This is a genomic window from Streptomyces sp. R35 (assembly GCF_041053035.1).
Classification (GTDB): domain Bacteria; phylum Actinomycetota; class Actinomycetes; order Streptomycetales; family Streptomycetaceae; genus Streptomyces; species Streptomyces lutosisoli.
Genome location: NZ_CP163440.1, coordinates 8333810 through 8564495, shown reverse-complemented (window position 1 = coordinate 8564495; position 230686 = coordinate 8333810). Strand labels below are relative to the sequence as shown.

Below are 230686 nucleotides of genomic sequence, written 5' to 3'. Positions count from 1 at the left end.
CGGACATCCACCGCGCTCGCCGATGTGATGCCGATCCTCAGCGGCGGGCTGGGATCGGTCGCCGACGCGTCCCTGCAGATCATGGTGGTCACGGACCCGGAGGGCCGGGTGCTGTGGCGCGAGGGCAACGCGGGGGTGCTACGCCGGGCCGACACCATCTGTCTGGAGGAGGGCGCCGCGTGGAGCGAGGACACGACGGGCACCAACGCGATCGGTACCGCGCTGTCGGCGGGCGCGGCCGTGCAAGTGCACTCGGCCGAGCACTTCGTGCGCACGCTGCACGACTGGACCTGTGCGGCCGCGCCGGTGCACGACCCCCGGGACGGGCGGCTGCTCGGCATCATCGACGTGAGCGGGCCGGACAGCACGTTTCATCCGGCCACGCTCGCCCTGGTCGACTCGGTGTCCCGGCTGGCCGAAAGTGAACTGCGCAGCAGACATCTGACGGCCATCGAGCGGCTGCGCGCGGTGGCCGCGCCCCTCCTGTGCCGGCTCGGCGGCAAGGCGCTGGTGGTCGACACGAACGGCTGGCTCGCGGCCGTCACGGGGATGCCGCCCGTGGACCGGGTCCCCCTCCCCAACTCCTTCGGCGCGGGCCGGGTCTGGCTGCCCTCGCTCGGGATGTGCGTCGCGGAGCCGATGCCCGGCGGATGGCTGCTGCGGGTCACGGAGACCGACACCACCGGGTCCGCGAGCCGTGTCGTGCTGGACCTCGGCGAGCCCCGGCGGCCGTGCGCCACCGTCCAGGGAGCGGCGGGCAGTTGGTCGCAGGACCTGACCCCCCGCCACGCCGAGCTGCTGTACGTGCTCGCCGTGCACCGCCAGGGGCGCACCGCGGCCCAGCTCGCCGTCGACCTGTTCGGCGACCCCACCCGCACGGTGACGGTCCGCGCCGAACTGTCCCGGGTACGGCGACGCCTGACGGGCCTGCTCGACCACCGGCCGTACCGCTTCCGCGAGGAGGTGGAGGTCGAGGTCCTGCTGCCGGACGATCCGCTGGACCTGCTGCCGCACTCGACGGCGCCTGCGGTACTGGGGGCGCGGGCGGGCGGGGCACCGTGGCAGGGGCCGGGGTTGTCGTGAGGGTGTTCCGTGGGTGACCCCTGGCCGTCGAGTGCCGCCGTGTGCGGATGACCAGGGCCGTCGCGGCGGATGCTCAGTGCCGTCGCGTGCGTATTTCGTGAGTGTCTTCCGGGGTCTTCGACCAGGCTCGTGGGCATCTGCCGTAGCATCCCCTCACAGGCCACCCCACCCGTCTCTCCGTCAACCCCCGGAGTGTGAGAGGCAGTTGGCCTTGTCAGGAGGACGCATGAAGCAGCGCGGCAGGCACCGTCGTCGTAGAAGGGGCCAGGCGCTGCGCGCCACCCTGGCCGGAACCGCCCTCGCGCTGACCGCGGCCGCCACCCTGATCAGCACATCCCAGGCCACGGGAAGCGGCACTCCGGGCGGGCTGACGCCGCTCACGTCGGCGGCCGCGACCGGTGAGCTGCGTCTGCACGAGAACCTGGTCGCCCGGGACACCCTCGACACGCTCACCGAGGACATGGGCGGGAACGTCGGTGTCGACGGCGTCCTCCAGAGCGCCGACCGCTCGATGCGCGACAAGGCCGGCTGCGCCGCCGGTGAGCAGGGAGCGCTGCCCGTCGAACCGGCAGCCACGCGCGCGTACTGCTGGGACAGCGGCGACGCCGGCAACCTCCAGTGGCAGCCACGGTCCGTGACCACCTCCGGGGACGCCGACGACGACGGCCAGTGGGGCGGGCACCGGGTGATCCTGGCCGGCTGGACGCACAACGACCAGCAGGCCGCCGCGCCGACCCGGGACGAGGGCCTGGCCCGGGTCGCCTTCGTCGACGCGACCGACCCGGACGCCCTCACGTACCGCTGGGTCCTGCTCGTCGCCCCGCGCGCCGGTGGCAAGGACTTCACGGCGGTCCGCTCGGGCCTCGGCGGCATGGTCTGGTACCAGGACAAGCTGATCGTCACCGCCGCGCACGGCGCGGGCCTGCTCGTCTTCGACATGCACCGCATCCTGAAGGCCGACGTGAACAGCGGCGCCGTCGGCAGGGTGAGCGACGGCTACTCGGCGGACGGCTACCAGTACGTGCTCCCGGCCGTCGGCTCCTACGACGTGACCGGCGGCGCCTGTACGGCGGGCAGCGACAAGGCCGTCCCGTGCTTCGGCTCCCTCTCCCTCGACCGTACGACGGCGCCGGACAGCCTGGTCGCGACCGAGCGGTCCACCTCCGGCGGCGCGGCACGGTCCCGTGTCTGGCGGTACTCCTACAGCACCGCCGCCTACCGCACGGGCCTGCTCGCCGACTCCCAGGGGTATGTCGACGCGGTCGAGGCCTACGAGACCAAGGCGGCAGGAGTGTCCGGCGTCCTGTCGCACACGCCGAGCGGCACGCGCGAGGCGCGGTGGTACGTCGGCCACGCACCGGACAGCCGCACCCAGCACAGCACCCTCTGGCGGCAGACCGGGAGCGGCGCGAAGGCCGCCACCTGCACGGCGGACCGGTCGCACGCGTGCTGGGGCCTGGGCACCGCGTCCCTCTCCTACTGGCAGGAGACGGGTGAGCTGTGGACGCTGACCGGGGCCGCGGACGGCACCTCGACCCGGGAGCGGGTGCTGTACGCCGTTCCGCTGTCCACGGTCGACGGGTCGATGGAGTAGTCGATGGAGTAGACGGGTCGCTGGAGCAGACCGCTCACTGGAGCGGACGGCTCGCTGAAGTGGGCGTCCGCTCGGGACCGGGGTCGCGCCCGGGTTCCCGAGAGCGGTTCCGGGGGCACTTTTGGAGGCCGGCGTGCCCTCATGGTTCCCTGGCTCGCATGAGCAACGTCACTGTGACCACCTGGTCCCTGGAGCAGACGGCCCCGACCGACCTGGTCCCCGCGATCGCGCCCGACGGGGACGTCCGGATCGTACGGTCCGAGGTGCCCTCGCCCGAGTTCAGCCGCTTCCTGTACGCGTCGGTCGGCGGGGACATCCGCTGGATCGACCGGCTCGGCTGGACGTACGCGCAGTGGCAGGAGGCCCTGGAGCGGCCGGGCTCGGAGACCTGGGTCGCGTACGACAAGGGAACGCCCGCGGGCTATGTCGAGCTGGACCCGCAGGACGACGGTGTCGTGGAGGTCGTGTACTTCGGGCTGATCCCCGCCTTCCGGGGGCGCCGGATCGGCGGGCATCTCCTCTCCTACGGGGTCGCGCGGGCCTGGGACCTGGCCGGGCGCTGGCCGGGGCGGGCCGAGACCAAGCGGGTCTGGCTGCATACGTGCAGCCTGGACGGGGAGCACGCGATGGACAACTATCTGCGGCGGGGCTTCAAGCTCTTCGACACCAAGGTCGAGGAGGAGCCGGAGGTGGCCGCACCGGGTCCCTGGCCGGGAGCCCGCGCGGTCTGACCTGCTGGTGACCTGTCCGTGACCGGCTTCCGGCGCGTTTCGGCGGCGCCGGGGGCCCGGACATGTGACCGACGCCACCCCCGTCTCACGATGCGGGACCAGGGTGTCCACATGATGGATGAAGGTGGACTGGCCCGAGATCCCCGTGACACGCTTCCGTCATGTCTGGAACTGGAATTGCCTTGGTGAGTCGGCGGCACGTCGACCTCGGCCGCATGTCCAGCGCCATCTGTCCGGCGAGCTGACCAGTCCAGCAACGCCCGACTCTCCCCTCTTTGCGACCCTTGCGCAGTGACGCGCCCATACTTCCGTATGCGCCCGTATGCGCAGGTCAGAGCCGCTGACAGATCTGTCCCGCAGTCTCGAAGGACGTAGCAACCATGGCCGCCACCCCGCAGAATCCCGCCGCCGCGCCCCGCCGCAAGGTGAGTCGTCACCGCGGCGAGGGTCAGTGGGCCGTGGGTCACTTCACCCCGCTCAACGGCAACGAACAGTTCAAGAAGGACGACGACGGTCTCAACGTGCGGACACGCATTGAGACGATCTACTCCAAGCGGGGCTTCGACTCGATCGACCCCAACGACCTGCGCGGCCGGATGCGCTGGTGGGGCCTGTACACCCAGCGCAAGCCCGGGATCGACGGCGGCAAGACCGCGATCCTGGAGCCGGAGGAGCTGGACGACAAGTACTTCATGCTGCGCGTCCGCATCGACGGCGGCCGGCTGACCACCGAGCAGCTGCGCGTCATCGGCGAGATCTCGCAGGAGTTCGCGCGCGGCACCGCCGACCTCACCGACCGGCAGAACGTGCAGTACCACTGGATCCGTATCGAGGACGTCCCCGAGATCTGGAACCGGCTCGAAGCCGTCGGGCTGTCCACGACCGAGGCCTGCGGTGACACGCCCCGCGTCATCCTCGGCTCGCCCGTCGCCGGGATCGCCGAGGACGAGATCATCGACGGCACGCCCGCGATCGACGAGATCCACCGCCGGATCGTCGGCAACAAGGACTTCTCGAACCTGCCCCGCAAGTTCAAGTCGGCGGTCTCCGGCTCGCCGCTGCTGGATGTGGCGCACGAGATCAACGACATCGCCTTCGTCGGCGTGAACCACCCGGAGCACGGCCCCGGCTTCGACGTCTGGGTCGGCGGCGGCCTCTCCACCAACCCGAAGATCGGCCAGCGCCTCGGCGCCTGGGTCCCGCTCGACGAGGTCCCGGACGTCTACGAGGGCGTCATCTCGATCTTCCGCGACTACGGCTACCGGCGGCTGCGCACCCGCGCCCGCCTGAAGTTCCTGCTCGCCGACTGGGGCGTCGAGAAGTTCCGCCAGGTCCTGGAGGACGAGTACCTCAAGCGCAAGCTCGTCGACGGCCCGGCCCCCGACCAGCCGGTCGCCCGCTGGCGCGACCACGTCGGTGTGCACCGGCAGAAGGACGGCCGTTTCTACGTCGGTTTCGCGCCGCGCGTCGGCCGCGTGGACGGCACGACCCTCACGAAGATCGCCGAGCTGGCCGCGGGACACGGCTCCGGCCGCCTGCGCACCACCGCCGAGCAGAAGATGATCGTGCTCGATGTCGAGCAGGACCAGGTCGACTCGCTGGTGGAGGGCCTCGAAGCCCTCGACCTGACCGTGAAGCCCTCCCCGTTCCGGCGCGGCACGATGGCCTGCACCGGCATCGAGTACTGCAAGCTCGCGATCGTCGAGACCAAGGCGCGCGGTGCTTCCCTGATCGACGAACTCGAGCGCCGCATCCCCGAGTTCGACGAGCCGATCACCATCAACATCAACGGCTGCCCGAACGCCTGCGCCCGTATCCAGGTCGCGGACATCGGTCTCAAGGGCCAGCTGGTCCTGGACGACAACGGCAACCAGGTCGAGGGCTTCCAGGTGCACCTGGGCGGCGCGCTCGGTCTGGAGGCCGGTTTCGGCCGCAAGGTCCGTGGCCTGAAGGTCACTTCGGAGGAGCTGCCCGACTACGTCGAGCGGGTCCTCAAGCGCTTCGAGGCGGAGCGCGAGGAAGGCGAGCGCTTCGCCAAGTGGGCCACCCGAGCCTCCGAGGAGTCCCTCTCATGAGCGAGCGAGCGGCCCCCTTCTACTGCCCCTACTGCGGTGACGAAGACCTTCGTCCGAGCGAGCAGGGCCACGGCGCGTGGGAATGCGCGGCGTGCAATCGAGCCTTCCAGCTGAAGTTCCTCGGGCTGCTGACCCGGGGGCTTCGGCAGGACGATCGTGGAGGGGCAGAGATATGACGACGATTCAGGAAGAGCGTACGGGCGAGGACTTGAAGAGCCTCGCCGAGCAGGCGGGGCGCGACCTGGAGGACGCCTCCGCCCTGGAGATCCTCCAGTGGGCCGTCGACACCTTCGGCAAGAAGTTCTGCGTGACCTCCTCCATGGAGGACGCGGTCGTCGCCCACCTCGCCTCCCGTGCCCGCCCCGGCGTGGACGTCGTCTTCCTCGACACCGGCTACCACTTCCCGGAGACCATCGGCACCCGGGACGCGGTCGAGGCCGTGATGGACGTCAACGTCATCACGCTCACCCCGCGCCAGACGGTGGCCGAGCAGGACGCCGAGTACGGCCCCAAGCTGCACGACCGCAACCCGGACCTGTGCTGCGCGCTGCGCAAGGTCAAGCCCCTGGAAGAAGGCCTGACCAGGTACGACGCGTGGGCGACCGGGCTGCGCCGCGACGAGTCCCCGACCCGGGCGAACACCCCGGTCGTCGGCTGGGACGAGAAGCGGCAGAAGGTCAAGATCTCGCCGATCGCCCGCTGGACGCAGGACGACGTGGACGCCTACGTCGCCGAGCACGGGGTCCTCACCAACCCGCTGCTGATGGACGGCTACGCGTCCGTCGGCTGCGCGCCCTGCACCCGCCGTGTGCTGGAGGGCGAGGACGCGCGCGCCGGCCGCTGGGCGGGACGCGCCAAGACCGAGTGCGGGCTGCACGGATGACGACCACGAACACGACCTCGCACACGACCGCGGACCCCACGATTTCTCAGGAGCAGCAAGTGACGACCGGAGCCACCGTCTGGCTCACGGGTCTGCCGAGTGCCGGCAAGACCACCATCGCGTACGAGCTGGCCGGCCGGCTGCGCGAGGAGGGCCACCGTGTCGAGGTGCTCGACGGGGACGAGATCCGCGAGTTCCTCTCGTCGGGTCTCGGCTTCTCCCGCGAGGACCGCGACACCAACGTGCAGCGCATCGGCTTCCTCGCCGAGCTGCTCGCCCGCAACGGCGTCAAGGCGCTCGTCCCGGTGATCGCGCCGTACGCGGACAGCCGTGAGACGGTGCGGGGGCGCCACCAGGCCGGCGGCACCGCGTACCTGGAGGTGCATGTCGCGACCCCGGTCGAGGTCTGCTCCGTACGCGATGTGAAGGGGCTGTACGCCAAGCAGGCCGCGGGCGAGATCTCGGGGCTCACCGGCGTCGACGACCCCTACGAGGCGCCCGCGTCGCCCGATCTGCGCATCGAGTCGCACACCCAGACCGTGCAGGAGTCCGCGGCCGCGCTGCATGCGCTGCTCACCGAAAGGGGTCTCGCATGACGACCGCAGCCACTGTCTCCGAGTCGGCCGGAAGTTCCGAAGGCAACTCCGAGGGCATCAGCCCCTACGCGCTGTCGCATCTGGACGCGCTGGAGTCCGAGGCCGTCCACATCTTCCGCGAGGTCGCGGGCGAGTTCGAGCGGCCGGTGATCCTCTTCTCCGGCGGCAAGGACTCCATCGTCATGCTGCACCTGGCACTGAAGGCCTTCGCCCCCGCGGCGGTCCCCTTCACGCTGCTGCACGTGGACACCGGACACAACTTCCCCGAGGTCCTGGAGTACCGCGACCGCACGGTGAAGAAGCACGGCCTGCGGCTGCACGTCGCCTCCGTGCAGGACTACATCGACGCGGGCAAGCTCCGTGAGCGCCCGGACGGCACCCGTAACCCGCTGCAGACCGTGCCGCTGACCGAGAAGATCCAGTCCGAGCGCTTCGACGCCGTGTTCGGCGGCGGACGCCGTGACGAGGAGAAGGCCCGGGCCAAGGAGCGGGTCTTCTCGCTGCGCGACGAGTTCTCCCAGTGGGACCCGCGCCGCCAGCGCCCCGAACTGTGGAACCTGTACAACGGCCGTCACGCGCCCGGCGAGCACGTCCGCGTGTTCCCGCTGTCCAACTGGACCGAGCTGGACGTCTGGCAGTACATCGCCCGCGAGGGCATCGAGCTGCCCGAGATCTACTTCGCGCACGAGCGTGAGGTCTTCGCGCGGGCCGGCATGTGGCTGACCGCGGGCGAGTGGGGCGGGCCCAAGGAGAGCGAGACCGTCGAGAAGCGGCTCGTCCGCTACCGCACCGTGGGCGACATGTCCTGCACCGGCGCGGTCGACTCCGACGCGACCACGCTGGACGCCGTCATCGCCGAGATCGCCGCCTCCCGCCTCACCGAGCGGGGCGCCACCCGCGCCGACGACAAGATGTCCGAGGCCGCGATGGAAGACCGCAAGCGCGAGGGGTACTTCTAGACATGACCAGCACCACCGAACCCACCGAGCCCTTGTCGGTCGAGCAGTTGTCGGCCACGACCCTGCTGCGCTTCGCGACCGCCGGTTCCGTCGACGACGGCAAGTCCACGCTCGTCGGACGTCTGCTGCACGACTCCAAGTCGGTTCTCACGGACCAGCTGGAGGCCGTCGAGCGCGTCTCGGCCAGCCGCGGCCAGGACACCCCCGACCTCGCACTGCTCACCGACGGCCTGCGCGCCGAGCGCGAGCAGGGCATCACCATCGACGTGGCCTACCGCTACTTCGCGACCGCGCGCCGCCGGTTCATCCTGGCCGACACGCCGGGTCACGTGCAGTACACGCGGAACATGGTCACCGGCGCCTCGACGGCCGACCTGGCCGTCGTCCTCGTCGACGCCCGCAACGGCGTCATCGAGCAGACCCGCCGCCATGCCGCCGTCGCCGCGCTGCTGCGCGTCCCGCACGTGGTCCTCGCCGTCAACAAGATGGACCTCGTCGAGTACAAGGAGTCCGTCTTCGCGGCGATCGCCGAGGAGTTCACGGCGTACGCCTCCGAGCTGGGCGTTCCCGAGATCACCGCGATCCCGATCTCGGCGCTCGCCGGTGACAACGTGGTGGACGCGTCCGCGAACATGGACTGGTACGGCGGCCCGACCGTCCTGGAGCACCTGGAGACGGTGCCGGTCAGCCACGACCTGGCGCACTGCCACGCCCGGCTGCCCGTGCAGTACGTGATCCGCCCGCAGACCGCCGAGCACCCGGACTACCGGGGTTACGCCGGTCAGATCGCGGCCGGTACGTTCCGCGTCGGCGACAGCGTGACCGTGCTGCCCTCCGGCCGTACCTCGAAGGTCTCCGGGATCGATCTGCTGGGCAAGGCGGTCGACGTCGCGTGGACCCCGCAGTCGGTGACCCTCCTGCTGGAGGACGACATCGACATCTCGCGCGGCGACCTGATCGTGCCGAGCAAGGACGCGCCCGCGACCACGCAGGACGTCGAGGCGACCGTCTGCCACGTCGCCGACCAGCCGCTCACCGTCGGCCACCGCGTGCTGCTCAAGCACGGCACCCGCACGGTCAAGGCGATCGTCAAGGACATCCCGTCCCGGCTGACGCTGGACGACCTGTCGCTGCACCCGCACCCCGGGCAGCTGGTCGCCAACGACATCGGCCGCGTCGTGATCCGTACCGCCGAGCCGCTGCCGCTCGACTCGTACGCCGACTCCCGCCGCACCGGCGCGTTCATCCTGATCGACCCGGCGGACGGCACCACCCTGACCGCGGGCATGGTCGGCGAGTCGTTCGCCGCGCCTCAGCCGGTCAAGGACGAGTCCGACGACGACGGTTGGGACTTCTGACATGAACCCAGTCGACATCTACTCCACGTTCGCGAAGGAGGGCGGCCGCGTCGGCAGCGGCGCCCTCGGCAGCGGGCAGGGCGGAGTGGCGCGATGTGCGCGATGACGTACGCGCACCGCTTGCGCGCCCCGTCCCCCCACCCGCCGTCGCGGACAAGACGAAGACCTGCCGACCTTCCCGGCCACGCCTGAAACGTGACCGCCGGGCCAACGAGAGGAACCCCTCCCGTGCCTGCCATCCGCTCCACGCGCTCCGCGCTTCTCCGCCGCGGCCTCGCCGTCGCCACCGCTCTCCCCCTCCTCGCCCTCGCCGCCTGCAGCTACGGCTCCGACGCGAAGGACGACACCAAGGCGAAGGTCGCCGCCGGGTCGAAGAAGATCGACGGTCTCGACTCCGTGAAGATCGGCTACTTCGGCAACCTGACGCACGCGACCGCGCTGGTGGCCAACCAGAAGGGCTACTTCCAGAAGGAGCTCGGTGCCACCGAGGCGAAGTACCAGATCTTCAACGCCGGCCCCTCCGAGATCGAGGCGCTGAACTCGGGCTCCATCGACATCGGCTGGATCGGCCCCTCCCCGGCGATCAACGGCTTCACCAAGTCCAAGGGCACGAACCTGCGCATCATCGGCGGTTCGGCGTCGGGCGGTGTGAAGCTCGTGGTCAACCCGAAGAAGATCAAGTCCCTGAAGGACGTCAAGGGCAAGAAGATCGCGACCCCGCAGCTGGGCAACACGCAGGACGTCGCGTTCCTCAACTGGATCGCGGACCAGGGCTGGAAGGTCGACGCGGAGAGCGGCAAGGGCGATGTCTCGGTCGTCCGCACGGACAACAAGATCACCCCGGACGCCTACAAGTCCGGCTCCATCGACGGCGCCTGGGTGCCGGAGCCGACCGCGTCCAAGCTGGTCGCCGAGGGCGGCAAGGTGCTGCTCGACGAGTCCGACCTGTGGCCCGACAAGAAGTTCGTGATCACGAACATCATCGTGTCGCAGAAGTTCCTCAAGGCGCACCCGAAGGCCGTCGAGGCCGTACTGAAGGCCTCGGTCGAGACCAACAAGTGGATCAACGCCAACCCGGACGAGGCCAAGGCCTCGGCGAACAAGCAGCTGGAGGCGGACTCCGGCAAGGCGCTCCCGGCGAACGTCCTCGACCCGGCCTGGAAGTCCATCCAGATCACCAATGACCCGCTGGCCTCCACCCTCAACACCGAGGCGGAGCACGCGGTCAAGGCCGGTCTGCTGGAGAACCCCAGCCTGACGGGCATCTACGACCTCACGCTCCTGAACAAGGTCCTCAAGGCCGCGGGCGAGAGCACGGTCGACGACGCCGGTCTCGGCGTCAAGTAAGCCCGGATCCCGATGAGTTCCCAGGAGGTGACGACCATGGCCACGACCACGACCCTCGCCAAGGACGCCGACAGCGCCGATGCGGTCGAGTACGCCGCCCGGATCGAGCACGTCTCGAAGTCCTTCGCCGGGCCGGGCGGGCAGCAGCTCGTCCTCGACGACATCACCCTCGATGTCGCGCCGGGTGAGTTCGTCACCCTCCTGGGGGCCTCGGGCTGCGGCAAGTCGACGCTGCTGAATCTGGTGGCGGGGCTCGACGAGCCCTCCGCCGGCAGCATCACGACCAACGGGCGCCCGGCTCTGATGTTCCAGGAGCACGCCCTGTTCCCGTGGCTGACCGCGGGCAAGAACATCGAACTCGCCCTGAGGCTCAGGGGAGTTCCGAAGAACGAGCGGCGCGAAAGGACCGAGGAGCTGCTCGAACTCGTACGGCTGAAAGGCGCGTACGGCAAGCGGGTGCACGAGCTGTCCGGCGGTATGCGCCAGCGTGTGGCGATGGCCCGCGCGCTCGCGCAGGACAGCCAGATCCTGCTGATGGACGAGCCGTTCGCGGCGCTGGACGCGATCACGCGGGACATGCTGCACGACGAGCTGACCCGGATCTGGAGCGAGACGGGTCTGTCCGTCCTCTTCGTCACGCACAACGTGCGCGAGGCGGTGCGGCTCGCGGAGCGCGTGATCCTGCTGTCCTCCCGTCCCGGGCGGATCGCCCGCGAATGGACGGTGGACATTCCGCAGCCGCGGCGCATCGAGGACGCGCCCGTGGCGGAACTGTCCATCGAGATCACCGAAGAACTTCGTGGGGAGATCCGCCGCCATGGCCAGCACTGAGACGAAGCGGACGGACACTGCCGTCAACGACAGCCCCGGCAAGGACAACTACCAGCTGGGCGGTCTGGAGGCCGGGCTCGACGCCCTCGACGTCGGCGTCACCAGTCTCTCCAGCGGCCGGTCCTTCGGGCTGACCTTCAGGCAGAAGGTGTTGCCGCCGCTCATCGCGTTCGCGGTGGTGCTCGTGATCTGGCAGTCGCTGATCTCGTTCGACATCGTCACGGACCCGACCAAGCTGCCCACTCCCTCGGACGTGTGGGGCGAGGTCAAGAACGCCTGGCTGCAGGGCACGCTGCTCGACTACATCTGGACCAGCGTCTCGCGTGGTCTGCTCGGCTTCCTGTTCGCCCTGGCGATCGGCACCCCGCTGGGTCTGGTGGTGGCGCGCGTGAGGTTCATCCGCGCCGCGATCGGCCCGGTCCTGTCGGGCCTGCAGTCGCTGCCCTCGGTGGCGTGGGTGCCGCCGGCCGTGATCTGGCTGGGTCTGAACAACTCGATGATGTACGCGGTGATCCTGCTCGGCGCCGTCCCGTCGATCGCCAACGGCCTGGTGTCGGGCGTCGACCAGGTGCCGCCGCTGTTCCTGCGCGCCGGCCGCACGATGGGCGCGACGGGCCTGAGGGGCACCTGGCACATCCTCATGCCGGCCGCGCTGCCCGGTTATCTGGCGGGCCTGAAGCAGGGCTGGGCGTTCTCCTGGCGTTCGCTGATGGCGGCGGAGATCATCGCCTCCTCCCCCGATCTGGGTGTGGGCCTGGGCCAGCTGCTGGAGAACGGCCGCAACGCCAGCTCCATGTCGATGGTCTTCCTCGCCATCTTCCTCATCCTGTTCGTCGGTATCGCCATCGACCTGCTGATCTTCAGCCCGGTGGAGCGGTGGGTGCTGCGCAGCCGCGGTCTCCTGGTGAAGAGCTGAGCCGCCCGTCATGAACCAGCCGGTCCTCCTGGTCATCGCCCACGGCAGCCGCGATCCGCGGCACGCCGCCACGGTGCATGCCCTCATCCGGCGGATCAGGGCCCAGCGCCCCGGCCTGCGGGTGGAGACCGGTTTCCTGGACTTCAACATCCCCTCGGTGCAGGGGGTGTTGGAGTCCCTGGCGGCAGAGGGCGTACGCGACGTGGTGGCGCTGCCCCTGCTCCTCACGCGCGCCTTCCACGCGAAGGCGGACATCCCGGCGGTGCTGCGGGAGGCGCCGTCGCGGCTGCGCATCCGTCAGGCGGAGGTGCTCGGCCCCTCCCCGCTCCTGACGGCCGCGCTCGAACGTCGTCTGTACGAGGCGGGGCTGACCCCCGCCGACAAGTCCTCGACCGGGGTAGTGCTGGCCTCGGCGGGGTCCACGGACCCGGAGGCGATCGCAGTGATCGCTGAAATCGCGCGGGAGTGGCGGCACACCGGTTGGTGCGCCGTGCGGCCTGCGTTCGCCTCCGCATCCCTTCCGCGCACCGAGGACGCGGTGCGCGAACTGCGGGCGCTCGGCTGCGAGCGGGTCGCGGTCGCCCCGTACGTCCTGGCCCCCGGCCGCCTGCCCGACCGCATCGCACGGGGCGCCGCGGAGGCGGACGTACTGGCCGATGTGCTGGGCCCGGCGCCGGAGGTGGCCCGGGTACTGCTGGAACGCTATGACGAGGCACGGATGCCGGCGCTGGCGGCGGTCGGCGCCTGAGCGCTCCGCTGGAGATCCGGTGCGTCGTCTGCGGGCCCGTCGTGGCTGGTCGCGCCCCGCGGCGGAGCCGCACATGTCACAGCCCCGCGCCCCTTCAGGGCGCTGCCGTACCGCACCGGACTTCGCCGGACCCGCCCAGCAGCCCTGTCGCCTGTCCTCGGCACGGCCTAACGGCACAGCTGGTCGCCCAGCGCTGTGCGCGCGTACCGCACGATGCGGCCGCTGCGGGTGCGGCTGAGGAGCCCCGCGTCGTAGAGCACGGCGAGATGCTGGCTGACCGCGCCCGGCGTCACGTCGAGGCGATGGGCGAGCTCGGTGGTGGACGCGGGCTCGGCGAGCAGGAGCAGCAGGCGGGCGCGGGGGCGGCCGAGAAGCCGTATGAGGGCACGGTCGGTGACCGGAGGCGGCGCCTCGGAGACGGTGGCGCGGCCGCGGGCGGGGTACGACAGCACGGGCGGCAGTCCGTGATCGACCCAGGTGGCCGCGCCCCGCGCGAACATCGTCGGGGTCAGCACCATGCCGCGGCCCGCGATCCGGATGCCGCTCTCGGGCCAGTTGCGGTCGGTGGGGTGGATCAGCCGGACGCCGTCACCGGTCCAGGTGAGACGACGGTCGAGACTCGGGAAGAGCACGGCCGCGCCCTGTTCCGCGAGGACCTTCGCATGGTGGGTGAGGTCGGCCTCCAGGATCGACTGGGCCCGGGGCCACCAGTCGGGGGCCAGGCACTCGTGCCAGTAGCCGTCCAGGCAGTCGGCGATCCGCTCCAGCAGTGCGGGCGGATCGGCGAGGCCCCGCACGATGACCTCCGGGACGGCGGGTTCGTACGCGAAGGCCTCCGCGAAGTCGACCGCGAGCCGCCCGGCGGGCGTCGCGCGCAGGGCACGCAGCTCCTCGGCGAAGGCGGGCCGGGCCCGGGTGGGACGCGGCGTCAGGAAGTCGGGGATCCAGCTGCTCGCGGTGAGCAGCGCGCCGAGGATCTCGGTGTCCTGCCGTTCGTAGGCCGGGCGCAGCCGTCGCAACCAGGGCGCCTGGTACGCGAAGCGCTGCGGGTCGGCCCACGAGCGCAGCGAGAACACCGCCTCCTGGAGCGGGGAGTAGGCGAACGAGGTGGTCGCGAGGTCGCCGACACCGAAGTGGAACTCAATCATTGAGCGTCACGCTAAATGATTGTCGCCGGCGAGTGGATGCCGGGTTGGGTGTGAACATGACCGCTACCGACCAGCTCACACGGGCGGGCGGGCTCCTGCCCGTCGAGCCCGTCCTGCGCCGACTGTCCGTGATCACGCTCTTCAACGCCTTCGGCAACGGGCTGTTCTTCCCCCTGGGCGTCCTGTACTTCACACGGATCGTCGGGCTCGACGCGACCTCGGTGGGCCTCGGGATGACGGTGGCGGGGCTGGCCGGCGTGGCGGCGGGCATTCCGGCGGGTCGGGCGGCGGACCGCTGGGGCGCCCGCCGGGTGTGCGGACTGCTGTGGGCGGGCTGCGGTCTGGCCACGGCCGCGTACACCCTGGTCACCTCGTACGCGGGCTTCCTGATTGCCGTGATCTGCGTGACCGCGCTGTTCATGGCGAGCCGGGCTGTCATGGGCGCGGTGTACGCGGACGTGCTGCCAGCCGCGGGCCGGGTCGAGGCCCGCGGCTATCTCCGGATGATCGTCAACGTGGCGATGGCCGTGGGCGGCGCGTGCGGCGCGGTGGCGCTGCAGCTCGACACCCGCGCGGCGTACGTCGTCGTCATCCTGCTGAACGCGCTGACCTTCGCGGCACCCGCGCTGATGCTGCGGACGCTGCCGTCGGCCGCAGAGGCCGAGGAACGTCCCGCCGTCTCCCGGGCCGTCGCCGAGGACCGCTGGCGTGCCGTGCGCGATCTGCCCTATCTGGCGGTGACCGTACTCAACGCCCTCCTGGTGGTGCAGTACACGCTGGCCGAGGTCGGTCTGCCGCTGTGGATCGTGGAGCGGACCGAGGCTCCGCGCTGGACGGCGGCCCTGCTGATGATCGTGAACTGCGTCCTGGTCGCGCTGCTTCAGGTGCGGGTGGCCCGTCGCGCCTCCCAAGTACCCAGTGCCGTACGGGCGATGGGCTGGGCGGGGCTGCTGCTCGCGGCGGCCTGCGCGGTGTACGCGCTGTCGGCGGGCCTCTCTCCCGTGTGGGCGGTGGTCGCGCTGACGGTCGGCGCGGTGATCCAGGTCTTCGCCGAGGTACTGTCGGCCGCCGGCGGCTGGACCCTCGGCTACGAGCTCGCCGACGCCCGCGCCCACGGCGTGTACCAGGGCGTGTTCGGCTCGGGCATGTCCGCGGGCATGATGGTGGGCCCGGCGCTGATCACGGTCACCGCGATCCGGCACGGTACGGCGGGCTGGGCCCTGCTCGCCGTCTTGTTCGCGGTCGCCGGGCTCGCGGTGCGTCCCGCCGTGCGCTGGGCACGGCGGGACACCTGGCGGGGCGAGCCCAACTGAACCGTTACGGTCGGGTGGTTGCCGTGACGGTGGCCGCGGGCCCGGTGCCCGCCGCCGTCACGGCCGCGATCGTGACGGTGTACGAGGTGCCCGGCTCGAGTCCGCCGATCACCCGGAACATTCCCTTGGTGGAGGGCTGGGTGACCAGCGCGTCCCGTCCGGTGACGGAGATCGGTTCGCGGCCGTCGGAGACGGTGACGCGGTAGCCGGTGACCTTGGCGTCGCCGGTCGCGGTGGGCGGGGTCCACGCCACGGTGGCGGCGGTGGATGCCGTACGCAGCTTGGGACTTGTGGGTGCGCCGGGCAGCACGGTCGCGTTCGTCGGGCTCAGCGGGAGCGAGGCCAGGGACGGAGCGCTCGCACCGTGGGCGTTGCTCGCGGTGACGGTGACCGTGAACGGGCCGCCGGACGAGGGGAGTCCACCGATCCGGACGAGCGCGGTGCGCTGGAACTCGGCTGCCTCGACGGCCTGTTCGCCGGCCTGCCGGCCGGACGCGTCGTAGGCCCGTGCCGTGTACCCCGTCACCGGTGAACCGCCGTCCGCGAAGCTCGGGTTGAAGGTGACGTACAGCGCGTCCGCCCCGGCCGTGCTCGTGCCGACGCGGGAGGGCGGCTCGGGGGTCGAGGGAGCGCCGACAGGACGGTCGAGCACGCCTTGGTAGGCGGGTTCAAGTCCCGCGTTGTCGAGGATCGCTGACGGGACGTCGGACGGCGAGGCCATGATGGTGTTGCCGCTCGTCACCAGGCCCTTGTTGTCGCCGTCGGACGTGCCCTCCTCCCACCAGTTGTCCTTGACGAGGGTGGGGTCGTTGTTGCCGAGGGCGTCGCGGTAGTCGGTGTGCCGGGAGGCGACGTTGGCGTACGAGGCGTTGTAGAGGATGTTGCCCTCGACCGTCTCGTAGGTGCAGCCGTTGTCGGTGTAGACGTTCTTGCCGAGGCCCCACTGGTCGTGGATGACGTTGCCGGTGACCTTCTCGCCGTCGGCCATCGAGGTGCCGGTCAGGCCCTGGGTGTAGATGCCGCCGCCGTCGTCGAGCATCTGCATGTAGTCGAAGATCAGGTTGTCGCGGACCGTGTTGTCATGACTGGGGTTCGGGGTCGCCGGGTCGCCGATCTTGTCGGGCCAGCCGCCCCAGCCCATCGAAATCGCGCTGTAGCCGACGTGGTCGATCTGGTTGTGGGCGATCGTGTTGTGCTGGGTGTGGCCGTTGAGGATCGCGACGCCGCCGTGGAACTCACGGGGCAGGCCGTAGAGGTGATTGTCCGTCACCCGCACACCTGAGGCGGGGGTTTGGCCGTCCACTCCCCCGATCTCCAGGCCGTTCCCGGAGATGTCGGTGAAGATGACGCCGCTGACGGTCGAGTCCTTGGATCCGGTGCCCAAGTCCAGTCCGGACGCGCCGAGATGGGCGAAGACGTCGTCGCTGAGCTCGATCCGCTGCCCGTACGTGAAGGAGACGTTGCCCGGCATCTTGGTCCAGGACGCGAACGGGCAGGTGCCGCCCTCGACGTACTGGCACAGCCCCTGTGTCGCCCAGCCCTGCTCGCCGGTGATGGTGTATCCCGCCTGGATCTCGGAGAAGCCCTCGGGCCGGGACGGGGTGAGCCAGGTGGCATAGCTGAACTGCATCCCTCGGAAGGCGATGTCGTGGACGGGGGCTTCGGCCGTCCCCTGTCCGTCGATCAGCTTCTCGGCCTGCGCGGCCTCGACATCGGCCCGGGCGAGGTTCTCGCCCTTGCGGGGCAGGTAGTACACGGTCCGCGAGGCCCGGTCGAGGTACCACTCGCCGGGCTGGTCGAGGAGTTCGTAGGCGTTCTCGATGTACGTCGCCCTGCCGCTGTTGGTGAGATGGCCGGGGCCGACCATGCTGACGGTCCGGCCGGGGATGTCGGGGAACTCCACCCGCTTGTTGGAGTTGTCCCAGCACGGCTGGACCATCGTGATGGCGGTGCCCTCGGCGGCGGCGATACGGCAGCGCGGCTCGGTCCACTGGCCCAGCCCGTTGCGCTCGATGTTCCACAGGGCCTCGCCGCTGGTGTACACGAACTCGGCGTCGGAGGGGTGCTTCCAGTGCGCGAGCGTGTCGGCGGACGCCGTGTAGCCGGTGGCGGTCTGGGTGAGGCCGACCGGGACGGCGCCGCGGGCCCGCTGGGCGCGCACCCCGTCGACGTACAACTGCCGTGTGTCAGTGAGGCCTTGGGGGGCGGGTGCGGACCAGAGGCCGGGTCTGTCCGGGACCTTCCGCCATCCGGAGACCTGGCGGCCGCCGCTGATGACCGACTCTCCCGTTCCCTGCCAGATCACCTTGTGGCCGCCGGTTCCCGAGTCGCGGGCGTCCAGGACGAGCGGCTTCGTGCGGCGGTACGTGCCCGATGCGAGGTGGACCGTCAGGTCGCCGGGCAGGTCGGCGACACGGGCGCGGGCCAGGTCGCGGGCGCGTTCCAGGGTGCGTACGGGGTGGCGGGCGGTGCCGTTCGCGTGGTCGTCCCCGGCCGGGGAGACGTAGAGGTCGGAGGTGGCGGCTTCCGCGGAGGAGACGGCGCCCGGAATTCCGAGGGACAGGAGCGTGGAGATCAGAGTGACCAGGGCGGCTCTTCGGCGCATGGGCATGTTCCCCTCCCGTGGGATCAGCCGTACCCAACGCCGAGAAAGGTAGGATCTATGACGTGCCACCGTCAATGAAGGCGGCAAAGAATCACGCAACTCCCTTCCATGAGGCCGAGATTCATCCGAGCTGCGTTCAGCGCTCTGACCGCTGTTCAGTCGAAGCGCAGCCCTCCCGTCCGGGTCCGCTTGAGCTCGAACAAGTCCGGGTGCGCGGCGAGAACACGGAAACTGTCGAAGAGCTCCGCCGCCTTCTCCCCGCGGGGAATGGCGCGCAGCACCGGTCCGAACCACACCGTTCCGTCGACATGGATGGTCGGCGTCCCCACATAGGCATCGGAGTCGGGCTCCTTGCCCGCGTCATGGCTGCGGCGCACCGCCTCGTCGTACGAGGGGTCGTGGGCCGCTTCGGCCAGCTCGGCCGGCAGTCCGAGCTCGGCGAGGGAGTCGGCGACCACGGCGTCGAAGTCCTCGGCCTCGCGCTCGTGGATGCGGGTGCCGAAGGCCGTGTAGAGGTCGCGCAGCACCTTCTCGCCGTGCTGCTCGGCCGCCGCCACCGCGACCCGGACGGGACCTATGGACTTGTCGACCAACTCCCGGTACCACGCCGGGAGTTCGTTGCCGATGTTGTGCAGGTACAGGCTCATCGCGTGGAAGCGCAGGTCGAGCGGCCGCTCGCGCTCGACCTCCAGCATCCAGCGGGAGGTGATCCAGGCGAAGGGGCAGGCGGGGTCGAAGTAGAAATCGACCCGGGTGGGCGCTGTGGTCGTCATGCCGTCGAGGCTAGTCACCCAATGGCATAGAAACACGGTCCAATTCCACCCGGAATCACTGGTCCATTTCGATCCGGGCCAGGCGCGGGTCCCGGCCGCTGTGGGCGAGGGCGCGCTCGAAGACGGGGGCGTCGTCGGGCACGTCCACCGGGTCGGCGAAGCCGTCGTACTGCCGGTAGAGCTCGCCATGTGTGTCCACCACGTCCAGGACGAGCCGGGCCGCGCCGTCCGAGATCCGGAACTCCTGGCCGGTGGCGGTGGCGACGTCCCAGCCGTGCACCGCCATCTCCTTGACGATCATCGGGGCGAGTTCGGCGGCGGGCATCTTCGCCATCCCCAGGTCGACCTCGCCCTCCCACACGTCCGGGTCGTCCCAGGCGGCAACGGCGCGGTCGAGCTGGTCGGCATAGGCCCGCGCCCAGCCGGGGTCGGCCGTGAAGTCCCGCCCGGTCAGCTCCTCGGAGAGCTGCTTGCGCAGCGCCCGGTGCTCCAGGCCGTGCGAGGTGTAGAGGACCCAGTGGTTCACCAGGGTGCGGACGTCCCAGTCCGGACAGTGCGTGGGACCGGGCTCCGCCAGCCGCGCCGCCGTGACGCCGCGGGCGACGCGGGCGGCCTCGGCTGCGCATTCCACCATGTACGGGTGCACGTTCTTGTACGCGTTGTTCATGCGTTCCACGCTAGGGACGCCGGGCTCGGCCCTCTTTAAGAAACGCGACAGCCTACGAACCGCTCTCTTCGGCGGCGGCCGCCACCGCCTCGTCGGCCAGCCGCACCAGCTCCGCCACCGTCATGGACCCCGCCTCCCTGCGCTCGCGCGCGAACGCGTTGGCGAGCCGCTGGAGCAGGTCGTTCAGCGGAGTCGGTACGCCGTGCAGGCGGCCCAGGAGCGCGATCTCGCCATTGAGGTAGTCGGCCTCGATCGTGCCGGTACCGCGGTTGAGGGACTGCCAGGAGGAGCCGGCGGTGCGCTCGGAACCGTCGAAGGGCTCGAACCGGATCTTGCCGCCACGAGCCTTCTTCTGCTCCTCCTCACTGGCGAACGCGATGCCGGCCGCGTCCAGCACCGCCTCGCCCTCCGCGCGGACGCGCCCGAAGAGCGCGAGGCCCTCCTCGCTGGTGAGCACCCCGGTGACCGCCTCGATCGAGTTCGCGAGATTGCCGAGGAGTTTGGCGTACTGCCACCGGGCCACATCGGGCACGACCGGCGCCTCGAAGCGGGACTTCTCCAGGTCGGCGGCTATACGGCGGGCCGTCTCGTCCGTGCCGTGCGGATGGCGGCCGATGTGCAGGATCCCGGTGAGCGGGGTGCCGGCGGCCGACACGACGCCGGGTTCGACGAAGGTCGCGGGCAGCCAGACGCAGACGCCGTACACCCTGCGGAAGCGGCGCAGCGCGAGGCGCTGGCTCTCCACACCGTTCTGCGCGCAGACCAGCGGCAGCCGCTCGGCCGCCGTACCGCCGCCCGCGACCGGGCTCGGCCCCCATGCCTCCAGGGCCGCCTCACTGTCCTGCGTCTTCACGGCGAGCACCAGCACGTCGTCCGCGCGCAACTCCCCCAGCGCCCGCGGCCCGTCGACCGTGGGCAGCCGGTGCGTGTGCGTCCCCTCGGGGGTCAGGAACCGCAGCCCCTCAGCGCGCAGCGCCTCATAGTGCGCGCCCCGCGCGACCAGGACCACCTCGTGCCCCGCCTCGGCCAGCCGGCCACCGATGGCCCCGCCGACCGCTCCCGCTCCGATGATGATGTAGCGCATACCCCCGAGCCTCGCACAGATGGCTGTAGCGGCCACTCACAATCCCGCAATCACTGCGCTCCCGTACGTCCCTGGCCGTCCACAACGGCACGTGCGACGCTGTCCGCCATGCGCAGACTGACCTGGCTGTTCGGGGCGTTGTTCCTGGTGCTCACCGGGTTCGGTGCGTGCTCGGCGACGCTTCAGTGGCATCGGGCGGAGCTGATCGACGACGACCCGGTGCGGGTCACCGGGGTGGTCTCCCGGGTCATCGAGCCGACCACCAAGTACCGCAGGGAGGAGATCGCGTACACGGTGGACGGACACCGCCACACCACGGTGCGGAAGCTCGACACCGACCTCAGCCGTGCCGAGCCGGGGCACAAGGTGTGCCTGGAGGCGGCCCGTACGCACCCCGAGGTCGTCCGGCTGTGCGAGGAGCACTACCCGCAGGGCGACGACATCTTCCCCGTCTACATACTCGTGACGGTCTTCGGCACGGCGGGTGTGCTGTTCGTCTTCGGATACCTCGTCACCAGCGCGCGACGGGCACGACGGGCACAGGAGTCCCCACTGGAAACGCCGGCTTGACCTTGCCCCTGGGGCAGACGCGAGGGTCCTCGGCATGGACTTCTACCTGACCCAGAGCGTGTTCAGCGATCCCGGTGACCTCGATGTCGGCGATCTTCCCCGGGAACCCGGTCAACTCGCCCGTCTCGTACGGAATCTGATCATCCATCGGGGAGAGGGTGAACTCTTCGGGCACGCCATCCCCGAGCAGTGGCTGGCGGAGGACGCCGAGTCGCGGTACGTGACGGAAGTGCTGCGGATCCTGCGGGAGCGCTCCGGCCGGCCGCTGACCGAACGGCGGGAGCCGGCCGAGCGGTTCGTCGGAACCTGCCGCGACTTCTCCCTGCTGCTGTGCTCGCTGCTGCGCGCGACGGGCACACCCGCCCGGCTGCGCTGCGGCTTCGCCACCTACTTCATCAACGGGTTCCACGAGGACCACTGGGTCACCGAATACCGGCTGCCGGACAGCAGTTGGCGGCTCGCGGACGCGCAGATCGCGTACGGCCCGTACGACGTGTCCTTCGATCCGCTGGACGTCCCGAGGGATCAGTTCGTCGTGGCCGGGAAGGCGTGGCGGGAGTGCCGGGCCGGGCGGGCCGACCCCGCGGCCTTCGGGGTCAGCTGGCTGGAGGACATCAGGGGCCTGTGGTACGTCCGTGCCAACGTCGGCCACGATCTGGCCGCCCTCAACGGCGTCGAGGTGCTCCCCTGGGACGGCTGGGGCCCCGAGATCCTCGATGACGCCGGCCTCACCGACGACGACATCGCCCTGACCGACACGGTCGCCGGAGCCCGTACGGAAGACGAGCTCCGACGCCTCTACCAGGACCCGCGCCTCACCGTGCCGGACGAGATCCGCTCGTACACGGCCGACGGCGGCGTACGCAACGTCACGCTGCGCCGGAGCCGTACAGCGTCCCCTGGTGGAAGTACAACTGCCACCCCTGCCCGGTGAGCCGCCACAGTGAACTCCGGTGCGCCCGGCGGCCGTTGTGGTCGGTGTCGAAGGTGAGGTGAACCAGGTCGGGGGCGAGCTGTACGCCCTTCATGTGCGCGGTGGCGATGGGCCGGCCGTCGGAGTCGTCGTCCGCGGCCAGGGAGGCGATGATCGAGGCGCGGTCCCAGATCCGCCCCGACGCGCCGAACTCATGGAAGTCGGGGTGCAGCAGCGCGCCAACCCGTTCGGGCGAGCGACGGATCTCCGGGTCCAGCAGGCGCAGTTCGCCCGCGATGGCGCCCTCGACAGCGGCATCGACGGCGGTGTCGCGCTCAGGCACGGGTCAGCTCCTCCAGTTTGACGACGGTGTTCCAGTTGCGGGTGGTGGCGACGATGCCCTTGAGAAGCTTGGGCTTCGACAGGTTCTCGGCCAGTTTGGACCGGCCGAGGCCGTCGGGGGCGTACAGGTACAGGACGCGGTCGCCGAGGCGGAACTCCTCCGGGAGGAAGGCCGCCTGGTCGATCGAGGCGAAGCGCCCGGCGTCGACGGGGCCGGAGAAGTACGTGGCGTGCAGCTGTTTGGCCTCCAGTTCGGCGGCCGGGAACGGGCACGCCTCGCGTACGGCCTTCAGATAGGCGTGGTCCCGCACCAGTACGGCGACGGTGAAACCGAAGTGCTTCTCGATGGCCTGTGCGAGCTCCGCGGCGAGCGAGTCCTCGTCGCCGTGGTCGCTGGTGAAGACGGCGTTGCCGCTTTGGAGATATGTGCCTACGCCGCCGTACCCGAGCCCCTCCATCAGGGTGCGCAGCTCGGCCATCGGCACCTTCTTGCTGCCGCCCACGTTGATCCCGCGCAACAGCGCCGCGTACGTCGTCGTTGTCATCCGCACACCATAAAGCGGCCTTCGTGCCCCGTGGGGGTGGGCACGAAGGCCGCGGCCCGCGCCGGAAGTTACCGGCGGGTTGGCACGAAACCCTGGCCGATCGGTCCGCTCAGATCAACACCTACATGAAGCTGTGACTTAATCAACAACCTTTCGAAATAACAAAGCGGGCTCCGCCCGACAGAACGGACACCCCTGATCCACATCCCCGAGAAGTCCCGTTACGTGTAAGGGGCTTCCATCCTCCCCAGTGCGGAGACCCCGGGGTCCCAGCGGACGACTCACGGCCTCGGGGGTTCACCAGGCAGCACGACGAGAGCTTCTTATCCAGCCCATACCTTCATAACGAAAGGTGACGGCAGGGGGCTGTCACCGCACACAAGGGGGCTAGCCCGTCATGGCGAACGGAGAAATACGGGTGCGGGGCATCGCCGCCCGGGCCGGCGGCTGGAGCGCCCGGCACCGATGGGCGGCCGTCGGAATCTGGGTGCTGTTCGTCGTCCTGGCCATGGGGATCGGCTCGGCGGCGGGCCGCGTCGACCTCAAGGAGGACGACCAGCTCAAGGGCGAGACGCACACCGCCGCCCAGATCATCAAGGACGCCGACATCACGGAGCCGGCCAGTGAGACCGTCCTGATCCAGGCGAAGGACGCGAACACCACGGCCACGGACGCCGAGTTCCGGGGCGCCGTCGCCGCCGTGGTCAAGGCGGTCGAGGGCACCGGCAAGGTCACGGACGTGACATCGCCGTACGACACGAAGACGATCTCGAAGGACGGCCGCAGCGCGCTCGTGCAGTTCGACCTGCGCGGCGACGCGGAGACCGCGGGCGACCGCGTCGAGCCGGTGCTGAACGCCGTCAAGGGCGTCCAGAAGGACCATGCCGAGCTGCGGATCGAGGAGATCGGCGGCGCCAGCATGCAGAAGACGTTCTCCGACGCGTTCGGCGACGACTTCAAGAAGGCCGAGTACTCCGCGGTTCCGGTGGCCCTCGGCATTCTGCTGATCGCCTTCGGCGCGCTGGTGGCGGCGCTGCTCCCGGTGGCCCTCGCGATCACCGCGATCATGGCGACGATGGGCCTGATGGGCATCGTCAGCCATCTGCAGCCGATGAGCGACACCGCCAACTCCGTGATGCTGCTGGTCGGTCTGGCCGTCGGTGTCGACTACTGCCTGTTCTATCTGCGCCGTGAGCGCGAGGAGCGCGAGGCCGGGCGGGACGCCGATGCCGCGCTGCGGATCGCCGCCGCGACCAGTGGCCGCGCGATCATCGTCTCCGGTGTCACCGTGTGCGTGGCGATGGCGGGCATGCTCTTCACCGGGCTCGCCGGGTTCGAGGCGATGGGCCTGGCCTCGCTGATGGTCGTGGCGGTCGCCATGGTCGGGTCGGTCACGGTGCTGCCTGCGCTGCTGTCCCTGCTGGGCGAGCGGGTCGAGAAGGGGCGCATTCCGTTCCTGCGGCGGCGTCGGCGCAAGGGCAACGGGGAGAGCCGGCTCTGGACGGCCGTACTGCGGGGCGTGCTGGCCAAGCCCGCACTGTCCGTCGTCCTCGCGGCGGGCGCGCTGCTCGCCGTCGCGGCGCCCGCGGTCGGCATGAAGACGCAGAACCTCACGCTGGACCAGGAGTTCGGCAACTCGCTGCCGATCGTGGGCACGTACAACCGGGTCAACGACGCCTTCCCCGGCGGTTCCGATCCGGCCGAGGTGGTCGTCACGGCGAAGGACATCAACGCGCCGGAGGTCCGGGACGCGCTGGCCGACTTCAAGGCCCAGGCCGTCAGTTCGGGTGCCTCGCGCGGCCCGGTGGAGATCAAGCTGCACGACGCGCAGAACGTCGCCTTCGTGTACGTGCCGCTGGTCGGCGGCTCCGACCAGGACAAGGCCGGAGCGAGCCTGGAGAAGCTGCGCGACGAGGTGCGGCCCGCCACGCTCGGCAAGGTCGACGGGATCCAGGCGCCGATCACCGGACAGGTCGCGGGTTCGCACGACTTCAACGACCAGCTGATCGGGTCCGTCGTGCCGGTCTTCGCGTTCGTCGTGGTCTTCGCCTTCCTGCTGATGCTCCTGTCGTTCCGCTCACTGACCGTCGCGATCACCTCGATCGCCCTCAACCTGCTGTCGGTGGGCGCCGCTTACGGCATCCTCGTCGCCGTCTTCCAGCACGGCTGGGGTGCCTCGCTGGTGGGCGCGGAGGGCGTGGGTGCCATCGTCACCTGGCTGCCGCTGTTCCTCTTCGTGATCCTCTTCGGGCTCTCGATGGACTACCACGTGTTCGTGGTCTCCCGGATCCGTGAGGCGCGGCTGCGCGGCCGCTCCACCAAGGAGGCGATCCGGCACGGGGTGGTCACCACGGCCGGTGTCGTCACCAGCGCCGCGATCATCATGGTCGCCGTCTTCGCGATCTTCGGCACGCTGTCCATGCAGTCCATGAAGCAGATGGGTGTGGGCCTGTCCGCCGCGGTGCTCATCGACGCGACGATCATCCGGGGTGTGCTGCTGCCCGCCGTGATGGCGCTGCTCGGCGAGCGCAACTGGTATCTGCCGAAGTGGCTGAACCGGCTGCCGGACCTCACGCACGACGAGGCGCCGGAGGCCGCGCTGCCGCCGGCCCGGGAGGGTGAGCGGGCCGGGGTGTAACTCCTGTCGCGACAGGGCCTGTTGGTTTCCTTGAGGGACCGACAGGCCCTTTTCGCACCGGTTCGCATGGCAGCCGAGTGTGCCGGCGGGGGCCGCATTCCGGACTGGAATGACGTATAAACGTTCGAGCCGAAGTGGGCGAACGGGTGTTACCGGGGGCGGGGGCAAGGACCATGAGCGGGGACGTGGATCAGGACGCGGTGCTCCAGGCGCGCAATGTGCTGCTGAGCTCCGCCCGGCTCACCCGTCGGCAGGAGGTCGAGGCGTACCGGGTGCTGGCGAAGGTGAGCCCGGCGTCGTATGCGCCGAAGCTGGCGAACGCACTGATTCACCTCAGCTTCGACGACTCACTGCGGGAACTGCCGGAAGCCCGGCTGGACCTCTACCGGGAGGCGGTCGATGCCGCACGGCGGCTCGATGAGTCGGACCCGCGCCATGCGGAGGTCCTGCTGGACGCGCTGAAGTGGTACCAGAGCGGGCTGTTCGAGCTGGGGCGACGCCCCGAGGCTCTGACCGTGGGCGAGGAAAGGGCGGGCATCAGCCGACGGGCGGTCGACGCCGACCCGGATGCCCCCTTGTGGTCGGGTCTGACCCTGTGGGCGCACTCCCTGGCCGAGGAGGGTCGGCACGCCGAGGCCGCAGAGCTTCTGGAGGAGTTCGTACGGCACTCACGGCCGGGCGGCGCGCAGAGCGGCGGCTTCGCCTGGTCTCTCATCGAGTGGTGCGCCGAGGCCGAGGCGGCCGGACTGCGGGAGACGGCACTGGTCGCGGCCCAGGAACTCGTCGAGCTGGAACGCGGCGAACTCGCCCTCGGCCAGACCTCGTTGACCTCGCTCCTGCTGGCCCTCCTGCGCCAGGCGGAACTGTACGACGGGTACGGGCAGCGCGACGCGGCCTCCGCCGCACTCGACGAGGCCGCGACCCTGCTCGCCGAACTGGCAGCGAACGGTGAGCCGAAGGTCTGGAGCGGTTACCAATTCACTTACTGGGTTGTCCTGTTCGGGCTGTCCGGCCGGGCGGCCGAGTTGCCCGCTCCCGGCCGTCCGGGACCGGCCCTCGGCGCCTACGTCCGTAACTGGGCGCCCGACCTCCGGGAGCGCCACTTCGCGGAGCTGCCCGCGCTGCGGGAGGCCGTGGAGCGTGCGGAGGACCCCGCCGACCGGGTCGCGGCGCACCGCAAGCTGACGATCCGCTCCGCGCTCCACTCCGAACTCCACCGCGGGAACCGCTTCCTGGAACCCGTGCTGCCGCTCTTCGACGAGGGCGTGTCACTGACCCGCCGGCTGGGCGACGAGGCACTGTCGGCGCGTGCTCTCTTCGACCGGGCGAGCGCCCTCGCGGCGGGCTACAGGTACGCCGACGCGTACGCGGACTTCCAGGAGGCGCAAAGGCTCCGGAACAGCTGCGACATGCGAGAGGTACGGGCCCTGCCGGCGTCCCGGGACCCTCAGCGCTGATAGCGGGCCAGCACCAAGTTTCCGTCCTTCACCAGGCGTTGGCGGAGTTCCCCGAGATCGATCGCCCCGCTGTAGTACTCCTGGAACGCGGGGGTCGCGACCTTGTCCTTCCACTCCGGGTAGCCGCGGACGGACTGGGCGGGCGCCGAGCGGAGGTGGGCGGCGAGGGCGGTGCCGGTCGCCCAGTCGTCCTTGGCGGTGTGCAGGGCGGGGTCCTTGAGTGCCTCGGTGCCGGTGGGCAGCATCCAGTCGCCGAGGGCGAGCCGGACCATGTTCTTCGGCTGGAGCAGGAAGTCGATGAACTCGGCGGCCTCCTTCTTGTGCGGGCTGTCCTCGGCGATGGACAGAGTCTGGGGGCTGACGCCCTGGGTGAGCCCGTCCGCGCCGGCCGGGGCGGGCAGCACCTGCCAGTCGAAGCCCTTCGGGGCCTGCTGCGCGATCTGCTGGCGGTAGGAGAAGCCGAGCGGGACCATCGCGTACTTGCCGCCGAAGAAGCCGGGCAGTGTGTCGGAGCCGCCCATGCCGAGGGTCGCGCCCGACGCGCTCCGGTCCGTGTTCACCTCGTCGCGCACGGTCCGCGGCACCACTTCGTCGGCCGCGTCGAAGCGGACCGTCACCTTGCCGTCCTCGCCCCGGTGGAACATCTGCCCGCCCGTGGAGAGGGAAAGATTGAGCGTCGCGGAGACCGGTTCCCTGAGCGGCCACGCGACGCCGTACTTACCGTTGCCGGTCAGCTGCTTCGCGATCGTGCGGAACTCGTCCCAGGTCCACGGCTTTTGCGGAGTGGGAATGCGGACGCCCGACTGACGGAGCCACGTGGCGTTGGCGATCAGGACGCGCGGCTCCTGGAGGAACGGCACGCCATAGACCCCTCCCCCGAAGGTCGCCGTCTCCCAACTGTGCTGCGGGATGTCGGACGTGAGCCGCTCCGGCAGCAGCTCGCGCAGATCGGCGAGATAGCCGCCGTACGCGAAGTCCGCGAGGTCGTCCGAGGCGTCATGGATGATGTCGGGCGCCTCACCGCCCTCGAAGGAGGTGAGCAGCTGGTCGTGGACGCTGTCCCAACTCCCCTGTACGTACTCGACCTTGATGTCCGGATGCGCCGCGTTCCACTCCTTCACGAGCTCCTTGTTGGCGGCGACGGACTCCTGCTGCCAGGCGAGGGACTGGAAGTGGAGGGTGATCCCTCCGCCCGATCCACCACCGCCGCCGCCCGTGCACGCGGCGAGCAGGAGGCCGAAGACGGCCAGGACGGCCCGCAGTCTCGTCCGCATCAGCTCTTCACCGCCCCGGCGAGCATGCCGCCCGTGATCCGCTTCTGGATGATCGCGAAGATGACGAGCGACGGCAGGGTCGCCAGGAACGCCGCCGCGGCCAGCGGGCCGAGGTCCGCGACGCCCTCCGCCCCGAGGAAGTGCGTGAGGACGACCGGCAGCGTCTGTTTCTCCGGCGTCTTGAGCAGCACCAGCGCGAAGAAGAACTCGTTCCACGCGCTGATGAACGCGAACAGCGCCGTCGCCACGATGCCCGGCGCGAGCAGCGGCGCCGTGATCGAGACCAGCGTCCGCACCCGGCCCGCGCCGTCCACCGCGGCGGCCTCCTCCAGCTCGGTGGGCACGGCCCGTACGTACCCCACCAGCATCCACAGTGCGAACGGCAGCGCCCACACCACGTACACCATGACCAGGCCGGGCAGTGAGTTGATCAGCCGGAGGTTCTTGAGCACCAGGAACAGCGGAATGATCACGAGGACGAAGGGGAACGCCTGGCTCACCACGACCCACCCCGTGCCGGCCTTCGCCAGCAGGGTCCGGTGCCGCGCCATGACGTACGCCATCGGGGTCGCGATGACGACGGCGACGACCGCCGCGCCGAGCGCCGCGATCAGCGAGTTGAGCGCGGCGCGCAGCAACGGCTGTTCGTCGAAGGCCTGGCGGAAGTTGGCGAGGGTGGGGTCCTTGGGGATCCAGGTGGGGTGCAGGCTCGCCAGCTCGCGGGCCGGTTTGAAGGCGGTGGAGATCAGCCAGAGGAAGGGGAAGGCCAGGAAGACGAGATAGCCGAGCAGTGCGAGGTACTGGCCCGCGCGGGCCCCTTTGCTCGTCTTCACGCGTCCTCATCTCCCCTCAGCCGGCCCACGAGATACACCGCGAGGATCACCGAGATCACCGCGACCATCACACAGCCCATCGCCGCCGCATAGCCGAACTGCCCGTAGCGGAACGCCTCTTCGTACGCGAAGAGCATCGGGAGCCGGGTACGCCCTCCCGGTCCTCCGTTGGTCAGCACGTAGACCAGCGCGAACGAGTTGAAGTTCCAGATGAAGTTGAGCGCCGTGATGGCGAGCGCGACCGGTCTCAGGGCGGGCCAGGTGACCGTCAGGAACCGGCGCCAGGCGCTCGCGCCGTCCATCGCGGCCGCCTCGTGGAGTTCGCGCGGGGTGTTCTGCAGCCCGGCGAGCAGCGCCACCGTGGTCTGCGGCATGCCCGCCCAGACGCCGACCACGATCACCGCGGGCAGGGCGGTGCCGAGGCCGCTCAGCCAGTCGCGGCCGTCGCCGAGGCCGAGGTCGCGCAGGGTCTCGTTGAGGATGCCCGCGTCCGGGTTGTAGACGAGCCGCCACATGATGCCGACGACGACCTCGGGCATCGCCCAGGGGACGATCGCGAGGGCACGCGCCAGCCAGCGGAATCGGAGCTCCTGGTTGAGCAGCAGAGCGAGCCCGAGCGCGAGGAGGAACTGCGGCGCCGTCACCCCGACCGCCCACAGCAGACCGATCCGGAACGAGTCCCAGAACAGCGTGTCGTGCAGCAGGTCCTGGAAGTTGAGGACCCCGGTCCACCGCGTGGACGCGGTCCGCCCGGACTGCGCGTCGGTGAACGCCAGCGCGATCCCGTACAGCAGCGGTCCGACACTGAGCACCAGGATCGGGATCAGCGCGGGCAGCACCAGGAACCACGCCCCGTGATCGACGGGACGGCGGTCCCCGCCCCTGCCGGTCGCCTGCTTCACCGACCGCCTCGTCGCGGTCGCCAATGTCATGGAATCGGCTCCTTCGGGCGGCTCGTCACGGTCAGGGCCTGGTCGTCACGGTGGCGTCGTCCGCCCGGAGGGCATGCCGGACGCCACCCGGTCGGCTGCGGGTGGGTGGGGGTTGCTCGCCCGCAGGCGCCACCATGACGACCAGGCCCAACGCCCACGCGGCCCCCGTCATGGTCGTGAAGGAGGGGTGGGTCGTCAAGGCACCGTGCACGCCGTCCGACCTGTGGGAATGCGACACTGGCCAGCGAATGGCGTGAACACGACGCCGTGCGCGCGCGGAGCGCGAGGACGGCGAACACCGCGGTCACGGCGAGACGGCGAAAGCACCGCAAGGACACGGAGGCGAAGGATGGACGAGGCACGGGCGCGGGACGTACTGGCCACGGCGGGTGTGCTGCCGGGGTCGGTAGGGGACGCAACGCTCCTCGCCCTGGGCGAGAACGCGGTGTTCGCCGCCGGTGACCTGGTGGTCAAGGTGGGGCGCGACGCCGAACTCCTCGACCGTGCGCGGCGGGAACTGGACATCGCGGCCTGGCTCGCCGACACGGGCGTCCCCGCGGTGCGGGCCGCCGAGGCCAAGGCGCTGCTGGTGGACGGTCACCCGGTGACGGTGTGGCACCGGCTGCCCGACTCCGTACGCCCCGCGGAGCCGCGGGATTTGGCCGAACTGCTACGGGTGGTGCACGCACTGCCCTCCCCCTCGTTCGCCTTGCCGCCCCGCGAGCTGCTGGGCGGTGTGGAGCGCTGGCTGCGCCTGGCGGGCGACGCGATCGACCCCGCGGACGCGGCGTATCTTCGGGCCAGGCGCGACGGCTTCGCGGATGCCGCCGCCGCGCTCACCCCACATCTGCCGCCGGGCCCCATCCACGGCGACGCGCTGCCCCGCAATGTCCATGTCAGCCCCGACGGCCCGGTCCTGGTCGACCTGGAGACCTTCTCCGCCGACCTGCGCGAGCACGACCTGGTGGTCATGGCCCTCTCCCGCGACCGCTATGGGCTCCCGGCCCAGGCGTACGACTCGTTCACCGAGGCATACGGCTGGGATGTCCGCGAGTGGGAGGGCTGCTCCGTGCTGAGGGGAGCCCGCGAGACCGCCAGCTGCGCCTGGGTCGCCCAGCACGCACCGGCCAATCCCAAAGCCCTCGCCGAGTTCGAACGCCGGGTGGCGTCACTGCGGGACGAGGACGAGACGGTGCGCTGGCATTCCTTCTGACCGTGCGCCGGCCCCTGCCGACCCTGCCCCGCCCCTACCGCCCCTGCACCGACCCCAGTCGACCCTGCGCCGGGCCCCGGCCTTCTGAACCGGAAGGCCGGTCAGACCTTCTCGTCCGCCAGGTCCCGCAGCGGCCACGTCCCGTCCACCACCGCCTCCGCGTCCCCCTTGCGGCGCAGGAAGCTCTGGAAGTCGGCTGCCCACTCGGCGTACCACTCGATCTGGCGGCGGTGCAGCTCCGCCGGGCCGAGAGCCGCGACCTTCGGGTGGCGGCCGGCTATCGCACAGGCGAGCCGGGCCGCGGCGAGCGCGTCGGCCGAGGCGTCGTGGGCGGACTCCAGCGCCACCCCGTACTCCGTGCAGACCGCTTCGAGGTTGCGCTTGCCGCGGCGGTAGCGGTCCACGGAGCGGTCGATCGTGTAGGGGTCGATGACCGGGGCGGGGTCGATGCCGCCGAGCCGCTCGCGCAGCGACGGCAGTGCGTACCTCCGCAGTTCGGCGGAGAGCAGGGTCAGGTCGAAGGCCGCGTTGTAGGCGACGACCGGAACGCCCGTCTTCCAGTACCCGACGAGGACCTCCGCGATCGCGTCGGCGACCTGGTCGGCGGGCCTGCCCTCGGCGGCCGCCCGCTCATTGGTGATCCCATGCACGGCCACCGCGTCCACCGGAATCTCCACGCCCGGATCGGCCAGCCACTCGCGGTGCCCTATCGGCTCTCCGTCCCTGACTTCGATCACGGCACCCGTGACGATGCGTGCCTCGCGCGGATCGGTCCCGGTCGTCTCCAGGTCGAAGCCGATCAGCAGCTCCCGGTGCCAGCCCATGGGCGGCCCCCCTTCTTCGTGGTGCTTTCCCCCAGTGGTCTCCACGATCCCATGAGCCACTGACAATCCGAGGACCGCGTTCCGCTTCTGCCGAGGGACGGCCGTTCTGGTGCTACTGAGGGACGGCCGTTCAGGCCCCACCAAAGAGCAGACATTCAGGACACAGGACGTGAATCCGCCCAAGCCACCTCGAACTCCTCGCGATAGGTCGGGAAAAGCCCCTCTTCATCCATGTCGCCCGGTTTGACCACCCGGCCGCCGCCGCGCAGGACGAGCACCGGCGCCTCCATGCCGCGCGTGCGGCGCAGATACGACTGCACGACCGCGACACCGTCCGAGCCGTCGCCGTCCACGAGGTAGGCGGTGAAGCGGGGCGTCTCGTCGAAGACCTGGATCTCGAAGGCGCCCGGGTCACGCAGTTTGGACCGCACCCGGCGCATGTGCAGGATGTTCATCTCGACGGCGCGGCTCAACTCCCCGCGCTTGATGCCGAGTTCGCGCTCACGCCGCTTGACCGCACTGGAGGCGGGGTTCAGGAACAGCAGCCGTACCCGGCAGCCGGACTCCGCGAGGCGTACGAGCCGCCGCCCGGAGAAGTTCTGCACCAGCAGATTCAGACCGATACCGATGGCGTCGAGGCGGCGGGCGCCGCCGAAGAGGTCCTCGGCGGGGAACTGGCGCAGCAGCCGCACCCGGTCCGAGTGCACGCCGACCACGTCCGCGTACCGGTCGCCGACCAGGTCCTCCACGGCGTCCACGGGCAGCCGTCGTGCGGAGGGCACATCGCTGCCGGCGCCGAGTATCTCCAGGAGTTTCGCCGCGGCCCGCTCCGCCTGGCCCAGCACCGCCTCGGACAGGGCCCGGTTGCGGGAGACCACGTTCCGGGTGACTTCCAGCTCGTCCAGGGCGAGTTCGACGTCGCGGCGCTCGTCGAAGTAGGGCTCGAAGCACGGCCAGTGCTGCACCATCAGCTCGCGCAGCTGCGGCAGCGTGAGGAAGCTGAGCACGTTGTCGTCGGCGGGGTCGAGCAAGTACCCCTTGCGGCGGCTGACTTCGCGTACGGCGACCGCACGCTGCACCCACTCCTGCCCGGCGGGCCCGACGGCGGCGACCACCCACTCGTCGCCGTGGACGGGTTCGTAGATGGGACGGAGAACAGCGGCCACGACCGCGCGCAGCCGCTGTTCGACCAGGTTCAGCCAGATGTAGGCGCGCCCGGCTCGCTGAGCGCGCGTACGCACCTCGCGCCAGGCGTCGGCACCCCAGTCCAACTCCGGTCCAATGGATCCCATTTCCATCGGCCGCGCCAGGGACACCGCGCCGGGTGGGACATCTGTGGAGTTCCCCTCGTGACCCTCGTCACCAGGAGGCAACTCCAGCCCTCCCGAGCCCACCCGCGCACCGCCTTCCGCTCCCCCGAGCTCTCCCCTACTCAACGATCAAGGAAGGGTACTCCGGGAGCGGCGGGCGGTGCAGCCCGATGGACAGGTCGTTTCTCAACTACCGTTTTCCACATGCCCGTTCTGGTCCGCCAGCTCCGGCGGAGTGAGCGGATTCATAGCGGTGACGTCACGCGGGGCGATGGAGAAGCCCTGCCAGTGGACCGGCATGGGCTGCTGGTCCTCGTCGCGCGCGATGTGGTGGAAGCCCACATTCACCCAGACAACGGGGTGCGTGAGCGTCTGCCCGTCGACCCACTTGTCGACCGACTTGCCGTGTCCGGCACCGCAGTTGCGCAGGTTGTCGCTGGCGAACTGCTCGCACTTGTTGTACTCGGTGAAGTAGATGTCGTGCTTGGTGAAGGCGCGGCCGAGGTACTTGGTGGTCGCGCCCGGCACGATCTCGTACGAACGCGCGTGCTCGTCCTTGTTCTTGCCGGTGTTGCTGACGAGGCGCCACCAGCGCGAGTTCTTCGCGTCGCCCGCGAGTTCCTTGGTGATCTTCGTGAGGGTGGTCTTCTTGCTCGGGGCCTCGGCGCCGGCCGCGGGAGGGCTGACCGCGGAGTCGTATTGCTCGACCTTGGCCTTGGAGGAGCCGTCAAGGCCGAAGTTGAGCCGCCAGAAGACGTTGTGGCTGTGGCTGGTGGCGTAGGCCTTGGCGCCCTTGCCTATGGGCCAGCCTCGGCCGTCGCCCGCGTCGTAGTCACCGGGCGAGAGGCTGCCGGTGGCGCCGACATTCATGTTGAGGGTGCCGTCGTCCTGGAAGCGCCACTCGGTGATGTACTCGTACCAGCCGACCTTGTTGACCGTGTAGATCATCAGGTCCTTGCCCTGCTTCTGGAAGACCTTGTTCCCCGTGTCGGCCTGCATGCGGTAGGCGTGGCCGCGCGAACGGGTCGTGGTGCACAGGCCGTTGACGTTGGCGTGCTGCGGGTCCCAGGCATCGGGGACCTTGACGGTCTTGATGGTGCCGCCGGGGCACTCGCCGGGCGCCATGTCCATCAGGCCCTGGCCGAAGCCGGCGCCCGTGAGGTCGCTGTACTCGACCGAGCCGTCGTCGTAGGGGACGTCGATCTGGGCGAGCTTCGCGCTGGCGAGGACCTTGATCGGCTGGGCCTCGCCGGGGGGCTGGTAGGAGATGTTCTCCAGGACGAGCCCGGCCTCGCTCTCGTAGTGCCAGCACATCCGCCAGGTGGTGCCGGTGGAGAGCTTCTGCTCGATCTTGTACGCCGCGCTGCAGTCGGCGGCCGCCGCGGAGGCGGTCTTGGGCTGGGCGACGGCCGGTCCCGCGGCCGTCGTCGCCCCGGCGGCGAGGGCGAGCACAGAGAGGCCCACCGCCGTCCGGCTGCGGGCACGGCTGTTTCTGTTGACGCGCATGAAGAAGTGACTCCTTGCGGAAAGCAGGAAAGGGTGGGAGGTCAGATGAAGGTCGGAGAAGCGGCGCTCAGCCGAGCTTGCCGACCTTGCGGGCGCTCAGGTCGATGACCAGGTCACGGCTGTCGATCCAGGGCCCGTTCTTGACCTTCGGGAAGAGCCGTACGCAGCGGTGCTTGCCGCATGCGTCGAGAACGGCGGGCTGGGCGCCCGACGTCGCCCGGTAGACCATGCTGTTGAGCATCAGCTGGTCGGGCGAGGTCAGTTCCTTGCCGGTGGCGTCCTTGAAGTCCGCCTTCAGGCCCGCGCCGAGCGGGTCGGCGATCAGCAGCTTGGCGGCCTCGGTCATCTCGTCGCGGCTGATGGGCGGCTGGACGTCCCGCTGGGTGCCCGTCTGCTCGACCTTCCCGGTGTCGAGGTTGACGGTCTTGGTGACGAGGGTGTCGTTCTTGTAGTCGTAGAAGGACACGTCGGCACGCCTGGGCGCGTTCGGGTCGTCCAGTTCGTCCGTGTCGGGTTCGGCGAGGTTGAGGCTGACGCGCTGCGGGCCGCGCTTGCCCTCGACGTTCTCACTGGCGCTGAACGACTGCTGGTTCCGCGCGATCTGTTCGACCCGCTTCATCTCGTCGTCGGTCAGCGGGTCGCGGCCCTTGCCCTTCTGACCCTCGGCCGGCGCCTGCTCGACGACGCCCGGCTGCGCCGCGGCCTGCCCCTGCTGTCCGGCTTGCTGCGAGGTCCCGGTGCCGCCCTTGGTCCCGCCCGAGTCGTCGGCCCCCGCCGTGCCCGGCAGGGTGATTCCGACCATGACGGCCGTCCCGGCCACCGCGATGGCCGCACCTGCCACCACCTTGCCCAGATGGCGGTGCACTATCTTGCGCACATTTCCCCCTACTCCCCCTATGTCATCAGGAGTCGCTTGAGCCCCACTGGTTCGGCATACGGTGTATGCCTGGTCATCGGGTAAGAGGGACGTAAGTCATAGGAGGTTCCATCACTTTCGGGGAGACTCGGCTCGGAGTCGCCCCCAGGGGCACGGCACTACTGGAAGAGTCGTATCCATGCAGGTCTGGCCTGGAGAGGCATATCCACTCGGTGCCACGTACGACGGTGCCGGTACCAATTTCGCGGTCTTCTCGGAGGCCGCCGACCGTATCGAGCTGTGTCTGCTGCACGACGACGGCTCGGAGACGGCGGTGGAGCTGCGCGAGACCGACGCGTTCGTCCGGCACGCGTATCTGCCGGGGATCATGCCCGGACAGCGGTACGGCTTCCGGGTGCACGGGCGGTACGCGCCCGAGCGCGGGCAGCGCACCAACTCCGCGAAGCTGCTCCTCGATCCGTACGCGCGCGCCATCAGCGGCTCGGTCAAGTGGGGCGAGGAGGTGTACGGCTATCCCTTCGGAGCCCCCGACAAGCGCAATGACCTGGACTCGGCGCCGCACACCATGTCGGCGGTCGTGGTCAACCCGTACTTCGACTGGGGCGACGACCGGCGCCCGCGCACCGAGTACCACCACACGGTGATCTACGAGGCCCATGTGAAGGGCCTCACGATGCAGCATCCGGCGCTGCCCGACGAGCTGCGCGGCACCTACGCGGCGCTGGCACACCCGGCGATCATCGAACACCTGACGGAACTGGGCGTCACGGCGCTGGAGCTGATGCCCGTACACCAGTTCGTGCACGACCACCGTCTGGTGGAGATGGACCTCAGCAACTACTGGGGCTACAACACGATCGGCTTCTTCGCCCCGCACAACGCGTACGCCTCCTGGGGCGACCGCGGCCAGCAGGTCCTGGAGTTCAAGTCGGCGGTCCGGGCACTGCACGAGGCCGGCATCGAGGTCATCCTGGACGTCGTCTACAACCACACGGCCGAGGGCAACCACCTGGGCCCGACGCTGTCCTTCAGGGGCCTCGACAACGCCTCGTACTACCGACTCGCGGACGACCCCCGCTACTACATGGACACCACGGGGACCGGCAACTCCCTCCTGATGCGCTCCCCGCACGTGCTCCAGCTGATCATGGACTCGCTGCGCTACTGGGTCACCGAGATGCACGTCGACGGCTTCCGCTTCGATCTGGCCGCCACCCTCGCCCGCCAGTTCCACGAGGTGGACCGGCTGTCGTCGTTCTTCGACCTGGTGCAGCAGGACCCGGTGGTCTCCCAGGTGAAGCTGATCGCCGAGCCCTGGGACGTCGGCGAGGGCGGCTACCAGGTGGGCAATTTCCCGCCGCTGTGGACCGAGTGGAACGGCAAGTACCGCGACACCGTACGGGACATGTGGCGGGGCGAGCCGCGCACGCTGGCGGAGTTCGCGTCCCGGCTGACCGGCTCGTCGGACCTCTACCAGGACGACGGCCGCCGCCCTCTGGCGTCCATCAACTTCGTGACCTGCCACGACGGCTTCACCCTGCACGACCTCGTCGCGTACAACAACAAACACAACCAGGCCAACGGCGAGGACAACCGCGACGGCGAGAGCCACAACCGGTCCTGGAACTGCGGCGCCGAGGGCGACACCGACGACGAGACCGTACTGGCGCTTCGGGCGCGCCAGATGCGCAACTTCATCGCGACGCTGATGCTCTCCCAGGGCGTGCCCATGCTCAGCCACGGCGACGAGTTCGCACGCACCCAGGGGGGCAACAACAACGCGTACTGCCAGGACAGCGAGCTGGCCTGGGTGCCGTGGCCGGAGGGCGACTGCGAGCTGCTGGACTTCACGCGCGCGATGGTGTGGCTGCGGCGCGACCATCCGGTCTTCCGGCGGCGGCGCTTCTTCCACGGACGGCCGGTGCAGGGCACGCACGACGAGCTGTCCGACATCGCCTGGTTCACCCCGGAGGGCAAGGAGATGACCCAGCGCGACTGGGGCTCCGCGCAGGCGCGGGCGCTGTCCGTCTTCCTCAACGGCAACGCGATCTCCGAGCCGGGCCCGCGCGGGGAGCGCATCGCCGACGACTCCTTCCTCCTGATGTTCAACGCCTCACCGAAGCCGCTGGAGTTCCTGGTACCGGTCGACCACGGCCGGCAGTGGCAGGTCGTCGTCGACACGGCCCGCCCGGAGGGAGTGGCTCCGGGAACGGGCGCCAAGGTCGAGGCCGGCGACCGGCTGACGCTGATCGACCGGAGCATGACGGTGCTGCAGCGGCCTGCCTAGGAGGGCGTGTTCTCTTGGGGCACGCACGCGTGGGAATCGTCCTCCGTCTCCGTCTCCGTCTTTGTGTGCACGCGCGCGTGGAGGGTCTTTTCGGTTTCGGCGTACGTCGTCGGGCGTGCCGTCAGCGAGATGGCGCAGGCCAGCGCGGCGACCGCGCTCCCCACCGCGAACGCCGCGCCGGGGCCGTAGGACTCCGCCAGGCGTCCGGTGACGGCCACGGCGAGGGCCTGGCCTCCGACGATCGCACTCGTCGCGAAGGCCATCGCCTCGGCCAGCCGCGCCGGCGGCACGGCCCGCTCTGTGAGCCCGAACACGGTGATCAGATGCGGGGCGTACGCGACACCGAGGACGGTGACAACGGCGTACAGGCCCCACAGGCTGTCCGTCCAGAGCAGCGGCAGTGACAGGACGAGGGCCGCCGCGGTGGCCGCATGCCAGCGCGCTCGGAGCCCGACGCGTGCGGGCAGGGCGGCCATCGAGAGCCCCGCGACGGCGCTCATGACCCCCATCGCGGCGTACACGAGCCCGGCCTGGTCCGCCGCTCCCAGCCGCTCGGTGAGCGCGGTGATTCCGGCCTGGCAGGCGCCGAACATGGCGCCTTGGAGCGCGAGGGCGGCGCGCAGGGCGTGGACGGAGCGGGGGATGCGGGGAGCCGCAGAGAGGGCGGGGAGGGCGATGCGGGGGCGTGCGGCATTCACGTGCGCCCGCTTGCGAGCCGTGCGCGCGGAGCTCACGGCAGTGGCCGTGGGGTGCAGCGCGAAGCCTGTTCCGCACACGGCCACCAGGAGCGCCGCGGCGCCCAGCGCGTACGCCGGGTGCGCGAGCACCGCCGCGAGCCCCACGAGCGCCGGGCCCAGTACGAAGGAGATCTCGTCCAGGGTGCTTTCGAAGGAGAGGGCGGTGCTCACCGTGCGGTCGCCGGTGCCGGTGCCGCGGGCCAGGGCGACCACGCGGGCTCGGGCCAGCGGGCCGATGAGCGGCACGCTCGCTCCGGCGAGGGCGCCCAGCAGGGCGAGGGGCGCCGGGGCCAGATGGGTGAGCGCGCCCGTCACCAGGGCGGCGATCGCGAGGGCGTTGGCGAAGGAGAAGACGAGGACGACGGTGCGCTGGCCGTGCCGGTCCGCGAGGCGGCCCACGAGCGGCCCGCAGACGACCTGTCCGACGGCGAGCGCGCCACCGACCAGGCCCGCCGTGCCCAGCGAGCCACTCGTCCGCGCGACGAGCAGCACGCTGCCGAACTGGATCGTGGCGGTGGGCAGCCGTGCCAGGAAGGAGACGACGGGGAGCGCGGCGCCGGTGAGAGCGACGACGCGGCGGTAGGTGCCGAGGGTGCTGTGCGCACCGGGAGGCGGCGGGTCCGGGGGCGCGTTCGCGCCGCGACGCGCTCCGGGTGTTCCGTTCACGCCGTCGGTCGCGGCCGGCGTGTCGTCGATGCCGAGGGGCGTGTCGCCGGCACCGAGGGGCGCGTCGAGTACGGCGTGCGCCTCCTGTGCGCTGTTCGCGCCGTGCGCGCCCCGATCGACACCCCGCCTGCCGCCCCGCCCCGCGCTCCCCATCGTTCGACGTTAGCCACGCGCGCTTGCCCGTATGCATGCGTCGATGACACGAAAGACGGTGGGGCGGGTACGTAGGTTCGCATGACACCTGAGCGTCCCGACCCGGTGATTCCGGACTCGGTGGTCCCCGGCCCGGTGGTTCCCGCCGTGCCGACCGCCACGTACCGGCTGCAGTTGCAGCCGGAGTTCCCCTTCGGGGCCGCCGAGGCGGCCGTGCCGTATCTGGCCTCGCTCGGCGTCTCGCATCTGCACCTGTCGCCCGTCCTGGAGGCCGTCCCGGGCTCGATGCACGGCTACGACGTGGTGGACCACGCGCGCGTGCGGGCCGAACTGGGCGGCGAGGAGGGGCTGCGCTCCCTGGCGCGCACCGCGCGGGAGCACGGCCTGGGCCTCGTCGTGGACATCGTGCCGAACCACATGGCCATGGCCCCGCGCCACAACCGTCCCCTGTGGGAGGTGCTGCGCGAGGGCCCCGAGTCGCCCTACGCGCGATGGTTCGACATCGACTGGGACGCCCAGGACGGCCGGCTGCTGCTGCCGGTGCTCGGGGATCGGCTCGGCGCGGAAATCGACCACCTGAAGGTCGACGGCGACATACTGCGCTACTACGACCACGTGTTCCCGCTGCGTGAGGGCACCGCGAAGCTGCCGCTGCCGCAGCTCCTCGACGCGCAGTGGTACCGCCCGGCGTGGTGGCGGCTGGCCCGCACCGAGCTCAACTACCGCCGGTTCTTCAGCATCTCGGAGCTCATCGGAGTGCGCGTCGAGGACCCGGAGGTGTTCGCGGCGACCCACGCGAAGATCCTGGAGCTGCTCGACGACGGCGTGGTCGAGGGGCTGCGCATCGACCACCCGGACGGTCTCGCGGACCCGGACGCCTATCTGCGCCGCCTGCACGAAGCGACCGGAGGCCGCTGGACGGTGGTCGAGAAGATCCTCGCGGACGGCGAACCGCTGCCGGCCGCGTGGCCCGTCGCGGGCACCACCGGCTACGACGCGCTGCGGCACATCGACGGCCTGTTCACGGACCCGGCGGGCGCGGGCGAACTCCTCGGCCAGTACCGGCGGTTCGCGGCCCCCCAGGCCGACCGGGGCGGCCACTGGGAGTCGACGGTGCGCAGGGCGGCGTACAAGGTGGTCACGCACGAGCTGGCCACGGAGATCGACCGCCTCACCCGCGAGGCGAGCGAGGTGTGCGCCACGTCCGCGGACCCGGCGTCGCGCGATCACGCCCCCTGGGCCCTGGGCACCGCGCTGCGGGAACTCCTCGTACGCCTTGAGGTGTACCGGCCCTACCCCTCCACCGACGCCTCCCTGGTGGTGACCGAGGAGGCCGCCGACGAGGCCCGGGCGGTCTTCGCGGTGCCCGAGGAGGCACACGCCGTGGATGTCGTACGGGACCTGGTGACCGGGCGGGCCGGTGACAGGCCCGGACACGCGGAGTTCCGGGCCCGGTTCGCGCAGACCTCGTCCGCGCTGCGGGCCAAGTCCGTGGAGGACACCGCGTTCTACCGCTATGTGCCCCTCCTGTCGGCGAACGAGGTGGGCGGCGCCCCGGGCGGTCCGGCCGTGTCCCCGGAGGACTTCCACGCCTACTGCGCGCGCGTGCAGCGCGACTGGCCCGCCACCGGGACCGTCCTGTCGACGCACGACACGAAACGCAGCGCCGACGTACGCGCGGCCCTCTCGGTGCTCACCCAGTGCCCCGAGCGATGGGCCGACGTCCTGGCGGAGGTGACGCGCGACGGCACGGGTGTGCCCGACCCGCAGCTGGCGTGGGCCGCGTGGCAGACGGTGTTCGGACTCGGCCCGGCCTCCGAGGAGCGTGTCCAGGGAGCCCTGTTGAAGCATGTCAGGGAGGCCGGACTGCACACCGCCTGGACCGAGCGGAATCCCGCGTACGAGGACACGGTCGCGGCGTTCGTCGCCGAAGGTCCGTGCGGGGCGCCCGGACGGCGCGTGGCCGGCTTCCGGGCCTCCCTGACACCGCATGTGCGGGCGAACGTCCTGGGGGCCGCTCTGGTCCATCTGACGATGCCCGGGGTGCCGGACGTCTACCAGGGCACGGAGGGCGAGTACCTCGCACTGGTGGACCCGGACAACCGGCAGCCGTTCGAGCCGCAGGAGCCGGAGGAGTCTCACGAGACCCAGCAGCCCCAGGAGCCGCGAGGGCACCCCTCGGAGAAGGCCGCGCTGACCACGGCCGCGTTGCGACTGCGTGGGCGGCGCCCGGCCGTCTTCGGCGACTCGGCGACGTACGCGCCGCTGTCGGCAACGGGCCCGGGCGCCGCGCACTGTGTGGCGTTCGTGCGCTCCGGAGAGGTGGTCACGGCCGTCACGCGGATGTCGCTGCGGCTGGCCGACGCCGGCGGCTGGCGCGACACCCGGCTCGTGCTCCCCGAGGGGCGCTGGATCGATGTGCTCTCCCCAGAGCGGGAGTTCACCGGGCACGCGTGCGTGGAGGAGCTTTTCGAGCGGTTGCCCGTGGTGCTGCTGGAGCGGGTCAGCGCAGGCGCACCAGCAGGGTCCGGGGCGAGCGGCTGACCAGGCCCTCCGGAACGGGCCGGAAGCCAGGGGCCCAGCGGAGGTCGGGGAGGACGGTCAGCAGGGCGTCCAGACCGTGTTCCGCCGTGAGCCGGGCGAGCAGGGCGCCCGGGCAGAAGTGCCGTCCGGAGCCGTACGCGAGCTCTCCCGGGTCGGCGCGGAAGGCGTCATAGCGGTCCGGGTCGGCGAACCGTGCCGGGTCACGGCCCGCGGCACCCAGCAGACACGCCACGGTGGCGCCCTGGGGAATCGGACCCACGGGTTCGGCGGCCTGGCGCGCCACGACGTGGAGTGGCGGATCGCGGCGCAGCGACTCGGCCCAGGCACCGGCCGTCAGCGCGGGACGGGCACGGATCACCCCCAACTGGCCCGGGTGGTCGAGCAGATTGGCGAGGAACGACGCCAGCGCCCGTGCGGTCGCCTCGCCGCCGGCGCCCAGCAGTGTCCCGGCCAGCCCCGCCACGGCTTCGTCGGACAGCGGGCGCCCGTCCGCCCGGGCCGTGCACAGCGCGGACAGCAGGTCGGCGCCGGGGTGGGCGCGGCGGCGGGCGATGTACGGGCGGAGGAAGGATTCGAGTTCGGGGTGGTGGCCGCCCAGGTGGTCGAGGCCCGTACGGCACCACGCGTGCACGCGCGCGGTGTCCTCGTAGGGCAGCCCGAGTGCGGCTACGACCGCCGCGGTGGGCAGCCAGTGGCAGAACTCGGCAACGAGATCGGCTTCCCGGCGGGCGGTGAGGCGGCGGGCGAGGACGTACGCCGTGCGTGCGACACCGGCGGTCAGGGCGGCCAGCGCGCGCCCGCGGAACGCCGGGGAGACGAGGGCGCGGTGCGCGCTGTGCGTGCCGCCCTCCAGGTGGGTCAGGGTGCGTCCGGGTGGCGGAGCGACGAGCCGCGGGTCCGCGAGCGCGGCGCGCACATCGGCGTACCTGCTGACCAGCCAGGCACCGAACGGCTCGTCGTACACGAGCGGGTGGCGCTCACGGAGGGTCCGGTACAGCGGGTACGGGTCACGCTCGGTTCCGGGCGCGAGCAGGCTCGGCGGCACCGACGGGATCACGGGGTGCGGGCTCGGGGGCTCGAACCGGCTGAGCGGCGTGAAGGGGGTCTCCGGGGTGAGCGGGCTCGGCGGCGCGGACGGGTTCCGTGCTCCGGTGCCTGGGGGTGCCGACAGGAGCCGTACGGGCGGCGGGCCCGTCGGCGTGGCAGCGGGCGCGCCTTCGCCGGGAAGGCCGTGAGGACACAGCACCGCCGGCCTCCCACCTCGGATGTGCGCGCAGGACCCGCGCGCGGTTGTTCCCAGCCGACCACCGCGGCCTCCGGTCCGCAGTCCCCGTACACCCGTACGGGTGAATCGGACGCCACTCCGTGGGGCGCCTGTCCGTAGGGGCCCTCTTCGTAGAACCCCTCTCCGTAGGGCCATGAAACGTGCGGACGCGGCCTGTGGCGCATCCCCCCGCGCGGCCGACGGTGGATCCTCCCTCTGACGGTGCACACCCCCCTGCCAGCGGTAAATGCCACTAGGCGCCCCCTGGAGCCGCCCCGCCATCTCCTTGACAGTTCACCCAGTCCGTGGAGTACTGCCAAAAGCGACGCAGGGCGGACAAGTCGGGGGTGAGTCTCCTGCCGGAGTTGCGCTACCCCAGTGTGACCGAAATCGTCTCGTCCGCCCGGGCGTTGGCGGCTCACCGACCCGGCCTGTGCGTCCTCAGACAAGTGGGCGTCTCGCGCGCGGGCAGGCCCCTTCACCTGCTGTCCGTCGGCCACGCGCGGCGCGCGGTCCTCGTCGTGGCGGGCGCCCACGCGAACGAACCGACGGGCGGTTCGACCCTGCTGGCCCTGGCCGAACGTGCACTGCACGAGCGGGAGTTGCGGGCCGAGACCTCCTGGCATTTCCTGCTCTGCGCGGACCCGGACGGGGCGAGCCTCCATGTGACGCCGGCGCCGCGCACCCTGCTCGACTACCACCTGGGTTTCTTCCGTCCGGCCGGGCCCGAGCAGCCCGAGTGGTCGCCGTCCGTCCTGCCCCCCGACCGGCTGCCGCCGGAGACCCGCGCCCTGACCCGGGTCATCGACGAACTGCGGCCCTACCTCCAGGTGACGCTGCACGGAACCGATCTGGGCGGCAGCTGGGTGCAGCTGACCAAGGACATCCCGGGGCTCGCCGAGCCGTTCGCCAAGTCCGCGGCGGAGTTGCACATCCCGGTGGAGACGGCCGCGTCGGACGCCGCGGGCTGGCCCGCCTCCGGGCCCGGAGTGCATGTCATGCCGGCGCCCGGCTCGGACACGGCGTACCCGAGCATGCCCGACGACGCGCGGCACAGCACCTGGTACCACGCCCACCGTTACGGCGGTCTGACCGCCGTCGTCGAGGTGCCGATGTGGGCCAGCGACCTGGTGGACGATCCGGCGCCGCACCCCGCCCCGACGGCGGCGATGCGGCGCCTGGCACGCCGGCTGCTGCGTGACGCGCTCCAGGTGGAGGCGGTGCTCGCGGAGGCGCTGCCGAGGCTGCCGGGCCCCGACGGGCCGCTCCTGCGGGCCGCCAAGTGGGCGCTGGCACTGGTGCCCGGCCTCGCCGACGACTGGGTCCAGACACCGCCTCCGGACACGACGATGGCGTACGTCGGCAGTGTCGACGCGTTCGGCCGCCGGCTCCCGCTGCGGGCCGCCGCGATGCTGCTGCGTGTCCTTCAGGAGGCCGACGACCGCGAGGCGGCGCGTCTCGAACGCCTCGTGGCCGTCTGGAGCGACGCCTTCGCGGAACGGTTCCGCGCCCGCTGGGTGCCGCTGGAGCACCAGGTCGAGCACCAGGCCCGCACGGTGGTGGCGGCGGCCCGTCACGCGCGCGACAACGCGGCGTGAGGGCTGTCCCGAGCCTCAGCCCTACAGCGCGAACACCGCTCCCGTCTCGGCTCCCATCACGCAGGAGTTCGAGAACGTATGCCTGTACTCGACCCGGCGGCCGTCCCATACGCCCTGCGCCGAGGCGGTCACCGGGGCGTAGATCAGGGGGCACAGGACGTCCGCCCTGGGTGGGATCCGGTCGATGTCGCCCCCGGCGGCGCGGAGTTCCTCGCAGGCCTCCTCAGCCTGCGCGTGTCCCTGGGGCGGGTCGCAGAGCAGCAGGGTGCCGCGGGTGTCGCTGGACCGGGCGTCGCCGTGGGTGACGGTGAGGTAGAGCCCGTTGCCGGGGATCGACTCCTGGGCCGCCGCGTGGGCCGGGGCCGCACCCGTCGTGAGGAGCGCGACCGAGGCCAGCAGACCGGCACGTACCGCTCGAAGGGTCTTCGTCCTTCCGGGTGCGTTCGTCGATCCGGGTGCGTTCGTCGTTCCAGGTACGTTCGTCGATCCAGGTGCGTTCGTCATTCCTGATGCATCGGCACCGCGGCCTCCGAACCCCACCCGGACTCACCCGAACGGGAGCGCACCGGCGCGTGCCGCCCGGCGAGTTCGAACGCGGCGAGCACGACGCGCGCCTGGTACTCGACCTGGCGGGCGACCGGGATCCAGCGCGCCCCGCAGCCGTCGCGGTAGTCGGCGCACCACTCGTCGATGAGCCGGTCGAGCTCAGGCAGCACACCGTGCGGGTCGTGCCCGGAGCCGGTCACGAGCTGGTGCAGCAGCCCGGCCGTGCGCAGCGCGACCCGGCGTCCCGCGAGGCGCAGCGCCGTCAGGCGGGCCGTGTCGAGCGGGGGCAGGGGGCGCGCGTCGGGGTCGTATGTGTCGGGGTCCCACGAGTCGGCGAGCCCGGGGCCGACCAGTAAATAGTCGTCGACGGGCGCGAGGAGGCAGGCCACGTCCGGGGAGGTGCCGAGGCCGGTCCGCACGCGCGCGAGGATGCCCTCCAGGAGCCGTGTGTCGTGGCGCAGCGTACGGCTGACGGTGCGCAGCATCGCGTCGGCGTCGGCGGGCCGCGCGGGGTCCTCCACGGCCGCGACACCCCACATGGGGGCCTCGACGACGGCCGTCACCGTGCCGTAGGGGTGCGGGTGGAACCAGGTGGACTCGACCGCGGCCTCCGTGATGGCGGCGGCCAGGTCTCCCCTGTGGGGCGGCGGGATGCGGTAGACGGCGGGCCCGAGCATCGGCCAGTACAGGGTGTCGTACGGGCCGAGTTCTCGCGGGATGCCGAGGCGCGCGGCGGTGTGCGCGACGCGCTGGGCGAGCCCTGGCAGCTCGCGGGTCAGCTCGACGAAGGCGCCGCCGACGTCGACACCGTGCAGGGAGCACTGCAGGAAGGGCCGCAGTTCGTCCTGGAGGCCGAGGAGGGCGCGGGTCTCGGGCAGTACGGCGCCGTCCGCGCCCTCGGGCAGCCATTCGGGCTGTTCCAGGAAGCCGGGCCGGAAGAAGTGCCGGAAGTAGTGGCCGAGGGTGTACGGGCCCGACAGCCAGGCCTCGTTGCGGCGGGCGGCGTCGGGGTCGAGGCAGAGCAGCAGGTTCCAGGTGGCGTCCGCCCCCTCGGTCAACCGGGGGTCGGCGAGCGCCCGTTCGGCGAGGCGCAGGGCCGTGGCGCCGCCGACGGGTTCGTTGGCGTGCGGTCCGGCGACGACGAGGGCCTGGCGGCTGCCGTGTCCGACGGACAGGAGCAACAGGGGCGTGCCCGCCCGTGAGGTGCCGACGCGGCGCAGCCGGGCGTCCCGCGGACGGCGGGCGACGAGCGCGGCCGCACGGGCTCCCAGCTCGTCCACAGTCGGGTAGCGGAGGAGTGGCGGCAGGGCACACCTCCACCTATGTGGTGCCGTCGGTTCACCTGATGTGCATGGTGTAGGCACAGTCAGTCACGGCTCTTGGGGTACGTCAACACCATGGAACGTAAGGGATGTTGACGACGTCGGTGTGTGAAACCCAGGCCAAAGCTCGGTGGGGCCGTGGCTCAGTCGGACGCGAGGCGGAACATCATCCGCCCGAAGCCGATCTGGTCGCCGTCCTTGACGACGGCGGCGCCGATGACACGCCGTCCGTTGACCGTGGTGCCATTGGTCGAGCCGAGGTCGCGCAGCACCCACCGGCCGCCCTGCCGGCTCAGCTCGGCGTGCACCCGGGACACCGTCTCGTGGTTGAGCCGCAGTCCGCTGGCGGGGTCGCGGCCGATGCGCAGGGGGTACGGGCTGCCCGGGTGGGGCAGCTGAAGCTTCGGGAGACGCTCGGCCTGCCAGGCCCTGCGCAGCCGTACGGTGAAGCCGGAGACAGCCTCCACGGTGCCGAACACCAGCTTCGACCAGCGGCCCTCGGTGGGCAGGTCGGCGGTGAGCACGGCGAGTTCGTCCGGCCTGCGGGCGGCGAGCGCCAGCTCCATGCGGCGAATGAACGTGTCGTGCGAGAGGCGGCCGAGGGCGACGCCGTCACGGAGCGACTTGAGCGCCCGGTCGCGCTCCGCGTCGGACAGCCGCGCGGGGTACGTGTGGAACTCGAAAGACGACGTCACGCTCGTGATTGTCGGGCAGCGGGAGCGGGGTGTCCAGAAAACACGGAAACGGCCGCTGCCGCCGATCGGGCTGCCCCTACCGGCAAACGCGCGGCAAACACGCGGCAAAAGGGTGGATTCGAAAGCGAATTGATCTCCCGTGAAGCACCATGGACGGGCTACGTCACGGTGAGCTGACAAGGGGGAACCGTCTGTGCGGTTCGATGTGTGGGCACCGCAGGCCGACCGGGTGACGCTCCATTGCGCCGGCACCACGCGCGCGTTGGAGCGCGATCCGGAGCGAGCCGGGTGGTGGACGGGCGACGCGGCCGCGCAGGACGGGACGCGGTACGGGTTCGCGCTGGACGACGGGCCCGTGCTGCCCGATCCCCGTTCACGGCGACAGCCGGACGGCCCCGACGGGCTGAGCGCGGTGGTCGACCAGGCGCGCCATGCCTGGCGCACCGAGTGGGCGGGGCGCCCGCTGCCGGGCGCGGTCCTGTACGAGCTGCACGTGGGGACGTACACATCCGAGGGCACGCTGGACGCGGCCGCCGAGCGGCTCGGTCATCTCGCGGAACTGGGCGTCACACACGTCGAGTTGATGCCGCTGTGCCCGTTCCCGGGGCGGCACGGCTGGGGGTACGAGGGTGTGTCGCTGTGGGCGGTGCACGAGCCGTACGGCGGCCCCGAAGCGCTGAAGCGCTTTGTCGACCGGGCGCACGGGCTCGGTCTGGGCGTCGTACTCGATGTCGTGCACAACCACCTCGGGCCGTCCGGCAACCATCTGCCCGCGTTCGGGCCGTACTTCACGGACACCCATCAGACGCCCTGGGGCTCCGCCGTGAACCTGGACGCGCCCGGTTCGGACGAGGTGCGCACATTTCTCGTCGACAGCGCACTGGCGTGGCTGCGCGACTACCGGCTCGACGGGCTGCGCCTGGACGCGGTGCACGCGCTGCGCGACACGCGCGCGGTGCACTTCCTGGAGGAGTTGTCGACGGCCGTGGACACGCTCGCCGACGACCTCGGCCGGCCCCTGTTCCTGATCGCCGAATCGGATCTGAACGACCCTCGGCTCGTCACGCCCCGCGAGGAGGGTGGTCTCGGGCTGCACGCCCAGTGGAACGACGACTTCCACCACGCCCTGCACACCGCGCTGACCGGTGAGGCGCAGGGCTACTACGCGGACTTCGCACGGGCCCCGTTCGCGGCGCTCGCGAAAACGCTGACGTCCGGCTTCTTCCACGACGGCACGTACTCCAGCTTCCGTGGGCGACGCCATGGTCGGCCGCTCGACCGCACGCGTGTGTCGGCGCACCGCCTGCTCGGCTACGCCCAGACCCACGACCAGATCGGCAACCGCGCCCAGGGCGACCGGCTCTCGGCCTCCCTCTCCCCCGGGCTGCTGGCCTGCGCCGCCGCGCTGACACTCACCGCGCCCTTCACGCCGATGCTGTTCATGGGCGAGGAGTGGGCCGCGGGCACGCCCTGGCAGTTCTTCACCGACCATACCGATCCCGAGCTCGCGGAGGCCGTACGGCGGGGCAGGCGCCGGGAGTTCGCGGCGCACGGCTGGGCCGAGGAGGACGTCCCCGACCCGCAGGACCCGGCGACCCGGGACCGCTCCTGTCTCGACTGGTCGGAACCCGAAAAGGGACTCCACGCGCGCGTGCTGGCCTGGTACCGCGACCTGATCGCCCTGCGCCGCCGCCAGGCCGACCTCGCGGACCCCGATCTCGCGGCGGTCAGGGTCGCCCACGACGCGCAGGCCCGCTGGCTGGCTCTGCGGCGCGGTGACGTCCGGGTGGCCGTCAACCTCTCCAAGGCGACCGCGGCGATCCCCCTCGGCCTCCGCCACGCACGCGTGCTGGCCGCCTGGGAGCCGGTCGAAGCGCCGGGCGCGGACGGGGTGTTGAACGTGCCGGGCGAGTCGTGTGTGGTGCTGACCCAGGCGTAGGCGTTCGCGTAAACGCTTACGCAACCGTTTACGGCGCCTCGTCCGGCCCGCCCTCCCGCAGGTCGGTGACCCGTTCCAGCAGGATCGCCTCCCAGGCGCGGCGCAGCTGTGTCTCCAGCAGTGGGACGGGGCTGTCGTCGCGGCCCTGGAGGCGGTCGGCGAGGCGGATCACCGTGTCGCAGCGGGACAGCCACAGGCCGCGCAGACAGGGACGGGCGCCGTACCCGGCGAGCGTGGCGGCGCGTACGGCCGCGGGGGCGCCGACGGCGATCGCGAGCCCCGCGATGTCCTCGGCGGGGTCGCCGATCACCGTGCCGGTCCAGTCGAGGACGCCGCGCACCCGCCCGTCGGCGCTGACCACGAGGTGCTCGCCCTTGAGGTTGTGGTGCACGAGCACCGCGGCGCCGGGCTGCGCGGCGAGCTGGACGGCGGCGGGCGCGGTGAGCTGGGTGAGGAGCGCGGGGTCGAACTCGTCGGCGGCGGCGAGCTCCTCGGCGGCGTGTGCGGCGGCCGTCCGCAGCTCTTCCAGGGAGCGCGGCGCGGCGCGCGGGACGCCGAGCGACTCGGCCTGGCGTACGGGCACTTCGCGCAGTCCGGTGAGCAGTCCCGCGAGGTCGGCCTCGCCGACGGCCGAGACGTCCTGCTCCTCGCCGGAGGCGCCGGGCAGTCTTTTGTCGAGGGTGCAGCTCAGTCCGCTCGCCCATTCGCCCTGCGCGACGCTCACCGGGACCGCGATCCCGATGTGCGGGCGGATCAGGTCGCGCAGGCGCAGTTCGCGGCGCTGGCGTACGGAGGCCTCCCGGTCCTGGGCGAGCCGCAGCACATGGCGCGTGCCGACCCACCACGTGAAGTGCTCGCCGCCCTCGTGGACGGGCCGCACGTCGGGTCCCCCGCCCGCCGCGGCGGCGTCGGCGAGCAGCGAACGGACCAGCCGGCGGACGGTGTCCGCGGTCGGTGTCGGTGCCTGGGTCATGGTCGCGCCCTTGTCGTTCGGGGGCGTGGGCGGAGCTGCTGCCGCACGGTCGGGTCGTGCACGTCAGTCGACGATCACCAGCTCGCGGGAGGTGGTGTTGAGGCGGCGTCCGCCGTCCTCGGTCACCGTCACGATGTCCTCGATGCGCACCCCGAAGCGGCCGGGCAGATAGATGCCGGGCTCCACGGAGAAGCACATTCCGGGGACGAGGGGCTGTTGTTCGCCCTCGATCATGTACGGCGGTTCGTGGGTGGTGACGCCGATGCCGTGCCCGGTGCGGTGGATGAAGTAGTCGCCGTACCCGGCCTCGGTGATGACCGCGCGGGCCGCGCGGTCGACGTCCTGGCAGGCGGCACCGGGCCGCACCGCACGGAAACCGGCCTCCTGGGCGGCGCGCACGATGTCGTGCACCTTGCGCTCCTCGTCGTCCGGTTCGCCGACGTGAACCGTGCGGGAGGTGTCGGAGCCGTAGCCCTCCTTGAGGCCGCCGAAGTCCAGGACGACCATGTCGCCGCGCTCGATGACACGGTCGTCGGCCTCGTGGTGCGGGTTGGCGCCGTTGGGGCCCGAGGCGACGATGGTGAAGTCGACCTGGGAGTGCCCGAACCGCCGCAGCAGACCGGCGACGTCGGCGGCCACGTCGGTCTCCCTGCGGCCGGCGAAGGGAACCTTCCGGATCTCCTCGAACGTTGCGTCCGCGGCCGCCCCGGCGGCCGCCAACCGCTCCAGTTCCGCCGTGTCCTTCACGGCCCGCAGCATGGGCAGGGCCTCGGTGAGGGCGGTGTAGCGGGTGTCCGGCAGCCGCTTCTGGAGGCCGAGCAGGTGCAGGGCCCAGGCGTTGTCGCTGACTCCGAAGCGGCCGGCACGGTCGAGGAGGGACGCGGCCGCCTCGTACGGGTCCTTGCCGTCGGTCCAGTCGCGCAGCGTCAGCGCGGGCGCGCCGACCGCCTTGGCCGCGTCGGGGGCCTCCAGGGTGGGCACGACGAGGACAGGGTCCTGTCCGGCCCTCAGCACCAGCAGGGTGAGCCGCTCGGTCTCCACCGGCCGATAGCCCGTCAGCCACACCAGGTCGGGCCCGGGCGCGACCAGGACGCCGTCGAGCCCGGCGTCCGCGGCGGCCTCGGCCGCGCGCCGCATACGGGCCTCGTAGTCACCGGCCGTGAAGGGCGCGGGCGTGCCGGTCATGCATGCCTCCGTCTGTCCGGAGTTCCCCAGGGGGCTACGGGCAGCATCCTGCCCTTCCGATGAGGCACGCGCGAGCCGGTTACCCTCGCCGCGTCAGCTCTCCAGGGCTAGGCGGGCGCCCAGGAGGAGCAGTACACCTCCGGAGACCTGCTCCAGTCGTCGGCGGACACCGGTCCGGGACAGTACGGCCTTCATGCGGCCGACGAACCACACGTACAGGCCGTAGTAGCCGACCTCGTAGACAGCCCAGAGCGCGGCGAGGCCGACCATGGCGGGCAGCTGCGGGGCGCCCTCCGGCACGAACTGCGGCAGGAAGGACATCGCGAAGATGGCCGCCTTCGGGTTCGCGAGGTTGAGCAGCAGCCCGCCCCGATAGGAGGCCCAGCCGCTCTTCTCCGCGCCCTCCCAGCCACCGCCGTCCACGGCCCCCTTGGAGCGGCGGGCCTGCCACAGCGTCTGGACACCGAAGCCGACGAGTACGACGGCGCCGACGATCCGCATGACGTCGTACGCCATCTCGGAGGCGGCGAGCAGTGCGGTGAGGCCGAACGCGGCGACGACGCCCCAGATGAAGACCCCGGTCTCGTTGCCGAGCACGGTCAGAAAGCCGGACCGCCGACTGCGCAGCGACTGCTTGATGATCAGCACGGTGCTCGGGCCGGGTGAGGCCGCGATCAGGGTGCAGGCCCCGAGGAAGGCGAGAAGGGTGCTCAGCATGCGGCCATCGTGGCGTGCCGCCTTTCGGGCGCCAACCCCTTTTCGGCTGCGGCGGCCGGCCCGTTCCGGTTTCGCGCGGCGTGACCCTTTCCGGCCCAGCCGACCTAACGGTTGAGCGTTGCCTTGCCGTTAGTTCTAATGCTTAGATTGGCATGTTCCATTAAGCAACGAGGGGATGAGCATGCTCGTACTGGCGCACATCAGCGACCTTCATCTGGACGGGACCGAACGGGCCACTGAGCGGGCCGAGTGCGTGCGCGACCGGCTGTGGGAGCTGCCCGGGAAGGTGGACGCACTGCTGGTGACCGGGGACATCGCGGATCACGGCGCGGAGGCGGAGTACGAGGAGGCGGCCCGCATGCTCGGGCTGCGCGACGGCGGGGCCCCCTTCCCCGTACTCACCTGCCCGGGCAACCACGACAGCCGTGCGCCCTACCGCAAGGCACTGCTCGGACAACCCGCGGCCGAGGGGCCGGTCAACAGCGTCCACGTCTTCGACGAGGCGGCCGTGCTGATGTGCGACTCCAGCATTCCGGGCCGGGACGAGGGGGAGTTCGACAAGGAGACGTACGCCTGGATCGAGGCGACGCTCGACGAACTGGACGGCAGCCTTCCGGCGCTGCTCGCCTTCCACCACCCGCCGGTCGCACTGCACCACCCGTTGCCGGACGCGTACCAGCTGAGCCAACCGTCTTCCCTGGCCGCGCTGTTGGAACGCAGGCCCGAGGTCGCCGGGCTCATCACCGGTCACGCACACACGCCCGCGGCGACCACCTTCGCCGGACGGCCGCTCGTCGTCGGCCCCGGTGTGACGTGGACGCTTCGGCTGCCGTGGGAGGGCGAGGGTGCCGCGGACCGGGATGCTCCTCCTGGGTACGCGTTCCATGTGCTGGACGACGAGCAACGGCTCACGAGCCACTTCAGGGTCGCCTGAAGGGGCGGGGGAACGGCCTCTTGAAGAGGTCCCCGAACGCGAGGAACTCCCGAGAGCAAGGAAGCCGTCCTCTCTCAGGTCACGACTCCGGGGACCGCGGACAGTTGCTGACGACCGCCGTTCGCGTGCCGCACGGTGAGGGTGACGGTGCGTCCGGGACGCGCGGCGGCGACGGCCCCCGCCAGGTCGGCGGCCGATGCGATCCGGCTCCCGCCGAAGGCGATCAGGACATCACCGCGGACCAGTCCCGCGGTGTAGCCCGGGCCGGGCACGTGGACACCGACGACGAGTGCGCCCGCGTCCTTGACGGCATCGACGGCCTCGACCCCGAGGGTTGCCCGCACGGGCTCCTCCGGGGAAGTCGGACCGCCCGCGCCGGGCGCCGACTTGGAGTCACCGGCCTGGGGCGCGCCGGAGGTCCGCGCCGGTTTACCCGCCGCTCCTTGCTCCGCGGCCTGTCTCTGAAGGTCCGCCAGCTTGCTCATGCCGATCACGGTGGCGCCCACGGTGCCGAGTCCGACGCCCGACAGGACCAGCACCGTCCCGACGAAGAGGCTGAACAGCAGAGTCATCAACCGTTTGCCGCGGCGCCGCGCGGCATGCGGGCGCCGGGGGCTGCCGGACGGACGGCCGCCGCCCGGCTCCTGACCGGGCATCGGCTTGGGACGCAACGCGGTCTGTTCCATGGGTCGCCTCCGGCAGATGCTCTACGGACCGCCTCCGGCTCTTGCTCTACCCGGCGCCCCGGCGCGCGACGATTCACGAACGAGTGAGACTGTCAAACGCGTTCGAGAAGCCTGTCCGCCATCGTCGCCGCCGCTCCCCGCAGCGATGCGCCGTGCACCAGCTCGACGCGGTGTACGACACGTGGCGCCACGAGCGGGACGGCCACCGCTCCGGGCACGCCGGCGGCCGCCGTACGCGGCAGCAGGGTCAAGCCGTGTCCCGCGGCGGCCAGCGCGGTGAGGGTGCGGAGGTCGGTGCCCTCATAGCGCAGGGCCGGGCGGAAGCCGCCGCTGCCGTTCGCGGCACGGAGGTGGGCCAGCGGCAGGCCCGCGCCGGGGGCGTCCAGCCAGCGGGCGTCGACCAGGTCGCCGAGACGCAGTCCCGTGCGCCGGGCGAGCGGATGGGCCTGCGGCAGCAGTACGCAGACCGGCTCCTCGCCCGCGCCGTGCGTGGTCAGCGGCGCCACGTCGGGCAGCCGGAGGGGGTCGCTCGGCGCGGCGAGACCGTCGACGAGGCCCAGGTCCGCGGTTCCGGTGGCGACCTCCGCGGGGATCTCGTCGCGGGCCAGCACCCGCAGGGTCACGCCGGCGGCGGGGAGCGCCGCGAGAGTACGCGGTCCGAGCGCGGTCGGCGCGACGGCGAGCGTCAGCCCGTGCTCGGGTGCTGCCGCCATCCGGGCGACGTCGGCGCGGGCCGCGTCCAGGCGCAGCAGCAGCGGTCCCGCGTGTTCGAGGAGCCGCTCGCCCGCCGCGGTCGGCGTGACGGGGCGCCGGGTGAGCAGCGGCGTGCCGAGGTCCTGCTCCAGCGCGGCGATGTGCTGGGACACGGCGGACTGGGTGTAGCCGAGCTCGCGCGCGGCCTCCGAGAAGGACGCGAGCCGCGCCACGGTGACGTACGTACGCAGGAGATGCGGGTCCATGCGCTCCAGGATGCCGCACGTCATCAGTGTTGCTTATCGAGGATGCAGAAATCATCGTTGGACGTGAACAACGGGGCGCGCCCAGGATGAACGGCATGACCACGAACACCGCGAACGCTTCCATGAACGACGTCACCGCAGGCTCAGCGCGGACCGCCCGTATCGCCCTGGTCGGCGACCGCTCCCCGAACGTCGTCTCGCACACCCGCATCCCGCTCCTGCTCGACGCGCTCGCCGCCCGCGACCGGATCGTCCTGGACGCCTACTGGATCCCGTCCGAGGACGCCGAGGACGAGGAGGCGGTACGCGGCTTCGACGCCGTATGGGTACTGCCCGGCAGCCCGTACCGCAGCGAGGCGGGAGTACTCACGGCGGCCCGCACCGCGCGCGAGGACGGCATCCCGTTCCTCGGCACGTGCGGCGGCTTCCAGCACGCGCTCCTCGAATACGCCCGCAACGTGTGCGGTCTCACGAAGGTCGCGCACGCCGAGAACGACCCCGACGCCGACGACCTCCTCATCGAGCCGCTCGCCTGCTCCCTCGTGGGCCACGAGGCCACGGTCATTGTCGAACCGGGCTCGCTCGCCCAGTCGGTGATCGGCTCCGAGCGGACGGTCGAGCGCTACTTCTGCGCGTACGGGCCCTCCCGCCACCTCGACACCCTGCGCGCGCACGGGCTGCGCTTCAGCGGGCACGACGAGGACGGGCACGTCCGGATCGCCGAACTTCCCGGCCACCCCTTCTACTTGGCCACCCTCTTCCAGCCGGAGCTGTCCGGGGACGGCTCGCGTCCGCATCCGATCGTGCGGGCGCTGGCCCGAGCCGCCGTGGCCCACGCGGCCGGTGCGCGACAGAGCCTGCCGGTGTGACCCTCACGACCGCCGCGTCCGGGTGCGAACTCCGCCGTTGTCAGTGGCGGCTGTTACTTTCTGTGAGATGACCGATCACGCCCTGCGGCTGCTCCAGAAGAACCCTCACCTGGCCGAACTGGCCGCGTTCCCCTTCAACTTCGACCTGGACCGCGCGGACCACGTCGAAGACGTCAGGCTGGCCTCGGACGGCCCGCTGAAGCCGATAGCGGGGGACGACACGGGCGGTACGTATTTCGTGTGCGCGGACGGTTCCGTGCTGTACGCCGATTCCGAGGGCTCGGCCGGGATCATCGGGGACAGTGTCGACGAGGCGCTGGAGATCCTGGTCGGACTGCCCGGCTGGCACGACTGCCTGGGGCTCGCGCCGAGCGACGGCGAGGAGAAGATCCTCGCGGAGATCGCCGAGACGGAGGAGGAGATCCGGGAGCACTACGGGATCGACGCCGAGCGGGACGAACTCCGGGCGGCGCTGGGGCTGCCCGTGCGATCGCCGGTGGAGCTGATCGGCAGGCTGCACGCCGCCCTGCTGCGCACCGAGCCCGAGTTCCTGCTGCTCAACGCGGAGGAGGGCGGGGCCTACGCCCTCCTCGACCGGCACCCCCGCCCGCCACTGTGGGAGACGGTTCTCGCACCGGGCCGTGCCGATCTGGCGCTGCTGCGGGAAGGCTCGTCGTGGGACGAGGTGGCCCGGGACGGGGGGCGCCGCGCGCTCGCCCTGCGCGCCGCCCAGTACGACCGCCGGGACACCGACCTGGCACTGCTGCGCCACCTGCTGAAGCACGAGGCGGAGGCGTCGATGACCGACGAACTGCGGATCGCCGCCGTCCTGGTGGGGCTGCACGGCCTCGCCGAGGACCTGCCGCTGCTGTACGAGGTCCGCGAGACGACGTACGACACCTGGTGCGGTCTCGGCGGCATGCCGGAGCCGGGGGCGAGCGGTGAGGAACTGCGGGAGTGGGCTCTGGGGCTCGACGACTCGCTCTTCGGCACCGACCCTTCGGACGAGCCGCTGTCCACCTGGACCGGCATGGCGCTCGAACAGGGGATGGTCGAGTTGGCCCGCACCGCCCTGATCCGCCTGCTGGACGACATCGACCTCGGGGGGTGTCGCTACGACCGATTGCCGCCGGAGAGACGAGCCGCGCACCCGCTCCGCACACTGCCCTACGCGTTCGAGGAGTTGGGCGACTCCTTCCAGGCCCTGCGCGCCCAGCGCCTCTACTCGCGCCTCCAGGACACCGCGCAGGACCGCGTCTCGGCACTCCTGACCCTCGCCCGGATGGAGCGGGAGGGGCATCAACTCCGGGAAGCCGTACGCACCTTGGCGCGGTTGCGCGACACACTGGCCAAGCCCGCCGATGACACCCTGCGGCACTGGCGCGGCACCAACCTGGGTGCGTACATCGTCGAGGAGCACCACGAGGTGGTCCGCGCCGCCTCGGCCGACGCGAGCCTCGCCGAGGACGTCCGCGAGGTCACCCGGGCCGCCGCGGAGATCCTCGCGGAACTTTCCGAAGCGGCCCGGGCGAGCGTCAGACAGCGGCCGATACCGGAGTCCCCGGCCGGCTGAACGGCAGCGCGGGCACCCTGTCCGGTACGAAGCCGTGGGCGCGCCGCGCCAGGTCCGCCGCGCCGTAGCGGTGGCAGTCCTGGTGCCACTTCAAGATCCCGGACAGCCAGTGCTGCAGCTCCACGACATAGCCCTCCATGATCCCGCGCACTTCCGCCGAGAGCTTGAAGTCCTCGTACAGGATGGGCAGTTCATGGGCGGCGACGTGCTGGAACTGCTGCATGCGCTGGGTCATGAGGTCGTGGATGATGCCGAGCGCGGTCGGGTAGTCGCAGCCGAAGAAGTTCTGCACGACGAGGATGCCGTTGTGGACCTCGCCCTCGTACTCGATCTCCTTCTGGTACGAGAAGACGTCGTTCATGAGCATCGCGTAGTCCATGGCCGCGTTCTCCAGCGAGCGGACGGGACCGCTGCGGTAGATCTCGGGCGGAACCTTCCGGCCGTGGCTCAGGCGGCACAGGCTCATGGTGAGCTCGGAGCCGAAGGTGGCGCGGCGCATCTCCAGGTAGTCGACGGGGTCGGGGATGCGGTGCTGGATCTGGTTGGACAGCTCCCACAGCCAGCTCTCCGTCATCACATCGACCGCGGCCCGGAACTGGCGTCGCTCGTCCGGGGTCATCCCCGCGGCCGTGCGCTGCCAGAGGTCGATGAGGCCGCGCTCCATGCCGTTGACCGGGACGGGGACCTCCTCGTCGTCGATGGGCATGCAGGCCGAGAGGCGCGCGGTGACCAGCTTGGCGGTGGCCAGGTCGCGACGGTTGCCGAAGACGAGCGGGTAGTAGTCGTCGCCGTAGGTGCCCCAGGCCAGCCACTGGGAGCTGACGTCGAGGTCCTCCGGTGTCGCGTCCGGGTGAATGCCGGCCGCGCACAACGGCAGGTCGTAGGCGGCGAGTTTGTCCTCGTCCCAGACGCCCTCCTGGAGCATGCCCATGGCGTGCATCCAGCCGGTGAGACGGTCGCGGGCGCCCGGCAGATGCGGGCTGAGCGTCACCTCGAACGGCATGTAGAAGTCGGGGAGTTGAGAGGGACCGACCTTCTGGAAGGGAACATGGGTGTACGAGCGCAGCCGCTCCGCACCGGCCGCCGACAGCAGGGCACCGATGTCGACGGCGGACGTGCCGAACGCGGCGACGCCGAAGGGCCGCTCCGCCTCCAGAGCCCCCTCGTTCATATAGCGGCTGGAACGCATGTGCCACTCGTGGCCGCCCGACTGCCAGTCCTGCAGGCCCCGCGTGTACGCGGCGACCGCGGCGACCTCGTCCGGGGCGAGGCCCTTCTCCACGGCCAGCGCGGGTACTTCGGTCAGGGCCGTGTGCTCGAACTGGTGGAGCCGCGAGGTGAGGATGTCGTTGACGGTCTCGGCGGCCTCCTGGGTGGTGCAGCCGAAGAAGGTCTCCAGGACGAGGATGCCGTTGCTGAGCTCGCCCTCGTCCTCGACCTCCCGCTGGTAGGAGAAGAGGTCGTTGCGCAGGTGCACACCGTCGGAGAAGGTCTCCATGAGCACCCGCAAGGGCCTGGCATCGGCGACGGAGGCGGGTACTTCGGAGGTCGCGTACTCGACGAGCCCCGCCGACCAGGGGGCGCCGCCCACCTTGCGGCGCATCTCGATGTACTCGACGGGGTTGGCGATCCGCCCTTCGTTGATGTTGGAGAGCTCCCACAGCGACTCGTTCAGCAGATGCTCGGTGGAGACGGCGAACCGCTCGCGCCACGCCATCGACATCGAGGGCACCGTACGAGCCCACAGATCGGCGAGGCCCGCCTCGACCGGATTCTCCGGCTCCGGTACGGGAGTCGAGAGGTCCAGCGGCATGAAGAGGGGCAGCCGGTCCAGGTAGGCCTTGCCGCCGTCGCGGTCCTGGCTGCGCTTGAAGGTCTCCAGGAAGTGGTCGTCGAAGAAGAAGACCCACACGTACCAGTCGGTGATGAGGGAGAGCGCGGGCCCGTCGCAGTCGGGGTGCGTGTACGCGCACAGCAGCCCGTAGTCGTGCGCGTCGAGGTCGGACTGTTCCCAGATGCCGGAGCCCTCCAGCATGCCCATTCCGCGGGCCCACTCGACGGAATGGGCCCGCGCCTCGTCGAGATGCGGGTTCAGCCGCGCGGGATACGGCATGTAGAAGTGCGGGAGTTCGAACGGCTGCGTCATGGCCGGGGCCCTACCCAGGGCCCTCCGGCGACATCCACGAGCCGGGACATGATCACACCATCGCGTGAATCGATGCCAAAGGCACACGCGAAGGCCGGCTGTAGGGGCAACGGCCGCTGGTCCTTTGGCTGCGGGTGGGTGGGGGCTGGTCGTGCAGTTCCCCGCGCCCCTGAAAGATTGCGCAGCTCCCAGGGATGGGACGGGTAGGGGCGGCGGAGGCGAAAAAGCGGGCCGCTCAGTCGGCGGGAGCCGTCAGTAGCAGTTCTTGTGCCGTCCACTCCAGGGCGTCCGGGAGTGCCTCCGTGGCTACCGGGAACCAGAGCGAGCAGGAGGAGAGGCCGGCCGCCTCCAGCTGGGCGAGTTCGTGGCGGATGCTGTCGGCGGTGGCCCGTTCGCCGCCGAGGGGGCGCCACGGGAGGTCCACCGCGGGGCGGAAACCCGGGGGCAGCAGCAGCGTGCCCGCGGTCAGTGTCAGGGTGTCCGGGTCCCGGCCGGCCTCCTTGCCGAGCGCCGCGAGCCGTTCCCGTACGGCGGTCAGGGTGTCCGTGTCGACCGCCGAACCGTGCCATCCGTCGCCGTACCGCAGCGCCCTGCGCAGGGCGGCGTCGCTCTGGCCGCCGATCCACACGTCGGGGCCGCCGGCGGTGCGCGGCCGTACGCCCAGCCGCATTCCCTCGGCCCGGTCCTCCCACAACTCCCTGATGGTGGCCAGCTGTTCGTCCAGCCGCTTGCCGCGCCCGCCGAACGGCGCCCCCGCGGCGGCGAACTCCGCCGTGTCCCAGCCGGTGCCGACGCCGAGGGTGAAGCGGCCGCGCGAGAGGCGGTCGAGGGTGGCGGCCTGGTGGGCGACGACGACGGGGTTGTAGAGCGGCAGGATCAGGACGCTGGTCACCACCCGGATCCGTTCCGTCGCGCCCGCGATCGCCGACAGCAGCACCAGCGGGTCCGGAGTCACCCCCAGGTCACCAGCGAGAAGGTGGCTCCCGGCGATGAGGTGGTCGAAACCCAGACGCTCGGCGGTCCGGGCGGTCTCCAGGACCCCGTCGAGCTCGCTCTCCCGCCCGGGCCACAGCCGGTGCGGGCCCACTCCGATACGCATCCCTCAGTTCCTCTCATTCGCGGCCAGTGCGTTCCGTGTCCGCGTCACCTGCTCCGCCAGCCGCTCGCGCAGCTGCCGCAGTGCGCCGATACGCCGGTCCAGCTCGTCGAGCCGGTCGGTGGCCGTCTGCAACGCGCCTTCGCACAACGGGAGTTGACCGAGCGGTTCGTTCAGGCATCCGGTGTCCAGCGGCTCACGGATGTCGTCGACGGTCAGGCCCGCCCGCAGCAGGCCCTGGATGTTGGCGGCGCGGATCACGGCGGACTCGGCGTAGTCCCGGTAGCCGTTGGCCGCCCGTTCGGCGCGCAGCAGACCCTGCTGCTCGTAGTACCTGAGCGACCGAGTGCTGACGCCCGTCCTGCGGGACAGCTCCCCGATGCGCATGTCGATGGATTCCCTTCGCACGCCGCGACGCTACGACCTTGACACTAGCGTCAGGGTCAACACCCCAGCACCGTGTCCTCCCTCTTGCCGACCCGCGCCCGCCCGGTCACCGTGGTCGCATGACCTCCTTCGTGCTCCCCCATGAAGTGCACGGCGACGGCGCCCACAAGGTGTTCGCCGTGCACGGCTGGTTCGCCGACCGGTCCGCGTACGCGGCGGTGCTGCCGGATCTCGACCGCGAGACGTTCCAGTACGCGCTGGTCGATCTGCGCGGCTACGGGGAGGCGAAGGACGCGGTCGGCGCGTACACGACCGCCGAGGCCGCCGCCGATCTCGTCGAGCTGGCGGACCGGCTCGGCTGGGAGCGGTTCTCGGTGATCGGCCACTCGATGGGCGGTGCCGTGGCCCAGCGCCTGCTGGCCCTCGCCCCGGACCGGCTGCGCCGTCTGGTCGGCGTCTCTCCGGTGCCCGCGTCGGGGCTGCCGATGCCCGCGGATCAGTGGGAACTCTTCGCCGACGCCGCGCACAAGCCGGAGAACCGGCGCGCCATCATCGACTTCACGACCGGCAACCGCCGTCCCGCGGTCTGGCTCGACCGGATGGTCACGCGCTCGATCGCCCTGAGCGATGCAAAGGCGTTCCGTGCCTGGCTGGACTCCTGGGCCGGGGAGGACTTCCATGCCCAGGTCGAGGGGGCCGGGGTGCCCGCACTGGCCGTGACGGGCGCGCTGGATCCCGCGCTCTCGGCGGGCCTGATGCGGGAGACCTGGCAGAGCTGGTACCCGGGCGGCGAGGTGCACGAGCTGCTCGGGGCGGGCCACTACGCGATGGACGAGACCCCGCTGGAGTTGATCCGCGTCGTGGAGGCCTTCCTGCGCGATGACGGCGAACACCAGGGCGGGCACCAGGGCGGGCAGGCGTGAGCGTCGCACGGCAGACCGCGCCGCCCGTGCCGGACGTCTTCGATCCCCGGCGGTACGCCGACGGTGTCCCCCACACGGCGTACCGCACGCTCCGCGACCATCACCCGGTCGCCTGGCAGGACGAGCCCGACGTGCTCGGCTGGCCGGCGGGACCGGGGTTCTGGGCGGTGGCCCGGCACGCGGACGTGGTCCGGGTGCTGAAGGACTCGGCGACGTACTCCTCGTATCTCGGAGCGACCCAGATCCGCGATCCCGACCCGGACGATCTGCCGTTCATCCGGCGCATGATGCTCAATCAGGACCCCCCGGATCACGGCCGGTTGAGGCGACTGGTCAGCCGGGCGTTCACGCCGCGGCGCGTCGACCACTTCGAGTCGGTCGCGCGCGAGCGGGCCCGTACGCTGCTCGGGCGGGCGGTGGAGCAGGCCCGCGCGGGCGACGGCACCTGTGACCTTGTCGCCACCGTCACCGACGACTACGCCCTGCTGAACCTCGCCGACCTGCTCGGCGTGCCGGAGCGCGACCGGGGGCTGCTGCTGCACTGGACACAGCGCGTCATCGGCTACCAGGACCCCGACGAGGCGGGCGAACCCGTACTCGACGGGCGTGGCCGGCCCGTCAATCCGCGCTCCCCGGCGATGCTGCGGGACATGTTCGCGTACGCGCGGCAGCTGGCCCTCCACAAGAGCAACCATCCCGGCGACGACGTGCTGACCACCCTCGCCACCGACGCCGAACTCGCCCCCGCCGAGCTGGAGATGTTCTTCTTCCTGCTCACGGTCGCGGGCAACGACACCGTACGCAGCGCGGCTCCCGGAGGCCTGCTGGCACTGGCGGAGCATCCGGACGCGTACGAGGACCTACGCGCGGGCCGCGTCCAACTCGGCACAGCAGTGGACGAGTTGCTGCGCCGGCATCCTCCCGTCCTCAGCTTCCGCCGTACGGCGGCCGTCGACACCGAGCTGGCCGGGCAGCGAATCCGCGCGAACGACAAGGTGGTCGTCTTCCACGCCTCGGCCAACCACGACGAACGCGTCTTCACCGACCCGCACCGGCTCGACCTGGCCCGGAGCCCGAACCCGCACGTCTCCTTCGGCGACGGCCCGCACGTCTGCCTCGGCGCGCACTTCGCCCGCCTCCAACTCCGTGTGCTGTACGAGGAGACCTTGCGAGCCCTGCCGTCCCTCCGGACCGCCGGACCTCCCCGCCGTCTCGTCTCGAACTTCATCAACGGCCTCAAGTCACTGCCGCTACAGGTGACTTGAGACCGGGCCGCGTTCAGGTCCTGACCTGGATCAGCGCGTGTGTGCCGCTGGTGCGCCAGCGCTGTTCCTCGGCGGCGACGAGTGCGGCCTCGGTGCGGGCGTCGAGGCCGACGATCACGTCCGACTTCAGGGTGCGCAGGGCGGCCACCGGGCCGGGGAAGTACGCGGTGGGGATCGCGAAGGGCGTGGTGGCGGGGCGGAGGCGGTCGCCGATGAGGCGGCGGTAGTTCAGGTCGCCCTTCATGACGGTCACGTCGGCCGCCGCGAACTCCTGGCGCAGGTCGTCGGGCATGTCGGCGTACGGCAGCGGGGCGCAGGAGAAGGGGTGCGCCCGGAGCGTGATGCGGCCGTCGGTCAGGGCCGACCAGAGGCGGTGGCCCGACTGTCCGGCCGCTCCCTTCGCGGCGGTCAAGCGGCGCAACGCGTCGATCACGTCCGCCGTCGTGGCGTCCGAGACGTAGTACGGGTACGGCTTCACCTGAAGAACGGCCCGCTCGACGCGGCCGTGGCGGAGGAGATGGTCGATCAGGAGCAGGTCGGGGATGAGTTCCCGGCCCGCGTTGTCCGCGACCAGGCAGAGGGTGCCGCCGGCGAACATCGAGCGGAGCAACTCGCTGTCGTTCGCGACGAGTTGGAAGTCGGCCTGCTCCCCCACCCCGCCTGCCAGGCTGAAGCCGAGGTCCGCGCGGTTGCCCCACAGCGAGCCGTGCAGCAGCGCCTCCTCCTGGTCCTCGGCCGGCCGGAGGGCGAGTTCGTCGAGTGCGGCGAGTTCCTCGTCCGCCTCGGGGGTGTCGAGCTCCGCGAGTTTGAAGGGGCGGAAGGGGTCGATGCCCTTCCACGGTCCCGGGGCGAAGTAGCCGACGGCTTCGAGGAGTTGGCGGTAGAAGTAGCTCTCGGACCACAGGAAGGGCACGTCGAACCAGGAGCGGCCGAAGTACTCCCGCCCCCAGGTCTCCCACTGTTCGCGGTCCTCCGCTTCGGCTCCGAGGGGTTCGATGACGCCCTCGGAGCCGCTCTCCAGCAGGGCGTCGAGCGCGCGGCGCTGTTCGGGGCCGTACGGGAAGGCGTCCCGCACCTTTCGGATGAGCGCGGGATGCCGCTCGGCCAGCACGCTCCAGGGGAACGATCCCACCGTGTTGCTGAGGATCACGCTGGGGTCGCCAGGCTCGCTGGACTCGCTGGACTCGCTGGTCTCGGGCATGCGGCTCACCGTACCGGCTGAGCAGAAGGGGCCGGCCGACACGTTTCCGCGTCGGACGGCCCCTCCCCCCGTAGAGCTCAGCAGGTCGGCTGGGGTCAGAAGGTCAGCTTCCAGCTGTTGATCGTGCCGGTGTCCTGCGCGGCCGTGTCCTGGACGCGGAGCTTCCAGGTGCCGTTGGCCGTCTCACTGGAGGCGTCGACCGTATAGGTGGCGCTGACGTTGTCCGCCGAGTCCGAGGTGCTGGAGGACTTCAGGCGGTAGGTCGAACCGTCCGGGGCCACCAGGTCGATCACCAGGTCACCGCGGTAGGTGTGGGTGATGTCGACGCCGACCTGGAGGGTGGAGGGCGCGTTGCCGGTGCGGCCGCTGACCGTGATCGGGGACTCGACGGCGGAGCCGGCGTCCGGGATGGAGACGGCCGAGGTGCTGGAGAAGGTGGTGCCGCCGGTGGAGCCGCCGCTCGTCGCCACCGCCTGGACGGTCTTGGTGGCGTCCGCGAGGCCGGCGCCGCAGCCGCCCGAGCATGTGCCGGGCAGGGCACGGGCGTTGGTCTTGATGGCCGACTCGATCTGTGCCGGGGTCAGCGACGGGTTCGCCGACTTCATCAGCGCCACGAGGCCGACGATGTGCGGGGTGGCCATGCTGGTGCCCTGGTAGTACGCGTACGACTCCGTGGACGCGGTCTTCGTGCCGGAGTTGAGCGTGGAGTAGATGCCGTTGGCGGTGGCGGTGCTCATGTCGCCGCCCGGGGCCGAGATGTCGACGATCGAGCCGTAGTTGGAGTACGAGGCCCGGGAGCCGCTGCGGCCGGTCGCGGCGACGGTGATGACGTTGCTGCAGCTCGCCGGGGAGTACTTGGAGGCGTTGTCGTTGTCGTTGCCCGCCGCGACGACGACCGTCGTACCGCGGTTCACGGCGCCGTTGATGGCGGTCTGGGTGGCGGAGGTGCAGGCACCGGAGCCGCCGAGGCTCATGTTGATGACCTTGGCGACGTTGGTGTTGGCCGGGATGCCGGACACCGTGCCGCCGGACGCCCAGGTGATGGCGTCGATGATGTCGGAGTCGTAGCCACCGCACTTGCCGAGGACGCGCAGCGGGGAGATCTTCGCGTTGTACGCGATGCCCGCGACGCCCTTGCTGTTGTTGGTGACGGCGGCGATGGTGCCCGCGACATGGGTGCCGTGCCAGGAGGAGCTGCTGGAGCCGGTGCCCGTGCCGCACTCGTCGGTCGCGTACCAGTCGCCCGGGTCGGCCGGGTTGCTGTCGCGTCCGTCGCCGTCGACCGAGACCGCCGTGTCGGAGATGAAGTCGTAGCCGCCGACGATGTTCGCGGCGACGTCGGAGTGCGCCACGTAACCGGTGTCGATGACGGCGACGGTCACGCCGCTGCCGGTGGAGGTGGACCAGGCACCCGGGACGCGCATGCCCGCCGTGGACTCGAACAGGTCCCACTGCTTGCTGTACTCGGTGTCGTTCGGGTCCGCCTGCGGCTTGTTCAGCCGGTCCGGGACGACGTACGCGACCTGCGGGTCGGCCTGGTACTGCGCGATGACGTCGGCGACGTCCGCCTTCTTGAGCTCGGCGCCGAGGTCGACCAGGGCCGCACCGGTGCCCAGACGGCGCTGGAAGTCGAGGTCCTCGCCCGCCTTCTTGCCCTTTGCCTCGGCGTCGGCGTCGGCGGCCTTGTTGGACTTCGCCTCGGCGGCGCCGGACTTGTAGCCGACGATCAGGCGCTCGGCGGGCGCGGCGGCGGCCTGCGCGGCGGGGGTGACGTCCGCCTTCTCCGTGGCGGTGGAGGTAGAGGGGGACGACGTGGACGTCTGGGCGGCCACCGTGGTGGTCATTCCGGCCAGCAGGGCGGCGGATATCGCGGCGACGGAGATCAGCTTCCGTCGGGCGTCGCGGGTGGGGGAGGGACGCAAGGGCTTGCCTTTCGGGGCCGGCTCCGGGCAGCGCGGTGCGATTGCGGAGCAGCGGTCGATTCGCTTCGTCGTCGAAGCGGCGGGGGGTGCAGAACCAGAAAGCGGCGCGGTGGCCGGCCATGCGTGTACGACCCGGTGAGGGGTTACCTGTGGGTCGGCTGTGCTCGAACGATAAGCAAAGAGCAGGTAAGAGAGATATAGGGGAAACCCTCGATCTGGCTGGTAACCGACCCTCACATGCGGCCAGTTCGCCGGAAGGTTCCGTTTCGCACCTATCGCGGCGGTGCCGTACGGCACCGCACCCCCGCTCTGAACGTACGGCCGCGTGGACCCGTACTTCACGGTGCCCCGAGCGAGGAGTACGTCCATGCCGCGCGCGGTGGCTTCCGCCTGACGGCGCTCAGCCATGGCGGCGGAACCCCGATCCGCTTCGCCGACGTACCGAGGAGACCCACCGGATGACTGCCTACCGCACCGCCACCGCGGCCGCTGTCGCCGTGGCGGCTCCGCTGCTCCTCGCGACCTGGGCCGCGGGACCCGCCCAGGCGCACGGCGCGCCGACGTATCCGGTCAGCCGGGTGGCGGCGTGCTCGCCCGAGGGCGGCAGTCTGATCCGGACCGCGGCCTGCAAGGCGGCGATCGCCGTGAACGGCGCGCCCTTCACGGCCTGGGACAACCTCCGGGTGGCCGGCGTCAACGGCAGGGACCGCCAGGTGATCCCCGACGGGCAGTTGTGCAGCGGGGGCCTCGCCGCCTACAAGGGCCTCGACCTCGCCCGCGCGGACTGGCCGTCGACGCGGTTGACTCCCGGCGGCACCTTCACCCTCACGTACAGCTCGACGATTCCGCACACGGGGACCTTCAAGCTGTTTCTGACCAAGCCGGGTTACGACCCGGCCCGGCCCCTGAAGTGGTCCGACCTGCCGGCGCAGCCGTTCGCCACGGCCACCGACCCGGCTCTGGTGAACGGCGCCTACCGCATCAAGGCCACGCTGCCGTCCGACCGGACCGGCCGTCAGATGCTCTACACGATCTGGCAGAACTCGAGCACGACGGATACGTACTACTCGTGCTCGGACGTGGTGCTGTCGGGCGGGCACGCGACGCCGACGCCCACGCGGCAGGCGGGGACGAGCGCCGAGGGCACCCAGAAGACGACGGCACCGGCCGGGCAGGAACCCACTCCCACGCCGACGACCGCTTCGCCGTCACCGACGACCGCCTCGCCGACGCTGGTGACCACGTCACCGGCCGAGGCGACCGCTCCGGATCACCTGGCACCGGCCGCCGACAGCACTTCGGGCGGCAGCAGCGCCGCGCTCCCCCTCATCGCCGGGGGAACGGCGGCGCTGCTTCTCACCGCGGGCGCCGCCGTCTCACTCCGGCGCCGCCGCTGAATCGACCGGGCCCGAAGGCCGAGTTGAACTCAGGTCTCGAATAGGTCCGAGTTGAACTCAGGCCTCGAATCGGTCAGTTGACGTAGACCGAAGGGCTGCCGGACTGGCTGGTGTCCTGGACGGGCGCGTACTTGGCGGTGAAGTAGCCGCTGCTGAAGCACAGGGACGAGCCGGAGGTCTTCGCGAACTGCTGATTGGTGAAGGCGATGCTGTTGTCCGTGTTGCTCGCCGTGCCGGACAGACTGGACGCCTGGTAGACGCAGGTGATGCTGCCCAGCAGGGTGCGCAGCTTGACCGTGGTCTGAATGACGGAGCCGGCGGCCGGAGTGACGGTGACGGTGCCGTCGGAGGCCACCGTGGTGGTGTACGGCAGGTTGTCGACCGTGATGCTGGTGACGCCGAGCACGCCGACGACGTTGCTGGTGCAAGTGCTGCTGTCGAAGGTGTGCCCGGTGAGCGACTCGGTCGCCGTACCGGGGGCCGCCGGGTTGTCGGTGACGGTGGCGGTGAAGGTCGACGCGGAGCAGGAGACGCCGCTCGTGCCGGTGCTGCTGGAGTAGAGCGTGGCCGCGGTGCCGCTCGCCAGCGAGGCGCTGAGGACGTCACCGGTGGCCACGGCGGTTCCGCCGGCGCTGCCGGTGGTGAGCACCGGGGTGTCGGCCGCGGAGGCGGGGACGGTCGCGGACACCGAGAGGGCCGCGGCGACGCCGACAAGGGCAAGGAGGGATCGAGTACGCATGGGGGGTGCCTCTTCTCCGAAGGGGGGTGTGGGGTGCCTTGGTGCAGGTGTGCGTGCGGGACATGCGTGTGCGGGGGTGAACGAGGAGACCGCTGCCGGTCCGTGGCGCCTTCTCCGTACGCCACGGGCCGGCAGCGACAGCCGGGCGACCGGGCACGGCCCAGGGGGAAGGCGACCGTGCCGGTGCCGCGGGGTGGGGGGTGGGATGAAGTGGCGCTCCGCGCGTTCAGACGTGTCACGGCATGCCCCGGGAAGGGGTGGGGGCCGGGAGGTGACCTGCGCGTCGCGCAATGGATCCGGCGCCACGGATCCATGGGAAACAAGGGAGAGTTGTAGACCTGATGAATGGTCAACGTCAAGGCGTGGCAAGGAAGTTGAAGGTCAACGCGGCCCTGTCGCCGTGTCGTGTTCACAGGTGCGGCACAACCAACACCCTTTTCCCACAAGTCCCTTGACCCGCGAATGTAACCCCGGGTAACTTCCTCGGCGGCTACTGCTGCGTAACCAGAAAGCCCTTGCCCGAGCCGGGAGAGGTGAGGGGCGTGCGCGGCAGCCGCTGTCCGCGCCAGGACAACGGGCCACTGGACCCCTACCCGCATCGCACATGCCCAGGGAGCAGACATGGCCTCGTCCTCGGACGCCACGGCGTCCAACGGTTCCAGCCCCGAGACCCCCGAGAACACAGAAAGCGGTTCAGCCGCCGGCGGTCCGGACAGACGCGGGCGGGTTCGCCTGCGCCGCGCCGCCGTGATGGCGGTGCCCGCCACCGCGATCGCCGCGGGATTGATGATCCTCACCGCCCAGGGCGCGCTCGGCGTCCAGTTCGCCATCTCCGGCATGCCGTTCACGGTCACCGCGACGGAGCTCAACGGCACGGGCTTCGAGCAGTTCGGCGGCCTCGACAACATGGCGGACGACAGCCCGAACGCCGGCGACACCGGCGGCCAGGTCCTGATCGTCACCTCGGCGATCAAGAGCGCGACGCTCACCAAGCTCTGCCAGAGCGTCGACCTGGGCGGTACGAACCTGCTCATCACGGCGGGCAGTGGAGCGGACAAGGTGGAGGCGAGCCACCTCACCACCGACTCGACGGAGCTGTCGGGCGACGCGTCCTTCGGCAACATCGAGATCGGCAACGACGCCAGCACACTCGACAAGGCCGGAGTCCAGGGTCCCAAGGGAGTGTTCAGCCAGCAGGCCGACACCGTGCACATCGGGAACCTGCGGCAGACCAACTATGCGACCACGGCAGCGGTGTTCAAGCTCCCCGGTCTCAAGCTCCGCTTCAGCGACTCGGGTTGCTGATGTCCTCCGTCCGGAACCTGAGATCCGGTTTCCGGCAGTGGCGCGCGCACCGCCCCTTCTGGGGCGGGCTGCTGCTCACTCTGGCCGGGGCGGAGATCCTCCTCACCGAGAAGGCGTCCCTGAAGGTCGTCATGCACATCGGCATGCAGGGCCTGGCGGGCTATCTGCTCCCCACCCTGATGCTGCTGTGCGGCCTGCTGATCCTCTTCAACCCGGCCCAGCGGCTCTTCTACTCCCTCCTGGGCATCCTGCTCTCTCTCGGCACCTGGCTCACCTCCAACCTCGGCGGCTTCCTCATCGGCCTCCTGCTCGGAGCCATCGGCAGCTGCCTCACCTTCGGCTGGCTCCCGGACCAGGAGCCGCGCCGGCGGCGGTTGCGGTTGCGCCCGCGCCGAACGGGGTAGCGAGACCTGCCCGCCGCTCAAGGCGGGTATGGCCCACAACTCCTCGCGGCTACTCCGTTGGGGGCCGTGGCGGATACCCGGGGGGCGGTGGCGGGGACTGCCGGGACGCCTGCCCCGGTCGCGTCCTCGCGGCCAGCACAAGGGACAGAATGAGAAATATCAAGGTTGCCAGGGCGAAAAAGGAACCGAGCCAGAGACCGACCCCGATGGAGCCCACACTTATCCCGGTGACTTGCTGATTGAAGTTGATCAGGTCGCCCACGTCGCCGAGTTTCATGATGTAGACCACCAGAAGACAGCTCGCGGGAATCAGAGCCACGGGCGCGTATTTCCTGTCCACCGCCAGAGCCATGAATTCCAGCGCGAGAACGGCGGTCACCATGACGATGATCAGTGCGGGTCCAGCAGCCTGCATGCCTGTACCGAAGGCGTTGGGACTGACGTAGCCCGATATCCAGGGAACGAAGAGCATGAGGAAGCTGAGCAAGGCAGTTGCCGCCGAAGCCAGCAACGGCCAGTCGCGGGATATCTCCAGGGAAATATGGAGGCCTTTCCCCTTCGGAGAGGAAGGGGCGGCATAGTGCGTCATGACGATCCTCCTCCGCACCGCCCGCCACCCTCAGGGTCGCAGGGCAGGGGGCACTGCCTTCAGACTGCGCGCGTCGCGGCACTTCTGCAATTTCCGAGCACCACTCCCCCTCACCGACTGGCCTGTACGCGCAGGGAAGTTGCCCCCGTACGCGCGGGGAAGTTGCCCTAGTACGCACCGGACGCCCAGGCGGTCTCGCTGAGGCACCATACCCTCGCGTAGCGTGACGTGCCGTATCGACGTTCGCGGGCCAGGGAGGCTCCACGTGGGAAATCCAAGTCCCTTAGTGATCGACGTGACCGGGCGCGACATTCACCGAGAAGCCGCCCGCATCCGCGAGGCCGGCCCGGTGACGCGGGTGGCGCTGCCCGGTGGTGTGGAGGCCTGGGCGGTGAGCAGTCCGGAGTTGCTCAAGCGGCTGCTGACCGACCCCCGGGTGTCCAAGGACGCCCGGCAGCACTGGCCCCGGTTCGCCCGCGGAGAGATCACGCCGGAGTGGCCGCTGTTCACATGGGTCGCCGTACGGAACATGTTCACCACGTACGGCGGCGAGCACAAACGTCTGCGCGTTCTGGTCTCCAAGGCGTTCACCGCACGCCGGACGGCCGCGCTCCAGCCGCGCATCGAGGAGATCACCGCGCAACTGCTGGACCGGATCGAGGAGGCCGGGCGCGGATCCCGGGCCGTCGATCTGCGCGAGGGGTTCTGCTACCCGCTGCCGATCCAGGTGATCAGCGAGCTGTTCGGCCTGCCCGAGGAGCGGGGACCCGAGCTGCGACGGCTGGTGGACCGCCTCTTCGACACCTCCGCCGACCCGGGTGAGATGACCGCCGCGTACGAGCGGTTGTACGTCGTCCTGGCCGAACTCGTCGCCGCCAAGCGGGAGTCGCCCGGTGACGACCTCACCACCGGCCTGATCGCGGCCCGCGACGAGGAGGGTGACACCCGGCTGAGCGAGCAGGAACTGCTCGACACCCTGGTGCTGATGATCAGCGCGGGGCACGAGACCACGGTCAACCTCATCGACAACGCCGTCCACGCTCTGCTCACCCATCCCGAGCAGCTCGCGGCGGTGCGGGACGGCCGGGCCTCGTGGGAGGACGTCGTCGAGGAGACGCTGCGGGTCGACGCCCCGGTCGCCAGCCTGCCGCTGCGGTACGCCGTGGAGGACCTCGACATCGCCGAACTGGGCGGTCCGGATGGGGCGTTCATCGGGAAGGGCGAGGCCATTCTGGTCGCGTACGCCGCCGCCGGACGCGACCCCGAGCGGCACGGAAAGGACGCCGACCGCTTCGACGTCACCCGCGCCGACAAGGAACACCTCGCCTTCGGCCACGGCGTGCACCACTGCCTCGGCGCCCCGCTGGGCCGCCTGGAGGCCCGGATCGCGCTCCCGGCACTCTTCGAGCGGTTCCCTGACCTCCAACTCGCCGTCCTTCAGGAGGAATTGCGGCCGGTGGACTCCTTCATCTCCAATGGCCACCGCACCCTCCCTGTGCGGGTCTCCTGATCACTCGCCCGCTCCCGCCTCAACAGAGAGCGGATCCCAACCCCGCAGCGTGAGCGACGGCTTGAGGCGAGACGCGATGGCCTTTCTGCGCGCCGGACGGCCGCAACGCTCCCGTCGGCCGGCCGGGGCGCCTGAGCACCCGTCAGGCGGGCTGCGGAGTCATCCGGTGCAGGCCCTTGCGGTCGTAGTAGCGGGTCATCGCGAAGCCGAAGAGAAGGGCGAGGAGGGAACCGATCGCGATCATGATCCAGGCGCGGTAGAGACCGGCGTCGGCGCGGGCGTCGAAGAAGAGGATGGCGCGCACTCCGTCGCTGAGCTGCCGCATCGGCTCGAAGATCGACAGGAAGCGGTAGAAGCCGGGGACGGCCTGGAGCGGGACGGTGGCGCCCGACGACGGCAGGCCCAGCACGATGAACACGAACATGGACACCAGCTGCCCGATCCCGCCGAAGGCGGCGTTGATGGCCTGGACGCCCAGGCCGACCGCGAGGCTCGCGCAGTAGGAGTAGATCCACAGCAGCGGCAGATGCGAGGCGTCCATCCCGAGGATCGAGATGGTGGCCAGCATGACCAGCGTGGTCGTGAGCACGGTGATCCCGGCGGTCATGACCATCTTCAGCAGCAGCGTCTGGGTACGGCTGATCGGCACGGTGGGGCGGCGGGTGTGCCAGGGGCCGATCTCGCTGTCCGCGTAGCCGAGGGCGGTGTCGACACCGGTGCTGATCAGGTTGCCGCCCATGAAGCCGGCCAGCACGAGGAGCAGGGTGTAGTAGAACGCGCTCAGCCCCAGGCCGCTGTGCTCGCCGATGGGGTGGCCGACCGCGGTGATGACCTGGACCGGGTCGGCCAGCAGCAGATGCGTGGTGGAGTCGGCCTGCGCGGCGGCGGGCGCCGCCGTCAGCTGCTTGCCGATGGTCGTGGAGGCCTGCTGGGCGGCCGCCGTGGTGATCCGGCTTGCCAGTGACGAACCCAGGCTGCCCATGCCGGGGTTGGTCAGCACCGTCAGCTTCGGCCGGGCCGTGGCGTTCGCGGTGGTGAGCGCCGCGACGGAGGTGGTGAAGTCCGCGGGAATGACCAGGGCGCCGTAGATCCTGCCGGAGGACAGCTGCGCCTGGACCTGAGCCTGGGTGAGCCGGCGCCAGTCCGCCTTGCCGGAGGGGTCGCCGGAGACGACGGCCTCGGTGACCTGCGTGCCCACGTTCTGCTTCTGTCCGGGCAGCGGTGTGCCCGTGTCCGCGTTGACGATGCCGATGGGCAGATCGTGCAGGTGCTGGTTCGGGTTGACGATGCCGCCCATGTAGAGCAGCGACAGCAGCAGCGCGAGCAGCCCGGTCAGGACGGTGGGCACCAGCCACAGCATCGGACGGCGCAGAAGCGCGGCGGCGCGAGCCTGGACGGGGGCGTCGGGGTGGGCGTCGTCGCGGTGGTTGCTGTCGGCGTCCATGGTTCTCCAGAGGTTCCGGGGCGGCACGGGACCGGCGTACGGGGACGGCCGCTCCCGGACGTCCGGGGACCGCCCACCCCGGTCAGCATGGGGCGTACGGCGGTGAGGCGTTCGGCGACTCGCCGAATCCCCGGTCGCGGGAGACGGGTTCGCGCCAGCGCCGGCCGGCCGAGAACACCACGGCAGGCGGCGCTCTTCGCGAAGCTGGACTTGCGGTGTAAGTCATGTCGGACGTCTGGCAGGATCGCCCTGACCACGGCATGCGCACAGGCATGCGCACAGGGGAGAGTGACCGGATGAAGGCCCAGGGCACCGGCCGCGGCAGACGGCTCGGGCTGACGCGCGACAAGGTGATCGCCGCGGCGGTGACGATGATCGACCGGGACGGGCCCGACTCCTTCTCGCTGCGGAAGCTCGCCACCGAGCTCGGCGTCGAGGCGATGTCGCTCTACAACCACGTCCCCAACAAGGAGGCGCTGCTCGACGGCGTCGCGGAGGCGCTGCTCGCCGAGGTCGACTTCTCGGCGTCGGACACCGGCTCCTGGCAGGACCGCGTACGGGCGCACGCGACCGCCTTCCGGGCCACCGCGCTCCGGCACCCCAAGGCCTTTTCCCTGGTCCTGACCAGGCCGACGAAGTCACCGGCCGCCCTGGAGACCATCCGCTCCGCACTGGCCGGCTTCACCGGCCTCGGACTTCCGCCGGAGGAAGCGGTACACGCGCTGCGCAGCTACGCCGCGTACATCGTCGGCACGATCATGCGAGAACTGGGCCACGCCATCTCCCTGGGCACCTGGGACCCCGGTCACGCCCAGGAGCGGATCGAGGAGATCACGGCGACGGGCGACCCCCTGCTGACCGCCGCCGCGCCCTATCTGGCCGTCGGCGACCACGACGCCGAGTTCGACTACGGCATCGAGCTGCTGATCGCCGGACTGGCGGCCCGGGTGGAAGTGCCCGGCGACGGCGGCCCCCGTCAGGCGTAGGCGTTCACCCCCGGCCCCGCGGCCGGCAGCAGGGCCACGACCTCCCAGCCGTCGTCGGGGCGCGGGCCGGTTCGCGGTTCGCCGCCGAGCGCGGTGACCCGTTCGGCCGGGCCGACCAGGCCGAAGCCGCCGCCCCGGGCGGCGAGCGGCAGCTGCGGGCCGCCCCGGCCGTTGTCGTCGGCTCCGGTACCGAGGACGGCGACGTACGCGGTCAGCTGCATGTCCCTGTCGACCGCGAAACCGCACCTCGGCAGCGCTCAGCTCAAGCTCCCGGCGCGGAACCGTGTGAAGATCGCCGCCTGGGCCTGGCGGACCGGCCACGCGGGCGGCCCCGTATGGAGCTCACGAGGGCACAGGCTTTGCCCGGCCCTTGGGTTCAAGGCACCCCGGTCCTTGGATTGACGGCGCCCGGCCCCTGGGTTGATGCAGCTGACCGATCGCATCATCCTTGTACATATGGTGACATTGCCGGGCGATGCGGGGCGGGAGAGCACGGCCGGTGACGCCATGGCGTTGGTCGACGCACACGGAGTCGTCACGGGCTGGAGCGAAGGGGCTCGCCTGCTGACGGGATACGCGGCCGAGGAGATCACCGGACGGCCGGTGTCGGAGCTGGTGGACGGGGACGCCGACGCGGTCCGGCGGGAGCTGCGGACGGGCGGCGGCGCGGTGGTGACCGTACGGCGTCGGGACGGGCGGCGGACGGAGCTGGCCCTGCGGGTGTGCCCGCTGCGGGGCGCCAACGGGGAGCCGGGGGGATATGTGATCTCCGCGGCGCCGGACGGCGACGGTCGTGTGCTGGGTGAGCTGGCGTTCCGGCAGGCGTCGGTGTCGATGTCGATCTTCGACACCGGGCAGCGGTATCTGCGGATGAACGACGCGGCGTGCCGGATCATGGGCCGGCCGGAGGCGGAGTTCACCGGCCGCTTCTTCCCGGACACCGTGGAGGACGCGGAGCACAGCCGTGGCTTCCTGCACCACCTCCGGCAGGTCGTCGAGACCGGACAGCCGGTGCACTACGAGAGCTGGACCCGCGCGCCCTCCGGGATGCGGACGCACGCCTGGAACACCGAGATGTGGCCACTGCGGGACCCCTCGGGGCAGCTGCTCGGGGTCGCGCTGGCCGCGTTCGACAACAGCGAGCAGCACGCGGCCAAGGAGCGGCTCGCCCTGCTGAACAAGGCCGCCACAGGCATCGGCACCAAGCTGGACGTGATCCACACCGCCAGGGAGCTGGCCGAACTGGCGGTGCCCCGGCTGGCGGACTTCGTCAGCGTGGACCTGCTGGACTCGGTGCTCCAGGGCGAGGAACCCGCCGTCGGCCCGGTGGGCGGCGATCTGGAGCTGCGCCGCGTCGCCCACCACTCCCTCACGGCCGGGGTGCCCGAGGCGGCGATCGGCCTGGGCACCGCGGACGTCTATCCGTCCTCCTCGCCGCCGGCCTGCGCGCTGGCCACCGGCCTCGCGGTGCTCACCAGAAGCGGCGAGGCGGACCTCGACGACTGGGTCGCACGGCACGACGGCCGGTCCGCCAAACTGCGCGAAAGCGACAACGAGGACTTCTCCCTGATGGCCGTACCGCTGGTGGCACGCGGTACGACGCTCGGGGTGGCGGTCTTCGTACGGCTGCTCACCCCGCAGGGCCCCGACCCCTTCGACCAGGACGACGTGTCGCTCGCACGGGAGCTGGCCGCCCGCGCCGCCGTCTGCGTGGACAACGCCCGCCGCTACACCAAGGAGCACACGACCGCGCTGGCCCTCCAGCGCAGTCTGCTGCCCCAGGCGCTGGCGGGCCAGGCCGCCGTCGAGTTCGCCTCCCGCTACCTTCCGGCGCTGTCCCAGGCGGGCGTCGGCGGCGACTGGTTCGACGTGATCCCGCTGTCCGGCACGCGGGTGGCGCTGATCGTCGGAGACGTCGTCGGACACGGCATCCACGCCTCCGTCACGATGGGCCGGCTGCGTACGGCGGTGTGGACGCTGGCCGATGTCGACCTGCCCCCGGACGAGCTGCTGACCCACCTGGACGATCTGGTCGAGCACTTGGCGGCCGACGACAGCGGGGTGGGCACCGAGATCGGCGCGACCTGTCTGTACGCCGTGTACGACCCGGTGTCCCGGCGCTGCACGATCGCCTCCGCGGGGCACCCGCCGCCCGCGGTGCTGTTCCCGGACGGAACCGTCGAGGTCGTCGAGGTGAGCGCGGGGCCGATGCTCGGAGTCGGCGGTCTGCCGTTCGAGTCCACCGAGCTGGACGTGCCCGAGGGCGCGGTACTCGCCCTCTACACGGACGGGCTCGTGGAGGCCCGCGACCTCGACGTGGACGCGGGCACCGCCGCGCTGTGCGCCGCCCTGGCGGCCCCGGCCAGGGACCTGGAGGACGCCTGCGACAACGTACTCAGGGCTCTTCTCCCGGAGCGCCCCGCCGACGACGTGGCCCTGCTGCTGGCCCGCACGCGCGGCCTGGACACCGGGCAGGTCGCCGTCTGGGACCTGCCCGCCGATCCCGCGGTGGTGGCCACCGCCCGGCAGTACGCCACCGAGCAGCTCACGGCATGGGGGCTCGACGAGGCCGCCTTCGTCACCGAGCTCGTCGTCAGCGAACTGGTCACCAACGCCATCCGCTACGGCGGCGCCCCCATCCAGCTCCGGCTCATCCGCGACCGCGCCCTCATCTGCGAGGTCTCCGACGCCAGCAGCACCTCGCCCCATCTGCGCCGGGCCCGCACCTACGACGAGGGCGGCCGCGGCCTCCTCCTCGTCGCCCAGCTCACCGACCGCTGGGGCACCCGCCCGACCGGCACCGGGAAGACGATCTGGGCCGAGCAGGCGCTTCCCGCCCCGTAGTCGCACCGTCAGGTGGTGGCGGTCAGCCGGTCTGTACCGGAGCGTCGGCGAACGCGACGGCCAGGTCGGCCTCGATGCGGGCGGCATTCGCGCGGAGGGCGGGCAGCACGGTGTCCCGGGTGTGCTCGGGCGACTCCGGTCCTGCGTGCAGGGCGACGTTCAGGGCACCGACGGCCCGCCCGCTCCGGTCCCTGACCGGTACGGCGAGCGAGCGCAGCCCCGCCTCCAACTCCTGCTCCACCAGGGCGAATCCCTCGCTCGCGGCGCGGTCCAGGGCGGCGCCGAGCGCGGCGGCCGAGGTGAGTGTGTGCGGGGTCAGGGCCTGCGGCCGAAGGGCACCGATCCGCTCCTGCCGGTCCGCCTCGGGCAGATCCGCGAGCAGCACCCGGCCCATGGAGGTGGCGTACGCGGGCAGCCGGGTGCCGGGCGTGATGCGGGCGCTGGTGATCTGCTCGGCGGCCACCCGCGCCACATAGCGGACCTCGGCGCCGTCGAGGACCGCCAGCGACGTCGACTCCCTCACCTGTCCGGCCAGGTCGGCGAGATGGGGCTGGGCGATGTCGGCGAGGGTGAGGGTGGACAGCCGTGCGTAGCCGAGCTCCAGGACGCGCGGGGCCGGCAGGAAACGGCGGGCGCGTTGCTCCACGTAACCGAGTTGACGCAGCGTCAGCAGATTGCGCCGGGTGCTGGGGTACGACAGCCCCGCGGCCTCGGCGGCCTCGGCGAGGGTGAGTCCGCCGCGCTGCCGGCCGAGCGCGGCGAGTACGGTCAGACCCCTGGCCAGCGCCTGGAGGAAGGACGGGCCCAGTTCGGGCTTGGCGTCGGTGTAGGCGGGGGCGGCGGGCGGCGCCGGGGCTGCCGCGGGCGCGGTGCCGTACAGCTCGTCGGCGATGTCCTGGGCGGCGGCGGTCAGCGCGGCCAGGGCGTGCTCGCGCAGTTCGTCGCCGCCGTGGCGGCTGGTGTGCGCGAGCACGCTGATCGCGCACACGGGCCGGCCGTCGGGGTCGCGCACGGGGACCGCCAGTGCGACCAGGCCCGGGGCGACCAGCTGGTCGTCCAGCGCCCAGCCGTTCGCGGCCGCCGCCGAAGTCCAGGCGGCGAAGTCGGCCTCCGTCCGTTCGGGGCCGGGAGCGGTGCGGCGCGTGGGGACGGCCGGAAACCCGGTGTCGAGGGGGTCGGCGGCGCGGCGCGCCCGCCAGACGTCGTACGTGTCCGGTTCCCACCCGGTGGCGAGTACGGCGCCGGCCGCGCAGCGCTCGGCGGGCAGCAGGTCGCCGACGCGGAAGCCGAGGGGGATCACCCGGCCCGGCGGGACGGCCTTGCCGACGATGCGCGCGTCGCAGCCGTCCAGGACGATCGCCGAGACCGACTCGTCCAGGGTGCGGGTCAGCCGCTCCAGGCCGGGCCGCAGCGCGTGGGACAGGCCGCTCGCGTCCAGGTAGGCGTTGCCGAATTCCATCAGGCGCGGGGCGAGCACGAGTTCACGCCCCTCGGCCCGCAGATGGCCGAGGTGGGTGAGCGTGGCCGTGACCCGGTCGACGGCCGAACGGGCCAGGCCGGTGGCGCGGGCGAGGTCGCCCGGGCGCATCGGGTGCGGGGCGTCGGCCATGATCCGCAGCACGGCCAGGCCGCGCTCCAGGGGGCCGGTGGCTTCCGCTCCGGCGGCTTCCGCTCCGGTGTCCGTCGGCGAAGGGTCCGCCGACGCCGATGTCCGCGATGCCGCCCCCGGAACGCCCGGCGCCATGGCTTCTCCTCCCGTACTTCCGCTCTCCGGCGCATGAGGCCGTACCCGTCGTCCGGAGAACGCTACCGGCCATTGACAGCCGTCACGACGATCGCGCAGACTCGGCGCACTCGCTAAATGAATCTAAGTTCACTCAGCGAAAAAACAATATCTCGGCGCGGTGCGGGACGCACCCCACCAGGCCCCGCCCCTCTCCTTCGCCCCTGCCCCTGCCCTTGCCTTGAGGACTCCCATGAGCAATTCCGCCCAGAGCCGCGCGGACCTCGTCCGGCACAGCGCCTATGAATTCGCGCTGACCACGGTGCTTCTCTTCGTCGTGGTGAGCCTGGTCCGCTGGCTGGCCCTCCCCGGCTCGTCACTGACGATCGGCAATCCGCACACCTTGTTCGCCGTCGCGGGAATCGCGGTCGCCGCGCTGATCGCGGCGCTGATGTACTCGCCGCCCGGCCGCGCCTCCGGCGGCCACCTCCACCCCGGTGTCACCGTCTTCCTGTGGTCGAGCGGTCTCTTCCCGGCCCGCGCGGTCCTCCCGTACCTCGCCGCGCAGCTCGCCGGATCGGTGGCCGGCACCGCGCTGGCCGGAGCGGTGTGGGGCGAACCCGTGCGCCAGGTCGGCTACGGCGCCGTGGCGCCCGCGCCCGGGACCGGCGCGGTCGAACTGTTCCTCATCGAGGGCGCCGCGCTCGCCGCGGTGTTCGTCGCGGTGGCGCTGGTGATGGCCAGGCCCGCCCTGCGCGGTCTGATCCCGGCGGTCATCGGCATCGGTGTGGGCGTGGTCATCGCGACGCTGGGCACCGTGACCGGGGCGAGCATCAACCCGGCGCGCGCCTTCGGTCCGGCCCTGCTCTCCGGTCACCACGAGCACTTCTGGAACTACATGATCGCGCCGCTGGTCGCCCCGGCACTTGTCGGCCTCGCCCACCGCGCCCTGCTCACCCGCCGGGCCGCCGCACCTTCGCCCGCGTCCGCGTCCGCCGAGGCGTGAGCCTCCCCCCTTCCTCACCTCAGGAGCACCCCGTGTCCACCACCCGAGGACTGATCATCAACGGCCAGGAGGTCCCCGCCTCCTCCGGCCGCACCGCGTCCGACATCAACCCCTGGACCGGCGCCGTCTGCGCCGAGGTCGCCGCCGGCACCCCGGACGACGTACGCCGTGCCGTGGACGCCGCCGACGCCGCGTTCGAGGCATGGGCCGCGACCAGGCCGGCCGAGCGCCGCCGGATCTTCCTGCGCGCCGCGCAGCTGATGGCCGAGCGCACGGAGGAGATCGTGCGCCTGATGGCCGCCGAGGTCGGCGGCGTCGCGCCCTGGGCCGGGTTCAACGCCCACCTGGCCGCCGACATCTTCCTGGAAGCCGCGGCGGAGGTGAGCCGCCCGACCGGGCAGACCCTCGCCACCAACTCCGACGGCGTCTACTCCGCGCAGGTGCGGGTGCCCAAGGGCGTGATCGCCGCGATCTCGCCGTGGAACGCGCCGGTCATCCTCGGGGTGCGCGCGGTGGCGATGCCGATCGCGATGGGCAACACCGTGGTGATGAAGCCCAGCGAGGACGCGCCGATCGCCTGCGGTCTGCTGATCTCGGACGTGCTGCACGAGGCCGGGCTGCCCGCGGGCGTGCTCAACGTCGTCACCAATGACCGTGCCGACGCCGCCGAGGTGGTCTCCGCGCTGATCGCCGACCCCCGGGTACGGATGGTCAACTTCACCGGTTCCACGGAGGTCGGCCGCACCATCGGCGTCCAGGCCGCCCAGCACCTCAAGCCCGCCGTGCTCGAACTCGGCGGCAAGAACGCCCTGTTGGTCCTGGAGGACGCGGACGTCGACTACGCGGTGGACGCCGCGGTCTTCGGCTCCTTCATGAACGCGGGACAGATCTGTATGTGCGTGGACCGGGTCGTCGTGCACCGCGCGGTCGCCGAGGAGTTCACGGCCAAGTTCGCCGCCCGCGTCCAGGCACTGCCGTACGGCGATCCGGCCGATCCGGGCACGGCGGTCGGCCCGGTCGTCAACGCGGCCGCCGCGCGGCGGGTCGCGGCGCTCGTCGCGGACGCGGTCTCGCGCGGCGCCGAACTGGCCGCGGGTACCGGTGAGATCGAGGAGCCGGGCACGCTGATCCGGCCGGTCGTCCTCACCGGGGTAACCAAGGAGATGAAGGTCTACTACGACGAGATCTTCGGCCCGGCGACCGTGATCCATGTCGTGGACAGCGTCGACGAGGCCGTCGTGCTCGCCAACGACACTCCCTACGGGCTGACCGCGGGTGTCATTACGGAGAACCTGGCGCAGGGGCTGTCGGTCGCCGCCCGCCTCCGTACCGGCATCGTGCATGTCAACGACCAGTCCATCGCGGACGAACCGCAGGCTCCGTTCGGTGGTGTGAAGAGTTCCGGGTACGGGCGGTTCGGTGGGCAGGCGGGCGCGGAGGCGTTCACCGACACGCGGTGGGTCACCGCGCAGGCCGTCGGCCATGCGCACTACCCGATCTGATCGCCCCCGCCGCCCCTGCCCGTCCCATCCGTTCCTGGGGGCTGCGCCCCCAGACCCCCGCCAAAAGATTGTGCAGTTCCCCGCGCCCCTCAAAAGGGGCGCGGGGAACTCGCTTATGGGCAGGGGGCGTTCGCGTTCCTTGGGGTCCGGCGTGGCCCGGCTGTGGGCAAGCTGTGGGTTTGCTGATTCTCATCCGGCCCTCAGTGAAGCCTCACCGATGCCCCAGACGCGGGCTGGATGGTCGCTGCCATGAACGAACAGAACGCAGGAGGCGTCCGGCAGCGCTCGGTCGAGATCGTGGTGCCGGTCTACAACGAGGCTCATGTCCTCGCCGACAGCATCGGCCGTCTCCACGCATACCTCGAAGCCTCCTTCCCGTTCCCGTTCCGCATCACCGTCGCGGACAACGCGAGCACCGACGGCACCTGGCAGACGGCGATCGACCTGACCCACCGGCTGCCCCATGTGCACGCGGTCCACTTGGACGCCAAGGGCCGGGGCCGAGCCCTGAAGCACGTGTGGAGCCAGTCGACCGCGGACGTCGTCGCTTACATGGACGTCGACCTGTCCACCGGCCTTGAGGGCTTCCTCCCCCTGGTCGCTCCCCTGCTCTCCGGCCACAGCGACGTGGCCGTCGGCAGCCGGCTGCACCGTCAGTCGGCGGTGGAGCGCGGGCCGAAGCGTGAATTCATCTCCCGCTCCTACAACCTGCTGCTGAAGGCCGGGCTCGCGGCCCGCTTCTCGGACGCGCAGTGCGGGTTCAAGGCCGTACGCACCGACGTGTTCCGGGCGCTCACCCCGCACATCGAGGACAACGCCTGGTTCTTCGACACCGAACTGCTGGTCCTCGCCCAGCGCAACCGACTGCGCATCCACGAGGTCCCGGTCGACTGGGTCGACGACCCCGACAGCCGGGTCGACATCGTCCGCACCGCCGTCGACGACCTCTTGGGCATGGGCCGGATGCTGAGGGCCACCCTGACCGGCCGCACCGGGATCGCCGCCGTACCGCGCCGCGGCAGCGCCCCGCAGGTACCGGCCACTCGAAACACCGCCGAGGTCACGCCTGTTCAGGCTGCCGACGCAAGCACCTCGTCCCGCTCGGATCACTTGGAGTATGCGTCATGACAACCCTCGCCCCGCCGCCCCACCAGGAGGGCTCCCGGCCTTCGCACCGGGCCGCCCCGCCCTCCCCCACTGCCTTGAGGGCGTGGGGGGACCCCCACGGCGGCATCGCCGCCCGCGCCCGAAGGGTCTTCACCGGGCCCGAGGACGACCCGCGCTGGGCCCGCCCCTCCCTGTGGGCGATCGTGCTCCTCGCCACGGCCCTGTACGCCTGGAACCTGTCCTCCCTCACCGGCAACACCTTCTACAACGCCGCCGTCTACAGCGGCACCAAGAGCTGGAAGGCGTTCTTCTTCGGCGCCCTGGACTCCGGCAGCTTCATCACCGTCGACAAACCGCCGTTCGCGCTGTGGGTGATGGGCCTGTCGGCCCGCGCCTTCGGCTACGGCACCTGGCAGTTGATGCTGCCGATGGTCGCGGTCGGCACGGGATCCGTGGCCCTGCTGCACCGTCTGGTCAAGCGGGACTTCGGCCCGGTGGCGGCGACGATCGCCGCGCTGGCACTGGCCCTCACCCCGATCACCGTCGCCATCACCCGCGACACCAACCCCGACCCGGTCCTGGTCTTCCTGATGCTGCTCGGCGCGGCCGGCCTGCTGAAGGCCGTCCGCACCGGCCGGCTGATGCCGCTGGTCTGGTCGGCGGTCGCGATCGGCTTCGCGTTCAACACCAAGATGATGCAGGCGTACGTCGTCCTGCCGGCCTTCTTCCTGGTCTACCTCTGGGCCGCGCAGGGTTCCGTGGGCCGCCGGATCCGCAACCTCGGCGTCGCCACCGTCGCGCTGCTCGTCTCCAGCGCCTGGTGGATGGTGATCGTCGACCTGATCCCCGCCTCCTCCCGCCCCTACATCGGCGGCTCGACCGACAACACGGTCTGGGACCTGGTCATCGGCTACAACGGCTTCGGCCGCATCTTCGGCGCGAGTTCGTCGGTGGGTTCGGCCGGCAACGGCGCCAGCTTCGGCGGTACGGCGTCCGTCTACCGGCTCTTCAACGAGATCATGGGCGGCCAGATCTCCTGGCTCATCCCCTTCGCGGCCATCGCCCTCGTCGGCGGCCTGATCCTGCGCGGCCGGGCGCCCCGCACCGACGCCAAGCGCGCGGCACTGATGCTGTGGGGCGGCTGGTTCGTCCTGCACTACCTGACGTTCGCCCTCGCGGAGGGCACCTTCCACCCGTACTACGTCACTGCCATGGCCCCCGGTATCGCGGCCCTGGCGGGTGCCGGCGGCGTGATGCTGTACAAGGCGCTGCGCGAGGGCTCTGCGGCGAAGTGGGGCTGGGTCCTGCCGGCCGCCGTCGCGGCCAGCGCGGGCTGGGCGATCGTCCTGCTCCAGCGGGTGTCGGGCTCCGGCACGCTCTACACCGTCGCCGAGGTCGTGGTCGGTGTCGCGGGCGCGTTCTCGGTGCTCGGACTGCTCGCCGGACGGTTCATGAAGCGGCAGCGGCTCCTGGGCTTCGCGGCCCTGGCCGCCGTCGTCGCCCTGCTGGCGGGGCCCACCGCGTACTCGCTCTCAGCGGCCACCGGTACCTCCAGCAACGGCACCAACCCGACGGCCGGCCCGAACACCGGCGGCGGTATGGGGGGTACGGGCGGCGGCCCCGGCGGCAGCGGCAGCAAGGGCGCCATGGGCGGAGAGGCACCGACCGGTACCGGCGGCGGCCAGTCCATGGGCGAGCCCCCGTCCGGCAGCGGCTCGTCGTCCACGGCCGAGTCCGGCACCAAGCCGAGCGGCAGCCAGACGGGCGGTGGCGGTGGTCAGATGGGCGGCGGCAGCCAGGTCTCGTCGGACATGATCACGTATCTGAAGAAGCACCAGGACGGCGCCACCTGGCTGCTGGCGGTGGCCACCGACCAGACCGCGTCCTCGATCATCCTGGAGTCCGGACAGCCCGTCATCTCCATGGGCGGCTGGTCCGGCAGCGACAACGCCATGACCCTCGCCAAGCTCAAGAGCCTGGTGAAGTCCGGCAAGCTGCACTACATCATGATCAGCAGCACCGGAGGCCAGGGCACCGACTCCGCTATCGCCACCTGGGTCGCGAAGCACGGCACCGCCGTCAAGTCCTCGGCGTACAGCACGAGTTCATCCACCAGCTCCAGCTCGTCGTCGTCTTCCTCGTCCTCGTCCTCGTCCTCGTCGAGCTCCAGCGGCCTGTACCGCCTGGACGCCTCCGACGTCAGCTGACCCCACCGTTCCTCCTACCAGGGCGGGCCGCCGGACTTCCCCACCGGCGGCCCGCCCCTACGCGTTACGGGGTGCTCCCCTGGCGGCTCGCGGACGCGCCCCGGCTCATCGCGAGCACCGCGTCGCGGCGGCTCAGCGCGCCGAGCGGCAACCGTCATCGGACCGCCCGCGGGCGGTCCGATGACCGACTATCCGACCCATGGTGCAGCGGGCTGCACCATGGATTCGGGAGGCTGGTCCCTCGTGGCGGCGAACGGGCGACGGGATCGTGGTCGACAGCGATCGCAACAGATCCACGGATCGCGACAGACCCATGTCTCCCCGTTGCTAAGGAAACTTCCGTGAAGTCGCTGCTCGCCGCCGTGAAGGCGTTCGTCGCCAACCTGCTGCTCTGGTCGTTCTTCGTGGGCGGACTCGCCGCGAGCTCCGCCTCCGGTGCCATCCTCGACGGCACCCAGAAGGACGTGGCCACCTACGCCGGCATCGCCGTGTCGCTCCTGGCCGGCTCGCGCATCGCGAAGAAGCCGAGGATCAAGGCGTTCCTGTCGACGCCGCCGGTGCTCTGGTTCCTGTTCCTGTTCAACGGCGCCGTCGCCGCGGTCTGTTACCTCACCATGGACGGCGCGAAGGGGATCATGGCCGCCGCCGGCATGGGCCTGGTCTCGCTGGGCGCGGCCGGCGGACTGATCGCGAACCGCCGGAAGCCGGCCGGACTGCCCACCACGTCACGTTGAGGCCCCCGCACACTTCGGACGCCTGCCCAAGTCACCGCACAGCCCATCCAGGAGGGGACTCATCCATGGCCGCGAACCGCCGACGCGGACGCCGCACTGCCACCATCGCTACCACTTTTGCCGCCGTCGCGCTGACCGCCGGACTCATCACCGGCTGCGACGACGTCGACAACTCACTGGGCTGTCTGCAGAACGCCGACACGATCGCCGACAGCCTCAAGGCCATCCATGAGGCGGGCGTGGACGCTGCGAAGGACCCGACGCGGACCGACGAGTCGATCGACAACATCGACAAGCACCTCGACAAGATCAGCGCCAAGATCGGCGACAAGTCGGACAACGACAAGGCCGACAAGGCGGTCGACGACCTCGACAAGGCGATCGCGGACTACAACAAGGCCATTTTGAACGGCGACACGAACCCCGACTCCAGCAAGATCGACGACGCGGCCGACGCATTGAAGAACGTCTGTACCTCGTAACCGGGCCCGGGCAGTAACGAGGCCCGGGCAAGGGGCCGGCCACGTCGCCCACCCGCTGGTGCGCCTCCCCCTGCCGGACACCGTGGCGTCACACCGGCGGGAACCACCTGCCTCGGCTGGGCGGCCGCCGCGTGCGTCCGGCAGGGCGCCCTGCCGGAAAGGCCGCTCGGCGAACTCGTACCGGACCAGTGGACGTTGCTCCTGGCCGCCGGGGGGTGCTCGGGCTGCCGCTGACCTGGGCGCAGTTGTTCCTCGCGCTCCTCCTCCTCGCCAGTGCCGCCGTCGGGGCCGTGCTCGCGCCGGGCGGGATCGGTCCGATGGACGCGGCGCTGGTGTTCACCATGGCCGCGTACGGCGCACCGATGGGTACGGGCCGGACGTCGAGCGCCGCTGGAACGCCGCGCCGGTCGAGCTCAAGCGGCAGATCGCCGCACTGCTGCTCACCCCTGACACCCTGGGCGAGGTGCGGATCACGCGCGTTGCCGACAGCCCGTCAGATGCTCCGGCCGACCGGATCAAGTGGGCGGTGGCCGCAGCCTGACGCAGCACGCACGACGAAGCCAGGCCACGGGGGAGAGTGGCCGGGCTTCGTGCTGCACAGGCGACGCTACTGCGCTGCGGCCTGCGCGACCCAGATGCGCGTCATGATCCGGAGCAGGACAGGGTCGATCAGCTCCACGTCGTCGACGTGCTCGCGGTGCGCCCACACCGTCCAGCCGGGCCCCGAGTTGCCCAACTCGTGAGCGACCGCGATGACGTCGGCAGGGTCGGTGATCTCCTCGTCGCAGGCACGGCAGATCTGAAGGCGGGCGCTCATGTCTGATTCCTCCGGGCCTGCGGATCGCTGCGCGCCGCAGGATCGCCGCCCCGGCGGTGGCAGATACAGCCGCAGCGGCGCACGAGGAGCAGGCCGTTCGAGTGTGGCAGCGGCACGTCTTTGGTCTGCCTGCACTCGCCGTGCAGATCTTCATATCCGCGACGCTTCGCGAGGGTGCACTCTGCCGACAGGGTCACCTCGCCGGTCTCGGTCGTCGTGCTCACAGCCGCTCACCCCGGCTCGTCGCGTTGACCAGCGCGAGATCACAGGACAGCCGCTCCGCCTGTGTGGCGGGGCGCAGCGGGCCGTGGGCGTCCCACTCACGGCCGCCGCCGGGCGGCTTGAGCTGCCAGTAGGGACCGACGTGATCGACGACCTCGCCGACCTTGCGCGTCGTCTCGTCGTACGCGAGATCACCGACGTCCGGCTCGTACGCGCTCATGCGCACCCCCGCCGGAGGACATCGGCGAGCCTCAGCGCGACGTCGGCGCGCACCCGGCCCAGGTTGATCAGGTTCAGGGCAGGGGAGGCTGCGTCCGCCCCCAGGGACGGCAGGACGATCCCCGCCGCCGTCAGCGCTCCGCGCAGCACTTCGACCGCCTCGACGGCTTCGGTCGTGCCCGACTTCTGTGCAGTGGTCATGAACTCAGCGTTGGCCTGCGGGAGTTCTGGGCGACAGCAGATATTCGCCGTTATTCTCAGGGGGCCACGACATATACCCGAGGATTCTCACGCAGCGTCTGGGAGGCCGTAGCCGCGCCGGGTGGCCCGGCGACAAGCTGATCAACACAGAGCACAGCCCGACGAGGGAGGGGCACATGACGCGCAACATCCGCTTCAACGGCACAGGCAGCGGCGACACCGGCTGCCCGTCGATCCACGAGGACGTCGACACCGGCCAGGTGATCGTCCACGGCCCGCCGCTCACCGACCCCGAGGACGTCGCTCAGCTCCAGCACCTCGGCCCCGGCGAAGTCGCGGTCGTCGTCCCGCGCGAGCTGATCACGGACTGGGCACCCAAGGACGCGACGAGGCAGGCGAGGATCATCGACCTCGACGCCTTCAACCGGCTGTTCGAGATCTTCGAGCACACCGCCTGGCGGCTGGAGACCCGGCGCCGGTACGCGTCCGACGAGTCGACCGAGACGTACGCGCAGTTCCTCGCCGAGGGCCGTGTCGACTGGGACATGAGCTCCTGGTACTGCGAGACGATCAGGCGCCAGACGGCGGCCGGGAAGACGGTGGCCCGCGTGCGGGTGGTCGACGACCCGGCGACCAGCGGTCAGCGCTACCTCTTGGTCAACGCCGAGCGGAACACCGAGCTCGGGGAGGACATCCGCACCCTGCGCCGGGACGACGCCGACCGGCTGAAGCTCGGCAACGAAGACTTCTGGATCTTCGACTCGCGCTTGGTCGCCCGGCTCAACTTCACCGACGCCGACGAGCTGACGGACGTGGAGCTGATCACCGAACCGGCCGAGGTGATCAGGTACGCGATGCTCCGGGACGCGGCCTGGCATCACGCCGTGCCGTTCCAGCAACTCGCAGCGGCCACCAGCTAGAAGGGCGGTCCGGGTACCGGTGACGACGGACTATCAGCAGGCACGCGAGGCGCTCGGGGTGCGCCTGCGGGAGCTGCGCATGTCCGCGCCCGAAGGGCGTCTCACCGGTACCCAGCTCGCGCAGCTTCTCGGCTGGCCACAGCCCAGGATCTCGAAGCTGGAGAACGGCAAGCAGACCGCGACCCCCGAAGATCTGCGGGCCTGGGCCGACGCGACCGGCCAGCCGGAGGCGTACGGCGAACTCCTCGCCCGGCTGCGGGGGTTCGAGTCACACATCCGCTCGTGGCGACGTCAGCTCGCCGCCGGGCACCAGCCGGTACAGCAGACGATCGCCGCCGAGTACGAGCGCTCAGCCGTCGTGCACGGCTTCGAGTCCGTGACCGTGCCGGGCATCCTCCAGACGGCCGACTACGCCCGGCACGTGTTCAACCGGTACGCGGAGCTCCAGCGCTCGCCCCGGGACACCGAGGCGGCCGTGCGCGCCCGGCTCAAGCGTCAGGAGCTCCTCTACGAGGCGAACAGGCGCTTCGAGATCCTGATCGGCGAGACCGCGCTTCGGTCGCTGATCTGCCCGCCTTCGGTGCTGGCCGCGCAGCTCGACCGTCTCGCCGGACTGATCGGCCTGGATACGGTCCACCTGGGGGTCATCCCCTTCACGGCCTCGCTGAAGATCCCGCCGACCGGCGGCTTCTGGGTGCACGACGAGCGTCTCGTCATGGTCGAGGTCTGGCACGCCGAGCTCTGGATCGACGACAGCGACTCGATCGCGCTGTACCTGCGGACCTGGCGCACGCTGCGGGAGTCGGCTGTGTTCGGCACCGATGCCCAGAACCTGATCAGCCGTGCGCGCCGGGAGCTCAACGTCACCTAGACAGCCCAGCGCTACATGTAGTGCCGGCTGATTCCTCCGGCCGGAGAAATGATGTCCCCCACTGGTGGGACGACTGGCTCAAGTTCACCCCCGGCTGTCCGGCCTTCGCCTGGGCTTTCGGCAACGGCATCTGGCTCGGCATTCGGAAGTGGCACGACCGTACCGCCAAGCTTGCCTTGGGTGCTGCCGCCGACGAGTTGCGCGAGCATCTGACCGAGGTGGCTCAGGCATGGGATCAAGCGTTTGCGTACGCGCCTGGGGCGGTGGGCCCGATGGTTCGGTGGTCTGATCACGTGTTCACGCCCCAGGAGCGGGAGGAGTCGGCGCGCGTCCAGACACAGTTCGGCAAGGAGGCTGACGTGGCGCGCAGTGGCTTGCAGCACATCAAGGTCGCGCTTGTCCGCCTCGATGAATTGGAGCGTAAGACCCACGGCCGGTGAGCTGTCGCCAACACGTCCGAGGTGCAGCCACGTTGGCGCCTGGCGGCTCCGTACCCGTTCCCCGGTGACGGTCACCCGGCGGTCTGCGGAGCCGCCAGAGCCGCTTTGGTGGCGTCCGGCTCCGGCCGCCAGAGGCGCAATCGGCCGGTCGCGCTGATGGGCTTTGGGAGCCGCGTCACTCCTTCGAGCACCCAGTGCCAGGCGCCGTGCTCGCCCCAGCGCTCGACGCAGCACCCGGCGCAGCGGTGGCACGTCACCCGCCCGGCGACGCCGATCAACGCCCCGTAGACAAGGGGTCGGATCAAAAGCCCCCTGGTCCACCGCAAGGCACTGTGCGCCGCGCTCAGCTATGGGCGCGGTTCACCGCCGAGTTGACGGCGGACAGGTGGGCCTCATCCTCCGTGTCGGCCAGGGCGGCGCCGTACCAGGGGGTGCCGTCGAGGGTGATCCTGACGTAGGCGGCGTACCTGGTGCCGGCGCCGACCGGGTGCCCGTGCGCCTCGGTGACCTCGACCGTGAGGCCGGCGCCGGCGAGAGCGGCCGCGTACGCGCTCGGCACCTCGGGGCCCGAGCCCGTCAGCCGTGTGGCCCTTCCGGCGGCGTGCGCGACCAGGGCGTCCACGGTGACCCGTGGACCACGGGAGATCTCGAACTCCTTGAGAAGCAGGGCCGGCTGGGCGCAGTCGAGGTACGTCCGCGTGAAGACGGCGCGCAGGTCGGCCGGGGTGAGTTCGGCGCCGTCGCCGTCGGCGATGCGCTGCACCTCGCGCGCGAGTTCCACGCGCATCCCGCGGGGCAGGTCGAGGCCGTACGCCGTCTTGAGGACGTGGGCCACCCCGCCCTTGCCGGACTGGCTGTTGACCCGGACCACCGATTCGTAGCTGCGGCCGATGTCCTTGGGGTCGATGGGGAGATACGGAACGTTCCACGGCACGGCCCGCGCATCGCCCGTCTCGGCGATCCGGCGGTCGGTCGCGGCCAGGCCCTTGGCGATGGCGTCCTGGTGAGTGCCGGAGAAGGCGGTGTGCACGAGGTCGCCGCCGTACGGGTGGCGCGGGGGGACGGGGAGCCGCGTCGCGTACTCGGCCGTGCGGCGGATCTCGTCGAGGTCGGAGAGGTCCAGCTGCGGGTCGACGCCCTGGCTGAAGAGGTTGAGGGCCAGCGTCACCAGGCAGACGTTGCCGGTGCGTTCGCCGTTGCCGAAGAGCGTGCCCTCGATCCGGTCGGCGCCGGCGAGGACGGCCAGCTCCGCCGAGGCCACCGCCGTACCGCGGTCGTTGTGCGGGTGCACCGACAGGATGATCCCGTCGCGGCGGTCGAGGTTGCGGTGCATCCACTCGATCTGGTCCGCGAAGACGTTCGGCGAGTCGGTCTCGACCGTCGTCGGCAGGTTCAGGGTGACGGGCCGCTCCGGGCTCGCGTCCCAGAGCGAGGTGACGGCGTCGGAGATGCCCAGCGCGAACTCCGGCTCGGTGACGTTGAACGTCTCCGGGGAGTACTGGAAGCGCAGCCGGGTCCCCTTGGCGGCGTCCGCCCTGCGGGCCACCCGCTCGGCCGAGTCCAGCGCCATCCGCCGTACCTCGTCCTGGGTCATACCGAACACGACGTCCCGCCACAGACAGGCGGTCGCGTGGCACAGGTGCACCATCGCGCGGTCCGCGCCCTCGATGGACTCGAAGGTCCGGTCGATGAGTTCGGGGCGGGCCGGCGTGAAGACGGAGATCGTCACGTCGTCGGGGATACGGTCCTGCTCGATCAGCGTGCGGACGAACGAGAACTCGGCGTCGCCGGCCGAGGGATAGCCGACCTCGATGTCCTTGAACCCCATGCGTACGAGGAGGTCGAACATCCGGCTCTTGCGCTCGACGTCCATGGGGCTGCTGAGCGCCTGGTTCCCGTCGCGCAGGTCGACCGACGCCCACAGCGGCGCCTTGACCAGCGAATTCGACGGCCAGGTACGGCCGGTGGGGTCGGCCTCGGGACGAGCGGGCCGCGCGTACCGCCCGTAGGGCATGGCGGAGCCGCGCTGGGCGTTCCACCACGGCTGGTCCGCGTGGCGCGGACCGAGGGGAGTCCTGAGCCCCGAAACAGTGTGGGGCGACGGTGGCGCTTCGGTCATGTTCCTGCCCTCTCGGTCTGGGTGTGCGGGGTCGGGTGACCGGTCACCGCGGTCACCGGGTACGGCGGACGGGCACCGGTCAGGGGCCGGCCGGAGTGCGTCCGCGGGCGGTGAGGTGGGCGGCCAGGGCGCGGACCGTGGAGTACTTGTAGAGCTCGGCCCAGCGCAGCTCCGGATCGATGCCGGGCAGGCACCGCTGGGCCGACATCGAGTCGCCGCCCAGGGCGAAGAAGTCGGAGTCCCGGCCGACCGGCCCCGTCCGCAGGGTCTCCTGCCACACCGCCGCGATCCGCTGCTCCCATGCGCCGACCGGGAGTTGAGCGGGTTCGGGAGCCCCCGGGAGATCCGCCGCGGGCACCTCGGGGGCGAGGGCGGTCAGGGCCTTGCGGTCCAGCTTTCCGTTGGCGTTCAGCGGCATCGCGTCCAGGACCCGTACGGATCCCGGCACCATGAACGCCGGGAGCAGCTGGGCCAGATGGGCCCGGAGCTCTTCGGGGCGGGGCGCCCGGCCGGGGTGCGGCACGGCGTAGCCGACCAGCCGGGAGCCGCCCGCGGCGGAGGTGACGGCGGCCGCGGCCGCGTCCTTCACCGCCTCGTGGCCGCGCAACACGGCCTCGATCTCGGTCAGTTCCACCCGCAGACCGTGGATCTTCACCTGGAAGTCCTTGCGGCCGAGGAGTTCGATCAGGCCGTCCGGCCGGTGCCGGGCCAGGTCACCGGTCCGGTACAGCCGGTCGCTCACGCCGTCGTACGACCAGTCGAGGAAGCGCTCACCGGTGAGTTCGGGCCGTTCCAGATAGCCGCGGGCCAGGCCGGTGCCCGCCAGGTGGAGCTCGCCCGCGACGCCGGGCGGTACGGGCTGGAGGAAGTCGTCGAGGATGTAGGTGCGCTGGTTGGCCATGGGACGGCCGTAGGGGATGCTCGTCCAGTCGGGGTCCGTCTTCTCCACCTCGTACACCGTGGAGTGGATCGAGGCCTCGGTGGCTCCGCCGAGCGCGATGAACCGCACATGGCCGGTGAACGCGCGGATGCGGTCGGGCAGCCGGACGGGGATCCAGTCGCCGCCGAGCATGATCAGACGCAGATGGCCGAGCCGGCCGTGGCCGGTGCGCTCCAGATGGTCGGTGAGCAGTTCGAGGAGGGCGGGGGCGGAGTTCCAGACCGTGATGTCCCGTTCGACGAGCAGCCGGGCCCAGTGCGCGACGTCCTTGGCCCGCTCCGGATCGGGGACGACGACGGTGCCGCCGGCCGCGGTGATGCCCAGGAACTCGTACACCGACATGTCGAAGCTCGGGGAGGACAGGGCGAGGACGCGGTCCTGATCGCCCACCGTGTAACGGGAGTTGAGGTCGGCCAGGTTGTTCACGACCCCGCGGTGGCGCAGGGCGATCGGCTTGGGCTGCCCGGTGGAACCGGAGGTGTGGATGATGTAGCAGAGGTTGTCCGGGCCCGCCGCCGGGACGGGATCGTGCGCGGGATGCCGGGCCAGGGCGTCCATGTCCGTGTCGAGCAGGACCAGCGGGCGGGGCGTCTGCGTGGCGGGCAGAGCGGCCGCCCGTGCGGTGTCCGTGACCACGACGGCGCAGGACGTGCCGTCGAGCATGGTGGCCAGGCGCTTGGCCGGGTAGTCCGGGTCGAGCGGGACGTACGCGCCGCCGGCCTTGAGGATGCCGAGCACACCGGTCAGCAGCGAGGCCGAGCGCTCCAGGCACAGTCCGACCCTGGTGTCGGGTGCGACGCCCGCCTCCCGCAGGTGGTGCGCGAGCCGGTTCGCGGACGCGTTGATCTCGCCGTACGTCCACTGCCGTTCGCCCTGGATCAAGGCGACCGCCCCGGGCTCCCGGGCCGCCCGCTCCTCGAACGCGTCGTGCAGACACGCCTTGTCGGGCAGGAGGACGGCGGTGCGGTTCCACTCCACGAGGGTGTGGCGCGTCTGCTCGGCGGTGAGCAGCCGCAGCAGGGCGACGAGGCGGTCGGGGGTGCGCGCGGCGTCCGTCGTCAGCGTCACGAGGTGGTCGGCCAGGCGCTGGACCGTCTCCCGGTCGAAGAGCCGCTCGTCGTAGCGGAGTTCGGTGATCCAGCCGTCGCCCCGGGGGTGCACGGTGAGGTGGAGCTCGTGGGCGGGTGCGGGGGCCGGGGCGGAGGATCCGGGCGCGTCGGTGCCGTCGGTGCCGTCGGTGATCCGGAGGCCCACGGGAGGCGTGCCCTCTTCCGGTGCGACGGAGATCGTGACGCGGCCGGCGGCGAGGTCCGCGAGAGCCGGCCGGCCGGTGACCGCGAACCCGGCGAACTCCGGTGCCGTACCGGGCCGTTCGAGGGCGAGGGCGATTCGGTCCTGGCCGGTGAGCCGGTGCAGCAGCGCCGCGACACACGCGGTCAGCACGTCCTGCGGGGAGACACCGGGCAGGGCCGGCGGCGCGGGCAGCTCGCCACGGAGCAGGGCGGAGGCGAGCGGCTCGTGCCCGGCCCGGCGCGGCCGGTCGGCGGGTACCAGGGCGGGGGGCCAGCTGTCCCTGGCGGCGGTGCGGGGTCCGTCCGTACGGGGCCACGTCTCGGGGGTCACAGGCGTGCTCCTGTCGGGGTCGCGAGGGTGCTGTCCGGGGGCGTGAGGGCGGCCTCGGCGAGCAGGTCGGCGTGCGGCGTCACCGGGGTGGCGGTGCCGGCCCGCGGCAGTGGGTGGCGGGCACACAGGGCGCGGACCTCGGCGCGCAGCGTCGCGCGGGCGCGGGAGTCGATCCGGTACTCGGTGTCGCTCAGCGCGGTGGTGGCGTCGAGGACCCGGTGCAGGAGCGCGGCGCACTCACGCATCCGGTCCGGGCCGAGGCCGCGCTGGGCGAGGATGTTGGTGCCGAGCCGGATGCCGCTGGTGACCAGCGGCTTGCGGGTGTCCCCGGGGATCCGGTTGCGGTTGACGAGGATGCCGCACTCCTCCAGGGCGCGTTCCGCGATCACTCCGGTCAGGCCGGTGCTCCGCAGGTCGATCAGGACCATGTGGTTGTCGGTGCCCCCGGTCAGCACCCGGTGGCCGAGGCGGGACAGTTCCCCGGCGAGCGCACCGGCGTCGGCCACGATGCGGCGCGTGGTCTCGGCGAACTCCGGCTGCGCCGCCAGCGCGAAGGCGCGGGCCTTGGCGGCGATCGACGCGGGGGCCGGGGTGCCCTGCGACCGCGGGAAGACGGCCCCCTGCATCAGCCGCGCGAGCGGGGTCCTTCCGTCGGGCCCGGGCGTCAGATGCTCGCGCCCGCTGAGGATCAGACCACCGCGCGGTCCGCCGAGCTGCTTGTAGGTGCTCGTCGTGGTGATGTGCGCGAGGTCGACGGGGCTGGGGTGTTCGCCGGTGGCGACCAGGCCCGCGATGTGGGAGATGTCCGCGACCAGATAGGCCCCGACGGAGTCGGCGACGGCCCGGAACCGGGCGAAGTCCAGGAGGCGCGGATAGGCGCTGGCGCCCGCGATCAGCACCGTGGGGCGGTGCTCCGCGGCGAGGTCGGCGAGGCGCGCGTAGTCGATCCGGCCGTGCGCGTCGAGACCGTAGGCGATCGCGCGGTAGTGCCGTCCGCTGACCGAGGCCGGGGAGCCGTGCGTGAGGTGCCCGCCCGCGTCGAGGTCCAGGCCGAGCAGGGTGCCGCCCGGGGGCATGAGCGCGGCGAGCACCGCGAGGTTGGCGGAGGAGCACGAGTGCGGCTGGACGTTGGCGTACCGGGCCCCGAACAGCCGCTTGGCCCGCTCCACCGCGAGCCGCTCGACCCCGTCGAAGTTGCCCGCTCCGGGGTGGTAGCGGGCCCCCGGATACCCCTCGGCCGTCACGTTGGACAGGGCCGCCCCGCCTGCGGCGAGCACCGAGGGGTCGGCGATGCTCGCGGACGCGACCATCGCCAGGGTGGTGTTCTGGTCGTGCACCTCCGCGTCGAGGAACCCGGCGAGTTCGGGGTCCGTGTGACGCAGGGCGGCCATCCCGGTGCGCAGGAGCTCGTCCTGGGCACCCCGCGCCTCCTGCGCGTCCTGGGTGTTCTGGATGTCCTGCGCCGACGCGGCGGCCGGCCGCGTGGTCGTCGTGGGGGTCACAGCTGCTCCTCGATGACGCGCCACAGCTCCGGCATGGCGTCCAGCAGATAGAGGTGACCGCCGGGCAGATGCAGGGCGGTGTACTCCTCGGTCGTGAAGGTCTTCCAGTCGTCCCACTCCTCGACGGGGGCGGCCACGGTGTCCGTGGTCCCGCGCAGCGCGGTGAGCGGCACCGGCAGCGGGTCGAGGCCGCTGGGCTCGTACGTGCTGAGCAGCCGCGCGTCGGCGCGCAGCACCGGCAGCAACAGGGCACGCAGCTCAGGGTGGTTGAGCGCCTCGAAGCCCCGCTGTCCGTCCAGTTCCAGGCCGGCGACGGCTTCGTCGTCGTTGTCGCTGAGCGGGAGGTAGCCGCGGTGGCGCGGGCTGCGCGAACCGCTGACGATCAGCCGCCGCGGCAACGGGCCCCCGGTGGCGAGCAGATGACGGACGGTCTCGTAGGCGAGGAGCGCGCCGAAGCTGTGCCCGAAGATCACGAACGGCTCTCCGGCCGCCGCCGCGACGATCCGCTCGGCGGTGCCCGCCGCGGCCTCGGCGAAGTCGGCCCAGCACGCCTTGGTGAACTCCTCCTCGCGGCCCGGGAGTTGAATGGGCACGGCGCGTGCGCGGTCCGAGGCCAGGGCCTTCCAGGGGCGGTACACCCCCGCTCCCGCTCCCGCGTACGGCAGACACATGACCTGTGTCATCGGACCTTCTCCTCAATCGTCGGTGCGTTCGGGGCCGACGCGACGAGCCGGCGGGTGACGGCCGCCGCGAGTGCGGGCAGCCTGCCTGCCCAGACCCCGTCGGCCGGGGCCTGGAGGACGCCTTCGAGGCGGGCGCCCGGCAGCTCGTTGAGCTGGAACTGGATCTCCGCCTGGGCGCCCAGCGGGTACACGGGAACGGTGTGCATCCGTACCGGTCCCGCCGGATGGAGCGGCCGCTGCCAGCTCTCGTAGGCGAACAGGGCCTGGTGGAGCGGCATCCGGCGGCTCGGCCGCGTCCGGGTGGCGCGTACCGTCTCGTCGTACGGCAGCTCCATGTGCAGGACGCCGTCGGTGAACGTCTCCCACACCCGGGGCAGCGCGCCGGGCGCGTCGAGGTGCCGCAGCCGCACCGGCAGCGTGGTGAGCAGACAGCCGATCTCGCCGGCCTGGTCCGGGGTGCGCAGGGAGACCGGCGTACCGACGCAGAAGTCGTCCGCGCCGCTGAGTTCGGCGAGCGCCTGCCCGTACGCGGTGAGCAGCACCGCGAACGGCGGGCAGGCGGCGCTCCGGGCGGCGTCCCGCACCGCGGGGCCGAGGCCGTCGGCGAACCGGACGCGATGTGTGCGGACCTCGGCACCGGCGAGTTCGCGCTGCGAGGGGCCGGGGCCTTCGACGGGCAGATCGGGTACGCCGTCGAGTGCGGCACGCCAGTAGGCGACGAGCTCTTCCCTGCGGTCGGCGGACGGCTCCGGCGGGGTGCCGTGCGACCGGGGCGGCTCCGGCGGCTCGGGCTCGTCCGCGACGGTCCGGGCGTAGGCACGGGCCAGGTCGGCCGTGAACACCTCGTGGGACAGGCCGTCGTACGCGATGTGGTGCGTCAGCACATAGAGCGTGGCGGCGGGCACGGGGGCGGTGGCGGTTGCGTACGTGTCCGGGGCGCCGTCCGCCTCGGCCGCGCCGGGGTCCGGGGCGAGCGCGAGGGCGAGATGGCGGCCGTGGTCCAGGTCGAGCAGGTCCGGGGCGGACAGTGCCCGCTCCGCGTCCCGGAAGCCGGCGCCGGGAGCCAGCGGCAGCAGCGGCGGTTCGGCCGCCAACGGGAGGACCGTGCGCAGCAGCCGCCCGCCCTCGGCGGTGAACACCGAGCGCAGCGCGGGGTGGCGCGCGACGACCCGGCGGGCCGCCTCGGTCAGCGCCGCCCGGTCGAGCGGCCCTTCGACCCGTATCGCGCTGAGGACGCGCCAGGCGGGGGAACCCGGCGCGATCCGCTCGGCGAACCAGAACTGGCGCTCGGCCGGCGAGACCGGCTGCTGGTGCGGCTGCTGGTGCTGGAACTGCTGCTGCTGTGAAGGGAGTTCGAGTCTCATCGCGTCACCGCACCGTGTAACCGGCGTCGACCGTCACGGTGGTGCCGGTGACATGGCGCGAGGCGTCGCTCGCCAGCCACAGGGCGGCGGCGGCCACGTCCTCGGGGTCGACGAGGGTGTGCATCGGCTGGTCCGCGGTGAACAGCGCCTCGTGCTCCTGGGCGGGGATGTCCAGGGCGCGCGCCACCTCCGAGAGCATCCGGCCGTCCATCGCGGGCTCGTCGCGGATGTTGCCCGGGCAGACCGCGTTGACCCGCACCCGGTGGGAGGCGTAGTCGAGCGCGCTCGCCTTGGTCAGACCGACGAGTCCGTGCTTGGCCGCGACGTACCCGGCGAAGTTGCGGTAGCCGACCAGGCCGGCGGTGGAGGCGATGTTCACGATCGATCCCCGGCGCCGCTCCACCATGGCGGGCGCGAACACCTTGGTCGTGCGCCAGGCTCCGCTCAGGTCGATGTCCAGCATCAACTGCCAGTCCTCCTCGGCCGTTTCGTGCACCGGCCGCCCGGAGGGCGCGACCACGCCCGCGTTGTTGACCAGCAGGTCCGGCGGACCGAAGCGGGCGGTCGCCGTCTCCCGCAGCCGGGTCAGCGCGTCCAGGTCCCGTACGTCGACGGCCGCGGTCAGGAGAGCCGCGCCGAGCTTGCCGCACTGCTCGGCGGTGTACGCGAGCTGGCTCTCGGTGCCCAGCGGGTACGGGACCCCGTCGATGTCGGCTGCCGTGTCGAGCAGGACCAGGTCGGCGCCCTCGGCCGCGAAGGCGAGCGCGCAGGCACGTCCGGCCCCGCGGGCGGCTCCGGTGATCACCGCGGTGCGCCCTTCGAGGCGGCCGGTGGGCGGGGCGGGGTGCAGCGGGGTCATCGGGTACGCACCTTTCCCGGGCCGGTGTCCGAGGCCCGGTCCGTCTCAACGGGGCTGTCGACGGGGAGAGTTGACGTGAGCGCTGCGGCTCCGTCGGCCTCCTCGGCCACTCGGGGCCCGTCGGCGGCCGGCCGTACGTCCATGTCCTTGAGCGCGGGCCGGCGCCAGCTCGCCGCGATCAGGACCAGATAGACGAGGGCGAAGCACAGCATCGGGACGCGCAGCCCGGCCAGGTCCACCAGCCAGCCCGCGGTCAGGACGCCGAGCGGGGCCGAGGTGAGGGCCATGGCGCCGGTGAGGCCGAAGACCCGGCCGCGCAGCTCCTCGGGGACGCGTTCGAGCATGACGGTCGACAGCATCGGGTTGAGGGGCCCGCCGGCCACACCGGTGAGGAAACAGATCACCGTGACGCCGACGGCGCCGGGCTGGAGGACGAGCAGCAGCCGCAGCGCCGCGACCATCGCGAAGCAGCCGAAGAGGGTGTAGCGGCGGCTGGAGAGGAAGGTCCTGCTGGCGGGCCCGTACAGGAAGGTGCCCACGATCGAGCCGATGCCGACCGCCCCGAGGAACCAGCCCATGGCCGCGCTGCTGTGCAGCACGTCCTGCGCGTACACCGGCAGGAACAGCGGGGTGAAGGCGTCGTCGAGGAAGTTGGTGACCACCACGAACGCGGTCATGGCGCCGATCACCGGCATCGTCCTGACCAGTGCCATGCCCTCCCGCAGCTGGCCGAAGAAGCCGAAGCCGCTCTGCGCGGAGCCCTTGTTGGCCTCGCCGCCGGGCACCGCGAACGCCACCAGGGCGGCGGCGACCAGGAAGGTGCCGGCGTCGACGTACATGCCGACGACCGAGTCGGTCGCCGCGACCAGCACACCCGCCAGCGGAGCACCGGCCACCAGGCCGAGCCGGGGGGCGGCCTGGTACCAGGAGTTGACGCTCTCCAGGCGCGCGCCCGCGTTCTCGGTGACCGGTTTGAGCAGGGTCATCCGGGCCGCGGTCGCGGGTGTCGCCACCACGGTCCGTGCGAAGAGCAGGGCGAGCAGCAGCGGGATGGGCAGCCCCGTGGTCGCGTCGAGCAGCGGCACGAGCAGGACGAGCAGGCCTGCCGCCAGGTCCGACAGCACGCTCAGCCGGCGCCCGCCGAACCGGTCGACGAGGACGCCGCCGACGGCCCCCGCGAAGATCAGCGGGACCGCGCCGATGAAGCCGGCCAGACCGGTGGTGGCGGTGGAGCCGGTGGTGTGCAGCACGTACAGCGGCACGGTCACCACGGTGATCGCGTTGCCGAACGCCGACAGGTACTGGGCGGTGAGGAGGGCGGCGAGGGGGCTTCGGCGGCCTGCCGACGTGGTGCGGGCGCCGGTCGCCGTCGTACCGGGCGCCGCGCTCATCGTCGTACCCCCTGCCGGTCGCGGCGCTCGCGGCTGAGCCGCTCGAAGAGGCGTTCCATGGTCTCCTCCATCACTCCTGTCACTCCCGGGACACCGTCCGGATCCTGGGGCTGCCGCGGCGCGGTGAGCAGATCGCGCAGTTCTCGTGCGGCCAGCTCCGCGGTGGCGCGGACCGCCTCGGGGTCCACCGCGTCCGGGTTGTGGAGCCAGCGCAGGACCAGGGCGCCGTCGCGCAGCGCGATCGCCACGTCGACGTCGACCGGGCGTTCGACGTCCTCGTTGCCGGTCGCCGCGGTCTCCGTGGACCGGGTGAAGAGCCCGCCGGTTCCGTTCGCCGGATCCGCCAGCTCGCCGACGTAGTTGACGATCACCCGGGGCTCGCCGAGCGTGGCGAACTCCTCGCGCAGCCGGGTGTCCGCGGCACAGCCGAGCAGCCCGAAGGTCTTGCCGGAGTCGGGCACGGCGCGCAGTGCCGCGGCGGTGGCCCGCAGGTCGTCCGCCGCGCTGCCGCCGGTGAGCGGCACCCGGAGTGGGAAGGGCGCCGAGTAGTAGCCGACGGCCCGGTCGGGGTCCCAGCCGGGCAGCGTGGCCAGCGGATCGCGGCCGAGGCCGATCAGCCAGTACGACGCCTGCTCGTCCGGGGCCCAGGGGCGCAGGGCGCGGGCGACGGCGGTCAGCGCCACGGGCTCCAGCGGTCCGTGCCACTCGGCGGGCAGCTCCACCTCCACCTCGAACTGCCGCTCGCCGCCGTACACGTTGGGCCCGTCGAGGCTCCAGCGGTACGCGCCCGCTCCGGCCAGCTGGGCCCGCCAGTACGCCGCGTGCGGGGCGGGGTCGAGGGCCCTGACGGCCGCCGCGTGCTCCGCGTAGCCCGCCTTCTCGCCGGTGAGCGGCTCGCCCCGGTAGGCCCGGGCCAGGTCCGCGATGACGATGCCCCACGACATCCCGTCGATGACGAGGTGGCTCGCGCCGAGCACCACACGGTCCGGGACGCCGGACGCCCCGGGCAGATGGCTGACCGCGAACAGCACGCCGGCCGCCAGGTCGAAGTCCGCGCGCTGGGCTGCGACGACCGGCTCCGGGTCGGTTCCGGCAGGCTCGGCCGACCAGCGCCAGGCCTCACCGGGCACGATGCGCGGCCCCAAGTCGCCGGAACCGTCGGTGGGTTGATAGGCAGTGGTCAGCGTCGGGTGGGCGCGCACCACCGCCTTCGCTGCGTCCCGCAGCCGGTCCGCGTCGAGCGGCCCGGCCGCCTCCAGGACGTAGCTGTGGGCGAAGGACTCCACCCGGTCCAGGCCACGGCCGAGCAGCATCTCCTGCTCGGGCCCGAGCGGACCCGCCGCCGGAACCGGGGCGCTTTGCGGGGCTCCGGCGCGGCGGGCGCCGAGCGTCTCGGCGAGCCGGCCGAGCACCGGGTGGGTGAAGACGTCCTTGAGGGTGGCGGTGAACCCGGCCTCCCGGAGCCGGTGGGCGAGGCGCACGGCGAGCAGGGAGGTGCCGCCGGAGGTGAAGAAGACGTCCTCGGGGGCGGCCCGGTCCGTGCCGAGCACCTCGCACCAGGCGTCGGTGACCCGGCGCAGGTCCTCGTCCGCGGCCCGTCCCGGCTCCGCTCGCGGCCCCGCCTCGGCGGGCGGGGAGAGCAGGGAGACGGGGGGCTGCGCGAGCCGGGGAGCGGGCCGGCGCAGCGGTTCGTCGGGCCGCTCGGCGAACTGCTCGACGATCTGCAGCAGCCGCCCGGCGAGCGAGGCGACGGTGGCGCGGTCGAAGAGCGCCGTGCGGTACTCCATGCGCCCGTAGACCACGTCGCCCACCTGCCACCAGGCGGTCGTGAGGTCCATGGTGGAGACGCCCTCGGGAACGGCGTTGGCGTACACCTCGGCACCGGGCAGCCCCAGGGCCTTGGAGTCGTCGATGTCGAGCTGCACCAGCATGGTCTGGAGCAGCGGATGCCGGGTGGCCGACCGGTCGGGCGCCACGGCCTGGACGATCTCCCCGAAGGGCACCTCGCGGTGGTCGGCCACCGCTGCGGCGGCCGCGGCCGTGGCGGTGAGCACGTCGTTCGGGGTGGGGTTCTCGGGCAGCCGGATCCGCAGCGGGATGCTGGTGAGCAGGAACCCGATGAGCGGGGTGGTCTCCGGTTCGCCGCGGGTGGCGGCGGGGATGCCGACGACCAGGTCGCGCAGACCTGTCCGCTCGTACAACAGGGCGGCGTACGCGGCCGTCATCGCGGTGGCCGGGGTGGTGCGGGCCGCCCGGGCGCGGGCGGCGAAGGCGAGGCCCACTTCCCGGTCGAGGATGAAGCCGTAGTGCTCCCCGGCGTGGTCGGCGGTGTCGGGACTGTGGTCGTAGGGCAGCGCGAGCCGCTCCGGCACCCCGTCCAGGAAGGTCCGCCAGAACTCCCGGTGACGCTCGCCGTGCGGGCCGGCGAAGCGTTCGCGCTGCCAGTGCGCCCAGTCGCCGAACTGCACGGGCAGCTCGGCCACTTGGGGTTCCCGGTCCTCGGACAGCGCCCGGTAGTGCTCCAGGAGTTCGTCGTTGAGGCGCACGTACGACCACTGGTCGACGAAGGAGTGCGGCATCGTCTCGACGATCTGGTGGTCTCCCTCGGCGACCTTCGCCACGGCGAGCCGCAGGACGGGGTCACGGGCCAGGTCGAAGGGGCGGCGCACCTGTTCCGCGATGAACTCCTGCCGGCGCCGCTCGATCCGCTCGTCGGAGTCCTGGGACGGGTCGGCGGCCGACAGGTCGGCGTAGCTGATCTCGGCCCGCCGGTCCGGGTGGACCCGCAGATAGGGCCTGCCGCCCTCGGACTCGGCGTTCGCGCGCAGCAGTTCGTGCCGGAGTACCACCGCGTCCGCGGCCCGGGTGAAGGTGTCCAGGTCGAACGCGCCGGCCACGCGCAGCCCGTACCCGAGGGTGTACGTGGTGGTCCCGGGGTCCAACTGGTCGAGGATCCACAGGCGTTCCTGGTCCATGCCGAGCGGGAACCGGTCGCGGGGGCCCGGCCTGCGCCGCAGCTGCGGGCCGTCGCGCTCGGCGAGCCGGGCGGTGAGGGCGGCCCGCTGGGCGGGGCTGAGCCGGGCGAGCCGGCCGGCCAGGCGTGACTTGTCGACGGGCGCGCTCACGCGGACACCTCCGGGATCAGGGCAGGCTGGTCCGCCGCAGCGGTCGGAGCCGGGGCCGTGCGCAGGCCGAACAGTGCGGGCAGCGCGGCGAGGACGTCGGCGGCGGGCAGGCCGAAGTCGACCAGGCAGCCCACCTCGTCCGCGCCCGCGGCGGCCAGCTCGGCGAGGACACCGCGGGCCTTGGCGGGGGAACCGAGCAGGGAAGGGCCGGTGAGGAAGTCCAGGTAGGCGCTCTCCACGAGGACCTCGTCGTCCCCGCCGCCGGTCTGGTTGCGGAAGGACCGCAGATAGGCGTGCATCGCCGGGCGCAGGAAGTCCTCCAGGTCGTCCCGCTCACTGACGTACGCGTGGGCCATGACCACCACGTCGCCCTCGCCGGGGTGCCCGGCGTCCCGCCAGGCCTGCCGGTAGTGGGCGATGTTCTCGCGCAGCGCGGTCATCGTCTGGCCGAGCAGCGCGGTCATCACGCCGTACCCGGCCCGGGCCGCGTCGGTGAAGGTGCGCCTTGTGCCGGTCGCGGTGAGCCAGACGGGCAGCTCGGCCGTGACCGGGCGGGGACGGGTGCGGATCTGCGGGGTGGTGCCCGCGGTGGAGGGGTAGGGCAGGGCGTCGCCGCGCCACAGGGCGCGGATCTCCTCGATGGACCGGAAGGTGGTCTCGCGCCGGTCGGCGTAGTCGGTGCGGGCCAGGACGAAGTCGTCGGGGTGCCAGCCGCTGGCGAAGGAGATCCCGGCCCGGCCGCCGGAGAGGCTGTCCACCAGCGCCCAGTCCTCGGCGACGCGCGCCGGGTGGTGCAGCGGTGCGGCCACACTGCCCGCCCGGATCCCGATGGAGCGGGTCCGCGCGGCCACCGCGGCGGCGAGCACCGCCGGGTTGGGGGAGAAACCGCCGAAGTCGACGAAGTGGCGCTCCGGCAGCCAGACCGCGTGCAGCCCCGCCTCGTCGGCGCGGGCGGCGGCCTCCAGGACGAACGGGTAGTACGCGGACGCGTCGGCGTGGTCGGCGCTCGCGAAGAAGTACAGGCTGTGCCGCAGCCGGGCGGGCGGCGCGGCGGCCGCCTCCGGCGGCCGTGTCTGCCGGGCCCGCAGGCCCGAGCTGAGCCTGCGCCGCTGTTCGGGGGTGAGCGCGCCGAGGCGCGCGGAGAGGTCACTCATCGTGCTGCCCGCTCTCTGCCTCTATCTCTTCCAGCAGCCGCAGCAGTTCGGCGTCGTCGCGCTGTGCGGCGAGTTCGCCGACCCGGGCGGTGAACCCGGCGAGCGACGAGTGCTCGTACAGGTCCTGCAGGCGCACCTCGACGAGCAGCGCGTCGTTGACGACGCTGACCAGCTGGGCGGCGTGCAGGGAGGTGCCGCCGAGGTCGAAGAAGTTGTCCTCGGTGCGCAGGTGGGTGACGCCGAAGGCCTCCGCCCAGATGCGGCGGACGGCGTCGGCGGTGGTTTCCTCGGCGTCCTCGCCTGCGTCGCCGGCCGGGAGGTCACCCGGGCCGGCCGCTGTGCCCGGCGCCTGGTGCGTCACGTCCCGCGCGGACCAGGCCTGTGCGGGAGAGGCGTACGGATCCGGGGTGCCGCCCGCCGTGGGCTCGTCGGCCGGTGCCGCCACCCAGTGCCGGTCGTCGGCGAAGGGGTAGCCCGGCAGCAGGACGGCCTCGGCGGGCCGTGCCGGGGCGGGCTGCGGGTACCCGGCGGTCCACAGAGCGGCGAGCGCGGCCCGCAGCTCCGCGGGCTCGTCGGCGGCGGCACCGTCGCGCGGGGCACGCCCGGAGGCGTCCACGACGAGCGGATCGCGTCCCGCGCCCCTGGCCGCCTGCCGTACGAGCGCGGTCAGGGCGTTCGCGCGGTGCAGCCCGAACACGGCGGCGGGACGGGCGTCGAGGAGGGCGGTGACCGCGTCGGCGAAGCGGACCGGGGAGTCCAACTGCCGTCCCCAGTACGCGGGATCGGTGGCCTCCTGTCCGGTGAGCGGGGCGCCGGTCAGACCGGAGAGGACGGGGACGGCCGGCGCCGACGCGGGGAGCGTGGCGACGAACTCCGTGAACTCCCGCGCGGCCCGGGCCATCATGCGCGAATGGAAGGCGCGGGTCGCGGGCAGCCGGGTGGTGCGCACCCCGGCCTCGCGGCAGCGCTCCTCGAAGGCGGCGAGCGCGTCCTCGGGGCCTCCGCAGACCGTGTTGTCCGGCCCGTTGAGCAGGCAGACGTCCACGTCGAGTCCGGCCGAGAGTTCCGCGGCCAGGCTCTCCCCGGCCTGTACGGCGGCCATCGCCCCCGGCTCCGCGGCGGCCATCAGGCGGCCTCTGCGGACGACGGCGGCGGCCGCGTCCCCGACGGTGAAGACACCGGCGTACGCGGCGGCGGTCAGCTCACCGACGCTGTGCCCGAGCAGCAGGCCGGGGCGGATCCCCCGGCGTTCGAGCAGCCGCAGCCCGGACAGTCCGAGCACGAACAGCAGGGGCTGTACGACGGCGGTGTCGAGCAGCCTCGGGTCGCCGGCGGGCCAGTCCCGGGCGTCCCCCAGGTCCGGTCCGCCCGCCGCCCGCACCACGGAGGCGAGTTCGGCCAGGTCGGCCGCGAACTCGGGGTCCGCGTCCGCCAGTCGGGCCCCGGCTCCGGCCAGGTCGATGCCCTGGCCGGGCAGCACGACGCCGAGCAGCGGCTCCGGTTCGGCCCGGCGGCCGCCGCCCTCCTCGGCGAGCGCGGTGAGGGCGGAGCGCAGCCTCTGCCGGGCGGCGGAAGGATCGGCGGGCAGGGTGACGGCCCAGCGCTCGGGCAGGACCCGGCGGTGGTGCCAGAGGGTTCCGGCGAGCACGTCGAGGGGAACATCGGCCCCGGGACCGTCCAGCCACGCGGTCAGATCGCGCGCCTTGTGGCGCAGGGCCCGGGAATCGGCCGCGGAGAGCACGACGGTGGACGGGGCCGCGTCGGCCGGGTCGCCGCTCTCGGGGGCGGACTCCGGTGCCCGGGTGAGCAGGACATGGCAGTTGGTGCCGCCCAGACCGAAGGAACTCACTCCGGCGGTAAGAGGCCGGTCGGCGGGCCATGCCCGGGCGGTGCGGGGCAGTTCGAAGCGGGGCGATCCCAGGTCCGCGTCCGGGCCGTCGCCCGGCTGTGCGGGCGTCGGGGGCAGCACGCCCGCCTCCACCGCGAGGACGGCCTTGATCAGCCCGATGACTCCGGCGGCGGTGTCGCAGTGGCCGATGTTCGGCTTGACCGATCCCAGGGCGAGAGCGGGGTGTGCGGCCGGCCGGCCGTACACCTCGGCGAGAGCGGACAGTTCGACCTGGTCGCCCAGCTGGGTGCCGGTTCCGTGGGTCTCGACGTAGCCCACGTCGTCCGGGTCGAGCCCGGCGGCGGCGAGCGCCTCGCGCAGCACCTCGGCCTGGCCGATCGGGCTGGGCGCGGTCTGGCTCATCCGGTCGCCGCCGTCGTTGTTGACCGCGCTGCCCAGGAGCAGTGCGCGGGCCCGCTCGCCGGTGTCCGGCAGGTCGGCGGCGCGACGCAGGACCACGATGCCCGCACCGCTGGACGGCACGGTGCCCGCGCTGCCCTGGGTGAAGGCGCGGCAGCGGCCGTCGGGCGAGGTGATGCCGCCCTCGGTGTACTCGTACGCGGGGTCCGGGCTGGTGTGGACCGTGGCACCGCCCGCGATCGCGATGTCGCACTCGTAGGTGAGCAGGCTGCGGATGGCCTGGTGGACGGCGACCAGGGAGGTCGAGCAGGCCGTCTGCACGGTGATGCTGGGGCCCGTCAGGCCGAGCCGGTACGACAGGCCGGTGGCGAGGAAGTCCCGGGAGTTGCCGAGGGCGAGCTGCTCGGGCCCGAGGGCGCGTACGGTCTTCTCGTCCTTGAGCACGTGGTCGCGGAAGTAGGCGTCGGTGCCGCAGCCCACGAACACACCCATCCGGTCGGCGGTGCGCGTCGTGTCGATGCCCGCGTCTTCCAGGGCGTGCCAGGCCAGTTCGGTCAGCACGCGGTGCTGGGGGTCGGTTGCGGCGGCCTGGGCGGGCAGCATCCCGAACAGCTCGGCGTCGAAGCGGTCGTACCGGTCGATCTGTCCCGCGCGCGTCGGCGGCTTCCCCTGGGCGCCTGAGCCACTGGCGTGCGTGCCATCGGAGTCCGTGCCGACGGCGGCCGGCAGGCTGACCGTGCCGGCGACCAGGGACTCCCAGAACTCCTGCGGCTGCGAACTCCCAGGCACCCGCAGGGACATGCCCACGACGGCGACGGCGTGGTCCGCGGCGCCGGGGCCGGGGCCAGTGCCGTCCGCGTCGTTCACGGTGTGCTGCTCGCTCACGCTTCCTCCTGGGGGTGGCGCCCTGCGGGGGGCGGACCGATGACGGCCGCGAGTCGGCGCGGGGTCGGGTTGCGGAAAATGTCCTTGAGCTGGGAGCCGGTGAAGCCCGTCGAACGCTGCAGGGCGTTGAGCCGCACGGCGAGCAGCGAATTGCCGCCCATCTCGAAGAAGTTGTCGTCCACGCCCACCGGGACGCCGAGCAACTGCTGCCACACCTCGCACAGTTGGTGCGCGGTGTCCGGCGCGCCCGCCGTACCCCCGGTCCGCCGTGCGGCGGAGTGCGGGCCGGTCGGGGCCGGTGATGCGGCTCGGCCGGACGGTTCCTCAGCAGGGCGGGCGGGTGCCTGCCGGGGTGAGGGGGCGGGCAGCCGGGCCGTGTCGAGTTTTCCGTTGGCGGTCAGCGGCAGCGCGGGCACCACGGTGAGCGTGGCGGGCAGGACGTGCGCGGGCAGCCGCTCGGCGAGCCACTGCCGGATCTCCGCCGTGTCCGCCCGCTGTTCCGGGGTGACCAGATAGGCGTCGATCCGTGCGGCGGCCGCGTCGTGTGCGTCGCGGACGACGGCCGCGGCCGCTGTCACGGCCGGATGGGCGAGCAACGTGCCGCGGATCTCGCCGAGTTCGATGCGATGGCCGCGGATCTTCACCTGGTCGTCGAGGCGCCCCAGATGCTCCAGCTCCCCGTCGGGCAGCAGCCGGCCCCGGTCCCCCGAGCGGTAGAGCAGCTCGTCGGGCCGCTCGGCGAGCCGTCCCCGGACGAAGCGCCCCTCGGTCAGTTCCGGGCGGTTGAGGTACCCGGCGGCCACACCGGCACCGCTGACATGGATCTCCCCGGGAACGCCGGGGGCGGCCGGGCGGCCCTCCTCGTCCAGGACGTACAGCCGCCAGCCCGGCAGCGCCCGGCCCACCGAGCGCGTACCGCTCAGCGCGTCGGCCCGGGTGAGGGTGCGCCAGGTGCAGTGCACGGTGGTCTCGGTGATGCCGTACATGTTCACCGCCCGGCAGACGCGCTCCGGGTAGCGGTCGAACCACGGAAGCAGCAGCGCGGGTTCGAGCGGCTCACCGCCGAAGATCAACAGCCGTACGGACAGTGGGACGTCGGCACTCTCGTCGGCGGCGAGCAGCTGGGCGAAGGCGGAGGGCGTCTGGTTGAGTACCGTGACCCGTTCGCGCGCGAGCAGGGCGTGGAACCGCTCGGGGTCGCGGGCGCTCCAGTGCGGTACGACGACGAGCCGCCCGCCGGTCAGCAGGCAGCCCCAGATCTCCCAGACGGAGAAGTCGAAGGCGAAGGAGTGGAAGAAGGACCACGCGTCGTGCTCGTCGAAGGCGAAGCCCTCGGGGCCGGCGGTGGCGGCCAGCAGGGCGGTGACGTTGCGGTGCCGCACCACCACGCCCTTGGGGGTGCCCGTCGAGCCCGAGGTGTGGATGACGTAGGCCGCGCGCTCCGGGTCGGCGGCGGGCAGCTCACGGCCCGGCCCCGTGGGGACGGCCGTGGGCGGCAGCAGCGTCAGGCCCGGCGGCAGCAGGGCGGGGTCGCGGTCGGTCACGGCCGTGGCGAGGCCGGTGTCCTCGGCGATGAAGGCGAGCCGGTCCTGGGGGTAGCCGGGGTCCAGCGGAACGTAGGCGGCACCGGCCTTCAGTACGGCGAGCAGCGCCACGACGAGGTCGAGGCCGCGCTCCAGGCAGACGCCCACCCGGTCGCCGGGCCGCACGTTCCGCTCGGCGAGGGCCAGGGCGAGCGCGGTGGAGCGTTCGTCGAGCTCCTGGTAGGTCAGCCGTTCGTCCTCGCAGACGACCGCGGTGCGGTCGGGGAGCCGGGCGGCCCGGGCGGCGAACAACGTGGGCAGATCGGCCGCGGGGGCGGCGAAGGGGTTCGCCGAGGGCGCGCCGCCCGGCTCCTCGGGCGCACCGGTGGGCCCCTCGGCGGTCAGCAGACGGGCGCGGGCGGCGGGCGGCAGGACGGAGAGTTCGCCGAGCGGGGTGTGCGGTTGTCCGACCATGGCGGTGAGCGTGGCCTCCAGTTGGCGGCAGAACTGTTCGGCCGCTCCGGCGTCGACCCGGTCGTGCCGGTACCGCAGCAGCCCCCGCAGCTCTCCGCCCAGGTCCTGGCGGAGGTAGAGGGCGAGCGGGAACTGGGCCGGGCCGAAGCCGGGGTCGGGGAGCGGGTGGGCGGTGAGGTCCGGGGCGGTGATCTCCGGCAGGGTCCGGCAGGGGACCACGACCAGGGACAGTCCGGCGCGGTCGGTGGCGGGCAGCACGGACGACAGCGGCAGATCGGCGTCGCGGTACGCGTCGAGGCAGCGGCGGTGCGCGCGGCGCAGCCAGTCGGCGACGGACTGCTCGTCGTCCAGGTCCAGCGGGACCGGGACGGTGGCGTTGAAGTAGCCGACGGTGGCGGCGTGCCGCGGGGTGCGCCGTGACACGGCCGCCCCGAGCACCGGGCGGGTGGTGCCGCTGTTGCGGCCGAGGACCAGGGCCGCGGCGGCGGTCATCAGGGAGTGCTGGGTGATGCCCAGTTCGGCGGCGAGCTTGGCCGCGCCCTCCCAGGTCTCCTCCGGGACGCGCAGGCCCACGGCCTCGTCGGGCGTCGTGCCGGTGGGGGCCGGTCCGCCGGCCGGGGTGCGGGCCCAGTCGAGCGAGCAGGACACCCCGCCCGCCAGCTCGGCCCGCAGGGCGGCGGCCCGTTCCTCGCGGGCGGGCGGCAGCTGGTGCCGGCCGTCGGCCCACTCGGCGAAGGACTGGACCGCGGTGGCCTCCTCGCCGGCCAGCAGCCACTGGGCCACGAGTGCCATGGACGTCTCGTCCACCACCAAGTGGTGTGCGGTCAGGACGAGATCGGCGGTACGGGGGGTGTAGCGGACCAGGACGGCATGGAGCAGGGGACCGCGCTCCAGGTCGAACGGGCGCAGCACCTCGCGCCGCAGCCGGGCGCGGGCGAGCGGGCCTTCGGGGTCGACCGGGGCCGTCATGGTGTGGAGCCGCGGAGCCCGCCGCGCGGGGGCGAACAACAGGGCGCCGTCCCGTTCCACGACCCGGGAGGCGAGCAGCGGATGGGCGGTGAGCAGCCGCGCGAACCGGGCGCGCAGCAGCTCCTCGTCGAGGGCGCCGTCGACGCGGTGGACGAGCGAGGAGTTGTACGTGGCGGGGAACTCGGCCTGCTGGTCGGCGGCGTAGAGATCGGCCTGGCCGGGGGTCAGCCGGTGCGTGACCCCGTCTTCCGGGTGCCGCTCAGCCATGGCGGACGGCGCGGACGGCGCCCTGGAGTGCGGCGGCGTCCGACGCTTCCAGGATGTCCAGATAGTCGATCTCCTCGCCGGTCAGCTCGAAGAGCTGGTGGGCGAGAAGCACCGCCTTGAAGGAGTCGCCGCCGTTCTCGATGAACCCCTGGGAGATATCGGCATCCGGCCCGAGAGACTCGTACCACAGGTCCAGAATTCTCTGGGCGAGATCCTGCTCCGCTGATACCTCAGGAGAATCGACGGACGTCCGCTCTTCCGGCATAAGTGCTCACCCATCCCGCTTGTGCGCTCTTTTTGAATTCGGCGAATCGCAGTGGACCGAGCAGGAGCATGGCGACCGGAGTCGATCAGCGTCAACGTCTCTTCCTGGGAGTTTGGAGATCCGTTTACTTTTCTGGATGTTATTCACACATAGTTGACGCAAAGCTGACGTGCGACTGATTAGTATCCGCCTGGATTGATGAAACGAGCCGCACGGCGCCAGGTAATTCAGCAGTGCGGGAATGGCATGGACTTTCGGAGGAATCCACATGCAGAAACCCGCGATCCCTGGGCAGCTCCGCTTCTTCACGCTCGACCTGCAGAAGCCGCGGCCCGCCATCGTGCACCGGCTGACCGCGACCGGCCCCGTGGACGGTGACCGGCTGCTCGCCGCCGTACGCGCGGTGCTGCGCGCCCAGCCCGCGCTGCGCCTCTCCCTGCATCCGGAGCCGGCCGGGCTGATGCAGCGCGTCCATCCGGTGGCCGACGTCGCGGTCGAGGTGCACCGGCTGCCCGCGGACACCGCGTCGGCCGGGCGGCTGCTGCGCGAGCGGGTCGACGCGCTCGGCGCCCCCTTCGACCACGCGGGCGCCCCCTTGTGCCGGGTCTCCGTGCTGCTCGGCGACGACCGGGCTCAGCTCCTCTTCGGCGTCCACCACGGGATCTTCGACGACGGCTCCGCCGCCGCGCTCCTCGACGCCCTCACCACCGCGTACGCGCAGGGCCCCGACGCGCTGCCCGACGCCGGGGAGCTGCCGGCCCCGCCGCAGGGTGAACAGGCCGCCGCGCTACGGGAGTTCTGGACCCGTACCCTCAAGGACGCGCCCGCCGACTGCACCCTGCCGCAGCTGGTCCCGGGCGCGGACCGGACCCGTGGCTCGGTCACGGCCCAGTTGCCCGCCGCCCTGGTGGCCCGGATGCGCGACCGTGCGAGGGAGACGGGGGCGAGCGTCTTCACGCAGGTGATGGCGTCCCTCGCCTGGGTCGCCGGGTGGTACGCGCGCACCGACGACGTGGTGATCGCCACGGCCAGCGGGGCGGGCCGGGACACCAGCGGGGCATCGGTGATCAACTGCCTGCAGAACACCATCCCCGTCCGTGTCCCGCTGTCCGGTGCCACCACGGAACAGCTCCTCGACCGCACGCTGGAAGCCCTCTTCGACGCGGTCGAGCACTCCGAGCTGCCCCTGGAGGAGATCCTCGCCGCGACCGGCGCCGAACGGCACCCGGACCGCAAGCCCTTCACCCAGCTCATGTGCACGCAGGGCGAGTTGTTCACCGAGGCCGAGGGCGGCGGGCTGCTGTGGCGGATGGACCCGCCCGAGTCGGACCAGGTCGAGTACGACCTGAGCGTGACCCTGCTGCACGGCCCGCACGGCGAGGAGCACCTGGTCGTCGCCCACCCCGTACAGGCCCTCGACGGGCGGACCGCCGAACGGTTCCTCGCCCATCTCGTCGCCGCCCTCGACGCGCTCACCGCACCGCACTCCGTACCGCTCACCGGACACGACCTGCTGACCGCCGAGGAGCGGGCCGAGCTCGCGGCGCTGACCGGCGCCCCCGTCCCCGGCACCCCGGCACCGGTCCACCGGCTCGTCGAGGAGCAGGCCCGGCGCACCCCGGACGCCACGGCCCTCGTCACCTCCGCCGAACTCCTCGACCACGCGGCGCTGCACGCCCGTGCGGAGCGCCTCGCCGCGGCCCTGATCGCGGCCGGCGTACGGCCCGGCGACCGGGTGGGCGTGTGCCTGGAACGCTCGGCCGGCCTGGTGGTCGCGGTACTGGCCGCCTGGCGGGCCGGCGCCGCCTATGTGCCGCTCGACCCCGACTATCCGGGTGACCGCCTGCGCTACATGCTGGAGGACTCCGCCCCCGCGGCCGTGATCGCCGAGACCCCCCTGCTGCCCGGGGTGCCGACGCTGGCCCCGGACGCCGAGGCGCCGCTGCCCGCCGCCTGGCCGCAGGTTCCGGCCGACTCACCGGCGTACGTGATGTACACGTCCGGCTCCACGGGACGGCCCAAGGGCACGGTCGTACGCCACGACAACCTCTGGGCCCTCTTCGCGGGGTTCGACAGCGTGCTCGACGCGATACCCGACGTCGTCCTGGCGGGCACCAGCCTGTCGTTCGACATCTGCCTCATCGAACTGTTCTGGTCTCTGACCCGTGGCTGCGCCGTGCATCTGACCAGCCATCGCACCGTGCTCGACGAGGACGGCGTCCCCGACGGCGCGTTCTACCAGTGCACGCCCTCCGCGGCCAGGCTGCACACCTCCTCCCCCGAGGGCCGCCGGCTGCTCGGGCGGCTCGGCGCGCTCGTCGTCGCCGGCGAACCGCTCGACGCGGACCTCGCCGCCGAGCTGGCGGGCCTGGTTCCCGGACCGGTCGTCAACGGGTACGGGCCCACCGAGGCCACCGTCTACACCACGCTGTGGCGGGTACACCCGGACACCCCCGTGCACATCGGCCTGCCGCTGCCCGGGGTGCGCTGCCACGTGGTGGACGCGCACGGCAGGGCCATGCCGCCGGGCTGCCCCGGCGACCTGGTGATCACGGGCACGGGGATCGGCGGCGGATACTGGCGGCGCGCCGAACTCACCGCCGAGCGCTTCCCCGTCCTGCCCTGGGCCGGGGGCGGCACCGGCTACCTCAGCGGCGACGTGGTGTCCTTCGCCCCGGGCACCGGCCTGCGGTTCCTGCACCGCGCCGACCAGCAGATCAAGGTCCTCGGACAGCGCATCGAGACCGGGGAGATCGAGGCCACGCTGCGTCTGCACCCGGGGGTACGGGACGCCGCGGTGGCTGTCCTGCCCGACCGTACCGGGGTCGCCGCCTTCCTCGTCCCCGAGGAGGGTGCCGCGGATCTCGTCCCGCAGGGCGACGCCGCGGCGGGGGCGCTGCCGGTCCCCCTGTCCGCCGCGACCGCGGCCGGGCTGCGCCGCCACGCGGCCGGCTGGCTGACCGGCGCGATGCTGCCCACCGTCTGGCAGACGGTGGCCGTCCTGCCGAAGTCGCCCAACGGAAAGCTGGACCGGCTGACCCTGGCCGACTGGGCGGCGCGCAGCGCCCCGGCCGCCCCGCGTACGGGCACGGAGGAGCTGTCCGGTTCGGCGGCGAGCGTCGTCCTGGAGGTCTGGGAGCAGGTGCTCGGCGAGCGGGTGACGGACCCGGGCGCCACCTTCTTCCACCTGGGCGGCACCTCCGCCGGGATCATCCGCGTCCTCGCCCTGCTCCAGCCCCGCTACCCGGACCTGCGGGCGGCCGGCCTGTTCCGGCACACCACGGCGCGGGCCCTGGCCGCGCACCTGACGGACCTGACGGACCTGACGGACCTGGCCCGGGCGGACGCGCGGGAGGAACCGGCGGAAACCGCTGTCGCCGTCCCCGCCGCACGGACCGACGGCTCCGGGCGCGGGGCACGGCGGGCACAGGCCCTGGGCCAATGGACCCCGCGGGCCCGCCGTTGACGCATCCGGGGCGAGCGGCCCGCCCGGGACACCGCTCGCCCCGGGCCCCGGCCGGTCCCGCTCGCCGTATGCGGTACTCCGACGCCGACGCCGTACGCGGTGCGCGGTACTCCGACCCCGTGCCCCGCACTCCGTACCCCTTAGTCTCCCTTTCCTCTCCCTGGAGCCCCGATGACGCTCACCCTGATGTGCCTGCCCTACGCCGGAGCCGGTGCCGGGCTCTTCCGCCCCTGGCAGAACGATCCTGGGCTGCCGTTCCGCCTGGTTCCGGTCCAACTCCCCGGCCGGGACGAGTGGTTCGTGCGGGAGCCCTGCACGACCATGGCGGAGGCCGCCCGGGAGTGTGCCGAACAGATCAGGGAGGCGGCCGGCAGCGGACCGTACGCGGTGTTCGGGCACAGCTTCGGCGCGCTGCTCGCTCATGAGACGGTCCGGCTGCTCGCCGCCGGCGGAGACCGCCTGCCGGTCCGGCTGATCGTCAGCGGCGCCGCCGCCCCCGGTCTGCCCCGCCCGCGGATGGACGGCGACGCGCTCGACGACGAGGCGTTCGTCGCCCGGCTGCGGAGTCTGGTCGGCTACGACCACGAGGCCTGGCACGAGCCGGAGCTGCGCGAGCTGCTGCTGCCCGCGCTCCGCGCCGACCTCGGCATCCAGGACCATTACGTCCCGGCGCCGGGCGGCCCGCTGCCCGTACCGGTGAGCGTCCTGCGCGGCATGGACGACGACCTCGTCGGCCGCGCCGACGCCGCGCGCTGGGACGAGTGCACCACGGAGGGCAGCGAGCTGGTCGACCTGCCCGGCGGGCACATGTACTTCAGCGAGGACTGGCCCCTGCTCTGGAAGACCCTCGGCTCCGTACTCCACCGGGAGGCGTGAGACACCCGGGGAGCATCAAGAGCGTCAAGGGAACGTCGGACATCCCGCTGTATGTCTCCGGCCCGGCACCTGTTCGGTGCCGGGCCGGAGACGTCCTGTCAGGGAGACGTCCTGTCAGGGTCCGTACGGGAAACGGGGGACGACGGCGCCCGCGGACTCAGTCCCGCGCCGCGGCCAGGATCTGGGCCAGCGCCCGCCGGTCCAGCTTCCCGTTGACGTTCAGCGGCAGGCCGTCGAGGTGGGAGAACTTCTGCGGCAGCATGTAGCGCGGCAGGGTCGCGGTGAGGGCCTGCCGCAGCTCGGCGGCGGTCCGCGGCCGACCGGTGCAGGCGGCTTCGAGCCTCAGCTGGCCGTCCGGTCCCGGCAGCGCGAGCACGGCGGCCTCGACGATGCCGTCCTGCGCGCGCAGGGCCGCCTCCACCTCACCGGTCTCGATCCGCTGCCCCATGATCTTGACCTGCTGGTCGGCCCGGCCCTGGTGCACGAGCACCCCGTCCGCGAGCACCCGGACCAGGTCCCCGGTGCGGTACCAGTCCTTCTCCCCGGGCACCCCACCCGCCGGCGGGGTACCGGCCACACCCGAAGCGTCCAGGAACCGTCCTTCGTTGTCGGCCTCGTCCAGATACCCGGCGAAGCGCTGCACCCCGCGCACGTACAGCTCGCCCTCCTCGCCCTCGCCGGCCGGCTTCCCGGTCTCGTCGAGCACCAGGGACTCCAGATGGGGGAAGACCGCGCCGATGGGAACGGTGCCGTTCGCCGTGCGGGGCCAGTCCTCGACCCGGTCCGGAAGCCGGTACTGGGTGGTGACGATGGTGACCTCGGTCGGTCCGTAGAGGTTCTCGACGACGCTGCGGGACGCCGCCCGCTTCCAGGCCGCGGCCTGCTGGGCGGTCAGCTGCTCCCCGCCGAACAGGCTCCACCGCATGGAGGGCATGGAATCGGCGGCGAGTCCCCCCGTCCGGTCGGCCATGGTGATGACCGAGGGCACGGAGAACCAGTGCGTGATCTCCTCGCGGGCCACGAACCGGGCGGGCTTGGCCAGTTCATGGGCGGGCGGCACCACGAGCGTCGCCGCCGAGCCCCAGGCGCCGAACAGCTCGAAGACCGAAGGGTCGAAGGCGAGGCCGATGTTCTGCGCCATGCGGCAGCCGGGTCCCAGTTCGTACCGGTCGATGACGTAGCGCAGGAAGGCCGAGATGTTGCGATGGCTGACCGGGACGCCCTTGGGGGTCCCGGTGGAGCCGGAGGTGAACAGCAGATAGGCGAGACCGTCGTCGTCCGGTACGGCGGCGGCCGCGTCCGGCACCCCCGTCAGAACCGGGTCCCGGTCCCGGTCCCGGCCCCGGTCCCGGTCCGCTCGCAGCGCGGTCAGCCGCTCCTCGGTCATGTGCAGGACCGGCGTCACGGACCAGCCCTCGGGGGCGCCCCTGCCGGTCAGGAACAGGTCGAGCGCCGCGTTCTCGGCGATCGTGGCCATCCGCGCGGCGGGAAAGGCCGAGTTGAGCGGGACCACGGCGGCACCCAGGCGCAGTACCGCCAGATAGCCCGCGTACGTGCCGACGCCGGGCCTCGTGGCCAGGCCCACCCGGCGCGGTGCCCGGCCCCCGCAGGCCGTCAGGATCTCGCCGGCCAGCGCCTCGGCCAGCTCCCGGAGCTCACGGTAGGCCAGCCGCTCACCGTCCACTTCGAGCGCGGTCAGGTCCGGGTACGCCTCGGCGGTCGTGGCGAACCACTCGTACAGGGTGCGGGGTTCGCGGCGCGGGGCGTTCATCGGACACCGGTCCGCGCGTGCCAGGCCAGCAGCACCTCTTGCTCCTTGTCCGGGGCGATGCCGAGGACGGTCTCGCCCTGTTTGTACGGGCCGGTGGCGGGGCCGCGTTCACCGAGCCAGCGCCAGGTGTCGGCGACGGTCTCGGCGAGCGGGCGGCGGCGCAGCCCGGCCGCCTCGGCCTTCGCGGGGACGACCGCCCAGGTGCCGGCCATGGCGGGCTCGTCCGGCGCCCACAGGGGCAGTTCGGTCCACGGTCCGACGCCCTGGTCCAGGAGGAAGTCGTCGTCCGCCCAGACCGGTTCGGCGCCGGAACCGGTCACCTCGGCGCACCGGCCGAGCAGTTCGCCGAAGGTGGCGCCGTCCTTGGGGCCGGTCACCAAGTAGCGGCCGGTGGCGCGCTGTTCGAGCAGGTCCAGGCCGAAGGCGGCGACGTCGCGCGCGTCGATGAGCTGTACGGGCTGCTCCGGGCGGCCGGGGGCGAGGAACTCCCCGCCGCGGGCGGCCCGCTCGAGCCACCACAGCAGCCGTCCGGTGTTCTCCCAGGGACCGACGATCAGGCCCGGGTTGAGGATCAGGGTGCCGCCGGTGAAGTACTTCTCGACCGCGCGTTCGCAGCCGGCCTTCAGCGCGTTGCCCGGCACCTCGTCCGGTGTGGCGTCGGGCCCGCAGACGTGCCGGGGCGCGCTCTCGTCCACCGGGGCGGCGGGCCAGTCGGAGTGGGCGTGGAAGGAGGACACGAACAGATACGTGTCGGCCCGGCCGCTGAGCGCCCGGGCCGAGTCGCCCACCGGCCGGGGCTCGAAGCCACACGTGTCGACGACCGCGTCCCAGGGCCCGGCGGCCGCCAGCCGTTCGAGGTCGGCGGGGTTCTCGCGGTCTCCCCGCAGGGCCTCCGCGCCGGGCACGTCCGGCCCGGAGCGGCCCCGGTTGAACACCGTCACGGCATGGCCGCGCAGGGTCGCCTCTTCGGCGAACGCCCGCCCCAGGAACACCGATCCACCGAGTATGAGTATGCGCATCGGCTCAGGATCAGCGCGCGCTCCCGGCGCGGGCAACGCACTTTGAGAAGGGCTGACAAAGCCCTGACGCCGAGGCCACACTCGGCCTCGCGCGCAGGGCCGACTCAGTCCGCGTCAGGCGTCAGGCGCAACGAGATGAACTCGTCGCGGCGGAAGCGATGACGGGCGGGGCGCGGACTACCGGAGGGATTGGATGGGCGTCCACTCGGCCCGGATCGCGGACCTTCGACCCACCTCAGTCAATGAAGCGCTCCGGCAACTTCCCCGACTGCTCGCGCAGCGACAGGTAACGGCTTTCAAAAGCTGCGCGCGCCTCAGGCAGGACGATTTTGTAAGTCCAGTCCTTGTGCAGCTTGCTGAGGTTTTCTGCCATCAACTCCTCGTACGGGCGCCCGGGATTCTCCCACCAGTAGAGATGGAAGAACGGCCCGGTCAGGCCAACGATGAAGCCTGCGTCAGTCCTCGTCCGGCGTCAGCCGCAGCGAAATGCTGTTGATGCAGTAGCGCTGATCGGTCGGGGTCGCATACCCCTCCCCCTCGAACACATGCCCAAGGTGCGACCCGCACCGCGCGCACCGCACCTCCGTCCGCACCATCCCGAGCGTCCGGTCCTCGATCAGCTCGACCGCGTCGGTGTCCTTCGGGTCGTAGAAGGACGGCCAGCCGCAGTGCGACTCGAACTTCTCCGTGGACGTGAAGAGTTCGGCGCCGCAGGCACGGCAGGAGTAGACGCCCTTGGCCTTGGTGTCGGTGTACTGACCGGTGAAGGCGGGCTCGGTACCCGCCTTCCGCAGCACCGCGTATTCGGCCGGGGTCAGCTCCGCGCGCCACTGCTCGTCCGGCTTTTCGATGTCGTACGACATGAAGCTCAACCCCTTAACACAGCTGAGGAAGCTCACAAGAGCTACGGCTACTTGGACAGGCGGGTCAGGATCTCGGGGCCGAGGTCCGTGACGTCGCCCGCGCCCATGGTGAGAACCAGATCACCGGGCTTCGCCATTCCCGCGACCACGGAGGGAACCTCGGACTTGTCGTGGACCGCCGTCACGTCCGCGCCCGCCGCCCGCGCCGCCTCGATGATCAGCTCGCTCGTGACGCCCGGGATCGGGTCCTCACGGGCCGGGTAGATGTCCAGGACGACCGAGGCGTCCGCCAGCGACAGGGCCTCGCCCATCTCCTTGCCCAGCTCCTGGGTGCGGGAGAACAGGTGGGGCTGGAAGACCACGAGGATGCGGCCGGAAGCGCCCGCACGCATGGCCTCCAGGTCTGCCGTCATCTCGGTCGGGTGGTGCGCGTAGGAGTCGATGACCTGGACGCCCGCCTCCTCGCCCTTCAGCTGGAGGCGGCGCTTCACCCCCGTGTAGGAGGCGAGCGCGGGGGCCAGCTGGTCCGCCGGGATGCCGAGCGCCACGCCCGCCGCGAGGGCGGCCACCGCGTTGTGCGCGTAGTGGCGGCCGGGCACGGAGACCGCGAAGGTCAGCTCCGAGCCGTCCAGGAGCACCGTCACCTCGCTCTTCAGACCGTGCGGAACCACGGAGAGCACACGGACGTCGGCGTCCGCCGATTCGCCGTACGTCACCACGCGGATGTCATCGGGCAGGCGCCGCGTCAGCTCGCGCGCGCCCTCGTGGTCGGCCGAGATCACCAGCATGCCGCCGGGGACGATCTTGCCCGCGAACGTCTCGAAGGACTCGTAGATCTCGTCCATGGACGCGTAGTTGGCGTGGTGGTCGAGCTCTACGTTGAGGACGATCGCGACCTCGGGCGCGTACTTGTGGAAGCTGCGGTCCGACTCGTCGGCCTCGGCGACGAAGATGTCGCCGTCGCCGTGCAGGGCGTTCGAACCGGGGGCGTCGAGGTCGCCGCCGATCGCGTACGACGGGGACAGGCCCAGGGAGGAGAGCGAGACCGCCAGCATCGACGTCGTGGTCGTCTTGCCGTGGGTGCCGGCGACCGCGATCGGGCGCAGGCCGTCCATCAGCCGGGCGAGGGCGTCCGACCGGTGCACGACCGGGATGCCGAGCTCCGCCGCGCGGGCCAGCTCCGGGTTGTCCGCGCGGATCGCCGAGGAGACCACCACGCAGGTGGCATCGGAGGCGAGATGGTCGGCCGCGTGCCCGATGTGCACCGTCGCCCCGAGCGCCCGCAGCGCCTCGGCAGTAGCCGACTCCTTCGCGTCACTGCCCGCCACCTTGGCCCCGCGCTGCGCGAGAATCTTCGCAATACCCGACATCCCGGCGCCGCCGATGCCGATGAAGTGCGGTCGGTCCATGGCGGTAGGAAGGCCGGGTGCCATGCGCGTTTCTCCCAAGATCCGTACAACGATGAGCGCGCCCAAGCAAAAGCACGCGCCCCCAGCCTATTCCGTACGGCAACCAACCCCCGCAGGGGACGCGTACAGCCGCGCCCTTAAGGGGCGCGGGGAACTGCGCGACCAGCCACAACGAACCCGCACCCGACAACCCAGAGCAACCAACACGGCGCCCGCGGCCAAGCCCAGCGGCAGCGGCCCCGCAGCGATCACGCCTTGCTGTGCGAGAACAGCTTCAGCACCGGCACCCCCACCTTGTGCCGCGCCCGCGAGGCCCAGTCCCGGTGGAAGAACTCCTCCACGTAGTGGGGGTCGGTCAGCACGATGACCTCGTCGGCGTTGATCTCGTCGACCAGGGACTTCAGCGCGTCCAGCGGATGGTCCTCGATGAGCCGGCCCACCGCCTGGCTGCCCGACGTGTGCAGGGCCTCCAAAGACACCTCCAGCGCCTGCACGCCGAGCGCCGCCGCGTCCGCGCCCTCCGGGGTCTCCCGCTCGCGCGCCGCTTCGTCCAGCTCACCGAGCGCGACGTCGTCGATGGCCCGCAGCAGCCGGTCCGCCTGGTCGCCACGGGGCTGGAGCAGCACGTGGAAGGCGACCGTCTCGTCACCGTGCAAGGTGGTGACGAACTCCACGTCGGCGGATGTCAGGGCCTTCTCGATCATCAATACGCTTGTGAACACGACAGGCGCCCTTCTCCTCCGTGGGCCGTCCGTAGGCCCCTGCGGAAACCATCCTGCCCCGAGACCGCACGGGGTCTGCGAGATTTAGTGTGCCGAGTGGAAGATAAGCGGAATGGGGTATTCCGCCGACTTGTCACGACCGACGGTATCGGGTGTAGAGGAACCCGGCCTCCTCCAGCAGGGACACGAGTTCGAACCGCTTCGGGACCGCGATCGAGGGCCCTCCGGCGATGCGCTGCGCGTCGCCCGCGGTGAGCAGGGGGGACACGGTCAGACAGAGCTCGTCGAGCACTCCGGCCGCGACCAGCTGGCCCAGCAGCCGGGGTCCGCCCTCGGTCAGCAGCCGGGTGAAGCCGAGGTCCCCGAGGGCCCGTACGGCGCGGGCGGGGTCCACACCCGTCCCGTCCCCGGCGATCACCACCTGGGCGCCCGCCTTCTCGGCCGCTTCGACCCGCTCCGGAGGGGCCCCGGCACCCGTCAGCACCAGCGTGGGCACCAGGGGCGAGGTGAAAAGCGGAAGCGAGAAGTCCAGGTCGAGGCTCGCGGTCACCACCGCGATGGCGGGCGCGGGGCCCTGTCCGGCGGCCTCCCGGAGCGCCGCGAAGGCCTCACGCGCACGTGCCGGACGGTAACCCTCCTGGCGTACCGTTTCCGCGCCGACGATCACGACATCGGCGAGCCCTCTCAGCACCCCGAAGATCCTCATGTCGGTGTCGCTGGAGATGGGCTGCGAGCGGCCCTCGTGCTGGCCCGCGCCGTCGAGCGTGGACACCATGTTGGCGCGCAGCCAGAGCCCGCTCACCGAGGGGTAGGCGTACACCTCCGCCAGCTCCGGGAGCCCCCACTCGCGGTCCGTCACATCCGCCCCAGGGGCCCCGCCCGAGGCCTGGGCTGCTGTTTCGTAGGTCACAGGGAACAGGCGTCGCATGACGTGCAGTGTGGCACGGCCCTTAGAGTGGGGAACCGTGTCGTCCTCCACCACCGCCTCCGGGATCGACCCGATAGCCGAAGCGGCCCCGCTGTCCCTGTCCGCCCGCGAGCCGTACGTCCCCGCCGACCGGCTCGTCGCCGAGATGGTGCCGCCGCCGCGCTTCGACTCGGTCCGCTTCGCCACGTACATCCCGGACCCGAACCAGCCCAGCCAGACCGAGGCCGTACGCGTCCTCGAAGGCTTCGCGAGCGGTCTCGGCGGGGCGCACGCCATCGGCGGCGGCAAGCGCCGGCTGTTCGGCTTCGGGAAGGCCCCCAAGTCGTCCCCCGCCGGTCCCCGCGGCGTCTACCTGGACGGTGGCTACGGCGTCGGCAAGACCCATCTGCTGGCCTCCCTGTGGCACGCGACTCCGGCGGAGCCCACGCTCAAGGCGTTCGGCACCTTCGTGGAGCTGACGAACCTGGTCGGCGCGCTCGGCTTCCAGAAGACCGTGCAGACGCTGTCGGGGCACCGGCTCCTGTGCATCGACGAGTTCGAGCTGGACGACCCGGGCGACACCGTCCTCGTCTCCACCCTGCTCGGCAAGCTGGTCGACGCGGGTGTCGCGCTCGCGGCGACCTCGAACACACTGCCGGGCAAGCTCGGCGAGGGCCGGTTCGCCGCCGCCGACTTCCTGCGCGAGATCCAGGGCCTGTCCGCGCGCTTCAGGCCGCTGCGCATCGATGGCGAGGACTACCGCCACCGGGGGCTGCCCGAGGCCCCGACGCCGTTCTCCGACGAGCAGGTCACGAAGGCGGCGTACGCCACCGACGGCGCGTCCCTCGATGACTTCCCGCATCTGCTCGACCACCTGGCGCGCGTCCACCCCAGCCGGTACGGCGCGCTGACGGACGGCGTCCGGGCCGTCTGCCTCACCGATGTCCAGCCGGTCCCGGACCAGTCGACGGCGCTGCGGCTCGTCGTGCTCGCCGACCGGCTGTACGACCGTGAGGTGCCGGTCCTCGCCTCCGGAATGCCCTTCGACAAGCTCTTCAGCGAGGAGATGCTGAACGGCGGCTACCGCAAGAAGTACTTCCGCGCGATATCCCGGCTCACGGCGCTGGCGCGGGACGCGAAGAAGCTCGTGAAGAGCTGATTCAGGCCACTCCCCCCTCCCGTTTCAGCTCCTCTTCACAGTGAAACGTTGAGTTAACCCTGCAAACAACTCGCCACGTTATTCTGTGAGTCGACCTTGAATGCAGTGGTGGATGAAGTGCCGGAGGGGGGCACATGTTACGTGGCACGACGGCCCGGACCCTGTTCGTGGTACTCGCCGCCGTCCTGATCGCCCTGCAACTCTTCGCTCCCACCGAGTCGTTCGCGTCCGCGCACAAAGGCGAGGTCGCCTCCTGCGCCGAGGCCGAGCATCCGCAGAAGGTGGCCCCGCCGCTGGGTGCCCGCCGGCATGTCCGTGACGAGGACCTCGTACCGGAGACGCCGGCCCGCGCCCTGCTGGCCGGCGATCCCGCGGCCACGTATCCGCCGGCCTCGCTCACCGCCGCGCACCCCCGTACGTCGAGAGCCTCAACGGCCTTGTCCCCCGCGGGACTTCAGGTCTTCCGCTGCTGAGCGGAGCGCGTCCCCCCACGCTCCGTTTCGTAAGCCGACGCGCCCTCAGGGCGCGCCAGGAGGAACTGACATGCAGCCCCTCATCGACCATGCCCGCTCCTTCGGCCGACGGCCCGAGGATTTCGCCTCGCTCGCCCAAGGCCAGTCCCCGCAGGTCCTGTTCGTCACCTGCTCCGACTCCCGGGTCGTCCCGGCCCTGATCACCGGCGCCCGCCCGGGCGAGCTCTTCGAGCTGCGCACCGCGGGCAACATCGTCCCGCCGTACGTCTTTGGCCGGCCGACCTCCGAGGCGGCCACCGTCGAGTACGCGGTGGACGTGCTCGGCGTCACCGAGATCGTGGTCTGCGGCCACTCGCACTGCGGCGCCGTGGGCGCGCTGGTGCGCGGCGAGGACCTGACCGCCGTACCGGCCGTACGCGACTGGCTCGCGCAGGCCGGAACCCCGTCCGAAGCGCCGGACGACGACCCGGCCGTAGCCGAGGCGGTGCAGAACCATGTCCTCGCGCAGCTGCTCCGGCTCCGTGCGTACCCGTGTGTGCGACGGGCCCTGACGGCAGGTCAACTGCGCCTGCACGGCTGGTACTACGAGGTCCACACCGGCGCCGTACGCGCGCACAGCCCCGACACCGACTCCTTCGAGGCGCTGTGAGCCGCGCGATGACCCTCTCCCCTCTCACCAGCCGACTCCCCCACCTGCGGCAGGACTTCGCCGCGTCGATCGTGGTGTTCCTCGTCGCCCTGCCGCTGTGCGTGGGCGTCGCCGTCGCCTCCGGCGTTCCGGCCGAACTCGGCCTGGTCACCGGCATCGTGGGCGGTCTCGTCACCGGGCTGATGCGCGGCAGCAGCCTCCAGGTGTCGGGGCCGGCCGCGGGGCTGACCGTGCTGGTCTTCGAGGCCGTACGGGAGTACGGGCTCGCCGTCCTCGGAGTCGTGGTGCTCACCACGGGCGCGCTCCAACTCCTCATGGGCGCACTGAAGTTGGGGCGCTACTTCCGGGCGATCTCGGTGGCTGTCGTCGAGGGCATGCTGGCCGGGATCGGGCTCGTGCTGATCGCGGGCCAGCTCTACTCGATGGCGGGCCTCAAGGCTCCGGCGTCCGGGCTCGACAAGCTCACCGGGCTGCCGGAGGCGGTCGCCGACGCGGCCCGGAGCGCCGAGGCACTGGCCTCGGCCGGGCTCGGGGCGGGCACGGTCGCCGTACTGGTCCTGTGGAAGCGGCTCCCGCGGCGCGTGCGTACGGTGCCGGGGGCGCTCGGCGCGGTCGCGCTGGCCACTCTCGCCACGTCGGCGTTCGGGCTGCCCGTGGCCAAGGTGGAGGTGCGGGGGCTGGCCGGCTCCGTCCAGCTGCCCTCCCTCGACGCCTTCGGCGAGCTCGCGCACGTCGGTGTGCTCGGCACGGTCCTCGCCTTCACTCTGATCGCCTCCGCGGAGTCGCTGTTCAGCGCGGCGGCCGTGGACCGGCTGCACGACGGGCCGCGGACGGAGTACGACAAGGAGCTGATGGCGCAGGGCGCGGGCAACACGGTGTGCGGGCTGCTCGGCGCGCTGCCGATGACCGCCGTGATCGTACGCAGCGCGGCGAACGTCCAGGCGGGCGCGCGGACGAAGGCGTCCCGGGTGCTGCACGGGGTGTGGCTGCTGCTGTTCGCGGCGCTGCTGCCCGCCGCTCTCGGCGTCATTCCGCTGCCCGCCCTCGCCGGCATCCTGGTGCACGCGGGCTGGAAGCTGATCCCGCTGCGCGAGATCGCCGCGCTGTGGCGTGCGCACCGGGGTGAGGCGCTGATCCTCGTCGTCACCGCGGTGTCGATCGTCGCCGTCAGCATGTTCGAGGGCGTCCTCGTCGGGCTGGCGCTGGCCGTCGCCAAGACGGCCTGGGAGGCCTCGCATGTGCGCCTTGAGGTCATGGACAAGGGCGCCGGGCCCGTTCAGGCGTATCTCTCGGGCAACGCGACCTTCCTGCGGCTGCCGAAGATACTCGACAGCCTGGAGGCACTGCCGCAGGACCGGCCGGTCGAGCTGGACCTCTCGGGTCTGCACCACCTCGACCATGCGTGCCGGACCGCGCTGGAGAACTGGTCGGCGCGGCACAGCGCGGCGGGGATCGAGCCGGTGAAGGTCACAACAGGGGCCTGACCTGGGGCCGGGTCCGCCTCATGGCGGGCCCGGCCCTGCGACGTAAAGTGGACGTACTAGACATAATGGGCGGCTCGAAAGGTGGTCGTCATGCTCGAAGAACTCCTGGTCGCGGGCGTGGCAGCCGGTACCGCAGGGTTGGTTTACCTCGCGGCGGCGGCCCGGGTCGTCAAGCAGTACGAGCGCGGTGTGGTCTTCCGGCTGGGACGTGTGATGGGTGTCCCGCGCGCTCCGGGGTTCACCCTGATCGTGCCCTTCGTCGACCGGCTTCGTAAGGTCAACATGCAGATCGTGACGATGCCCGTGCCGGCTCAGGAGGGCATCACGCGGGACAACGTCACCGTCCGGGTCGACGCGGTCGTCTACTTCAAAGTGGTCAACGCCCCCGACGCGGTCATCCAGGTCGAGGACTACCGCTTCGCGGTCTCGCAGATGGCACAGACCTCGCTGCGGTCGATCATCGGCAAGAGCGATCTGGACGATCTGCTGTCCAACCGCGAGAAGCTCAACCAGGGCCTGGAGCTGATGATCGACAGCCCGGCGATCGGCTGGGGTGTGCAGATCGACCGCGTCGAGATCAAGGACGTATCCCTGCCGGAGACGATGAAGCGGTCGATGGCCCGGCAGGCCGAGGCCGACCGTGAGCGGCGCGCCCGGGTCATCAACGCGGACGCGGAGCTCCAGGCCTCCAAGAAGCTCGCGCAGGCGGCCGAAGTGATGTCGGAGCAGCCCGCCGCGCTCCAACTGCGGCTGCTGCAGACGGTGGTGGCGGTCGCGGCAGAGAAGAACTCGACGCTCGTACTCCCGTTCCCCGTTGAGCTGCTGCGGTTCCTGGAGCGGGCCCAAGTCCCACCGGCTTCGGTCCAAACGGGTCCCCCGGCGGTCGAACAGGCGCCGCACCAGGCAGCTCCCAAGGGCGACGGACACAAGAGCAGCACTCCCGAAGAGAGGGACGAAGGGAAGGACGAACCCCAGGACACCAGGTGACGCCACGACACAAGTGGTCCCGAGCAGCTCTCGCTGCGCGGGACCACTGGAGAAGGCACAACTGGCCTTGCCGAGACGATTCGCCGTCGATGTTCAAGCGTCAGCCGCGGCCGCCGCCGTGCCCACCGCCGCCGTAACCTCCGTTGCCGCCGCCGTAACCTCCGTTGCCGCCGCCATAACCTCCGTTGCCGTAGCCACCGTGGTCGCCACGCCCGTTGTCGTACCCACCGCGGTCGCCACGCCCGTGGTCACGCCCGTTGTCGTACCCGTACCCACCGCGGTCGCCACGCCCGTGGTCACGCCCGTTGTCGTACCCGTACCCACCACGGTCGCCACGGCCGTAGTTGTTGCACCAGTCGTCGTTGTGACCGCGCCAGTTGTTGTAGTCGTTGTCCCAGCAGTAGTCGGACGAGTGGTGGTCCGAGTGGGAGACACTGTTGGCGCTGGCTATGCCGGCTCCGCTAAAGGCCAGAGCCAGGGCAGCGAACCCGCTGGCGGCCAGCCGGATGATCCTGGATGTCGTAACCCGCATGATGCTTTCCCTTCCCGGGAGCGTGGACGGGCGCGGGCCCCGCACAACGTTCGCGGGGTCCGATTCATCGACCTTGAAGGGGGGGTCCGGTTCATCGACTGTGAAAGTGAGCGGGAGTTCCCGCCGTCGACTCACGCGCTGTATGCGCGGCATCGGGCCCGCCCGGGCTGCCCAGTGCAGCAGACCCCGCGGCGGAGCATCCGTCCGTCGGACGTTCGACGGCCAGGTGACCGTCGAACGGAATGTTCAGATTGTTCGTCTCTCACCAGGCAAAAGACGGGACATTTCGTTCAATCCACATCCAAACTAGGCATACGCATAGATGGAAGTCAAGCTGAACAGGTACCCCACTGTCGCACCTGACGAAACCCGTGGCACCATGCGCAACTCTTATTCACCGTGGAGCAATTGGCGCCCGCTTCGCATCGCATGATCGCGTGTTCGACGCCGGGGAGTGCCCCGGCACGCCGACTGCCGACGTGAGTGCATGACCACCGCCAACCCGGCGAAAAACACGCGATGTTGCGACCGAGCGCCCCACCCCCGCCACGCGCACATCCACCACCCGCACCCGCACTCTCGGCTCGAACTACCCTTTCTCATAGCAGAGTTGGAAGCCGCCGAAGAAACCAGCACGACACGGGAGTTGACCGGCGGGCGCACGCCGCGCCCGACGGCGGGCCGGCCCGCCATCGCCCCTCCCTCCCGAGCCCACCCCAATTCACACAATTGATCGACGCACTCGCCACCGATCCGCTCACCCGGGAAGCCCGGACGCGAGTAGCGGATCCGAGCCGCCCGGCGCACCATCGAGGGAGACGGCCGGAAGACCAAGGGCACGGCTCCCGCCTCCCCGACCTGCGAGAACGCCGATGGACTTCGACGTGGAGGAGAGCCGCAAGAGGCGGCTGCTCGCGTGGTCACCTGCCCGCAGAGCGCCGAGGCGGCTCTAGGCGGGTGACTTCGGGACCGGTTGTGCGCGGCACGTGCGCAAGAGGGGCAAATAGTCACTTTTCCGCGGATATCTTCATCGGGTGATCATTCCTGTCATTCCTGTACGACGATTCGCCGTGACCTGTGCCCTCGGCACCCTCGGCGTCGCGCTCGCCGCCTGTGGTGCCCCCGGCACCCCGCACGCCGCCCGCCCGGGGCACTCCGCGTCCGCCAGTGCCGCGCCGTCGCGGCCCCCGACACTCGCCCCCGGTCCCGCCGGACTGACCCCCGTCTTCAAGAACGGCCCCCGGACGCCGGACAAGACCGTCGCGCTGACCTTCGACGCGGACATGACCGCGGATCAGGGGGCACGGGCGGCGGCCGGGGAGCACTTCGACAATCCGAAGCTGATCGCCACGCTGCGTGGGTTCAAGGTGCCGGCCACCGTGTTCATGACGGGGCGATGGGCCGACGAGTATCCCGAGGAGGCCAGGGACATCGGGCGGGACCCGCAGTTCGAGGTCGCCAACCACTCGTACAGCCACTACGCCTTCACGAACGACTGCTACGGGCTGCCGACCGTGCCAAAGGACAAGATGCGGGCGGACGTGGAGCGGGCGTACACCGCGTTCAAGAAAGCGGGGGTGCCCCATGCGATGCCGTACTTCCGTTTCCCGGGCGGGTGTTACGACCGGACGGCGCTGCGGGCACTGAGCGCGGTCGGCGTGACCGCCGTGCAGTGGGACGTGGTGAGCGGGGACGCGTTCGCGACGGACGCGGATGCCGTGGCCCGGCAGGTGCTTGAGGGCGTGCGGCCCGGGTCCGTCGTCGTGATGCACTGCACGCAGAGCGCTGCCCCGGCGACCGAGGAGGCGCTGCGGACGATCATCCCCGAGCTGCGCGAGCAGGGGTACCGGTTCGTGAAGGTGTCCGAGCTGATCGGGCGGGCGGCGGGCCACCGCTGAGCGGCTCGGCCGCCCGTCCTACCCTGGAGCCATGAGCGACTACTGCGGCACCGGGGCGGATCCGGCACCGGCACCGGCTTCCTCCCCGACGGACGGCCCCCCGTTCGCCGAGTGCGTGCTGTGCCGGAAGCCGACCGAGTACCCGGAGTCGCACAAGGGGATCACGTTGTGCCCCGTCTGCGAGTGGCAGGAGGCACAGCGCACCGCCTGCTCAGGCTGACCGTCGTGTGGTGAGCGCGCAGGCAGCGGCGATCGCGGCCGCCGTGAGCAGTGCGGCGGCCGCCAGGGGCAGCAGCGGTACGGGGACCCTGCCCGCCTGGGAGCCCGTGATCAGGTCGGTGAGCGCGGCGTGGGCCGGTGAGCCCGTCACCACCAGGGCGAGCAGTGCCGCGAGCAGCATCGCGGGGACCGCGCGGCCCGGTGAGCGCAGCAACGGCCAGGTCGTGAGCGCGCCGACGGCCGTGCCGAGCAGCGCGCAGACGAGCGCCGCGAGGAGCCCGGCGCCGCCCGCCGCGAGCACCGGCACCCGCTTCTGGTGGTCCGTACTCGTGGGATCGCTGATCACCGTGACGACCAGTGCCGCCGCCGCCCCGATGAGCACGGCCGCGCCGAGCGCGACGCCCAGACAGGCGAGGTGCGCGCGCCCCGGCCCGACCGCCGCGCCCACACAACTGCGGGCCGCGGGCGGCTCGTTGGTCGCGCAGATCCGTACCAGCCAGGCGGCGACGGGCAGCACGGCCGCCGCCGAGTAACCGAGCGAGTCGAGCACCGGCTGACCGCTCTGCACACCGATCGCGAGGAACGCCGCGTACAGGATGAACGGCGGCAACCAGCGCTGGGAGCGCAGGAGCAGGGCGGTCTGGTAGCGGAGCAGGGCGGTCATCGGCGGCTTTCGCTTTCGAGCGGGCGTACGGCGTTGGCGGAGCTCTCGGCGCTGCCGAAGGACTCGGAGCTCTCGGAACTCTCGGAGCTCTCGGAACTCTCGGATGAGTCCTTCGGGAGTGGCCGGTGCACGCTCACCACATGCCAGGGCGGCCGTTCGCCCAGCAGTGACCTGAGCAGCACGTCGGAATGCGACTCGGGGACGGTGAAGCGTGTCGTCGTCCCGGGTGCGGTCCGCTCGACGGACGTCGACAGCCCGGCTGCCTGGGCGGGCGGCTCCGCGTCCGGCGGGCCTTGGGCCTCGACAACGACGTGCGGTCCGGGCGCCACCGATGTGACCTGCTCCGTACGGCGGTTGAGGGATCCCCCGGTCACCGCGTACGTGGCGTCCGGCACCCCCGCCAGACGCCTCGGGTCGTGGTCGACGAAGACCACGGCGACCCCGGCGGCGGTGCGTTCCGCGACGGCGCGTTCCAGTTCGGCGCGGGCCGCGGTGTCGAGGCCGGTCCAGGCCTCGTCGAGGACGAGGAGGTCGGGATCGGCGAGCAGGGCCTGGGCGACGGCGACCTTCTGGCTGCTGCCCTTGGACAGCTCCGCCATGGGCGTACGGGCGTACGCGGCGGCGCCGAGCCGCTCCAGCCATGCGTCGGCGGCGCGGGCGGCGGCCGTACGGGACAAGCCGTGGACCGCGCCGAGGTGGGTGAGGTACCCGGTCGCGGTGAAGGGGAGCGCGGCCGGGAAGCGCTCGGGGACGTACGCCGTGCGCGGGCGCCCGGCGATCCGGCCCTCGGTGGGCGCGTCGATCCCGGCGAGGAGGCGCAACAGGGTTGATTTTCCGGTGCCGTTGGCGCCCTCGACACGGGTCAGAGTGCCGGGGGCCAGGGTGAGGTCGATGCCGCGCAGCACCCAGGGGCCGTGCAGTCCGTAGCGGCGGCCGACGCCCTCCAGCCGTAGATCGTCTCGCATGGGGACCATCCTCTCCCGGGCGGACGGGCGCCCGGGGGCGAATGGATCTTCCGCCCGGCGGACTCCCGGAGGGACGGATCTTCCGCCTGGCAGACTGGAGGGCGTGAGCAGCGACCCGATCCCCGCAGGCGACAGCCCCTTCCGTTCCGAGCGCACCGCGCGCGACGAGGCACCTCAGTTCGTGCTGCCTCTGGTCGTCCGTATCGAGAAGGCCGCTCCTCCGGCGCGTACCGACGCGCTGGAGACCGCCGCCCGCGCCGTGCTGACCGTCCTCAGCGACGAGCGGTCGCGCGGGGACGGGGAGTGGGCCCAGGCGATGCGGGACTGGCAGGACGCGCGGATCCGCAAGGTCGTACGACGGGCGCGGGGCGCCGAGTGGCGGCGGGCCGAGGCGCTGCCCGGGATCACGGTGACCGGGAAGTCCGCCGAGGTGCGGGTCTTCCCGCCGGTCCCGCTGGACGGCTGGCCCAAGGACCTGGCCCGGCTCCAGGTCTCCGGCACGGACCTCGACGACCCGGAGCCGCCGGTGGACGCCGACCTGACGGCGCCGGTGCTGTGGCTCAACCCCGACCTCGGCATGTCGGCCGGCAAGACGATGGCACAGGCGGGCCACGGCGCCCAACTGGCCTGGTGGGAACTGTCCGACGAGGAGCGCGCGGCCTGGCGCGACGAGGGCTTCCCGCTCGCCGTGCGCACCGCCGACCCGGCCCGCTGGCGTGAACTCACCACCTCCGGGCTCCCGTTGGTCCGCGATGCGGGTTTCACGGAGATCGCGCCGGGCTCGTGCACGGTGGTCGCGGACCATCCGGCACTGCGCGGCTGACCCGCCATGAGCAGCGCCGGTCGCCCGGAGCCCGGCATGCGCCGGCTCACCCTCGAACTTCCCGCCGAACTCGTCGAGTGGATAGCGGGGTTCGCCGAGATCTCCCACCGAACCGTGGAGGACGTGGTGCGCCCGCTCATCGAGGAGGAGCGGGCCCGCGTCGAGGCCGGCTGGGGCACCGGTTCCGGCGCCGGCGATCCCCGATGAGCGGGGCGGTTACGCGGCCTGGGCGAAGTGCCCGATCAGCAGGGACAGGCGGCGGGCATGGCCCTCGCGGGGGAGGCGTCCGCTGCGCATCAGCGTGACGAGGCCGTGCAGACCGCTCCAGAAGGTCTCCGTGAGGATGCCCGGGTCGTCGTCGCCCGCGAACGGCTGGACGGCCTGGCACAGCTCGCCGAAGGCGTCCCACAGGGCGGGGGGCGCCTCGGCGGTCGCGAACGGCAGGTCGACGGCGTGGGTGAACATCACGTCGTACAGCGCGGGGCGCCGCTCGCCGAAATCCGCGTAGGCCGCGCCGACCGCGGCAAGGGCAGCACCGGGATCGGGCGCCGACGTGCGGGCCGCACGCAGCTCCTCCGCCAGCTCGGCGCAGCCCTGCACCGCGACCGCCGCCATGATGGCGCCCTTGCCCTTGAAGTGGCTGTACAGCACGGGCTGGCTGTACTCGATCTCGGCGGCGAGCCGTCGTGTGGTCACCGCGTCCCAGCCCTCGGCCTCGGCCAGTTCACGCGCGGCTCTGATGATCAGCCGCTCACGCTCCGCCCGTTCGCGCTCTCGGCGCGTCTGGATCGACATGACCGTGATTCTAGCACCGCTAGCGTTCATGTCGACGCTATGCTAGCTTCGCTCCTGTCCCTAGCGCTGCTAGCAAGGAGATCCGACGTGCTTACTCCCACCGCCTACGGCCTTGCCATCGTGCTCGACCTCCTCGTCCTGTTCATCGGCGCGCGGTTCCTGCTCCAGCCGGTGCCCGCCGCCACCGGCTACGGCGTTCCGGCCAAGCCGCACGGCGACGTCGCCTACCTGGAGATCAAAGGCCTGCGCGACACCACCTTCGGCGTCATGGGGCTGGCTCTGCTCGCCTTCGCCGGCGCCACCGCCGAGGCGTGGTTCATGCTGATCGTGGCGCTGGCACCGCTCGGCGACACACTGATAGTGCTGCGCCACGGCGGCACCAAGGCCGTCGCTTTCGGGATCCACTTCGCCACCGCCGCGGTCGTCCTCGTCAGCGCCGCACTGCTCCTCGCGGCCTGAGAAGGCACCCGGGCTAGGCTTTTCCCACAGGCACGAACATGGGGAGGGCACGATGGCCGGGACCCGGCTGGACGGCAGGGTCGAACGCGGCAACCGTACGCGGCAGTTGGTCCTCCGCCACACCGTCGACATCGCCTCCGTCGAGGGCCTGGAGGCGCTGTCCGTCGGACGTCTCGCCACCGAGCTCCAGCTCAGCAAGAGCGGCGTCTTCGCCCTCTTCGGCTCCAAGCAGGAGCTGCAACTGGCCACCGTGCGGGAGGCGGGGCGCATCTACGTCGAGCAGGTGATCCGGCCCGCGGCCCAGGCCCCGGCCGGGATCGCCCGCGTCCGGCACCTGTGCGAACTCTGGCTGGACTACTCCCAGGGCCGGGTCTTCCCGGGCGGCTGCTTCTTCTACGAGGTCGTCGCCGAGTTCGACGCCCGGCCGGGGCCGGTGCACGACGCGGTGGTCCGCGCCCAGCGGGACTGGACGGACCACGTGGAGCGCACCGTCACCGAGGCCCGCGACCTCGGCGACCTCCACCCCGACACGGACGCCCCCCAACTCGCCTTCGAACTCATCGCGTTGATGGAGACGGCCAACGCCATCTCCGTCCTGCGCGACGAGACGGCCGCCTACCGCAGGGCCCGCGTCGCGATCGCCTCCCGGCTGCGGGCGGCGGCGACGGATCCGTCCCGGGTTCCTGAAGTCTCGTAACACGTAGGGCAATTGAGCGGCTCCCGGCGGATCGGCGAAACAAGTAGCACGACCGTTCGCTTAGTTTTATGCTCGGTCCATGAGCCGCCCAAGGATCCTTCGCTCGCGCTGGCAGCCAGGCCCCCAGGGGCACTTCCCCACCGGACCGGCGGTGGTGAGCTTCACCGACTTCACCGCCGACACCTTCCGCCAGTCCTGGTCCGTCGCCCTCGCCGGGCTGAGGCTGCGCGGCACCTGGCCCGACACCCCCGGCGCGATCGGCATGTGGCTGTGGGCGGATCCGATGCGGCGGCGCTCGGGGTCGGTCTCGGTCTGGGCGGACGCGGCGGGGCTCAAGGAGTTCGTCGGCCGGCCCGACCACGTACGGATCGTGCGCGCGCACCGCGGTCGCGGAGTGCTGCGGTCGGCGGGATGGGAGACCGAGCGCTTCGACGCGGCGGAGGCCTGGGCGTACGCGCGTCACCTGATCAACGACGGCGCCTGACGAAGAACGCGTCCGGTCAGGCACGTGCCTGACCGGAACAGCGAGGCTGGAGGACACCGCACATGACGAGAACGACCGGACCGGACATCGTCGAGCTCGACCGGATCGCCGTACAGGAGTCGCTCAGGGTCGTGGGGCTGGCCCAGGAGGCGGACTGGGAGCGGGACACCCCTTGTGCGGGGTGGACGCTGCGGCGGCTGGTGGCACACATGGCCGCGCAGCACTACGGGTTCGCGGCGGCCGCACGCGGGGCGGGGCGCGAGGCGGCCTACTGGCGGGAGCCGGAGGACATGAGCGATCCGAGGCGGACGTATCGGGGCGCGGCGACGACGGTGCTCGCTGCGTTCGCCGAACCGGGCGTCACGGAGCGGGAGTTGGTGCTGCCTGAACTCGGGGCCGGGTTTCCCGGGCGGGTCGCCGTCGGTTTCCACTTCATCGACTACGTGGTGCACGCGTGGGACGTGGCCGCCGCGCTCGGCGTCGGCATCGGCCTGCCGGGCCATGTCCTCGACGTGGCGCTCGCCGTCGCGCGTCGCGTACCGACGGATCCGGCGGGCAGGGGACCGGGCTTCGCGTTCGCGCCGGTCCTCGACGGGCCGGCCGGGCTTGATCCCCTGGACGAGGCGCTGCGGCTGCTGGGACGCGACCCGGAGCAGTGGCCGCCGGCGAAGTAGGAGGCTTCCGGTCCGGCGCCTCCGTCAGGATGCCCCGCACCTGCCGCCGACATGTTTGAACAGCACCGTCGTCCCGTACGTACCTCCTGGCACTGGCCAAGTAATGGTTCCCAACGACCAGTTGGTTTGCCCCGGGAGGCTCAATTTGCGGCGTATCAACGGCAGCGCCCTCGTCATCGCGGCACTCGTCGCCACCGTCGGAGCGCTCGCGTTCCCCGTGTGGTCGTACGCCGACCGTTCCGGCACGGGCGCGGCGAATGTCGCCGCCGGGACGGTGAACACACGCTGGGGGCCGCTGACCGCCGCGGACCGGGATCTGATCGTCCGGGTGCGGCTGGCCGGGCTGTGGGAGTTGCCGGCCGGGCAGCAGGCCATCGAGCGGGCCCCCACCAAGGCCATCAAGGAAGCGGGCGACCATCTGATCGTCGGGCACACCGACCTCGACAAGCGGGTGCGGATCGTGGCGGCCCAGCTCAATGTCGAGCTGCCGAACCAGCCGAACGCGCAGCAGCAGGGCTGGCTGCAGGAGCTGACGGCGGCGTCGGGCAAGGAGTACGAGTACAAGTTCGCGAACCTGCTGCGAGCCGCCCACGGCAAGATCTTTCCGGCGATCGGCGCGGTCCGCAACAGCACCCGCAACACGCTGGTGCGACAGCTGGCCAGCGACGCCAACCTGACCGTGCTCGACCACATCACGATGCTGGAGAAGACCGGAAACGTCGACTTCGACGCCATCGCCAACGCCGCGGCCGCCACCATGACCGCCAGCCCGACCGGTCCCCCGCCGCCGACCATCGGGGCATCGGCGGCCTCCGCGCCGCCCGTCCAGCCGGGCAACGGCGTCGACGTGTCGTCGAGTCCGTCGGCGCTGCCCACGGCCGGCGCCGACATCAACACCAGCCGACCGGATCCCAAGGACTCGGACAACGTGCTCCAGTAACCGCGCTCCAGCAGCCACGCGAAACCTCAAATGTTGCTCTGAACGTCCCCTTCCCTGGATTCGGCCCCGAGTCCCGGGGCCATGACTCCGTCACGCCGGAACACAGGGCCGTCGTAAGGAGACGACACGCAAGGTCTGGTCGGGTCGCAACGGACAAAGAAGACGGAAAAGGGGGCCGGGGACATGAAGCAGCTGAAGCGGCTGGGGACGGGAATCGGGTGGCGGCCGGAGATCGCCGAGGCCGTGGAGCGCATGCCCGGCATCGACTGGGTCGAGGCCGTGGCCGAGAACGTGTGCCCCGGGCACCTCCCCGAGTCGCTGCTGCGGCTGCGCGAGCGTGGGGTCACCGTGGTGCCGCACGGGGTCTCGCTGGGCCTCGGCGGTGCGGACCGGCCCGACGCGGCCAAGCTCCTCGCGCTCGCCGAGCGGGCCGAGGCGCTGGGCTCGCCGCTGGTCACGGAGCACATCGCGTTCGTGCGCGCCGGGGGTCCCCTCACCGCGTCGCCGCTGCTGGAGGCGGGGCACCTGCTGCCGGTCCCCCGCACCCGGGACGCCCTCGACGTCCTGTGCGAGAACATCCGGATCGCGCAGGACGCCCTGCCCGTTCCCCTCGCGGTGGAGAACATCGCCGCGCTGATCTCCTGGCCCGGCGAGGCGATGACCGAAGGCCAGTTCCTCTACGACCTGGTCGACCGCACCGGCGTACGCCTCCTCATCGACGTCGCCAACCTCCACACGAACCACGTCAACCGGGGCGAGGACCCCGCCAAGGCCCTCGACGAACTCCCCGTCGAAGCGATCGCGTACGTCCATGTCGCCGGCGGCTTCGAACGTGACGGCGTCTGGCACGACAGCCACGCCCACCCCGTCCCCCGGCCCGTCCTCGACATCCTGGCCGACCTCGCCTCCCGTGTGGCCCCACCGGGGGTCCTCCTCGAACGGGACGAGAACTTCCCCGAGCCGGGCGAGCTGGAGCGGGAACTGGGGGCGATTCGGGAGACGCTGGAGAAGGCGGAGGCCGGGGTGACGGTCACCCGGGGAGCGGCTCCGGCAGGGCGCTCCGGCACGGACGGCCCCTCCCCCGAGGCCGGAGAGGCCGTAAGCGACACGGACGCGCCGGCCGGTGACGTCACGAACCCTCCCCCCGGTGAGACCGGAGCCCGGCAGCGCCTCGCCCTCGCGCAGGCCGCCCTGCTGTCCGCGCTCGTCGCGGGAACCCCCGTGCCGGAAGGGTTCGACCGGGTACGGCTCGGAGTGCAGGCGCGGGCCCTCGCGGCCAAGCGGGCGGACGTCGTCGCGAAGGTGGCGGCGGAGCTGCCGGAGATCCTGGGCGCGGGGTACCGGCCGGCGTTTCTCGCGTATGCGCAGGGGCATCCGATGACCGGCGGCTACCGGCGCGACGCCCTCGACTTCGCCGGGCAGCTGCTCCTCGCGGGTCGCCCCGAGGACGCGGAGACGCGGAGCCGGCTGCGTGACTGGTGGCTGGAGCGCTCGGGCCCCGCCCCGCTGTCGCGGCGTCCCACGGCCCGGCTGGCCCGCGCCACCCGCCGGGTGCTGCTGCGCCGCTGAGTACGCGCCCGGCGCCGGGCGACCGGCCCCGAGTACGCGCCCGGCGGCCCGGCCCCGCCGCAGAGTGTGCCGGGGTTAACACCGCTCCCTGTGCGACTGCTGTCGGGGAGCGGTTTGCGAGTGTTTCGGATGGTCTGGCGTACGCCCGAAGTACCCCATCCGGCGCGTTCCACCCACCGTCCAAGCCCTTCTCCTCGTACGGCAGTTGGCGTAGCGGCCGCAGTAATATGCCAAGCCGCACCCGAAGCGCACTAGCGTGCGGTGCCGCAACAGGAGGCACCATGCGATCCATCAACCGCACCGGATTGGTCAGTGGGACAGGGCTCATCATCACGGCCCTCACGGCGACGCTCGTCGCGCTGGTCTTTCCGATCTGGTCGTACGCGGACCGCTCCGGCACCGGCCTGGACACCCTGAACGCGCAGACCGTGTCGACCCAGTTCGGTCCGCTGTCGGGGCTGGACCGGGAGTTCATCACCAAGGTCCGCCTCGCCGGGCTGTGGGAGCTGCCCGCGGGCCAGCAGGCCCAGGAGCGCGGCACCACCCAGGCCGTACGGGCGGCGGGCGAGCACCTCATCGAGGGCCACACGTTCCTGGACTCCCGTGTCCGCAACGTGGCCGCGCGGCTCGGCCTGGAGCTGCCCAACCAGCCCAACCCGCAGCAGCGTCAGTGGCTGGCCACGCTCGACGCGGCGCACGGCGTCGACTACGACCGGAAATTCGCGAACATCCTGCGCAAGGCCCACGGCAAGGTCTTCTCCGTGGTCGCCCAGGTCCGCGCGAACACCCGTAACTCGCTCGTACGCGATCTCGCCGACGACGCGAACACCACGGTGCTCGACCACATCAAGGTCCTGGAAGCCACCGGATACGTCGACTTCGACGCCCTCGCCCAGGACGCGGCCACCGCGAGCCCGCCGCCCCTCACCAACTCCCCGGCCCCGCCCGGCCCGACGCAGTCGCCGGGTTCGCCGATCCCGGTGACCCCGGCCGCCGGCTATTCCCTCCCGCCGGCCGCCTCGCGCGCCAATCCCTCCTCAACCCCGTAGCTCCCGTTGGCCGTCCACAGCCACCCAGGGCTCCCGGGACGTCAAGTGGAACGTCACGCCCCGACAACACTCCGTCCATATAGTGAACAAACCATGGCGCCCGCCCGGCCGTTCGCATAGAAACACGCCATGTTCTGGGTCCTTCTCCTGCTCCTGGCCTGGGCCGCGGCCGGCACCTCCTGCACCCGGCTGTGCCTGGCAGCCGTACGCGCGGCGGCCGTCGACGCGGACGCGGCACGCGGTCACGACCTCACGCTGTACGAGGCGGCGTTCCTGTGCGGCGGCCCCGACCGGGTCGCCGATCTGACCCTGGTGTCGATGGCCCGCCAGCGCCGGCTGCTGCTCGCGCACACCGGCTGGGCGACCGTCGTGGACCCGCGCGGGCGCGACGAGATGGAGCGCTCGGTCATCGGGGCCATCGGCCCGGAGGGCCAGTCCCGGATAGCGCCGGTACGGGCGACCACGGCCGCCGCGGACTCGGTACGCCACCTCGCCGACCACCTGGTCGCCGCGGGCCTCGCCGTGCCCGACGGCGCCCGCACCACCGTCGCGGGCGCCGTCCGCCAGGTGCAGGCCGCCACCGCGGCCGTCCTGGCGCTGGGCGCGGTGGCCGTGCTGCTGCCCGCGCAGACCACCGAGAACGCGGTGCCGGTCGCGGTCTGGTTCCTGCTCCCGCTCATCCTCACGCTGAGCTGCCTCGCCATCGCCCGCATCGAGGTGCACCCCTACACGCGCTGGGCCTCCCCGGCCGGACAGCGGCTGCTGGGCACCCTCGCCCGGCGCGGCGACGACACCGGCGACGACCGTACGTACCTCACCTCCATCGCCGTACGCGGTATTCGCGCGATCGGCGAGCCGGAGCTGCGCGCGGCCTTCACGCACCGCGACCGCGACCCGGGGCGCGGGGCCGGGGAAAGGGGCTGAGGGGCGCCCCAGGGGGCGCATCGGGGTCATTGGGGCCGACACCGGCGGCCCGGTGCTTTACTTCACCAACCGTCGAACGAAACATCCCTTTTGTCGCTGCCGCGCGCTGAAGGGATTCCCGATGAGAGCCGCCGTCCTATACGGAACCGCAGGGTCCATGATCCTGACCGCCCTCGTCGCCGCCCCGGCGGGCGGCGAACCGATCTGGCCGGACCCGGCGGGCGTGGCCGAGATGCGCGGCACCGCCGTCGCCGCCGAGCGTGCCGCGGCCGCGGGCATCCACTTCGGGAAGTGCTCCAAGGAGCAGCCGATCCCGGGTGCTCTCCAGTGCGGCACGGTCACCGTGCCCCTCGACTACGCCCATCCCGACGGCAAGCGGATCAAGCTGACCGTCAGCCGCGTCAAGGCCACCGGCAAGGACGCCAAGAACTCCAAGCGGAAGGTGCCGCGCCAGGGCGCCTTCGTCTACAACCCCGGCGGCCCGGGCGCCTCCAGCATGTACTTCCCGCTGATCGGCTTCCTCCCCGAGTGGAAGCCGATCGCGGCGGCCTACGACCTCGTCGGCTACGCCCCGCGCGGTGTCGACCGCTCCGCTCCGCTGTCCTGCCAGGACCCGAAGCACTTCGTGAAGGCGCCCTCGCAGTCGCCGACCCATCCCTCGGAGTCGTACAAGAAGGAGCGCATCGCGGAGGCGAAGGCGTACGCGCGCGGCTGCGCCCGGCGCTCGGGCAGCGCCCTGCGCCACTACACGTCGCTCAACAACGCCCGTGACCTGGATGTGCTGCGCGCCGCGCTCGGCGAGCGGAAGCTGACCTTCATGGGCGCCTCGTACGGGACGTACTTCGGCGCCCTCTACGCGACGCTGTTCCCCTCGCACGTACGCCGGATGGTCTTCGACTCGGCGGTGAACCCCGACCCCGACCAGATCTGGTACCGGAACAACCTCGACCAGTCGGCCGCGTTCGAAAGCCGCTGGGCGGACTTCCGCGCCTGGATCGCCCGGCACGACAAGGTGTACGGGCTCGGCGCCACACCCGAAGAGGTGCTGCACAGCTACGAGAAGGCGCGGGCGCAGCTGGCCGCGTCGCCCGCGGGCGGCAAGGTGGGGCCGGGCCAGTTGCAGGGCACGTTCCTGGAGGCCGGGTACTACGACGACTACTGGCCGCAGAGTGCCATGGCGCTGTCCGCCTATCTGAAGGGCGACGCGAAGCCGCTGATCGAGCAGGCCGGTCCGCATCCGGAGGCGGCCGCCGAGCAGGAGAACGGCAACGCGGTCTACACCGCCGTCGAGTGCAACGACGCGCCCTGGCCGACCGACTGGCGCACCTGGGACCGCGACAACACGCGCCTCGCGCGCAGGGCGCCGTTCGAGACGTGGGACAACGTGTGGATGAACCTGCCGTGCGCGTACTGGCCGGTGCCGCGGCAGGAACCGCTCGATGTGCGGGCGCTGCCCGGGGAACTGCCGCCGACCCTGATCCTGGCGGCCGAGCGGGACGCCGCGACGCCGTACGACGGGGCCCTGGAGCTGGAGCGGCGGCTGTCGGGCTCGGTCCTGGTGACCGAGAACGGGGCCGGGACGCACGGTATCGGGGGCGGGCCCAACCAGTGCGTCAACGGCTACCTCAACGCGTATGTGCTGGAGGGCAGGCTCCCGGAGCGCAGTGCGGCGTGCGCGCCGCACGCCCAGCCGAAGCCGGCGGCGCCGGGCGGTCGTTCGAAGAGCGCGGAGAGTGCGGAGACCTCAGCAGGCTCAGCGGGCTCGGAAAGCTCAAAGAGCTCGTCGCATTCCGAGGACTCGAGGACCGCCCGGCAGGCGCCCTGATCAGGCGAGGCCCGCGACCAGTTCGGCGATGTCCTTGCGGCGGCCCGTGTAGAACGGGACCTCCTCGCGGACGTGCATGCGGGCCTCGGAGGCGCGCAGGTGACGCATGAGGTCGACGATGCGGTACAGCTCGTCGGCCTCGAAGGCCAGCAGCCACTCGTAGTCGCCGAGGGAGAACGAGGCGACCGTGTTGGCGCGCACGTCCGGGTACCCACGGGCCATCTTGCCGTGGTCGGCGAGCATGCGGCGGCGGTCCTCGTCGGGCAGCAGGTACCAGTCGTAGGAGCGCACGAAGGGGTAGACGCTCACGTAGTTGCGCGGCGTCTCGTCGGCGAGGAACGCCGGGATGTGCGAGCGGTTGAACTCGGCGGGGCGGTGCAGCGCCATGTTCGACCAGACCGGCTCCAGGGCGCGGCCCAGCTTGGTGCGGCGGAAGAGGTTGTACGCCTCCTGGAGCTGGTCGGCGGTCTCGGCGTGCCACCAGATCATGAGGTCGGCGTCGGCGCGCAGCCCCGACACGTCGTACGTACCGCGGACAGTGACATCCTTCGCGGCGAGCTGGTCGAAGAGCTCCTGGACCTCGTCGGCGTAACCGGCGCGGTCTTCGGGCAGCACGTCCTTCAGCTTGAAGACGGACCACAGGGTGTAGCGGATGACCTCGTTGAGGTCCTTGGCCAGCTTGCCCTTGTTCGGGATCTTGGCGGGGCCGGTGGTGGGGGCGTCGTCACTCATGGGGCTATTCTCCCGCTCCGCCGTGCAGACTCTGCACCGGGTTCGCCCTCAGCGCGTCCAGGCCTGTGCCGTCGCCGCCGAGCTGGTCCACCGCGGCGTACGCGCTCGCGATGCACGCGGGGATGCCGACCCCGTCGTACGCCGCGCCGCACACGGCGAGGCCCGGGAGCTTGCCGACGTGTTCGCGGATGCGGGCCACGCGCGCGTGGTGCCCGACGGGGTACTGCGGCAGCCCGTCGTCCCACCGTGTCACCCGGGTCGCGAGGGGCTCGGCGGCCAGGCCGGTCGCTTCCCGCAGGTCGTGCCGGGACACCTTCACGAGGTCGGCGTCCTCCCGGCCGAGGACCTCCGTCTCGCCGTACCGCCCGACGGATGTGCGCAGGACGAGCAGGCCGGGGTTCTCCTCGGCGATCCAGCCCCACTTCTGGGAGGCGAAGGTGGACGCCTTGATGGTGTGCCCGTCGACGGGCGGCACCAGGAAACCGCTCCCTTCGGGGAGGGTGATGTCGCCGCGCCGGTAGGCGAGGGTGACCAGCGCCATGGAGGCGTACTCCACGGCGGACAGCTCGGTCGCGGCGGCGGGTGCCTCGGCGCGCAGCAGTGTGGCGGCCGCCGGGGCGGGCAGGGCGAGGACGACGGCGTCCGCGCGGAGCGCTCGGCCTGCGGCGACGACCTGCCAGCCGGCGCCCCCGGCGCGGCGCAGCTCTGTCACCGGGGCGCCGGTGACGATCTCGCCGCCCCGCGCGCGGACCGACTCGGCCACCGTCAGCGGCAGTTGACCGACACCGCCCGCGATACCCATGAACACCGGGCCGGTCTGCTGGGCCGCGGCCGCCTTCGCCTGGATCTCGCGGACCGCCTCCGTCAGGGAGGTGTGGGTGCGGGCTGCCGCGAAGAGCTGGGGGACGGCCAGGCGCAGGGAGATGCGGTAGGCGTCGCCCGCGTAGACACCGCCGAGGAGGGGTTCGACCAGCCGGTCGACGACCTCGCGGCCGAGGCGGGCCGCCACGTACTCCCCCACCGCCACGTCGTCGCCCACCTCCGTGCGGGGCAGGTCGGCGTCGCGCTCGATGCGGTGCAGGCCCTCGTCGGAGAGGATTCCGGAGAGGGCGGACGCGGTGCCGGGGACGCCCATGACATGGCCCTTGGGCATCGGGCGCAGCGCGCCGCGGGTCCACAGGGAGGCCGTCGCCGTGGCGGGCGGCTGGAGGCGGTCGGCGAGGCCGACCTCGCGGGCGAGGGCCACCGCCTCGGGGCGGCGCGCGAGCATCGACTCGGCGCCGAGGTCGACCCGCGCGCCCTCGATCTCGCCGGGCAGCAGCTTGCCGCCGACGCGGTCCGACGCCTCCAGGACGGTCACGCGCGCGCCGCGGCCCAGCAATCGGTGAGCGGCGGCCAGACCGGCGATCCCGCCCCCGATGACCACGACGTGTCCCGTACCCGTACGAGTCTCCTCTTCGCGCATGCCTCCACCCTCTCAGACCCCACCGACACTCCCCTCAGGAGTCCGGTGTCCCGCACGAGTCCTGACCGTGACCGCATCGGGACCGGATCAGGCCAACGTCCCGGCCCGTCCGGGCGTCGAAGGAGCGTCAGTCGACGCGATCCTCGGGGGTAGGCCCTTATGCGCACACGAAACTCCGCACGCTCCGTACGGCCCGTCCAGGTCCTGGCGGGGATGCTCCTCGCCGCCGCCCTGGCACTGACGGGCTGCAGCGGCGCCAATGACACCGCGAGCGACAGCGACGGCGGCGGGGCTGCCGACAAGGCGGCCGCCCAGGACGCCGAGAAGGCCGGCCCCGGCGCCGCGGGCAGCGGCCGGGCGAACGACTCCAAGGCCACCGCTCCGCCCAAGCTGACCGCGAGCCACATCATCCGCACCGCCTCCCTTACCGTGCAGGTCAAGGACGTGCCCAAGGCCCTGGACGACACCCGCACCACGGCCGAGAACGCGGGCGGCTACGTGGGCAACGAGACCACCACCCGCGACGGCAAGGGCCACGAGCGCACGCGCGTCGTGCTGCGCGTGCCCACCGAGCGGTACGACGAGGTACTCGCCGACCTGGAGGGTGCGGGCAAGGTCGTCGAGCGGACGGCCAAGGCACAGGACGTCACCGACCAGGTCGTGGACGTGGACAGCCGCATCAAGTCGCAGCGCGCCAGCGTGGCCCGGGTCCGCGAGCTGATGGACCGGGCGACCAAGCTCAGCGACGTGGTCACCCTGGAAGGCGAGTTGAGCAGCCGTGAGTCCGACCTGGAGGCGCTGCTCGCCCAGCAGGCGTCCCTGAAGGACCGCACCAGCCTGGCCACGATCACGCTCTCGCTGTCCGAGACCCCGGTGAAGAAGGCCGAGAAGAAGGACGACGACCCGGGCTTCGTGGACGCGGTCACGGGCGGCTGGAACGCCTTCGTCACGATGCTGCGCTGGATCGCCATGGCGCTCGGCGCGGTCCTCCCGTTCGCGGCGGGCGCGGCACTGCTCGTGCTGCTGTGGATGCGTCTCGTAGTGCCTCGCCTCTCGCGTCGCGCGGCATCGGCGACGGCTCCCGTTCCGGCGGCCACGGGCTCGCTGCCCGCGGCCCCGCCGGTGTCCGGAGAGGGTGGCGAGGAGGACTGAAATGCCGGGCCCCCGTAGCGTGTTCGTATGAGCATGAGCCGTACGGGCGGTAAGGGCGGGGCCAGGGAGCGACTGGTCGTGATCGGCGGTGACGCGGCGGGCATGTCCGCCGCGTCACAGGCACGCCGGCTGCGGGGGCCGGACGAGCTGGAGATCGTGGCGTTCGAGCGGGGGCACTTCACCTCCTACTCGGCGTGCGGCATCCCCTACTGGGTGGGCGGCGACGTCCCCGAACGGGACCAGCTGATCGCGCGGACACCCGAGGAGCACCGGGAGCGCGCGATCGACCTGCGGATGCGTACGGAGGTCACGGAGATCGACGTCACGGGCGCCCGGGTGCGCTCCCGGGACCTCGAATCCGGGGCCGAGGAGTGGACGTCGTACGACAAACTCGTGATCGCGACCGGCGCCCGCCCGATCCGCCCCGACCTGCCGGGCGCCGAGGCTCCCGGCGTGCACGGTGTGCAGACCCTGGACGACGGCCAGGCCCTCCTGGACACGCTGGCGGCCACGGAGGGCCGTCGCGCGGTGGTCGTCGGCGCGGGCTACATCGGTGTGGAGATGGCCGAGGCGCTGATCAACCGCGGGTACGAGGTGACGGTCGTCAACCGCGGCAAGGAACCGATGTCCACGCTCGACCCGGACATGGGCCGCCTGGTGCACACGGCCATGGAGGCGATGGGCATCACCATGGTCGACGACGCCGAGGTCACCAAGATCCTCACCGGTGAGGACGGCCGGGTCCGCGCGATCGCCACGGAGGACGCCGAGTACCCGGCGGACGTGGTGGTCCTCGGCATCGGCGTACGCCCCGAAACGACGCTCGCCAAGGCGGCCGGCCTGCCCCTCGGCGACCACGGCGGGCTGCTCACCGACCTGGCGATGCGGGTGCGCGGGCACGAGAACATCTGGGCGGGCGGCGACTGCGTCGAGGTGCTCGACCTGGTCTCCGGGCGCGAACGGCACATCGCGCTGGGCACGCACGCCAACAAGCACGGGCAGGTCATCGGCTCCAACGTGGGCGGCGGGTACGCCACGTTCCCCGGTGTCGTCGGCACGGCGGTGAGCAAGGTCTGCGACCTGGAGATCGCCCGCACCGGGCTCCGCGAGAAGGACGCTCACAGGGCGGGCCTCCAGTTCGAGACCGTCACCATCGAGTCGACCAGCCGCGCCGGCTACTACCCGAACGCCGCCCTCATGACCGTGAAAATGCTCGCCGAACGCCGCACCGGCCGCCTCCTCGGCGTCCAGATCGTCGGCCGCGAGGGCGCCGCAAAACGCGTCGACATCGCCGCGGTGGCCCTGACCGCGGGCATGACAGTGGAACAGATGACAGCCTTGGACCTGGGCTACGCGCCCCCGTTCTCCCCGGTCTGGGACCCAGTACTGGTGGCAGCCCGCAAGGCAGTGACAAAGGTGCGCAGGAGCGCCCCATAGGGGCGCGGGGAACTGCGCGACCAGCCACAACGGACCGGCAGTCAACACACAACCCCAGCCCCCGCGGCGCGACTACGCAGATTCGTGCCCGGCAGTCCCATTGATCCGGTCAATCGCCTGCCGGGCCTGCTCCGCAGGCGGCCGCGCCGGCAGCGACGACACTGACGCCGGCGCCACCACCGCCGGAGGCGACTGCGCCGGCTTCGCATGAGCCGCCGCCCGCGCGGACCGCAACCGATGGCTGACGGCCTCGTCAAGCGTCACCGGCCGCTGCATCCGCGCAGCGAGGCGCCCCGCCTCCTGGCCGAGCGCGGCGACGTCCTCCCACGGGAGGTGCAGCACCAGGGCGATTTCCGCCTCGCCGTCGGGCAGGGCATGCATCGGAGGAGTAACTCGGTCGTTCATCGCCTGTGTCCTCACGTCTTCCTCGCGTCGCGTCTTCGTCGCGGCGCGGGCGGTTGAGGAGACATACGCACGAGGGGATGTCGGCGTTCAGCGACGGCGCGTCGAGGGCACTAGTTCCTTGTGGTCATCCCCGTCCATGACGTGAACCCGGTACGGCGCACGCCCTATGTGACGTATGCGCTGATCGCCGCGAATGTTCTCGTGTTCCTCTACACCCCCGGCATAGCCGGATCGGTGGCAGGGGACAGCGCCCTGTCGCAGCTGTGCCACCTCCACGCGTTCCTGGACCACTACGCCGCGGTGCCACGGGAGTTGATCCACCATCAGCTGCCCAGGCTGGTGCCCACGGGCGAGGTCGGCGCCGGGCCGCAGGGAACCGGCTGTGTGGTCGGCCCGCCGGGCTACGACAAGTCGCCGCCGCTGTCGGTGTTCACGGCGATGTTCCTGCACGGGAGTTGGCTGCATCTGCTGGGCAACATGCTGTTCCTGCTGATCTTCGGCAACAACATCGAGGACCGTATGGGGCATGTGCGGTTCACGCTGTTCTACGTGGCCTGCGGCTACGCGGCCGGATACGGCTTCGCGCTCCTCAACGACGCCTCGTCCGACCCGCTGATCGGCGCCTCGGGAGCGATCGCCGGGGTCCTCGGCGCCTATCTGGTGCTCTATCCGAAGGCCAGGGTCTGGGTTCTCGTCCCGTTCCTTGTGTTCCTGCCGCTGCGGCTGCCCGCGTGGATCGTGCTGGGCTTCTGGTTCGTGCTCCAGGCCGTGTACTCGTCCGGCAGCGGCGTCTCGGCCGCGGGAACGGTGGCGTACTCGGCGCACGTGGTCGGCTTCCTCGCGGGCATGCTGCTCGCCTGGCCGCTGCGCCCGGGCACCCCGCCTCCACCGGAACCGCGCCGCCTGCTGTGGGGCAGGCAGGCGCGGCACAGTTGGTGAGGCGTCAGCGGGCCGTCCGCTCGTGGACGTACTCCACGAGCCGGGTCAGCGCGTCCGGGTCGGTGGTCGGCAGGACGCCGTGGCCGAGGTTGAAGACATGGCCTTCGAGACCGGCGGCGGCGTCGAGCACCTCGCGGGTCTTCGTCTCCACGGCCTCGGTCGAGGAGAACAGGACGGCCGGGTCGAGGTTGCCCTGGAGCGCCTTGCCGGGGCCCACACGGCGGGCGGCCTCGTCGAGCGGGACACGCCAGTCGACGCCGACCACGTCGGCGCCCGCCTCGCCCATGAGGCCGAGCAGCTCACCGGTTCCGACACCGAAGTGGATGCGCGGGACGCCGTACCCGGCGACGGACTCGAAGACCTTGGCCGACGCCGGCATCACCGAGCGGCGGTAGTCGGCGGGTGCCAGGGCGCCGACCCAGGAGTCGAAAAGCTGGACGGCACTGGCGCCCGCCTCGATCTGGACCTTCAGGAACGCGGACGTGATCTCGGCGAGACGGTCGAGCAGGTCGGCCCACAGCTGCGGGTCGCCGTACATGAGCGCCTTGGTGTGCTCGTGGTTCTTGGACGGACCGCCCTCCACGAGGTAGCTCGCGAGGGTGAAAGGCGCGCCCGCGAAACCGATGAGCGGAGTGGAGCCGAGCTCGGCCGTCAGCAGCTTGATCGCCTCGGTGACGTACGACACGTCGTCGGGGGTCAGGTCGCGCAGCTGGGCCAGGTCGGCGCGGGTGCGGATCGGGTTCTCGACGACCGGGCCGACGCCCGGCTTGATCTCGAGGTCGATGCCGATGGCCTTCAGCGGGACCACGATGTCGCTGTAGTAGATCGCCGCGTCCACGTTGTGCCGGCGCACGGGCTGGAGCGTGATCTCGGTGACCAGCTCGGGCCGCATGCACGATTCCAGCATGGGGATGCCCTCGCGCACCTTGAGGTACTCGGGCAGCGAGCGACCGGCCTGCCGCATGAACCACACGGGCGTGTGCGGCACGGGCTCGCGCCTGCACGCCTTGAGGAAGGCGGACTCGTACGTGGCGGTCGGCGGCTGGCCGGAAGGGCCGTGGTTATCACTCACGACGCAAAGTCTCCCACGCCGTACCGACAACCGGGCTCGGGGGCACCAGCGCCCCTTTAGGGGCGCGAGGCTGTGACACTGTGCGGCTCCGCCGCGTGGGCGCGAGCAACCGAAGACCACCCGCACCCGCCACAGAACCGAACCCCTCAGGACGAACCGCGAACGACCACCCACAGTCACGGTCACGAACACGGCGAAACCAACCCGTTCCCGCCGAACCGCCGGAGGCAGGGGTGTCTCTCCCTGCGCAAAGGCTCCGTTCCCCTTAATCTTCCCCGCATGGCTGCGGCTCAGGGACGACTGTCGGACGGCGCTGACGGAATGGACGATTCGAAGGAGGGGGACCGCGATGCGACGGAGACGGCTCCGCCACCCTTCCGGACCGCAGTCGACGCGCTGAGGGCCGCGCAGCTGCGGCCGGAGATCGAGATCGACCCGACGCGCCCGCCGCAGCGCCTGGCCCCGTACGCGTACGCCCTGGAGGCCGCGGTCGTCGCGGACGACGAGGATCTGGCCGACGGCCGCCTCGTGCTGCTGCACGACCCGGCGGGGCACGACGCCTGGCAGGGCTCCTTCCGCCTGGTGACCCTGGTCCGCGCGGAGCTGGAGCCGGAGATGGCCGCCGACCCGCTGCTCCCCGAGGTCTGCTGGTCATGGCTGACCGGCGCGCTCCAGGCCCGTGGTCTGTCGTACGGCGAACCGAGCGGCACCGTCACGCGCGCGAGCTCGCACTACTTCGGCGGCCTCGCGGAGCGCCCGGCCGCCTCCCAGATCGAGATCCGGGCGTCGTGGACACCGCGCGAGGGCCTGGGCGGCGTCCCGGACACCGCCGCGCACCTCGCGGCATGGTGCGACCTGCTGTGCCAGATCGCCGGGCTCCCGCCAGTGAACCCGGGCGACGCGTCGGTGGTCTCCCTTCCGCAGCGCCGCGGCCCGCAGCCGCACTGATTCCGCCTGGTTCCACCTGGTTCGGCGGGCCGCCCTGGTTCCGCGGGCCCACCATGCCCTGCCCACGGTCCCGCTGAACCCGCCGGCCGGGACGCCGACTCGCGCACCTCATTACCGGTCCTTACCGGTTCTTTGTCGATACGACCACTTTCGGCCGCGTATCGACGTCGAGCGACTCGGTTCGATCTTCGGATGATCGATCGCGTGTCCGAATTGCACGGATTGTTACTCACCAAATCGTGATCATTCTCTAAAGGAGGACGGGTTTGGTGCCGAAGACGTCTGTGACCTTGAAAGCACGGTTCGTCCCCGGCTTCATCCCCAGAGCCGGTACCGTCCCGCACCCCAGGAGGCCTGGTGTCCGTTCTCCTCGAGCAGCCCGCAAGCCTGGTCGCCTACCGCCCGAACAAGCCGACCGCCATGGTGGTCGTGGCCGACCCCCGGGTCCGCTCCACCGTCACCCGCCACCTGTGGGCGCTCGGAGTGCGCGACGTCATCGAGGCGTCGTCCGTCGCGGAGGCCCGTCCCCGAATCGGCAACCCGCGCGACATCTGTGTCGCCGATGTCCACCTGCCGGATGGTTCCGGCCTCACCCTCCTTTCCGAGACCAGAGCCGCCGGCTGGCCCAATGGCCTCGCCCTCTCCGCCGCCGACGACATCGGTGCCGTACGCAACGCCCTCGCGGGCGGCGTCAAGGGCTACGTCGTCACCGGCACCCGTACGAACGTCGGCCTCCCCACCCGGCCGGGCGCCGCGCCCATCGGCTCGGCCGCAGCCCGTATGCACCGCCGCCCCCCGGGTGCCCCGAGCCACCCGGGCGGCTACCGCGAGCTGTCCGGCCGTGAGGTCGAGGTGCTCCGCCTGGTCGCGGAGGGCCAGTCGAACAAGGCCATCGGCGTCTCCATGGGCCTGTCCGCACTGACCGTCAAGAGCCACCTCGCCCGCATCGCCCGCAAGCTCGGCACGGGCGACCGCGCCGGGATGGTGGCGGTGGCCCTGCGCACCGGAATCATCCACTGAGCCCACACCGAGTCCACTTGGACCAACCGGGCCCCGCGACCTGTGAGCCCGCCGAAACCGCCGATTCCACCGACCCCGCACCCCGTCCCCACCGACCGTGAACCGGATCTTTCACTGACCTGACTGGTTTACGACCCCCAGACGCCCGTCGACGGAACGTTCCGTCGGCGGGCGTTGTCCATACACAGATACCCTTGACAGGTGACCGACGCCCAAGAGACCGCAGCAGACAGCTCACTGCGAACCACCGGAGGCGCCCCTCCGGACGACGTCGAACCGGCGCCGATCCCTTTGCTTGAGCCCCGAGACGGCATTCCGCCCGTGATCGCCGACGAAGCCTCGCTCGCCGAGGTGATCGCCGCCTTCGCCGCCGGATCCGGCCCCGTCGCCGTGGACGCCGAACGCGCGTCCGGGTACCGATACGGCCAGCGCGCCTATCTGGTGCAGCTGCGCCGCGAGGGCGCGGGCACCGCGCTCATCGATCCCGTCGCCTGCCCCGACCTCTCCGGCCTCGGCGAGGCCATCTCCGGAGTCGAGTGGGTGCTGCACGCCGCCACCCAGGACCTGCCCTGTCTCCGCGAGATAGGCATGGTGCCGACGCGGCTCTTCGACACCGAGCTGGCCGGGCGCCTGGCCGGGTTCCCCCGGGTGGGCCTCGGCGCGATGGTCGAGAGCGTGCTCGGCTTCGTACTGGAGAAGGGGCACTCCGCCGTCGACTGGTCGACGCGTCCGCTGCCCGAGCCGTGGCTGCGCTATGCCGCGCTCGACGTGGAGCTGCTCGTCGACCTGCGCGACGCCCTGGAGAAGGAGCTCGACCGGCAGGGCAAGCTGGACTGGGCCCGGCAGGAGTTCGACGCGATCGCGCAGGCCGAGCCAGCGCCGCCGCGCAAGGACCCCTGGCGCCGTACGTCCGGGATGCACAAGGTGCGCCGCCGCCGGCAGATGGCGGTCGTACGGGAGCTGTGGGAGGCCCGGGACCGGATCGCGCAGCGGCGGGACATCTCGCCGGGCAAGGTGCTCGGGGACGCGGCCATCGTGGAGGCCGCGCTCTCTCTTCCGGTCAACGTGCAGGCGCTCGCCGCGCTGAACGGGTTCGGACACCGGATGGGGCGGCGCCAGCTGGAGCAGTGGCAGGCCGCCGTGGATCGCGCGAAGGCGCTGCCGGACTCCGAGCTGCCGCAGCCGGGGCAGCCCGTCACCGGGCCTCCGCCGCCGCGGGCCTGGGCCGACAAGGACCCGGCCGCCGCGGCTCGGCTGTCCGCCGCGCGGGCCGCCGTGTCGGCGCTGGCCGAGGAGCTCAACATGCCTCAGGAGAACCTGATCACTCCGGACACGGTGCGGAGGGTCTGCTGGGAGCCGCCGGGTTCGCTGGACTCGGGGGCCGTGGCTGCCGCGCTTGCGGGGTACGGGGCGCGGGCTTGGCAGGTTGAGCTGGTCGCTCCGGTGCTGGTTGCTGCGCTGGCTGTGAAGGGTGCCTCGGCGCCGTAGGGGGTCTGACGTACGGCGGGTGCGGGTTGTTTTGGGTTGCTCGCGCAGTTCCCCGCGCCCCTTACGGGGCGCGTGTTACTTCGTTGCGCCTCGCATGAAGCCGTTGTAGATGAACCTCTGGAGGAACAGGAAGACGATCAAGGTCGGCAGGATGACGAGGACCGCTCCTGCCGAGATCGTCTCCCAGTGGGCTCCGAAAGGGCCTCTGAAGCGGAAGAGCGACGTCGAGATCACGCCAAGATCTTCGGACGGCATGTAGAGGAACGGGATGTAGAAGTCGTTGTAGACGGTGATCCCCTTCACGATCACGACGGTCGCGATCGCGGGCTTGAGCAGCGGGAGAATGATCCTCCAGTAGATCGTGAAGGTGTTGGCGCCGTCGAGGCGGGCGGACTCGTCCAGGGAGATCGGGATGGACCGGACGAACTGCAGGAAGATGTAGATCGACACGATGTCGGTGCCCATGTAGAGCACGATCGGGGCCCAGCGGGTGTCGAAGAGGCCGAAGCTGTTGACGATCTGGAAGGTCGCCACCTGGGTCGTCACGCCGGGGACCAGGGCGGCGATCAGGAACAGGGCCACCACCAGCTTCTTGAAGCGGAACGTGAAGCGGTCGATGGCGTACGCCGTCATCGAGCCGATGAGGACCGTGCCGCCGATGGCGAAGAGCAGGATGAAGGCCGTGTTGCCGAACGCCGAGAGCATCCGGCCGTCCTGGAACGCCGTCACGTAGTTGTGGAAGTTCAGCAGGTTGTCGGGGAGCGTGAGGGCTCCGCTGTCGTCCGCCATCTCCTGCGAGGACTTGAGGGACGTCAGGACGACCACGCCGAGCGGGAGCAGCACGACGACCGCCGCGAGGATCAGCGACAGGTACACGAGGGTGCGGGCCAGCGCGCGGCGCGTCATACGAGGTCCACCTTGTCGTCAGGGACGAGGCGCCGCTGCACCCAGGTCACCGCCAGGATGATCAGCAGCAGCACGACCGCCGCCGCCGAGGCGAGCCCCGTCTTGTTGAACTGGAAGGCCAGCTTGATCGTCTGGATCACGAAGGTCTCGGTGCCGGTCGCTCCGCCGGTCATGATGTAGGGGATCTCGAAGACCGACAGCGAGCCGGAGATCGAGAGGATCACGGTCAGGCTCAGGACCGGTCTGATGCCGGGCGCGATGATGTAGCGGAACTGGTGCCAGCGGCCGGCGCCGTCCAGTTCGGCGGCCTCGTACAACTCCCCCGGGATGGACTGGATCGCGCCCAGGAACAGGACGAAGTTCAGGCCCATGTAGCGCCAGACCGAGACGCCGGCGAGGGAGACGTTCGCGGAGGTCGGGGTGGAGAGCCAGGCGTGGTCCGAGTGGTAGCCGAACAGGCCGAGCACCGCGTCGAGGGTGCCGCCGTCCTGGAAGAAGTAGAGGAAGACGAAACCGATCGCCACCCCGTTGATCAGATACGGGAAGAAGAGCACGCCCTTGAAGAAGTTCCGGAAGCGGACGTTGAAGCTCAGGATCGTCGCGAAATAGAGCGCGGCCACGATCTGCACCACGGAGGCGGCCAGGTAGTAGCCGCTGACGAAGAACACCTGGAAGAGGTCTTCCCTGGTGAAGATCTCGGTGTAGTTCTGGCCCCCGATGTAGTGCAGTTCGGGGCTCACTCCGTCCCAGTCGGTGAAGCTGTACGCGATCATGTTGGCGATCGGCGCGTAGGTGAACGTGATGAGCAGGGCGAGCGGGGCGATCAGGAAGAGCCAGGGGGTGAGGCCCCGCCACAGCCGTGCCGTGCGCGGGGGCGGCGCCGGTCGGGGGGCGGCCGGAGCGACCGCCCCCGCGGCCGTGGAGGCCGCCTTCTCGGTGGTGTCCGTCATCAGGGGCCCACGGTCTTCCGGGCGTCGGCCCACTTCTTGGAGAGGTCGTTCAGGAAGCTGTCCAGGCTGCCCTTCCTGGCTCCGCGTGCGAGGTCGACGAGGTTCTGCCGGTATTCGGGCTTGTTGATGCCGACTTCGGACTGGTCGTCGATCGCCTTGACCTCGGCGCCCTTGGCGTCCGAGATCTCGATGAACTTCACGCCCTGGTCCTCGTACGGCTTCAGGACGTCGGGCAGCGGCGCGTCCTTGAGCGGCGAGATCGCCAGGTTGTCCTTGTCGTAGCCGGACTTGTCGGTGAACCAGTCGATCCAGGCGCGGGCCGCTTCCTTGTGCGGGGAGTGGACGTTGACGGCCAGGTTGTAGTCCGGGCCGACCACCGCGCAGAATTTTCCGCCCACTTGGGCCGGGAAGGGCATGAACCCGATGTCGTCCGGATCGGTCCCGGCCTGCCGGGCGGCGTCCTGGAACTGGATGATGGCCCAGGTGCCGAGCCACTCCGTGGCGATCTGCCCCTTCGCCAACCGGGGCTTGGACGCCTCCCAGTTGGTGGTCGTCGGGTCCTTCTCGATCAGCCCCTGGTGCACGATGTCGTACAGGAGCGTGTCGCCGACTCTCAGGTCGGCGCCCTTCGCCCAGGGATCGCCTTCGGCCAGCTTGGTGGTCGCCTCGGTGTCGCAGCCGACCGAGCCGTTGACGGCCGTCCACGAGGTCAGCGGCCACTGGGCGGAGAAGTTGGTGTAGTACGGGGTCGCGTCGGTCCGGGACTTGATGGCCTTGAGGTCGGTGAGGAACTCGGCCGGGGTGGTGGGCCACCCCGTGACGCCGGCCTGCTGCCAGACCTTCTTGTTGTAGAGGAAGCCGGGGGTCACGCCGATCGGGCTCTGCCCGTAGACCTTGCCGTCGACGGTGGTGAAGTCGGTGAACCGGTACTTCTTGGCGCGCTCGGCCCGGGTGCCGAGGGAGGCGAAGAACCTCGGGTAGTCGGTCTTCTTGATCACGGCGGGGATCAGCAGGACGTCGCCGTAGTTCTCCGTGTTCATCCGGATCTTGGCCTCGGTCTCGTAGTTCGTGAGGGCCTCGAACTCGACCTTGACCTTCGGATACGTCCTGTTGAACGCGGCGGCGTACTTCTTCATCGTGCCGTCCTGCACGAGGTCGGTCCGCTGGGTGAGGACCTTGATGGTCCCGGACACCGTCTTCGGGTCGTCGGGTGCCTTGGCGTCCGCGCCCTGCGACGAGCCTCCGGTCCCGGTGCAGCCCGATGCCAACAGGGCCCCGGCGAGGAGTGTTCCGGCGAGTGTCGTGCGGTGATTCATCTGCACCAGCTCCGTTCACGTCGGTTGGCTGATTCGGCACTCTGACAGCCGCTGCTAAACCGGTAAAGTCCTTATTCCGCCAACGATTTCGAAATCTTTCGCGGCCCTGGGCATCTTCTGACTCGACCGGTTTAGGGAGTGCGCATGCTGGACGTCACACCGCTCGCCGAGGGATGGACCCTGCGGCACGAGGGAGCCGCACTTCCGGCCGCGGTACCGGGCTGTGTGCACACGGATCTGCTGGCGGCGGGGGTCATTCCGGACCCGTTCCTCGGGCGGAACGAGACCGAGGTGGCGTGGGTGGGGCGGCGGGACTGGACGTACGGGATCGACGTAACCGCCTCCTCCGGGCACGAGCGGACCGACCTCGTCTTCGACGGCCTGGACACCGCCGCCGAGATCCGTCTGGGCGGTCCGGACGGTCAACTCCTGGGCTCTGTACAGAACATGCACCGCTCGTACCGCTTCGACGTCACCGGCCTCCAGGGCCCGCTCTCGGTACGCTTCACCTCCGCGTACACCGCGGCCGAGGCGGTGCGGGACCGGCTCGGCGAGCGGCCGAACGCGTATCCCGAGCCCTTCCAGTACCTCAGGAAGATGGCGTGCTCCTTCGGCTGGGACTGGGGGCCGACGCTGGTGACGGCCGGTATCTGGCGGCCGGTACGCCTTGAGCACTGGTCGACGGCGCGGATCGCCCGCGTGCGGCCACTGGTGACCGTCGAACACGGTCTGGGGCGCGTCGAGTTGGCCGTCGAGGCCGAGCGGACCGGGGTCGAGGCCGACCTCGTCCTGGAGGCCCGGGTCGGCGGGGTGCGCGCGAGCGCGGCGGTCGACGGAGCCAGCGGGGTCGTACGCCTCGAAGTCCCGGACGTCGAGCTGTGGTGGCCGCGCGGATACGGCGAACAGTCGCTGTACGAGATCGAGTTGACGCTCTCCGGCGCACACGGTCCGCTCGATGTCTGGCGGCGCCGGATCGGCTTCCGGACCGTCGAGCTGGATACGTCGGCCGATGACCACGGCACCGGCTTCACCTTCGTCGTGAACGGTGAGCGGATGTTCGCGCGGGGCGTCAACTGGATCCCGGACGACGTCTTTCCGTCCCGGATCACCCGCGAGCGGTATCGCGAACGGCTCGCGCGGGCGGCCGGCGCGGGCGTCGATCTCGTGCGGATCTGGGGCGGCGGCATCTACGAGAGCGAGGACTTCTACGACGCCTGCGACGAGCTGGGGCTGATGGTCTGGCAGGACTTTCCCTTCGCGTGTGCGGCCTATCCGGAGGAGCAGCCGTTGCGCGGCGAGGTGGAGGCCGAGGCGCGCGAGAACGTCGTACGGCTGATGCCGCACCCCTCGCTCGTGCTGTGGAACGGCAACAACGAGAACCTGTGGGGCTTCCGGGACTGGGGCTGGGAGCGGCGGCTGGCCGGCGACTCGTGGGGTGAGGGGTACTACCTGGGGCTACTGCCGCGTGTGGTCGCCGAGTTGGATCCGACGCGGCCGTACACGGCGGGCAGCCCCTGGTCCGGTTCCTGGGACCATCACCCGAACGACCCGGCGCACGGGACGCACCACTCCTGGGAGGTCTGGAACCGCGACGACTACGCCGGCTACCGGCTGCAAGTCCCCCGTTTCGTGGCCGAGTTCGGCTGGCAGGCACCGCCCGCGTACGCGACACTTCGGCGCGCGCTGCCCGGCGAGAGGCTCGCCCCCGACTCCCCCGGCATGCTGCACCACCAGAAGGCGGACGACGGGAACGGCAAGCTGGAGCGCGGGCTCGCCCGGCACTTCCCTGTGCCTCAAGGGGGCTTCTCGGCAGGCGACTTCGACCGGTGGCACTACCTCACCCAGGTCAACCAGGCCCGCGCCGTCGCCGCCGGGATCGAGCACTGGCGCTCGCACTGGCCGGTGTGCGCGGGCACGATCGTCTGGCAGCTCAACGACTGCTGGCCGGTGACGTCCTGGGCCGCGATCGACGGGGACGGGCGGACCAAGCCGCTCTACCACGAGCTGCGCCGGCTGTACGCGGACCGGCTGCTGACACTGCAACCCCGGGGCGGTGGGCTGGTGTTGGCCGCCGTGAACCAGACGGCGGACACATGGACGCCGTCGCTCGCGCTGCGGCGGATGTCCGTCGACGGAACCGTCGTGGCCGAGGCGAGCGTCGGGCTGTCGGCCGCCGCGCGTACGGTCGCCGAGGTCCGCGTGGAGCGAGAGCTGGAGCCGGTGGGGCCCAAGGAGTTCCTCGTGGCGGACGCGGACGGGCTGCGCGCGCTGCACTTCCCCGTGCCGGACCGCGAAGTCCCTTACCCACGGCCGGAGTTCGAGGTGACGGTCGCGCCGGGCGCGGTGACCGTGACGGCCCACACCCTCGTACGGGATCTGCTGTTGCAGGCCGACCGGCTCGACCCCGGCGCCGAGGCCGACACCGGGCTGGTCACCCTGCTCCCCGGCGAACAGGTCACCATGGGCGTACGCGGCTGGGAGACTCCTGACGCGGCCACCGCCCGATCCGCCCTGTACTGCGTGGAGCCGACCCGATGACGACAGCGCCGACCCCCCGCGTGACCATCAAGGACGTCGCCGCGCGCGCCGGGGTGTCCAAGGGAGCGGTGTCGCTCGCCTTCAACCACAAGCCGGGGCTCTCCGACGCCACCAGGGACCGGATCTTCGAGGCGGCCCGTGAGCTGGGATGGGCGCCGAACCTCGCCGCGCGGTCGCTGTCGAACCAGCGGGTGGACGTGGTCGGGCTCGCGATCTGCCGGCCCGCGAAGCTGCTGGGGCTCGAACCCTTCTACATGGAGTTCATCTCCGGGGTGGAGAGCGTGCTGACCGAACATTCGTGCTCGCTGCTGCTGCGGCTCGTACGGAATCTGGAGGAGGAGGTCGGACTCCAGGACGCGTGGTGGAAGGGGAAGCAGGTCAGCGGGTCGATTCTGGTCGACTTCCGGGACGGCGATCCTCGGGTGGCGGCGGTGGAGCGCTTGGGCATGCCCGTCGTCGCGGTCGGCCATCCGTCGCTCACCGGCAGCCTCACCTCCGTGTGGACCGATGACGCGACCGCCGTCACGGAGGCCGTGCGGTATCTCGCGGCGCTCGGGCATCGCAGGATCGCCCGGGTGGGGGGTGCGGCGGCGCTGGGGCATACGTCGATTCGTACGGCCGCGTTCGATGAGGTGGGGCGGGGGCTGGGGCTTGAGGGGGCGTGGCAGGTGGCTACGGATTTCTCGGGGGATGCGGGGGCTCGGGCGACGCGGTCTTTGTTGACCGCCGCGGCTTCTGATCGGCCCAGCGCGATTGTGTACGACAACGACATCATGGCTGTGGCGGGGTTGTCGGTGGCGGCCGAGATGGGGTTGTCGGTGCCGGGGGATGTTTCTTTGCTGGCGTGGGACGACTCTCAGTTGTGCCGGCTGACGCATCCGACGTTGTCCGCGATGAGTCATGACGTGCATGGGTTCGGGGCGGATGTGGCTCGGACCTTGTTCGGGGTGATCACTGGGGAGGGTGGGGGGTCGCATCCTGTGGCTACGCCTGTGCTTACTCCTCGGGGGTCTACTGCGCCGCCCAGGGGGTGACGGGGTCTGTCGTATGCGGTCTGCGGGCCGTATGTGGCTTGTCGCGCAGTTCCTCGCGCCCCTATCGGGGCGCTGATGCACAGGGGGGTTTCGATGTGACGTTCGCCGCTCCCTCGCTCGGGACTGGGCAGGGTGGTTACTCGTAAGTAGCATGTGGGGGTGAGCGCGCGCTCAGTCGCGTGTGTCGCGCAGCAGTGCCATCCCGCATCTGGAGGAGAGCCATCGTGCCTCGTACCGTCAGGGACGTCGTCTTCGTCGACGGCGTCCGCACCCCGTTCGGCAAGGCGGGCCCGAAGGGCATCTACCACGAGACCCGCGCCGACGACCTTGTCGTGAAGGCGATCCGGGAGCTGCTGCGCCGCAACCCGGGTCTCGACCCGAAGAAGATCGACGAGGTCGCCATCGCCGCGACCACGCAGATCGGTGACCAGGGCCTGACGCTCGGCCGCACGGCCGGCATCCTGGCCGGGCTGCCGCAGTCGGTTCCCGGCTACTCGATCGACCGCATGTGCGCGGGCGCGCTGACCGCCGTCACCACCACCGCGGGCTCCATCGCCTTCGGTGCGTACGACGCCGTCATCGCCGGTGGTGTCGAGCACATGGGCCGCCACCCCATGGGCGAGGGCGTGGACCCGAACCCGCGGTTCGTCAGCGAGAAGCTGGTCGACGAGTCCGCCCTGTTCATGGGCATGACCGCCGAGAACCTGCACGACCGCTACCCGCACATCACGAAGCTTCGCGCCGACGAGTACGCGGTGCGCTCGCAGGAGAAGGCCGCCAAGGCGTACGCCAACGGCAAGATCCAGCAGGACCTGGTGCCGATCTCGGTGCGCAACACCAACGCGGAAGTCGGTGAGACCGGCTGGGGCCTGGTGACCGCCGACGAGCCGATGCGTCCGGGGACCACCCTGGAGAACCTCGCCGGGCTCAAGACGCCGTTCCGCGTCCACGGCCGGGTCACCGCCGGTAACGCGGCCGGTCTGAACGACGGTGCGACCGCGTCGATCATCGCGTCCGAGGACTTCGCCCGCGAGAACAACCTGCCGGTCAGGATGCGGCTCGTCTCGTACGCCTTCGCGGGCGTCGAGCCGGAGGTCATGGGTTACGGCCCGATCCCGGCGACGGAGAAGGCGCTGGCGAAGGCCGGTCTCTCCATCGAGGACATCAACCTCTTCGAGATCAACGAGGCCTTCGCCATCCAGGTCCTCGCGTTCCTCGACCACTACGGCATCGCCGACGACGACGCGCGCGTCAACCAGTACGGCGGCGCCATCGCGTACGGCCACCCGCTGGCCTCCTCCGGCGTCCGTCTGATGACGCAGCTGGCCCGCCAGTTCGAGGAGCAGCCGGAGGTCCGTTACGGCCTCACCACCATGTGCGTCGGCTTCGGCATGGGCGCCACGGTGATCTGGGAGAACCCGCACCACAAGGACGCCGGAGGCGACAAGTGAGCACCACCGAACTCCTCAAGGGCGCGGCCGAGCTGTTCCCCGACGAGGTCGTGACCTCGGCGAACGTACGCCACCTCGACCTGCCGTTCGGCGCCGGGCGCTTCGCGCTCATCACGCTGGACAACGGCTTCGACCACACCAAGCCGACCACCTTCGGCCCGGCGTCGCTGGCGAACCTCAACGCCGCCATCGACCAGGTCGAGAAGGAGGCGGCGGCCGGCGAGATCGTCGGTGTCGGCGTCACCGGCAAGCCGTTCATCTTCGCGGTCGGCGCGGACCTCAAGGGCGTCGAGCTGCTGAAGAAGCACGACGACGCGCTCGCCATCGGCAAGGGCGGCCACGAGGTCTTCAAGCGCCTGTCGGGCCTCGCGGTCCCGACCTTCGCGTACTACAACGGTGCGGCGATGGGCGGTGGCGTCGAGGTCGGTCTGCACTGCGCGTACCGCACGGTCTCCAAGGCGCTGCCCGCCTTCTCCCTCCCCGAGGTCTTCCTCGGTCTGGTCCCCGGGTGGGGCGGCTGCACGATCCTGCCGAACCTGATCGGTGCGGACAAGGCCGTCTCGGTGATCATCGAGAACTCGCTGAACCAGAACAAGCAGCTCAAGGGCCAGCAGGTCTTCGACCTCGGTATCGCCGACGCGATCTTCGAGGGCGCGGACTTCCTGGAGCAGTCGCTGCTGTGGACGGCTTCCGTCCTCAAGGGTGACGTCACCGTCGAGCGCCCCGAGATCGACCGCGGTGAGGCCTGGGACCAGGCCGTCGCGCGCGGCCGTTTCATCGCCGACAGCAAGGTGCACGGTGCGGCTCCGGCCGCGTACCGCGCGCTGGACATCATCGCGGCGTCCAAGGACGGTGACCTGCAGAAGGGTTACGACGCCGAGGACGTGGCGCTCGCCGACCTGATCATGGGTGGCGAACTGCGCTCCGGCATCTACGCGTTCAACCTGGTCCAGAAGCGCGGCAAGCGCCCCGCGGGCGCCCCGGACAAGTCCCTCGCGCGTCCGGTCACCAAGGTGGGCGTCGTGGGCGCGGGCCTGATGGCCTCGCAGCTCGCCCTGCTCTTCCTGCGCCGTCTCGAAGTGCCGGTCGTCCTCACGGACATCGACCAGGAGCGCGTCGACAAGGGTGTGGGCTACGTCCACGCCGAGATCGACAAGCTGCTCGGCAAGGGCCGTATCAACCAGGACAAGGCCAACCGCCTCAAGGCGCTGGTCACCGGTGTGCTGGACAAGGCCGAGGGCTTCGCCGACGCCGACTTCATCATCGAGGCCGTCTTCGAGGAGATCGGCGTCAAGCAGCAGGTGTTCGCCGAGGTCGAGGCCGTCGCCCCGGCGCACGCGATCCTCGCGACGAACACGTCCTCGCTGTCGGTGACGGAGATGGCGTCGAAGCTGAAGAACCCCGAGCGGGTCGTCGGCTTCCACTTCTTCAACCCGGTCGCGATCCTCCCGCTGCTGGAGATCGTGCGCGGCGAGCAGACGGACGACGCCTCGCTCGCCACGGCGTTCGGTGTCGCCAAGAAGCTGAAGAAGACGGCGGTTCTGGTGAAGGACGCCCCGGCGTTCGTCGTGAACCGCATCCTCACGCGCTTCATGGGCGAGATCCAGAACGTCATCGACGAGGGCACGTCGGTCGAGGTCGCGGAGAAGGCGGTCGAGCCGCTGGGTCTGCCGATGTCGCCGCTGGTGCTGCTTGAGCTGGTCGGCCCGGCCATCGGTCTGCACGTCTCCGAGACCCTCAACCGGGCCTTCCCGGAGCGCTTCACGGTCTCCCCGAACCTCGCGGCCGTCGTCAAGGCGGGCAAGCGTGGCTTCTACGTGTACGACAGCGGGAAGCCGGAGCTGGACCCCGAGGTCGCGGCGCTGCTGAAGCAGGGCGACGTCGTCCTCACCGAGGAGCAGGTCCGTGACCGCGTCCTGGACGCGGTGGCCCAGGAGATCGGTCTGATGCTCGACGAGGGTGTCGTCGCCGAGGCCCAGGACATCGACCTCTGCCTGATCACCGGTGCCGGCTGGCCCTTCCACCTGGGCGGTATCACTCCGTACCTGGACCGTGAGGGCGTCTCCGAGCGGGTGAACGGGAAGCGGTTCCTTTCGGCGGGCGTGGCTTCCGTCCCCGCGTAAGCGTTCCACTGGGTCAACCGGGTGCCCTGCACGCCTTCTTGGTGTGCGGGGCACCCGGCGTTGGGCTGCGCCCCCGGGTAGTTCGTCGGCCGCGGGCCGGTGGGGGCCGTTCGCGCAGTTCCCCGCGCCCCTGAAGGCGCGGGGCTTCGCCCCGCGATCCCCCGACCGCCCTGGTTCGCCGGCTGCGGGTGGGTGGGGGCTGGTCTAACAGATTGCGCAGTTCCCCGCGCCCCTTTTAGGGGCGCGGGGAACTGCGCAATCTGTTGGGGGTCTGGGGGCGGAGCCTCCAGGGATGGGACGGGTAGGGGCGGCGGGGGCGAGGGAACCGGGTGTTACACCGGGCGCCAGGCCTCCAGGGCGAGGCCTGGCTCGTGTTTGCGGTGGGTGAGGAGGAGGGCGTCGCTGCCCGGTGCGAGGCTCGCGGCGACGACGCGGCCGGCGTCGTCCTCCGCGAGGGACACCTGGGCGTCGGCGGGAAGTTGCGGACCGGACTCCGCCCACCACGCCCCCGCCGACTCCTGCTCCGTCGGATACGCGGCGAAAGCCACCCGCCCGCTCGCCGAACGCTGAGCGAGCAACGTGCAGTCGTAGCCGTCGAGTTCACAGCGAATGGCCGAGACAGGACCGGGCCCGGCGGCGGCCAGCAGCGGCACCGGCTTGGTTCCCGGGCGCCAGGCGCAGAGGTCACCCGTCTCGTCGGTGAAGAAGAGGGTGGTGGAGTCGGGGGAGGTGGCCAGGGCGCGGAGAGTGCCCGGGCGTACCGGGGTTTCCAGGGCCTCCTGGAGGACAGGCTGCGCGCCCGGCTCCTCCTGGCGCCAGTGCAGGATGCCGCCCGGGACGGCCGCGTACAGCTCGACGCGCCCGGACTCCCCGGTCACGGCCGCCAGATCCCCGTGCACGTCACGCCCCTTGAGGTCGCGCCACGGATCCCAGCCGCCCTTCGCCTTCTGCGCGACCATGCTCACTCCGCCGCCCTTGTTGCGTACGAAGACATGGGCGCGTCCCTCGGCGTCCACCGCGACGGCGGGCGTCCCGGTACGGTCGCCCTTCTTGTCGGGGTGACCGATCGGATTCCAGTCGAGGGCGGCCAGACGCGGACGGAAGTGCGTGGAGTGGACCAGGCCCGACTCTCCGGTGACGGTCGGACGCCACGAGACGAGATGGGCGTAGCCGTCGGGGCCTTGGCCCACCGCGAGTACGGGATGCAGGCGTTGGGCGCCGCCCACGGTGCGCGGAGGATCCCAGGGGCCGCCGGGGCCGCGCTCGGCCCGGCAGCGGACGGCGGCCTCCGACAGCAGGTACGCACTGAGCCTGCCGTCGCGGCCGCGTATGAGCCAGTCGCCGTTCACCGGTTCACTTTAATCGGGGGCGGGGCGGCCGCCGAGGCCCGGCCCCCCTCACTCAGAGCCGCTTGGCGCTGCGGAACAGTTCGGCGTAGAACCCGTTGCCGTCGATGCGGGAGACACCGCCCTTGTCGCCGATCGTCGGGCCGTTCTGCTCCTTGCGACTGGAGACGAAGACCTTGTGGCCCTCGGTGTCCAGGCCCATGTAGATGGCGGAGTGGTCGATGTGGTCGCCGGTGCGGTGGTCCATCTTGAAGAACAGCAGGTCGCCCGGCTGCAGCATGTCAGTGTTCTTAGGGCGGGTGTACCAGGGGGCGGGGCCCTGGAGCTTGATGATGTCGACGCCGACCTTGGAACGTGCCATGCCGTTGGCGGTACGGGGCAGTCCGTCGCCGAGGGTGTTGCTGGCCATCAGCGGGTAGCGGGAGCGGTAACCCCACACCATCCGCAGGAAACCGGAGCAGTCCAGGGCCCGGTAGCGGTCCGCGCGCGGCTGCATCGTGGTCCCGTCGCGGAAGGTGTACGGGATGCCGAGGTAGTCGTAGAAGTCGTTCTGCTCCAGGCGGTCCACGCCGTCCGGCTTGAACGGGCCGAACACCGCGTCGCCACGGTACGGTACGCCCGCGTCGTCCTTCTTGACCGGGGCGCCCTGCACGTACTGGAAGGCGATCGCGAAGATGTCGTCCTCCTGGCTGCCGTAGTACTTCTTGAACCAGTCCTTGAACCACTGCTGGTTCTGGGCGCCCTTGGTCCAGGGTTCCGGCATGAGGCGGACCCAGTCGTCGGTGACCACCTTGGTGCTGGTATTGGCGGGTTCGCTGAAGGTGCGGGACTGGCCTTTGAGGGTGGCGGTGCGGGCGCCGTCGGTGAAGGTGGCGATGACCGCACCCTTGGCGTCGCGCAGCACGGAACGCGCCGGGTCGTTCAGCCGCTCCCAGGTCTGCTTGCCGGTCGCCTTGCCCGAGTTCTGCAGGCCGTTGTCGGTGACCGTCTGGGCGGCCGGGACCTTCGCCTGTTCGTCCCTGCGCAGTTCGTACGTGAAGTACGCGCTGCCCGCGAGCAGCGCCAGGACGGTCACCGTGTGGACGACGGGGCGGCCATTGCGCTTCGGCATGTGAGGGCTCCAGGGGTTGCGTCGGGAACAGGCGGGCTCAGGCGGAGGGCAGGGCGCCCAGCAGGATGCCGGCGGTCAGCACCACATAGGTGGCGAGGGTGACCGATCCGACGGACAGCAGGGTCGCGCCCTTGGGCTGGCGGACCAGCTGGTATCCGATCAAGCCCGGGACGATGAACCCGAGCGTCTGGTTGGCGTACAGCAGCGGGAACTCCATCTGCAGCACGATGATCACGGTGGCCTGGATGAGCACGCCGCTGAGCACCACGGCCGCGAACAGCCGCTTGCCGTACAGGATGACGAACTTCTGCATGAGCAGCGTGGCGAGGTACGTCAGAACGGTCACGCCGACCACCAGCGCGGCCCGCTGCAGGTCCTCGATGAGGGTGAGCGCGAGCCAGCCCGGCGTGATCATGCCGCCCGGCGACAGGTTGGTCGTCAGGTAGCACATCAGCGAGAACATCAACCCCAGGCCGATGCCGATCGCGGCGATCTCGGGAGTGAGGACGGAGGGGATCAACGCTGTTCTCCTGGGCTGTGCCACTGCTGGCTGTCATCGGCGGAAGGCTGGGGAGGAATACGGGGCTCGAACAGCCCGCGGGGCGGGCCCTGTCCGAGTGAGGGGCCGTTGTCGGGGTGTGCCTGCGGTGCGGCGGGGGCGGGCTGGTCACCGTGGTACTGCTGCGTCCAGACGTCGTCCGGATACGGCTGGCCGTACCCTGCCTGGCTCACCCGCTCCTGCTCCTGCTCCTGCTCCTGGTACGGGTACGGGTGTACGGCGTCGCGCTGCACGGGGAGCTGCGGGACGTACGGCTGCTGCGCGTAGCGCGACTCGTACGCCTCCGAGTAGCCCTGGTAGGGGTCGATGCGCGGCGCGTACAGCTGCACGGTCTCGACGTGCTCGACCACGGCGGGCGCCGCCCCGGCGCGGCCTCCCGGGACCGCGGCCACGGGCTCGTCGGCGCTGTCGTCCGGCGGGAGTTCGGCGAGGTGCTCCAGCAGGATCTCGCCCTGGCCGTGGATGTTGCCGATGGCGACCAGCGAGGTGTCCGGGCCGAGCTGCTCCAGCAGCTTGGCCATGAACTCCTCCGGGTCGCGCTTGTCCCCGCCGAGGTCGACGGCGCGCGAGCGGAACTCGGCGGGGATGGCGTCGATGGCGGACTTGGCCGGGTGGCCGATGACGAAGACGCGCTCGGGGTCCAGGTCGGGGATGATCTCGCCCATCTGCCCGTTGCGTTCGACGCGGTCGGGGCGGCAGTTGATGACCACGTTGAGCGGACGGTGGATGGCGCCGAGGTCGAGCAGCTGGTTGACGTTCATCAGCGTCGACTCGGGGTCGTTGGCCGCGAAGACGTTGGCGAAGCGCACCTTCTTCCCCTCTGGCGTCAGATAGCGCTCGACGGCGAGGACACCGGGGTCCGGCGGGGCCTCGTACATGCCCTGCAGGGCCGTCTCCCGGTCGACGCCGAGGAGTTCGGCGACGGTCAGCGCGATGGCCACGTTCTCCTTGAAGGTGAACCAGCTGAAGCCACGCAGCTCCTCGTCGCTGACCGTGTCCGGGTCGGCGTAGATGAGCTGGCAGTTCCGGGCGTCGGCCTCCTCCTGGAGGATGTGGAAGCGGTCCTTCTCCGCCGTGATGCAGATGCCGTCCTCAGGCATCGAGCGGCAGAGCGAGCGCGCCACGTCGTCCAGGGTGGGGCCCATCTCGGCGAGGTGGTCTTCGCGGACGTTGCACAGCACGCCGATCGTGGAGCGGATCAGCTTGGACTGGTTGATCTCCTGCAGGGCCGGCATGACGGCCATGCACTCGATGACGAGCGCGTCCGGCTGGTACGCGGCGGCGCGCCGCACGATGCCGATCTGCTCGACCACGTTGGCGATGCCGAACTTGCGGTAGACCGGCTCCTCGGTGGCGTCCGGGTGGATGAACCGGGCCGCGGTGCCGGTGGTCTTGGCGACGGTGACCAGGTCGCCGCCGCGCAGGGCGCCCGCGCACAGCCGGGTGATGGACGACTTGCCGCGGATGCCGTTGATCAGGACCCGGGTGGGTATCTGGTCCAGGTTGGTGAAGTGCCGCCGCTGCTCCACTATGCCCGCGACGAGCATCATCGCGCAGCACACCAGCAGCACTGTGTAGAGGAAGAGCACGGGTGATCAATTCCTTGTGTAATGCTGCGGCGCGGACGCCTGGGGCGGGGTGCGACGGGGCTGCTGCCGGCGCTGGTCCTCCAGCTGCTGCCGGATGAGTTCCAGGGAGCGGGTGACCGCGCCGACCTCGTCGTGGTGTTGCGGGAACAGCACGGTCTTGCGGTCGCCGCCGGCCAGTGCCTCGGCGCGGCCGGCCAGCGAGCGCAGCGGCCGGGCCACCACGATGTGCAGCCAACCCAGGCAGGCGACGGCCGCGGCGGCGCCGAGCAGTCCGGCAAGCACGGTGCGGTTCTGGCTGTCGTACTCGGGGATGGCGAGCCGGTTGGCGGGCTGCCAGCTGACCACGCTCCAGCCGAGCGACTCGGCGGGGCCGCTGCCGGCGAACGGGGCGGCGGCGGCGATCCGCACGCCGTTCTCGCGGTAGAGCACGCCGTTCGCGCGGGCCTTCTTGCCGAGCCGCTGGGCGCTGGCCGCGACCAGGTCCTTGAGGTGGTCGTCGGGCAGTCCCTGGAAGGCGAGGAAGCCGGTGTTGCCGGCGATGACCTTGCTGCGGTCGTCGACGAGGCGGACCACGCCCAGACCCGGCCGGGTCAGCAGGGCGTTGAGGAACTCGACGCGGAACTCGCCGACCAGCTGCGCGCCGTCCCGGCCGGGGATCTCGGCGTTGGCGACGACGACGGGCTCCTTGCCGCCGCGGCCCAGCAGCCGGATCGGGGTGTCGGAGACCCGGTGGGAGCGGATCATCTTGGGGTCCTTGCCCTTGCGGGCCAGGATCTCGCCGGAGGAGTCGACGACGTAGAGGGAGCGGTAGCGCCGGTTCTCGTCGAGGGTGCGTTCCAGCACCTTCTCCATGGCCTCGGGTTCGGTGCGGTTGCCGATGAGGGAGCCCACCGACTCCAGGTCGGCGCTGCCCTCGTTGAGCGCGCGGCGCACCCGGTCGCTGAGCGTGTCGGTGCGTTCGCGCTGGTCGCTGACGAGCTGCTGCGGGACGACGGCCGTGCTGTCGGCGCGGTTGATCAGCAGCATCAGCGGGGCCGACCAGGCCAGCAGCAGCACCGCGCAGACGGTCAGCAGCGCCCGGGTGCCCACCCGGCGCAGTCCGCGCGGGCGCGGCGCCGGGCCGGTGGCGTCGGCGCTGTCGCCGAGCAGCTGGCGGCGCAGCTGTTCCAGGGCGTGGCCGACGCGGCGCGCCTCGCCGTAGCCGGGGACGGTGACGGGCCGGGTCAGGTCGCCGCGGGTGAGCCGGCGGGACTCCAGGAACAGCCGGAGCAGCGGGCGCTGCACGGTGCCCAGCAGCACCGCCACGGCGATGGCGCCGACGACGAGCAGCGCGCCGCCCGCCAGCAGGCCCAGCACCAGGGAGTGGGTGCGGGTGGGGTCCTCGCCGACCTTGACCATGGCCACCACGGACAGCCCCAGCCCGGAGGCAGTGGTCGTCTCCCCGGGTGCGGGCGCGGCCAGCGTGGCGTATCCGGCGACGGACCGTTCGCTCAGCACGTGCCCGCCGACCAGGCTGCCGCTGACGCCCTGGTAGCCGCCCATGCCGGGCTGCTTACTGCTGCGCGGATCCTGCTGGGCCTTGCGGGCAGCGAGCTTGGCGAAGGCCTTCAGCTGCTTGCGGGAGTCCTTGATGTCCTTGCGGTCGACGCTGGTGCGCACCTGCTCGGGCTCGGGGATGCCGTCGCTACTGAGGATCGAGCCGTCGCGGTCGACCACTGCGATGGACCGGAACTGGCCGAGGCTGATGCCGGGGAACGTCAGGTTGTTGGAGGCCACCAGCAGCAGCTGCGGTTTGCCCGGCCAGGACAGCAGCGCGAAGGACAGCAGGCGCGTCTCGCCGTTCTTCAGCCGGACCATGCGCGGCGCGAATCCGCCCTCGTCGCCGAGGGCGGAGGTGTTCACCGAGGTCAGCGGCACGGTCTCGCCGCGGGCCGCGACCAGCTTGCCGGTGCGGATCTCGACGACGGCGGTGCCCGTCCACTTCTGGTAGGTGCTGCCGAGCTTGTCGAGGACGGCATCGCCGGAGACCGGCTGGCCGGCGCTGAACAGCGCGGCGGACCGGGTGAGGTCGGAGACGGACTCGTCGATGGAGGCGCGCAGCGCGATGGCGCCGTCCTCCGAGAAGTGCTGCTGGGAGGTCAGCACCGCCTTCGGCACACCGGCGTTGTCGACGCGCCCCAGCACGAGTGCCGTGATGCCGGCGAGCGACAGCAGGAGCACCGACAGGACCGCGATCGGCGGGCGGATGCCTCCGACCAGCGACATGTCGGCTCGTCGACGGGCTCGGTGCTGCCGCGACGGGGGCGGTGACGCCAAGGGACGGTCCTCTCAGGGTGTGCGAGTGGTCGGTCCGCACGGGAAGCAGGGACGGTTTGTGCGGTTACGCGTGCGCTGCGGGCACACCTGTGTTTCACAGGTGCACCCGCAGCACTCAGACAGGTAAAAGCCGCGTGAAGTTGCGCACTTACCCATGTGATCTGCGCAACATCCGCGTTTATGTGGTCAGGACCGGGCAAACGTGCAGGTCAATCTGACAGCGCAGGTCTACCTCAGGGCAGCGGAGTCAGCGGCTTCAGACCGTCCTTGGCCGCGCCGCGGTTGTACAGGGTGCCCTCGGTGCGCTCGAACGCGAGCCGCAGCCGGGCCTTCTGACGGTCCGTGAGGTCATGGTCGTCCCGGAGCGCGGCCGGCACGTCCAACAGGCGGTAGTCCCGGGCGTCGTCGTCGGTGTACATGGCCTTGCCGCCGTCCGTGGCATTCACGGCGTCCGGCGGGATCTGCAGCATCGTCGGCTCGAAGCGGGGCTGGACCTCCCAGTGCCCCTTGCCGTGCTCGGTGAACGTGAACCATCCGATCACGCCCTCCTCGGTCAGCCCCGTCGGCTGCTCGTGCCGGGCGATCTGGTTGCCCATGCCGTAGGCGACCCAGAGGCCGTCGACCTTCTCCATCGGCTGCACGACGTGCGCGTGGTGGCCGATGACGAGATTGATGCCGGTGTGGTGGGCGAGCTGGCGGGCGAAGGAGAGCTGCGCCGCCGTGGGGGCCGGCTCATGCTCGTGCCCCCAGTGCAGGGACAGGATCACCACCTCGGCGCCGGCCTTGCGGGCCCGCTGCTCGGCGGCCTTGATCCGGCGGAGGCTCTGCTGGTTGGCGACCCACGGCTTGCCCTTCGGCATCGTGTGCGGCTCGTTGAACCCGTAGGCGAACGATATCTGCGCGACCTTGACGCCCTTGACGTCCATGATCAGCGGGGTGAGCGCCTCCTTCTGGGTGCGGAAGGAGCCCGTGTGCTTCACGCCGGCGGCGTCCAGCGCGTCCAGGGTGCGCTTCACGCCGGTGTACCCGTGGTCGAGCGTGTGATTGGAGGCGGTGGAGCAGGTGTCGTAGCCGAGGTCCTTGATCGTCTTCGCGGTCTGCGGCGGCACCGCGAAGTCCGGAAAGCCCTCGAACGGGCCCTTCGCGGAGCCCATCACTGGCTCCTCGTGGCAGATCGCCAGGTCGGCCTTGCTGATCAGCGGCTTGATGCTGGCCATCATCGGCCCGAAGTCCAGCCCGTCCACGCCCTTGCCGGTGCGCTTGGCGTCCTTGCGGGCCTGGTCGACCAGCTCCGGATGCATAAGGATGTCCCCGGCCGCCGCGACGGTGAAGGAACGTCCGCCGCCCTGTTCGCCCCCGCCGTCCGAGAGGACGCCGCAGCCGGTGACGGCTACGAGAAAGAGCGGGATCAGCAGGGTCAGCAGGGTGCGGCTACGGCATCTATTCACCGGGATATCTTGGTACAACCATGAGAGCCACTCGCTCACGCATCATAACGATCGCAACAATTCTGTTGGTCATCGCTGGTCTCGCCGGCGGGCTGACCGCTGTGCTCCGCGCCAACCGCGACGGGGCTGAGGCCGCTCCAGGCCCCCGTTCCGATCCGGGTGCCCGGCAGGTCGACCTGGCGCGCGAGGTGGCGGACTACACCAGCCGTTTCGGCCCGGACCAAGGCTACCGGCAGCCCGGCCGAGCGGACCGTACGGCCATCGCCGAGGCCGTCGCCCTGCTCCTCGACGGCCACCGTGACCAAGCGGAACGGTTGCTTTCCCAACGGGACTTCACGGTGCGCACCATCCGCGACCGGGTCTCCGAACACCGCTACGCCGAAGTGGCCGACCGCACCGACGACGCCGTGACGCCGCGCGGCTGGGGCCGGGTCTACATAGACCTGGACCACCGTCCGCGCTGGTCGGTCCAGGTCCCGCACCCGGTCGCCGACCACGGCACCGAGCAGCTGGGCGTACGGGTCCTGCGCGACTCCCCCGGCGGTGTTCTGGTGATCGCAGGAGCACATCGCAAAGCCGGACGCGGGAACTCCGCCGACATGGCGCACCGCCGGGACACCGTCTTCTACGCCATCTGCGCCGAGCTGGTCCGCCGCGGGATGCCCGGGGTCCAGCTGCACGGCATGGCCGCCTCCTCCGCCCCCGGCTACGACGTGGTCGCCTCCACCGGTGCCGGATCGGCGGGCCGCACGGACGGCCGCGGTCTGGCCGACGCCCTGCGCACACATGGCTTCCGTGTGTGCCGGGCCTGGGTGCGGAGCTGCCCGCTGGAGGGCCAGGAGAACACGGAGGGCCGGGCCGCCGACGCCGCACACGTGCCGTTCCTGCACGTCGAGTTCGCCCCCGAGGTGCGCGTCGACGGGCCGCCCGCCGAGCGCGCGGCCACCGCCGTCAGCGAGATCACCCGCCGCTGGGCGTCCGCCCCTGTGACAACCTGAGGGCATGGCGGACGACGCTGACGACCGAGACACCCTGGGCGGCACGGACCCGGCCACTTCCCTGCCGCTGCTAGTCGTGGACGGCGCGAACGTCGTCGGGTCCGTGCCCGACGGCTGGTGGCGCGACCGCCGCGCCGCCGCCGAACGCCTGCGGGACCGGCTGGTACCGTTCGCGCGGTCCGGAGCGGGCGGCCTGGCCGGGCCGTTGGAGCTGATCCTGGTGGTCGAGGGCGCGGCCCGGGGCGTGGCCTCCGTGCCCGGGGTACGCGTGGAAGAGGCACCCGGGAGCGGCGACGACCTCATCGTGGAACTCACGGCGGCGGCCGGCGACCGCCCCTGCCTGGTCGTGACGGCCGACCGCGAGCTGCGGCGCCGGGTGACGGAGCTGGGCGCCCAGGTCACCGGGCCGCGCGCCGTACGGGAGTGACCGGAGCGGCCCGCGCGGCGCTCACTCCCCCGCCACCCGGGCGTACAGCAGCGCCCCGTCGACCCTCCCTACCTCTTCGTAGCGCGCCGCCAACAGGCGGCGCAGGCTCGGGACGCGGTCGGGGGCGTACGGCTTGCCGCGGGAGTCGTCCACGACCAGGGCAGGGGTGTGCGCGCTCATCTCCTGCCGGAACACCGTCCAGGCGCCCGCGACGGCGTACTTTTCGCCGACCTGCGGGCCGTCGCGCCCGCCGCTGTAGTTCGTGAGCAGCCCGGCGGTCAGGTACCGGCTCGCGGGCGCGCGGTCGGCGAGCCAGTACGTCTCCGGGTGTATGCCCCACACCAGGACCCGGTCATCCGGCTCGGTGCGCTGCGCCACCGTCTCCGCCAGCCGCTGCGCGTGCGCGAGTTCGGGACGCGGCGCGAGCAGCCCCCAGGAGAGGAACAGCACACAGCAGCCGCCCGAAGTGAGCAGCGCGGTCACCAACCGTTCGCGCGGGAGGATCTGCAGCGCCGCCGTCGCCAACAGGGCCACCGGCGGGATGAGTTGCAGGTAGTAGTGGCCGAAGAAGTGGAAGCCCAGCATCACCGCCCACGCCGACGAGGCCAGCCACAGCCAGAGCTCCGCCGCCCCCGTACGGGCGACGCGCAGCACCCGTACGACCGGCGGAATCAGCCCCGCGCAGGCCACTGCCAGGATCCCCGTGTTGGTCAACCCGCGTGAGAGGACGTGGAGTTCCGAACCCGTGAAGGAGGCGTACGCACCCGAACCGGTGACCGTCCAGAAGAGGAACCCCTCGGGGTCGGTGAGCAGCGCCGCGCAGAGCACCGGGAGGACGGCCCCGACTCCCAGCCGTAGCAGGGCGTTTCGGGGCGGCGCCTCGGACTGCCAGAGCATCCACACCACCGGTACCAGCACCGCCCCGCCCGTCTGTTTGGCCAGGAACGCGCAGGCGACGGCGAGTCCGGCCGCACCCCAGCGGCGCCGGTCCGCGCACCACATCGCCGCGGCCGTGCACGGGAGCATGAAGACCTCGAACGTCGCGGCCTGCGCATCCTCGGGGTTGAGCCCGATGGAGGCCAGCAGATACAGCACGCCCGCCGTGCACCCGGCCGCCCCGCCCCAGCGGCGCCGGGCCAGGGACGCCAGAAGCACGGCGGTCGACAGCTGGGCCAGCACCGCGAGAACCCGCACCGAAGTGAGCGAGCCGGAGCCACACACCGCGAACGCCGCCTCGTACAGCCACGGCACGAGCGGCGGCTTGCGGTCGACGACCGTCTCGTACAGCTCTCCCCCGTGCGCCAGCATCCGCGCCTGTACGGCGAGATAGCCCTCGTCCGGGTTCCACAGCGGCCGTATGAAGGAGGGGGCGCGGGTGACGCAGGCGAGCACCGTCAGCACGGGCAGGACCCGTCTCCAATAGCCATGGTCCGATACCGGCGACTTGACTACGGGGCGTGGTGTTTCCAGGAGCTCGGCGAGCATACGGTGCACGCTATCCGGCCCCGCAGTCTCCACCGAAGCGGGACATACGGGGCCGGATCATCAACTGGGCCGATTACTCGGCTTCGTGACTCTGTCCCTTCAGTACGTCGTCCGCCGTCGTCTCCTGGCGCCGGCCGAGACGGCTGTGCGAGCGCCCGTACAGGAAGTAGACGGCGATGCCGATCACCATCCAGATGACGAACCGGAGCCAGGTCTCGGAGGGCAGGTTCAGCATCAGCCACAGGGTGGCGAGGACGGACACGATCGGGAGGAACGGCACCCACGGCGTACGGAATGCGCGGTGCAGGTCGGGGCGGGTGCGGCGGAGGATGATCACGCCCAGGGCGACGACGACGAAGGCGAAGAGCGTGCCGATGTTCACCAGTTCGGCGAGTTCGCTGAGGCTGGTGAAGCCTGCCAGGATCGCGATGATCACACCGAGCAGGATCGTCGGCCGGTGGGGGGTCCTGAAGCGGGGGTGGACGTGGGAGAAGAAGCGCGGCAGCAGTCCGTCACGGCTCATCGCGAAGAACACCCGGGTCTGGCCGAGAAGCAGGATCATGCAGACGGTGGTCAGGCCGACGGCGGCGCCGAAGCTGATCACGCCCGCGTACCAGGGGTGCCCGATGGCCTTGAAGGCATCGGCGAGCGGGGCGTCCACGGACAGCTGGGTGTAGTGCTGCATACCGGTCACCACGATGGCCACGGCGACGTACAGCACGGTGCAGACGAGCAGCGAGCCGAGGATGCCGCGCGGCATGTCCCGCTGCGGGTTCTTGGTCTCCTCGGCGGCGGTGGCCACGACGTCGAAGCCGATGAAGGCGAAGAAGACCACGGAAGCGGCGGTGAAGATGCCCATCACACCGAAGTTGGAGGGCGCCCAGCCGAACATCAGCTGGATGAGCGGCGCCTTGAGACTGCCGCCCGCCTCCACCGTCTGGACCTTCGGGATGAACGGCTTGTAGTTGGCGGAGTTGATGAAGAAGGCGCCCGCGATGATCACAATGAGGACGACAGTCACCTTGATGGCGACGACGACCTCGGTGACCCGCGCGGACAGCTTCATGCCGAGCACGAGGATGCCGGTGAGCACCAGCACCAGGGCCGAGGCGAGGATGTCGAAGCCGAAGCCCGAGGCGCCCTCCCGGCCGCTGAGCGCCACCGGCATGTGCCAGCCCGCGTTGTCCATCAGCGAGCGCACATACCCCGACCAGCCGACGGCGACCACCGCCGTGCCGAGCGCGAACTCCAGGACCAGGTCCCAGCCGATGATCCAGGCGGGCAGCTCGCCGAGCGAGGCGTACGAGAAGGTGTACGCCGATCCCGCCACCGGGACCGTGGACGCGAACTCCGCGTAGCAGAGCGCCGCCAGAGCGCAGACAACGGCCGCCACGACGAACGCGAGGGAGACCGCGGGCCCCGCGTTCTCCTTGGCGACCTTGCCGGTGAGGACGAAGATGCCGGTGCCGATGATGACACCGACGCCGAAGACGGTGAGATCCAGAGCGGACAGCGACTTCTTGAGTGCGTGCTCCGGCTCCTCAGTGTCCAAGATCGACTGTTCGACCTTCTTCGTCCTGAAGAGGGTGCTACTCACGGGCGTACCTCCCACGCTTGTCGTCCTCGACATGATCGGGAGGGCGGGCACTCCCTACGCCCCGACATGAGCGGGTTCACGCGAATGGGCCGGTTTCTCCACCCGTAGGGGGTGGTGAAACCGGCCCATTGGACCTGCGGGGTACGTCAGTCGCGCGCGGGCTCCACCGAGTCCACGGCCTGCGCGGGGGCCGTGAAGCGGCCGTCGAGCTTGGAGACAAGGCCGGTGACCTGGCGGGCGATGTCCGGTGCGGTCAGGCCGATCTCCGTCATGACCTCGGCGCGGGAGGCATGGTCGAGGAAGCGCGGCGGGATGCCGAAGTCGCGCAGCGGGACGTCGACGCCCGCGTCGCGCAGGGCCTGCGCGATCGTCGAACCGACGCCGCCGACGCGGGAGTTGTCCTCGACGGTGACGACCACGCGGTGCTGCTCGGCGAGCGGGGCCATGGCCTCGTCGACGGGCTTGACCCAGCGCGGGTCGACCACGGTCGTGGTGATGCCCTGCTTGTCGAGGAGGTCGGCGATCTGCAGGCACATGGGCGCGAGCGCACCGATGGAGACGAGCAGGACGTCGGGGGCGTCGGTGCCGGGCGCGCGCAGCACGTCCATGCCGCCGATCCGGCCCACGGCGGGCACGGCCGGGCCGACCGCGCCCTTGGAGAAGCGGACCACGGTCGGTGCGTCGGTCACCTCGACGGCCTCGCGCAACTGGGCGCGGACCTGGTCGGCGTCGCGCGGCGCGGCGAGCCTGAGGCCCGGGACGACCTGGAGGATCGACATGTCCCACATGCCGTTGTGCGAGGCGCCGTCGGTGCCGGTGACGCCCGCCCGGTCCAGCACGAAGGTGACGCCGCACTTGTGCAGGGCCACATCCATCAGGACCTGGTCGAAGGCGCGGTTGAGGAAGGTCGCGTAGACGGCGAACACGGGGTGCAGTCCGCCGGTGGCCAGGCCCGCCGCCGACACCGCGGCGTGCTGCTCGGCGATGCCGACGTCGTAGATGCGGTTCGGGAAGGCGTCCGCGAACTTCTTCAGGCCGACCGGCTGCAGCATCGCCGCGGTGATCGCCACGATGTCCTTGCGTTCCTTGCCGAGTTCGACCATCTCGTCGCCGAAGACGGAGGTCCAGTCGGCGCCCGAGGCCTTGATGGGCAGGCCCGTGTCGGGGTGGATGGGGCCGATGCCGTGGAAGCGGTCCGCCTCGTCCTGGAGGGCGGGCTGGTAGCCGCGGCCCTTCTCGGTGAGGCAGTGCACGATGACCGGGCCGCCGAAGCGCTTGGCGCGGGCGAGCGCCGACTCCAGGGCCTCGATGTCGTGGCCGTCGATCGGGCCGACGTACTTCAGGCCCAGGTCCTCGAACATGCCCTGCGGGGCGATGAAGTCCTTGAGGCCCTTCTTGGCGCCGTGCAGCGTCTCGTAGAGGGGCTTGCCGACGACCGGGGTGCGCTCCAGGAGGTCCTTGCCGCGAGCCAGGAAGCGCTCGTAGCCGTCCGTGGTGCGCAGGGTCGCCAGGTGGTTCGCGAGGCCGCCGATGGTCGGCGCGTACGACCGCTCGTTGTCGTTGACGACGATCACCAGGGGGCGGTCCTTGGCGTCGGCGATGTTGTTGAGCGCCTCCCAGGCCATGCCGCCGGTGAGGGCGCCGTCACCGATGACGGCGACGACGTGGTCGTTCCTGCCGAGCACCTCGTTCGCCTTCGCCAGGCCGTCGGCCCAGCCGAGGACCGTGGAGGCGTGCGAGTTCTCGATGACGTCGTGCTCGGACTCGGCCTGCGCGGGGTAGCCGGAGAGGCCGCCCTTCATCTTGAGCTTCGAGAAGTCCTGGCGGCCGGTGAGCAGCTTGTGGACGTAGGACTGGTGGCCCGTGTCCCACAGCACCCTGTCCTTGGGCGACTCGAAGACCCGGTGCAGGGCGATGGTGAGCTCCACGACACCGAGGTTGGGGCCGAGGTGGCCGCCGGTCTTGGAGACTGCGTCGACGAGAAAGGTCCTGATCTCGCCGGCCAGCTGGTCCAACTGCTCCAGGCTGAGCCGGTCCAGATCACGCGGTCCCCTGATGCGGGTCAGCAGCGGCACCCGTGCCTCCTTGCAGTAGAGCTGTTGCCGGGCTAGTCGAGTCTAATGTTCCGCCTTTACGCACGTGGCCCGCCCCTGGCGATCTACGCCACACGAACGGTCGTACGAGTGGGAACACCCGTTCCCCCCACCCCCGGACATGACTGTGCCCGGCACCGCCATTGGTACCGGGCACAGGTTCAAGAAGGGGCCGGCCTGAAGCGGGCCTGCTTTTAGGGGCGCGGGGCTGTGACATTTGCGGCTCCGCCGCGCGGGCGCGACCAGCCACGACGGACGGTCAGCCGCAAACCCACCGCACCCCCACGGCGCTCCGCGCTACCAGGCACCCTGCGTTATGCGCGCCCGGCAGCCTTCTGCGACTTGCGCGACACCGAGTCGATGACCACGGCACCCAGCAGCACCGCACCGGTGATCATGTACTGGATCGACGTGTTCATGTTCAGCAGGTCAAGACCGGTCTGGATGGACTGGATGACCAGCATGCCCAGCAGGGCCGACCAGACACTGCCCCGTCCACCGAAGAGGCTGGTACCACCGATGACCGCGGCCGCGATGGCCAGCATCAGCGTGTTGCCGCCACCGGCGTTCAGCGTCGCGCTCGCGGTCTGACCGGCGAAGAACATACCGCCGACCGCCGCGAAGCCACCGGAGATGGCGAACACGGTGATACGGACCATGGGCACGCTGATACCGGCACGGCGGGCGGCCTCGATGCCACCGCCGACCGCGAAGATCTTCCGGCCGTACGTGGTGCGACGCAGCACGAAGTCGACGATCACCAGGGCGGCGAGGAAGATCACCAGGGCGTTGGACACACCGGAGGCGTTGTTCAGCACGGCCGCGGCGGCGAAGGACGCCACGGCGAGCGCGCCGACCCGGATCAGGATCTCGCTGGTGGGCCGGAAGGGCACACCGGCGGCACGGCGGCGGCGCTGCTCACCGAACGAGCCCACGAGCATGGAGAGGACGGCGAGGCCGGCCAGCAGGTAGGCGCCGATGACGGCCTGGTCCATGAAGAAGGAGCTCTGGCCGAGCAGGTGCACCGGGCCGGACTCGGCCGGGATGTTGATGGTGCCGCTGTCGCCGAGGAGCCACAGCATCAGACCGTTCCAGCCGAGGAAGCCGGCCAGGGTCACCACGAACGCCGGCACGCCGATCCTGGCGAAGAACCAGCCCTGCAGCGCGCCGATGCCGACGCCGGTCACGATCGTCAGGATCAGGGCCAGCCACGGGTTCATGCCGTGGTTGACCGCCATGACGGCGAACACCGTGGACGCCAGGCCGCTGACGGAGCCGACGGAGAGGTCGATCTCGCCGAGCAGGAGCACGAACACCAGGCCGATGGCGAGCATGCCGGTGGCCGAGAGGAAGTAGCTGATGCTCGACAGGTTGTCGGCGCTGAGGAAGAGGTCGTTCTTCAGCTGGAAGATCGTCCAGATGACGATCAGCCCGACGAAGACCGGCAGCGAACCGAGCTCGCCGCCCTTGATCTTGCGCTTGAACTCGGTGATGTAGCCCTTGAAGCCCTCTTCGCGGACCAGCAGGCGCGGGTCGACGACGGACACCGGAGCGGCCGTGGGGTCGTCGGCGGGAGCCACCGTGTCCTGCTGCTTCAGCTCGGGGTCGGCCTTCGTGACCTTGGACGTGTCGCTCACTTTGCCGCCTCCGTGCTGCGACGCCCCGCACGACGGGTCACGGCGTTGTCCGTGGCTCCCGTGATGGCGGCGATGATCTCTTCGTGGCTGGTGTTCTTCACAGGGAAGGAGCCGTTGTTCTTGCCCAGCCGCAGGACGGCGACGGTGTCCGCGACCGCCTTGACGTCGGCCATGTTGTGGCTGATGAGGATGACGCCGAGGTTGCGCTCACGCAGCCGCTCGACCAGGTCGAGGACCTGCGCGGTCTGCTCGACGCCGAGGGCGGCGGTGGGCTCGTCGAGGATGACGACCTTGGGGTCGCCGATCAGGGCGCGCGCGATGGCGACGACCTGGCGCTGACCACCGGACAGACTCGCGATCGGGATGCGGACACTCGGGATGCGGATCGACAGAGTGCTCAGCAGCTCGCGGGCCTTCTGCTCCATCGTCACCTCGTCGATGACGCCGCGGCGCAGCAGCTCCCGGCCGAGGTAGAGGTTGCCGACCACATCGAGGTTGTCGCACAGAGCGAGGTCCTGGTAGACCGTCGCGACGCCGAGTCCCTGGGCGTCGTGCGGCTTGTTGATGCTGACCGGCTTGCCCTCCCACTCGATGACGCCCTCATCGATGGGGTGGACACCCGCGATCGTCTTGACCAGGGTGGACTTTCCTGCGCCGTTGTCGCCCACCAGGGCGACCACTTCTCCGGCTTGGACCTCCAGCTCGACGTCGGTGAGTGCCTGGACCGCACCGAATCGCTTGGAGACTCCGCGCAACGCCAGCACGGGCGTAGCGGACACGTGAACCATCTCCTTCGCCGCCTGACCGGCGGGGATGCCGCGCATGGGGGGACAGGCGCGGAGGGATGTGCGAGAAGCACAAGGTTTACAAGATGAACATGCGCGAATCCGCTGCACTTGGCAACGGTTCCGTCCGACGCCCACCCCGCAGCGGGGTATGTAGGTGGGGCAGGCGTCGGACAGGTTTTTCGCGGGACCGCCGAGCGGTCCTTACTCGACTGCCTGCTGGAGAAGTCGATCTCCGGCAGGACGGTGTCGAGTGATTACTGCAGGCCGGCGGCCTTGCAGGCCTTGGCGTACTCGGAGGTGCAGATGTCGGCGACGGTGTAGAGCTTGTCGGCGATGACCGTGTCCTTGATGTTGGCCTTGGTGACCGACACCGGGGTCAGCAGCTGCGAGGGCACCTTGTCGCCGGAGCCGCTGGTCAGCGTCTCGGTGGCCAGGTCCTTGTTGCTCTTGCCGTTGAGCAGGTTGACCGCGAGCTGGGCAGCGGCGTCCGCCTCCGGCTTGAAGGCCTTGTAGACGGTGCTGGACTGGGTGCCAGCGACGATGCGCTGGATGCCCGCGAGCTCCGCGTCCTGACCCGTCAGCGGGATACCGGCGATGCCGGCGCCCTTGAGGGTGTTGGCGATGCCACCGGCCATGCCGTCGTTGGCGGAGTAGACGCCCGCGATCTTCTTGGCACCGAGCTGGGTGATGGCCGCGGACATCTTCTGCGCGGCGACCGTGTCCTTCCAGAGGCCGGACTGCTCGTAGGCGATGTCGACCTTGCCGTCGAGGACGTTGTGGGCGCCCTTCTTGAACTGACCGGCGTTCGGGTCGGCGTCGTCACCGTTGATCATGACGACCTTGGACTTCGTGGTGGCCTTGGAGCCGAGCGAGTCGAGCAGCGCCTGACCCTGGAGCTCGCCGACCTTCACGTTGTCGAAGGAGACGTACGCGGAGACCGGGCCCTGGGCGAGACGGTCGTACGCGACGACCTTGATGCCCTTGTCGACGGCGGTCTGGATGGAGGACTTGATGGCCGCGGAGTCCTGAGCGCTGATCACGAGGACCTTGACGCCCTTGGTGATCATGCTGCTGACCTGCTGGGCCTGCTTGGCCGCGTCACCGGCGGCGTTCGCGTACTCGACCTTGCAGTCGGAGCACAGCTCCTTGACCTTGGCGTCGAACAGCGGGTGGTCGAACTTCTCGTAGCGCGTGGTGACGCTGTCGGGAAGCAGAAGACCGATGGTCTTGCTGTCCGAGCTGCTGCTGTCAGAGCTCTTGTCACCGGCCTTGCCACAGGCGGCCACGGAAAGGGCCATCGAAACCGCGGCGGTACCGATCACGACTCTACGCATCGTTGCGTTCATTGGGGGTGTGCCTCCCTGACAGGGCCGCAACGCTGCGGCCGAGGTGGCTCGAAGTCAACTCGGCCGCAGGTAAGACGTCAAGAAGTAAATACTTAACGAGATGGCAACGGCCTCATGCGTTCTCTAAGTGAACGCGGGGGCAGCTGCTGTCAGCGTGCCGTCCAAAAGGGACGCATCGCCCATCTCGCTGAGCGCGAGAGCGAGCGCTCCGAGCACCTCCGCACGACCCCCAAGTGCCCCTGGGAGAACGGTCAGTTGACGTGCCGCACTGGGGATGGCATAGCGGCCGACAGACTCCCTTATCGGCCCCAGAACCAGCTCTCCCGCCTCGGCGAGATCGCCGCCGAGAACCACCCGGCTCGGGTTCAGCAAGTTGCAGAGATTTGCGACACCACTGCCGATATGACGGCCGACATCGGCGATCACGCGACGGCAGCCCGGGTCACCGTCCCGCGCCAGCCGGACGACGCCTTCCATGGTCAAATCGCTGCCGTGGCTGGACTGGAGGAGCGGCAGGACGTAGCGCGCCGCCGCGAAAGTCTCCAGGCAGCCCCGGTTGCCGCAGCGGCAGACGGGGCCGGATTCATCAAGTGTGATGTGGCCGATTTCCCCCGCTGTGCCACCCGGGCCGCGGTAGATCTTGCCGTTGATCACCAGGCCCGAGCCGACACCGCTGGCGACCTTGATGTAGGCCAGGTCTCTGACTCCGCGCCCGCTGCCCCAGACCATCTCGCCGAGCGCGCCCAGGTTGGCGTCGTTGTCCACGTGTACGGGCACACCGAGCCGCCGCCCCAGTTCCTCGGCGGGTCTCGCCCCGGTCCAGCCCGGCAGGATCGCGCTGGAGCCGAGGGTCCCCGACTCGACGTCGATCGGGCCCGGCACGCCGAGACCCACCCCGGCGATCTTGGAACGGTCGACCCCGGTTGCCGCGATCAGGCGGCTGACCAGCTCTTCCGCCCGGTCGAAGCCCTGCGCCGCGGAGGCGTCCACATCCAGTGGCTCGGACTCCTCGGCCAGCACCTGGTGGGCGAGATTCCCGACCGCCACCCGCAGATGGGTGTGCCCGAAGTCGACCCCGATGACGATGCCGGCGTCCCCGCTCAGACTGACGCTGCGGGCCCTGCGACCGCCCGCCGAAGTGGGTGTGACCTCGACCGTTCCGACGTCCTTGAGCTCTCGGACGATATTGGACACGGTCGCGGCGGACAGGCCTGTCGTCCTCGCGATCTCCGCTTGCGTGAGCGAACCCGCAAGGCGCACCGCACGTACGACGCGCTCCAGATTGGCTCGGTGCAGCGACGACTGCGACCCCGGAGTCTCCATCGACTCATCCACTCCTGCCCTCAGCCGGACGGCCCCGATGCCGTCCGTGTGATCCGGGTCACGGCATCTGAGCCCGGCCCACTTACAAGTTGTGAACTCCAAGCTCCGCTGAACGGGTTACCGCAGTCAAGTCCTTGACGGAAATCGGGACCACCGAGTCATGTTCCATTTCTGTCACCATGCGGACACACGTACGCCACCCCCGGGGCGGAGGTGGCGTACGTGACAGCGGTGTCGGGGTGCTACTGGACGGTCGCCGAGTGCTACTTGAGGGTCGCCGAGGTGAGGCCCGCCTGGACCTGGCGCTGGAAGGAGAGGTACACGACGAGCATGGGGATCATCGCGATGGTCACGCCCGCGAAGAGGACGGGGAGGTCGGTGGCGTACCCCTGCTGTTGCTGGAGCTGGATGAGGCCCTGGGTGAGCACGTAGCGTTCCGGATCCGAACTGTTCTGGGGCTGCATCAGCACCGACGGCAGGATGTACTGGTTCCACTGACCCAGCACGTTGAAGATCCCGACGCTCAGCAGGCCGGGCTTGGCCATCGGCAGCATGACCTGGAAGAACGCCCGGCTGTGCGAGGCCCCGTCGAGCACGGCCGCCTCGAAGACCGCCGTGGGCAGTGTGCGGAAGAAGGCGTGCATGAAGAACACGGTGAACGGCATCGAGTAGGCGACGTACACCAGGATCAGACCCTGGTACGTGTTCAACATGTCGAGACGCTTGACCATGAAGAACAGCGGGACGAGGGCGAGGAAGACGGGGAACATGGCCCCGCCGACGAAGAAGTAGTAGACGAGCCGGTTGCCCGGGAACTCGTAGCGGGCCAGCACGTAGGCCGCCATCGAGCCGAGGAGCATGGTCAGCGGGACCGAGAACACCAGCACGATGAGGGTGTTGGCGAAGTAGTCGCCGATGCCCTTGTTCCACGCCCTGCTGAACACGTCCAGCTGCCAGTTCGAGGGCCAGCCGAGGGCCGAGCCGCCGATCTGCGCGTCAGTTTTGAAGGAGCTCAGGACCAGCCAGAGCAGCGGCAGGATGATCAGCACGGCCCACAGGACGAGGAAACCGTGCGAGAAGACGTTGAGGGTCAGGCCCTCGCTGCGCCGGTCGCCGGGACGCGGTGGAGCCTTCTTGACCGTCCGCTGGGGAGGTACGCCGTTGCCGTCGACCTTCGTCGGCTCGGTGATGGGTGCGCTCATAGTCGTCTGTCTTCCGCTCAGAACTCGATGCGCTCGCGGCGGGTGGCGCGCAGCGTGACCACGGACAGGACCAGGGTGAGGAGGAGCATGACGACGCCCATGGCGCAGGCGTAACCGCTCTTTCCGAAGTAGAGGAAGTTGCGCATCATGACGTTCGCCATGACATCGCTGTGGTGGTCGGGGCCGCCGCCGTAACCCGTTCCCTGGGTCATCGTGGAGACGAGGACGAACATGTCCATCGCGATGATGCCGAGATAGACCCAGGCGGTCTGCACCGTTTCCCACAGCAGCGGCAGGGTGACCCGGAAGAAGGTGTGGGTGCGGTTCGCGCCGTCGAGCAGCGCGGCCTCGTAGATGTCCTTCGGGATGGACTGCATGGCGGCGGAGAACAGCACCAGATAGAAGCCGACGCCGTGCCAGACGACCACCGCCATCAGGCACCAGAGCACCAGCTTGGGCTCGTTCATCCACTCGATGGGATTGTTCGCGTCGACGAGGCCCAGTTTGATCAGGACGCCGTTGAGCAGACCGCCGCCGTCGCTGCGGTAGAGCGCCCCGAAGAGCACCGCGACGATCGCCAGCGACAGGACCTGCGGAAAGAAGTAGACGATCTTGTAGAAGCCGGCGCCCGTGACGCCCGACACGCCGCCGGCGCCGCCCCGCCCGCCCGCGTTCACCATGAAGGCGAAGAACAGGGCGAGCAGGATGGTGATCACCGGGATGAACACCAGGAACAGGATGTTGTGCCAGATCGCTCCGAGGAATACGTCGTCCTGGAACAACGCCGTGTAATTGTCCAGGCCGACGAAACTGAACGTCTGCGACTGGCCCTTCCAGTCGGTGAAGGAGTAGCCGATGGTCTGTATGTATGGCCAGATCACGAAGATCAGATACAGCGCCAAAGGTGCGAGGAGAAACCCCGCGACGAACCGGTACTGCCCTTTTCGCATGGCATCCTGCCCCTGGTGTGCCGGGTGTGCGTGAACCCTGGTGTTCCGGGTTTCGAGATCAGTCGCGGTGGTTCTTCTTGGACGCCGGGTCCTTGGCCGCCTTGTCGACGGCCGCCTGGGCCCGCTTCAGCCATTCCTTCGGCTGAATTCGCTTGGCCATCAGCTCGTTGGACGCGTTCTCCAGAGACGTACCCATCTCGCTGTACCAGTTGGGGTACAGGTAGTTGAAGGTATTGTCGCCCGCCGCCTTCGAGGCCTCAACGGTCGACTGCGTACCGGGACGCAGCGTGACGCCGTCGCTGACGCCGTCCTTGAGGATGGTGAGCGAGTTGGCCTTCTGCGCGAAGAGCGTCGACCACTCCTTGGAGAGCATCGAGCGCACGAACTCCTTGGCCTGGGGCAGGTTCGCGGCCTTCGCCGGGATGATGAAGGGCTCGCCGGAGCCGGCCCGGATCGCCTCGAACGGCAGCTTGCTGTCGGGCAGGTTCGGCATCGGCATGAACTTCATGTCGAAGTCGGCCGGGGTCTGCTTGAGCTGCTCGTTCTCCAGCCAGGAACCGCAGGTGATGAAGGCGGCCTTGTACTGGTTCCAGCGGGTCTGGGACTCCGTGTGCGTCAGGCCGTTGGTGCCCGGCAGCAGGTAGCCCTTCTCGACGACCTCGTAGATCGCCTCGATGGCCGCCGCGGCCGCGTCGCTGCCGACGAACGCCTTGGGGTCGAGGTTGTCGATCGCCTTCATGGCGTCCAGACCGCCCTTCTTGGCGATCAGGTCCATGATGGCGACGTTGATGTAGTACGGGTACTTGCCCTGGTGGGCGAGGCCGCCGATGCCCTGCGACTTGGCGTCCTTGCAGATGGCGAGGAAGTCGTCCCAGGTCTTGGGAACCTCCCAGCCCTTCTCCTTGAAGAGCTTGCCGGAGTACCACAGACCCCACACCGTGTAGATGTAGTTGAGGGCCACGACCTTGCCGCCCTGGAGGCCCGGGTCGAGCGTGCCGGCGATCAGGGTGTCGCGGACCTTCTTGCTCGGGTCGTCGATGGACGGCGCGTCGAGGACCGAGGCCAGGTCGAGGAGCTGGCCGCTCTTGTAGAGCACGTCCAGCTTGATCTGCTGGGCGCCGGAGTCGTCGACCACGTCCGGCGGGGTGCCGCCGTTGAAGCGCGGCTGGAGCTTGCCGGTGATCTCCTGGGTGCCGGTGTGGGCGGTGGTGGTGCCCCACTTCTTGTCGAAGGCGGCCTCCCACGCCTTGGCGTAGTCGTCGCCGTAACCGCCCTTGAAGACGACGACTTCGAGCTTGCCGCCCTTCTTCAGGCCGAAGGGGTTGGTCTTGCTGGTCTTGCCGGTGCCCTTGTCGCCGGAGTTGCTGTCGTCGCCTCCGCCGCTCGCACACGCGGACAGGAAGCTCATCGTGGGAACGGAGATCAGACCGAGCGCCGCTGACCGCTTGATCAGATCGCGGCGGCCGACACCCTCGGTGTTGCTGTTCTCGGCGGAAGTGGATCCCATGCTCAAGTCCTCGCCTTCTCCAGGACTCAGGCGGTGAACCGGATCCTCCCCGGCACCGCGATTAGGTCAAGCTGGGGTTGTACGTGGGGGATTCAGTGGGCCGACGCGACGGTAGGTGTATGTGACACGGTCCGTCGCCTCCCGATTTCCCCCCTGGGTCCTGCCTGTCCACGGCCGTCGAACGACTGAGCAGACGCCGACAGGTATAGTCCACTTCCCGCCAGCGGAGCAAGATCGAATGCAGGTTTGCCGGTGGGTCTTTTCCGAGTTGAGACCTCCCGGAAATATGGGGCACCTGTGCACCACCCCAGCGAAGATCGACAGGGTGCCAACCTCCCGCATTGAACGCAATGCGTAGTTCGTCGCTTCGCATTCACCCCGGATGCCACACCCAACGCCCTTGACATCACTGACAACTTGACCCCCTACTGATCCTTGCGCAGCAAAGTTGACAACGTTGTCCAGGCGCAGGGAGGGTACTCGCGCATGCTGCACGGAACCCGGCACAGACGGAGTTCTTCAACCCGCCAGAGATGGTTTTCCCCAACGGCGCTGGGGGTGATAGCGCTTTCTCTCCTGGCGGCCTCGCAGGGCGCGGCGATCGCCCTTCCCGCCCAAGCGGCGGCCGCCGACCGCGAGTTCGCCTCCTCTTTCGAATCCGGCGATCCCGCACCGGACTGGCTGAATACCGTCGATACATCAGCCGATGGAACAAAGCGGGCCTCCGGCGTCGACGGCGGCTACAGCACCGGCATCCCCGGCAATGTCACCGACCACGTCACGGACGTCCGGGCCAGCGGCGAGAACACCGGCGCGGGCGAGGTGAAGGAGAACCTCGCCGACGGCGAGCCGAGCACCAAGTGGCTGACCTTCGAGCCCACCGGATGGGCGGAGTTCGACCTGGACGCCCCGGTCAAGGCGGTCACGTACGCGCTTACCTCGGCCAACGACCACGACGAGCGCGACCCGAAGGACTGGACCCTCCAGGGCTCCACGGACGGCAAGGACTGGAAGACCCTCGACACCCGCTCCGGCGAGTCCTTCGGCGAGCGGTTCCAGACGAAGTCGTACGACATCGCGAGCCCCGTCGAGTACCAGCACTTCCGGCTCGACGTCACCAAGAACAACGGCGGCGACATCCTCCAGCTCGCCGATGTCCAGTTCTCGACGGGCCCGAGCGACGACCCGACGCCCAAGGACATGCTCTCGCTGGTGGACCGCGGCCCGAGCGGCTCGCCCACCGCGAAGGCGGGCGCCGGCTTCACGGGCAAGCGGGCCCTGCGCTACGCCGGTACGCACAAGGCGGACGGCAGGGCGTACTCGTACAACAAGGTCTTCGACGTGAACGTGGCCGTGGGGCGCGACACCGAACTGTCGTACCGGATCTTCCCCTCCATGGCGGACGGCAACCGGGACTACGACGCCACGAACGTGTCCGTGGACCTGGTCTTCACGGACGGCACCTCGCTGAGCGGCCTGAACCCGACCGACCAGCACGGCTTCGCGCTGACGCCGCAGGGGCAGGGCGCGGCCAAGGCGCTGTACGTCAACCAGTGGAACAACGTGGTCTCGCGGATCGGTTCGGTCGCGGCCGGCCGGACGGTCGACCGGATCGTGCTGGCGTACGACTCGCCGAAGGGGCCCGCGAAGTTCCGCGGCTGGCTGGACGACGTGTCGCTGAAGACGGTCGCTCCGGAGAAGCCCAAGGCGCATCTGTCGGACTACGCGCTGACAACCCGCGGCACCAACTCCAGCGGTGGCTTCTCGCGCGGCAACGACTTCCCGGCGACGGCCGTCCCGCACGGCTTCAACTTCTGGACGCCGGTGACCAACGCGGGCTCGCTGAGCTGGCTCTACGACTACGCCCGCGCGAACAACGCGGACAACCTCCCGACCATCCAGGCGTTCAGCGCCAGCCATGAGCCCAGCCCCTGGATGGGCGACCGGCAGACGTTCCAGGTGATGCCGTCGGCCGCCTCCGGCACCCCGGACACCGGCCGCACCGCCCGCGCGCTCGCCTTCCGGCACGAGAACGAGACCGCGCGCCCCTACTACTACGGGGTGACCTTCGAGAACGGGCTCAAGGCCGAGATGGCGCCGACGGATCACGCGGCGGCGCTGCGCTTCACCTATCCGGGTGAGGACGCGAGCGTGCTCTTTGACAACGTTACCGAGCAGGCCGGTCTGACCCTCGACAAGGAGAACGGGATCGTCACCGGGTACTCGGACGTGAAGTCCGGGCTGTCCACGGGGGCGACGCGGCTGTTCGTGTACGGGGTCTTCGACGCGCCCGTCACCGACGGCGACTCCAGTGGGGTGAAGGGGTATCTGCGGTTCAAGGCTGCCGCGGACCACACCGTCACCCTGCGCCTCGCCACCTCCCTCATCAGCGTCGACCAGGCCAAGGACAACCTCCGCCAGGAGATCCCCGACGGCACGTCCTTCGGGGCGGTCAAGGCGCGGGCGCAGCAGCAGTGGGACAAGCTGCTCGGCAAGGTCGAGGTCGAGGGCGCGACACCGGACCAGCTGACGACGCTGTACTCCAGCATGTACCGGCTGTATCTGTACCCCAACTCCGGCTTCGAAAGGGTGGGTTCGAAGGACCAGTACGCGTCGCCGTTCTCACCGATGCCGGGTCCGGACACCCCCACCCACACCGGCGCGAAGATCGTCGACGGCAAGGTGTACATCAACAACGGCTTCTGGGACACCTATCGGACGACCTGGCCGGCGTACTCCCTGCTGACGCCCGGTCAGGCCGGTGAGATGGTCGACGGGTTCGTGCAGCAGTACAAGGACGGCGGCTGGACCTCGCGCTGGTCCTCCCCCGGGTACGCGGACCTGATGACCGGTACGTCGTCGGACGTGGCGTTCGCGGACGCGTATGTGAAGGGTGTCGGCTTCGACGCGGAGTCGGCGTACGACGCGGCCCTGAAGAACGCGACGGTCGTCCCGCCGACGTCGGGCGTGGGCCGCAAGGGCATGTCGACCTCGCCGTTCCTCGGCTACACGAGCACCGACACCCACGAGGGCCTGTCGTGGGCGCTGGAGGGCTACCTCAACGACTACGGCATCGCGAAGATGGGCCAGGCCCTCTACAAGAAGACCGGCGAGAAGCACTACGAGGAAGAGGCGAAGTACCTCCTCAACCGCGCCCAGGACTATGTGAACCTCTTCGACTCGAAGGCCGGCTTCTTCCAGGGCCGCGACGAGAAGGGCGGCTGGCGGGTCGAGTCGTCGGCGTACGACCCGCGTGTCTGGGGCTACGACTACACGGAGACGAACGGCTGGGGCTACGCGTTCACGGCGCCGCAGGACAGCCGGGGTCTGGCCAACCTGTACGGCGGCCGGAGCGGGCTGGCGCAGAAGCTGGACGCGTACTTCGCCACACCCGAGACGGCCTCGCCCGACTTCGTGGGCTCGTACGGCGGGGTCATCCATGAGATGACCGAGGCCCGTGACGTACGGATGGGCATGTACGGGCACTCCAACCAGGTGGCCCACCACGTCACTTACATGTACGACGCGGCGGGACAGCCGTGGAAGACCCAGAAGAACGTCCGCGAGGTCCTCTCCCGCCTCTACACCGGCAGCGAGATCGGCCAGGGCTATCACGGCGACGAGGACAACGGCGAGCAGTCGGCCTGGTACCTCTTCTCCTCGCTCGGCTTCTATCCGCTGGTGATGGGCAGCGGCGACTACGCCATCGGCTCACCGCTGTTCACCAAGGCGACGGTCCATCTGGAGAACGGCAAGGACCTGGTGGTCAAGGCCCCGAAGAACAGCGCGAAGAACGTGTACGTGCAGGGCGTGAAGGTCAACGGCAAGAAATGGGCCTCGACTTCACTGCCCCACTCGCTCATCTCCCATGGCGGAGTACTGGAGTTCGACATGGGTGCCAAGCCGTCCTCGTGGGGCTCCGGCACGAACGCGGCGCCCGTGTCGATCACCCAGGACGACCAGGTGCCCGCGCCGCGCACGGACGCTCTCAAGGGCGAGGGCGCGCTCTTCGACAACACGTCGGCGACGGACACGGCGGTCACCTCGGTGGACCTGCCGGTCTCCGCTTCCACCAAGGGAGTTCAGTACACCCTGACGTCGTCGGACCACACCAGGGCCCCCACGGGATGGACCCTCCAGGGTTCGTCGGACGGCACCAGGTGGACCGACGTCGACCAGCGCTCCGGCGAGTCCTTCACCTGGGACAGGCAGACCCGCGCCTTCACGGTCGCGGACCCGGGCTCGTACGCGCACTACCGCCTGGTCCTCGACGGTGAGGCGACGCTGGCAGAGGTGGAACTGCTGGCCTGACGCAGGCCCTTGTGAAGCACCGAAGCACCGTACGCGCGGCACCGGTTACGGCAGGACGGTAACCGGTGCCGTGTCGTTGGCGGGGTCGAGGTCGCGGCGGCTGATCTCGGCGATGTCCGTCACCCGCACGCTGCCCTCGCCGGGGCCGCCGAGCCGGAGCGTGAAGTCGAAGGCGCGCGTCTTCCCGGCTTCCAGGCCGCCCTGCACGACGCACGAGTACGTGCCCTGGTCCAGGTCGCAGTAGGGCTCGTACACGTCCTCGTCGATCGCTTCCATGGGCTGCTTCACCACGGTGGCGCTCGGCGGCGGGGTGAACAGCAGTTTCGCGCCTCCGGGGTTGGCGGGCCCGTTGTTGCGGACCTTCAGGTGCACGGTGTGCTCGGTGTCGCGCGCGCCGCTCACCTCGACGGCGAAGACCTCGAAGTCGGCGTGGGTGTCCACCTGCACCTCGCTCCACACGTCCCCGCCGGCGAACGTCCCCTTCAGGCCGGCCCCCTTCGCGGTGGCGGCCGTCAGCCGCGGGCCGTCGCCGTGGTCACCGCCCTTCGGCACCACGCTGTACTTGGCGGGCCCCATGTCCAGGGCCCATGCCTCCTGATGGAACGAGGCGTACATCTGCGTCGTGGAGACGTTCAGCGCCAGGTCCGGTTGCAGGGCGACCGCCTGGCCGGGCGGGATGCGCAGCCCGGGGAACTCGCACACCGCGACGGAGCCCTTCTGGAGTTCCGGGTAGCGGCAGTTGCCGTACCGGTGCTCGAAACGCACGCCCGACTGGACGGCGAGCTTCAGGCCGACGCCCCGCACGGGCACCTCACCGGTGTTACGGATCACGACCGGCGTGCGGAGGACGGAGCCGGGCTCGACGTCCTTGAACACCTTGGTCGTGCCCACCTTCACCACGGGTTCGCCGACGACGACCCGGGTACGGGCGTTGAGCGCCTTCCCCTTCTGCGTGCTGAAGCTGAAGCGGACCAGGCCGCTGTCGCCGGGTTCGCTGCCCGGAGCGGCGACCGGATAGACCCGGTCCAGGTCCGACCAACTGTTGTAGGCGCCGCTCACGTGGCAGACGACGCGGGCGGCGTCCCCCGCGCACCTGGGGTTCTTCTTGCGGATGTCCGCGATCTCGAGCCGTACCGCGCCCTCGGATCCGGTGACGTCCACCGTCAGCTCATGGTCCTGCGTTCCGTACGAACTCCTCGCCTTCACGTCCTCGGCCTGGACGTGGAAGGGCACCTTGTTGCTCGGGCCGGAGTGGTCGCCCTGCGGCCGCAGATAGAACAGGTCCGGCACCGACATCCAGGACTTCTTCTCCCCGGTGCCACCGCACCCCGCGAGCCCGCCCAGCAGCATCACCAGTGCCAGACAGATGCCCAGGGGCCGCAGCACTGCCGGTCGCTCGCGCATGACTCCTCCGCCGCCAGAAATGACCGTCCGAGATCGTCGGAATCGCACACCCTACCGCCTCCGCCGGCTGGAGCACCGGCGGAGGCGGACTGTCCTGATTCCAGGGGGAGTTCAGTTCACGGCGAGAGTGAAGACGTGCAGGTCCGCATTGTCCGGCAGCTTCACACTCCTGATGTTCTTGCCCGTCGGAGCCGTGAACGGCTTGGTCGCGAAGACGTACGTCGAAACGGGGTCCTTGTCGGCGCCCGCGACGTTGCGGTACGCGGCCTTGGCGACGATCTCGTTGCCGAACTGGACGGTGCCGCCCCCGCCGCCGACGGTCCAGTCGGTGAAGGAGAGGCCGACGGTGTCCGTGGTGCCGTCGGTGTAGGTGACGGTCGCCTTGGTCTCCTGGTTGCCGTTCACAGCGCTGCCGATGAAGCTCAACTGCGAGGCTGCTGTGGACAGTTCGATGGTCTGGGAGGTCGCCGAGGCGTTGTCGGGGCGGCCCGACGGCGAGTCGGGCCAGGTGAAGGCGAGGCCGCCGGACACCGTGCCCTGCTTGCCTGCGGTCAGACCCGCGTCGGCGAGCGCCTGACGCGAGTAGCTCCAGCCTCCGCCGTCGAAGTCGGCCTCGTCGTGGTCACCGGAGTCGTCCGAGACGCCGGTGTTGTTGTACGCCGCGAGGAGGGAGCCGGGGGCCGCGACGGTGAGGGCCACCGGCTGCTCGTACGACGCGTCGGCCGAGGTGACCGTGACCTTGACGTCGTAGAAGCCCTGCTGGGCATCCTCACCGGCCGACAGGGTGATCTGCTGGGTGCCGTCGGTCACCGTGCCCTCGGCGGGAGTTGCCGTCACACCCTCCGGCACGTCCACGTGGAAGCGGACCTCGGGGCCCGCGCCGCCGCTCAGGGCGAGGGCGCGGATGTCGAGCTTCGTGCTGCCGCCGGGCGCGAGGGTGGCCGTGGTCGGGCCCACGCCGATCTGGTGCGGCTGCTCGCCCTCGCGGAAGGAGGGCGGGGCGGCGGCCTCGGAGCTGCCCCACTGCTGGTCGGGGGTGTCGCTCAGTGTGTAGTCGAGCGTGCCGCCGTCCCGGACGAAGGAGGCCGGGAGCCAAGGCCGGTCACTGGTACGGCCGTTGACCTTCAGGGAGCGGATGTACGGGGAGTCGGCGGCCGCGCCCGCCGCCCGGATCTCGATGTCGTTGCCGCCCGGACGCTCGATCTCCACGCTGCTGAACAGCGGTGAGGAGAGGATGAGTTCGGGGCGGGAGGGCACCTGGGGATACATGCCGAGCGCGGAGAAGACGTACCAGGACGACATCTCTCCGAGGTCGTCGTTGCCGGGGATTCCGCCGGGCTGCGTCGACCAGAGCTTGCCCATCGCCGCGCGGACCGTCTCCTGCGCCTTGTAGGGCGCACCCGCGTACGCGTACAGGTAGGGCACGTTGACCGACGGCTCATTGTCGAGCTCGGACTTGTCGCCGCCGCTGCCGGTGAAGGCCCAGCTGCCGTCGGCGTTGTGGAAGAAGGTGTCGAGCCGCCGGGCGGCCTTCTCCCGGCCGCCCATGGCCGCGAAGAGCCCGGCCGGGTTGTGCTGCACCATCCAGGTGTACTGGGCTGCCGTGCCCTCGACGAATCCGTTGCCGGTGGCCGGGGTGAAGCCGGTGACCCAGCTGCCGTCCGCCTTGCGGCCCGCGATGTAGCCGCCGCTCGGGTCGGCGGCGATGTTGAAGTTGTTCTGCCACCACTGGGAGCGCTTGGCGAAGGTCGCGGCCGTCTCCTTCTCCCCTGCCGCACGGGCCAGTTGGGAGAGCGCGAAGTCCGCGCCCGACATCTCCAGGGTCTCGGCGGCGCCACCCCAGGCGTTGGAGACGGACGGCATGTAGTGCTGGTCCAAGTACTTGTCCAAGGAAGGCCGTTGCCCTACCGACAGGACCGGCTTCCCTGCCGAGGAGAGGTCCTGGTCCGTCGGCACCGTCGCCGCCTTCACCAGTGAGTCGAGGGCGCCCCGCAGATCGAAGTCCGTGCCGCCGAAGGCCCGGATCCCGGCAAGGGCGGGCGCCGACGGATCGCCGTTCATGACGTGCGTGCCGCTCGCGCCGTGCAGCCAGCGGTCCCAGACTCCCCCGTTCTGCCGGGCGAGTTCGAGCAGGGACTGCGCGATGTCCGAGCCGGTGTCCGGGTTGAGGAGGGTGAGCAGCTGGACCTGGGAACGGTAGACGTCCCAGCCGGAGAAGGTGCCGTACTGCGCCTGGTGGCCGCGGGTGACGACATGGACCTTGTCGTCGGGGCCCCGGTATCTGCGGTCGGCGTCGCTGATGACGTTCGGGTGCAGGAGGGCGTGGTAGAGCGCGGTGTAGAAGGTGGTGCGGTCGGTGTCGCTGCCACCGCCGACCCTGATCGCGCCGAGCCGGTCGCGCCAGGCGCGGTGGGCGGCGTCCTGGACCGAGGCGAAGGACCGGGAGGGCGGGTTCTCGGCCGCGAGGTTGGCCTCGGCGCCCGCCCGGCTGACGTACGAGATGCCGACCTTGACGTTCACCGGGCCGGCGCCGGGCTCGAACTCCACATAGCCGCCGGCGCCCTTGCCCGCGACGGGCCGGCCGCCCTGTCCGAATCCGCCGGTGCCGCCGGTGGTCTCCGTGCTGCCCGGGCTCAGCCTGTCGTCCTGCCAGGTGCCGGTCGCCTTGAAGCCGCGGTCGAAGCGGGCGGTGAAGTAGAGGGTGTAGTAGGCGCGTCGGCCCTCCGGGTCGAGGTAGCCGCAGAAGTTCCCGGAGGTGACGGAGCCGGAGACCGTGCGCGTCGCCGGGTCGATGGTGACGGACGAATCCGTGGACCCGACTTCGGAGTTGGCGGTGCGGATCAGCAGCGAGGCGGGCTTGTCGGCGGGGTAGGCGAAGCGGCCCGAGCCCGTGCGCGCGGTCACCGTCAGGTCGGCGGTCACACCCGAGGCCAGCCCGACCCTGTAGTGGCCGGGCTCGGCGGTCTCGTCGGCGTGCGCGAAGTCGGACGCGTACACCGCGTCTTTGGTGTCGCTCGCCGGGGAGGAGGTGACCTCACCGGCGTACGGGAAGAAGGGGATGTCGCCGCTGCCGCCGGCACAGCCCGTGCCGGACATATGGGTGAGGCTGAAGCCCCGGATACGGGTGGCGTCGTACTGGTAGCCGCCGGGCGCGGCCGTGCGGGTGGCGTCGCCGCGGGTGTTCTCGGGGCTCCAGGAGAGCATGCCGAAGGGCATGACGGCGCCGGGGAAGACATTGCCGCCGTTCTTGGTGCCGATGAGCGGATCGACGTACGTGGTGGGGTCCCGGACGAGGTCCGGTGGTGCGGTGGCAGCTACGGCTGGCGTGATCCCTCCGGCCGCCAGGGCGACGGCCAGCAGGACGGATGACGGACGGAAACGCATGACGCGGCCCCTCCTCCTTCGGACGGGTCGCGCACCACAGGTCGCACAAGCCGCAGGGACAGTAACGTGCGCCACGGGTACCACGGAAGACCGCCTGCGGCTCGGGAGACGCGCCCGGCGCACACCCCATTGGCGCAGCGCGCGCCCCGTCGAAGGTCAACTGGCTTGACATCGTTGTCCGTTGAGGCGGTAGAGTCATGTACAGACCATTCGACAACGTTGTCGCACACCGTGGTCACCACAAGCCGCACCATCCCGGGCCGGGCCTCCCCCGACCCCGCCCGGGCTCGCGGACCGGGTGAGTACGAACACCCACCCGGTCCGCCCTGAGCCTTGCGCGGTCAACCCACCTGGCAGGGAAGGCTCGTTGACGGATCGTCACCGGCGCCCTGGACCACGTACCCGAACGTCGTACTCTTGCCCGGATCCAACGCCCCGTTCCAGTCGGCGTTGTGCACCATCACGTCCTGTCCGTCGTAAGTCGCGTTGCCGTTCCACAGACTGGCGACCGACTGCCCGCCCGGCAGCGTCCAGTCGACCATCCAGCCGAGCATCGGCACGTCACCGGTGTTGGTGACGGTCACCTCGGACTGATAGCCGCCGGGCCAGCTGTTGGTCGTACGACGGGTCGCGGAACACACGCCGGGCGGGGGCTCGGTCGGGTTGCCCGGATCGTGAATGCCCGTCACTTCGCCGTTGCCGCCGTCGAAGACGACGTCGGAGCAGGAGTAGAAGGTCTCCGCACTGTCCGAGCGCTGCCAGACCATGTAGATGATGTGGCGGCCCGACTTGTTCGCGGGAAGCTTGCCGCTCCAGGAGTAGTTGGCCTCGACCGTGCCCGGGGTGCCGTTGAGCGGCGGGTGGTCGACCGTGAGGAACGGCTGGTCCTCCATGTCGTTCCAGGTGAGCGTCCTGGTCGGGTCGAAGCCGTCCTTGGTGATGTAGACGTAGAACCAGCCCGGGTGCGCGGCCCAGGCGTTGTACGAGAAGTCGACGGTCGCGCCCGAGGTGAGGTGGGTGAGCGGCCAGTCGTTCCGCGGCAGGTTGAACCCGGTGAAGTTGGGATTGCCGCCGCTGCACAGCTCGCCGTCCGGGACGAAGCCGCGGGTGCGGCCGGCGCCGTCTGAGCGCAGCACCGAGAACCAGTTGTAGAACGGCGTCGTGCCGCTCACCTGCTGCGCCGCCTTGCAGGCCGGGTTCACGGGTTTGATCTCACCGGTGTCGGTCAGCCCGTCCTGCCAGCACAGGAAGGTGCGGCTGCCGGGCTTCATGGGAGTGCCGTGGGCCTCGGCCCGGCCGCCGGTGGCGACGATGAGGGTGAGGGCCGGGAGCACGGCCAACAGCGCGAGCAGGACGAGGAGTTGGGATCTGCGGCGGGTGGGGAGCGGTAATCGGGAGGTCACCGAGACTGCCGAGGTCGTTGTTTTTGTTGGGGGCATGACAAATAACCCCTTCGCGGGTGTCGTGTTCGTCCTGGGTGAGGCGGGAGCGACCCCGAGGGCGGGTTCCGGTCCGCATGGATGGGAGCGCTCCCACCTCACTCGGAAAGTAGCGCGCACTCGAACCTCTGTAAACGCCCGCCGCACGCCTCGCGCACCAGAGCCGGATGGCACAGCTCGCACACAAAGGCCGCACCCCTCAGTGGTGGGTGCGGCCCTCGCGATGACTGAAAACCGGGGTCAGGTCACTGATGGTGAGGTGACGTCAGATAGTGCTGTCGAAGAAGCTCCCTTCCGTAGTCGTTGCCGTTGGGCGTGCGGATGACGGAGTGCACGTGCTTCTGGGTCGCGCCGCTGCCCTGCGAGGCGCCGTACGCTCCCGCCAGCGGACCGGGGGCCTGGCAGTCGACCTCGACCCAGACCACGGGGCTGTGCACCCGGACGTAGAAGGCGGAGTCGTCGGCGAAGCCGCCCGCCCAGGTCACGTACGTGTCGTCGATGTGCTTACGGACTTCGGCCATCCGCACCCTCGCGACGTCGGCCTTGGCGCGGCCGACGAAGGCCTCGACGATGCCGAGCAGCTTCTTCTTCTGGGCGGCGTTCAGGACACGGGCGCGCAGCCCCGTGTACTCCTGGACAGCGTTGTCGGAGAAGGCGCCCGCCTTCATCGACTCGTTCGACTTGGTCGTGGACTCGATGACGACCTTCCGCTGCGCGTCCGTGAGGGAGTTGATGAACGCGAGGCTGGCGACGACCTCTTCGTGACACACCGTCACGGTCTCGCCGTCGATCTCCATCGAGGTCGGCTCGGAGCCCCAGAAGCACGGGCTCATGACGACCTGGTCGCCGAGCACGAAGTAGTTGATGACCTGGTGGTGGCCGTCGAACTGGAAGCCCCAGGGCTCGGTGGCCGACGGGGTGCCCATCAGCGTCCAGTAGTAGGCGTCCTCGTTGAAGGAGTTGGTGTTGTTGATCGCCTCGCCGGCCGCCTGGTTGATCTTGCGGATCTTCTCGCTGGTCTCCAGGCCGTCGGCGCTGAGGGCCGACTTCAACAGGGCGGTACCCAGCGCCTTCTGATCGTCCGTCATGTCAGCGAGGGTGACGCCCTGGCGCTCGTAGGAGTCGACGTTGCTCCACAGCCGCCACTCGGTGGAGTGGACGGTGAACTGCGTCGTGGTCTTCTGGGTGTCGGTGAGCCCCGCCAGGAAGGCGTTCGCGGCGGCGATCACGGGTGCGGTCGCGACGCCGGTGGAGTGGATGGTGTAAAGGTCGTCGATCCGCTTGCCGTCGGTCGTCAGACCGAAGAACTCCTCGGTGATCGACTGGTTGCCGGGGCCACCGGTACCACCGCCGGGGGCGCCACTGGGCGCGCCGCTCGGCGTGGCGGAGGCGTCCGCCGTAGTGGTGGTGCCGTCGGCCATCGCGGCCCAGGCACCGGCACCGCCCATCGTCGCAACGGCCGTGGCGCCGCTGGCGAAGAAGACCTTCCGCATGAAGTTGCGGCGGCTCGCGTGGGCGCGTCTGCCCGGCTCCGACTGCGGCTCCGTCGGCTCTCCGGTGTCGAGCTCCGTCATCGTCACAGGCTCCCTTCGTCATGGGCACGTCCATGACGGACGGCCGCGCGACGCTGACTCTTCTGGGCGAACCTGAGCCGAAGCTGAAGCCGAGCATGACAAACGGCCGTTGTATTTCCTGGGGGATGCCGCTCCAACTGGGGTTCTCCGGAACCTCGTGCGCGCTCGCTCCCTCTACCTGTGAAAACGACATGAATACGGGCAAGAGGAAAGGGCGGGCCGGTGCGGAGGTCTGAAACGGGTGGTGACGACGAGAGCGGTGCCGGCCGCGGCCCGGGGGCCGGTCGCGGCCTGTGGGCGCCCGCGCTGGCGAATCTCCTGATCGGGCTGGTCGCGATCGTCCCGGGGCTGTGCCTGCGCCGGCTGCTGACCACGTACCCGTCGGTGCACTGCGGCGGCAGCGTCGGCTGCCACGGGGGCACATCCCACAGCGCGCTCGGCATGATCACCGGCGCCGTGCTGGGCCTTGGATTCGTCCTCGGAATGGTGCTGGTGGTGGACATCCTGATGCCCCACCAGGAGGGCGGCCCGGTGGGGTCCTGGCTCGGCATGGCACTGCTGATCCCCGTGCCGTTCGTGGTGGGGCAGGCGATGGGGTGGATCTGAGCATGTACGGAGGCGGGTCGCGGCCGCGCCTGCTGCTGGATCCGCTGCCGGCGAGGGCCGCGGGCGGGCGGATGTGAGCGACGCGTTCGGGGAGCCCTGGACGGCGAGTGGCCGTGGTCAGGAGCCCCGGACGGCGAGTGGCCGCGGTATCAGGAGGCCCGGCTGCCGGCCGTGCGCTTCGGGGACGGGCCGTTCCGCGACACGTTCACGTTCGTACCCGAGGGGAGACGGCGGATTTCCCTCCAGCTCCGGCCGCCGGTGTGAGGACCTCGGCCGACGGCAGCTCGATGGTGAACTCCGTACGGCCTGGGGCGCTTTCCACCCGTATGGTGCCGCCGTGGGCGGTGGTGATGGCCGCGACGATGGCGAGGCCGAGGCCCGAGCCGCCGTTCTCGGCGGACATGCGGGAGCGGGACGCGTCGGCGCGGGTGAAGCGTTCGAAGACCCTGGGCAGGAGCGAGGGCGGGATGCCGGGGCCGTCGTCGCGCACCCGGATCGTGCAGTGCGTGTCCGTCGCCTCCACCGAGGCCACGACCGTCGTGCCAACAGGCGTGTGCACACGGGCGTTGGCCAACAGGTTGGCCACCACCTGATGGAGCCTGGCCTCGTCGCCCACGACCAGCGCCGGCGAGTCCAGGAGCAGCGCCAGCTGCCAGTTGTGGCTGTCGCCCGCGGCCCGCGCGTCCCACACCGCCTCCGCGACCAGCGCCGCGAGGTCCACCTCGGCCGACTGCAACGGCCGTCCCTCGTCGAGCCGGGCGAGCAGCAGCAGATCCTCCACCAGGCCCGTCATCCGCGCCGATTCGGCGGAGACCCGCCGCCAGGCCATCGTCGGCTCGATCTTCTGGGTGCCCCGGTTCATCAGTTCCGCGTATCCGGCGATGGAGGCGAGCGGCGTACGGAGTTCATGGCTGGCGTCGGCGAGGAAGCGGCGCATGCGTTCCTCGCTGCGGCGCATCTCCTCCTCGCTGCGCTGGCGTTCGGCCAGCGAGGTCTCGACATGGTCGATCATGCGGTTGAGCGCGGCGCCCACCTGGCCGGCCTCGCTGCCCGGGTCGGTGTCGCGTTCGGGTACCCGGATGAGGGCGGTGACCTCGCCGTGCCCCAGCGGGGAGCGGGACACCTCGACGGCCGTGGCGGCGACCCGCCCGAGCGGGCGCAGCTGCCGCCGGATGACGACGGCGCAGACACAGCCGGCCACGGTGAGCCCGGCGGCCGCCACCACGGCCTCCACCACGACCAGGCCGCGGATCATGTCCTGTACGTCGTCCATCGGAAGCCCCGTCATGACGGCCTGCTCACCGCCGCCGTCGAGGGCGGTGACCCGGTAGGTGCCGAGGCCGGGGACGGTCCTGGTGTGCAGCGAACCGTCGGCCTCGATGCCGGAGAGCGCCGCGCGCTGGGCGGCGGTGAGAATCTTCAGCCCGCCGGCGCGGCTCACCACCTTGGCGGCGAGGACCTGCCCGTTGTCGCCGAGCCTGGCGGCGACGGTGCCGATGGGCTGCCCCTGCTCGTTGAGGAACCCGAGGTCCGTGTCACCGCTCGGCCCGATGCGGACCCCGCCCTGGCTGCGCGAAGCGGCGTCGCTGACCCGCTGGTCGAGGTTGCCGAGCAGATACGCGCGCTGCGCGAAGATGGTGGTGAGCGCCATGGCCGTGCACACCACCACCAGCGCGGCGCAGATGAAGACGAGCAGCCGCGTCCGCAGGGACCTCCCCCGCAGACGCGCCCACCAGGACTGCCCGCGCGAGCGCGCCGGGGGCGGCGTCCGCGGCTGCCGGGCGGTCAGTGAGCGACCGCGGAACCGGGGGCTCATCTCCCGTCCTCCGGCGGCCTGATGGCGTAACCGACGCCGCGCACCGTGTGGATCATCGGCGCCCGCCCCTTGTCGATCTTCCGACGCAGGCTGGAGATGTACACCTCGACCAGGTTCCCGCCGCCGTCGAAGGAGCTGCTCCACACATGGTCGAGGATCTGGGCCTTGCTCAGCACCTGGCGCGGATGGCTCAGCAACAGGCTGAGCAGCTCGAACTCCTTGGCCGTGAGCCGGACGGGCCTGCCGTCGCGGTGCACCTCGCGGGTCTCCTCGGTCAGCATGAGATCGCCGAGCACCAGCGCGGACCCGTCGGGCTGCGTCTCCTCGGCACCGGAGCGGCGCAGCAGCCCGCGCAGCCGCAGCACGACCTCCTCCAGGGAGAACGGCTTCGTCACATAGTCGTCCGCGCCCGCGGCGAGCCCGTCGATGCGGTGTTCCAGCGCGTCGCGCGCGGTGAGCATGAGCACGGGCAGCCTGGGATTCTCGTACCGCAGCCGCCGCAGCACCTGGAGTCCGTCCAGGTCGGGCAGCATCCCGTCGAGCACGACGGCGTGCGGGGCACAGCCGCGCGCCACGCGCAGCGCGCTCTGCCCGTCGGCCGCCGGATAGGGCCGCCAGCCCGCCTCGGTCACGGCGACGGACAGCAGCTCGGTGAGCCCCGGCTCGTCGTCGACGATCAGCACGCGGACGCGGCCGCCATGGACCCCAGAAGTGCCAGACATGTAGCAATCGTGTCCCGGTCCGCTGAGGGAACCCTGTGTTCCACCTGAGCCCTGCCGATGATCTCGGGGGGAACGAGGCGGGGGAACGAGGCGGGGGAACGAGGCGGGCAAAGGACGCGGACGAACGGCGAAGGGCCGCACCCCCGTTCACCGGGGGTGCGGCCCTCAACTGCTGGTAACTGCCCTGCCGTACCGCTTAGTTGCGGATCAGGTTGCGCAGCACGTACTGCAGGATGCCGCCGTTGCGGTAGTAGTCCGCCTCACCGGGGGTGTCGATGCGGACGACCGCGTCGAACTCCACACCGGTGTCGGTGGTGACCTTGACCGTGGCGGGGGTGGTGCCGTCGTTCAGCTCGGTGATGCCGGCGATGGAGAAGGCCTCCTCGCCGGTCAGGCCGAGGGACTCGGCGGACTGGCCCGCCGGGTACTGCAGCGGGACGACGCCCATGCCGATGAGGTTGGAGCGGTGGATGCGCTCGTAGGACTCGGCGATGACGGCCTTGACGCCGAGCAGCGCGGTGCCCTTGGCCGCCCAGTCGCGGGACGAACCCGAGCCGTACTCCTTGCCGGCCAGGATGACCAGCGGGATGCCCTGCTCGATGTAGTTGCGCGAGGCGTCGTAGATGAACGACACCGGCGCGTCGGCCTGCGTGAAGTCGCGGGTGAAGCCGCCCTCCGTGCCCGGCGCCACCTGGTTGCGCAGGCGGATGTTGGCGAAGGTGCCGCGGATCATGACCTCGTGGTTGCCTCGGCGCGAGCCGTAGGAGTTGAAGTCACGCCGCTCGATGCCGTGCTCGGTGAGGTACTTGCCCGCCGGGGTGTCGGCCTTGATCGCACCGGCCGGGGAGATGTGGTCGGTGGTGACCGAGTCGCCCAGCTTGGCGAGGACGCGGGCGCCGGCGATGTCCGAGACCGGGGTGGTCTCCATCGTCATGCCCTCGAAGTACGGGGGCTTGCGGACGTACGTCGACTGCGCGTCCCACTCGAAGGTGTTGCCGGTCGGGATCGGCAGCGCCTGCCACTGGGCGTCGCCCGCGAAGACGTCCTGGTAGGACTTGTTGAACATGTCCTCGCCGATGGCGTTCGCCACGACCTCGTTGACCTCGGCCTCGGAGGGCCAGATGTCGGCCAGGAAGACCGGCTTGCCGTCCTGGTCGGTGCCGAGGGCGTCGCGGGTGATGTCCACCTTCATGGAGCCCGCGAGGGCGTAGGCGACGACCAGCGGCGGGGAGGCCAGGTAGTTCATCTTGACGTCGGGGTTGATCCGGCCCTCGAAGTTGCGGTTGCCGGAGAGCACCGAGGTCACGGCCAGGTCGTGCTCGTTGACCGCCTTGGAGACCTCTTCCGGCAGCGGGCCGGAGTTGCCGATGCAGGTGGTGCAGCCGTAGCCGACGAGGTTGAAGCCGACCTTGTCGAGGTAGGGGGTGAGCCCCGCCTTGTCGAAGTAGTCGGTGACGACCTTGGAGCCCGGGGCGAGGGTGGTCTTGACCCACGGCTTGCGGGTCAGGCCCTTCTCCACGGCCTTCTTCGCGACGAGCGCGGCGGCGACCATGACGTACGGGTTCGAGGTGTTGGTGCAGGAGGTGATGGCCGCGACCGTCACCGCACCGTGGTCGATCTCGTAGGTCGAGCCGTCGGGGGCGGTGACCGTGGTCGGACGGGTCGGTACGCCGTTGGCGGTGGCCGGGGAGTCGGAGGCCGGGAAGGACTCCTTGCCGGCCTCGTCGTCCTCGTCGACGTAGTTGCGGACGTCCTGCGCGAACTGCTGCGCGGCGTTCGCGAGGACGATGCGGTCCTGCGGGCGCTTCGGGCCGGCGATCGACGGGACGACCGTGGAGAGGTCGAGCTCCAGCTTCTCGGAGAAGTCGGGCTCGGCGGCCGGGTCGAGCCAGAGGCCCTGCTCCTTGGCGTACGCCTCGACGAGCGCGACCTGCTGCGCCGAACGGCCGGTCAGCTTCAGGTAGTTCAGGGTCTCGCCGTCGATCGGGAAGATCGCGGCGGTGGAACCGAACTCCGGCGACATGTTGCCGATGGTGGCGCGGTTCGCGAGGGAGGTGGCGGCCACGCCCTCTCCGTAGAACTCGACGAACTTGCCGACGACGCCGTGCTTGCGCAGCATCTCGGTGATCGTGAGCACGAGGTCCGTGGCGGTGGTGCCGGGCGTGAGCTCACCGGTGAGCTTGAAGCCGACGACGCGCGGGATGAGCATCGAGACCGGCTGGCCGAGCATCGCGGCCTCGGCCTCGATACCGCCGACGCCCCAGCCCAGGACACCCAGACCGTTGACCATCGTGGTGTGCGAGTCCGTACCGACGAGGGTGTCGGGGTAGGCCTGCCCGCCCCGGACCATGACGGTACGGGCGAGGTGCTCGATGTTCACCTGGTGGACGATGCCGGTGCCCGGGGGGACGACCTTGAACTCGTCGAAGGCGGTCTGGCCCCAGCGCAGGAACTGGTAGCGCTCCTTGTTGCGGCCGTACTCCAGCTCGACGTTCTGTGCGAACGCGTCGTTGGTGCCGAACTTGTCGGCGATGACGGAGTGGTCGATGACCAGCTCGGCCGGGGCCAGCGGGTTGATCTTCGCCGGGTCGCCGCCGAGCTCCTTGACGGCCTCACGCATGGTGGCGAGGTCGACGACACAGGGCACGCCGGTGAAGTCCTGCATGATCACGCGGGCCGGCGTGAACTGGATCTCCTGGCTGGGCTGGGCCTGCGAGTCCCAGCCGCCGAGGGCCCGGATGTGGTCGGCGGTGATGTTCGCGCCGTCCTCGGTGCGGAGCAGGTTCTCCAGCAGCACCTTCAGGCTGTACGGAAGGCGAGCCGAGCCTTCCACCTTGTCCAGCCGGAAGATCTCGTACGACTCGTCGCCCACCTGCAGCGTGCTGCGGGCGTCGAAGCTGTTCGCCGACACGACAGTCTCCTTCATTGATGTGCGCGTTCCCACCGCATCCTGCCGCCACGACGTCTTGGCCGATCCGCTAAGGTAAGGCTAAGTTAGGTAACCCTTACTGCCAGACCGATGTTGCGTGCGGCTGCGGTGCGCCTCGGCAGATATCTCGATGTCGAGATAACTCTAGTACATGGGGGCGGGCTGGTCATGCCCGGCCTCCTCCGGATGTCCCGTGTCCTCGATGAGTTTCGGGGCGCGCCGGGTCGGGGGCGGCGGGGTGAGTTCCTTGGCTGCGGATGGGTGGGGGCTGGTCGCGCCCCGCGGCGGATCCGCAAATGTCACAGCCCCGCGCCCCTGACGGCTCGGGGCTGCGCCCCGTCGCCCCCGGCGCACCCCGGATGCTTTTGTCTTTCAGGGGCGCGGGGAACTGCGCGACCAGCCCCCACCCACCCGCACCCGACGCACAACCGATGGGACGGGCAGGGGCGGCGGGGGCGGCGGCCTCCGGGCGTCACAGGCCCGTGTGATGAAGTGGGCACGGCAGCGGTGACGAACACAGACGGCGTACGCGCGTGGCGTACGCGGACGACGTGCGCAGGGGGACGATCCGTGGCGGCGGACTCGACGACGAGCGGCTACGACTACCGGGGCGCCCATCTGCTCGCCCTGCTCCTCGCCGGGGGCGAACCGGGCGAGGCCGGGCGGATGCGGCGGCGGCTCGGGGAGGCGGAGCCGCGTTATCTGACCTGGGTCCCGCTGTCCGCCGAGGCACGGGCGAACGCGGCCCGGGATCCGGATCCGCTGGTGCGGCGCGCGCTGATCAGGGCCGAGGGGGTGACCTCGGACGATCTGGCCGCGCTGCTCGAACGCCCGGATCCGGTCACCGACCGGCAGGTGTACGAGCATCGCTGGGCGCTGCCGTGGATGCGCCGGCTCGTCCTCACGCCGAGGCGCCACGCGGATCCGGCCGCTCTCGCGCCGCTCCGTGAGCGGATCCTCTCCACCCAGCGGGAGTTGCCCGGCATCCCGCACTTCGTGGCCGCCGGGGTGGTGAGCGACGCGCCCGAGGTGGTCGAGCACGCGTTGCGTGTCTGTGGTCGGGCGATGACCAGTGCCGAGCAACTCCGGGGTGTGCTGGGCCTGTTGGACCACCCGGAGCGGCTGCGGGCCCTGCTCGGTGGCGCGGACGCGCCGCTGCGTCCGGCGGTCGCCGAACAGGCACGCGCCGCGCTCGGCACCGACGGCGCCGCGCTGCGGGCCGCCGCCGCCGCGGCCGAGGGCGCCGAGGGTCTGGTCGCGGGCCTGCGCGCGGGCGAGGCCGAGCCGTATTGGCGCCGGACCTTCGAGTGGGACGCGCTCGTCTCGGCACACCTCGCGGATCCGCTGCCCGAGGCCGCCGTACGGTTCCTCGCCCAGCAGCCCGAATGCCCCGAGCCGGTGCTCGCGGAGCTGTACCGCACCCACCCGTCGGTCGTGGCCGGGGTCGCCCGGCCCTGTGCGGCGCTGGTGCGGGCCGCCGCCGGGACTCCGGGCCATCCCGAACTGGTGCGGATCTGCACGGCGTTGAGCGCCGACGGAGCCGATCGCTCCGCCGGCCCGTACGCCACCGGCACCGGTACCGACGCCCGCGCCGGCCAAACCGGCCCCGTCGGCCGCTCGGACGAGGCCGACATCGCCGCCCCTTCGGACGACGGCCTCTCCTCCCTCTCCTCCCTCTCCTCCCTCTCCTCCCTCTCCGCCCTCATCCTCGACACCGTCACCCCCGCCCGCACCGCCGCCACCGCCCTCGCCGAGCTCGGCCCGTCCGGGCCCCTGCGCGAGTCGCTGCACCGGCTCCTCGGCGCCGACCCGAAGCGCTGGGCCGCGCTGCGGACCACCCTGTCCCGGTACAAGGGCACGCTCGCCGCCCTGCTCGCGGCCATCGCCGACGGCGAGGCGCCCGCGGGTTCGGCCAAGCCGCCGGCGCTGACGAAGCCGTACCGCTTTCTGCTGTACGCCGCCGAGCCGGGCGATCTGAGCGGCCTGCTGCCCCGGCTGCCCGACGAGCTGCTGACGGCGCTGCTCGGCAAGGGCTCGCTGCCGCCGCACGCCCTCGACACCGCGCTCGCCGCGGGCGATCCGCGCGTGGCGGCCGCCATCGGCGGCAATGTCGCGCTCGGCGTGCGCGAACTGCGCCGGCTCACCGAGCTGGACGAACCGGCCGTCAACGCCGCCGTGTTCCGCAATCAGAAGGTCACTCTGTCGCTGTGCCGCGCGATCGCCTCGGGCGTCCCGCGCACTCCGGGCCGCACCGAGCCCGTCCCGCTCGACGCGGGGCTGCGCGCCGAGCTGCTCGGCGAGACCTACAAGCACCAGCGAACGCCGCTCGTCACCAGTGGGGACCCCGAACTCGTCCACCACGCCTGGCGGTTCCTGAGCGAGGACGGGCGGCACTACGCCGTCGTACGGGTCTGGGAGCGCGCTGGGGAGGAGGGGGTGCGCCGACTGCTCGGCCTGTTCCCTGAGGATGCCGTCACCGCCCATCCCGTGCTGGAACGGGCCGCCGCCACAAACGACTTGGGCCGGTTCAGGGAGGACCTCCACCCCTTCGACGACCCGGACACCCTGTGCGGCATCCTCACGGAGTCGCGCGGACGCAACGCCACCCGGCGTCTGGTGTACACGCTCGTCCACGAGCCGTACGCGTACGACTTCACCCGTCTGGCGGCCGCGCACCGCAAAGTGCCCTTCCAGCCGGAGCCGCTCGCCGAGCTGCTGCGCCACGAGGACGTCGACGAGGCGGTCCGGGAGGCGCTCACCGTGGTGAACCTCACCCAGTGGCTCGACTCGAAGGACCACGGCGCCGATCCGATCGAGCTGCTGCGCTCCACGCCGTACCCGGGGTGGCAGTGGTTCACCCGCGCGGTCGAAGGCGGTTTCGTGGATCCCGAGCGGCTGGTCGACACCGCCCACCCCGCCCACGAGGTGCTGGGGAGCCTGCGGCACTTCGACGACGCCGTGGCCGGGCGGGCGCGCCGGTACACCGCGGAACTCGTACGGGAACACCTGGCGGGCCATCCGGAGGGCTGGGTCGTCGCGCTCGGCCTGGCGGGCACGTACGCCGGGACGCTCGCCGAACTGATCCAGGTGGCCGCGCAGGTGGCGGGGCCCCGGCCCGACGCGACGGAGCTGGCCCGCCGCGATGCCGGTGAACTCGCGCGTGTGACAGCTGAGCTGAAGCCAGCGGCGACTGCTCCCCAGCTCACGCAGGAGGAAGAGCGCGCCCTGCGCAAGGAGCTGGAGCCCCTGTCCACACCGGCCGCGGTGCATCTGCTGCGCACGCTCGTGCCGGGCTCGCCCCTGCCCACCGGCGCCCGGGTCCTGCGCACCCTGGCGGGCGCCGAGCCCTACAGCGTCCCCGGCGTCGAACGCCCCGACTGGCTGATCGAGGCCTGCGCCGCCCACAACTCCGCCAACACCGGTGAGCCGCTGGTTCCCAAGGAGCGCCGCGGCATCCCGCTCTCCGCCCTGGACGACTACCGGCACGGATTCGTCGCCCCGAGCGAGATGGTCGCCCGCACGCCCGCACGCGAGATGAATCCCGTGCCCAAGCAGTGGCGTACGCACCATGCGGAGGGGCCGCAGCTGCGGGCCGCCCGGGCCCTGGTCGCCGAGCGGCTCGGCACCGACACCGGGCGCTGGCTGCGCGCCCTCTCGGCGATGAACAACGGATGGGCCGACCGGACCTTCGGCGAGGTGCTCTCCGAGGGCAACGCCGGGAGGGATGCCACCTGTTTCACCCCGCTGGGCGGTCGGCTCCTGCTGCACGCGGACGTCGCCGCCCTGACGGCCGTGATGCCGTCGCTCGGTCCCGACGCGACGGTCGCGCTGACCGAGCACGCGTGCGCGAGCGCTTTCCTGCCGGACGACCTCGTGACGTATCTCTTCGTCTCGGACGACCGGGCCGCGCTGCTCGCCCTCACCCGGTCGTGGCGCGAGTTGTACCGCGACGGGGAGCTGCAACTGCGGCTCCTCGGTCTGGACGACCCCGGCGTCAATGCGGCCCTGTACGGGAACGCGTTCAACGGCCCGTCCTCCGTCGCGGTCCGCCGGATCATCCTTTCCCGCCGGCCGCGCGGTCGCGTCGCCGAGGGCCCGGGCGACCTCGTGCCGCTCGCGCCGGAGCTGCGCGAGACGCTCCTGAAGTCGTCGTACCTCGTGACGGGTTCGGAGCACCGGCAGCGCGTTCAGCTCGAAGCCGCCGACCCCGAGATCGTCGAACACGCGCTCGCCTCCTGGGGGAAGCGGCGCCCGCTGCTCGACCATCTGCTCGCCGCACGTGCCTCACTGCGGTACGGCGGCCGGGACCAGCTGCGGTCGCTGGCCGAGCGGGGGCTGCTCAAGCCCGCCGCGGCGAAGTTCGCCGTCAAGGCGCTGGAGTCGGCCGCCCCGGACGCCGTGATCGCCGACCGGCTCGACCGCGAGCTGGGGCCGGAGCGGCTGGTGACGCGGCTGCGGGCATGCGTGGAGTACGGCGAGCAGGACCGCGTCCTCGAACTGCCGTACATACGCGATTGGGATGTACTGCTCAAAGCGCACGAACAGGAGCCCTTCTCGTCCGCCGTGTGGAGTGCGCTCGGCGATCTGCCGGACGCACCCGACGCGGTCACGGCGGCGAGCATGACCTGGGAGCGGCTGCGCGACCGCGCCGCCATCGGCCGCGGCCCCGACTGCGCTCGCGCCGCCGTGGCGCACCGCTACCGTGCGGGCAGCCGCGCCACGCGGAGCGCGATGTTCGACTTCCTGGGCGAGCACGGCCTGATCACCGGCGCGGACCTGGTCCATCACGCCTCGGGGGCGGCAGGTGTACTCCACTACCTGGCCGAAGGCGCCGTACGCCGCGAACTCCCCGCCGCCGTGCGCACCTTTGTGAGGGAGGCCACCGACGAAGTGGCGAAACTTGCGACAAAACTTCTCAATACCGATGAACCGTCATGGAAGCGTCTCTTCGCGGCACTCACCGGCGGTGACATCAACTGGCTGCGGCCCGGCTGCACCACCACCGTCGCCGCACTACTGGAGCACAGCGCCCGAACTCCCCTGTGACCGGCCCGTGATGGCCACGCCCTGAGCGCGATCACACGGAAGGATGCACTCCATTTTTCTTTATCTCACATCCGATATACGGTCACGCCATGGCAGACGACTACCTCGTACGCATCGGCAAGCTCATCCGTGACGCCCGGCAGCACCGGGGCTGGACACAGTCGCAGCTCGCCGAGGCGCTCGGCACCAGCCAGAGCGCTGTCAATCGCATCGAGCGCGGCAACCAAAACATCAGCCTTGAGATGATCGCCCGAATCGGCGAAGCCCTGGACAGCGAAATCGTCTCCCTGGGCTATGCGGGTCCGATGCATCTGCGTGTCGTGGGCAGGCGTCGTCTGTCCGGCTCGATCGACGTCAAGACCAGCAAGAACGCGTGCGTGGCGCTGCTGTGCGCAACGCTCCTCAACAAGGGGCGCACGGTACTGCGCCGCGTGGCCCGCATCGAAGAGGTGTACCGCCTGCTGGAGGTGCTCGGTTCGATCGGCGTCCGCACCCGGTGGATCAACGACGGGGTCGACCTGGAGATCGTGCCGCCGGGCGAGCTGGAGATGGAGGCGATCGACGCCGAGGCCGCGCGTCGTACGCGGTCCATCATCATGTTCCTCGGCCCGCTGCTGCACCGTATGGACCACTTCAAGCTGCCGTACGCGGGCGGTTGCGACCTGGGGACCAGGACGATCGAGCCGCACATGATCGCGCTGCGCCGGTTCGGGCTCGACATCGCCGCCACCGAGGGCCTGTACCACGCCCAGGTGGACCGCTCGGTCGCCCCCGGCCGCCCGATCGTGCTGACCGAGCGCGGCGACACCGTGACCGAGAACGCGCTGCTCGCCGCCGCCCGCCACGACGGCGTGACCGTCATCCGCAACGCCTCCTCCAACTACATGGTCCAGGACCTGTGCTTCTTCCTGGAGGCCCTGGGCGTACGGGTGGACGGCATCGGCACGACCACGCTCACCGTGCACGGCGTGCCGAACATCGACGTGGACGTGGACTACTCGCCGTCCGAGGACCCGGTCGAGGCGATGAGCCTGCTCGCCGCCGCCGTGGTCACCGAGTCGGAGCTGACGGTGCGCCGGGTGCCGATCGAGTTCCTGGAGATCGAGCTCGCGGTCCTGGAGGAGATGGGCCTCGACCACGACCGCACTCCGGAGTACTTCGCCGACAACGGCCGTACGCGCCTGGTGGACCTGACCGTCCGCCCCTCCAAGCTGGAGGCGCCGATCGACAAGATCCACCCGATGCCGTTCCCGGGCCTGAACATCGACAACGTCCCGTTCTTCGCGGCCATCGCGGCCTCCGCGCAGGGCAAGACGCTGATCCACGACTGGGTCTACGACAACCGCGCGATCTATCTCACGGACCTCAACCGCCTCGGCGGCCGGCTCCAGCTCCTCGACCCGCACCGCGTGCTGGTGGAGGGCCCGACCCGCTGGCGCGCCGCCGAGATGATGTGCCCGCCCGCGCTGCGGCCCGCCGTGGTCGTCCTGCTGGCCATGATGGCGGCCGACGGCACGTCCGTGCTGCGGAACGTGTACGTCATCAACCGGGGCTACGAGGACCTCGCCGAGCGGCTCAACTCCATCGGCGCGCAGATCGAGATCTTCCGGGACATCTGACCGGCGGCCCCCCTCGGGGCCCTCACCCCGTCAGCGCGGACGCCGGGTTGCCCTGGTGGGTGAAGGCGGCCCAGTGATAGAGGCGGTGGAGGTCCGGGCGGGTGGCCTCGCGGCGGAGGGGGCCGTCCAGGGTGACGGGGAGCTCGCGGTGAGGGTTGAGCATCCACAGCTGGGCGGCGCGCAAGGCATCGGGCGGGGCCAGCGCGCCGGTGGTGAGGTGGTGGTGGAAGACGGCCATCATCACGGCGGTCGGACCGTCACGCACTGCCCAGCGGGACCCCACGACGTCGGCGGCGCCGCCCGTGACCAGCGCGGTGGCAAGGGTCAACGCCTCGTCGTGATGGCGCGTGCTCAGGTCTGTCTCACAGGCGCTGAGCACCACCAGCGGGCCGGCGGTGTCCGTCCGGCGGCCGGCGGCGCCGTCGAGGATGCCGGCCACGGTGAGCCGGCCGGCGTCCTGGCTCGCGCCGGGCGGGCCGGCCAGCCACAGCGCGGAGTCGGTGGGGCGCGGCGCGGCGATGGCGTGGCAGGACAGGTGGACCAAGGACGCCGGCGACGCGCCGCCGGGCAGCACGGCGAGCAGGTCCGCCGGCGTGCCCGCGGCGTCCGGTACCTCGCCGGTGGTGACGAACTCGCCGTAACAGAGCGCATCGGGGTAGCAGGCGGCACGCAGCGCGGCCGTCTCCACCTCGGCCCAGGGGAGGGTCAGTTCCGGGTCGGCGACGAGCACCTGCCGTCCGGCGGCAGGAGGCATCCGCCGCCGGGTGGCCGCGGCCAGGAACTGGGTGCCGGACGGGGCGTAGCTGAGGACGGCCTCCTGACAGGCGTACCGGTGGCCGTGCTGACCGAGGCCCCGGATGCGCGCGGCGTGCCACGGGACGGCGCCGAGCCGGCCGCATGGCACCAGCACGATCCGCGGTGGCCGGGCCAGCGGCCACTGGGCCGCCAGCACCGGGCGTACGGCCGAGAGCACCGGGCCCATCACCGCCTTCCAGGCCCAGTCGCACAGCGCGGACAGCGCGGCCTGCCACTCCACCTCGTAGGCGGCCCTCCACGACGGGCTCATGGCCGGGTCGGCGAGCGACCGGGAGCGTTCCGCCGCGGCGAAGAAGTAGCGCTCCAGCGGCGGGCTGTCCGAGGCCAGCAACTCCGGCAGGGGAAGTATGGCGGGATGGGCGCCGGGGCGCAGGATCAGCGCGTGGCCAGGGAACGAGCGGCTGGGCAGGGGCGTGCCGGGGATCAGGTAGACCAACGCGTCCGTGCCCGTGGCGGCGAGGCCGGCGGTCAGCTCGGCGACATCCGCGATGCCCACCAACTGCCGGGTGCCTGAGCCTTCTCCGGCACCGGGGCGGACGCCCAGCGCGGCCAGTGCCCCGCGTCGCAGACCGCTGGGGATCGGCGGGCCGCCGGCCGGCGGGGGCGGTGCGTGGCTGGTCTCCGGCCGTAGACGGTCCGGGGGTACCTGAGCGCGCCACTGCCGGGCCAGTCCGGGGTGGCCGGCGGCATCGAGGCGCTCGGGGATGCTCCGCGACGCGTCGGCGGCCTGCAGCACCAGGGCACGCCCCCTCTCCAGATCGGCCACCGCGTCGGCCGGCCGGTGGGTGAGGAAGGCGACGAATGCCAGCCGCCGCGACAGCAGGGCACCGTTGAGGGCCGACGACAGGCCGTGGTCGGCGCCGATCTGGAGCAGGACGTCGGCGGCCAGTTCGTCCAGCGCCTCGCGGGTGATCTCCACGAACGCCCGCATGTCGTCGCCGGCACGCGGGCCGCCCCGAGCGGCGCGCATCGTGTGGGCCTCGGCCAGCTTCGTCAGGACGTCCACGCACTGCGTCCGGCCACGCCCCTCGGCGAGCAGAGCGCGGACGCGGGTCAGCTCGCCGATGGCCTCGTCCAGGAGCGCCGGGTCGTCCTCGCCGCGCACGACGGCAAGGAGCAGCCGCAGGCCGAGCCTGGCGCGCCGGTCGTACTCCTGCTCGTGGTAGACCTGCGGTTCGTCCAGCTTCCGGCGGATCTCGGCGAGATCGCGTTCCAGGAGCTCTCGCTCGGCGGCGACGTCCCGCTCGGCGGTGACCTCTCGCTCGGCGGCGTGGTCTCCCGTCCTGGCCGCCCCGCGCCCTCCGGCCCCTCCGGGCAGACCGCGCCCGGTGGCCTCCTGCGTGTCCACGCGCAGCTCTTCGAGCCGGCTCAGCCGCTTCGCCAACTCGCCGCGCCAGCTGCTGTCCGGTGGCAGGGCGGCGTACCGGCCACGGAGTTCGTCGATCAGACGCGGCAGCGCCTCGTGGTTTCCGGTGCGCTGCGCGTGGCTCAGTTCACCGTCAGCGGTGGAGAGCGCGAGGCTGAGGGCGAACGGCGCGTCGGGCGGCAGCGAGCCGTCGCGTTCGAGGGTGGCGGCCAGCCCTCGCATGGTGGCCAGGGAGACGTCGGCGTCGTGGAAGCTGCCGCCGTGCGATGCGGCCTGTTCCAGGACCTCTGCCAGCTCCACTTGCAGGGCCAGGGCCCACCAGGAGTCCGCGGGGCTCGCGTCGACCGCCTCCCTGAGCAGGGTGGCGGCGTCCTCCAGGTATCCGGGATCACCGGTTCGGTAGGCCAGCAGCCGGTCGAAGTGTGCGGCGAAGCGCCGCTCGCGGACGCCGAGGTGGGTAACGAAGTCCCGCAGATGGCTGTCGAGATGGGGGACCAGACCCGGCTCCGGGGTGAGGCCGGCCGGCCAGTCGTCGAAGGGGTTGCCGCTGTCGCCGCCCGGTTCCGGCGTGGGTCGCTCCGCAGTGGCGAAGTCGACCGATCCGGGCTCCAGGAGCTCCGCCGTGACCAGCAGGTAGGCGTGGAGCCGGGCGACCCGGGCCCGCTCGGGTGCGTCCCGTGGCAACGCGTGGAACGCTCGCAGTGCCAGGTCGGCGCCGCCGCGGACGCCGTCGGCGCCGGCTCCCCCGCCGGCGGCGGCCTGGCACAGCAGCGGTACGACGTCCGGGTCCAGTTCCAGGACCTCGTTGTAGTGGTCGCCGGTCCGGGAGTGCAACGCGTTGGCCAGCCAGACCAGGATGCGGGTGAACTGCGGCGTGCTGCGTGAGCCGGCCAGGGCCACCAGGCCGCGGACGGCGTCGAGCAGCGCGCTCTCGGGGGCGTCGGCGTTCTCGGGAGCGACGGTGTCATCGGGGGCGACGGTGTCCTGGGCATGGCCGGGTGCGGCCGTACCCGTGGTCGCCGTCTCGGGAGCCGCGGCGTTGGCAGTCGCCGCTGCCGGCTCCTCGGTCGTGTCGGGATGAGCGGAGCCGGAGGCGAGCATCTGCTCGATGTCCCGCTTGACCCTCGCGGTCTGCCGCTGGAGCTCCGGGCCGAGCGGGGCCTCGGCGATGCGGTCGACCACCTTCTTGGCCTCGGTGAGATCCCGGAGCAACGACTCGGTCAGCACCCGTTGGTCGGCGGCGGCGAGCAGCGCGTCCAAAAGGGCGGTGCGGGTGCCGTCGGTGCGGGGCAGGGCCCAGGGGGCGAGCAGGAAGATCAGCATCATCCGGGCCTCTACCACGAGCGGGTTGTCCGACGGCCCGATGCGGTCCGCCCACCGCAGGCGCCGTAGCGCTTCCGCCCGCTCCTTGGACTCGGACGTCGCGCTTTCCCTCCCGTTCAGGCAGCGCGTCCCGAGCAGGAGGCCCAAGTGCACGAAGACGGCGGAGAAATCCTCGTTCTCCCTCGCCAACGCGGCCTCGACACCGGCCAATTGGTCGATCACCGGCCCCAACGTCTCGGCGGCCGGCCGGGATCCCGAGACGTTCAGCAGCCGACGGGCCTCCAGAACGGCGTCGGTCGCCTTCTCCCGCAGCTCCGCCAACCCGGTGCCGTCGTCGTCCTGTCGCGCTTCGCTGACCATCGGCCCCCCGCCGTGCGCCTGCCTCGTCCCCGTGTCTCCAAGGGCCGGCTCACCGCGCAGGTCGACCGGCTCTCTCACAGTGCCGAGGGACGCGGTGGTTCCGGGCCGTACGGGCCCCTCCGCATCCTGCACCCCCACGCGGGCGATTGACCACCATGGGCAAGTGGGCCCTCAGCGCCTTCTTCCCGGCGATACGCTGGCGATCAGGGCAGCCTGGGTCGCCGAGCGGCCCCGCCGAGGGTTCACACGAGGGGGCAGCGTGCACGACCACAGGCGAGAGATCGCGGATGCGCTGGCGGACTCAGGGCGCACCGACCGGGAAACGGCCCTGAACGTACTGGGATCCGCCGCCCGGTGGGCCGCACACACCCTCGGCCGGCTGAACTCCGCATCCGATGGCAACAGTTCGGACGATGCCGACGGGGCCGACGCTCTGGAGACCCTGTTCGCGCTGGAAGACGCGCTGGCCGACACCCGTGACCTGGCAGCCGAGGCTCTGCCCGGACTGCTGGCGGAGGCCCGGCCGGGGGAGAGTGTGGCACAGGGCACCCGTGACGTGATGAACGAACTCACCGCGGTGACCGAGCGGGTGGCGTCGCAACGGGCGGCTCTCGAAGGGCTCGTGGAGAGGGAGGAGGAGCTGCGCCGCCGCCTCGCGGAGCACGAGAAGCTGCGGCAGGAGGTCGACGAGCTTCGGCGGCTGGAACGGCTGGCGGAGGAGCTGGACGGGCTGCGGGCACAGCGGGAAGTCGTCGACGCACGGTTGCGGGAGCTGCGCGGCAGGGACCTCGGGGCAGCCGACCGGGAGCTGCGCACCGGGGCCGACGCCCTGCTGCGGCTCAGCGAGCAGCAGCTCGCCGTGCTGGAGCCGCAGACCCGGCAGAGCCTGGAGCGAGCCGCTGCGGCGCAGAAGGTGCTGGCGGCCACGGGGCACGAGCTGAGCGAGAGCTCCCACCAACTCACGGCCGACCAGGACCGGCTGGAGCATGTCCAGGAGGAACTGGAGCGCATCCAGGAGGAACAGGGCAAAGTCCTCGTATCCCTGACCCGCTATGCCCAGGCCGACCGGGAGCTGGCGCAGGCCCTGCGTGAGGCCGCCGGTACGGACTCACGCGGCGCCGTGCCGCGGCAGGGCCTCACCCTGGAAGAGGTGGAGGCCCTCACCCGGACCGTCGAGGAGCGGCTCATCGACGCCGACCGGGCCCTGAGCCGCGTACTGACGGACCGCCAGAGGTCGCAGGAGGACGGCGGGACGAAGGTCACGGGCGCTCAGCCCTGACCGGCGGGCGGATCCGGCACGTCCTCGGGCAGATACTCCGAACCCTTGTCACCCTGATTCCACCGCGCCGCCTTGCGGCCCTCCATGAGGTCCAGCAGCCTGCGCACTTCCCGGGCATTGCCGAACGAGGCCCGACGGGCCTGCCGGGTCGCCTCCAGCCACAGCCTGGCGCGTTCTCCGGTCCCGGGGCCGAGGGTGTAGCCGGCCTCGGCAGCCATCCGATGGAGGATCTCCACCAGTCCGTCCAGGGTGTAGCCGGGGAAGGGCACCTCGGTGGTGAACCGTGACCGCAGCCCCGGGTTGAAGTCGAGCAGCCGCTCCATGTCCTCGGGATATCCGGCCGCGATCACGACCAGCCGGCCGCGCCAGTGCTCCATTTCACGCAGCAGGGTGTCCACGGCCTCCGCGCCGAAACCGCCGTGTCCCCCGGCGTCCCGGACCAGGCTGTAGGCCTCGTCGATGAACAGCACGCCGTCCAGCGCCCGCTCGACCGCCTCGCGGACCCTGGGCGCGGTCTGCCCCACGAACTCGGCCACCAGGTCGGTGCGGGTCACCTCCACGACATGCCCCTTGCGCAGCAGCCCCAGTCCACGGAACAGATCGCCGATCAACCGGGCCACCGTGGTCTTGCCGGTGCCCGGAGGGCCGGTGAACAGCAGGTGGGGCGGGGCGAATGTCTCCGTGCCGCGCTCCTGGCGCATCTTCAGCCGGTTCGCGAGTCCTTCCAGCTCCCTGCGAACCGGCCCGAGGCCGATGTACCGGTCGAGTCCGGCGAGCAGTTCGGCGAGTTCGGGCACCGGGCGCGGCAGATGGTCCCGGTACTCCTCCGGGATGTCGTCGACGATGACGGGCTGTTCCACGTCCCGTCCGACCCGGACCGCCCACGGGGTGCGGAGCGCGTCGGCGAGGGTGCGCATCTCCCGGGCGTTGCCGAAGCCCTCGTCCCGGGAGCGGTGCATGCCTTCCACGATCTGCCGCAGCGCCTGTGCCGCCTCCTCCCCGGGACGCAGGCCGTGCTTCTCCAGGCGGCCCAGCAGGATCGTGTGCAGGGTGCCGGGGTCGTAGTCGGGGAATTCGACGGTGGTGGGGAACCGGCTCCTGAGGCCGACGTTCGCCTCGACGAACTCCTTCATCTTCTCCGGGTAGCCGGCCACGACGACCACCAGGCGGCCGCGGTCGTTCTCCATGCGGGTGAGAAGCGTCTGGATGGCCTCCTGGCCGAATCCGTCGCTCTGGTCGCTGAGCGCGTACGCCTCGTCGATGAACAGCACCCCGTCCAGGGCCCGGTCCACCACCGCGTTGGTCTGGATGGCGGTCTGCCCCACGTAACCGGCGACCAGGTCGCCGGCCTTCGCCTCCACGCAGTGGCCACGGCTCAGCACTCCCAGGTCCCGGTACATTTCGCCGACCAGCCGGGCCACGGTCGTCTTCCCGGTCCCGGGGTTGCCGGTGAACACCAGGTGCCGGGCGGGCGGTTCATCGACGGTGGCCAGCCCACGCGCACGCAGTTCCTCGGCCGCCTCCGTCTCGTTCCGGATGGCCTCGAAGCGAAATACCAGATCCTCCATGCCGGGCATCGCGGCAAGCCGCTCCCAGGGCGTCCGTTCGTCGGACACGGCTCGTCCCACCCACCGCCGGACCGAGTGGTGGCTCAACGACGCCCCGTCTGCGGGCAGTTGTTCAAGGCGCTCACGCCAGACGCGGACCGTCTCGGGCTGGCCTGCCATCGCCCGGACCACCCGGTCCAGGTCCTGCCACTCGACCCGCAGCCCCTTCCGCAGCCGTACCGAGTGCACAAGGCGCTCCAGTTCCGCCGCCTGCGGAAGTTCGACCCGGAAGGTGCCGCCGCGAGCGGGCTCGTCCCGCCGTTCGTGCACAAAGGTCTCCAGCTGCGGATACTGTCCGAGCCCCGCCAGGAGTTCGGCCACCGTGTCCAGGGAGGGCTTGCGGAACACGAGGATCCACTGGTTTCCCTCCACGGTGTCGGCCGCCCACTCGGCCATGGCTCCGGCCAGCTGCCGCGGGGCCCGGTTGTGGAGCAGGAACTCGTCCGCGTGCGGGAAGACCACGGCCGTACGGTGTTCCGGGTCGCGGAGATGAGCGGTGAGGGTCATCACCCCGAACGGGTCGGAGATCCCGGACGCGGGTGCCGCACCGGCTCCCCGGGCCGGGTCCGGGGCAGGTTCCGCCGCGGACCGGGGTGCGGCGCCCAGGAGCCGCGTCCCGCCGAGGGGCCCTTGCAGACTGGCGTGTCGCATGGTGCGCGGCTCGCGTCGGCCGACCGTCTCCGCGGTGCGGCGGGCCGGCCGGCGGGACAGATCCCGCGACGCCCTGTCCCGGAAGTAGACCGGGTGGTGCAGGGTGCTGAAGACGATCCGCCCGAACCCGGCGGCACGCAGCACGCGCCAGAGCGCCTGCTCCATCGAGCACACCTGGGCGGTGCTGTCGACGAAGACGTCGCCCACACCGGGCCCGTACAGGACGGTGAAAGGTTCGCCGGTGCGGACGGCCGCCGGGTCCAGCCGTTCCGTCCCCGGCGGACGGGGAGGAGGGCTCTGCTTCGTCAGGGTCCCTTTCATGTGCCGGGGTTTTCCCTGCCGTCCCGGTGCTGCGGCCGCTCCCCGGGGCGGGGGACCGGAATGCCGTGCTCCGCCTCGGGCGCCGACGCCTCAAGGCCGATGGGCAAGCCCTGCTCCCGCAGCGCCTGGTAGACCGCGTCGGCCCGGTCCCGGAGATCGGCCTCGGCGGTGGTGTCGTGGTCGTGGGACACCACGCGGATCACGCACTGGGGCGAGTCCTTGTCGGCCTGCTCGATCTCGACCGTGATCTCGTTGCCACTGGCGTCGTTGCGGAGCCGGGCCCGGAACGCTCCCCGCGGATCACCGTCGTCGTACCCGGACCCCTCCTCCACGAGGTCGTAGAAGGCGACCTCGGCGAGTGTGTCGGCCACGACGTCGGCCAGGTTCACCCGCAGCTGCGAGGTGAGCTGGCGCATCCCGGCCCGCTCGACGGCCTCGCCCAGGCTCCGTTCGAGCCGGGGCGCCTCCTCGTCCCGCAGGCCGCGCAGGTCCTCCACACCCGTGCGCGGGTCACGGGCCCGGGCAAGCGCCCGACCGGTGTCCTGCCGTACCCGGTCGTACTCGCCCTCGGACCAGTGCACAACATCGAGCAGGTAGCCGGCGACGACCTCGGCGTCCGGTCCGACGACCGGACGCTGCCGGTTCTCCTCGGCCAGGATCTCGACCTGCACCAGGGCCTCGACCGCCTCCTTCTGGGCCAGACAGCGCTCGAACTCCCGCTGCTCGATGTCCACCCGCAGATCGCTCAGCTCGTGGAACGTCTCCTGCGCCACGGCCAGAGCGGCGTCGAACCGGCCCTCCGCGGCGTTCTCCTCGGCCGTGGCGATCCGGTGGCGCAGCCTGTCCAGCCGGCCGGGCGCATACCGGTCGTGGGGCAGCTCCCCGTCGACCAGGTCCGCCATGGTGCGGGCGTCCAACAGCCAGGTCCGTACGGTGGTCTCGGCGCGTGCCCGGTCCTCCTTGAACGCGTCGATCTCCTGGGCGAGCCGGACGGTCTCGGCGCGACGCTCGGCCCGCTCGGCGGCGATGGCGCTCTCGGCCTCCTTGCGCTGCTGTTCCAGCCGTTGCCGGGTGTCCTGCTCGATCCGGCCGGCCGTCTCCCTCAGGTCCTGGTGGAGGCGATCGGCCTGTTCGCGAAGCCTGCGGGTGGTGTCGGCCTCCAGCTGGCGGGTCCGGTCGCTCAGCCTGTCGACCGCCTGCTGCTGGCGGCGCTGCCGGTCCTGCAAGGGGGAGAATGCCCGGTCGATGTCGGCCTGGGTCTGTGCCCGCACATCGGCGAACAGCCGTGGGATGTCCCGCTTGACCTCCCGCAGCTGCCGCGCCCTCTGTTGCAGGCGGTACCACTCCGACTGGTCGACCTGGATGCGTTTCCTGCCGCTCATGATCGCCCTTCCTCTCCTGGACTCGGGCTGCTGGTGTCCGCTCCCGACATCCGGGCGCGAACCATGTCGACCGCTGTCTCGAACACCGCGGGGAACCCTCTCGGCGCCACTCCGATGAGCAGCGTCTCCGGGCCGTTGACGGCGATCTCCGCTTCGCGGGCCCGGTGCGCGAAGTCGTATCCGCTGTCCGCCAGCCGCCGGGTGAGATGGTGGATCCGCTGGTTGGTGCTGCCGCGCAGGCCGCGCCCGTCGTTCAGCCCGGCCACGTACAGCCCGTCGATCAGTACGTCGACGACGGCGAGCAAGTCCGGTACGCCCTCCGACGGCGGCCTGGCCAGCAGCCGTTCCAGGCGATGGCCGGTGAAGCAGATCACGGAGACGTCCCGGATCTCCCGCGCCTGCCGGACCAGTGCGGCCAGCCCGGCCGCCTGTTGCATCGGCTCGCCTCCGGACAGGGTCAAGCCGGTGACCCGAGGGTCGGCGAGCAGTTCGGCCGCCAACTCCCCCGGGCCGGCCTGCCGCGCGGGGCGGTCGGGGATCCACTCCGGGGCGACGCACCCGGCGCAGTGGAACGGGCACCCCTGCACCCACACCACCGACCGGACGCCGGGCCCGAGCGCCCGGGTGCCGACGTGTGTGGCCGCCACGTTGAGCAGCGGCTGAGCGGTCATCAGGACCGCCCGGTGCCCGGCGCGACGGCGTCGGCCCCGGAACCGGGACCGGCGGCCGGCTCGTGCGGGAGATGGGTGAACGACAGGCCGCCGACCATGGCCTCGCCTCCCGGCTCGCAGGTCACCTGGTCCGGCTGTCCGGAAGCGCCGGCCGGCGTGTAGCGGATCAGCAGATCGACCCGGGGCCCCTCGACCGTCCTGCGACGGCGGCCGTGCACCGTGCCCTGCCCGCCGCGGCGTGGCCGGAACCCCACCCGCCTCCCGGACAGCTCGATCCGGTCCGGGATCTCCACGCCGAACACGGGTACGGCCGTCAGTACCCCGTGCAGCGGAGGCCGGTTGACGCTCCGCCACCACAGCCACCCGAGCACCAGGGCCGCCGCCAGCGCCGAGAAGACGGCCGGCAGGAAGTACACCGAGCCGACCTCGGCCCTCGCCACCAGGGGATCGCCGGTGACCGCGACCCCGTCCGGAATCTTCAGGTCCACGTCGGGGGCGAGCGCCCGCTGCCACGAGGAGGACACCTGGCCGGACACCCGCAGCGCGGCCCTGGCGTCCTCGGTCCGTCGGTAGGGCAGTCCGCCCGTGCCAGGACCCCCGGCCAGTCGGACGGTGTACTTGCGTGACTCGCCCGGTTTCAGGGTCAGTTGCTTCGGCACGCCGGTGACGTCGAGCGGGACGCCGTCCGCCGAGACCCGCACACCGCTCAGCGTGAGCGGCGCGTGCCGGGTGGCCGACCGGAAGGTGACGGAGGCGGTGGCGGAGCCGTCGGTGAGATCGCGGACACCGGTGTCCGTCCAGGACGCCGTGACGCCCTTCCCCTTGTCCGCGGCGAGCAGTCGCGCCGCCGACCGGGCTCGGGTGCTGTCCCCGGCCCTCCGCAGATAGGCGCTGAGGTCCTGGATGCTGTCCGGGCGCAGGACGAGCGTGTTCTCCACGACCTTCCCGAGCAGGTCGGCGCCGGTCGCACCGCTGCCCAACGGCAGTGCGTATCCGGCGAGTTCGGTGCGCTCTCCGAGGGCCTTGGCCCGCTTGCGCAGCTTGTCCCAAGGGGCGCCGGACGACTTGGGGTAGTCGGATCCCCGTGGCGGATCGTGTTTGCCGTCGGTCAGCAGGACCACGGAGGCGACGTCCGCGGCGTCCGTCCGTTCGAGTTCGTGCAGGGCCTGGTCCAGAGCGGCCCCGATGTCGGTCGCGCCGGACGGGTTGGGTGCCTTGGGCAGCCGGGAGACGATCTTCGCCGCGTCGCCGGCCGGTCCGATGTAGCGCTCCTCGGGGCGGTTGTCGAAGGTGATGAGGGCGACATGGTCGGCGCGCGTCAGTCCGTTCAGAAAGACGCGCAGGGTGGAACGTACGGTGCTGTAGCGGCCTTTGGCGGCCATCGAGCCGGAGGTGTCCACCAGGACGACGTAGTCGACCGGCTGATCGGCCACGCCGAGTTCCCGGTAGATCTCGTCCCGAGTCGGCGCCGTCCCGGCGGCGTTCGCCGGAACGGCAGGCACAGTCAGGACGGCCAGCAGGGCGGCGGTGGCCACGGCGGCCCCGCGCCGCAGCGCGGTCACCGCGCGCGGTGACCGGACGGATCGCTTCACGTAGGGGCTCCCTCGCTGTCGGGCGGTGGGTCGGATGGGGAGTCGGGCTGGGGATCGGCCGGCAGGACGCCCAACGGGAACTCCTCGGGCGGGGGTTGCGCGAGCAAGCCGTCCTCGGCCGGGTCCACGCCGGGGCGGCTCCGGCCGACCGGTTGCAGGACGAGGCGGGCCGTCCCGTCGACGGCGAGACGCACGCCGACGTGGAAGCGCGCACCGTCGCCGGACGGAGGGACGGTCACCACGCCCGCCGGGGCGACGGCGCCGCTCCCGGCCGCACGGACCACGATCCGGACTTCGCGTCCGCCCGCTCCCTCGGCGGGTCCGGCCGTCCCGTCTGCGGGTCGGGCCGTCCCGTCGGCCCGTCCGCCCGTCCTGTCGACAGGTCCGGCCATTCCTTCGGCCCGTCCACCCGCCCCGTCGGCGGATCCGGCCGCCCCATCGGCCCATCCACCCGCCCCATCGACAGGTCCGGCCGTTCCTCCGGCGCGTCCACCCGCGCCGTCGGCGGATCCGGTGCGGACCCGCACCCGTTCCCCGCCGGCCTCGGCGAACACGGTGGCACCACCCGGCTCCAGCGTCCCGGGCGGGCTGATCAGCAGTTCCTCGTCCCGGGGTCTGCCGACCACGGTCCGGTGAACGCGCACGGCCACGGCATGCGGATAGCGGTCGGCCGGGTCGGTGTGTCCGCCGGCGACCAGGGCGGCCCCGAACACCGCGGCCAGCGCGGGGTCCGTCCCGTCGGGCAGCGGGACGGGCCGGCCCAGACGGCCGGTCAGGTGCCGTAGGAACGCCCCGAACCGGGCCGGGCCCCCCACCGCGATCACCGGTGTGCGGGACGGGTCCGGTCCGGTGGCCCGGGCTTCCGTCAGGCCGTCCAGGGCCCGGTCGAGCCCGTCCGTGAGCCGGTCCAGCGCCCGGTACACCATGCCCGCGGTGATCGCCCGGCCGGCCACCTCGTAGAGCACCGTGTCCGCTGACCGGTCGGCCCGGTCGGGTCGGGCCGCCATCCGGTCGAGCACGACCTCTGTTCGCCGGGCGTTCTGCGCCCTGGCCTCGCAGTACTCCCGCAGCACCTCGGGGTCGTCGGTCGGCAGCCCCGCCCCGGCCAGCACCGCCGCGTCGAACGCGGCACCGTAGCCGTCGTCGGCGGGTGCGTACCGGCCGACCCGGGCCACGGTCACGGCCCCGCCGACGACGGCGCACGCCGTGACCTCGGCCGCCGAGGCGCCCAGGTCGCACACCAGCAGGCGGGGTGCTGTCCGGGTGCCCGCGTGCCGGAGCAGCGCCAGCACCGCGCGCGGGGTGTCCAGCAGCCGGGGCCGCGGCATCCGGCCGTCCCCGGGCGGCACGGTTCGTTCCTGGGGCGGGACGACCAGCACCACCTGACCGGGCGGACCGCAGTGCTCGCGGTACGTGGTGTACGCCGCCCTCAGCGCCGCCCCGCGGTCACCGCGGACGCCGGCGGGCGTGGGCAGCCCCTCTCCGGGCACTGTCCCGGGCAGCTCCACCAACTCCGGTGTCCCGTCCGCACGGGTGCGCGCGACCCGGAGGAACCGTGTGCCGGCGTCGACCGCGATGGCGGGCGCGGCGTGAGTCGTCATCCGGATCCCCCGGGCCAATGCCGGCTTATCTTCTTGAGGACACCCTGGCGCTCCGTCGCGGTTCCGGGCGCCGCGTCCGACGAATCCTGTCGGCCCCGCAGTTCCGTCAGGATCCATTCGTGCCGGGCTTTCTGGTTCTCGCTGTGATGCATCAGCTGGTCACGCAGTTCTCCGTGCCGGTCCCCGCGTGCGACGGCCGCGTACAGTTCCAGCCCCGAGAAGCCCGCCACCAGGCAGTCCATGTGCCAGGCGACCCGCTCCAGGTCGTCCGCTCCCACCTCGAGCGTCCACGCGGCGATGGCGTCCAGCAGCGGTGCGGGGAGACGGCCCTGTTCATAGGCTTCCAGAACGATCCGGGCCAACTCCTGGTACGGCGCCCGGTCCTGAGCCGCCTTCCGGAAGTCATGGACCGGCCGCAGCCATCCCAGGTCGTACCGCTTCGTCAGCTCCTCCATGAGGTACTCGGGAACCTCGAGATCGTTGAGGGGCCTGCCCCGTCCGGTGAGCCCCCTGTGCAGTTCCTCGCAGAGTGGGGGCAGGAGGCTGTCCGGCAGCGCGCGGCTCAGCTCCTCGATCGCCCACCATGTGTTCCCGGACAACTCCCCGCCCAGAAGTGCCTCGACCGCCACCCTCCTGAGTTCTCCGTCGGACTCGATCCGGCGGATCAGAACAGACACGTAGTCGTGCCGTGCCTCTTCCGCGGTGAGCCGCTCCAGCCGGGGCATTCCCGCCGTGGCTCCGCCCCGGACAGCCGCGCAGAAGAGGTCGGCGTCGGCTGCCACCATCCCGGACGTCTGCGGCTCCCCGACAGGAACCAACTGCTCTACGGCTTCCCCCAGTCCGCGCTCCGTGCGGGCGACCCTCCAGAGCCGCGGCCACATCAGACCGAGCACCTCCGGCCGCCTCTGCGCCCGGGCGATCTCCAGGGTGATCCGCCCGCCGCCCTCGACGGCCCCGGCGAACTCGGCCGCGTCCGTGGCGGTGGCCAGATCCAGGGATTCGCCGAGCAGTACGGCCGCGAAGCGCAGCCAGCCAGGGGTCACGTCGGCGGCCATGTCGTCCCGCGCCCACCGCACCAGGCGGTGGAGCGGTGCCAGGCTGCGGTCCTCGTGCTTCAGCAGGCACCCGAGCCAGGTTTTCCCGACGGCGGACTCGCGGACGAGGAGGCGGTCGGCGCTGTCTGTGTTGCCGCCCCACTCGTTGTCAGCCATGTAGATGAGCGCCCCGGTCCATTCGTGCGTCGGTTCCGGGGCCTCGACCAGGGTGTTGAACAGTTCGTCGAAGCTGCCGGGGCGGCACACCTCGACGGTGTCGTGGACGACGCCCAGGTACCGCTTGGCGCGTTCGAAGGACAGGGTGGGAGTTCCGGCGCCCAGGACCTCCCGGACGAGCAGGGCCGTGGTGCGCTCGGACCAGTGCTCCCCCAGCAGGCTCCCCGCGACCGCGTTGCCGTCGTGTGCGCTTCGGACCAGGAAAAGGGTCAGCGCGCCCAGGCGATGTTCGTTCAGGGACGCGGCCGGATACCGTCCCAGGACCCGGCGGACGTCCTCGAACTCCCCTCCGCCCGACCGGATCTCCTCGACCACGACGTCCATCAGATCCGCCTCGCGCAGGGTCCTGAGAGCCGCCCCGGGGCGTGGTGCCGTGGCCGGTTCCGCGTCCGTCAGCAGATACGCCACGATCTCGGTGGTGTCGCCGGTCTTCGCCCGCAGCCTGCGAAGCCCGTGCAGATAGGCCCGGGCGGTCTCGTCCCGCGGCTCACCCGGCGGGCTGCCGCCGAGCACCGCCGTGACCTGCCCCGTCCGTGCCGCGGACGCGAAGAACAACCTCAGGTCGTGCTGCGACGGGCCGGTCCAGGTCGCGGCGCTGAGCCAGCCCCGGGATGCGTACGGCAGCAGCGAGCAGACCGCGTCGAGCACGCGGACGCGGTCGGAGACGTCCGGCAGTGCCCTGCCCGGACTCGGCGTGATCGCCACCTGCCGGTTGCCGAGCAGCAGCGCGGCCACGCCGGCCGCCCAGTCGAAGCCCAACTGGTCGACCACTTCGGCGAGTTCAGCGGGAGGCGTGCCTGGCACAGCGACGGTCATCGGGACCGCGTCGCCAGGAAGCGCCGGCGGATCCGACAGCAGCGCACGGTCGATCCCGGACCAGGTCAGGGCGGCCCGGCCCGCCTCCGCCCACTCCAGCAGGGTCAGCCTCCAGGCGTAACTGGGGGCGCCGGTGCCGTCGGTCGACCCGTCCCATGTGGTCTCCACGGAGGCGCAGACGGGTTCCGGATGTGTGTCCGTTCCGCCGAGGAACACCCGCCACGGCAGCTCGCCCTCCGGCTCACGGCCGCCCGGTGCGCCGGTGGCAGAGGCCTTCCAGAGGTAGGTGCTCGCCCGGTCGTCCGGAAGGCTGCTCCGCAGCACCTCGTAGCCCATGGTCTGCCCCGGATGCTTGCCCAGCACCGCCCAGTGCGCGGTCAGTCGTTCCTCTCCGAGGCCCTCGTTCACCGTCGCTTCCCCCCGCGCCAGCCGCCGCCCCGGCCGCGGTCCCGGTGAATCCGGCTCTCCAGGTCGATCAGCGGTTCCAGGACGTTGATCGGCACCGGGGACGTACGGATGCGCAATGTCCCGTCCACCGCCACCGGTTGGACGTAGTCCCCGTAGTCGAAAACGTGCTGCGGGTTCAGCCGGAAGCCCACGGCGGAGGCCGCGTAGTAGGAGATGCGCCGGGGGTCGAAATGGGCGTACAGGGCGTCGCGTACCAGCCGGGCGTTGGACCCGCGGAACTCGTCGCACATCCACTGGAAGAATTTCTCGCTCTGTTCCCGGGGCACGCGGGGAAGCCGTGAGCCCACCGTGTCCTGGGTGACCCAGCCCGCCTCCACCGCGGGCCGGAAGACGTCCGGGTGGTCGAACTTGGCTATGCAGACGGACACATGGTGCGGAAGCCTGCCGTCGACGAGTCCGCCCTGGTCCCGGACCCTCGCGGCCAGCTGGATCAGAGTCGCCTGGAGATAGGTGAAGCTCTCGGTGGCCTCTTCGGCGTCACCGACCGGGTCGAAGAGATAGATCAGCCCATGGGACCGTGCCAGATGACCGACGAGCTGGGCCTGCTGGGGATGATCGTGCCGGAACACCTCCCCGGCCGCGTCCTGGATCTCCAGCACGAAGTTGGGCCGCCGGCTCCGGAATCCCAGCTTTCCTTTCTCCTCCGGCCCCTGGACGGACCAGGCCATGCCGTGGACACCCATGCTGGCCGGCGGGAAGGCCCGCCGCCGGGTCAGCAGGTCCACGCCCTGGGTGAGGAAGGCGTTGGCCTCCTGCGTCATGCCGGCGATGTTCCAGCTGCCCTCGTTGTGCCGTTGGTACTGCATCGCGGCGATCGGCAGGGCGGTGAGATACGTCGTCTTGCCTGAGCGGGGTGCGCCCCACAGCCCGATTCTTATGCGGTCCGGGGCCGTCCCGTTCACCTGGCCTGCGGACGGAACCGGCACGGCTTCCAGGAGCGGCACCGTGTCCAGTACCGGCGCAGGCTCCGGGGCATCGCCTGCTCCGGCGAGGGCCTGCCTCGGCGGGGCGCTCGGCGGGAGACCGCCCCCGGCCGGCGCGGTCGCAGGGGCCGGCTCCGGGCCGCCTGACTCCTTCTTGTTCGGGTTGTAGAGATCGGACATGAACTCTCCTCGTACCGGGGACGCAGGGGCGGAGGGCCGGAGGGGACGTGGGGCGGTGTCACACGAGCGGGACGGCGAAGGCGAGAGGGCAGTCCGGGCCCTCCACCCCCCAGGGCGGGGCGAGGCTCTGGACCACGGCTGCCGCCGGGTCGGCGCCTGGGCGGAATACGCCATCGGCGCCGAGGAGTTCCCAAGCCTCGTCGACGTACTCTCGGGCCTTGCTGCCCGACTGGTCCGGCGGTGGCGGCCCGGCTGCGGGATCCGCCCGGGTCATCACCTGGAATCTGTGGAAGTGCAGCAGGCCGAGGGCCGTCCGCCAGTCCTTGCCGCGCGGACAGGCAGGGACGAGGCCATGCTGGCGGGCCGGCGCGGGTGGACGGCGGGCGACGATCAGGACCACCCTCCGTACGTCGGCGGCGCCCGGGTCCTCGGCGGCGGCCAGACCCTCGGCAGCGAGCCGGGCCACTTCCCACAGCGCGTCCTCCAGGGACGACACGGCGTCCTGCCGGCGCCGGGCGTGCGACCATCCGTCCAGGGCGGCCGGCAACGCGGCGGGCGGGCGCGCGGAGACGGGGGCCTGCAGCAGGATGCCCTCCTTGGCCAAACGGCTCTCGTAGACGGTGTGGTCGTAGTGGCCGACGGCTCCGACCCGGATCGCGGTGCCGGCGCGATCTCGCCGGGCCAGCAGGGCGGCGACGTCCCGCACGAAGGCGAGGCGTTCCTCGGTCTCGGCCTGACCGGCGCCGCTGAGCTCGACGGTGAAGAACAGCTCCAGCCGCGGCGGCCGTACGATCCGCCGCGGCAGGGAAGAGAGCAGGCCCGGCACGTCGACGGCGGCCGGATTCCGGCGCCCGCCGGGCGTGCGGGCAACGGGGGTGACGAGGTCCACCTCCCCCGGTCCGCGCAGGACGAAGGTCAGCCGCGCCGGTTCCAGTGCCCCGACCTCGATCTGATGCATGCTCACGGGCGGAGCACCGGTCCCGTCGGCGGCGGGTACACCGGCCAGTACCGGAAGGTACAGGGTGTCGCGGCCGGTCACTCCGCCGTGCACGGTGACCTCGGCGGTCTCGGTCTCACCGGGGGCGAGCCGAGAGCCCGCGGGAAAGAGCACATGGCTGTGGGGGTGCACGGCGCCGGTGGCACGGTCGGCCCGGGCCAGCAGCAGCGTGTGGTCGGCCAGAAGCGGCAGGGTACGTACGAGACGGCGCACCGCGTCGGCGGTCGTACGACGACCCGGTATGCCCTCCGTCAACTCCGCACTGCCCGCGTGCAGTTCCACCCGGGAGACGCGGGCCTCCCACACGGCGGCGGCCGCGCGCTCCAGCAGCTCCCACCCGGGCGGGGGCCGCAGCAGGACGACCGGGGGGTCGGGAACCGCCGGCAGGCAGGCCTTGAGCCACTCCAGCACGGCGGCGTCGAATTCCCCGCGGTCCACGGGCGGCAGGGTGCCTATTCCGCCCGCGAGCTGGAAACGGCACACATCTTCGCCGGAATCGAACTCCGGTACGACTAAATGCCATGCCATGCTTCCCGCGTCGTTCTGCAGCGGGATTCCGGCCTCCCCGATGGTCACCCTGATCATGTGGAGGCCGTCGGCCGTGAATTCCACGAACGACAATTCCTTGAAGTGGCCCTGGTGCAGGTCGTCGAGGAGATCGCCGCACCCGGACGAAATCCCGAGGTCGGCCGAAGCGATTCCGGGTGACTTCTTCTCGTCCCGCCCCGGCGGACCTCCCCTGATCACCTCCGCGACCCGCCCGGCACCCTCCGGGCCCCGGGCCGACAGGGCCGCCGCCCGGATGTCCCAGGCGTGCTCGGCCGCCCGGAGCGCGGCCCCGGCGACCTCCAGGTCCCGGGCGGTCAACTCCCCCAGTACCGGGCCGTCTTGGAGCTGCCATCCGCACACCGCACAGAAGTCGCTCTGCTGATCCGGGGTCGCACACACCGGGCAGGCGGCCTGCGGATCACAGGCCCCCGTCATCTGTCCACTCCCCCGACTCCCCGCCTCGGTCCGAGCCTTGCCCCGCCCCGCCCCGGAAGGCGCGGATGAGCACGTGGCGCAACACCCGTTCCATGGACGCATCATGATGACACGACGCCCTGATGAATTCCCCGGTTCCACAGTTCGCCGACAATCCGTTGACAACCCCATCCGGGTTCAGCCGCCGGAACTCCATACTCCGATTCCCGTCGTCAATTCACCGCGCGGAGAAGCGGATTACCCACGTCAATGTGCCCGCCGCCAAGCTCCGCGACGTCCAGGGGTCACACCCCATGAACCCACTCATCCATCCTTCCGCTCCGCATCCCCCTCGGGCCCCCGGCATCTCCTCATGCGGAGCGGAAGGACGTCCTTCCATTCCACCGGGTCAGCCGGGCGCGCACCGGTCGCGGGCCGGTCACATCCCGGCCGGGATGCGCTCGACCAGCGCCGCCGCCTCGGGGGTGCGCACCACGAAATGGACGTCCCACTGCGCCCCGCGCGCCAACTCCGCCTCGACGGCGGCCCATATGGCGGCCAGACTGACGCGGTACGGCAGCCCGCCGCGTCCCGAGCCGAGCAGCGGGAAGCACACCGAGCGCAGCGGTGGGGCGTGGCGGTCGCACTCCTCGGCCA

Annotated in this window: 181 protein-coding genes and 3 pseudogenes (2 of these 184 cut by a window edge); 83 read left to right on the top strand and 101 right to left on the bottom strand. The window is 71.2% G+C overall.

Annotated features, from left to right (window positions below; all coding sequences use genetic code 11):
- The 14 genes from AB5J50_RS38520 to AB5J50_RS38455 all read left to right on the top strand — a co-directional run.
- Window positions 1-1083: the 3' portion of a GAF domain-containing protein gene (locus AB5J50_RS38520; protein WP_369265626.1), read on the top strand. Its footprint begins 186 nt before the window's first position; 1083 of the gene's 1269 nt are visible here — the last part of the coding sequence; its start codon lies off the left edge, out of view; its stop codon occupies window positions 1081-1083.
- A gap of 226 nt (window positions 1084-1309) precedes the next feature.
- Window positions 1310-2677: a hypothetical protein gene (locus tag AB5J50_RS38515; protein WP_369263312.1), complete on the top strand. Its 1368-nt coding sequence runs from the start codon at window positions 1310-1312 to the stop codon at window positions 2675-2677.
- Window positions 2678-2835: 158 nt separating this feature from the next.
- Entirely contained in the window at window positions 2836-3408 is a 573-nt protein-coding gene (locus AB5J50_RS38510; protein WP_369263311.1) for a GNAT family N-acetyltransferase, read from the top strand.
- Between the two features lie 161 nt (window positions 3409-3569).
- The gene (locus AB5J50_RS38505; RefSeq protein ID WP_309486338.1) at window positions 3570-3653 is read left to right on the top strand and encodes a putative leader peptide; all 84 of its coding nucleotides are present in this window, start codon (window positions 3570-3572) and stop codon (window positions 3651-3653) included.
- A 135-nt stretch (window positions 3654-3788) separates the two neighbouring features.
- A complete protein-coding gene (locus AB5J50_RS38500; protein ID WP_369263310.1) occupies window positions 3789-5483 on the top strand; it encodes a nitrite/sulfite reductase in 1695 nt (564 codons plus the stop codon).
- Entirely contained in the window at window positions 5480-5659 is a 180-nt protein-coding gene (locus tag AB5J50_RS38495; protein WP_369263309.1) for a hypothetical protein, read from the top strand. Before AB5J50_RS38500 ends, AB5J50_RS38495 begins: the two co-directional genes overlap by 4 nt.
- Complete coding sequence (locus tag AB5J50_RS38490; protein ID WP_369263308.1) at window positions 5656-6366, top strand: phosphoadenylyl-sulfate reductase; 711 nt, start codon at window positions 5656-5658, stop codon at window positions 6364-6366. Before AB5J50_RS38495 ends, AB5J50_RS38490 begins: the two co-directional genes overlap by 4 nt.
- Before the next feature lie 59 nt (window positions 6367-6425).
- A complete protein-coding gene (cysC, locus tag AB5J50_RS38485) occupies window positions 6426-6962 on the top strand; it encodes an adenylyl-sulfate kinase (protein WP_369263307.1) in 537 nt (178 codons plus the stop codon).
- Window positions 6959-7921, top strand: coding sequence for a sulfate adenylyltransferase subunit CysD (gene cysD, locus AB5J50_RS38480; protein WP_369263306.1), 963 nt, complete (start codon window positions 6959-6961; stop codon window positions 7919-7921). The genes cysC and cysD overlap by 4 nt, the downstream gene beginning before the upstream one ends.
- A 2-nt stretch (window positions 7922-7923) precedes the next feature.
- A complete protein-coding gene (locus AB5J50_RS38475; RefSeq protein WP_369263305.1) occupies window positions 7924-9279 on the top strand; it encodes a sulfate adenylyltransferase subunit 1 in 1356 nt (451 codons plus the stop codon).
- A 237-nt stretch (window positions 9280-9516) separates the two neighbouring features.
- Window positions 9517-10626 (top strand): aliphatic sulfonate ABC transporter substrate-binding protein, encoded by a 1110-nt coding sequence (locus AB5J50_RS38470; RefSeq protein WP_369265624.1) that lies wholly within the window; start codon window positions 9517-9519, stop codon window positions 10624-10626.
- 12 nt (window positions 10627-10638) lie between these two features.
- Window positions 10639-11457 (top strand): ABC transporter ATP-binding protein, encoded by an 819-nt coding sequence (locus AB5J50_RS38465; protein WP_369263304.1) that lies wholly within the window; start codon window positions 10639-10641, stop codon window positions 11455-11457.
- Window positions 11444-12373 (top strand): ABC transporter permease, encoded by a 930-nt coding sequence (locus AB5J50_RS38460; protein WP_369263303.1) that lies wholly within the window; start codon window positions 11444-11446, stop codon window positions 12371-12373. The genes AB5J50_RS38465 and AB5J50_RS38460 overlap by 14 nt, the downstream gene beginning before the upstream one ends.
- Window positions 12374-12383: 10 nt before the next feature.
- Window positions 12384-13121, top strand: coding sequence for a sirohydrochlorin chelatase (locus AB5J50_RS38455; protein WP_327432631.1), 738 nt, complete (start codon window positions 12384-12386; stop codon window positions 13119-13121).
- Window positions 13122-13288: 167 nt separating this feature from the next.
- On the opposite strand, the gene AB5J50_RS38450 is transcribed toward AB5J50_RS38455, so the two are convergent.
- Complete coding sequence (locus AB5J50_RS38450) at window positions 13289-14269, bottom strand: helix-turn-helix domain-containing protein (protein WP_369263302.1); 981 nt, start codon at window positions 14267-14269, stop codon at window positions 13289-13291.
- 56 nt (window positions 14270-14325) lie between these two features.
- Here AB5J50_RS38450 and AB5J50_RS38445 point away from each other — a divergent pair, with 56 nt between their 5' ends.
- Window positions 14326-15582 carry an MFS transporter gene (locus AB5J50_RS38445; RefSeq protein ID WP_369263301.1) on the top strand — a complete coding sequence of 419 codons (1257 nt, stop codon included), beginning with the start codon at window positions 14326-14328 and terminating at the stop codon, window positions 15580-15582.
- A gap of 4 nt (window positions 15583-15586) precedes the next feature.
- On the opposite strand, the gene AB5J50_RS38440 is transcribed toward AB5J50_RS38445, so the two are convergent.
- The 4 genes from AB5J50_RS38440 to AB5J50_RS38425 all read right to left on the bottom strand — a co-directional run bounded on the left by AB5J50_RS38440 (window position 15587) and on the right by AB5J50_RS38425 (window position 20711).
- Window positions 15587-18187 (bottom strand): fibronectin type III domain-containing protein, encoded by a 2601-nt coding sequence (locus AB5J50_RS38440; RefSeq protein WP_369263300.1) that lies wholly within the window; start codon window positions 18185-18187, stop codon window positions 15587-15589.
- Between the two features lie 155 nt (window positions 18188-18342).
- On the bottom strand, window positions 18343-18960 hold the full coding sequence (locus AB5J50_RS38435; RefSeq protein WP_369263299.1) for a DsbA family protein: 618 nt from the start codon (window positions 18958-18960) through the stop codon (window positions 18343-18345).
- Window positions 18961-19015: 55 nt separating this feature from the next.
- The gene (locus tag AB5J50_RS38430) at window positions 19016-19627 is read right to left on the bottom strand and encodes a TIGR03086 family metal-binding protein (protein ID WP_369263298.1); all 612 of its coding nucleotides are present in this window, start codon (window positions 19625-19627) and stop codon (window positions 19016-19018) included.
- Window positions 19628-19679: 52 nt separating this feature from the next.
- On the bottom strand, window positions 19680-20711 hold the full coding sequence (locus AB5J50_RS38425) for a ketopantoate reductase family protein (RefSeq protein ID WP_369263297.1): 1032 nt from the start codon (window positions 20709-20711) through the stop codon (window positions 19680-19682).
- Between the two features lie 108 nt (window positions 20712-20819).
- On the opposite strand from AB5J50_RS38425, the gene AB5J50_RS38420 reads away from it, so the two are divergent.
- Window positions 20820-21281, top strand: a complete 462-nt coding sequence (locus AB5J50_RS38420; RefSeq protein WP_369263296.1) for a hypothetical protein — start codon at window positions 20820-20822, stop codon at window positions 21279-21281.
- Window positions 21282-21315: 34 nt separating this feature from the next.
- The gene (locus AB5J50_RS38415) at window positions 21316-22215 is read left to right on the top strand and encodes a transglutaminase-like domain-containing protein (RefSeq protein WP_369263295.1); all 900 of its coding nucleotides are present in this window, start codon (window positions 21316-21318) and stop codon (window positions 22213-22215) included.
- On the opposite strand, the gene AB5J50_RS38410 is transcribed toward AB5J50_RS38415, so the two are convergent.
- Both AB5J50_RS38410 and AB5J50_RS38405 read right to left on the bottom strand, forming a co-directional pair.
- The gene (locus AB5J50_RS38410) at window positions 22151-22537 is read right to left on the bottom strand and encodes a DUF4440 domain-containing protein (RefSeq protein WP_369263294.1); all 387 of its coding nucleotides are present in this window, start codon (window positions 22535-22537) and stop codon (window positions 22151-22153) included. The genes AB5J50_RS38415 and AB5J50_RS38410 overlap by 65 nt on opposite strands.
- On the bottom strand, window positions 22530-23081 hold the full coding sequence (locus AB5J50_RS38405; RefSeq protein ID WP_369263293.1) for a DUF1697 domain-containing protein: 552 nt from the start codon (window positions 23079-23081) through the stop codon (window positions 22530-22532). Before AB5J50_RS38405 ends, AB5J50_RS38410 begins: the two co-directional genes overlap by 8 nt.
- 397 nt (window positions 23082-23478) lie before the next feature.
- Here AB5J50_RS38405 and AB5J50_RS38400 point away from each other — a divergent pair, with 397 nt between their 5' ends.
- Window positions 23479-25719 (top strand): MMPL family transporter, encoded by a 2241-nt coding sequence (locus tag AB5J50_RS38400; RefSeq protein WP_369263292.1) that lies wholly within the window; start codon window positions 23479-23481, stop codon window positions 25717-25719.
- Window positions 25720-25892: 173 nt separating this feature from the next.
- Window positions 25893-27176, top strand: a complete 1284-nt coding sequence (locus AB5J50_RS38395) for a hypothetical protein (RefSeq protein WP_369263291.1) — start codon at window positions 25893-25895, stop codon at window positions 27174-27176.
- Here the strand turns inward: AB5J50_RS38395 and AB5J50_RS38390 are convergent.
- From AB5J50_RS38390 to AB5J50_RS38380, 3 genes are read right to left on the bottom strand one after another with little or no spacing between them, the layout of a single operon-like run.
- Window positions 27167-28450, bottom strand: coding sequence for an ABC transporter substrate-binding protein (locus AB5J50_RS38390; RefSeq protein ID WP_369263290.1), 1284 nt, complete (start codon window positions 28448-28450; stop codon window positions 27167-27169). The genes AB5J50_RS38395 and AB5J50_RS38390 overlap by 10 nt on opposite strands.
- Complete coding sequence (locus AB5J50_RS38385; RefSeq protein ID WP_327432617.1) at window positions 28450-29283, bottom strand: carbohydrate ABC transporter permease; 834 nt, start codon at window positions 29281-29283, stop codon at window positions 28450-28452. The genes AB5J50_RS38390 and AB5J50_RS38385 overlap by 1 nt, the downstream gene beginning before the upstream one ends.
- Complete coding sequence (locus AB5J50_RS38380; RefSeq protein ID WP_369263289.1) at window positions 29280-30215, bottom strand: carbohydrate ABC transporter permease; 936 nt, start codon at window positions 30213-30215, stop codon at window positions 29280-29282. Before AB5J50_RS38380 ends, AB5J50_RS38385 begins: the two co-directional genes overlap by 4 nt.
- 349 nt (window positions 30216-30564) lie before the next feature.
- Between AB5J50_RS38380 and AB5J50_RS38375 the strand changes: the two genes are divergently transcribed.
- A complete protein-coding gene (locus AB5J50_RS38375; RefSeq protein ID WP_369263288.1) occupies window positions 30565-31428 on the top strand; it encodes a phosphotransferase enzyme family protein in 864 nt (287 codons plus the stop codon).
- A gap of 101 nt (window positions 31429-31529) precedes the next feature.
- On the opposite strand, the gene AB5J50_RS38370 is transcribed toward AB5J50_RS38375, so the two are convergent.
- From AB5J50_RS38370 to AB5J50_RS38355, 4 genes are all read right to left on the bottom strand, one after another.
- Window positions 31530-32252: a 3'-5' exonuclease gene (locus AB5J50_RS38370; protein WP_369263287.1), complete on the bottom strand. Its 723-nt coding sequence runs from the start codon at window positions 32250-32252 to the stop codon at window positions 31530-31532.
- Between the two features lie 155 nt (window positions 32253-32407).
- Window positions 32408-33646, bottom strand: a complete 1239-nt coding sequence (locus tag AB5J50_RS38365; RefSeq protein ID WP_369265623.1) for an SAV2148 family HEPN domain-containing protein — start codon at window positions 33644-33646, stop codon at window positions 32408-32410.
- A 102-nt stretch (window positions 33647-33748) separates the two neighbouring features.
- On the bottom strand, window positions 33749-35068 hold the full coding sequence (locus tag AB5J50_RS38360) for a copper amine oxidase (protein WP_369263285.1): 1320 nt from the start codon (window positions 35066-35068) through the stop codon (window positions 33749-33751).
- A gap of 67 nt (window positions 35069-35135) precedes the next feature.
- Window positions 35136-35945 carry a Tat pathway signal sequence domain protein gene (locus AB5J50_RS38355; RefSeq protein WP_327432611.1) on the bottom strand — a complete coding sequence of 270 codons (810 nt, stop codon included), beginning with the start codon at window positions 35943-35945 and terminating at the stop codon, window positions 35136-35138.
- Between the two features lie 178 nt (window positions 35946-36123).
- Here AB5J50_RS38355 and glgX point away from each other — a divergent pair, with 178 nt between their 5' ends.
- On the top strand, window positions 36124-38232 hold the full coding sequence (glgX, locus tag AB5J50_RS38350; protein ID WP_369263283.1) for a glycogen debranching protein GlgX: 2109 nt from the start codon (window positions 36124-36126) through the stop codon (window positions 38230-38232).
- Here glgX and AB5J50_RS38345 read toward each other — a convergent pair.
- Window positions 38229-39788: an MFS transporter gene (locus tag AB5J50_RS38345; protein ID WP_369263281.1), complete on the bottom strand. Its 1560-nt coding sequence runs from the start codon at window positions 39786-39788 to the stop codon at window positions 38229-38231. The genes glgX and AB5J50_RS38345 overlap by 4 nt on opposite strands.
- An 81-nt stretch (window positions 39789-39869) precedes the next feature.
- Between AB5J50_RS38345 and treY the strand changes: the two genes are divergently transcribed.
- The gene (treY, locus tag AB5J50_RS38340; RefSeq protein WP_369263279.1) at window positions 39870-42332 is read left to right on the top strand and encodes a malto-oligosyltrehalose synthase; all 2463 of its coding nucleotides are present in this window, start codon (window positions 39870-39872) and stop codon (window positions 42330-42332) included.
- Here the strand turns inward: treY and AB5J50_RS38335 are convergent.
- Window positions 42292-43578 carry a cytochrome P450 gene (locus AB5J50_RS38335; protein ID WP_369263277.1) on the bottom strand — a complete coding sequence of 429 codons (1287 nt, stop codon included), beginning with the start codon at window positions 43576-43578 and terminating at the stop codon, window positions 42292-42294. The two genes, treY and AB5J50_RS38335, sit on opposite strands and share 41 nt — an antisense overlap.
- Before the next feature lie 365 nt (window positions 43579-43943).
- Between AB5J50_RS38335 and AB5J50_RS38330 the strand changes: the two genes are divergently transcribed.
- The gene (locus AB5J50_RS38330; RefSeq protein WP_327432606.1) at window positions 43944-45194 is read left to right on the top strand and encodes a M14 family zinc carboxypeptidase; all 1251 of its coding nucleotides are present in this window, start codon (window positions 43944-43946) and stop codon (window positions 45192-45194) included.
- Window positions 45195-45215: 21 nt separating this feature from the next.
- Here AB5J50_RS38330 and AB5J50_RS38325 read toward each other — a convergent pair whose 3' ends face one another.
- The 3 genes from AB5J50_RS38325 to AB5J50_RS38315 form a co-directional block, all read right to left on the bottom strand.
- Entirely contained in the window at window positions 45216-45698 is a 483-nt protein-coding gene (locus AB5J50_RS38325; protein ID WP_369263276.1) for a subtilase-type protease inhibitor, read from the bottom strand.
- The gene (locus AB5J50_RS38320) at window positions 45695-47020 is read right to left on the bottom strand and encodes a M14 family zinc carboxypeptidase (protein WP_369263275.1); all 1326 of its coding nucleotides are present in this window, start codon (window positions 47018-47020) and stop codon (window positions 45695-45697) included. Before AB5J50_RS38320 ends, AB5J50_RS38325 begins: the two co-directional genes overlap by 4 nt.
- A 185-nt stretch (window positions 47021-47205) precedes the next feature.
- Complete coding sequence (locus AB5J50_RS38315) at window positions 47206-47757, bottom strand: DUF1707 and FHA domain-containing protein (RefSeq protein WP_327432603.1); 552 nt, start codon at window positions 47755-47757, stop codon at window positions 47206-47208.
- Window positions 47758-47950: 193 nt separating this feature from the next.
- On the opposite strand from AB5J50_RS38315, the gene treZ reads away from it, so the two are divergent.
- Complete coding sequence (treZ, locus tag AB5J50_RS38310; protein WP_369263273.1) at window positions 47951-49696, top strand: malto-oligosyltrehalose trehalohydrolase; 1746 nt, start codon at window positions 47951-47953, stop codon at window positions 49694-49696.
- Between the two features lie 28 nt (window positions 49697-49724).
- Here the strand turns inward: treZ and AB5J50_RS38305 are convergent, their stop codons facing one another.
- The 3 genes from AB5J50_RS38305 to AB5J50_RS38295 all read right to left on the bottom strand — a co-directional run bounded on the left by AB5J50_RS38305 (window position 49725) and on the right by AB5J50_RS38295 (window position 52571).
- On the bottom strand, window positions 49725-50669 hold the full coding sequence (locus AB5J50_RS38305; RefSeq protein WP_369263271.1) for a phosphotransferase family protein: 945 nt from the start codon (window positions 50667-50669) through the stop codon (window positions 49725-49727).
- A 63-nt stretch (window positions 50670-50732) separates the two neighbouring features.
- Window positions 50733-51854 (bottom strand): aminopeptidase P family protein, encoded by a 1122-nt coding sequence (locus AB5J50_RS38300; protein WP_369263269.1) that lies wholly within the window; start codon window positions 51852-51854, stop codon window positions 50733-50735.
- 93 nt (window positions 51855-51947) lie between these two features.
- Window positions 51948-52571 carry a LysE family translocator gene (locus AB5J50_RS38295; protein WP_327432599.1) on the bottom strand — a complete coding sequence of 208 codons (624 nt, stop codon included), beginning with the start codon at window positions 52569-52571 and terminating at the stop codon, window positions 51948-51950.
- Between the two features lie 181 nt (window positions 52572-52752).
- Between AB5J50_RS38295 and AB5J50_RS38290 the strand changes: the two genes are divergently transcribed.
- On the top strand, window positions 52753-53505 hold the full coding sequence (locus AB5J50_RS38290) for a metallophosphoesterase (RefSeq protein ID WP_369265622.1): 753 nt from the start codon (window positions 52753-52755) through the stop codon (window positions 53503-53505).
- 74 nt (window positions 53506-53579) lie between these two features.
- Here the strand turns inward: AB5J50_RS38290 and AB5J50_RS38285 are convergent, their stop codons facing one another.
- Together AB5J50_RS38285 and AB5J50_RS38280 are read right to left on the bottom strand one after the other, a co-directional pair.
- The gene (locus tag AB5J50_RS38285; RefSeq protein ID WP_369263266.1) at window positions 53580-54191 is read right to left on the bottom strand and encodes a PDZ domain-containing protein; all 612 of its coding nucleotides are present in this window, start codon (window positions 54189-54191) and stop codon (window positions 53580-53582) included.
- Window positions 54192-54283: 92 nt separating this feature from the next.
- The gene (locus AB5J50_RS38280; protein ID WP_369265621.1) at window positions 54284-55150 is read right to left on the bottom strand and encodes a LysR family transcriptional regulator; all 867 of its coding nucleotides are present in this window, start codon (window positions 55148-55150) and stop codon (window positions 54284-54286) included.
- A 95-nt stretch (window positions 55151-55245) separates the two neighbouring features.
- Between AB5J50_RS38280 and AB5J50_RS38275 the strand changes: the two genes are divergently transcribed.
- Both AB5J50_RS38275 and AB5J50_RS38270 read left to right on the top strand, forming a co-directional pair.
- Window positions 55246-56019 (top strand): hypothetical protein, encoded by a 774-nt coding sequence (locus AB5J50_RS38275; RefSeq protein ID WP_369263264.1) that lies wholly within the window; start codon window positions 55246-55248, stop codon window positions 56017-56019.
- Window positions 56020-56086: 67 nt separating this feature from the next.
- Window positions 56087-57592 carry a hypothetical protein gene (locus tag AB5J50_RS38270; protein ID WP_369263262.1) on the top strand — a complete coding sequence of 502 codons (1506 nt, stop codon included), beginning with the start codon at window positions 56087-56089 and terminating at the stop codon, window positions 57590-57592.
- Here the strand turns inward: AB5J50_RS38270 and cyc2 are convergent.
- From cyc2 to AB5J50_RS38255, 3 genes are all read right to left on the bottom strand, one after another.
- Entirely contained in the window at window positions 57555-59738 is a 2184-nt protein-coding gene (cyc2, locus tag AB5J50_RS38265; protein ID WP_369263261.1) for a germacradienol/geosmin synthase Cyc2, read from the bottom strand. The genes AB5J50_RS38270 and cyc2 overlap by 38 nt on opposite strands.
- 235 nt (window positions 59739-59973) lie before the next feature.
- Entirely contained in the window at window positions 59974-60837 is an 864-nt protein-coding gene (locus tag AB5J50_RS38260; protein WP_369263259.1) for a TIGR03619 family F420-dependent LLM class oxidoreductase, read from the bottom strand.
- A 3-nt stretch (window positions 60838-60840) separates the two neighbouring features.
- Complete coding sequence (locus AB5J50_RS38255) at window positions 60841-61242, bottom strand: MerR family transcriptional regulator (RefSeq protein ID WP_369263258.1); 402 nt, start codon at window positions 61240-61242, stop codon at window positions 60841-60843.
- 98 nt (window positions 61243-61340) lie between these two features.
- Between AB5J50_RS38255 and AB5J50_RS38250 the strand changes: the two genes are divergently transcribed.
- Together AB5J50_RS38250 and AB5J50_RS38245 are read left to right on the top strand one after the other, a co-directional pair.
- Window positions 61341-62144 (top strand): alpha/beta fold hydrolase, encoded by an 804-nt coding sequence (locus AB5J50_RS38250; RefSeq protein WP_369263256.1) that lies wholly within the window; start codon window positions 61341-61343, stop codon window positions 62142-62144.
- Window positions 62141-63409: a cytochrome P450 gene (locus AB5J50_RS38245; RefSeq protein ID WP_369263255.1), complete on the top strand. Its 1269-nt coding sequence runs from the start codon at window positions 62141-62143 to the stop codon at window positions 63407-63409. The genes AB5J50_RS38250 and AB5J50_RS38245 overlap by 4 nt, the downstream gene beginning before the upstream one ends.
- Window positions 63410-63422: 13 nt before the next feature.
- Here the strand turns inward: AB5J50_RS38245 and AB5J50_RS38240 are convergent, their stop codons facing one another.
- Together AB5J50_RS38240 and AB5J50_RS38235 are read right to left on the bottom strand one after the other, a co-directional pair.
- A complete protein-coding gene (locus AB5J50_RS38240) occupies window positions 63423-64610 on the bottom strand; it encodes a damage-control phosphatase ARMT1 family protein (RefSeq protein ID WP_369263253.1) in 1188 nt (395 codons plus the stop codon).
- A 95-nt stretch (window positions 64611-64705) separates the two neighbouring features.
- On the bottom strand, window positions 64706-66532 hold the full coding sequence (locus AB5J50_RS38235) for a S8 family serine peptidase (protein ID WP_369263252.1): 1827 nt from the start codon (window positions 66530-66532) through the stop codon (window positions 64706-64708).
- 458 nt (window positions 66533-66990) lie between these two features.
- On the opposite strand from AB5J50_RS38235, the gene AB5J50_RS38230 reads away from it, so the two are divergent.
- Window positions 66991-67929 (top strand): lytic polysaccharide monooxygenase, encoded by a 939-nt coding sequence (locus AB5J50_RS38230; protein WP_369263250.1) that lies wholly within the window; start codon window positions 66991-66993, stop codon window positions 67927-67929.
- A gap of 73 nt (window positions 67930-68002) precedes the next feature.
- Here the strand turns inward: AB5J50_RS38230 and AB5J50_RS38225 are convergent, their stop codons facing one another.
- On the bottom strand, window positions 68003-68668 hold the full coding sequence (locus AB5J50_RS38225) for a Tat pathway signal sequence domain protein (RefSeq protein ID WP_369263248.1): 666 nt from the start codon (window positions 68666-68668) through the stop codon (window positions 68003-68005).
- A gap of 621 nt (window positions 68669-69289) precedes the next feature.
- Here AB5J50_RS38225 and AB5J50_RS38220 point away from each other — a divergent pair.
- Window positions 69290-69973 (top strand): DUF6230 family protein, encoded by a 684-nt coding sequence (locus AB5J50_RS38220; protein ID WP_327432586.1) that lies wholly within the window; start codon window positions 69290-69292, stop codon window positions 69971-69973.
- A complete protein-coding gene (locus tag AB5J50_RS38215; protein ID WP_369263246.1) occupies window positions 69973-70377 on the top strand; it encodes a DUF6114 domain-containing protein in 405 nt (134 codons plus the stop codon). The genes AB5J50_RS38220 and AB5J50_RS38215 overlap by 1 nt, the downstream gene beginning before the upstream one ends.
- Before the next feature lie 49 nt (window positions 70378-70426).
- Here AB5J50_RS38215 and AB5J50_RS38210 read toward each other — a convergent pair whose 3' ends face one another.
- Window positions 70427-70966 carry a hypothetical protein gene (locus AB5J50_RS38210; RefSeq protein WP_369263244.1) on the bottom strand — a complete coding sequence of 180 codons (540 nt, stop codon included), beginning with the start codon at window positions 70964-70966 and terminating at the stop codon, window positions 70427-70429.
- Between the two features lie 265 nt (window positions 70967-71231).
- On the opposite strand from AB5J50_RS38210, the gene AB5J50_RS38205 reads away from it, so the two are divergent.
- Complete coding sequence (locus tag AB5J50_RS38205; protein WP_369263243.1) at window positions 71232-72476, top strand: cytochrome P450; 1245 nt, start codon at window positions 71232-71234, stop codon at window positions 72474-72476.
- A gap of 142 nt (window positions 72477-72618) precedes the next feature.
- On the opposite strand, the gene AB5J50_RS38200 is transcribed toward AB5J50_RS38205, so the two are convergent.
- A complete protein-coding gene (locus AB5J50_RS38200) occupies window positions 72619-73920 on the bottom strand; it encodes a YhgE/Pip domain-containing protein (protein ID WP_369263241.1) in 1302 nt (433 codons plus the stop codon).
- 272 nt (window positions 73921-74192) lie between these two features.
- Between AB5J50_RS38200 and AB5J50_RS38195 the strand changes: the two genes are divergently transcribed.
- On the top strand, window positions 74193-74906 hold the full coding sequence (locus AB5J50_RS38195) for a TetR/AcrR family transcriptional regulator C-terminal domain-containing protein (RefSeq protein WP_369263239.1): 714 nt from the start codon (window positions 74193-74195) through the stop codon (window positions 74904-74906).
- Here the strand turns inward: AB5J50_RS38195 and AB5J50_RS38190 are convergent.
- Window positions 74897-75082: pseudogene (locus tag AB5J50_RS38190) on the bottom strand (sensor histidine kinase); the annotation flags it as partial. The gene AB5J50_RS38195 and the pseudogene AB5J50_RS38190 sit on opposite strands and share 10 nt — an antisense overlap.
- A gap of 43 nt (window positions 75083-75125) precedes the next feature.
- Here AB5J50_RS38190 and AB5J50_RS38185 point away from each other — a divergent pair.
- Both AB5J50_RS38185 and AB5J50_RS38180 read left to right on the top strand, forming a co-directional pair.
- A pseudogene (locus AB5J50_RS38185) lies at window positions 75126-75308 on the top strand (hypothetical protein); the annotation flags it as partial.
- Window positions 75309-75362: 54 nt separating this feature from the next.
- Window positions 75363-77750 (top strand): SpoIIE family protein phosphatase, encoded by a 2388-nt coding sequence (locus tag AB5J50_RS38180; RefSeq protein ID WP_369263238.1) that lies wholly within the window; start codon window positions 75363-75365, stop codon window positions 77748-77750.
- A gap of 22 nt (window positions 77751-77772) precedes the next feature.
- Here the strand turns inward: AB5J50_RS38180 and AB5J50_RS38175 are convergent, their stop codons facing one another.
- Entirely contained in the window at window positions 77773-79494 is a 1722-nt protein-coding gene (locus tag AB5J50_RS38175) for an IclR family transcriptional regulator C-terminal domain-containing protein (RefSeq protein WP_369263236.1), read from the bottom strand.
- 232 nt (window positions 79495-79726) lie between these two features.
- On the opposite strand from AB5J50_RS38175, the gene AB5J50_RS38170 reads away from it, so the two are divergent.
- The 7 genes and pseudogenes from AB5J50_RS38170 to AB5J50_RS38140 all read left to right on the top strand — a co-directional run.
- Entirely contained in the window at window positions 79727-80479 is a 753-nt protein-coding gene (locus tag AB5J50_RS38170; protein ID WP_327432577.1) for an aquaporin, read from the top strand.
- Window positions 80480-80511: 32 nt separating this feature from the next.
- A complete protein-coding gene (locus AB5J50_RS38165; protein WP_369263235.1) occupies window positions 80512-81981 on the top strand; it encodes an aldehyde dehydrogenase family protein in 1470 nt (489 codons plus the stop codon).
- A gap of 249 nt (window positions 81982-82230) precedes the next feature.
- Window positions 82231-83109, top strand: coding sequence for a dolichyl-phosphate beta-glucosyltransferase (locus AB5J50_RS38160; RefSeq protein ID WP_369263234.1), 879 nt, complete (start codon window positions 82231-82233; stop codon window positions 83107-83109).
- Complete coding sequence (locus tag AB5J50_RS38155) at window positions 83106-85295, top strand: ArnT family glycosyltransferase (RefSeq protein WP_369263232.1); 2190 nt, start codon at window positions 83106-83108, stop codon at window positions 85293-85295. Before AB5J50_RS38160 ends, AB5J50_RS38155 begins: the two co-directional genes overlap by 4 nt.
- Window positions 85296-85636: 341 nt before the next feature.
- Window positions 85637-86029, top strand: a complete 393-nt coding sequence (locus AB5J50_RS38150) for a hypothetical protein (protein WP_369263230.1) — start codon at window positions 85637-85639, stop codon at window positions 86027-86029.
- A 65-nt stretch (window positions 86030-86094) separates the two neighbouring features.
- Window positions 86095-86511, top strand: a complete 417-nt coding sequence (locus tag AB5J50_RS38145) for a hypothetical protein (RefSeq protein ID WP_369263228.1) — start codon at window positions 86095-86097, stop codon at window positions 86509-86511.
- Between the two features lie 218 nt (window positions 86512-86729).
- Window positions 86730-86876 (top strand): annotated as a pseudogene (locus AB5J50_RS38140) (UPF0104 family protein); the annotation flags it as partial.
- Window positions 86877-87118: 242 nt separating this feature from the next.
- Here the strand turns inward: AB5J50_RS38140 and AB5J50_RS38135 are convergent.
- From AB5J50_RS38135 to AB5J50_RS38120, 4 genes are read right to left on the bottom strand one after another with little or no spacing between them, the layout of a single operon-like run.
- Window positions 87119-87328 (bottom strand): hypothetical protein, encoded by a 210-nt coding sequence (locus AB5J50_RS38135; protein WP_369263227.1) that lies wholly within the window; start codon window positions 87326-87328, stop codon window positions 87119-87121.
- Entirely contained in the window at window positions 87325-87552 is a 228-nt protein-coding gene (locus AB5J50_RS38130; RefSeq protein ID WP_369263225.1) for a hypothetical protein, read from the bottom strand. The genes AB5J50_RS38135 and AB5J50_RS38130 overlap by 4 nt, the downstream gene beginning before the upstream one ends.
- Window positions 87549-87770, bottom strand: a complete 222-nt coding sequence (locus tag AB5J50_RS38125) for a hypothetical protein (protein ID WP_369263223.1) — start codon at window positions 87768-87770, stop codon at window positions 87549-87551. Before AB5J50_RS38125 ends, AB5J50_RS38130 begins: the two co-directional genes overlap by 4 nt.
- A complete protein-coding gene (locus AB5J50_RS38120) occupies window positions 87767-87970 on the bottom strand; it encodes a hypothetical protein (protein ID WP_369263221.1) in 204 nt (67 codons plus the stop codon). Before AB5J50_RS38120 ends, AB5J50_RS38125 begins: the two co-directional genes overlap by 4 nt.
- A 176-nt stretch (window positions 87971-88146) precedes the next feature.
- On the opposite strand from AB5J50_RS38120, the gene AB5J50_RS38115 reads away from it, so the two are divergent.
- The 3 genes from AB5J50_RS38115 to AB5J50_RS38105 are packed head-to-tail and all read left to right on the top strand — an operon-like array spanning window position 88147 to window position 90201.
- The gene (locus tag AB5J50_RS38115; RefSeq protein ID WP_369263219.1) at window positions 88147-88890 is read left to right on the top strand and encodes a DUF6879 family protein; all 744 of its coding nucleotides are present in this window, start codon (window positions 88147-88149) and stop codon (window positions 88888-88890) included.
- 19 nt (window positions 88891-88909) lie between these two features.
- A complete protein-coding gene (locus AB5J50_RS38110) occupies window positions 88910-89761 on the top strand; it encodes a helix-turn-helix domain-containing protein (protein ID WP_369263217.1) in 852 nt (283 codons plus the stop codon).
- Window positions 89762-89781: 20 nt separating this feature from the next.
- On the top strand, window positions 89782-90201 hold the full coding sequence (locus AB5J50_RS38105; protein ID WP_369263215.1) for a hypothetical protein: 420 nt from the start codon (window positions 89782-89784) through the stop codon (window positions 90199-90201).
- A gap of 343 nt (window positions 90202-90544) precedes the next feature.
- Here AB5J50_RS38105 and AB5J50_RS38100 read toward each other — a convergent pair whose 3' ends face one another.
- The 12 genes from AB5J50_RS38100 to AB5J50_RS38045 form a co-directional block, all read right to left on the bottom strand.
- The gene (locus AB5J50_RS38100) at window positions 90545-92320 is read right to left on the bottom strand and encodes a 2-isopropylmalate synthase (protein ID WP_369263213.1); all 1776 of its coding nucleotides are present in this window, start codon (window positions 92318-92320) and stop codon (window positions 90545-90547) included.
- Window positions 92321-92399: 79 nt separating this feature from the next.
- The gene (locus AB5J50_RS38095; protein ID WP_369263212.1) at window positions 92400-94883 is read right to left on the bottom strand and encodes an amino acid adenylation domain-containing protein; all 2484 of its coding nucleotides are present in this window, start codon (window positions 94881-94883) and stop codon (window positions 92400-92402) included.
- Window positions 94880-96274, bottom strand: a complete 1395-nt coding sequence (glyA, locus tag AB5J50_RS38090; RefSeq protein WP_369265620.1) for a serine hydroxymethyltransferase — start codon at window positions 96272-96274, stop codon at window positions 94880-94882. The genes AB5J50_RS38095 and glyA overlap by 4 nt, the downstream gene beginning before the upstream one ends.
- Before the next feature lie 107 nt (window positions 96275-96381).
- The gene (locus tag AB5J50_RS38085; RefSeq protein WP_327432565.1) at window positions 96382-97068 is read right to left on the bottom strand and encodes an alpha/beta fold hydrolase; all 687 of its coding nucleotides are present in this window, start codon (window positions 97066-97068) and stop codon (window positions 96382-96384) included.
- On the bottom strand, window positions 97065-98432 hold the full coding sequence (locus AB5J50_RS38080) for a condensation domain-containing protein (protein WP_369263211.1): 1368 nt from the start codon (window positions 98430-98432) through the stop codon (window positions 97065-97067). The genes AB5J50_RS38085 and AB5J50_RS38080 overlap by 4 nt, the downstream gene beginning before the upstream one ends.
- Before the next feature lie 4 nt (window positions 98433-98436).
- Window positions 98437-99291, bottom strand: coding sequence for an SDR family oxidoreductase (locus AB5J50_RS38075; RefSeq protein ID WP_369263210.1), 855 nt, complete (start codon window positions 99289-99291; stop codon window positions 98437-98439).
- Window positions 99288-100682 carry an MFS transporter gene (locus AB5J50_RS38070; protein WP_369263209.1) on the bottom strand — a complete coding sequence of 465 codons (1395 nt, stop codon included), beginning with the start codon at window positions 100680-100682 and terminating at the stop codon, window positions 99288-99290. The genes AB5J50_RS38075 and AB5J50_RS38070 overlap by 4 nt, the downstream gene beginning before the upstream one ends.
- Window positions 100679-103807 carry a condensation domain-containing protein gene (locus AB5J50_RS38065; protein WP_369263208.1) on the bottom strand — a complete coding sequence of 1043 codons (3129 nt, stop codon included), beginning with the start codon at window positions 103805-103807 and terminating at the stop codon, window positions 100679-100681. Before AB5J50_RS38065 ends, AB5J50_RS38070 begins: the two co-directional genes overlap by 4 nt.
- Window positions 103804-104961, bottom strand: coding sequence for a MupA/Atu3671 family FMN-dependent luciferase-like monooxygenase (locus AB5J50_RS38060; RefSeq protein WP_369263206.1), 1158 nt, complete (start codon window positions 104959-104961; stop codon window positions 103804-103806). Before AB5J50_RS38060 ends, AB5J50_RS38065 begins: the two co-directional genes overlap by 4 nt.
- Complete coding sequence (locus AB5J50_RS38055; RefSeq protein WP_369263204.1) at window positions 104954-108094, bottom strand: type I polyketide synthase; 3141 nt, start codon at window positions 108092-108094, stop codon at window positions 104954-104956. The genes AB5J50_RS38060 and AB5J50_RS38055 overlap by 8 nt, the downstream gene beginning before the upstream one ends.
- On the bottom strand, window positions 108091-111327 hold the full coding sequence (locus tag AB5J50_RS38050) for an amino acid adenylation domain-containing protein (RefSeq protein ID WP_369263203.1): 3237 nt from the start codon (window positions 111325-111327) through the stop codon (window positions 108091-108093). The genes AB5J50_RS38055 and AB5J50_RS38050 overlap by 4 nt, the downstream gene beginning before the upstream one ends.
- Window positions 111320-111592 (bottom strand): hypothetical protein, encoded by a 273-nt coding sequence (locus tag AB5J50_RS38045; protein WP_369263202.1) that lies wholly within the window; start codon window positions 111590-111592, stop codon window positions 111320-111322. Before AB5J50_RS38045 ends, AB5J50_RS38050 begins: the two co-directional genes overlap by 8 nt.
- A gap of 268 nt (window positions 111593-111860) precedes the next feature.
- Here AB5J50_RS38045 and AB5J50_RS38040 point away from each other — a divergent pair, with 268 nt between their 5' ends.
- The gene (locus AB5J50_RS38040; RefSeq protein ID WP_369263200.1) at window positions 111861-115058 is read left to right on the top strand and encodes an amino acid adenylation domain-containing protein; all 3198 of its coding nucleotides are present in this window, start codon (window positions 111861-111863) and stop codon (window positions 115056-115058) included.
- A 171-nt stretch (window positions 115059-115229) separates the two neighbouring features.
- On the top strand, window positions 115230-115934 hold the full coding sequence (locus AB5J50_RS38035; RefSeq protein WP_369263198.1) for a thioesterase II family protein: 705 nt from the start codon (window positions 115230-115232) through the stop codon (window positions 115932-115934).
- Window positions 115935-116091: 157 nt separating this feature from the next.
- On the opposite strand, the gene AB5J50_RS38030 is transcribed toward AB5J50_RS38035, so the two are convergent.
- From AB5J50_RS38030 to AB5J50_RS38000, 7 genes are all read right to left on the bottom strand, one after another.
- Complete coding sequence (locus tag AB5J50_RS38030) at window positions 116092-117705, bottom strand: amino acid adenylation domain-containing protein (protein ID WP_369263197.1); 1614 nt, start codon at window positions 117703-117705, stop codon at window positions 116092-116094.
- The gene (locus AB5J50_RS38025) at window positions 117702-118724 is read right to left on the bottom strand and encodes an NAD-dependent epimerase/dehydratase family protein (RefSeq protein ID WP_369263195.1); all 1023 of its coding nucleotides are present in this window, start codon (window positions 118722-118724) and stop codon (window positions 117702-117704) included. The genes AB5J50_RS38030 and AB5J50_RS38025 overlap by 4 nt, the downstream gene beginning before the upstream one ends.
- Window positions 118725-118959: 235 nt before the next feature.
- Window positions 118960-119097: a hypothetical protein gene (locus AB5J50_RS38020; protein WP_369263194.1), complete on the bottom strand. Its 138-nt coding sequence runs from the start codon at window positions 119095-119097 to the stop codon at window positions 118960-118962.
- 82 nt (window positions 119098-119179) lie between these two features.
- A complete protein-coding gene (gene msrB, locus AB5J50_RS38015) occupies window positions 119180-119587 on the bottom strand; it encodes a peptide-methionine (R)-S-oxide reductase MsrB (protein WP_327432551.1) in 408 nt (135 codons plus the stop codon).
- A gap of 47 nt (window positions 119588-119634) precedes the next feature.
- On the bottom strand, window positions 119635-121020 hold the full coding sequence (gene murC, locus AB5J50_RS38010) for a UDP-N-acetylmuramate--L-alanine ligase (RefSeq protein ID WP_369263192.1): 1386 nt from the start codon (window positions 121018-121020) through the stop codon (window positions 119635-119637).
- Window positions 121021-121244: 224 nt separating this feature from the next.
- Window positions 121245-121718, bottom strand: a complete 474-nt coding sequence (locus tag AB5J50_RS38005) for an indole-3-glycerol phosphate synthase (RefSeq protein ID WP_327432549.1) — start codon at window positions 121716-121718, stop codon at window positions 121245-121247.
- A 133-nt stretch (window positions 121719-121851) separates the two neighbouring features.
- Window positions 121852-122646, bottom strand: a complete 795-nt coding sequence (locus tag AB5J50_RS38000; protein WP_369263190.1) for a pyrimidine reductase family protein — start codon at window positions 122644-122646, stop codon at window positions 121852-121854.
- Window positions 122647-122683: 37 nt separating this feature from the next.
- Between AB5J50_RS38000 and zapE the strand changes: the two genes are divergently transcribed.
- The 5 genes from zapE to AB5J50_RS37975 all read left to right on the top strand — a co-directional run bounded on the left by zapE (window position 122684) and on the right by AB5J50_RS37975 (window position 127377).
- The gene (zapE, locus tag AB5J50_RS37995; protein WP_369263188.1) at window positions 122684-123784 is read left to right on the top strand and encodes a cell division protein ZapE; all 1101 of its coding nucleotides are present in this window, start codon (window positions 122684-122686) and stop codon (window positions 123782-123784) included.
- A 134-nt stretch (window positions 123785-123918) separates the two neighbouring features.
- Window positions 123919-124257, top strand: coding sequence for a hypothetical protein (locus tag AB5J50_RS37990; protein WP_369263186.1), 339 nt, complete (start codon window positions 123919-123921; stop codon window positions 124255-124257).
- A 70-nt stretch (window positions 124258-124327) separates the two neighbouring features.
- Window positions 124328-124906, top strand: a complete 579-nt coding sequence (locus tag AB5J50_RS37985; protein ID WP_369263184.1) for a carbonic anhydrase — start codon at window positions 124328-124330, stop codon at window positions 124904-124906.
- A gap of 8 nt (window positions 124907-124914) precedes the next feature.
- Window positions 124915-126390 carry a SulP family inorganic anion transporter gene (locus AB5J50_RS37980; RefSeq protein ID WP_369263182.1) on the top strand — a complete coding sequence of 492 codons (1476 nt, stop codon included), beginning with the start codon at window positions 124915-124917 and terminating at the stop codon, window positions 126388-126390.
- Window positions 126391-126480: 90 nt separating this feature from the next.
- A complete protein-coding gene (locus AB5J50_RS37975; RefSeq protein WP_369263180.1) occupies window positions 126481-127377 on the top strand; it encodes a slipin family protein in 897 nt (298 codons plus the stop codon).
- A 100-nt stretch (window positions 127378-127477) separates the two neighbouring features.
- Here the strand turns inward: AB5J50_RS37975 and AB5J50_RS37970 are convergent, their stop codons facing one another.
- The gene (locus AB5J50_RS37970) at window positions 127478-127909 is read right to left on the bottom strand and encodes a hypothetical protein (protein WP_369263179.1); all 432 of its coding nucleotides are present in this window, start codon (window positions 127907-127909) and stop codon (window positions 127478-127480) included.
- Between the two features lie 1037 nt (window positions 127910-128946).
- On the opposite strand from AB5J50_RS37970, the gene AB5J50_RS37965 reads away from it, so the two are divergent.
- Together AB5J50_RS37965 and AB5J50_RS37960 are read left to right on the top strand one after the other, a co-directional pair.
- On the top strand, window positions 128947-129807 hold the full coding sequence (locus AB5J50_RS37965; RefSeq protein WP_369265619.1) for a polysaccharide deacetylase family protein: 861 nt from the start codon (window positions 128947-128949) through the stop codon (window positions 129805-129807).
- Window positions 129808-129838: 31 nt separating this feature from the next.
- Window positions 129839-130027: a hypothetical protein gene (locus AB5J50_RS37960; protein WP_369263178.1), complete on the top strand. Its 189-nt coding sequence runs from the start codon at window positions 129839-129841 to the stop codon at window positions 130025-130027.
- On the opposite strand, the gene AB5J50_RS37955 is transcribed toward AB5J50_RS37960, so the two are convergent.
- Both AB5J50_RS37955 and AB5J50_RS37950 read right to left on the bottom strand, forming a co-directional pair.
- Window positions 130019-130690 carry an ABC transporter gene (locus AB5J50_RS37955; protein ID WP_369263176.1) on the bottom strand — a complete coding sequence of 224 codons (672 nt, stop codon included), beginning with the start codon at window positions 130688-130690 and terminating at the stop codon, window positions 130019-130021. The two genes, AB5J50_RS37960 and AB5J50_RS37955, sit on opposite strands and share 9 nt — an antisense overlap.
- Window positions 130687-131655 carry an ATP-binding cassette domain-containing protein gene (locus AB5J50_RS37950; RefSeq protein WP_369263174.1) on the bottom strand — a complete coding sequence of 323 codons (969 nt, stop codon included), beginning with the start codon at window positions 131653-131655 and terminating at the stop codon, window positions 130687-130689. The genes AB5J50_RS37955 and AB5J50_RS37950 overlap by 4 nt, the downstream gene beginning before the upstream one ends.
- A gap of 103 nt (window positions 131656-131758) precedes the next feature.
- Between AB5J50_RS37950 and AB5J50_RS37945 the strand changes: the two genes are divergently transcribed.
- Window positions 131759-132478: an aminoacyl-tRNA hydrolase gene (locus tag AB5J50_RS37945; RefSeq protein WP_369263172.1), complete on the top strand. Its 720-nt coding sequence runs from the start codon at window positions 131759-131761 to the stop codon at window positions 132476-132478.
- A gap of 6 nt (window positions 132479-132484) precedes the next feature.
- Entirely contained in the window at window positions 132485-132685 is a 201-nt protein-coding gene (locus AB5J50_RS37940) for a hypothetical protein (protein WP_369263170.1), read from the top strand.
- Between the two features lie 9 nt (window positions 132686-132694).
- Here the strand turns inward: AB5J50_RS37940 and AB5J50_RS37935 are convergent, their stop codons facing one another.
- Window positions 132695-133273, bottom strand: a complete 579-nt coding sequence (locus AB5J50_RS37935) for a TetR/AcrR family transcriptional regulator (RefSeq protein WP_327432535.1) — start codon at window positions 133271-133273, stop codon at window positions 132695-132697.
- Window positions 133274-133360: 87 nt separating this feature from the next.
- On the opposite strand from AB5J50_RS37935, the gene AB5J50_RS37930 reads away from it, so the two are divergent.
- The 9 genes from AB5J50_RS37930 (at window position 133361) to AB5J50_RS37890 (ending at window position 141894) form a co-directional block, all read left to right on the top strand.
- The gene (locus tag AB5J50_RS37930; protein ID WP_369263168.1) at window positions 133361-133732 is read left to right on the top strand and encodes a DUF4267 domain-containing protein; all 372 of its coding nucleotides are present in this window, start codon (window positions 133361-133363) and stop codon (window positions 133730-133732) included.
- A 52-nt stretch (window positions 133733-133784) separates the two neighbouring features.
- Complete coding sequence (locus AB5J50_RS37925) at window positions 133785-134429, top strand: TetR/AcrR family transcriptional regulator (RefSeq protein WP_369263166.1); 645 nt, start codon at window positions 133785-133787, stop codon at window positions 134427-134429.
- Between the two features lie 79 nt (window positions 134430-134508).
- Window positions 134509-134913 carry a hypothetical protein gene (locus tag AB5J50_RS37920; RefSeq protein ID WP_369263164.1) on the top strand — a complete coding sequence of 135 codons (405 nt, stop codon included), beginning with the start codon at window positions 134509-134511 and terminating at the stop codon, window positions 134911-134913.
- Between the two features lie 62 nt (window positions 134914-134975).
- Window positions 134976-135587, top strand: a complete 612-nt coding sequence (locus AB5J50_RS37915) for a TIGR03086 family metal-binding protein (protein WP_369263162.1) — start codon at window positions 134976-134978, stop codon at window positions 135585-135587.
- Window positions 135588-135732: 145 nt separating this feature from the next.
- Window positions 135733-136527 carry a DUF4142 domain-containing protein gene (locus AB5J50_RS37910; protein WP_327432530.1) on the top strand — a complete coding sequence of 265 codons (795 nt, stop codon included), beginning with the start codon at window positions 135733-135735 and terminating at the stop codon, window positions 136525-136527.
- 183 nt (window positions 136528-136710) lie between these two features.
- A complete protein-coding gene (locus tag AB5J50_RS37905) occupies window positions 136711-138096 on the top strand; it encodes a DUF692 domain-containing protein (protein WP_369263160.1) in 1386 nt (461 codons plus the stop codon).
- A gap of 281 nt (window positions 138097-138377) precedes the next feature.
- Window positions 138378-139145 carry a DUF4142 domain-containing protein gene (locus AB5J50_RS37900; RefSeq protein WP_327432528.1) on the top strand — a complete coding sequence of 256 codons (768 nt, stop codon included), beginning with the start codon at window positions 138378-138380 and terminating at the stop codon, window positions 139143-139145.
- A gap of 129 nt (window positions 139146-139274) precedes the next feature.
- Window positions 139275-140069, top strand: coding sequence for a TIGR04222 domain-containing membrane protein (locus tag AB5J50_RS37895; RefSeq protein ID WP_369263158.1), 795 nt, complete (start codon window positions 139275-139277; stop codon window positions 140067-140069).
- A gap of 121 nt (window positions 140070-140190) precedes the next feature.
- Window positions 140191-141894: an alpha/beta hydrolase gene (locus tag AB5J50_RS37890; protein WP_369263156.1), complete on the top strand. Its 1704-nt coding sequence runs from the start codon at window positions 140191-140193 to the stop codon at window positions 141892-141894.
- Here AB5J50_RS37890 and hemQ read toward each other — a convergent pair whose 3' ends face one another.
- Both hemQ and hemG read right to left on the bottom strand, forming a co-directional pair.
- Window positions 141895-142626, bottom strand: coding sequence for a hydrogen peroxide-dependent heme synthase (gene hemQ, locus AB5J50_RS37885; protein WP_330307999.1), 732 nt, complete (start codon window positions 142624-142626; stop codon window positions 141895-141897).
- Window positions 142627-142630: 4 nt separating this feature from the next.
- Window positions 142631-144091 carry a protoporphyrinogen oxidase gene (gene hemG, locus AB5J50_RS37880; protein ID WP_369263154.1) on the bottom strand — a complete coding sequence of 487 codons (1461 nt, stop codon included), beginning with the start codon at window positions 144089-144091 and terminating at the stop codon, window positions 142631-142633.
- Window positions 144092-144250: 159 nt separating this feature from the next.
- Between hemG and AB5J50_RS37875 the strand changes: the two genes are divergently transcribed.
- Entirely contained in the window at window positions 144251-145243 is a 993-nt protein-coding gene (locus tag AB5J50_RS37875) for a DUF4349 domain-containing protein (protein ID WP_369263152.1), read from the top strand.
- 27 nt (window positions 145244-145270) lie between these two features.
- The gene (locus AB5J50_RS37870) at window positions 145271-146680 is read left to right on the top strand and encodes an FAD-dependent oxidoreductase (RefSeq protein WP_369263151.1); all 1410 of its coding nucleotides are present in this window, start codon (window positions 145271-145273) and stop codon (window positions 146678-146680) included.
- A gap of 72 nt (window positions 146681-146752) precedes the next feature.
- Here AB5J50_RS37870 and AB5J50_RS37865 read toward each other — a convergent pair whose 3' ends face one another.
- Window positions 146753-147085, bottom strand: coding sequence for a hypothetical protein (locus tag AB5J50_RS37865; protein ID WP_369263149.1), 333 nt, complete (start codon window positions 147083-147085; stop codon window positions 146753-146755).
- A gap of 120 nt (window positions 147086-147205) precedes the next feature.
- Here AB5J50_RS37865 and AB5J50_RS37860 point away from each other — a divergent pair, with 120 nt between their 5' ends.
- Window positions 147206-148024 (top strand): rhomboid family intramembrane serine protease, encoded by an 819-nt coding sequence (locus AB5J50_RS37860; protein ID WP_369263148.1) that lies wholly within the window; start codon window positions 147206-147208, stop codon window positions 148022-148024.
- 4 nt (window positions 148025-148028) lie between these two features.
- On the opposite strand, the gene hemE is transcribed toward AB5J50_RS37860, so the two are convergent.
- Window positions 148029-149096: a uroporphyrinogen decarboxylase gene (hemE, locus tag AB5J50_RS37855; RefSeq protein WP_369263146.1), complete on the bottom strand. Its 1068-nt coding sequence runs from the start codon at window positions 149094-149096 to the stop codon at window positions 148029-148031.
- A gap of 279 nt (window positions 149097-149375) precedes the next feature.
- Here hemE and AB5J50_RS37850 point away from each other — a divergent pair, with 279 nt between their 5' ends.
- The 3 genes from AB5J50_RS37850 (at window position 149376) to AB5J50_RS37840 (ending at window position 152552) form a co-directional block, all read left to right on the top strand.
- Window positions 149376-150044 (top strand): DUF3000 domain-containing protein, encoded by a 669-nt coding sequence (locus tag AB5J50_RS37850; protein ID WP_369263144.1) that lies wholly within the window; start codon window positions 149376-149378, stop codon window positions 150042-150044.
- Window positions 150045-150401: 357 nt separating this feature from the next.
- A complete protein-coding gene (locus AB5J50_RS37845) occupies window positions 150402-151064 on the top strand; it encodes a response regulator transcription factor (RefSeq protein WP_019073943.1) in 663 nt (220 codons plus the stop codon).
- Window positions 151065-151265: 201 nt separating this feature from the next.
- Entirely contained in the window at window positions 151266-152552 is a 1287-nt protein-coding gene (locus tag AB5J50_RS37840) for an HRDC domain-containing protein (RefSeq protein WP_369263143.1), read from the top strand.
- Between the two features lie 75 nt (window positions 152553-152627).
- Here the strand turns inward: AB5J50_RS37840 and AB5J50_RS37835 are convergent, their stop codons facing one another.
- From AB5J50_RS37835 to AB5J50_RS37825, 3 genes are read right to left on the bottom strand one after another with little or no spacing between them, the layout of a single operon-like run.
- Entirely contained in the window at window positions 152628-153458 is an 831-nt protein-coding gene (locus tag AB5J50_RS37835) for a carbohydrate ABC transporter permease (protein WP_369263141.1), read from the bottom strand.
- The gene (locus AB5J50_RS37830; protein WP_369263139.1) at window positions 153455-154408 is read right to left on the bottom strand and encodes a carbohydrate ABC transporter permease; all 954 of its coding nucleotides are present in this window, start codon (window positions 154406-154408) and stop codon (window positions 153455-153457) included. Before AB5J50_RS37830 ends, AB5J50_RS37835 begins: the two co-directional genes overlap by 4 nt.
- Entirely contained in the window at window positions 154408-155724 is a 1317-nt protein-coding gene (locus tag AB5J50_RS37825; protein WP_369263137.1) for an extracellular solute-binding protein, read from the bottom strand. Before AB5J50_RS37825 ends, AB5J50_RS37830 begins: the two co-directional genes overlap by 1 nt.
- 144 nt (window positions 155725-155868) lie before the next feature.
- On the opposite strand from AB5J50_RS37825, the gene AB5J50_RS37820 reads away from it, so the two are divergent.
- The 4 genes from AB5J50_RS37820 to AB5J50_RS37805 all read left to right on the top strand — a co-directional run bounded on the left by AB5J50_RS37820 (window position 155869) and on the right by AB5J50_RS37805 (window position 162870).
- Window positions 155869-158262, top strand: a complete 2394-nt coding sequence (locus tag AB5J50_RS37820; RefSeq protein WP_369263136.1) for a glycoside hydrolase family 2 protein — start codon at window positions 155869-155871, stop codon at window positions 158260-158262.
- Entirely contained in the window at window positions 158259-159296 is a 1038-nt protein-coding gene (locus tag AB5J50_RS37815; RefSeq protein WP_369263134.1) for a LacI family DNA-binding transcriptional regulator, read from the top strand. Before AB5J50_RS37820 ends, AB5J50_RS37815 begins: the two co-directional genes overlap by 4 nt.
- Window positions 159297-159520: 224 nt before the next feature.
- Window positions 159521-160747 carry an acetyl-CoA C-acyltransferase gene (locus AB5J50_RS37810; protein WP_369263132.1) on the top strand — a complete coding sequence of 409 codons (1227 nt, stop codon included), beginning with the start codon at window positions 159521-159523 and terminating at the stop codon, window positions 160745-160747.
- Window positions 160744-162870 (top strand): 3-hydroxyacyl-CoA dehydrogenase NAD-binding domain-containing protein, encoded by a 2127-nt coding sequence (locus AB5J50_RS37805; RefSeq protein WP_327432496.1) that lies wholly within the window; start codon window positions 160744-160746, stop codon window positions 162868-162870. The genes AB5J50_RS37810 and AB5J50_RS37805 overlap by 4 nt, the downstream gene beginning before the upstream one ends.
- A gap of 332 nt (window positions 162871-163202) precedes the next feature.
- Here AB5J50_RS37805 and AB5J50_RS37800 read toward each other — a convergent pair whose 3' ends face one another.
- The 6 genes from AB5J50_RS37800 to AB5J50_RS37775 form a co-directional block, all read right to left on the bottom strand.
- Complete coding sequence (locus AB5J50_RS37800; RefSeq protein WP_369263130.1) at window positions 163203-164219, bottom strand: hypothetical protein; 1017 nt, start codon at window positions 164217-164219, stop codon at window positions 163203-163205.
- Between the two features lie 52 nt (window positions 164220-164271).
- Complete coding sequence (locus tag AB5J50_RS37795; protein ID WP_369263128.1) at window positions 164272-165327, bottom strand: NlpC/P60 family protein; 1056 nt, start codon at window positions 165325-165327, stop codon at window positions 164272-164274.
- Between the two features lie 37 nt (window positions 165328-165364).
- Window positions 165365-165847 carry a poly-gamma-glutamate biosynthesis protein PgsC/CapC gene (locus tag AB5J50_RS37790; RefSeq protein WP_225830536.1) on the bottom strand — a complete coding sequence of 161 codons (483 nt, stop codon included), beginning with the start codon at window positions 165845-165847 and terminating at the stop codon, window positions 165365-165367.
- Window positions 165844-167475 carry a poly-gamma-glutamate synthase PgsB gene (gene pgsB / locus AB5J50_RS37785; RefSeq protein ID WP_369263126.1) on the bottom strand — a complete coding sequence of 544 codons (1632 nt, stop codon included), beginning with the start codon at window positions 167473-167475 and terminating at the stop codon, window positions 165844-165846. Before pgsB ends, AB5J50_RS37790 begins: the two co-directional genes overlap by 4 nt.
- Window positions 167476-167481: 6 nt before the next feature.
- Window positions 167482-169740 (bottom strand): HAMP domain-containing protein, encoded by a 2259-nt coding sequence (locus tag AB5J50_RS37780; RefSeq protein ID WP_369263124.1) that lies wholly within the window; start codon window positions 169738-169740, stop codon window positions 167482-167484.
- A 284-nt stretch (window positions 169741-170024) separates the two neighbouring features.
- Window positions 170025-171239, bottom strand: a complete 1215-nt coding sequence (locus AB5J50_RS37775) for a CapA family protein (RefSeq protein ID WP_369263123.1) — start codon at window positions 171237-171239, stop codon at window positions 170025-170027.
- A gap of 65 nt (window positions 171240-171304) precedes the next feature.
- Here AB5J50_RS37775 and AB5J50_RS37770 point away from each other — a divergent pair, with 65 nt between their 5' ends.
- Together AB5J50_RS37770 and AB5J50_RS37765 are read left to right on the top strand one after the other, a co-directional pair.
- Complete coding sequence (locus AB5J50_RS37770; protein WP_369263122.1) at window positions 171305-172237, top strand: hypothetical protein; 933 nt, start codon at window positions 171305-171307, stop codon at window positions 172235-172237.
- A 4-nt stretch (window positions 172238-172241) separates the two neighbouring features.
- Entirely contained in the window at window positions 172242-172664 is a 423-nt protein-coding gene (locus tag AB5J50_RS37765) for an NTP pyrophosphohydrolase (protein ID WP_369263121.1), read from the top strand.
- Between the two features lie 21 nt (window positions 172665-172685).
- Here the strand turns inward: AB5J50_RS37765 and AB5J50_RS37760 are convergent, their stop codons facing one another.
- From AB5J50_RS37760 to ngcE, 10 genes are all read right to left on the bottom strand, one after another.
- Window positions 172686-174149 (bottom strand): ArnT family glycosyltransferase, encoded by a 1464-nt coding sequence (locus tag AB5J50_RS37760; RefSeq protein WP_369263119.1) that lies wholly within the window; start codon window positions 174147-174149, stop codon window positions 172686-172688.
- Window positions 174150-174222: 73 nt separating this feature from the next.
- Window positions 174223-175746, bottom strand: coding sequence for an amino acid permease (locus AB5J50_RS37755; protein WP_369263117.1), 1524 nt, complete (start codon window positions 175744-175746; stop codon window positions 174223-174225).
- Window positions 175747-175892: 146 nt separating this feature from the next.
- Entirely contained in the window at window positions 175893-177821 is a 1929-nt protein-coding gene (dxs, locus tag AB5J50_RS37750; RefSeq protein WP_327432485.1) for a 1-deoxy-D-xylulose-5-phosphate synthase, read from the bottom strand.
- Between the two features lie 332 nt (window positions 177822-178153).
- On the bottom strand, window positions 178154-179476 hold the full coding sequence (locus tag AB5J50_RS37745; protein WP_369263115.1) for a sugar ABC transporter permease: 1323 nt from the start codon (window positions 179474-179476) through the stop codon (window positions 178154-178156).
- Complete coding sequence (locus AB5J50_RS37740; RefSeq protein ID WP_327435245.1) at window positions 179473-180264, bottom strand: ATP-binding cassette domain-containing protein; 792 nt, start codon at window positions 180262-180264, stop codon at window positions 179473-179475. The genes AB5J50_RS37745 and AB5J50_RS37740 overlap by 4 nt, the downstream gene beginning before the upstream one ends.
- A gap of 254 nt (window positions 180265-180518) precedes the next feature.
- Window positions 180519-181598 (bottom strand): sugar ABC transporter substrate-binding protein, encoded by a 1080-nt coding sequence (locus tag AB5J50_RS37735; protein WP_369263113.1) that lies wholly within the window; start codon window positions 181596-181598, stop codon window positions 180519-180521.
- A gap of 135 nt (window positions 181599-181733) precedes the next feature.
- On the bottom strand, window positions 181734-182933 hold the full coding sequence (locus AB5J50_RS37730; protein ID WP_369263112.1) for an ROK family protein: 1200 nt from the start codon (window positions 182931-182933) through the stop codon (window positions 181734-181736).
- 263 nt (window positions 182934-183196) lie between these two features.
- Window positions 183197-184135 carry a carbohydrate ABC transporter permease gene (locus tag AB5J50_RS37725; RefSeq protein WP_369263110.1) on the bottom strand — a complete coding sequence of 313 codons (939 nt, stop codon included), beginning with the start codon at window positions 184133-184135 and terminating at the stop codon, window positions 183197-183199.
- Between the two features lie 17 nt (window positions 184136-184152).
- A complete protein-coding gene (locus tag AB5J50_RS37720; protein ID WP_369263108.1) occupies window positions 184153-185085 on the bottom strand; it encodes a carbohydrate ABC transporter permease in 933 nt (310 codons plus the stop codon).
- Window positions 185086-185143: 58 nt separating this feature from the next.
- Window positions 185144-186592 (bottom strand): N-acetylglucosamine/diacetylchitobiose ABC transporter substrate-binding protein, encoded by a 1449-nt coding sequence (gene ngcE / locus AB5J50_RS37715; protein ID WP_369263107.1) that lies wholly within the window; start codon window positions 186590-186592, stop codon window positions 185144-185146.
- Window positions 186593-187078: 486 nt separating this feature from the next.
- Between ngcE and AB5J50_RS37710 the strand changes: the two genes are divergently transcribed.
- Entirely contained in the window at window positions 187079-190903 is a 3825-nt protein-coding gene (locus AB5J50_RS37710) for a GH92 family glycosyl hydrolase (protein ID WP_369263106.1), read from the top strand.
- 45 nt (window positions 190904-190948) lie between these two features.
- Here the strand turns inward: AB5J50_RS37710 and AB5J50_RS37705 are convergent, their stop codons facing one another.
- The 4 genes from AB5J50_RS37705 to AB5J50_RS37690 form a co-directional block, all read right to left on the bottom strand.
- Window positions 190949-192307 (bottom strand): hypothetical protein, encoded by a 1359-nt coding sequence (locus AB5J50_RS37705; protein WP_369263105.1) that lies wholly within the window; start codon window positions 192305-192307, stop codon window positions 190949-190951.
- A 111-nt stretch (window positions 192308-192418) separates the two neighbouring features.
- Window positions 192419-195691 (bottom strand): GH92 family glycosyl hydrolase, encoded by a 3273-nt coding sequence (locus tag AB5J50_RS37700; protein WP_369263104.1) that lies wholly within the window; start codon window positions 195689-195691, stop codon window positions 192419-192421.
- Between the two features lie 341 nt (window positions 195692-196032).
- A complete protein-coding gene (locus tag AB5J50_RS37695; RefSeq protein WP_369263102.1) occupies window positions 196033-197130 on the bottom strand; it encodes a lytic polysaccharide monooxygenase in 1098 nt (365 codons plus the stop codon).
- Window positions 197131-197375: 245 nt separating this feature from the next.
- The gene (locus tag AB5J50_RS37690) at window positions 197376-198704 is read right to left on the bottom strand and encodes a DUF3500 domain-containing protein (protein WP_369263100.1); all 1329 of its coding nucleotides are present in this window, start codon (window positions 198702-198704) and stop codon (window positions 197376-197378) included.
- A gap of 222 nt (window positions 198705-198926) precedes the next feature.
- Here AB5J50_RS37690 and AB5J50_RS37685 point away from each other — a divergent pair, with 222 nt between their 5' ends.
- Window positions 198927-199310, top strand: coding sequence for a hypothetical protein (locus tag AB5J50_RS37685; protein WP_327432473.1), 384 nt, complete (start codon window positions 198927-198929; stop codon window positions 199308-199310).
- A gap of 205 nt (window positions 199311-199515) precedes the next feature.
- Here the strand turns inward: AB5J50_RS37685 and AB5J50_RS37680 are convergent, their stop codons facing one another.
- From AB5J50_RS37680 to acnA, 3 genes are all read right to left on the bottom strand, one after another.
- Window positions 199516-201126 (bottom strand): ATP-binding protein, encoded by a 1611-nt coding sequence (locus AB5J50_RS37680; RefSeq protein ID WP_369263098.1) that lies wholly within the window; start codon window positions 201124-201126, stop codon window positions 199516-199518.
- The gene (locus AB5J50_RS37675; protein WP_327432471.1) at window positions 201123-201848 is read right to left on the bottom strand and encodes a response regulator transcription factor; all 726 of its coding nucleotides are present in this window, start codon (window positions 201846-201848) and stop codon (window positions 201123-201125) included. The genes AB5J50_RS37680 and AB5J50_RS37675 overlap by 4 nt, the downstream gene beginning before the upstream one ends.
- Window positions 201849-202044: 196 nt before the next feature.
- A complete protein-coding gene (gene acnA, locus AB5J50_RS37670) occupies window positions 202045-204759 on the bottom strand; it encodes an aconitate hydratase AcnA (RefSeq protein WP_369263096.1) in 2715 nt (904 codons plus the stop codon).
- 588 nt (window positions 204760-205347) lie between these two features.
- Between acnA and AB5J50_RS37665 the strand changes: the two genes are divergently transcribed.
- Window positions 205348-209823 carry a hypothetical protein gene (locus tag AB5J50_RS37665; RefSeq protein WP_369263094.1) on the top strand — a complete coding sequence of 1492 codons (4476 nt, stop codon included), beginning with the start codon at window positions 205348-205350 and terminating at the stop codon, window positions 209821-209823.
- Window positions 209824-209912: 89 nt separating this feature from the next.
- Complete coding sequence (locus AB5J50_RS37660; protein WP_369263092.1) at window positions 209913-211442, top strand: helix-turn-helix domain-containing protein; 1530 nt, start codon at window positions 209913-209915, stop codon at window positions 211440-211442.
- Window positions 211443-211464: 22 nt separating this feature from the next.
- Here the strand turns inward: AB5J50_RS37660 and AB5J50_RS37655 are convergent, their stop codons facing one another.
- The gene (locus AB5J50_RS37655; RefSeq protein ID WP_369263090.1) at window positions 211465-215307 is read right to left on the bottom strand and encodes a CHAT domain-containing protein; all 3843 of its coding nucleotides are present in this window, start codon (window positions 215305-215307) and stop codon (window positions 211465-211467) included.
- Window positions 215308-215566: 259 nt separating this feature from the next.
- Between AB5J50_RS37655 and AB5J50_RS37650 the strand changes: the two genes are divergently transcribed.
- Window positions 215567-216586: a hypothetical protein gene (locus AB5J50_RS37650; RefSeq protein ID WP_369263089.1), complete on the top strand. Its 1020-nt coding sequence runs from the start codon at window positions 215567-215569 to the stop codon at window positions 216584-216586.
- Here the strand turns inward: AB5J50_RS37650 and AB5J50_RS37645 are convergent.
- From AB5J50_RS37645 to AB5J50_RS37605, 9 genes are all read right to left on the bottom strand, one after another.
- Window positions 216577-219165: an AAA family ATPase gene (locus AB5J50_RS37645; protein WP_369263087.1), complete on the bottom strand. Its 2589-nt coding sequence runs from the start codon at window positions 219163-219165 to the stop codon at window positions 216577-216579. The two genes, AB5J50_RS37650 and AB5J50_RS37645, sit on opposite strands and share 10 nt — an antisense overlap.
- Window positions 219162-220547, bottom strand: coding sequence for a hypothetical protein (locus AB5J50_RS37640; RefSeq protein ID WP_369263085.1), 1386 nt, complete (start codon window positions 220545-220547; stop codon window positions 219162-219164). Before AB5J50_RS37640 ends, AB5J50_RS37645 begins: the two co-directional genes overlap by 4 nt.
- A complete protein-coding gene (locus tag AB5J50_RS37635) occupies window positions 220544-221218 on the bottom strand; it encodes a 4Fe-4S single cluster domain-containing protein (RefSeq protein ID WP_369263084.1) in 675 nt (224 codons plus the stop codon). The genes AB5J50_RS37640 and AB5J50_RS37635 overlap by 4 nt, the downstream gene beginning before the upstream one ends.
- Entirely contained in the window at window positions 221218-222810 is a 1593-nt protein-coding gene (locus AB5J50_RS37630) for a VWA domain-containing protein (protein ID WP_369263082.1), read from the bottom strand. The genes AB5J50_RS37635 and AB5J50_RS37630 overlap by 1 nt, the downstream gene beginning before the upstream one ends.
- Complete coding sequence (locus AB5J50_RS37625) at window positions 222807-224411, bottom strand: sugar kinase (protein WP_369263080.1); 1605 nt, start codon at window positions 224409-224411, stop codon at window positions 222807-222809. Before AB5J50_RS37625 ends, AB5J50_RS37630 begins: the two co-directional genes overlap by 4 nt.
- A complete protein-coding gene (locus tag AB5J50_RS37620; RefSeq protein WP_369263078.1) occupies window positions 224408-226906 on the bottom strand; it encodes a hypothetical protein in 2499 nt (832 codons plus the stop codon). Before AB5J50_RS37620 ends, AB5J50_RS37625 begins: the two co-directional genes overlap by 4 nt.
- Window positions 226903-228069, bottom strand: a complete 1167-nt coding sequence (locus tag AB5J50_RS37615; protein WP_369263076.1) for a hypothetical protein — start codon at window positions 228067-228069, stop codon at window positions 226903-226905. The genes AB5J50_RS37620 and AB5J50_RS37615 overlap by 4 nt, the downstream gene beginning before the upstream one ends.
- A gap of 58 nt (window positions 228070-228127) precedes the next feature.
- On the bottom strand, window positions 228128-230050 hold the full coding sequence (locus tag AB5J50_RS37610; protein ID WP_369263074.1) for a hypothetical protein: 1923 nt from the start codon (window positions 230048-230050) through the stop codon (window positions 228128-228130).
- Between the two features lie 418 nt (window positions 230051-230468).
- Window positions 230469-230686 carry the 3' end of a macro domain-containing protein gene (locus AB5J50_RS37605; RefSeq protein ID WP_369263073.1) on the bottom strand. It continues 853 nt past the right edge of the window, so only the last 218 of its 1071 coding nucleotides appear in the window; its start codon lies beyond the right edge, outside the window — the gene reads right to left on this strand; the stop codon is at window positions 230469-230471.

Excerpts from the sequence above, each read along its gene's own strand:
- AB5J50_RS38515 (WP_369263312.1), top strand. The coding sequence starts at position 1,310 with ATGAAGCAGCGCGGCAGGCACCGTCGTCGTAGAAGGGGCCAGGCGCTG.
- AB5J50_RS38510 (WP_369263311.1), top strand. The coding sequence starts at position 2,836 with ATGAGCAACGTCACTGTGACCACCTGGTCCCTGGAGCAGACGGCCCCG.
- AB5J50_RS38505 (WP_309486338.1), top strand. The coding sequence starts at position 3,570 with ATGTCTGGAACTGGAATTGCCTTGGTGAGTCGGCGGCACGTCGACCTC.
- AB5J50_RS38500 (WP_369263310.1), top strand. The coding sequence starts at position 3,789 with ATGGCCGCCACCCCGCAGAATCCCGCCGCCGCGCCCCGCCGCAAGGTG.
- AB5J50_RS38495 (WP_369263309.1), top strand. The coding sequence starts at position 5,480 with ATGAGCGAGCGAGCGGCCCCCTTCTACTGCCCCTACTGCGGTGACGAA.
- AB5J50_RS38490 (WP_369263308.1), top strand. The coding sequence starts at position 5,656 with ATGACGACGATTCAGGAAGAGCGTACGGGCGAGGACTTGAAGAGCCTC.
- cysD (WP_369263306.1), top strand. The coding sequence starts at position 6,959 with ATGACGACCGCAGCCACTGTCTCCGAGTCGGCCGGAAGTTCCGAAGGC.
- AB5J50_RS38475 (WP_369263305.1), top strand. The coding sequence starts at position 7,924 with ATGACCAGCACCACCGAACCCACCGAGCCCTTGTCGGTCGAGCAGTTG.
- AB5J50_RS38465 (WP_369263304.1), top strand. The coding sequence starts at position 10,639 with ATGAGTTCCCAGGAGGTGACGACCATGGCCACGACCACGACCCTCGCC.
- AB5J50_RS38460 (WP_369263303.1), top strand. The coding sequence starts at position 11,444 with ATGGCCAGCACTGAGACGAAGCGGACGGACACTGCCGTCAACGACAGC.
- AB5J50_RS38455 (WP_327432631.1), top strand. The coding sequence starts at position 12,384 with ATGAACCAGCCGGTCCTCCTGGTCATCGCCCACGGCAGCCGCGATCCG.
- AB5J50_RS38450 (WP_369263302.1), bottom strand. The coding sequence starts at position 14,269 with ATGATTGAGTTCCACTTCGGTGTCGGCGACCTCGCGACCACCTCGTTC.
- AB5J50_RS38445 (WP_369263301.1), top strand. The coding sequence starts at position 14,326 with ATGACCGCTACCGACCAGCTCACACGGGCGGGCGGGCTCCTGCCCGTC.
- AB5J50_RS38440 (WP_369263300.1), bottom strand. The coding sequence starts at position 18,187 with ATGCGCCGAAGAGCCGCCCTGGTCACTCTGATCTCCACGCTCCTGTCC.
- AB5J50_RS38435 (WP_369263299.1), bottom strand. The coding sequence starts at position 18,960 with ATGACGACCACAGCGCCCACCCGGGTCGATTTCTACTTCGACCCCGCC.
- AB5J50_RS38430 (WP_369263298.1), bottom strand. The coding sequence starts at position 19,627 with ATGAACAACGCGTACAAGAACGTGCACCCGTACATGGTGGAATGCGCA.
- AB5J50_RS38425 (WP_369263297.1), bottom strand. The coding sequence starts at position 20,711 with ATGCGCTACATCATCATCGGAGCGGGAGCGGTCGGCGGGGCCATCGGT.
- AB5J50_RS38420 (WP_369263296.1), top strand. The coding sequence starts at position 20,820 with ATGCGCAGACTGACCTGGCTGTTCGGGGCGTTGTTCCTGGTGCTCACC.
- AB5J50_RS38415 (WP_369263295.1), top strand. The coding sequence starts at position 21,316 with ATGGACTTCTACCTGACCCAGAGCGTGTTCAGCGATCCCGGTGACCTC.
- AB5J50_RS38405 (WP_369263293.1), bottom strand. The coding sequence starts at position 23,081 with ATGACAACGACGACGTACGCGGCGCTGTTGCGCGGGATCAACGTGGGC.
- AB5J50_RS38400 (WP_369263292.1), top strand. The coding sequence starts at position 23,479 with ATGGCGAACGGAGAAATACGGGTGCGGGGCATCGCCGCCCGGGCCGGC.
- AB5J50_RS38395 (WP_369263291.1), top strand. The coding sequence starts at position 25,893 with ATGAGCGGGGACGTGGATCAGGACGCGGTGCTCCAGGCGCGCAATGTG.
- AB5J50_RS38390 (WP_369263290.1), bottom strand. The coding sequence starts at position 28,450 with ATGCGGACGAGACTGCGGGCCGTCCTGGCCGTCTTCGGCCTCCTGCTC.
- AB5J50_RS38380 (WP_369263289.1), bottom strand. The coding sequence starts at position 30,215 with ATGACATTGGCGACCGCGACGAGGCGGTCGGTGAAGCAGGCGACCGGC.
- AB5J50_RS38375 (WP_369263288.1), top strand. The coding sequence starts at position 30,565 with ATGGACGAGGCACGGGCGCGGGACGTACTGGCCACGGCGGGTGTGCTG.
- AB5J50_RS38370 (WP_369263287.1), bottom strand. The coding sequence starts at position 32,252 with ATGGGCTGGCACCGGGAGCTGCTGATCGGCTTCGACCTGGAGACGACC.
- AB5J50_RS38360 (WP_369263285.1), bottom strand. The coding sequence starts at position 35,068 with ATGCGCGTCAACAGAAACAGCCGTGCCCGCAGCCGGACGGCGGTGGGC.
- glgX (WP_369263283.1), top strand. The coding sequence starts at position 36,124 with ATGCAGGTCTGGCCTGGAGAGGCATATCCACTCGGTGCCACGTACGAC.
- AB5J50_RS38345 (WP_369263281.1), bottom strand. The coding sequence starts at position 39,788 with ATGGGGAGCGCGGGGCGGGGCGGCAGGCGGGGTGTCGATCGGGGCGCG.
- treY (WP_369263279.1), top strand. The coding sequence starts at position 39,870 with ATGACACCTGAGCGTCCCGACCCGGTGATTCCGGACTCGGTGGTCCCC.
- AB5J50_RS38325 (WP_369263276.1), bottom strand. The coding sequence starts at position 45,698 with ATGACGAACGCACCTGGATCGACGAACGTACCTGGAACGACGAACGCA.
- AB5J50_RS38305 (WP_369263271.1), bottom strand. The coding sequence starts at position 50,669 with ATGACCCAGGCACCGACACCGACCGCGGACACCGTCCGCCGGCTGGTC.
- AB5J50_RS38300 (WP_369263269.1), bottom strand. The coding sequence starts at position 51,854 with ATGACCGGCACGCCCGCGCCCTTCACGGCCGGTGACTACGAGGCCCGT.
- AB5J50_RS38295 (WP_327432599.1), bottom strand. The coding sequence starts at position 52,571 with ATGCTGAGCACCCTTCTCGCCTTCCTCGGGGCCTGCACCCTGATCGCG.
- AB5J50_RS38290 (WP_369265622.1), top strand. The coding sequence starts at position 52,753 with ATGCTCGTACTGGCGCACATCAGCGACCTTCATCTGGACGGGACCGAA.
- AB5J50_RS38285 (WP_369263266.1), bottom strand. The coding sequence starts at position 54,191 with ATGGAACAGACCGCGTTGCGTCCCAAGCCGATGCCCGGTCAGGAGCCG.
- AB5J50_RS38280 (WP_369265621.1), bottom strand. The coding sequence starts at position 55,150 with ATGGACCCGCATCTCCTGCGTACGTACGTCACCGTGGCGCGGCTCGCG.
- AB5J50_RS38275 (WP_369263264.1), top strand. The coding sequence starts at position 55,246 with ATGACCACGAACACCGCGAACGCTTCCATGAACGACGTCACCGCAGGC.
- AB5J50_RS38270 (WP_369263262.1), top strand. The coding sequence starts at position 56,087 with ATGACCGATCACGCCCTGCGGCTGCTCCAGAAGAACCCTCACCTGGCC.
- cyc2 (WP_369263261.1), bottom strand. The coding sequence starts at position 59,738 with ATGACGCAGCCGTTCGAACTCCCGCACTTCTACATGCCGTATCCCGCG.
- AB5J50_RS38260 (WP_369263259.1), bottom strand. The coding sequence starts at position 60,837 with ATGCGTATCGGAGTGGGCCCGCACCGGCTGTGGCCCGGGCGGGAGAGC.
- AB5J50_RS38250 (WP_369263256.1), top strand. The coding sequence starts at position 61,341 with ATGACCTCCTTCGTGCTCCCCCATGAAGTGCACGGCGACGGCGCCCAC.
- AB5J50_RS38240 (WP_369263253.1), bottom strand. The coding sequence starts at position 64,610 with ATGCCCGAGACCAGCGAGTCCAGCGAGTCCAGCGAGCCTGGCGACCCC.
- AB5J50_RS38230 (WP_369263250.1), top strand. The coding sequence starts at position 66,991 with ATGACTGCCTACCGCACCGCCACCGCGGCCGCTGTCGCCGTGGCGGCT.
- AB5J50_RS38225 (WP_369263248.1), bottom strand. The coding sequence starts at position 68,668 with ATGCGTACTCGATCCCTCCTTGCCCTTGTCGGCGTCGCCGCGGCCCTC.
- AB5J50_RS38220 (WP_327432586.1), top strand. The coding sequence starts at position 69,290 with ATGGCCTCGTCCTCGGACGCCACGGCGTCCAACGGTTCCAGCCCCGAG.
- AB5J50_RS38215 (WP_369263246.1), top strand. The coding sequence starts at position 69,973 with ATGTCCTCCGTCCGGAACCTGAGATCCGGTTTCCGGCAGTGGCGCGCG.
- AB5J50_RS38210 (WP_369263244.1), bottom strand. The coding sequence starts at position 70,966 with ATGACGCACTATGCCGCCCCTTCCTCTCCGAAGGGGAAAGGCCTCCAT.
- AB5J50_RS38200 (WP_369263241.1), bottom strand. The coding sequence starts at position 73,920 with ATGGACGCCGACAGCAACCACCGCGACGACGCCCACCCCGACGCCCCC.
- AB5J50_RS38195 (WP_369263239.1), top strand. The coding sequence starts at position 74,193 with ATGCGCACAGGGGAGAGTGACCGGATGAAGGCCCAGGGCACCGGCCGC.
- AB5J50_RS38180 (WP_369263238.1), top strand. The coding sequence starts at position 75,363 with ATGGTGACATTGCCGGGCGATGCGGGGCGGGAGAGCACGGCCGGTGAC.
- AB5J50_RS38175 (WP_369263236.1), bottom strand. The coding sequence starts at position 79,494 with ATGGCGCCGGGCGTTCCGGGGGCGGCATCGCGGACATCGGCGTCGGCG.
- AB5J50_RS38170 (WP_327432577.1), top strand. The coding sequence starts at position 79,727 with ATGAGCAATTCCGCCCAGAGCCGCGCGGACCTCGTCCGGCACAGCGCC.
- AB5J50_RS38160 (WP_369263234.1), top strand. The coding sequence starts at position 82,231 with ATGAACGAACAGAACGCAGGAGGCGTCCGGCAGCGCTCGGTCGAGATC.
- AB5J50_RS38155 (WP_369263232.1), top strand. The coding sequence starts at position 83,106 with ATGACAACCCTCGCCCCGCCGCCCCACCAGGAGGGCTCCCGGCCTTCG.
- AB5J50_RS38145 (WP_369263228.1), top strand. The coding sequence starts at position 86,095 with ATGGCCGCGAACCGCCGACGCGGACGCCGCACTGCCACCATCGCTACC.
- AB5J50_RS38135 (WP_369263227.1), bottom strand. The coding sequence starts at position 87,328 with ATGAGCGCCCGCCTTCAGATCTGCCGTGCCTGCGACGAGGAGATCACC.
- AB5J50_RS38125 (WP_369263223.1), bottom strand. The coding sequence starts at position 87,770 with ATGAGCGCGTACGAGCCGGACGTCGGTGATCTCGCGTACGACGAGACG.
- AB5J50_RS38120 (WP_369263221.1), bottom strand. The coding sequence starts at position 87,970 with ATGACCACTGCACAGAAGTCGGGCACGACCGAAGCCGTCGAGGCGGTC.
- AB5J50_RS38115 (WP_369263219.1), top strand. The coding sequence starts at position 88,147 with ATGACGCGCAACATCCGCTTCAACGGCACAGGCAGCGGCGACACCGGC.
- AB5J50_RS38100 (WP_369263213.1), bottom strand. The coding sequence starts at position 92,320 with ATGACCGAAGCGCCACCGTCGCCCCACACTGTTTCGGGGCTCAGGACT.
- glyA (WP_369265620.1), bottom strand. The coding sequence starts at position 96,274 with ATGGCCGCCCTGCGTCACACGGACCCCGAACTCGCCGGGTTCCTCGAC.
- AB5J50_RS38085 (WP_327432565.1), bottom strand. The coding sequence starts at position 97,068 with ATGACACAGGTCATGTGTCTGCCGTACGCGGGAGCGGGAGCGGGGGTG.
- AB5J50_RS38080 (WP_369263211.1), bottom strand. The coding sequence starts at position 98,432 with ATGAGACTCGAACTCCCTTCACAGCAGCAGCAGTTCCAGCACCAGCAG.
- AB5J50_RS38075 (WP_369263210.1), bottom strand. The coding sequence starts at position 99,291 with ATGACCCCGCTGCACCCCGCCCCGCCCACCGGCCGCCTCGAAGGGCGC.
- AB5J50_RS38070 (WP_369263209.1), bottom strand. The coding sequence starts at position 100,682 with ATGAGCGCGGCGCCCGGTACGACGGCGACCGGCGCCCGCACCACGTCG.
- AB5J50_RS38060 (WP_369263206.1), bottom strand. The coding sequence starts at position 104,961 with ATGAGTGACCTCTCCGCGCGCCTCGGCGCGCTCACCCCCGAACAGCGG.
- AB5J50_RS38050 (WP_369263203.1), bottom strand. The coding sequence starts at position 111,327 with ATGGCTGAGCGGCACCCGGAAGACGGGGTCACGCACCGGCTGACCCCC.
- AB5J50_RS38045 (WP_369263202.1), bottom strand. The coding sequence starts at position 111,592 with ATGCCGGAAGAGCGGACGTCCGTCGATTCTCCTGAGGTATCAGCGGAG.
- AB5J50_RS38040 (WP_369263200.1), top strand. The coding sequence starts at position 111,861 with ATGCAGAAACCCGCGATCCCTGGGCAGCTCCGCTTCTTCACGCTCGAC.
- AB5J50_RS38035 (WP_369263198.1), top strand. The coding sequence starts at position 115,230 with ATGACGCTCACCCTGATGTGCCTGCCCTACGCCGGAGCCGGTGCCGGG.
- AB5J50_RS38030 (WP_369263197.1), bottom strand. The coding sequence starts at position 117,705 with ATGAACGCCCCGCGCCGCGAACCCCGCACCCTGTACGAGTGGTTCGCC.
- AB5J50_RS38025 (WP_369263195.1), bottom strand. The coding sequence starts at position 118,724 with ATGCGCATACTCATACTCGGTGGATCGGTGTTCCTGGGGCGGGCGTTC.
- AB5J50_RS38020 (WP_369263194.1), bottom strand. The coding sequence starts at position 119,097 with ATGGCAGAAAACCTCAGCAAGCTGCACAAGGACTGGACTTACAAAATC.
- msrB (WP_327432551.1), bottom strand. The coding sequence starts at position 119,587 with ATGTCGTACGACATCGAAAAGCCGGACGAGCAGTGGCGCGCGGAGCTG.
- murC (WP_369263192.1), bottom strand. The coding sequence starts at position 121,020 with ATGGCACCCGGCCTTCCTACCGCCATGGACCGACCGCACTTCATCGGC.
- AB5J50_RS38000 (WP_369263190.1), bottom strand. The coding sequence starts at position 122,646 with ATGCGACGCCTGTTCCCTGTGACCTACGAAACAGCAGCCCAGGCCTCG.
- AB5J50_RS37990 (WP_369263186.1), top strand. The coding sequence starts at position 123,919 with ATGTTACGTGGCACGACGGCCCGGACCCTGTTCGTGGTACTCGCCGCC.
- AB5J50_RS37985 (WP_369263184.1), top strand. The coding sequence starts at position 124,328 with ATGCAGCCCCTCATCGACCATGCCCGCTCCTTCGGCCGACGGCCCGAG.
- AB5J50_RS37980 (WP_369263182.1), top strand. The coding sequence starts at position 124,915 with ATGACCCTCTCCCCTCTCACCAGCCGACTCCCCCACCTGCGGCAGGAC.
- AB5J50_RS37975 (WP_369263180.1), top strand. The coding sequence starts at position 126,481 with ATGCTCGAAGAACTCCTGGTCGCGGGCGTGGCAGCCGGTACCGCAGGG.
- AB5J50_RS37970 (WP_369263179.1), bottom strand. The coding sequence starts at position 127,909 with ATGCGGGTTACGACATCCAGGATCATCCGGCTGGCCGCCAGCGGGTTC.
- AB5J50_RS37960 (WP_369263178.1), top strand. The coding sequence starts at position 129,839 with ATGAGCGACTACTGCGGCACCGGGGCGGATCCGGCACCGGCACCGGCT.
- AB5J50_RS37955 (WP_369263176.1), bottom strand. The coding sequence starts at position 130,690 with ATGACCGCCCTGCTCCGCTACCAGACCGCCCTGCTCCTGCGCTCCCAG.
- AB5J50_RS37950 (WP_369263174.1), bottom strand. The coding sequence starts at position 131,655 with ATGCGAGACGATCTACGGCTGGAGGGCGTCGGCCGCCGCTACGGACTG.
- AB5J50_RS37940 (WP_369263170.1), top strand. The coding sequence starts at position 132,485 with ATGAGCAGCGCCGGTCGCCCGGAGCCCGGCATGCGCCGGCTCACCCTC.
- AB5J50_RS37935 (WP_327432535.1), bottom strand. The coding sequence starts at position 133,273 with ATGTCGATCCAGACGCGCCGAGAGCGCGAACGGGCGGAGCGTGAGCGG.
- AB5J50_RS37925 (WP_369263166.1), top strand. The coding sequence starts at position 133,785 with ATGGCCGGGACCCGGCTGGACGGCAGGGTCGAACGCGGCAACCGTACG.
- AB5J50_RS37920 (WP_369263164.1), top strand. The coding sequence starts at position 134,509 with ATGAGCCGCCCAAGGATCCTTCGCTCGCGCTGGCAGCCAGGCCCCCAG.
- AB5J50_RS37915 (WP_369263162.1), top strand. The coding sequence starts at position 134,976 with ATGACGAGAACGACCGGACCGGACATCGTCGAGCTCGACCGGATCGCC.
- AB5J50_RS37905 (WP_369263160.1), top strand. The coding sequence starts at position 136,711 with ATGAAGCAGCTGAAGCGGCTGGGGACGGGAATCGGGTGGCGGCCGGAG.
- AB5J50_RS37900 (WP_327432528.1), top strand. The coding sequence starts at position 138,378 with ATGCGATCCATCAACCGCACCGGATTGGTCAGTGGGACAGGGCTCATC.
- AB5J50_RS37895 (WP_369263158.1), top strand. The coding sequence starts at position 139,275 with ATGTTCTGGGTCCTTCTCCTGCTCCTGGCCTGGGCCGCGGCCGGCACC.
- AB5J50_RS37890 (WP_369263156.1), top strand. The coding sequence starts at position 140,191 with ATGAGAGCCGCCGTCCTATACGGAACCGCAGGGTCCATGATCCTGACC.
- hemQ (WP_330307999.1), bottom strand. The coding sequence starts at position 142,626 with ATGAGTGACGACGCCCCCACCACCGGCCCCGCCAAGATCCCGAACAAG.
- hemG (WP_369263154.1), bottom strand. The coding sequence starts at position 144,091 with ATGCGCGAAGAGGAGACTCGTACGGGTACGGGACACGTCGTGGTCATC.
- AB5J50_RS37875 (WP_369263152.1), top strand. The coding sequence starts at position 144,251 with ATGCGCACACGAAACTCCGCACGCTCCGTACGGCCCGTCCAGGTCCTG.
- AB5J50_RS37870 (WP_369263151.1), top strand. The coding sequence starts at position 145,271 with ATGAGCATGAGCCGTACGGGCGGTAAGGGCGGGGCCAGGGAGCGACTG.
- AB5J50_RS37865 (WP_369263149.1), bottom strand. The coding sequence starts at position 147,085 with ATGAACGACCGAGTTACTCCTCCGATGCATGCCCTGCCCGACGGCGAG.
- AB5J50_RS37850 (WP_369263144.1), top strand. The coding sequence starts at position 149,376 with ATGGCTGCGGCTCAGGGACGACTGTCGGACGGCGCTGACGGAATGGAC.
- AB5J50_RS37835 (WP_369263141.1), bottom strand. The coding sequence starts at position 153,458 with ATGACGCGCCGCGCGCTGGCCCGCACCCTCGTGTACCTGTCGCTGATC.
- AB5J50_RS37830 (WP_369263139.1), bottom strand. The coding sequence starts at position 154,408 with ATGACGGACACCACCGAGAAGGCGGCCTCCACGGCCGCGGGGGCGGTC.
- AB5J50_RS37825 (WP_369263137.1), bottom strand. The coding sequence starts at position 155,724 with ATGAATCACCGCACGACACTCGCCGGAACACTCCTCGCCGGGGCCCTG.
- AB5J50_RS37820 (WP_369263136.1), top strand. The coding sequence starts at position 155,869 with ATGCTGGACGTCACACCGCTCGCCGAGGGATGGACCCTGCGGCACGAG.
- AB5J50_RS37815 (WP_369263134.1), top strand. The coding sequence starts at position 158,259 with ATGACGACAGCGCCGACCCCCCGCGTGACCATCAAGGACGTCGCCGCG.
- AB5J50_RS37795 (WP_369263128.1), bottom strand. The coding sequence starts at position 165,327 with ATGCCGAAGCGCAATGGCCGCCCCGTCGTCCACACGGTGACCGTCCTG.
- AB5J50_RS37780 (WP_369263124.1), bottom strand. The coding sequence starts at position 169,740 with ATGTCGCTGGTCGGAGGCATCCGCCCGCCGATCGCGGTCCTGTCGGTG.
- AB5J50_RS37765 (WP_369263121.1), top strand. The coding sequence starts at position 172,242 with ATGGCGGACGACGCTGACGACCGAGACACCCTGGGCGGCACGGACCCG.
- AB5J50_RS37760 (WP_369263119.1), bottom strand. The coding sequence starts at position 174,149 with ATGCTCGCCGAGCTCCTGGAAACACCACGCCCCGTAGTCAAGTCGCCG.
- AB5J50_RS37740 (WP_327435245.1), bottom strand. The coding sequence starts at position 180,264 with ATGGTTCACGTGTCCGCTACGCCCGTGCTGGCGTTGCGCGGAGTCTCC.
- AB5J50_RS37735 (WP_369263113.1), bottom strand. The coding sequence starts at position 181,598 with ATGCGTAGAGTCGTGATCGGTACCGCCGCGGTTTCGATGGCCCTTTCC.
- AB5J50_RS37730 (WP_369263112.1), bottom strand. The coding sequence starts at position 182,933 with ATGGAGACTCCGGGGTCGCAGTCGTCGCTGCACCGAGCCAATCTGGAG.
- AB5J50_RS37725 (WP_369263110.1), bottom strand. The coding sequence starts at position 184,135 with ATGAGCGCACCCATCACCGAGCCGACGAAGGTCGACGGCAACGGCGTA.
- AB5J50_RS37720 (WP_369263108.1), bottom strand. The coding sequence starts at position 185,085 with ATGCGAAAAGGGCAGTACCGGTTCGTCGCGGGGTTTCTCCTCGCACCT.
- ngcE (WP_369263107.1), bottom strand. The coding sequence starts at position 186,592 with ATGGGATCCACTTCCGCCGAGAACAGCAACACCGAGGGTGTCGGCCGC.
- AB5J50_RS37710 (WP_369263106.1), top strand. The coding sequence starts at position 187,079 with ATGCTGCACGGAACCCGGCACAGACGGAGTTCTTCAACCCGCCAGAGA.
- AB5J50_RS37705 (WP_369263105.1), bottom strand. The coding sequence starts at position 192,307 with ATGCGCGAGCGACCGGCAGTGCTGCGGCCCCTGGGCATCTGTCTGGCA.
- AB5J50_RS37700 (WP_369263104.1), bottom strand. The coding sequence starts at position 195,691 with ATGCGTTTCCGTCCGTCATCCGTCCTGCTGGCCGTCGCCCTGGCGGCC.
- AB5J50_RS37695 (WP_369263102.1), bottom strand. The coding sequence starts at position 197,130 with ATGCCCCCAACAAAAACAACGACCTCGGCAGTCTCGGTGACCTCCCGA.
- AB5J50_RS37690 (WP_369263100.1), bottom strand. The coding sequence starts at position 198,704 with ATGACGGAGCTCGACACCGGAGAGCCGACGGAGCCGCAGTCGGAGCCG.
- AB5J50_RS37680 (WP_369263098.1), bottom strand. The coding sequence starts at position 201,126 with ATGAGCCCCCGGTTCCGCGGTCGCTCACTGACCGCCCGGCAGCCGCGG.
- AB5J50_RS37675 (WP_327432471.1), bottom strand. The coding sequence starts at position 201,848 with ATGTCTGGCACTTCTGGGGTCCATGGCGGCCGCGTCCGCGTGCTGATC.
- AB5J50_RS37660 (WP_369263092.1), top strand. The coding sequence starts at position 209,913 with ATGGCAGACGACTACCTCGTACGCATCGGCAAGCTCATCCGTGACGCC.
- AB5J50_RS37655 (WP_369263090.1), bottom strand. The coding sequence starts at position 215,307 with ATGGTCAGCGAAGCGCGACAGGACGACGACGGCACCGGGTTGGCGGAG.
- AB5J50_RS37645 (WP_369263087.1), bottom strand. The coding sequence starts at position 219,165 with ATGAAAGGGACCCTGACGAAGCAGAGCCCTCCTCCCCGTCCGCCGGGG.
- AB5J50_RS37640 (WP_369263085.1), bottom strand. The coding sequence starts at position 220,547 with ATGAGCGGCAGGAAACGCATCCAGGTCGACCAGTCGGAGTGGTACCGC.
- AB5J50_RS37635 (WP_369263084.1), bottom strand. The coding sequence starts at position 221,218 with ATGACCGCTCAGCCGCTGCTCAACGTGGCGGCCACACACGTCGGCACC.
- AB5J50_RS37625 (WP_369263080.1), bottom strand. The coding sequence starts at position 224,411 with ATGACGACTCACGCCGCGCCCGCCATCGCGGTCGACGCCGGCACACGG.
- AB5J50_RS37615 (WP_369263076.1), bottom strand. The coding sequence starts at position 228,069 with ATGTCCGATCTCTACAACCCGAACAAGAAGGAGTCAGGCGGCCCGGAG.
- AB5J50_RS37610 (WP_369263074.1), bottom strand. The coding sequence starts at position 230,050 with ATGACGGGGGCCTGTGATCCGCAGGCCGCCTGCCCGGTGTGTGCGACC.